The sequence below is a fragment of the Amycolatopsis sp. cmx-8-4 genome (genome assembly GCF_046548675.1).
Classification (GTDB): domain Bacteria; phylum Actinomycetota; class Actinomycetes; order Mycobacteriales; family Pseudonocardiaceae; genus Amycolatopsis.
Genome location: NZ_JAEBDZ010000002.1, coordinates 403,701 through 630,496, shown reverse-complemented (window position 1 = coordinate 630,496; position 226,796 = coordinate 403,701). Strand labels below are relative to the sequence as shown.

Annotated in this window: 208 protein-coding genes, 2 pseudogenes and 1 riboswitch (2 of these 211 cut by a window edge); of the genes and pseudogenes, 138 read left to right on the top strand and 72 right to left on the bottom strand. The window is 71.3% G+C overall.

Going from position 1 to position 226,796, the window contains the following annotated elements; genetic code table 11:
- The 10 genes from ACLJQZ_RS05695 to ACLJQZ_RS05650 all read left to right on the top strand — a co-directional run.
- Positions 1-588 carry the 3' end of a lysine N(6)-hydroxylase/L-ornithine N(5)-oxygenase family protein gene (locus ACLJQZ_RS05695; RefSeq protein ID WP_410618982.1) on the top strand. The gene continues 699 nt to the left of window position 1, outside the view, so 588 of the gene's 1,287 nt are visible here — the last part of the coding sequence; its start codon lies beyond the left edge, outside the window; the stop codon is at positions 586-588.
- A complete protein-coding gene (locus ACLJQZ_RS05690) occupies positions 585-2,324 on the top strand; it encodes an IucA/IucC family protein (protein ID WP_410618981.1) in 1,740 nt (579 codons plus the stop codon). Before ACLJQZ_RS05695 ends, ACLJQZ_RS05690 begins: the two co-directional genes overlap by 4 nt.
- Positions 2,321-3,646, top strand: coding sequence for a glutamine synthetase (locus tag ACLJQZ_RS05685; RefSeq protein ID WP_410619069.1), 1,326 nt, complete (start codon positions 2,321-2,323; stop codon positions 3,644-3,646). Before ACLJQZ_RS05690 ends, ACLJQZ_RS05685 begins: the two co-directional genes overlap by 4 nt.
- 64 nt (positions 3,647-3,710) lie before the next feature.
- On the top strand, positions 3,711-5,123 hold the full coding sequence (sthA, locus tag ACLJQZ_RS05680; RefSeq protein ID WP_328649744.1) for a Si-specific NAD(P)(+) transhydrogenase: 1,413 nt from the start codon (positions 3,711-3,713) through the stop codon (positions 5,121-5,123).
- Between the two features lie 59 nt (positions 5,124-5,182).
- On the top strand, positions 5,183-7,102 hold the full coding sequence (locus tag ACLJQZ_RS05675) for an intein-containing Rv2578c family radical SAM protein (protein ID WP_410618980.1): 1,920 nt from the start codon (positions 5,183-5,185) through the stop codon (positions 7,100-7,102).
- A 340-nt stretch (positions 7,103-7,442) separates the two neighbouring features.
- Positions 7,443-8,045, top strand: a complete 603-nt coding sequence (gene merB / locus ACLJQZ_RS05670; RefSeq protein WP_247049093.1) for an organomercurial lyase — start codon at positions 7,443-7,445, stop codon at positions 8,043-8,045.
- A 104-nt stretch (positions 8,046-8,149) separates the two neighbouring features.
- On the top strand, positions 8,150-9,928 hold the full coding sequence (gene aspS, locus ACLJQZ_RS05665) for an aspartate--tRNA ligase (protein WP_410618979.1): 1,779 nt from the start codon (positions 8,150-8,152) through the stop codon (positions 9,926-9,928).
- Positions 9,928-10,875 carry a DUF389 domain-containing protein gene (locus tag ACLJQZ_RS05660; RefSeq protein WP_410618977.1) on the top strand — a complete coding sequence of 316 codons (948 nt, stop codon included), beginning with the start codon at positions 9,928-9,930 and terminating at the stop codon, positions 10,873-10,875. The genes aspS and ACLJQZ_RS05660 overlap by 1 nt, the downstream gene beginning before the upstream one ends.
- A 79-nt stretch (positions 10,876-10,954) precedes the next feature.
- Positions 10,955-12,139, top strand: a complete 1,185-nt coding sequence (locus ACLJQZ_RS05655) for a phosphotransferase (protein WP_410618976.1) — start codon at positions 10,955-10,957, stop codon at positions 12,137-12,139.
- A 581-nt stretch (positions 12,140-12,720) separates the two neighbouring features.
- The gene (locus ACLJQZ_RS05650) at positions 12,721-13,593 is read left to right on the top strand and encodes an SGNH/GDSL hydrolase family protein (RefSeq protein WP_410618975.1); all 873 of its coding nucleotides are present in this window, start codon (positions 12,721-12,723) and stop codon (positions 13,591-13,593) included.
- Here the strand turns inward: ACLJQZ_RS05650 and ACLJQZ_RS05645 are convergent.
- From ACLJQZ_RS05645 to ACLJQZ_RS05635, 3 genes are all read right to left on the bottom strand, one after another.
- Positions 13,559-14,293 (bottom strand): metallophosphoesterase family protein, encoded by a 735-nt coding sequence (locus ACLJQZ_RS05645; protein WP_410618974.1) that lies wholly within the window; start codon positions 14,291-14,293, stop codon positions 13,559-13,561. The two genes, ACLJQZ_RS05650 and ACLJQZ_RS05645, sit on opposite strands and share 35 nt — an antisense overlap.
- Positions 14,294-14,354: 61 nt before the next feature.
- The gene (locus ACLJQZ_RS05640) at positions 14,355-15,566 is read right to left on the bottom strand and encodes a cytochrome P450 (RefSeq protein ID WP_410618973.1); all 1,212 of its coding nucleotides are present in this window, start codon (positions 15,564-15,566) and stop codon (positions 14,355-14,357) included.
- Between the two features lie 31 nt (positions 15,567-15,597).
- Positions 15,598-16,293 (bottom strand): TetR/AcrR family transcriptional regulator, encoded by a 696-nt coding sequence (locus tag ACLJQZ_RS05635; RefSeq protein ID WP_410618972.1) that lies wholly within the window; start codon positions 16,291-16,293, stop codon positions 15,598-15,600.
- Positions 16,294-16,424: 131 nt separating this feature from the next.
- Between ACLJQZ_RS05635 and ACLJQZ_RS05630 the strand changes: the two genes are divergently transcribed.
- The 11 genes from ACLJQZ_RS05630 (at position 16,425) to ACLJQZ_RS05580 (ending at position 29,523) form a co-directional block, all read left to right on the top strand.
- The gene (locus ACLJQZ_RS05630) at positions 16,425-17,801 is read left to right on the top strand and encodes a replication-associated recombination protein A (RefSeq protein ID WP_410618971.1); all 1,377 of its coding nucleotides are present in this window, start codon (positions 16,425-16,427) and stop codon (positions 17,799-17,801) included.
- Between the two features lie 101 nt (positions 17,802-17,902).
- The gene (locus ACLJQZ_RS05625; RefSeq protein WP_410618970.1) at positions 17,903-19,522 is read left to right on the top strand and encodes a purple acid phosphatase family protein; all 1,620 of its coding nucleotides are present in this window, start codon (positions 17,903-17,905) and stop codon (positions 19,520-19,522) included.
- Positions 19,523-19,670: 148 nt separating this feature from the next.
- Complete coding sequence (locus tag ACLJQZ_RS05620; protein ID WP_326947780.1) at positions 19,671-20,048, top strand: VOC family protein; 378 nt, start codon at positions 19,671-19,673, stop codon at positions 20,046-20,048.
- A gap of 113 nt (positions 20,049-20,161) precedes the next feature.
- A complete protein-coding gene (locus ACLJQZ_RS05615; protein WP_410618968.1) occupies positions 20,162-21,007 on the top strand; it encodes an NAD(P)-dependent oxidoreductase in 846 nt (281 codons plus the stop codon).
- A gap of 255 nt (positions 21,008-21,262) precedes the next feature.
- Positions 21,263-21,649 carry a DUF948 domain-containing protein gene (locus ACLJQZ_RS05610; protein ID WP_247049106.1) on the top strand — a complete coding sequence of 129 codons (387 nt, stop codon included), beginning with the start codon at positions 21,263-21,265 and terminating at the stop codon, positions 21,647-21,649.
- The gene (locus ACLJQZ_RS05605; RefSeq protein ID WP_410618967.1) at positions 21,646-21,951 is read left to right on the top strand and encodes a hypothetical protein; all 306 of its coding nucleotides are present in this window, start codon (positions 21,646-21,648) and stop codon (positions 21,949-21,951) included. The genes ACLJQZ_RS05610 and ACLJQZ_RS05605 overlap by 4 nt, the downstream gene beginning before the upstream one ends.
- Positions 21,952-22,024: 73 nt before the next feature.
- Entirely contained in the window at positions 22,025-24,685 is a 2,661-nt protein-coding gene (gene alaS / locus ACLJQZ_RS05600) for an alanine--tRNA ligase (protein WP_410618966.1), read from the top strand.
- 31 nt (positions 24,686-24,716) lie between these two features.
- Entirely contained in the window at positions 24,717-25,178 is a 462-nt protein-coding gene (gene ruvX / locus ACLJQZ_RS05595; RefSeq protein WP_247049109.1) for a Holliday junction resolvase RuvX, read from the top strand.
- Positions 25,175-27,325: an endolytic transglycosylase MltG gene (gene mltG, locus ACLJQZ_RS05590; protein ID WP_410618965.1), complete on the top strand. Its 2,151-nt coding sequence runs from the start codon at positions 25,175-25,177 to the stop codon at positions 27,323-27,325. Before ruvX ends, mltG begins: the two co-directional genes overlap by 4 nt.
- The gene (locus ACLJQZ_RS05585) at positions 27,315-28,172 is read left to right on the top strand and encodes a shikimate dehydrogenase (protein ID WP_410618964.1); all 858 of its coding nucleotides are present in this window, start codon (positions 27,315-27,317) and stop codon (positions 28,170-28,172) included. The genes mltG and ACLJQZ_RS05585 overlap by 11 nt, the downstream gene beginning before the upstream one ends.
- A 58-nt stretch (positions 28,173-28,230) precedes the next feature.
- The gene (locus ACLJQZ_RS05580) at positions 28,231-29,523 is read left to right on the top strand and encodes a GrpB family protein (RefSeq protein WP_410618963.1); all 1,293 of its coding nucleotides are present in this window, start codon (positions 28,231-28,233) and stop codon (positions 29,521-29,523) included.
- Here ACLJQZ_RS05580 and ACLJQZ_RS05575 read toward each other — a convergent pair.
- Together ACLJQZ_RS05575 and ACLJQZ_RS05570 are read right to left on the bottom strand one after the other, a co-directional pair.
- Entirely contained in the window at positions 29,474-30,133 is a 660-nt protein-coding gene (locus tag ACLJQZ_RS05575; RefSeq protein WP_328614956.1) for a TetR/AcrR family transcriptional regulator, read from the bottom strand. The genes ACLJQZ_RS05580 and ACLJQZ_RS05575 overlap by 50 nt on opposite strands.
- Positions 30,134-30,158: 25 nt before the next feature.
- Entirely contained in the window at positions 30,159-30,602 is a 444-nt protein-coding gene (locus ACLJQZ_RS05570; RefSeq protein WP_410618961.1) for a hypothetical protein, read from the bottom strand.
- A 123-nt stretch (positions 30,603-30,725) separates the two neighbouring features.
- Here ACLJQZ_RS05570 and ACLJQZ_RS05565 point away from each other — a divergent pair, with 123 nt between their 5' ends.
- Positions 30,726-31,655 (top strand): D-2-hydroxyacid dehydrogenase family protein, encoded by a 930-nt coding sequence (locus tag ACLJQZ_RS05565; protein WP_410618960.1) that lies wholly within the window; start codon positions 30,726-30,728, stop codon positions 31,653-31,655.
- Between the two features lie 199 nt (positions 31,656-31,854).
- On the opposite strand, the gene ACLJQZ_RS05560 is transcribed toward ACLJQZ_RS05565, so the two are convergent.
- The 5 genes from ACLJQZ_RS05560 to ACLJQZ_RS05540 form a co-directional block, all read right to left on the bottom strand.
- A complete protein-coding gene (locus ACLJQZ_RS05560) occupies positions 31,855-33,342 on the bottom strand; it encodes an alpha/beta hydrolase (RefSeq protein ID WP_410618958.1) in 1,488 nt (495 codons plus the stop codon).
- A complete protein-coding gene (locus tag ACLJQZ_RS05555; RefSeq protein WP_410618957.1) occupies positions 33,339-34,154 on the bottom strand; it encodes a serine hydrolase domain-containing protein in 816 nt (271 codons plus the stop codon). Before ACLJQZ_RS05555 ends, ACLJQZ_RS05560 begins: the two co-directional genes overlap by 4 nt.
- Before the next feature lie 91 nt (positions 34,155-34,245).
- The gene (locus ACLJQZ_RS05550; RefSeq protein ID WP_247049117.1) at positions 34,246-34,512 is read right to left on the bottom strand and encodes an HPr family phosphocarrier protein; all 267 of its coding nucleotides are present in this window, start codon (positions 34,510-34,512) and stop codon (positions 34,246-34,248) included.
- A gap of 38 nt (positions 34,513-34,550) precedes the next feature.
- Positions 34,551-35,789 (bottom strand): PTS transporter subunit EIIC, encoded by a 1,239-nt coding sequence (locus ACLJQZ_RS05545; protein ID WP_326947792.1) that lies wholly within the window; start codon positions 35,787-35,789, stop codon positions 34,551-34,553.
- The gene (locus tag ACLJQZ_RS05540; RefSeq protein WP_326954738.1) at positions 35,789-36,574 is read right to left on the bottom strand and encodes a GntR family transcriptional regulator; all 786 of its coding nucleotides are present in this window, start codon (positions 36,572-36,574) and stop codon (positions 35,789-35,791) included. The genes ACLJQZ_RS05545 and ACLJQZ_RS05540 overlap by 1 nt, the downstream gene beginning before the upstream one ends.
- Positions 36,575-36,675: 101 nt before the next feature.
- Between ACLJQZ_RS05540 and ACLJQZ_RS05535 the strand changes: the two genes are divergently transcribed.
- Together ACLJQZ_RS05535 and ACLJQZ_RS05530 are read left to right on the top strand one after the other, a co-directional pair.
- Entirely contained in the window at positions 36,676-37,056 is a 381-nt protein-coding gene (locus tag ACLJQZ_RS05535) for a glucose PTS transporter subunit EIIB (RefSeq protein ID WP_410618956.1), read from the top strand.
- On the top strand, positions 37,053-37,508 hold the full coding sequence (locus ACLJQZ_RS05530; RefSeq protein ID WP_410618955.1) for a PTS glucose transporter subunit IIA: 456 nt from the start codon (positions 37,053-37,055) through the stop codon (positions 37,506-37,508). Before ACLJQZ_RS05535 ends, ACLJQZ_RS05530 begins: the two co-directional genes overlap by 4 nt.
- A gap of 73 nt (positions 37,509-37,581) precedes the next feature.
- Here the strand turns inward: ACLJQZ_RS05530 and ACLJQZ_RS05525 are convergent, their stop codons facing one another.
- Positions 37,582-38,019: a ubiquinol-cytochrome c reductase iron-sulfur subunit gene (locus tag ACLJQZ_RS05525; RefSeq protein ID WP_247049122.1), complete on the bottom strand. Its 438-nt coding sequence runs from the start codon at positions 38,017-38,019 to the stop codon at positions 37,582-37,584.
- Between the two features lie 112 nt (positions 38,020-38,131).
- Here ACLJQZ_RS05525 and ACLJQZ_RS05520 point away from each other — a divergent pair, with 112 nt between their 5' ends.
- The 10 genes from ACLJQZ_RS05520 to ACLJQZ_RS05475 all read left to right on the top strand — a co-directional run bounded on the left by ACLJQZ_RS05520 (position 38,132) and on the right by ACLJQZ_RS05475 (position 47,333).
- On the top strand, positions 38,132-38,500 hold the full coding sequence (locus ACLJQZ_RS05520; RefSeq protein ID WP_247049123.1) for a hypothetical protein: 369 nt from the start codon (positions 38,132-38,134) through the stop codon (positions 38,498-38,500).
- Positions 38,501-38,504: 4 nt separating this feature from the next.
- Positions 38,505-39,017: a sigma-70 family RNA polymerase sigma factor gene (locus ACLJQZ_RS05515; RefSeq protein ID WP_410618954.1), complete on the top strand. Its 513-nt coding sequence runs from the start codon at positions 38,505-38,507 to the stop codon at positions 39,015-39,017.
- Entirely contained in the window at positions 39,014-39,679 is a 666-nt protein-coding gene (locus ACLJQZ_RS05510; protein ID WP_410618953.1) for an anti-sigma factor family protein, read from the top strand. Before ACLJQZ_RS05515 ends, ACLJQZ_RS05510 begins: the two co-directional genes overlap by 4 nt.
- Positions 39,680-40,070: 391 nt before the next feature.
- The gene (locus tag ACLJQZ_RS05505; RefSeq protein WP_410618952.1) at positions 40,071-40,673 is read left to right on the top strand and encodes a prepilin peptidase; all 603 of its coding nucleotides are present in this window, start codon (positions 40,071-40,073) and stop codon (positions 40,671-40,673) included.
- A 294-nt stretch (positions 40,674-40,967) separates the two neighbouring features.
- On the top strand, positions 40,968-42,155 hold the full coding sequence (gene aroC, locus ACLJQZ_RS05500; protein WP_326947797.1) for a chorismate synthase: 1,188 nt from the start codon (positions 40,968-40,970) through the stop codon (positions 42,153-42,155).
- The gene (locus ACLJQZ_RS05495; RefSeq protein ID WP_410618951.1) at positions 42,152-42,676 is read left to right on the top strand and encodes a shikimate kinase; all 525 of its coding nucleotides are present in this window, start codon (positions 42,152-42,154) and stop codon (positions 42,674-42,676) included. Before aroC ends, ACLJQZ_RS05495 begins: the two co-directional genes overlap by 4 nt.
- Before the next feature lie 7 nt (positions 42,677-42,683).
- The gene (aroB, locus tag ACLJQZ_RS05490; protein WP_326954734.1) at positions 42,684-43,793 is read left to right on the top strand and encodes a 3-dehydroquinate synthase; all 1,110 of its coding nucleotides are present in this window, start codon (positions 42,684-42,686) and stop codon (positions 43,791-43,793) included.
- A complete protein-coding gene (aroQ, locus tag ACLJQZ_RS05485; protein WP_410618950.1) occupies positions 43,790-44,221 on the top strand; it encodes a type II 3-dehydroquinate dehydratase in 432 nt (143 codons plus the stop codon). The genes aroB and aroQ overlap by 4 nt, the downstream gene beginning before the upstream one ends.
- The gene (locus ACLJQZ_RS05480) at positions 44,218-45,135 is read left to right on the top strand and encodes a GNAT family N-acetyltransferase (protein WP_410618949.1); all 918 of its coding nucleotides are present in this window, start codon (positions 44,218-44,220) and stop codon (positions 45,133-45,135) included. The genes aroQ and ACLJQZ_RS05480 overlap by 4 nt, the downstream gene beginning before the upstream one ends.
- 884 nt (positions 45,136-46,019) lie before the next feature.
- Positions 46,020-47,333, top strand: coding sequence for a beta-xylosidase (locus ACLJQZ_RS05475; protein ID WP_410618948.1), 1,314 nt, complete (start codon positions 46,020-46,022; stop codon positions 47,331-47,333).
- Here the strand turns inward: ACLJQZ_RS05475 and ACLJQZ_RS05470 are convergent.
- The gene (locus ACLJQZ_RS05470; RefSeq protein WP_410618947.1) at positions 47,303-48,139 is read right to left on the bottom strand and encodes a B-4DMT family transporter; all 837 of its coding nucleotides are present in this window, start codon (positions 48,137-48,139) and stop codon (positions 47,303-47,305) included. The two genes, ACLJQZ_RS05475 and ACLJQZ_RS05470, sit on opposite strands and share 31 nt — an antisense overlap.
- Positions 48,140-48,241: 102 nt before the next feature.
- Between ACLJQZ_RS05470 and ACLJQZ_RS05465 the strand changes: the two genes are divergently transcribed.
- The 3 genes from ACLJQZ_RS05465 to nusB are packed head-to-tail and all read left to right on the top strand — an operon-like array spanning position 48,242 to position 50,392.
- Complete coding sequence (locus tag ACLJQZ_RS05465) at positions 48,242-49,318, top strand: M24 family metallopeptidase (protein WP_410618946.1); 1,077 nt, start codon at positions 48,242-48,244, stop codon at positions 49,316-49,318.
- Positions 49,319-49,373: 55 nt separating this feature from the next.
- A complete protein-coding gene (gene efp / locus ACLJQZ_RS05460; protein ID WP_323335269.1) occupies positions 49,374-49,937 on the top strand; it encodes an elongation factor P in 564 nt (187 codons plus the stop codon).
- A complete protein-coding gene (gene nusB / locus ACLJQZ_RS05455; protein WP_326947807.1) occupies positions 49,937-50,392 on the top strand; it encodes a transcription antitermination factor NusB in 456 nt (151 codons plus the stop codon). The genes efp and nusB overlap by 1 nt, the downstream gene beginning before the upstream one ends.
- Before the next feature lie 98 nt (positions 50,393-50,490).
- Here nusB and ACLJQZ_RS05450 read toward each other — a convergent pair whose 3' ends face one another.
- Positions 50,491-50,979, bottom strand: a complete 489-nt coding sequence (locus ACLJQZ_RS05450; RefSeq protein WP_020422358.1) for a transcriptional regulator — start codon at positions 50,977-50,979, stop codon at positions 50,491-50,493.
- 249 nt (positions 50,980-51,228) lie between these two features.
- Here ACLJQZ_RS05450 and pyrR point away from each other — a divergent pair, with 249 nt between their 5' ends.
- The 15 genes from pyrR to ACLJQZ_RS05375 all read left to right on the top strand — a co-directional run bounded on the left by pyrR (position 51,229) and on the right by ACLJQZ_RS05375 (position 67,752).
- Complete coding sequence (gene pyrR, locus ACLJQZ_RS05445) at positions 51,229-51,831, top strand: bifunctional pyr operon transcriptional regulator/uracil phosphoribosyltransferase PyrR (protein ID WP_410618945.1); 603 nt, start codon at positions 51,229-51,231, stop codon at positions 51,829-51,831.
- Entirely contained in the window at positions 51,828-52,775 is a 948-nt protein-coding gene (locus ACLJQZ_RS05440) for an aspartate carbamoyltransferase catalytic subunit (protein ID WP_410618944.1), read from the top strand. Before pyrR ends, ACLJQZ_RS05440 begins: the two co-directional genes overlap by 4 nt.
- Positions 52,772-54,058 (top strand): dihydroorotase, encoded by a 1,287-nt coding sequence (locus ACLJQZ_RS05435; protein WP_410618943.1) that lies wholly within the window; start codon positions 52,772-52,774, stop codon positions 54,056-54,058. Before ACLJQZ_RS05440 ends, ACLJQZ_RS05435 begins: the two co-directional genes overlap by 4 nt.
- Positions 54,058-54,552, top strand: a complete 495-nt coding sequence (locus ACLJQZ_RS05430) for a transporter (RefSeq protein ID WP_410618942.1) — start codon at positions 54,058-54,060, stop codon at positions 54,550-54,552. Before ACLJQZ_RS05435 ends, ACLJQZ_RS05430 begins: the two co-directional genes overlap by 1 nt.
- Complete coding sequence (carA, locus tag ACLJQZ_RS05425; RefSeq protein ID WP_410618941.1) at positions 54,549-55,670, top strand: glutamine-hydrolyzing carbamoyl-phosphate synthase small subunit; 1,122 nt, start codon at positions 54,549-54,551, stop codon at positions 55,668-55,670. Before ACLJQZ_RS05430 ends, carA begins: the two co-directional genes overlap by 4 nt.
- Positions 55,670-56,872 carry an AAA family ATPase gene (locus ACLJQZ_RS05420; RefSeq protein WP_410618940.1) on the top strand — a complete coding sequence of 401 codons (1,203 nt, stop codon included), beginning with the start codon at positions 55,670-55,672 and terminating at the stop codon, positions 56,870-56,872. The genes carA and ACLJQZ_RS05420 overlap by 1 nt, the downstream gene beginning before the upstream one ends.
- Positions 56,869-57,495, top strand: coding sequence for a DUF4276 family protein (locus ACLJQZ_RS05415; protein WP_410618939.1), 627 nt, complete (start codon positions 56,869-56,871; stop codon positions 57,493-57,495). Before ACLJQZ_RS05420 ends, ACLJQZ_RS05415 begins: the two co-directional genes overlap by 4 nt.
- Positions 57,495-60,809, top strand: coding sequence for a carbamoyl-phosphate synthase large subunit (gene carB, locus ACLJQZ_RS05410; RefSeq protein WP_410618937.1), 3,315 nt, complete (start codon positions 57,495-57,497; stop codon positions 60,807-60,809). Before ACLJQZ_RS05415 ends, carB begins: the two co-directional genes overlap by 1 nt.
- Positions 60,806-61,654: an orotidine-5'-phosphate decarboxylase gene (pyrF, locus tag ACLJQZ_RS05405; RefSeq protein WP_410618935.1), complete on the top strand. Its 849-nt coding sequence runs from the start codon at positions 60,806-60,808 to the stop codon at positions 61,652-61,654. The genes carB and pyrF overlap by 4 nt, the downstream gene beginning before the upstream one ends.
- 107 nt (positions 61,655-61,761) lie before the next feature.
- Positions 61,762-62,079, top strand: coding sequence for an integration host factor, actinobacterial type (gene mihF, locus ACLJQZ_RS05400; protein ID WP_013224622.1), 318 nt, complete (start codon positions 61,762-61,764; stop codon positions 62,077-62,079).
- Positions 62,076-62,744, top strand: a complete 669-nt coding sequence (gmk, locus tag ACLJQZ_RS05395; RefSeq protein WP_410618933.1) for a guanylate kinase — start codon at positions 62,076-62,078, stop codon at positions 62,742-62,744. The genes mihF and gmk overlap by 4 nt, the downstream gene beginning before the upstream one ends.
- Complete coding sequence (rpoZ, locus tag ACLJQZ_RS05390; RefSeq protein WP_005152353.1) at positions 62,741-63,010, top strand: DNA-directed RNA polymerase subunit omega; 270 nt, start codon at positions 62,741-62,743, stop codon at positions 63,008-63,010. The genes gmk and rpoZ overlap by 4 nt, the downstream gene beginning before the upstream one ends.
- Positions 63,003-64,223, top strand: coding sequence for a bifunctional phosphopantothenoylcysteine decarboxylase/phosphopantothenate--cysteine ligase CoaBC (coaBC, locus tag ACLJQZ_RS05385; protein ID WP_410618932.1), 1,221 nt, complete (start codon positions 63,003-63,005; stop codon positions 64,221-64,223). Before rpoZ ends, coaBC begins: the two co-directional genes overlap by 8 nt.
- A 93-nt stretch (positions 64,224-64,316) precedes the next feature.
- Positions 64,317-65,519, top strand: a complete 1,203-nt coding sequence (gene metK, locus ACLJQZ_RS05380) for a methionine adenosyltransferase (RefSeq protein WP_410619067.1) — start codon at positions 64,317-64,319, stop codon at positions 65,517-65,519.
- A gap of 115 nt (positions 65,520-65,634) precedes the next feature.
- Positions 65,635-67,752, top strand: a complete 2,118-nt coding sequence (locus ACLJQZ_RS05375) for a primosomal protein N' (RefSeq protein WP_410618931.1) — start codon at positions 65,635-65,637, stop codon at positions 67,750-67,752.
- Between the two features lie 193 nt (positions 67,753-67,945).
- Here ACLJQZ_RS05375 and ACLJQZ_RS05370 read toward each other — a convergent pair.
- Together ACLJQZ_RS05370 and ACLJQZ_RS05365 are read right to left on the bottom strand one after the other, a co-directional pair.
- Positions 67,946-69,294 (bottom strand): annotated as a pseudogene (locus tag ACLJQZ_RS05370) (hypothetical protein).
- A 115-nt stretch (positions 69,295-69,409) separates the two neighbouring features.
- Positions 69,410-70,234 carry a GH25 family lysozyme gene (locus ACLJQZ_RS05365; RefSeq protein WP_410618930.1) on the bottom strand — a complete coding sequence of 275 codons (825 nt, stop codon included), beginning with the start codon at positions 70,232-70,234 and terminating at the stop codon, positions 69,410-69,412.
- 211 nt (positions 70,235-70,445) lie between these two features.
- On the opposite strand from ACLJQZ_RS05365, the gene ggt reads away from it, so the two are divergent.
- The 4 genes from ggt (at position 70,446) to ACLJQZ_RS05345 (ending at position 75,438) form a co-directional block, all read left to right on the top strand.
- On the top strand, positions 70,446-72,245 hold the full coding sequence (gene ggt, locus ACLJQZ_RS05360; RefSeq protein ID WP_410618929.1) for a gamma-glutamyltransferase: 1,800 nt from the start codon (positions 70,446-70,448) through the stop codon (positions 72,243-72,245).
- A gap of 351 nt (positions 72,246-72,596) precedes the next feature.
- Positions 72,597-73,523 (top strand): methionyl-tRNA formyltransferase, encoded by a 927-nt coding sequence (fmt, locus tag ACLJQZ_RS05355; RefSeq protein WP_410618928.1) that lies wholly within the window; start codon positions 72,597-72,599, stop codon positions 73,521-73,523.
- The gene (locus ACLJQZ_RS05350) at positions 73,520-74,944 is read left to right on the top strand and encodes an RsmB/NOP family class I SAM-dependent RNA methyltransferase (protein WP_410618927.1); all 1,425 of its coding nucleotides are present in this window, start codon (positions 73,520-73,522) and stop codon (positions 74,942-74,944) included. Before fmt ends, ACLJQZ_RS05350 begins: the two co-directional genes overlap by 4 nt.
- Positions 74,941-75,438 (top strand): flavoprotein, encoded by a 498-nt coding sequence (locus tag ACLJQZ_RS05345; RefSeq protein ID WP_326947832.1) that lies wholly within the window; start codon positions 74,941-74,943, stop codon positions 75,436-75,438. The genes ACLJQZ_RS05350 and ACLJQZ_RS05345 overlap by 4 nt, the downstream gene beginning before the upstream one ends.
- A gap of 93 nt (positions 75,439-75,531) precedes the next feature.
- On the opposite strand, the gene ACLJQZ_RS05340 is transcribed toward ACLJQZ_RS05345, so the two are convergent.
- The 5 genes from ACLJQZ_RS05340 to ACLJQZ_RS05320 all read right to left on the bottom strand — a co-directional run bounded on the left by ACLJQZ_RS05340 (position 75,532) and on the right by ACLJQZ_RS05320 (position 81,376).
- A complete protein-coding gene (locus tag ACLJQZ_RS05340; protein WP_410618926.1) occupies positions 75,532-76,656 on the bottom strand; it encodes a serine hydrolase domain-containing protein in 1,125 nt (374 codons plus the stop codon).
- 33 nt (positions 76,657-76,689) lie between these two features.
- Positions 76,690-77,799 carry a serine hydrolase domain-containing protein gene (locus ACLJQZ_RS05335; RefSeq protein ID WP_410618925.1) on the bottom strand — a complete coding sequence of 370 codons (1,110 nt, stop codon included), beginning with the start codon at positions 77,797-77,799 and terminating at the stop codon, positions 76,690-76,692.
- Positions 77,800-77,972: 173 nt separating this feature from the next.
- Entirely contained in the window at positions 77,973-79,364 is a 1,392-nt protein-coding gene (phoA, locus tag ACLJQZ_RS05330; protein ID WP_410618924.1) for an alkaline phosphatase, read from the bottom strand.
- 156 nt (positions 79,365-79,520) lie between these two features.
- A complete protein-coding gene (locus tag ACLJQZ_RS05325; protein WP_410618923.1) occupies positions 79,521-80,180 on the bottom strand; it encodes a response regulator in 660 nt (219 codons plus the stop codon).
- A complete protein-coding gene (locus ACLJQZ_RS05320; protein ID WP_410618922.1) occupies positions 80,177-81,376 on the bottom strand; it encodes a sensor histidine kinase in 1,200 nt (399 codons plus the stop codon). Before ACLJQZ_RS05320 ends, ACLJQZ_RS05325 begins: the two co-directional genes overlap by 4 nt.
- A 121-nt stretch (positions 81,377-81,497) precedes the next feature.
- Between ACLJQZ_RS05320 and rpe the strand changes: the two genes are divergently transcribed.
- The 5 genes from rpe to ACLJQZ_RS05295 all read left to right on the top strand — a co-directional run bounded on the left by rpe (position 81,498) and on the right by ACLJQZ_RS05295 (position 85,183).
- Positions 81,498-82,169: a ribulose-phosphate 3-epimerase gene (gene rpe, locus ACLJQZ_RS05315; protein ID WP_247064151.1), complete on the top strand. Its 672-nt coding sequence runs from the start codon at positions 81,498-81,500 to the stop codon at positions 82,167-82,169.
- An 87-nt stretch (positions 82,170-82,256) separates the two neighbouring features.
- The gene (locus ACLJQZ_RS05310) at positions 82,257-82,898 is read left to right on the top strand and encodes a riboflavin synthase (RefSeq protein WP_410618920.1); all 642 of its coding nucleotides are present in this window, start codon (positions 82,257-82,259) and stop codon (positions 82,896-82,898) included.
- Positions 82,891-84,225: a bifunctional 3,4-dihydroxy-2-butanone-4-phosphate synthase/GTP cyclohydrolase II gene (locus ACLJQZ_RS05305; RefSeq protein WP_410618918.1), complete on the top strand. Its 1,335-nt coding sequence runs from the start codon at positions 82,891-82,893 to the stop codon at positions 84,223-84,225. The genes ACLJQZ_RS05310 and ACLJQZ_RS05305 overlap by 8 nt, the downstream gene beginning before the upstream one ends.
- Positions 84,222-84,728, top strand: a complete 507-nt coding sequence (gene ribH / locus ACLJQZ_RS05300; RefSeq protein ID WP_410618917.1) for a 6,7-dimethyl-8-ribityllumazine synthase — start codon at positions 84,222-84,224, stop codon at positions 84,726-84,728. The genes ACLJQZ_RS05305 and ribH overlap by 4 nt, the downstream gene beginning before the upstream one ends.
- A gap of 59 nt (positions 84,729-84,787) precedes the next feature.
- A complete protein-coding gene (locus tag ACLJQZ_RS05295; protein ID WP_410619065.1) occupies positions 84,788-85,183 on the top strand; it encodes a PH domain-containing protein in 396 nt (131 codons plus the stop codon).
- On the opposite strand, the gene ACLJQZ_RS05290 is transcribed toward ACLJQZ_RS05295, so the two are convergent.
- From ACLJQZ_RS05290 to ACLJQZ_RS05280, 3 genes are all read right to left on the bottom strand, one after another.
- Positions 85,180-85,503 carry a SecDF P1 head subdomain-containing protein gene (locus ACLJQZ_RS05290; RefSeq protein WP_410618916.1) on the bottom strand — a complete coding sequence of 108 codons (324 nt, stop codon included), beginning with the start codon at positions 85,501-85,503 and terminating at the stop codon, positions 85,180-85,182. The genes ACLJQZ_RS05295 and ACLJQZ_RS05290 overlap by 4 nt on opposite strands.
- A 268-nt stretch (positions 85,504-85,771) precedes the next feature.
- Positions 85,772-86,548, bottom strand: a complete 777-nt coding sequence (locus ACLJQZ_RS05285) for an exodeoxyribonuclease III (RefSeq protein WP_410618915.1) — start codon at positions 86,546-86,548, stop codon at positions 85,772-85,774.
- 71 nt (positions 86,549-86,619) lie between these two features.
- Positions 86,620-87,342: a S1 family peptidase gene (locus ACLJQZ_RS05280; protein WP_410618914.1), complete on the bottom strand. Its 723-nt coding sequence runs from the start codon at positions 87,340-87,342 to the stop codon at positions 86,620-86,622.
- A 166-nt stretch (positions 87,343-87,508) separates the two neighbouring features.
- On the opposite strand from ACLJQZ_RS05280, the gene uvrC reads away from it, so the two are divergent.
- From uvrC to ACLJQZ_RS05255, 5 genes are all read left to right on the top strand, one after another.
- Complete coding sequence (gene uvrC, locus ACLJQZ_RS05275; RefSeq protein ID WP_247049165.1) at positions 87,509-89,482, top strand: excinuclease ABC subunit UvrC; 1,974 nt, start codon at positions 87,509-87,511, stop codon at positions 89,480-89,482.
- A 41-nt stretch (positions 89,483-89,523) separates the two neighbouring features.
- Entirely contained in the window at positions 89,524-90,381 is an 858-nt protein-coding gene (gene rapZ / locus ACLJQZ_RS05270) for an RNase adapter RapZ (protein ID WP_247064155.1), read from the top strand.
- Between the two features lies 1 nt (position 90,382).
- Positions 90,383-91,375 (top strand): uridine diphosphate-N-acetylglucosamine-binding protein YvcK, encoded by a 993-nt coding sequence (locus ACLJQZ_RS05265; RefSeq protein ID WP_247049166.1) that lies wholly within the window; start codon positions 90,383-90,385, stop codon positions 91,373-91,375.
- Positions 91,375-92,370 (top strand): DNA-binding protein WhiA, encoded by a 996-nt coding sequence (gene whiA / locus ACLJQZ_RS05260; protein WP_247049167.1) that lies wholly within the window; start codon positions 91,375-91,377, stop codon positions 92,368-92,370. Before ACLJQZ_RS05265 ends, whiA begins: the two co-directional genes overlap by 1 nt.
- Before the next feature lie 168 nt (positions 92,371-92,538).
- Complete coding sequence (locus tag ACLJQZ_RS05255; RefSeq protein WP_410618913.1) at positions 92,539-93,582, top strand: glucosyl-3-phosphoglycerate synthase; 1,044 nt, start codon at positions 92,539-92,541, stop codon at positions 93,580-93,582.
- Here ACLJQZ_RS05255 and ACLJQZ_RS05250 read toward each other — a convergent pair whose 3' ends face one another.
- A complete protein-coding gene (locus ACLJQZ_RS05250) occupies positions 93,583-94,458 on the bottom strand; it encodes a sterol desaturase family protein (RefSeq protein WP_410618912.1) in 876 nt (291 codons plus the stop codon).
- An 83-nt stretch (positions 94,459-94,541) separates the two neighbouring features.
- Between ACLJQZ_RS05250 and ACLJQZ_RS05245 the strand changes: the two genes are divergently transcribed.
- On the top strand, positions 94,542-95,150 hold the full coding sequence (locus tag ACLJQZ_RS05245) for a TetR/AcrR family transcriptional regulator (RefSeq protein ID WP_410618911.1): 609 nt from the start codon (positions 94,542-94,544) through the stop codon (positions 95,148-95,150).
- Positions 95,151-95,152: 2 nt separating this feature from the next.
- On the opposite strand, the gene ACLJQZ_RS05240 is transcribed toward ACLJQZ_RS05245, so the two are convergent.
- Positions 95,153-96,265, bottom strand: a complete 1,113-nt coding sequence (locus ACLJQZ_RS05240) for a hypothetical protein (RefSeq protein ID WP_410618910.1) — start codon at positions 96,263-96,265, stop codon at positions 95,153-95,155.
- Between the two features lie 105 nt (positions 96,266-96,370).
- On the opposite strand from ACLJQZ_RS05240, the gene ACLJQZ_RS05235 reads away from it, so the two are divergent.
- Positions 96,371-96,745 carry a hypothetical protein gene (locus ACLJQZ_RS05235; protein ID WP_410618909.1) on the top strand — a complete coding sequence of 125 codons (375 nt, stop codon included), beginning with the start codon at positions 96,371-96,373 and terminating at the stop codon, positions 96,743-96,745.
- Between the two features lie 46 nt (positions 96,746-96,791).
- Here the strand turns inward: ACLJQZ_RS05235 and ACLJQZ_RS05230 are convergent, their stop codons facing one another.
- The 3 genes from ACLJQZ_RS05230 to ACLJQZ_RS05220 all read right to left on the bottom strand — a co-directional run bounded on the left by ACLJQZ_RS05230 (position 96,792) and on the right by ACLJQZ_RS05220 (position 100,464).
- Positions 96,792-98,867, bottom strand: coding sequence for a PQQ-dependent sugar dehydrogenase (locus tag ACLJQZ_RS05230; RefSeq protein ID WP_410618908.1), 2,076 nt, complete (start codon positions 98,865-98,867; stop codon positions 96,792-96,794).
- A gap of 164 nt (positions 98,868-99,031) precedes the next feature.
- Positions 99,032-99,976: an oxygen-dependent coproporphyrinogen oxidase gene (gene hemF, locus ACLJQZ_RS05225; RefSeq protein WP_410618907.1), complete on the bottom strand. Its 945-nt coding sequence runs from the start codon at positions 99,974-99,976 to the stop codon at positions 99,032-99,034.
- Between the two features lie 53 nt (positions 99,977-100,029).
- Positions 100,030-100,464: a PPOX class F420-dependent oxidoreductase gene (locus ACLJQZ_RS05220; protein WP_410618905.1), complete on the bottom strand. Its 435-nt coding sequence runs from the start codon at positions 100,462-100,464 to the stop codon at positions 100,030-100,032.
- 86 nt (positions 100,465-100,550) lie between these two features.
- Here ACLJQZ_RS05220 and ACLJQZ_RS05215 point away from each other — a divergent pair, with 86 nt between their 5' ends.
- Genes ACLJQZ_RS05215 through ACLJQZ_RS05200 form a run of 4 tightly spaced genes read left to right on the top strand, consistent with a single transcriptional unit; the run spans position 100,551 to position 108,098 of the window.
- A complete protein-coding gene (locus ACLJQZ_RS05215) occupies positions 100,551-102,002 on the top strand; it encodes a hypothetical protein (protein ID WP_410619063.1) in 1,452 nt (483 codons plus the stop codon).
- Complete coding sequence (locus ACLJQZ_RS05210; protein WP_247049175.1) at positions 102,002-102,802, top strand: hypothetical protein; 801 nt, start codon at positions 102,002-102,004, stop codon at positions 102,800-102,802. Before ACLJQZ_RS05215 ends, ACLJQZ_RS05210 begins: the two co-directional genes overlap by 1 nt.
- Before the next feature lie 9 nt (positions 102,803-102,811).
- Positions 102,812-107,269 (top strand): hypothetical protein, encoded by a 4,458-nt coding sequence (locus ACLJQZ_RS05205; RefSeq protein WP_410618904.1) that lies wholly within the window; start codon positions 102,812-102,814, stop codon positions 107,267-107,269.
- A 37-nt stretch (positions 107,270-107,306) separates the two neighbouring features.
- Positions 107,307-108,098, top strand: coding sequence for a TIGR03620 family F420-dependent LLM class oxidoreductase (locus tag ACLJQZ_RS05200; protein ID WP_410618903.1), 792 nt, complete (start codon positions 107,307-107,309; stop codon positions 108,096-108,098).
- Positions 108,099-108,327: 229 nt separating this feature from the next.
- Here ACLJQZ_RS05200 and ACLJQZ_RS05195 read toward each other — a convergent pair whose 3' ends face one another.
- The gene (locus tag ACLJQZ_RS05195; protein WP_410618902.1) at positions 108,328-108,972 is read right to left on the bottom strand and encodes a LysE family translocator; all 645 of its coding nucleotides are present in this window, start codon (positions 108,970-108,972) and stop codon (positions 108,328-108,330) included.
- 72 nt (positions 108,973-109,044) lie between these two features.
- Here ACLJQZ_RS05195 and ACLJQZ_RS05190 point away from each other — a divergent pair, with 72 nt between their 5' ends.
- The 6 genes from ACLJQZ_RS05190 to ACLJQZ_RS05165 all read left to right on the top strand — a co-directional run bounded on the left by ACLJQZ_RS05190 (position 109,045) and on the right by ACLJQZ_RS05165 (position 114,432).
- Positions 109,045-110,226, top strand: a complete 1,182-nt coding sequence (locus tag ACLJQZ_RS05190) for a winged helix DNA-binding domain-containing protein (RefSeq protein WP_410618901.1) — start codon at positions 109,045-109,047, stop codon at positions 110,224-110,226.
- Between the two features lie 388 nt (positions 110,227-110,614).
- A complete protein-coding gene (gene gap / locus ACLJQZ_RS05185) occupies positions 110,615-111,616 on the top strand; it encodes a type I glyceraldehyde-3-phosphate dehydrogenase (protein WP_326947861.1) in 1,002 nt (333 codons plus the stop codon).
- Between the two features lie 5 nt (positions 111,617-111,621).
- Positions 111,622-112,836, top strand: a complete 1,215-nt coding sequence (locus ACLJQZ_RS05180) for a phosphoglycerate kinase (protein WP_410618899.1) — start codon at positions 111,622-111,624, stop codon at positions 112,834-112,836.
- Positions 112,836-113,621, top strand: coding sequence for a triose-phosphate isomerase (gene tpiA / locus ACLJQZ_RS05175; RefSeq protein ID WP_410618898.1), 786 nt, complete (start codon positions 112,836-112,838; stop codon positions 113,619-113,621). Before ACLJQZ_RS05180 ends, tpiA begins: the two co-directional genes overlap by 1 nt.
- 126 nt (positions 113,622-113,747) lie before the next feature.
- Complete coding sequence (gene secG / locus ACLJQZ_RS05170) at positions 113,748-113,978, top strand: preprotein translocase subunit SecG (RefSeq protein WP_247049184.1); 231 nt, start codon at positions 113,748-113,750, stop codon at positions 113,976-113,978.
- 109 nt (positions 113,979-114,087) lie between these two features.
- Entirely contained in the window at positions 114,088-114,432 is a 345-nt protein-coding gene (locus ACLJQZ_RS05165) for an RNA polymerase-binding protein RbpA (RefSeq protein WP_247049185.1), read from the top strand.
- Positions 114,433-115,096: 664 nt separating this feature from the next.
- Here ACLJQZ_RS05165 and ACLJQZ_RS05160 read toward each other — a convergent pair.
- Both ACLJQZ_RS05160 and ACLJQZ_RS05155 read right to left on the bottom strand, forming a co-directional pair.
- Positions 115,097-116,296, bottom strand: coding sequence for a sensor histidine kinase (locus ACLJQZ_RS05160; protein ID WP_410618896.1), 1,200 nt, complete (start codon positions 116,294-116,296; stop codon positions 115,097-115,099).
- A gap of 290 nt (positions 116,297-116,586) precedes the next feature.
- Positions 116,587-117,702 carry an FAD-dependent oxidoreductase gene (locus tag ACLJQZ_RS05155; protein ID WP_410618895.1) on the bottom strand — a complete coding sequence of 372 codons (1,116 nt, stop codon included), beginning with the start codon at positions 117,700-117,702 and terminating at the stop codon, positions 116,587-116,589.
- A 127-nt stretch (positions 117,703-117,829) separates the two neighbouring features.
- On the opposite strand from ACLJQZ_RS05155, the gene ACLJQZ_RS05150 reads away from it, so the two are divergent.
- Both ACLJQZ_RS05150 and ACLJQZ_RS05145 read left to right on the top strand, forming a co-directional pair.
- Complete coding sequence (locus ACLJQZ_RS05150) at positions 117,830-118,390, top strand: TetR/AcrR family transcriptional regulator (protein ID WP_410618894.1); 561 nt, start codon at positions 117,830-117,832, stop codon at positions 118,388-118,390.
- Between the two features lie 205 nt (positions 118,391-118,595).
- A complete protein-coding gene (locus ACLJQZ_RS05145; protein WP_410618893.1) occupies positions 118,596-118,796 on the top strand; it encodes a hypothetical protein in 201 nt (66 codons plus the stop codon).
- A 160-nt stretch (positions 118,797-118,956) separates the two neighbouring features.
- Here the strand turns inward: ACLJQZ_RS05145 and pgl are convergent, their stop codons facing one another.
- The 6 genes from pgl to tkt are packed head-to-tail and all read right to left on the bottom strand — an operon-like array spanning position 118,957 to position 127,182.
- Positions 118,957-119,733, bottom strand: coding sequence for a 6-phosphogluconolactonase (gene pgl / locus ACLJQZ_RS05140; protein ID WP_410618892.1), 777 nt, complete (start codon positions 119,731-119,733; stop codon positions 118,957-118,959).
- Positions 119,730-120,797 (bottom strand): glucose-6-phosphate dehydrogenase assembly protein OpcA, encoded by a 1,068-nt coding sequence (opcA, locus tag ACLJQZ_RS05135; RefSeq protein ID WP_410618891.1) that lies wholly within the window; start codon positions 120,795-120,797, stop codon positions 119,730-119,732. Before opcA ends, pgl begins: the two co-directional genes overlap by 4 nt.
- Positions 120,794-122,317, bottom strand: a complete 1,524-nt coding sequence (zwf, locus tag ACLJQZ_RS05130) for a glucose-6-phosphate dehydrogenase (RefSeq protein WP_247049191.1) — start codon at positions 122,315-122,317, stop codon at positions 120,794-120,796. Before zwf ends, opcA begins: the two co-directional genes overlap by 4 nt.
- A complete protein-coding gene (locus ACLJQZ_RS05125) occupies positions 122,314-123,951 on the bottom strand; it encodes a glucose-6-phosphate isomerase (RefSeq protein ID WP_410618889.1) in 1,638 nt (545 codons plus the stop codon). Before ACLJQZ_RS05125 ends, zwf begins: the two co-directional genes overlap by 4 nt.
- 8 nt (positions 123,952-123,959) lie before the next feature.
- Positions 123,960-125,072 (bottom strand): transaldolase, encoded by a 1,113-nt coding sequence (tal, locus tag ACLJQZ_RS05120; RefSeq protein ID WP_410618888.1) that lies wholly within the window; start codon positions 125,070-125,072, stop codon positions 123,960-123,962.
- Positions 125,073-125,082: 10 nt separating this feature from the next.
- Positions 125,083-127,182, bottom strand: a complete 2,100-nt coding sequence (gene tkt / locus ACLJQZ_RS05115) for a transketolase (protein WP_410618886.1) — start codon at positions 127,180-127,182, stop codon at positions 125,083-125,085.
- Positions 127,183-127,475: 293 nt separating this feature from the next.
- On the opposite strand from tkt, the gene ACLJQZ_RS05110 reads away from it, so the two are divergent.
- From ACLJQZ_RS05110 to ACLJQZ_RS05085, 6 genes are all read left to right on the top strand, one after another.
- Positions 127,476-128,456, top strand: coding sequence for a heme o synthase (locus tag ACLJQZ_RS05110; protein ID WP_410618885.1), 981 nt, complete (start codon positions 127,476-127,478; stop codon positions 128,454-128,456).
- A 2-nt stretch (positions 128,457-128,458) separates the two neighbouring features.
- The gene (locus ACLJQZ_RS05105; protein WP_410618883.1) at positions 128,459-129,049 is read left to right on the top strand and encodes a hypothetical protein; all 591 of its coding nucleotides are present in this window, start codon (positions 128,459-128,461) and stop codon (positions 129,047-129,049) included.
- Positions 129,050-129,275: 226 nt separating this feature from the next.
- The gene (locus ACLJQZ_RS05100) at positions 129,276-129,881 is read left to right on the top strand and encodes a hypothetical protein (RefSeq protein WP_410618881.1); all 606 of its coding nucleotides are present in this window, start codon (positions 129,276-129,278) and stop codon (positions 129,879-129,881) included.
- A gap of 71 nt (positions 129,882-129,952) precedes the next feature.
- On the top strand, positions 129,953-132,211 hold the full coding sequence (locus ACLJQZ_RS05095; RefSeq protein WP_410618879.1) for a HelD family protein: 2,259 nt from the start codon (positions 129,953-129,955) through the stop codon (positions 132,209-132,211).
- 10 nt (positions 132,212-132,221) lie between these two features.
- Complete coding sequence (locus ACLJQZ_RS05090) at positions 132,222-132,785, top strand: FKBP-type peptidyl-prolyl cis-trans isomerase (protein ID WP_410618877.1); 564 nt, start codon at positions 132,222-132,224, stop codon at positions 132,783-132,785.
- A gap of 31 nt (positions 132,786-132,816) precedes the next feature.
- The gene (locus ACLJQZ_RS05085; protein WP_410618875.1) at positions 132,817-133,032 is read left to right on the top strand and encodes a cold shock domain-containing protein; all 216 of its coding nucleotides are present in this window, start codon (positions 132,817-132,819) and stop codon (positions 133,030-133,032) included.
- Here ACLJQZ_RS05085 and ACLJQZ_RS05080 read toward each other — a convergent pair.
- Positions 133,022-133,993 (bottom strand): quinone oxidoreductase family protein, encoded by a 972-nt coding sequence (locus ACLJQZ_RS05080; protein WP_410618873.1) that lies wholly within the window; start codon positions 133,991-133,993, stop codon positions 133,022-133,024. The genes ACLJQZ_RS05085 and ACLJQZ_RS05080 overlap by 11 nt on opposite strands.
- Before the next feature lie 95 nt (positions 133,994-134,088).
- Here ACLJQZ_RS05080 and ACLJQZ_RS05075 point away from each other — a divergent pair, with 95 nt between their 5' ends.
- Both ACLJQZ_RS05075 and ACLJQZ_RS05070 read left to right on the top strand, forming a co-directional pair.
- Positions 134,089-134,394 carry a hypothetical protein gene (locus tag ACLJQZ_RS05075; protein WP_410618872.1) on the top strand — a complete coding sequence of 102 codons (306 nt, stop codon included), beginning with the start codon at positions 134,089-134,091 and terminating at the stop codon, positions 134,392-134,394.
- Positions 134,391-135,253, top strand: a pseudogene (locus ACLJQZ_RS05070) (RimK family alpha-L-glutamate ligase). The gene ACLJQZ_RS05075 and the pseudogene ACLJQZ_RS05070 overlap by 4 nt, the downstream one beginning before the upstream one ends.
- On the opposite strand, the gene ACLJQZ_RS05065 reads toward ACLJQZ_RS05070, so the two are convergent.
- Positions 135,254-135,436: a hypothetical protein gene (locus tag ACLJQZ_RS05065; protein WP_410618871.1), complete on the bottom strand. Its 183-nt coding sequence runs from the start codon at positions 135,434-135,436 to the stop codon at positions 135,254-135,256.
- A gap of 197 nt (positions 135,437-135,633) precedes the next feature.
- Between ACLJQZ_RS05065 and ACLJQZ_RS05060 the strand changes: the two genes are divergently transcribed.
- The gene (locus ACLJQZ_RS05060; RefSeq protein WP_410618870.1) at positions 135,634-136,827 is read left to right on the top strand and encodes a hypothetical protein; all 1,194 of its coding nucleotides are present in this window, start codon (positions 135,634-135,636) and stop codon (positions 136,825-136,827) included.
- 226 nt (positions 136,828-137,053) lie between these two features.
- Here ACLJQZ_RS05060 and ACLJQZ_RS05055 read toward each other — a convergent pair whose 3' ends face one another.
- The 5 genes from ACLJQZ_RS05055 to mptB all read right to left on the bottom strand — a co-directional run bounded on the left by ACLJQZ_RS05055 (position 137,054) and on the right by mptB (position 142,543).
- Positions 137,054-137,974, bottom strand: coding sequence for an acyl-CoA desaturase (locus tag ACLJQZ_RS05055; RefSeq protein ID WP_410618869.1), 921 nt, complete (start codon positions 137,972-137,974; stop codon positions 137,054-137,056).
- A 49-nt stretch (positions 137,975-138,023) separates the two neighbouring features.
- Complete coding sequence (locus ACLJQZ_RS05050; RefSeq protein WP_410618868.1) at positions 138,024-138,995, bottom strand: COX15/CtaA family protein; 972 nt, start codon at positions 138,993-138,995, stop codon at positions 138,024-138,026.
- Between the two features lie 204 nt (positions 138,996-139,199).
- Positions 139,200-139,925, bottom strand: a complete 726-nt coding sequence (locus ACLJQZ_RS05045; protein ID WP_410619061.1) for an ABC transporter permease — start codon at positions 139,923-139,925, stop codon at positions 139,200-139,202.
- 53 nt (positions 139,926-139,978) lie between these two features.
- Positions 139,979-140,905, bottom strand: coding sequence for an ABC transporter ATP-binding protein (locus ACLJQZ_RS05040; protein ID WP_410618867.1), 927 nt, complete (start codon positions 140,903-140,905; stop codon positions 139,979-139,981).
- Between the two features lie 6 nt (positions 140,906-140,911).
- Positions 140,912-142,543: a polyprenol phosphomannose-dependent alpha 1,6 mannosyltransferase MptB gene (gene mptB / locus ACLJQZ_RS05035; RefSeq protein ID WP_326954675.1), complete on the bottom strand. Its 1,632-nt coding sequence runs from the start codon at positions 142,541-142,543 to the stop codon at positions 140,912-140,914.
- A gap of 143 nt (positions 142,544-142,686) precedes the next feature.
- Between mptB and ACLJQZ_RS05030 the strand changes: the two genes are divergently transcribed.
- Genes ACLJQZ_RS05030 through ACLJQZ_RS05000 form a run of 7 tightly spaced genes read left to right on the top strand, consistent with a single transcriptional unit; the run spans position 142,687 to position 149,200 of the window.
- Entirely contained in the window at positions 142,687-143,526 is an 840-nt protein-coding gene (locus ACLJQZ_RS05030) for a helix-turn-helix transcriptional regulator (RefSeq protein WP_410618865.1), read from the top strand.
- Positions 143,523-144,971, top strand: a complete 1,449-nt coding sequence (gene sufB, locus ACLJQZ_RS05025; protein ID WP_247049211.1) for a Fe-S cluster assembly protein SufB — start codon at positions 143,523-143,525, stop codon at positions 144,969-144,971. Before ACLJQZ_RS05030 ends, sufB begins: the two co-directional genes overlap by 4 nt.
- A 2-nt stretch (positions 144,972-144,973) precedes the next feature.
- Positions 144,974-146,182, top strand: coding sequence for a Fe-S cluster assembly protein SufD (sufD, locus tag ACLJQZ_RS05020; RefSeq protein ID WP_410618863.1), 1,209 nt, complete (start codon positions 144,974-144,976; stop codon positions 146,180-146,182).
- 49 nt (positions 146,183-146,231) lie between these two features.
- Entirely contained in the window at positions 146,232-147,002 is a 771-nt protein-coding gene (gene sufC / locus ACLJQZ_RS05015; protein ID WP_410618862.1) for a Fe-S cluster assembly ATPase SufC, read from the top strand.
- A 43-nt stretch (positions 147,003-147,045) separates the two neighbouring features.
- Positions 147,046-148,362: a cysteine desulfurase gene (locus ACLJQZ_RS05010; protein ID WP_410618861.1), complete on the top strand. Its 1,317-nt coding sequence runs from the start codon at positions 147,046-147,048 to the stop codon at positions 148,360-148,362.
- Positions 148,359-148,808, top strand: a complete 450-nt coding sequence (sufU, locus tag ACLJQZ_RS05005; RefSeq protein WP_247049215.1) for a Fe-S cluster assembly sulfur transfer protein SufU — start codon at positions 148,359-148,361, stop codon at positions 148,806-148,808. The genes ACLJQZ_RS05010 and sufU overlap by 4 nt, the downstream gene beginning before the upstream one ends.
- Positions 148,805-149,200, top strand: a complete 396-nt coding sequence (locus ACLJQZ_RS05000; protein ID WP_247049216.1) for a metal-sulfur cluster assembly factor — start codon at positions 148,805-148,807, stop codon at positions 149,198-149,200. The genes sufU and ACLJQZ_RS05000 overlap by 4 nt, the downstream gene beginning before the upstream one ends.
- Here ACLJQZ_RS05000 and ACLJQZ_RS04995 read toward each other — a convergent pair.
- On the bottom strand, positions 149,190-149,984 hold the full coding sequence (locus ACLJQZ_RS04995; RefSeq protein WP_410618860.1) for a DUF4184 family protein: 795 nt from the start codon (positions 149,982-149,984) through the stop codon (positions 149,190-149,192). The genes ACLJQZ_RS05000 and ACLJQZ_RS04995 overlap by 11 nt on opposite strands.
- Before the next feature lie 18 nt (positions 149,985-150,002).
- Between ACLJQZ_RS04995 and ACLJQZ_RS04990 the strand changes: the two genes are divergently transcribed.
- Both ACLJQZ_RS04990 and lepB read left to right on the top strand, forming a co-directional pair.
- Positions 150,003-150,335 (top strand): YnfA family protein, encoded by a 333-nt coding sequence (locus ACLJQZ_RS04990; RefSeq protein WP_410618859.1) that lies wholly within the window; start codon positions 150,003-150,005, stop codon positions 150,333-150,335.
- Between the two features lie 29 nt (positions 150,336-150,364).
- Positions 150,365-151,129: a signal peptidase I gene (gene lepB, locus ACLJQZ_RS04985; RefSeq protein WP_410618858.1), complete on the top strand. Its 765-nt coding sequence runs from the start codon at positions 150,365-150,367 to the stop codon at positions 151,127-151,129.
- Here the strand turns inward: lepB and ACLJQZ_RS04980 are convergent.
- The gene (locus ACLJQZ_RS04980; protein WP_410618857.1) at positions 151,053-152,996 is read right to left on the bottom strand and encodes an ABC1 kinase family protein; all 1,944 of its coding nucleotides are present in this window, start codon (positions 152,994-152,996) and stop codon (positions 151,053-151,055) included. The two genes, lepB and ACLJQZ_RS04980, sit on opposite strands and share 77 nt — an antisense overlap.
- 184 nt (positions 152,997-153,180) lie before the next feature.
- Between ACLJQZ_RS04980 and ACLJQZ_RS04975 the strand changes: the two genes are divergently transcribed.
- The 3 genes from ACLJQZ_RS04975 (at position 153,181) to ACLJQZ_RS04965 (ending at position 156,020) form a co-directional block, all read left to right on the top strand.
- Positions 153,181-153,723, top strand: coding sequence for a snapalysin family zinc-dependent metalloprotease (locus tag ACLJQZ_RS04975; protein ID WP_247049221.1), 543 nt, complete (start codon positions 153,181-153,183; stop codon positions 153,721-153,723).
- Between the two features lie 429 nt (positions 153,724-154,152).
- Positions 154,153-155,370, top strand: coding sequence for a sensor histidine kinase (locus ACLJQZ_RS04970; RefSeq protein WP_410618856.1), 1,218 nt, complete (start codon positions 154,153-154,155; stop codon positions 155,368-155,370).
- Positions 155,367-156,020, top strand: a complete 654-nt coding sequence (locus ACLJQZ_RS04965) for a response regulator (RefSeq protein ID WP_410618855.1) — start codon at positions 155,367-155,369, stop codon at positions 156,018-156,020. Before ACLJQZ_RS04970 ends, ACLJQZ_RS04965 begins: the two co-directional genes overlap by 4 nt.
- On the opposite strand, the gene ACLJQZ_RS04960 is transcribed toward ACLJQZ_RS04965, so the two are convergent.
- From ACLJQZ_RS04960 to cysD, 3 genes are all read right to left on the bottom strand, one after another.
- Positions 156,017-157,171: a trypsin-like serine peptidase gene (locus tag ACLJQZ_RS04960; RefSeq protein WP_410618853.1), complete on the bottom strand. Its 1,155-nt coding sequence runs from the start codon at positions 157,169-157,171 to the stop codon at positions 156,017-156,019. The genes ACLJQZ_RS04965 and ACLJQZ_RS04960 overlap by 4 nt on opposite strands.
- Before the next feature lie 107 nt (positions 157,172-157,278).
- Entirely contained in the window at positions 157,279-159,090 is a 1,812-nt protein-coding gene (gene cysC / locus ACLJQZ_RS04955; RefSeq protein ID WP_410618852.1) for an adenylyl-sulfate kinase, read from the bottom strand.
- On the bottom strand, positions 159,090-160,022 hold the full coding sequence (cysD, locus tag ACLJQZ_RS04950) for a sulfate adenylyltransferase subunit CysD (RefSeq protein ID WP_410618851.1): 933 nt from the start codon (positions 160,020-160,022) through the stop codon (positions 159,090-159,092). Before cysD ends, cysC begins: the two co-directional genes overlap by 1 nt.
- Before the next feature lie 39 nt (positions 160,023-160,061).
- On the opposite strand from cysD, the gene ACLJQZ_RS04945 reads away from it, so the two are divergent.
- Genes ACLJQZ_RS04945 through ACLJQZ_RS04930 form a run of 4 tightly spaced genes read left to right on the top strand, consistent with a single transcriptional unit; the run spans position 160,062 to position 163,682 of the window.
- Positions 160,062-160,541 (top strand): nuclear transport factor 2 family protein, encoded by a 480-nt coding sequence (locus ACLJQZ_RS04945; RefSeq protein ID WP_410618849.1) that lies wholly within the window; start codon positions 160,062-160,064, stop codon positions 160,539-160,541.
- On the top strand, positions 160,538-161,728 hold the full coding sequence (locus tag ACLJQZ_RS04940) for a hypothetical protein (protein WP_410618848.1): 1,191 nt from the start codon (positions 160,538-160,540) through the stop codon (positions 161,726-161,728). The genes ACLJQZ_RS04945 and ACLJQZ_RS04940 overlap by 4 nt, the downstream gene beginning before the upstream one ends.
- A 2-nt stretch (positions 161,729-161,730) precedes the next feature.
- Positions 161,731-162,513, top strand: a complete 783-nt coding sequence (locus ACLJQZ_RS04935) for an SDR family oxidoreductase (protein WP_326951485.1) — start codon at positions 161,731-161,733, stop codon at positions 162,511-162,513.
- Positions 162,514-162,521: 8 nt separating this feature from the next.
- The gene (locus tag ACLJQZ_RS04930) at positions 162,522-163,682 is read left to right on the top strand and encodes a sulfotransferase family protein (RefSeq protein WP_410618847.1); all 1,161 of its coding nucleotides are present in this window, start codon (positions 162,522-162,524) and stop codon (positions 163,680-163,682) included.
- A gap of 247 nt (positions 163,683-163,929) precedes the next feature.
- Here the strand turns inward: ACLJQZ_RS04930 and ACLJQZ_RS04925 are convergent, their stop codons facing one another.
- Positions 163,930-165,591, bottom strand: a complete 1,662-nt coding sequence (locus ACLJQZ_RS04925; RefSeq protein ID WP_410618846.1) for a GGDEF domain-containing protein — start codon at positions 165,589-165,591, stop codon at positions 163,930-163,932.
- A gap of 137 nt (positions 165,592-165,728) precedes the next feature.
- Between ACLJQZ_RS04925 and ACLJQZ_RS04920 the strand changes: the two genes are divergently transcribed.
- Entirely contained in the window at positions 165,729-166,082 is a 354-nt protein-coding gene (locus tag ACLJQZ_RS04920) for an ArsR/SmtB family transcription factor (RefSeq protein ID WP_410618845.1), read from the top strand.
- Complete coding sequence (locus ACLJQZ_RS04915; protein WP_410618844.1) at positions 166,079-166,714, top strand: SRPBCC family protein; 636 nt, start codon at positions 166,079-166,081, stop codon at positions 166,712-166,714. The genes ACLJQZ_RS04920 and ACLJQZ_RS04915 overlap by 4 nt, the downstream gene beginning before the upstream one ends.
- Before the next feature lie 199 nt (positions 166,715-166,913).
- Here ACLJQZ_RS04915 and ACLJQZ_RS04910 read toward each other — a convergent pair whose 3' ends face one another.
- Entirely contained in the window at positions 166,914-167,291 is a 378-nt protein-coding gene (locus ACLJQZ_RS04910; RefSeq protein WP_410618843.1) for a PASTA domain-containing protein, read from the bottom strand.
- Between the two features lie 101 nt (positions 167,292-167,392).
- On the opposite strand from ACLJQZ_RS04910, the gene ACLJQZ_RS04905 reads away from it, so the two are divergent.
- From ACLJQZ_RS04905 to ACLJQZ_RS04885, 5 genes are all read left to right on the top strand, one after another.
- Positions 167,393-168,961 carry a deoxyguanosinetriphosphate triphosphohydrolase family protein gene (locus ACLJQZ_RS04905; protein WP_410618842.1) on the top strand — a complete coding sequence of 523 codons (1,569 nt, stop codon included), beginning with the start codon at positions 167,393-167,395 and terminating at the stop codon, positions 168,959-168,961.
- Between the two features lie 600 nt (positions 168,962-169,561).
- Positions 169,562-172,441, top strand: coding sequence for a S8 family serine peptidase (locus ACLJQZ_RS04900; protein WP_410618841.1), 2,880 nt, complete (start codon positions 169,562-169,564; stop codon positions 172,439-172,441).
- Positions 172,442-172,529: 88 nt separating this feature from the next.
- Positions 172,530-173,180 carry an acVLRF1 family peptidyl-tRNA hydrolase gene (locus ACLJQZ_RS04895; protein ID WP_410618840.1) on the top strand — a complete coding sequence of 217 codons (651 nt, stop codon included), beginning with the start codon at positions 172,530-172,532 and terminating at the stop codon, positions 173,178-173,180.
- Between the two features lie 147 nt (positions 173,181-173,327).
- Entirely contained in the window at positions 173,328-174,956 is a 1,629-nt protein-coding gene (locus ACLJQZ_RS04890) for an ABC-F family ATP-binding cassette domain-containing protein (RefSeq protein WP_410618839.1), read from the top strand.
- 178 nt (positions 174,957-175,134) lie between these two features.
- Positions 175,135-175,344 carry a helix-turn-helix domain-containing protein gene (locus ACLJQZ_RS04885; protein WP_003071237.1) on the top strand — a complete coding sequence of 70 codons (210 nt, stop codon included), beginning with the start codon at positions 175,135-175,137 and terminating at the stop codon, positions 175,342-175,344.
- Here ACLJQZ_RS04885 and ACLJQZ_RS04880 read toward each other — a convergent pair.
- A complete protein-coding gene (locus tag ACLJQZ_RS04880; RefSeq protein ID WP_410619060.1) occupies positions 175,331-176,656 on the bottom strand; it encodes a glycosyltransferase 87 family protein in 1,326 nt (441 codons plus the stop codon). The genes ACLJQZ_RS04885 and ACLJQZ_RS04880 overlap by 14 nt on opposite strands.
- A 75-nt stretch (positions 176,657-176,731) precedes the next feature.
- Positions 176,732-177,583, bottom strand: a complete 852-nt coding sequence (locus ACLJQZ_RS04875) for an LLM class flavin-dependent oxidoreductase (RefSeq protein ID WP_410618837.1) — start codon at positions 177,581-177,583, stop codon at positions 176,732-176,734.
- 72 nt (positions 177,584-177,655) lie between these two features.
- Here ACLJQZ_RS04875 and ACLJQZ_RS04870 point away from each other — a divergent pair, with 72 nt between their 5' ends.
- Both ACLJQZ_RS04870 and ACLJQZ_RS04865 read left to right on the top strand, forming a co-directional pair.
- A complete protein-coding gene (locus ACLJQZ_RS04870) occupies positions 177,656-178,099 on the top strand; it encodes a MarR family winged helix-turn-helix transcriptional regulator (protein ID WP_410618836.1) in 444 nt (147 codons plus the stop codon).
- Positions 178,100-178,196: 97 nt separating this feature from the next.
- A complete protein-coding gene (locus ACLJQZ_RS04865; RefSeq protein WP_410618834.1) occupies positions 178,197-180,068 on the top strand; it encodes an ABC transporter ATP-binding protein in 1,872 nt (623 codons plus the stop codon).
- Between the two features lie 140 nt (positions 180,069-180,208).
- Here the strand turns inward: ACLJQZ_RS04865 and ACLJQZ_RS04860 are convergent, their stop codons facing one another.
- Positions 180,209-180,937, bottom strand: a complete 729-nt coding sequence (locus tag ACLJQZ_RS04860; RefSeq protein ID WP_247049241.1) for an SIS domain-containing protein — start codon at positions 180,935-180,937, stop codon at positions 180,209-180,211.
- A 130-nt stretch (positions 180,938-181,067) separates the two neighbouring features.
- On the opposite strand from ACLJQZ_RS04860, the gene ACLJQZ_RS04855 reads away from it, so the two are divergent.
- The 4 genes from ACLJQZ_RS04855 to ACLJQZ_RS04840 all read left to right on the top strand — a co-directional run bounded on the left by ACLJQZ_RS04855 (position 181,068) and on the right by ACLJQZ_RS04840 (position 184,979).
- Positions 181,068-181,760 carry an alpha/beta hydrolase gene (locus ACLJQZ_RS04855; RefSeq protein WP_410618833.1) on the top strand — a complete coding sequence of 231 codons (693 nt, stop codon included), beginning with the start codon at positions 181,068-181,070 and terminating at the stop codon, positions 181,758-181,760.
- 95 nt (positions 181,761-181,855) lie between these two features.
- Complete coding sequence (locus tag ACLJQZ_RS04850) at positions 181,856-183,109, top strand: class I SAM-dependent methyltransferase (protein ID WP_410618832.1); 1,254 nt, start codon at positions 181,856-181,858, stop codon at positions 183,107-183,109.
- Positions 183,110-183,213: 104 nt separating this feature from the next.
- The gene (locus ACLJQZ_RS04845; RefSeq protein WP_410618831.1) at positions 183,214-184,410 is read left to right on the top strand and encodes an LCP family protein; all 1,197 of its coding nucleotides are present in this window, start codon (positions 183,214-183,216) and stop codon (positions 184,408-184,410) included.
- 41 nt (positions 184,411-184,451) lie between these two features.
- Positions 184,452-184,979, top strand: a complete 528-nt coding sequence (locus ACLJQZ_RS04840) for a GNAT family N-acetyltransferase (protein ID WP_410618829.1) — start codon at positions 184,452-184,454, stop codon at positions 184,977-184,979.
- On the opposite strand, the gene ACLJQZ_RS04835 is transcribed toward ACLJQZ_RS04840, so the two are convergent.
- The 8 genes from ACLJQZ_RS04835 to ACLJQZ_RS04800 all read right to left on the bottom strand — a co-directional run bounded on the left by ACLJQZ_RS04835 (position 184,976) and on the right by ACLJQZ_RS04800 (position 198,063).
- Positions 184,976-185,437, bottom strand: a complete 462-nt coding sequence (locus ACLJQZ_RS04835) for a peroxiredoxin (protein ID WP_410618828.1) — start codon at positions 185,435-185,437, stop codon at positions 184,976-184,978. The genes ACLJQZ_RS04840 and ACLJQZ_RS04835 overlap by 4 nt on opposite strands.
- Before the next feature lie 206 nt (positions 185,438-185,643).
- Entirely contained in the window at positions 185,644-187,461 is a 1,818-nt protein-coding gene (locus ACLJQZ_RS04830) for a diguanylate cyclase domain-containing protein (protein ID WP_410618827.1), read from the bottom strand.
- A 238-nt stretch (positions 187,462-187,699) separates the two neighbouring features.
- Positions 187,700-189,160, bottom strand: a complete 1,461-nt coding sequence (locus ACLJQZ_RS04825) for a cytochrome P450 (RefSeq protein WP_410618826.1) — start codon at positions 189,158-189,160, stop codon at positions 187,700-187,702.
- 249 nt (positions 189,161-189,409) lie between these two features.
- Positions 189,410-191,668, bottom strand: a complete 2,259-nt coding sequence (gene metE / locus ACLJQZ_RS04820; RefSeq protein WP_410618825.1) for a 5-methyltetrahydropteroyltriglutamate--homocysteine S-methyltransferase — start codon at positions 191,666-191,668, stop codon at positions 189,410-189,412.
- Between the two features lie 98 nt (positions 191,669-191,766).
- Positions 191,767-191,962: riboswitch (cobalamin riboswitch) on the bottom strand.
- Positions 191,963-192,010: 48 nt separating this feature from the next.
- Complete coding sequence (locus ACLJQZ_RS04815; RefSeq protein WP_326947926.1) at positions 192,011-193,084, bottom strand: ribonucleotide-diphosphate reductase subunit beta; 1,074 nt, start codon at positions 193,082-193,084, stop codon at positions 192,011-192,013.
- Between the two features lie 79 nt (positions 193,085-193,163).
- The gene (locus ACLJQZ_RS04810) at positions 193,164-196,139 is read right to left on the bottom strand and encodes a ribonucleoside-diphosphate reductase subunit alpha (protein ID WP_410618824.1); all 2,976 of its coding nucleotides are present in this window, start codon (positions 196,137-196,139) and stop codon (positions 193,164-193,166) included.
- Between the two features lie 497 nt (positions 196,140-196,636).
- Entirely contained in the window at positions 196,637-197,236 is a 600-nt protein-coding gene (locus tag ACLJQZ_RS04805; protein ID WP_410618823.1) for an acetoacetate decarboxylase family protein, read from the bottom strand.
- Positions 197,233-198,063, bottom strand: coding sequence for an enoyl-CoA hydratase-related protein (locus ACLJQZ_RS04800; RefSeq protein ID WP_410618821.1), 831 nt, complete (start codon positions 198,061-198,063; stop codon positions 197,233-197,235). The genes ACLJQZ_RS04805 and ACLJQZ_RS04800 overlap by 4 nt, the downstream gene beginning before the upstream one ends.
- A gap of 140 nt (positions 198,064-198,203) precedes the next feature.
- On the opposite strand from ACLJQZ_RS04800, the gene ACLJQZ_RS04795 reads away from it, so the two are divergent.
- From ACLJQZ_RS04795 to ACLJQZ_RS04745, 11 genes are all read left to right on the top strand, one after another.
- The gene (locus ACLJQZ_RS04795) at positions 198,204-198,995 is read left to right on the top strand and encodes a TIGR03084 family metal-binding protein (protein ID WP_410618819.1); all 792 of its coding nucleotides are present in this window, start codon (positions 198,204-198,206) and stop codon (positions 198,993-198,995) included.
- The gene (locus ACLJQZ_RS04790; protein ID WP_410618818.1) at positions 198,992-200,683 is read left to right on the top strand and encodes an acyclic terpene utilization AtuA family protein; all 1,692 of its coding nucleotides are present in this window, start codon (positions 198,992-198,994) and stop codon (positions 200,681-200,683) included. The genes ACLJQZ_RS04795 and ACLJQZ_RS04790 overlap by 4 nt, the downstream gene beginning before the upstream one ends.
- Positions 200,680-201,828 (top strand): acyl-CoA dehydrogenase family protein, encoded by a 1,149-nt coding sequence (locus tag ACLJQZ_RS04785; protein ID WP_410618816.1) that lies wholly within the window; start codon positions 200,680-200,682, stop codon positions 201,826-201,828. Before ACLJQZ_RS04790 ends, ACLJQZ_RS04785 begins: the two co-directional genes overlap by 4 nt.
- Positions 201,825-203,423 (top strand): acyl-CoA carboxylase subunit beta, encoded by a 1,599-nt coding sequence (locus ACLJQZ_RS04780; RefSeq protein ID WP_410618815.1) that lies wholly within the window; start codon positions 201,825-201,827, stop codon positions 203,421-203,423. Before ACLJQZ_RS04785 ends, ACLJQZ_RS04780 begins: the two co-directional genes overlap by 4 nt.
- 7 nt (positions 203,424-203,430) lie before the next feature.
- Positions 203,431-205,395 carry an acetyl/propionyl/methylcrotonyl-CoA carboxylase subunit alpha gene (locus ACLJQZ_RS04775; protein ID WP_410618814.1) on the top strand — a complete coding sequence of 655 codons (1,965 nt, stop codon included), beginning with the start codon at positions 203,431-203,433 and terminating at the stop codon, positions 205,393-205,395.
- Positions 205,392-206,558, top strand: a complete 1,167-nt coding sequence (locus tag ACLJQZ_RS04770) for an acyl-CoA dehydrogenase family protein (RefSeq protein ID WP_410618813.1) — start codon at positions 205,392-205,394, stop codon at positions 206,556-206,558. The genes ACLJQZ_RS04775 and ACLJQZ_RS04770 overlap by 4 nt, the downstream gene beginning before the upstream one ends.
- 10 nt (positions 206,559-206,568) lie before the next feature.
- Positions 206,569-207,402 (top strand): SDR family oxidoreductase, encoded by an 834-nt coding sequence (locus ACLJQZ_RS04765; protein ID WP_410618812.1) that lies wholly within the window; start codon positions 206,569-206,571, stop codon positions 207,400-207,402.
- A gap of 3 nt (positions 207,403-207,405) precedes the next feature.
- Positions 207,406-208,008, top strand: a complete 603-nt coding sequence (locus ACLJQZ_RS04760; RefSeq protein WP_410618811.1) for a TetR/AcrR family transcriptional regulator — start codon at positions 207,406-207,408, stop codon at positions 208,006-208,008.
- A 180-nt stretch (positions 208,009-208,188) separates the two neighbouring features.
- Positions 208,189-208,446 (top strand): hypothetical protein, encoded by a 258-nt coding sequence (locus ACLJQZ_RS04755; protein WP_326947938.1) that lies wholly within the window; start codon positions 208,189-208,191, stop codon positions 208,444-208,446.
- 97 nt (positions 208,447-208,543) lie between these two features.
- Positions 208,544-210,325 (top strand): murein biosynthesis integral membrane protein MurJ, encoded by a 1,782-nt coding sequence (gene murJ, locus ACLJQZ_RS04750; protein ID WP_326947939.1) that lies wholly within the window; start codon positions 208,544-208,546, stop codon positions 210,323-210,325.
- Positions 210,326-210,463: 138 nt separating this feature from the next.
- A complete protein-coding gene (locus tag ACLJQZ_RS04745) occupies positions 210,464-210,964 on the top strand; it encodes a hypothetical protein (protein WP_410618809.1) in 501 nt (166 codons plus the stop codon).
- Between the two features lie 169 nt (positions 210,965-211,133).
- Here the strand turns inward: ACLJQZ_RS04745 and ACLJQZ_RS04740 are convergent, their stop codons facing one another.
- The gene (locus ACLJQZ_RS04740) at positions 211,134-211,391 is read right to left on the bottom strand and encodes a zinc finger protein (RefSeq protein WP_410618808.1); all 258 of its coding nucleotides are present in this window, start codon (positions 211,389-211,391) and stop codon (positions 211,134-211,136) included.
- Positions 211,392-211,576: 185 nt separating this feature from the next.
- On the opposite strand from ACLJQZ_RS04740, the gene ACLJQZ_RS04735 reads away from it, so the two are divergent.
- Both ACLJQZ_RS04735 and ACLJQZ_RS04730 read left to right on the top strand, forming a co-directional pair.
- Positions 211,577-212,314, top strand: coding sequence for an XRE family transcriptional regulator (locus ACLJQZ_RS04735; protein WP_410618807.1), 738 nt, complete (start codon positions 211,577-211,579; stop codon positions 212,312-212,314).
- 9 nt (positions 212,315-212,323) lie between these two features.
- A complete protein-coding gene (locus ACLJQZ_RS04730; protein ID WP_410618806.1) occupies positions 212,324-212,800 on the top strand; it encodes an NUDIX domain-containing protein in 477 nt (158 codons plus the stop codon).
- On the opposite strand, the gene ACLJQZ_RS04725 is transcribed toward ACLJQZ_RS04730, so the two are convergent.
- Both ACLJQZ_RS04725 and ACLJQZ_RS04720 read right to left on the bottom strand, forming a co-directional pair.
- Positions 212,788-213,345: an HD domain-containing protein gene (locus tag ACLJQZ_RS04725; protein WP_410618804.1), complete on the bottom strand. Its 558-nt coding sequence runs from the start codon at positions 213,343-213,345 to the stop codon at positions 212,788-212,790. The two genes, ACLJQZ_RS04730 and ACLJQZ_RS04725, sit on opposite strands and share 13 nt — an antisense overlap.
- 163 nt (positions 213,346-213,508) lie before the next feature.
- Positions 213,509-214,468, bottom strand: a complete 960-nt coding sequence (locus ACLJQZ_RS04720) for a chitinase (protein WP_410618803.1) — start codon at positions 214,466-214,468, stop codon at positions 213,509-213,511.
- Positions 214,469-214,705: 237 nt separating this feature from the next.
- Here ACLJQZ_RS04720 and ACLJQZ_RS04715 point away from each other — a divergent pair, with 237 nt between their 5' ends.
- Positions 214,706-215,977 (top strand): diguanylate cyclase, encoded by a 1,272-nt coding sequence (locus ACLJQZ_RS04715; protein ID WP_410618801.1) that lies wholly within the window; start codon positions 214,706-214,708, stop codon positions 215,975-215,977.
- A 66-nt stretch (positions 215,978-216,043) separates the two neighbouring features.
- A complete protein-coding gene (locus tag ACLJQZ_RS04710; RefSeq protein WP_410618800.1) occupies positions 216,044-216,598 on the top strand; it encodes a dihydrofolate reductase family protein in 555 nt (184 codons plus the stop codon).
- Here ACLJQZ_RS04710 and ACLJQZ_RS04705 read toward each other — a convergent pair.
- Complete coding sequence (locus tag ACLJQZ_RS04705) at positions 216,595-217,557, bottom strand: isopenicillin N synthase family dioxygenase (RefSeq protein ID WP_410618798.1); 963 nt, start codon at positions 217,555-217,557, stop codon at positions 216,595-216,597. The genes ACLJQZ_RS04710 and ACLJQZ_RS04705 overlap by 4 nt on opposite strands.
- Positions 217,558-217,592: 35 nt before the next feature.
- Positions 217,593-218,051, bottom strand: a complete 459-nt coding sequence (locus ACLJQZ_RS04700) for a nucleoside deaminase (protein WP_247049268.1) — start codon at positions 218,049-218,051, stop codon at positions 217,593-217,595.
- Between the two features lie 111 nt (positions 218,052-218,162).
- Here ACLJQZ_RS04700 and ACLJQZ_RS04695 point away from each other — a divergent pair, with 111 nt between their 5' ends.
- Together ACLJQZ_RS04695 and ACLJQZ_RS04690 are read left to right on the top strand one after the other, a co-directional pair.
- Complete coding sequence (locus ACLJQZ_RS04695) at positions 218,163-219,119, top strand: helix-turn-helix transcriptional regulator (protein ID WP_410618796.1); 957 nt, start codon at positions 218,163-218,165, stop codon at positions 219,117-219,119.
- A 67-nt stretch (positions 219,120-219,186) separates the two neighbouring features.
- A complete protein-coding gene (locus tag ACLJQZ_RS04690) occupies positions 219,187-219,528 on the top strand; it encodes a UBP-type zinc finger domain-containing protein (protein WP_410618795.1) in 342 nt (113 codons plus the stop codon).
- On the opposite strand, the gene ACLJQZ_RS04685 is transcribed toward ACLJQZ_RS04690, so the two are convergent.
- From ACLJQZ_RS04685 to ACLJQZ_RS04670, 4 genes are all read right to left on the bottom strand, one after another.
- Positions 219,525-220,136 (bottom strand): TetR/AcrR family transcriptional regulator, encoded by a 612-nt coding sequence (locus tag ACLJQZ_RS04685; RefSeq protein WP_410618794.1) that lies wholly within the window; start codon positions 220,134-220,136, stop codon positions 219,525-219,527. The genes ACLJQZ_RS04690 and ACLJQZ_RS04685 overlap by 4 nt on opposite strands.
- Before the next feature lie 282 nt (positions 220,137-220,418).
- On the bottom strand, positions 220,419-220,709 hold the full coding sequence (locus ACLJQZ_RS04680) for a hypothetical protein (protein WP_410618793.1): 291 nt from the start codon (positions 220,707-220,709) through the stop codon (positions 220,419-220,421).
- A 3-nt stretch (positions 220,710-220,712) separates the two neighbouring features.
- Entirely contained in the window at positions 220,713-221,636 is a 924-nt protein-coding gene (locus ACLJQZ_RS04675) for an alpha/beta hydrolase (protein ID WP_410618792.1), read from the bottom strand.
- 225 nt (positions 221,637-221,861) lie between these two features.
- Entirely contained in the window at positions 221,862-222,062 is a 201-nt protein-coding gene (locus tag ACLJQZ_RS04670; RefSeq protein ID WP_410618791.1) for a hypothetical protein, read from the bottom strand.
- Between the two features lie 435 nt (positions 222,063-222,497).
- On the opposite strand from ACLJQZ_RS04670, the gene ACLJQZ_RS04665 reads away from it, so the two are divergent.
- The 3 genes from ACLJQZ_RS04665 (at position 222,498) to ACLJQZ_RS04655 (ending at position 225,283) form a co-directional block, all read left to right on the top strand.
- Positions 222,498-223,469 (top strand): hypothetical protein, encoded by a 972-nt coding sequence (locus ACLJQZ_RS04665; protein WP_410618790.1) that lies wholly within the window; start codon positions 222,498-222,500, stop codon positions 223,467-223,469.
- A gap of 184 nt (positions 223,470-223,653) precedes the next feature.
- Positions 223,654-224,208, top strand: coding sequence for an RNA polymerase sigma factor (locus ACLJQZ_RS04660; protein WP_410618789.1), 555 nt, complete (start codon positions 223,654-223,656; stop codon positions 224,206-224,208).
- A gap of 16 nt (positions 224,209-224,224) precedes the next feature.
- Complete coding sequence (locus ACLJQZ_RS04655) at positions 224,225-225,283, top strand: hypothetical protein (RefSeq protein ID WP_410618787.1); 1,059 nt, start codon at positions 224,225-224,227, stop codon at positions 225,281-225,283.
- 303 nt (positions 225,284-225,586) lie between these two features.
- On the opposite strand, the gene ACLJQZ_RS04650 is transcribed toward ACLJQZ_RS04655, so the two are convergent.
- Positions 225,587-226,796, bottom strand: the 3' portion of a protein-coding gene (locus ACLJQZ_RS04650) for a non-reducing end alpha-L-arabinofuranosidase family hydrolase (RefSeq protein ID WP_410618786.1). 245 nt of this gene lie beyond the right edge of the window; the window shows 1,210 of its 1,455 coding nt (coding positions 246-1,455); its start codon lies beyond the right edge, outside the window; the stop codon is at positions 225,587-225,589.

Genomic DNA, 226,796 nt, shown 5'->3' with positions numbered 1-226,796 from the left:
CTGGAGCAGTTCACCCCGGACTACACCGCCTACTTCCACGGCCTGCCGAGCGCGGTCCGCGACCGCCTGCTGCCCACGCAGTGGCAGCTGTACAAGGGGATCGACGCCGAGACGATCGCCGCGATCCACGACGAGCTCTACCGCCGCAGCATCGGCGGCGGCTGGCCCGCCGCCGTACTGAGCCCGGGCGTCGAGGTCGTCTCGGCGTCCACTGTGGATGGACAGGTCGACCTGGGGCTCCGGCACGCGCAGCAGGGCCGCAACGGGACCGTGCGCACCGCCGCCGTCGTCGCGGCCACCGGCTACACCGAAACGCCGACCGGGTCGCTGCTGGCCGGGCTCGGCGACGCCGTGCACCGCGACGACCGGGGCCGGCTGGTGGTCGGCGCCGACCACCGCGTCGCCCTCGACCTGCCGGGGCCGCTGTTCGTGCAGAACGCCGAACGGCACACGCACGGGCCGGGCGCCCCCGACCTCGGCCTGGGCGCCTGGCGGGCGGCCGTGATCCTTAACGCCGTGTGCGGCAAGACCGTGCACGAGCTGCCCGACCGCACCGCCTTCACCACGTTCGGCCTGGAGGACAAGTGAGCATCGACGAGGCGGCCGCCTGGCGCGCGGCCGGTGCCCTGATCACGCACAAGATGCTCGGCGAGCTGTCGTACGAGCACATGCTGGAGCCGGTCACCGGCGGCGACAGCTACCGGCTCGAGCTGCCGGACGACGTCACCTACACCTTCCGGGCCCGGCGCGGTGCCTTCGACGCCTGGACGGTGGTCGCGGGCAGCGCGCACCGGTCCGGCGAGCCGGCCACCGACCCGCGCACGCTCGTCGTGGACGCCCGGAAGACGTTGGGGCTCAGCGGGTTGCGGCTGGCCGACGTGCTGGCCGAGCTGACCGCGACGGTCGCGAACGAGGCCGCCCGCCTGCGCCGCGCGCCGACCGCGGCCGAGCTGTCCACACTGGACTACAACGTCGCCGACGGCCACCTGACCGGGCACCCGCGGCTGGTGCTCAACAAGGGCCGCGTCGGCTTCTCCGCGCTCGACCGCGCGCGGTTCGCGCCGGAGGCCGGGGCCGACGTCCGGCTGCGCTGGTTCGCCGTCCACCCCGGCCACGCCGAGTTCCGCTGTGTCGACGAGCTGAGCCGGGACGCCTTGCTGGCCGCCGAACTCGGCGACCTGCGGGCCGAGTTCGCCGGCCGCGCGCCCGACGACTACGTGTGGGTGCCGGTGCACCCGTGGCAGGCCGACGAAATCCTCGGCACGCTCTACGCCGCCGAGCTGGCCACCGGCGTCATGATCGACCTCGGCGAGAGCGCCGACGGTTACCGCGCGCACCAGACGGTCCGGACGCTGGCGAACGTCAGTACGCCCGGCCGGCACGACGTCAAGACCGCGGTGTCGGTGCGCAACACGCTCGTCTACCGGGGGCTCAACTCCGCGGCCACGCTCGCCGGGCCGTCCGTGACGTCGTGGCTGCGCCGGGTCAGCGCGGGCGATCCGTTGCTGGCCGAGAAGTACCGCTTCGGGCTGCTCGGCGAGGTCGCGAGCGTGTCGGTGAAGCACCCGCTGTTCGGGCACCTGGAGGAGCTGCCGTACCGGTTCCACGAGACCCTGGGCGCGTTGTGGCGGGAACCCCTCACCGCGCACCTCGCGGAGGGGGAGCGCGCGATTTCCTTCGCCGCACTGCCTTATCGCGGACCCGACGGCGTCTCGGTGCTCGCCCACCTGATCGGCGACGGCGACCCGGAGGCGTGGCTGACGCGGCTGTTCGACCTGACGCTCACGCCGTTGCTGCAGTGGCTGCTGCGCCACGGCGTCGGGTTCTGCCCACACGGCCAGAACCTGATCCTCGTCGCCGACGCCGCCGGCGTGCCGCAGCGGGTGCTGATCAAGGACTTCGCGCAGGGCGTCGACCTGCTCGACGAACAGCTCGAAAGCTACGAAAGCCTCCCGCCCGAGGCGGCCGCCGACATGCTGCGCTGGCCGGCGCACCTGCTCGCGCAGTCGCTGTTCAGCTCGGTGTTCTCCGGGCAGTTCCGGTTCTGGGCCGAGGTGCTGCTCGACGAGCTGGGCCTGCCGCGGGCGAGGTTCTGGGCGCCGGTGCGCGAGATCGTCGGCCGCTACCGCGACGAGAACCCGGACGTCGCCGCGCGGTTCGACGCGTGCCGGCTGTTCGCGCCGGACGTCGAGCGCGTCACGCTCAACCGCGAGCACTTCGCCGGGCAGGGCTTCGACAAGGTGGAGCGCGACGACGAGTTCGACGTCCGCTTCGGCCGGGTGCCGAACCCGCTGCACAGCGCGGATCCCGGCGGCGCGTGGTGACGCCGTTCGCGCGCCCGGCCGGCCCGCGGTCGCTGGCCGCCCGGCGCGCGGCGGCCGTGACCGGGGAAGGCGTGCTGCGCGGGGTGCTCGCCGAGGACGGCGCGCGGCTGCTCCTGCTGGTGCCCGACCCGCACACCCGCTTCGCCGCTGTCGAGCTGGCCGCGCCGTTCGCCGCCGACGTCCTCACCGACGGCTACGGCGTCTGCAGCTACGTCTTCGCGTGGACGCCCGAGCGCGCGGCGCTGCCGGAGTCCGGGACGCTCGGTGGCTACCTGAATGGCTACCTGGAGGGCTACGGCGACCTGCGGATGCGGCCGGACGCGGCGAGCGCGATCCCGCTCGGCGACCGGACGTGGGCAGTGGTGTGCGACGCCGAGTGGCCGTCCGGGCCGGTCGCGGAGCTGGCCCCGCGCGCGGTGCTGCGCGGGCAGCTCGAAGCCCTCGAAGGACTCGGGCTCGTACCGTCGGTGGGCATCGAGCACGAGGTGGTGTTCCGCGACGCGGCCGGCGCGCCGCTCACCGCGCACGGCGTCGACTACGCGGTCGGCGGCACCGAACGCCTGGCGCCGCTGCTGCGCGACCTGCGGGTGGCGCTCGACGAGGCCGGGCTGGGCGTCGAGTCGGCGCGCGCGGAGTGCCACCCGGGCCAGTACGAGATCGTGCTGCGCCACCGCGACGCCCTCGCCGCCTGCGACGACGTCCTGCTGCAGCGGCTGATCGTCCGCCGGGTCGCGGCGCGCCACGGCGTCACCGCCGACTACCTCGCGGCGCCCGAGCCGGGCCAGGGCAACTCGGGGCACATCCACCTGTCACTGTCCGCCGTGGACGGTTCCGAGCCGGACCTGCTGGGCGGGTTCCTGGCGGGCGTGCTGCGGGACGCGCGGGCGCTGACGGCCGTGTGGTCGCCGACGTGGAACGGTTACGTCCGGCTGCGGACGGCGCCGTTCTCCCCGCGCGAGATCCGGTGGGGCCACGACGACCGGACGTCATCGGTCCGGGTGGCCGGGCCCGTGGCGAACCGCCGCCTGGAGTTCCGGTTCCCGGGCGCCGACGCCCAGCCCCACCTGGTCGTCGCGGCGTTGCTGGCGGCCGGGCGGTTCGGGCTGGAGGAGGGCCTGACGCCGCCGCCGGCCGGGGTGGCCGTGGACGAGCTGGCGACGTCGCCGTGGGAGGCGCTGACGCTGATCTCGGACGGCCGGGCCGGCAAGCTGCTCGGTGTGGACGTCGCGGCCCAGCTGACGGCGTTGCTCACGGAGGAGATCGAGTCCGGTCTGGACGCGGTGACCGACTGGCAGCGGCGCCGGGGCGCCCTCCGGGCCTGACCGCGCACCCCTCTTCACCCGCTGGGGGTTGCGCGGCGGGCTCCGGGTGCGCAGGCTCGACACCGTGAGCGAGCACGAGTACGACCTCATCGTCATCGGTTCGGGCCCGGGTGGGCAGAAGGCCGCCATCGCGGCCGCGAAACTGGGCAAGAAGGTGGCGGTCGTCGACCGGCACGACATGGTCGGCGGGGTGTGCGTCAACACCGGCACGATCCCGTCCAAGACCCTGCGCGAAGCGGTGCTCTACCTGACCGGCATGAACCAGCGCGAGCTGTACGGCGCCAGCTACCGCGTCAAGCAGGACATCACCATCGCCGACCTGCTGGCGCGCACCCACCACGTGGTCGGGCGCGAGGTCCAGGTGGTGCGCGCCCAGCTGATGCGCAACCACGTCGACCTGATCGCCGGCCTCGGCTCGTTCGCCGACCCGCACACCGTGGTCGTCGACGGCAAGCACGCCGGGGACCGCCGGACGCTGACCGGGGACTACGTCGTGATCGCCACCGGCACCCGGCCCGCGCGGCCCGGGCACGTCGACTTCGACGCCGCCCGCGTGCTGGACTCCGACGAGATCCTGCGGCTCGAACAGATCCCGTCGTCGCTCGTCGTGGTCGGCGCGGGCGTGATCGGCATCGAGTACGCGTCGATGTTCGCCGCGCTCGGCTCGCGCGTCACCGTGGTCGAGCAGCGCGACCAGATGCTCGACTTCTGCGACCCCGAGATCGTGGAGTCGCTGAAGTTCCAGCTGCGCGACCTCGGCGTCACGTTCCGGTTCGGCGAGAAGGTCGCCGACGTCGCGGTGTCCGACGACGCGACGATCACCACGCTGGTCAGCGGCAAGCGCATCCCGGCCGACGGCGTGATGTACTCCGCCGGCCGCCAGGGCATGACCGGCTCGCTTGCGCTGGAGGAGGCCGGGCTGGCCGCGGACGAGCGCGGCCGGCTCGTCGTCGACGAGCACTACCGCACCGAGGTCCCGCACATCTACGCCGTCGGCGACGTGATCGGCTTCCCGGCCCTCGCGGCGACGTCGATGGACCAGGGCCGGCTCGCGGCCTACCACGCGTTCGGCGAGCCGGCGAACGGCCTCGGCGCGCTGCAGCCGATCGGCATCTACACGATCCCGGAGATTTCGTACGTCGGGGCGACCGAAGCCCAGCTGACGTCGTCGTCGGTGCCGTACGAGGTCGGCATCGCCCGCTACCGCGAGCTCGCGCGCGGCCAGATCACCGGCGACAGCTACGGCATGCTGAAGCTGCTGGTGTCCACGAAGGACCGGAAGCTGCTGGGCGTGCACGTGTTCGGCACGGGCGCGACGGACCTGGTCCACATCGGACAGGCGGTGATGGGCTGCGGCGGCACGGTCGACTACCTCGTCGACGCGGTGTTCAACTACCCGACGCTTTCGGAGGCCTACAAGGTGGCCGCGCTGGACGCCACCAACAAGATCCGCGCCTTGGACCGATTCACCTCCTGACGCCCCATCCGCACCACCCGTCCCACCCGCCGCGAACGCGTTTGACACCCGAATAGAACATGTGTTCGACTGCCGGAGTGCGATGGGATCGGCAGCGAGCAGGGGAGGGTGAGCCGGCACTGCCCGGGCTGGAAGGCCTGGTGCGGTCCGTGCGGTCACCGGAATTCGACGGCGTCACCTTTCACGAGGTGCACGCCCGCTCGGTGCTGAACAAGGTGCCCACGGGCTCCGGGGTGCCGTTCAGCTGGACGGTCAACCCGTACCGTGGCTGCTCCCACGCCTGCACCTACTGCCTGGAAGGCGGCACCCGGATCCTGCTCGCCGACGGCCGGACGCGGGCGCTGTCGGAGCTGAAGGTCGGCGACGCGATCTACGGCACCCGCGGCCACGGCGCGGCGCGGCGGCTGGTGCCGACCACGGTGCTCGCGCACTGGACGACGTTGCGCGACGCCTACCGCGTCACCCTCGACGACGGCACGCGGCTCGTCGCGAGCGGCGATCACCGGTTCCTCACCTCCAAGGGCTGGAAGCACGTCACCGGCAGCAAGCTCGGCGCCGCCCAGCGGCCGCACCTGACCCCCGGGGCCGAGCTGATCGGCGTCGGCCGGTTCGCGCCGACGCCCGACGAGACGCTCGGCTACCGCGCCGGCTACCTGTGCGGGATGCTGCGCTCCGGCGGGTTCGGCGCGGAGGCGGACGCGGCCGCGCGGGCGCTGGAGTACCTGCCCGACTTCGGGGCGTCGGTCGGCTTCCTGAAGGTGCCCGCCGACCCGGACGCGCACTGGCGGCGCGGGTTCCTCGCCGGCGTCTTCGACCTCGCCGGCAGCCACGGCCGCGGCATGCTGTCCGTCGCGCACGACGAGCCGGAGATCGCCGACGCCTTCGCAGCCGCGCTCACCGGTTTCGGCTTCGCGCACCAGGTCGACGAAGTGCCGAAGTTCCCGACGCGCCAAGAGGTCCGGTTGCTCGGCGGCGCCGGCGAGGTCCTCCGGTTCCTGCACCTGAGCAACCCGGCGGTCGCCTGGAAACGCTCGCTCGACGGCTCGGTGATCGGCGCCAGCCGGCGGCGCGTCGAGGCGATCGAGCCGCTGGGCCTGCAGCTCCCGCTGTTCGACATCACCACCGGCACCGGCGACTTCATCGCCGACGGCATGGTGTCGCACAACTGCTTCGCCCGGAACACCCACACCTACCTGGACTTCGACGCCGGCCGCGACTTCGACACCCAGGTCGTCGTCAAGGTCAACGCCCCGCAGGTGCTGGCGGCGCAGCTGAAACGGCCGTCCTGGCGGCGCGAGCCCGTCGCGATGGGCACCAACACCGACCCGTACCAGCGCGCGGAGGGCCGTTACGGGCTGATGCCGGGCATCGTCACGGCGCTCGCGCGGTCCGGCACGCCGTTGTCGGTGCTCACGAAGGGCACCGTGCTGGCCCGGGACCTGCCGCTGCTGCAGCGCGTCGCGGCGGACGTCCCGGTCGGCCTCGCCGTGTCGATCGCGCTGCTCGACCGCGAGCTGCAGCACCGCCTCGAACCCGGCACGCCGAGCCCGCAGGCGCGGCTGGAGCTCGTCCGCAAGGCCCGTGAGGCCGGGCTGCCGTGCTCGGTACTGGTGGCGCCGGTGCTGCCGTGGCTGACCGACTCCGCCGAGGCCCTCGACGCGCTGTTCGCGCGCCTGGCCGAGGTGGGCGCGTCGAGCGTGACGGTCATCCCGCTGCACCTGCGCCCGGGCGCCCGCGAGTGGTTCGGCCGCTGGCTGGCCGGCACGTACCCGGCGCTGGTCCCGCGCTACCGGGAGCTGTACGCGAAGGGGAGCTACGTGCAGAAGGCGTACCGCGAGCGGCTCGGCGAGCGGGTGGCGCCGCTGCTGCGACGGCACGGGCTGGCCCCGAAGACGGGGTACGAGGTACGGACGCCGGAGCCGCCGGTGCCGCCGCGGGGGGAGGACGTACCGCCCGCCGAGCAGCTGCGGTTGCTGTGACGGCCTTGCGGTGCCCTGTCACGGCGGAGCGCGTCCGGTGCTCACTCAGCGGGACGGCTCCCGCGCGCCGGGCGATTCCGGCTACTCTGACGGCCCAGTGGGTCAGCACCCGCGGCGAGTCCTTTGACTGTCCTTTATGGACCACGATTGCGGTACGTGATCCTCCCACCGGGCGGCCGTGTGAGTGAGGCCGTCACCCCCGACAACCGTGACGCTGCACCGTTCGCCGTAACCCGGCGGGTGGTGTCGGGTGCTTGCGGGAAAATGTCCGATCGTGTCGTTGTCGGGCCCCCTCACCGACGCCTAACGTCGAAGGGATCGATCCGAAAGGAGCCGGACGTTGACGACCTCGCAGACCGACCGTGTCGCGGCGGCCCGGCTCGCCTGGGCCGCGCTGAAGCTGACCCGGGCCGGCCGTCACCCGGTGGGCGTCGACCGGCTCGCCGGGACCGTCGGCGTCACCCCGGCCGAAGCGCGCCGGCTCGTCGAGCTGATCGGCTTCACCCTGCACCGCGACCTCGTCTCGACCGGACCCGCGCCGCGCGGGAGCCACCAGCGGCTCGAGCCCGCCGAAGGCACCCTCGGCGCCGGCCCGGACGGCTCCGTCGACATGTTCCTGCTGGCCCTGGCGACCAACGAGCGCGTGCACGCCGTCGCGACCTGCCCGGTCACCGGCACCCGCATCCGCATCGAGCTCACCCCGTGGGGGATCCTGCAGGCCGATCCGGCCTCCGCCGTCGTCGCCGCGGTCGACCTCGGCTTCGACCTCGACCGCGTCGATGCCGTCGCCTGCGCCGGTCAGCCGTTCTTCGCGTCCGCGTCGGCGGCGGCGAACTGGCTGGTCTCGCACCCCGGCGGGCGCATCTACCAGGTCGCCGCCTACCTGGCCCAGGCCCACCGGCTGGTGGCCGCGCTGGAGGCCCGCCCGAAGTTCGTGCTCTGACACCTGGCACCGCCAGAAGTCAAACCTGCCGACGTCGTACGCTGGGTGGTTCGTTAGCCTTTCCGGGCAGCGAGAACCGCCCATGTCGAAGGAGAGCAGTCGCAGTGCTCCGCACTCACAACGCCGGCACCCTGCGTGCCGAGCAGGCCGGACAGACCGTCACCCTCACCGGATGGGTGGCCCGGCGGCGAGATCACGGCGGCGTCATCTTCATCGACCTCCGCGACGCCAGCGGGGTCGCCCAGGTCGTCTTCCGCGAGGGCGAGATGGCCGAGCGCGCGCACGCGCTGCGCTCGGAGTTCTGCGTCAAGATCGTCGGTGAGGTCGCGAAGCGCCCCGACGGCAACGCGAACGCCGAGATCCCGACCGGCGAGATCGAGGTCCTCGCGACCGAGCTCGAGGTGCTGTCCGAGGCCGCGCCGCTGCCGTTCCCGATCGACGACCGGGTCGACGTCGGCGAGGAGATCCGCCTCAAGCACCGCTACCTGGACCTGCGCCGCAGCGGCCCGGCCGCGGCGATGCGGCTGCGCAGCGAGGTCAGCCGCGCCGCCCGCGAGGTGCTGCACGACCAGGACTTCGTCGAGATCGAGACGCCGACGATGACCCGCTCCACCCCGGAAGGCGCCCGCGACTTCGTGATCCCGGCCCGGCTCAAGCCCGGGTCCTGGTACGCCCTGCCGCAGTCGCCGCAGCTGTTCAAGCAGCTGCTCATGGTCGGCGGCATGGAGCGGTACTACCAGATCGCGCGCTGCTACCGGGACGAGGACTTCCGCGCCGACCGCCAGCCGGAGTTCACCCAGCTCGACATCGAGATGAGCTTCGTCGAGCAGGACGACGTCATTAAGGTCGGCGAGGACATCGTCACCGCGCTGTGGAAGCTGATCGGGCACGAGATCCCGCGGCCGATCCCGCGCATCACCTACCTCGAGGCGATGGCCAAGTACGGCTCGGACAAGCCGGACCTGCGCTTCGACCTCGAGATCACCGACATGACGGAGTTCTTCGCCGACACGCCGTTCCGCGTGTTCCAGGCGCCCTACGTCGGCGCGGTCGTGATGGCCGGCGGCGCTTCGCAGCCCCGTCGCCAGCTCGACGCGTGGCAGGAGTGGGCCAAGCAGCGCGGCGCGCGCGGACTCGCGTACATCCTCGTCAACGAGGACGGCACGCTCGGCGGCCCGGTCGCCAAGAACCTGTCCGAGACCGAGCGCGAGAACGTCGCCGCCGCGGCGGGCGCTAAGGCCGGCGACTGCGTCTTCTTCGCCGCCGGCAAGGCCGCGAGCACACAGCCGCTGCTCGGCGCCGCGCGCGACGAGATCGGCAAGCGCCTCGGCCTGATCGACGAGGATGCCTGGTCGTTCGTGTGGGTCGTCGACGCCCCGCTGTTCGCGCCGGTCGAGGACATCGGGGACGACGTCGCCGTCGGCTCCGGCAAGTGGACCGCCGTGCACCACGCGTTCACCTCGCCGACCCCGGAGTGGATCGACAAGTTCGAGCAGGACCCGGGCAACGCCCTGGCCTACGCCTACGACATCGTCTGCAACGGCAACGAGATCGGCGGTGGCTCGATCCGTATCCACCGCGGCGACGTGCAGAAGCGCGTCTTCGCGTTGATGGGCCTCGGCGAGGAAGAGGCGCAGGAGAAGTTCGGCTTCCTGCTCGACGCCTTCGCGTTCGGCCCGCCGCCGCACGGCGGCATCGCGTTCGGCTGGGACCGCATCGTGATGCTGCTGGCCAAGGCCGACTCGCTGCGTGACGTGATCGCGTTCCCGAAGACCGGCGGCGGCTACGACCCGCTGACCGCTGCGCCCGCGCCGATCACCGCGCAGCAGCGCAAGGAGGCCGGCATCGACGCGAAGCCGGCCGCCCCCGCCCCGCAGCACTAGTGCTGCACCTCAGGGCCGTGTGCCCGCCGGACAAGACCGCTCAGGCGCTCGAAATCCTGCGGGTCCACGCCGGCACCGCGCACCTGATCGTGCACCGCGGTGCCGCCGTGTCACCCGAAGGTGACCTGCTCGAGGCCGACATCGCGCGCGAAGCGGCGGACGAGATCGTCGACGCGCTGTGCGTGCTCGAACTCGACCGCACCGGCGGGATCACCCTGGAAGCGCTCGACACGGCCCTGTCCGACGCCGCCGACGAGGCGGAGGAAGCCGCGCCGGGGGAGGGCGCCGACGCCGTCGTGTGGCAGGAGCTGCTGTCCCGCACCGGCGAGGAGTCGCGGCTCAACGTGACGTTCCTGGCGTTCCTCATCATCGCGTGCCTGCTCGCGGCGGTCGGCGTGCTGACCGACTCGGCGGTGACGATCGTCGGCGCGATGGTCGTCGGCCCCGAGTTCGGGCCGCTCGCCGCGATCGCGGTCGGCCTCGTGCTGCGGCGCTGGGACCTGGTCCGGCAGGCGGGCGCGGCGCTCGCGATCGGCTTCCCGCTGGCCATGGTCGTCACGCTCGGCGGCGCCCTGCTGGTGCGGGTGACGGACGTCTTCGGCGCGCAGGCGTTCGAGCTGAAGCGGCACAGCGAGGTCGACTTCGTGTTCTCGGTGGGCGTACCGTCGCTGGTCGTGGCGATGCTCGCCGGCGCGGCCGGGATGCTCGCCATGACGTCGGCGAAGTCGGCCGCGCTCGTGGGGGTCTTCATCTCGGTGACCACGGTGCCGGCCGCGGGATACGCGGTCGTTGCGGCCGTGGCGGGGGAGTGGAGCAGGTGTCTCCAGTCGATCGGGCAGCTGCTCGTGAACCTTATCGGAATCGTTGCAGCTGCGGCCGTTGTGTTGATCGTGCGCCGGAACGGGCAACGTTCCCCGGAGGAGCTGCGTCCGCTTTCACGCGGGTGACCCGGATCCGGCGGGGATGCCCCTTGTTGTCCGGATGTCAGTAGTCATGGTTGCTCAGTCACGAGTAGGGTCGGTGACAATGACAGTCGACACCTCCTCCACCGGCGACGCTGGGGTCGGGGCAGGAGCCGAGCAGGACATCGCTGCAGCCGTCGCGGCGGGCGAGTCCGTTCTCTCGCGCCGGTTCGGCAGTGCGATCACGCTGGTTTCGCCCGAAGACCTCGCGGGCAGCGGACCGGCCACGGTCGTCCGCGCGAGAGTGGTGTCGTCGTCCTTCGCGCTGCCGCGCACGCTGGTCATCAAGCACTACCCGGACCGCCCGGCGCCGGGCGCGGAGGACTCGTTCGCCCAGGAGGCGGTCAGCTACCAGCTGTTCACGGCGCTGTCCCCGGACGAGCGGATGTGCCCGGAGCTGCTGGCCCACGACGGCCGCGACCGCGTGCTCGTGCTGGAGGACCTCGGCCGCACGGCGACCCTGGAGGACAAGCTCTACGCCCGCGACTCCCGCGCCGCCGAGCGCGCGCTGCTGTCCTGGGCCCGGTCGCTGGGCCGGCTGCACGCGAACACCGCCGGGCGCGAGGCCGATTTCAACGCCCTGCTGCGCCGTCTCGGCGGGCCGGCGAAGTGCGACCACGACGACGTCGACGAGATCTACGCGCGCGTGCCGTCGCTGATCCAGGACCGGCTGGGCACCCCGGTGCCGGAAGCGGTGCTCGACGCGGTCACGCACGCCGTCGAGCAGTCCCGGTCGACGGCCTTCCGCGCGTTCAGCCCGGTGGAGCTCAGCCCCGACAACAACCTGGTCACCGGCGAGGGAGTGCGGTTCCTCGACTTCGAGTACGGCCGGGTCCGGTCGGCGCTGGTCGACGCCGCCAACCTGCGGCTGCCGTTCGCCAGCTGGCCGGACGCGCTGGCGCTGCCCGCCGGCATGAGCGAGGCGATGATCGCGGCGTGGCGCGCGGAGGTGGCGGGGGTGTGGCCCGCGTTCGCCGACGACGAGGCGCTGGCCGGCCACCTGACGTCGAGCGAGCTGCTGCGGGTCTGGCTGATCACGGGCGAGGAGCTGGGCGCACTGGACCTCTCCCGCCACGCGGCCCCGGTGAGCCGCGAGGCGGCGCTGGTGACGTGGTGGCGCGACCTGGCCAAGCACGCGGGCTACGTCCGCATGACGGCGGTCTCGGAGTTCTCGTCGAAGGTGGCGGCGGCCTTGGCGGCGCGGCTGGGGCCGCACGCGGACCTGGCGTTCTACCCGGCCTTCCGCTGACGGGTTCGTCGCCGGCCGGGCTCGCGCCCTTCGCCGAGCCCCGGCGTGCTGTCCGATTCCGCGGCTCGGCCTCCACGCGACCGGGCGCTGGTCCGCCGTCACGCAGGCCTGGCACCAGCCACCGCAGGCCAGCCCCGTCGCACCAGAAGTCACACGCGCCACACCGGTACCGGTCGTGAGTGGTTAGGAGGGTTCTAACCCTCCTAACCACTCACGACCCCCAACCGCAACGCCCCAGCGGCCACACCAGCCTCGGCAACCACGGACCGCAGCCGGAACCGGTAGGTCACCAAAACAGGTCCGCATCAACCCGACTGACCACTCACGACAAGCCGCGGCAGCCCGCCTGTCCACAGCTCGACCGTGATGTGGACAAGCCGGGCCGGACACGGCTTGCCCCGGCCTTTCGTCGGGCCCCGGCGATACGCTGGATGCGGGGCCGGCCCCCAGGGAGGGTGGGGGCTGCTTTAGGGGCGGCAGACTTGGGATATTTCGGACATTTGTGAGCCGAGTGTCAAGAATTCGGCGCGGTGTCGCGGTCGCGTTACCTCGTCCTCACCGCAGGTGAGTCTCCGTGGCCGATGGTTTTGGGCGTGACCGTGACCAGCCTCGAAGTCACTCCCTGTCCCGAACCTTCCCGGCCCGCGCTCAAAGCGGTCCCGAGCGTCCCGAACCTCACGGCGCGTAGGCGAGCGCGGCGGCTCGTGGTGCTCGGGGACTCGACCGCCGTCGGGCTCGGTGATCCCTTGCCGCGGCGGGGAGGCTGGCGTGGTGTCGGCCCGCTGGTCGCCGCGGCGCTCGGGGTCGCTGCCGACGGCTACCTCAATCCCTCCTTCACCGGCGCCCGGATGCACTGTGTGCTCGGCAAGCAGGTGCCCGCCGCCTTGGCGCACCGGCCCGATGTGGCGCTGGTCGTCGCCGGGATGAACGACACCCTGCGGCCCGACTTCGACGCTGGTGCCATCGCCGCCGATCTCACCGAGGTCGTCCGCCTGCTCGGTGCGGTCGGCACCACCGTCATCCCGGTCCGGTTCCACGACCACAGCAAGGTGTTCCGCCTCCCGCCGGCCCTCAAGCGCGCCCTCAGCGCCCGCGTCGCCGAGCTGAACGCGGCCATCGACGAGGTCGTCGCCCGCGAAGGCGTGCCCTGCCTGGACCTCGACCGGCTGCCCGGCGCGTACGACCTGACGGCGTGGAGCGTCGACCGGCTGCACCCGTCCGAACTGGGGCACCGGATGCTCGCGGACGGCTTCACCGGGCTGCTCGCCGACGCCGGGTTCGACGTCCCGGAACCGGTGAGCCTCACCTGCGGCGGCGGGGTCGAGCCGAGTGCCACGGGGCACGTGGGATGGCTGGTGCTGAAAGGGATTCCGTGGCTGTGGCGCCGCGGCCGCGAGTTCCTGCCCTACGCCGCGGTCATCATGTGGCACTCGTTCCGCGAGCGGACGCGCTGAACACCCGCAACGCCTCGGCGTCCGAAGCCGGGTTGCGGACGAAGGAATCCGCCCACTCTTCGATGTCCGGATAAGCACAGTGCGCCGCGAGGAACCGGCACGCCGCCTCGACGTCGTACCGCGTGCGCCGCAGGTCGACGCCGTTGCCGAGCAACGCCCAGTGCGCACCTCCGGTGCCGTAAGGCATTCCGACGCTGCCGGGGTTCACGATCAGCCGCCGGTCCGCCAGCCGCGTGAACGGCATGTGGGTGTGACCGAGCACCACCGTGGACGCAAGAACGCCGTCCAGGACCTCCGCCCAGCGTTCGAGGGGACTGTCGACGAGCACGATCTCGGTGTCGTCGCGCGGGGTCGCGTGGCAGAACAGGACGCCGTCGAGCGTCACCGTCAGCGGGAGCGCGTCCAGGACCGGCAGATCGCCCGGACGCAGCTGCCGCGCCGCCCACGGGAAGATCGGGTCCGGCACGAACTCCCCGTCGCCGCGCGCGGACGCCGCCAGCTCGCGGTCGGCGTTGCCGCGCACCCACACCGCGCGCTCGCCCAGGGAAACCAAGCGCTCCAGGGTTTCGACCGGCATCGGCCCGGCGAGCATGTCACCCAGGAGCACGATCCGGTCCGCCGCGACGACGTCCGGTTCGGCCAGCACCGCTTCCAGCGCCGGCAGGACGCCGTGGATGTCCGAGAGCACCGCGATCCGCATCCGCCCACTCTCGGGCACGGACGCGCCCCGGGCGAGGGATTTCGCCCAGGGCGCAACCGGTTCAGCCCGTGGTGAGCGGCAGCTCCCGCACGCCCGTCATGTTCGGGTTCACCTGGAACTTCGGCGGTTCACCCGGGATCGTGCGCAGTGCCGGGTAGCGGTCGAACAGGATGTTCAGCGCCACCCGGCCCTCCAGCCGCGCGAGCGGCGCGCCGATGCAGAAATGGATGCCGCGGCCGAACGCCAGGTGCGGGTTCGGATCGCGCAGCGGGTCGAACGTGTCCGGCTCGGCGAACACGCGCTCGTCGCGGTTGGCCGCGGCCACCCAGACCATCAGCATCTGCTCGGCCGGGATCGTCGCGCCGCCCAGCTGCACCTCGCGGTTCGTCGTGCGGGCGACCGCCGCGAACGGCGAGAGGTAGCGCAGCGACTCCTCGATCAGCGGCGGCACCAGGGACCGGTCGGCGCGCGCCCGCTCGTCCCACTCCGGGTGCGTGTCGAGGCACAGCACGGCGTTGCCGAGCAGCATCGTGGTGGTGATGTGCCCGGCCAGCAGCAGCACGTTCGCGAAGTTGACGACCTCGTTGCGGGTCAGCTTCTCACCATCGAGTTCGGCCTCGACGAGCTTCGTCAGCAGGTCGTCGCGCGGCCGCGTGCGCCGCTCGTCGACGTGCCCGCCGAGGTACTCGATGAGTTTCTTCTGGCCCTCCAGGGAGTTCTTCATCGACTCCTGCCGCGCCTCGCTCTGCTCCTTCAAGGAGAACTGCTCAGAGGAGCTGAACATCTTGTCGACCCAGCCCTTGAACAGGTTCCGGTCGCTCGCGGGGACCCCCAGCAGCTCCGCGATCACGATCACCGGCAACGGGTAGGCCAGGGCCTCGACCAGCTCGAGCCGGCCGGAACCGCCGGCCTCGTCGAGCATTTCGGTCGTCACGGCGGCGATGCGCGGCTCGAGGTCGGCGACGACCTTCGGGGTGAACGCGCGGCTGACGAGCTTGCGCATCTTGTTGTGCAGCGGCGGGTCCAGCTGCAGCAGGTTGCCCGCCGACATCGCCGCCAGGTCGACGTCCTCGAGCATCTCCTTCGGCACCAGCCGGGTGGTGTCCGACGAGAACGTCGCCGGGTCGCGGAGGATCTCTTCGGCTTCCGGGTGCCCGTAGACGTTCCAGAACCCGAGGTCGGCCGCGTGCCGGACGCGCTCGGCCGGTTGCTTTCCCCGCAGCCAGAACTGGGATTCGTGCAGTCCCCAGGTGTCGGCGAGTGTGGTGGTCATGTCCGCCCCTTTTCCCTGTGTGAACCCGGGATCAGCCGGGATCCTCGGTGGGATCGTGTGCGTAGATCCCTTGCCGGTAGCCCGAGACGAGTTCCTCGAGCGCCGCTGTGAGCTCCGCGGCCACCTGCGCGACCGCCGCGGGATCGGGTTCCCCGGGCGGCTCGAACGCGGCGCGGATCGTGTACGCGAGGGCGTCGGCCCGCTCTTCGAGCGGGATGCTCTCGAACTTGCCGGACACCACGTCGGTGAAGTAGAAGCCGATCGCCGTGGCGTTGAGCGCGTAGTCCAGGTTCGGGACGTCGGTGCGGACGAGCCCGTGGCGGCGCATCGCGTCCTCGAAGTGCCCGCTCAGCTCCTGCTGCTGCTTGCGCAGCGCGAGGTCGCCGAGCGAGCCGAACATCTCGGCGTTGCCGCGGAACATCGCCATCACCAGCGGCCGCCGGTGGGTGGCGAGGAACGACGACGAGATCATCCGGTGCGGCAGGATCATCGCCGGGTCGGCCTTGATCCCGTCCAGGATGGCCTCGGTCAGGTCGGCGGACTCGCGCATCATCAGCGCCTGGAACAGCAGTTCCTTGGTGCGCCAGTGCAGGTACACGGTGCCCTTGCCGATGCCGGCCGCGCGCGCGATGTCGTCGACGGCCACCTTGCGGTAGCCCATGCGCAGCAGCAGCTCGCCGGCCGCGTCCAGGATGCGGTCGCCGCGCTCGCGGTTGGGATGGCTCATGCCGCTCTTTCGTCGAGAGTTTGACCTGGTGACCGGATTCGCACATTCGGTCAACCGGTCATCACGACGGTAGCGCGCCCCCGAACCCCGGGGCAAGGGTTCTGTCGGTGGCGTCGGTTAACGTCATCCGGGTGGCACAAGACGAGCTCTTCACCGTGAACGCCGACGTGGCGCCCCCACCTGAACGCACCACGTCGAACACCGGCGAGCGGCAGGCGGACCCGGCGAGCTCCCCGCTGGCCGTGCGGATGCGGCCGCGCTCGCTCGACGAGGTCGTCGGCCAGCAGCACCTGCTGCGCGAAGGTGCCCCGCTGCGCCGGCTGGTCGAGGGCGCGGCCCCGGCGTCCGTGTTGCTCTACGGCCCGCCCGGCACCGGGAAGACGACCCTGGCCAACCTGGTCTCGATCGCCACCGGACGCCGGTTCGTCGCGATGTCGGCGCTCTCGGCGGGCGTCAAGGAGGTGCGCGGGGTCATCGAGGAGGCCCGGCGGCGCCGGCAGTACAACACCGAGAACACCGTCCTGTTCATCGACGAGGTGCACCGCTTCTCCAAGACCCAGCAGGACGCCCTGCTCGGCGCGGTCGAGGACCGCACGGTGCTGCTGGTCGCGGCGACCACCGAGAACCCGTCGTTCTCCGTCGTCTCGCCGCTGCTGTCGCGCTCGCTGGTGCTGCAGCTGCGTCCGCTGACCGACGAGGACATCACGCGGCTGATCGAGCGCGCGCTGACCGACGACCGCGGCCTCGGCGGCGAGCTGACGCTGACCGAGGACGCCCGCGCCCACCTCGTCCGGCTCGCCGGCGGTGACGCCCGCCGCGCGCTGACCGCGCTCGAAGCGGCGGCGGACGCGGCGTCGGCCACCGAGGCGAAGACCATCGACCTGCCGATCGTCGAGTCCACTGTGGACAAGGCGGCGGTGCGCTACGACCGCGACGGCGACCAGCACTACGACATCATCAGCGCGTTCATCAAGTCGATCCGCGGGTCCGACGTCGACGCCGCGCTGCACTACCTGGCCCGGATGATCGAGGCGGGGGAGGACCCGCGCTTCCTGGCCCGGCGCCTGGTCGTGCACGCCAGCGAGGACATCGGCATGGCCGACCCGACGGCGCTGCAGGCGGCGGTCGCGGCCTCGCACGCCGTCCAGTTCATCGGCATGCCCGAGGGCCGGCTGGCGCTCGCGCAGGCGACGATCCACCTGGCCACGGCCCCGAAGTCGAACGCCGTCGTCACCGGCATCGACGCCGCGCTGGCCGACGTCCGTGCCGGACTGGCCGGCAGCGTCCCGCCGCACCTGCGCGACGGGCACTACGCGGGCGCCAAGAAGCTCGGCAACGCCCAGGGCTACCGCTACCCGCACGGCGTCCCGGAAGGCGTGCTGGCACAGCAGTACCCGCCGGACGAGCTGGTCGGCCGGGACTACTACGAGCCGACCCAGCGCGGCGCGGAACGCCCGCTCGCCGAGCGCGTCCCGAAGCTGCGCCGGACCATCCGCGGCGAGCGGTAAAGGCGGCTTGGGAAGCCCTTGGGAGAGCCCGGGGGAACTGGACGGCTGGTGTTCGCCCGCGCGACGCGATCCGGGCACGTGCGTCGGCGAGCATCCGGCCCATGGAAATCCCGAGAGTCGGCGTTCCCGACGCACTGGCTGCCCGCCTGAGCATGGCCGAGCAGCACGAGTACCTCTCCCGCCGTTCCCTGCTCAAGGGCGCCGCCGCCACCGGCGCCCTGCTCGCCGCCGGCCCGATGCTGCTGCCCGGCACGGCCTACGCCGACGGCGCGAAGGTCGCCCCGGCCGGCCGTCACCTCGCCTTCGGCCGCAACCCGCGCACGGACGTCCGCGTCGCCTGGCAGGTGCCGACGCGGGTCAAGAACCCGTTCCTGCGCGTCGCCGAACACCACGATCGCCACGGATACCAGTGGGGGCACCGGATCCCGGCCGAGACGCGGGCGCTGCACTCCGAGGTCGCCGGGGTCATCGCGCCGTACGACCAGTACTACCTGCACGCCGAAGCGAGCCGCCTGACGCCGGGCCGCACCTACACCTACGCGGTCGGCCACGACGGCTACGACCCGGCGAACGGCGACGGCGGGGCCGCCGCGCTCTCGACGTTCACCACCGCGCCCGCGCGCGGCTTCCCGGCGGGGAAGTTCACCTTCACCGCCTTCGGCGACCAGGGTGTCTCCACGACGGCGCTGGCCCAGGACGGCGCGGTCGCCCAGCAGCACCCGCGGTTCCACCTCCTCGCCGGCGACATCGCCTACGCCGACCCGAGCGGCGCGGGCCTGCCGCCCGGCCCGGTCGCCGACGGCAGCCACGACCTGTACGACCCGCACGTCTGGGACGCCTACTACAACCAGATCGAGGGCGTCGCCGCGTCCGTGCCGTGGATGGTCACGACCGGCAACCACGACATGGAAGCGCTGTACTCGCCCGACGGCTACGGCGGCCAGACCAAGCGCTGGGACTTCCCCGGCAGCGGCCCGGCCGACTGCCCGAGCGTGTACTCGTTCATCTACGGCAACGTCGGCGTGATCTCCTTGGACGCCAACGACGTCTCGTACGAGATCCCGGCCAACCGCGGCTACTCGCACGGCTCCCAGACGGCGTGGCTCAAGCGCCGCCTGCGGTACCTCCGGCTGCAGCCGGACGTCGACTTCATCGTGGTGTTCTTCCACCACTGCGCCTACTCGACGACCAACCAGCACGCGTCCGAAGGCGGCGTGCGGGAGGAGTGGGTGCCGCTGTTCGACCAGTTCCACGTCGACCTGGTCGTCAACGGGCACAACCACATCTACGAGCGCACCGACGCGCTGCGCGGCGGCCGCGTCACGAAGAAGGTCGCCATCGGCGACACCGTCGACCCGGACCGCGACGGCACGGTCTACGCCACCTGCGGCGGCGGGGGCCGCAGCGTCTACAGCTTCCCGGTGCCGGACACCTTCGACGGCGAGTTCACCAGCTACCACTGGGTGAAGGGCGGCGGGCAGGAGACGGAGACCGTCGGCTGGTCGCGGGTGCGCTACACCGGTTACTCGTTCCTCGCGATCGACGTCGAGCCGGCGTGGTTCGGCCGGAAGACCACGCTGACCGTGCGGACACTGCGCAACGACGGCGTCGAAATCGACAGATTCTCCTTGCGCCGCACCGCGGGCCTGCACACCGCGACGGGCGGCTTCGGCGGTTCCGGTGGCTCGGCTCAGGTCGGCGCGGACCCGGGCGACGCCTGAGGATCGCGGGCCCGCTCCCGCACGGCCAGTGCGGGAGCGGGCACCGAACGTGGGCCGGAGGCAGCAAGATCATCGGGTTTCGTAAGCTTCGCGGCTTGGGGCGGCCTGAACACAGGGGGGCGGCCCAGCGAAGGCAGGAGGCATCCCCGTGCCCGCGACGCTGCAGTGCATCGTCCTGGACTGTCCGGAACCCGTCGTGCTCGCGTACTTCTACCAAGCGATCATGGGCGGCGAGGTGGATCTCCCGGACCCCCGCTGGCGGGTGGACGAGGACTGGTCGACCCTGCACGTGAACGGCATGGTCCTGGGGTTCCAGCGCGCTCCCGGCCACCAGCCGCCGCGCTGGCCGGATCCGGCCCACCCGCAGCAGTTCCACCTCGACTTCGAGGTCGACAACCTCGCCCAGACGCACCACCAGGTCCTCGCGTACGGCGGCCGGCTGCTCGACCCCGACCTGGGCGGCCGGGGCTGGCGCGTCTACGCCGACCCGGCGGGCCACCCGTTCTGTCTCCTCGGCGACTACTGACCGCGGGGCCTTCCGCGGCGAAGTCCTTGCCGTAGAAGCCTTCGGTGGTCCGGAACTCCTCGCTCATCCGTCCGTGGACTGCGGGACGGCGGGGTCTTCGGCACGATGGGCGCATGAGCATCGCGTTCCTCGGTACCGGGATCATGGGCGCCGCCATGGCGGCCAACATCGCGAAGGCGGGCCTCGACGTCCGCGTCTGGAACCGGACGCGGGAGAAGGCCGAGCCCCTCGCCGACGTCGCGACGGTGGCCGACTCGGCCGCCGCGGCGGCCGACGGCGCCGACATCCTGGTGACGATGCTGGCCGACGGTCCCGCCGTCGCGTCGGCGTTCGAAGCCGCTTCGCCCGCTTCGGGCACGTTGTGGCTGCAGATGAGCACGGTCGGCCTCGACTGGACCGACCGGCTCGCCGCGCTGGCGGCGGAAGCGGGCGTGGTGTTCGTCGACGCGCCGGTCCTCGGCACCCGGCAGCCGGCGGAGCAGGCGCAGCTGGAGGTCCTGGCGTCCGGCCCGGAGGAGGCCCGCCCGGCCGCGACGCCGGTGTTCGACGCCGTCGCGATCCGCACGCGCTGGCTCGGCCCGGCCGGCCAGGGCAGCCGGCTGAAGCTGGTGCTGAACGCCTGGGTGCTGACGCTGACCAACGGCACGGCCGAAAGCCTCGGCCTCGCCCACGCGCTGGGCCTGGACCCGGCGTTGTTCCTGGAGACGATCAAGGGCGGCGGCCTGGACGTCGGCTACGCGCACGTGAAGGGCGCGGCGATGCTGTCGGGCGACTACGAGCCGTCGTTCCCGGCGAGCCTGGCGGCGAAGGACGCCGGCCTGGTGGTCAAGGCCGCGGGCGACACCGTCGACGTGGCGGGCGCCCGGGCGGTCTTGTCGCATCTGGAGACAGCGGTGGAAGCCGGCCACGGCGACGAGGACATGGCGGCCCTCTACCGGGCGGTGCTCAAGGACTCCTGACCACGGCTTCTCCTGCGTCCCAATGTGGCGTTGGGTGCGTTGGACGCACCGAACGCCACATTGGGTGCGTCGGACGCACCCAACGCCACATTGGGGCGCTACGGCCGGCCCGGGACGAGCGTGGCCAGGCGGTCCGGCCCGCGGCCCCCGATGCGGACCGTGACAGTGCGGCGGGGTGACACGGTCGGGGACCCGGCCAGGCGGTAACCTCACCAGCACCCAAGACTCCAAGTCCCAGTGAACCGAGGAGGGCCCGTGTCGGCAGGGCAGATCGCCGCGTTGATCGCCGCAGGAGCATTCGTGGTGCTGGTCGTCCTGCTGGCGATCCCGCTGATCAAGCTCGGCAAGACGCTGGACGCGGCCACCGAGGCGATCGAGCGCACCAACAGCAACACCGACCCGCTGCTGGTCGGCGCGAACCAGACGATCACGCACGTCAACGCCCAGCTCGAGCGGGTGGACGGCATCACGTCGAACGCGCAGGCCGTCACCGGGAACGTCTCCGCGCTGACGTCGGTGTTCACCGCGACGCTGGGCGGGCCGCTGGTCAAGACCGCCGCGCTGTCCTACGGGCTCAGCAAGGCGATCCGGGCGCGCAAGAAGAAGAACGCCGCCAAGGCCGCGAAGAAGGCCGCGAAGTGAAGCGGCTGTTCTGGCTCGGCGTCGGTGTGGTCGCCGGGGTCGCGCTGTCCCGCAAGGCCGCCGAAACCGCTCGTCAGGCCACTCCGGCCGGGATAGCATCGAACCTGGGTGACGCCGTGCGCGAGCTGGCGGGCGCCGTGGGTTCGTTCGGCGCCGAGGTGCGTGCGGGCATGAGCGAGCGGGAGCAGGAGTTGCACGAGATGGTCGAGCAGCGGGCGGGTGTGGTGACGCCGCAGGCCTCGGGCCGGCACGCCGCCGAAGCCCGGCGGCCCGCCCGGCGAGCTCGCCGGGCGGAGGGCTGACCGGTCGCCTTCGCGACCCGGAAGCCGCTCCGCCGCCGTCGTCATCCCGTACTCCAGCACAAGGACCTGACCCGTGGACACACACGAAATCACCGACCGTTTCCTGCGCCATTACGAGAGCAAGGGTCACACGCGCGTGCCCAGCGCGCCGCTGATCCTCGACGACCCGAACCTGCTCTTCGTCAACGCCGGCATGGTCCAGTTCAAGCCGTACTTCCTCGGTGAGGCGCCGCCGCCGTACCCGCGTGCGACCTCCGTGCAGAAGTGCGTGCGCACCCCGGACATCGACGAGGTCGGCAAGACCACCCGGCACAACACGTTCTTCCAGATGGCCGGCAACTTCTCCTTCGGCGACTACTTCAAGGAAGGCGCCATCGAGTACGCCTGGGAGCTGATCACCAAGCCCCAGAGCGACGGCGGTTACGGCCTCGACCCGAACCGCCTGTGGGCGACGGTCTACGAGGACGACGCCGAGGCGGCCGGCCTGTGGCGCAAGCTCACCGGCCTGCCCGGCGAGCGCATCCAGGTGCGCGACGGCAAGGACAACTACTGGGACATGGGCGTGCCCGGCCCCGGCGGCCCGTGCTCGGAGATCTACTACGACCGCGGCCCGGCGTACGGCCGCGAAGGCGGCCCGGTCGCGGACGAGGACCGCTACATCGAGATCTGGAACCTCGTCTTCATGCAGGACATCCGCGGCGAGCTGAGCCCCAAGCTCGGGCACAAGCCGATCGGTGAGCTGCCGAAGAAGAACATCGACACCGGCATGGGCGTCGAGCGCGTCGCGACGATCCTGCAGGGCGTCGAGAACGTCTACGAGACGGACCTGGTGCGCCCGGTGATCGGCCGCGCCGAGGAGTTCTCCGGCCGCCGCTACGGCGGCAACCACGCCGACGACGTCCGCTTCCGCGTGATCGCCGACCACGCCCGCACCGGCGTTCTGCTGATCGGCGACGGCGTGACCCCGGGCAACGACGGCCGCGGGTACGTGCTGCGCCGGCTGCTGCGCCGCATCGTCCGCTCCTCGCGCCTGCTGGGCGTGCACGAGCCGGTGCTGCAGTCGTTCGCCGCGGTCGTGCGCGACACGATGGGCCCGACCTACCCCGAGCTCGTCAGCGGCTTCGACCGGATCAACGAGGTCGTCCGGATCGAGGAGGAGGCGTTCCTCGCGACGCTGACCAGCGGTTCGCGCATCTTCGACATGGCGGCCGAGGAGACCAAGCGCGGCGGCGGCGACGTGCTGGCCGGCGACAAGGCGTTCCAGCTGCACGACACCTACGGCTTCCCGATCGACCTGACCCTGGAAATGGCGTCCGAGCAGGGCCTGAGCGTCGACGAAGACGGCTTCCGCACGCTCATGAACGAGCAGCGCACCCGCGCGAAGGCGGACGCGGCGGCCCGCAAGACCGGCCACGGCGACCTCTCGGAGTACCGGAAGGTCCTGGAGCAGCACGGCGAGACCGAGTTCCTCGGCTACACCGACCTGCAGGCCGAGGCGAAGGTCGTCGCGCTGCTCGAAGACGGGCAGCCGGTCCGCAGCGTCTCGGCGGGCAAGAAGGCCGAGCTGGTCCTCGACCGCACGCCGTTCTACGCCGAGAGCGGCGGCCAGGTCGCCGACACCGGCGTGCTGCTCGGCGACGGCGTCGAGCTGAAGGTCCTGGACGTCCAGAAGATCGTCCCGGGGCTGTTCGTTCATCGCGTCGAGGTCCTCGACGGCGAGGTCGGCCTGGACTCGAAGGTCACCGGCTCGGTCGACGCGCACCGCCGGCTTTCCATCGAGCGCTCGCACTCCGCGACGCACCTGGTGCACGCGGCGGTCCGCGGCGCCTACGGCAAGCGTGCGGCGCAGGCGGGGTCGCTGAACTCGCCGGGCCGCATGCGGTTCGACTTCACCACGCCCGGTTCGGTCTCGGCGGACGTGCTGACCGAGGTCGAGCAGGAGGTCAACGACTACCTGCAGACCGACGTCGAGGTCAACAGCTTCACCACGACCAAGGACAAGGCCCTCGAACTGGGCGCGGTCGCGCTGTTCGGCGAGAAGTACGGCAACGACGTCCGCGTGGTCGACATGGGCGAGTACTCCCGCGAGCTCTGCGGTGGCACGCACGTGGACCGGATCGGCCAGCTCGGCCTGGTCAAGCTGGTCTCCGACGCGTCCATCGGCTCGGGCGTGCACCGCGTCGAAGCGCTGGTCGGCACGGACGCGCTGAAGTACGTCCGCAAGGAACAGCTGCTGGTCTCGCAGCTGGCGAACACCTTCAAGGTGCCCTCGGACGAGCTGCCGGGCCGCATCGAGGACGTCCTGACCCGGCTGAAGAACGCCGAGAAGGAGATCGCCCAGCTGAAGACCCAGCAGGTGCTGGGCTCGGCGGGCGCGCTGCTCGACAAGGCGCAGGACGTCGGCGGCGTCACGGTCGTCGCCGAGGTCGTCCCGGACGTTGACGGTAACGGCCTGCGCGCCCTCGCCTCGGACCTGCGCGGCCGCCTCGGCTCGCGGCCCGGCGTGGTGGCGTTGTTCTCGCCGGCGGGTGACAAGCTCAGCTTCGTCGTCGCGACGACGAAGGCGGCCCAGGACAAGGGCGTCGCCGCGGGCAAGCTCGTCCCGTCGTTCGCGGGGAAGATCGGCGGCCGCGGCGGCGGCAAGCCCGACATGGCCCAGGGTGGTGGCACGAACCCGGCCGGCGCGGCCGACGCGGTCACGGCCCTACGCGCGGCGATCGCCGGCATTGGTTAACCGCGGAAACCGGGGTCCGGATCGGCCCGGAGTGTCCGATCCGGGCCGCGGCCGGCGGCTCGGTGTGGATGTCGGCTCGGTCCGGGTCGGGGTCGCTCTGAGCGATCCGGCCCCCGTGCTCGCGTCGCCATTGGTTACCCTCTCCCGCGATGCGACCGACGACAGTGATCTGGACCAGCTGGCCGCCCTCGTCACCGAGCACGAGGTGGTCGAGGTGATCGTGGGCTTGCCGCGCACGCTCGCCAACCGGCAGGGTCCGGCGGCCGAGCTGGCGATCGCGTATTCTGAACGTCTGGCCGGGCGCGTCGCGCCCGTGCCGGTCCGGCTGGGCGACGAGCGGCTGACCACGGTCACCGCATCCCGCATCCTCTCCCAGCGCGGGGTCAAAGGCCGCAAGCAGCGAGCGGTGGTCGACCAGGCCGCCGCCGTCGAGATCCTGCAGGCCTGGATCGACGCCGCTGCTGCGCACCGCGCCCGGGAGGGAGACCGATGAACGACGAGGAGCCTGAGCGCCCGCGAGGCCGCCGGAGGCTGCGGGAGCCGGAAGACGCGGCCCCGCCGCCGGCCCGCCGAGCCGACCCGCGTGACCCGCGGGCCGCCGAGCAGCGCTACGCGCAGCCGCGGAGCGGTTACCACGAGCTGCCCCAGCCGTCCCGCCGTCCGCAGCAGCCGAGCGACCGGCACGAGGTGCCGCCGCGGCGGGCGCAGCAGCAGCCGAGCGGCTACCACGATCTGCCGCAACCCTCCCGGCAGGGCCGGCCCGCCGAACCCCCGGCCGCCGACCCGCGCCGGGACGCGCCGCCGACCGGGCGCCGTCGCCGGCTCGAACCGCCGGACGCGCTGCCCCCGGTCGACGACGAGCTCGACCCGCAGGCCCGCCGGGCCGCCCCGGCTCGCGCCGCCCACGCCCGGCACGGCCTCGACGAGGGCTCGGAGGTCCAGGCCCCGCGCCGGCGCCGCGCTCCCGAGCCGGAAGAGGCTCCCGAGCCGCCACGACGGCGTCGTCCGGCCCCCGTCCCCGAAGAGGTGGCCGAGGCGCCCCGGCGGCGTCGCGCGGCCCCGGAACCCGAAGAGCCGGCCGAAGCCCCGAGACGGCGTCGCGCCGCCCCGGAACCGGTCGAGAGCGAAGCTCCGCAGCGCCGTCGTCCGGCCGCCGAGCCGCCCGCCGCCGCCCAGCCACCCGCGCGACGGTCCGTCCAGCCGGGTGACCGCCCTGCCGGCGTGCCCGCGCCCGGCGCCGAACCGCCGCGCCGGCGCCGCCCGCCGCCCCCGCCGGTGCGCGAGGAGCCGGTCACCGACATCATCCCCGCGCAGACCGCACCGCCCCCGGCGCCCGAGCCCGTCCGCGCGCCGCGCGAGGAGCAGCCGGCCGGGGACGCCCTCTTCGCCGAGGACGAGTACGACGAGTACGCGGAGTACGACGACGACTACGACGCTGAGTACGCCGAAGACGGCTACGACGAGCCGGAGTACGAAGAGGACTACGACGACTACGAGGAAGAGCCGGAGAAGCCCCGGAAGAAGAAGGGCAAGCGCGCGCTCGGCTGGATCGCCGCGGTCGCGGTGATCGTCCTGCTCGCCGGCGGCGCCTACTACGGCTTCAACAGGTTCTTCGGCTACGAGGACTACGACGGCGCCGGCGACGGCGACGTCCTGTTCCAGGTCGACGACGGCGACTCGACGTCGGCGATCGGCGCCAAGCTCACGACGGCGGGCGTCGTCGCCAGCAGCAAGGCCTTCGTGAAGGCCGGCGCGGACAACCCGAAGCTGTCGAAGATCCAGCACGGCTTCTACGTCATGAAGTCGCACATGTCCGGGGCCAGCGCGGTCGACCGGATCGTCGCGCCGACCTCGCGGGTGGGGCAGCTGGAGGTCCGGCCCTACACACAGTTCGACGACATCACCCAGCCCGACGGCAAGGTCACGCCCGGCGTGTACAGCCTGATGGCGAAGGCGTCGTGCGCGCAGCTCAACGGCAAGAGCACCTGCGTCACCGCCGACGACCTGCGCAAGGTCGTCGACGCCGCGGACCTCAAGACGCTCGGCGTGCCCGACTGGGCCGTCGAAGACGCGAACAAGGCCGACCGCAAGGACCGCAGGCTGGAAGGCCTGATCGCGCCCGGGCTCTACGACGTCCGGCCCGGCGCGAGCCCGCAGGAGATCATCGGCCAGCTGGTCCGCAGCTCGACCGAGGCGATCCAGAACGCCGGCCTGAGCCCGCAGTCGACCGGTCCGGGCAAGACGCCGTACCAGACGCTGATCATCGCCTCGATCATCGAGCGCGAGGCCGTGAAGGCCGACTTCGGGAAGCTCTCCCGGGTCATCTACAACCGGCTGGCGATCGACATGCGCCTGCAGATGGACTCCACGGTCAACTACGTGCTCGACCGGCCCACCCTGGCGACCAACGACGCCGACCGGCTCCGGGCCGGGCCGTACAACACGTACAAGAACGCGGGCCTGACCCCGACGCCGATCTCGGTGCCCAGCCCGGAGGCCATCCAGGCCGCGGTGCACCCCGTCGCGGGGGACTGGGTGTACTTCGTCAAGTGCGAGAAGAACGGCCTGTCCTGCTTCGCGGTCACGTTCGACGATCACAAGAAGAACGTCGAGAAGGCCAAGGCGAACGGTGCCTTCTGAGCCCTGGCGGGCCGCGGTCCTGGGCAAGCCGGTGGCGCACTCGCTGTCCCCGGTGCTGCACGGCGCCGCGTTCGCCGCGCTCGGCCTGACCGGCTGGACGTACGAGCGGATCGAGACGGGCGCCGAGGACCTCCCGGCGTTCGTCGACGGCCTCGGCCCGGAGTGGGCCGGGCTCTCGGTCACCATGCCGGGCAAGCGCGCGGCGCTCGACCACGCGGACGAGGTGACGACGCGCGCGGCCGCGGTCGGCGCGGCCAACACACTCGTCCGCACCGCGAAGGGCTGGCTCGCGGACTGCACCGACGTCGAGGGGGTCACCGGCGCGCTGCGCGCGGCGGGCGGGTACACGCCGTCGCCGTCGGACACGGCCATCGTGCTCGGCGCGGGTGGTACCGCGGCCGCGGCGGTCGTCGGGCTGGCGGCGCTGGGCGTGCGTCAGGTGCGCCTGGTCGTGCGGGAACCCGCGCGGGCTGCCGAAACCCTCGACGCGGCGAAGCGGGCGTCGCTCGACGTCGAGGTGCTGCGGTGGGCCGAAACGGACTTCGCGGCGCTGGCCGCCGAAGCCGCGGTGCTGGTGAACACCGTCCCGCCGGACGCGGTCCTGGCGCACGTCGCCGACCTCGCGGCCGTCGCGCACGTGCTCGACGTCATCTACCACCCGTGGCCGACGCCGCTCGCCGACGCCGTCGCGCGCCGCGGCGGCAAGCTCGCGACCGGGCTGGACATGCTGCTGCACCAGGCGTTCGGCCAGGCCGAGCACTTCACCGGCCGGCCGGCCCCGCGCGCGGCGATGCGCGACGCGCTGCGCGCGGCGACCGGGAACCTGCTGCCGCTGCCGATCGGGTAAACCGCTTGCCCCGGGTTGATAGTCTGGCCGACTGCCTTGAACAAGGGGGTCTACCGGAATGACCAGTCAAGAAGCGCTGAACGACGACCAGCTCGAGAACGCCTGGGTCGGCGGCGAGCCGCCCAAGCTCGACTCGACCGTGACGCTCGTCGACTACGACCCGGAGTGGCCGAAGGCTTTCGAGCGCGAGGCCGAGCGGATCCGCGGTGTCCTGGGGGAGCAGGTGCTCGCCCTGGAGCACGTCGGGTCGACGTCGGTGCCCGGCCTGTGCGCCAAGCCGTGCGTCGACATCTACCTCGAGGTGCCGGACTCCGACGACGAGAGCGCCTACGTACCGGCGCTGGAAGGCGTGGGCTACCGGCTCGTCATCCGCGAGCCGGACTGGGAGAAGCACCGCTGCTTCAAGGGCCCGGACACGAACATCAACCTGCACACGTACTCGCCGGGCAACGGCCAGGCGGCGCGCTACCGGCTCTTCCGCGACCGCCTGCGGTCGCACCCGGAGGAGCGGGAGCTCTACGCCGCGAAGAAGCGCGAGCTGGCCGCGCGGGAGTGGAAGTACATCCAGAACTACGCCGACGCCAAGACCGAGGTGGTCGAAGAGATCCTCGCCCGCGCCCGCGCCGAGCAGTATGACGGCTACAGCGAGGCCTACGCCGAGCACGCCGGGAAGTCCGTCACCAACGCCCTGTACGACCGGCCCGCGATCGTGGAGCTGGCCGGGGACGTCGAGGGCAAGCGGGTGCTGGACGTCGGCTGCGCGGCCGGGCACCTGAGCGCGCTGCTGGCCGAGCGGGGCGCCGACGTCGTGGGCGTCGACGCCAGCGCGGGCATGGTCGCCGTCGCGCGCAAGAAGTTCGGCGACGTCGCGCGCTTCGAGCACGCCGACGTCTCCCGGCCGCTCGACCTGGCGGACGGCTCGATCGACGTGATCACCGCGTCGCTCGTGCTGCACTATCTGAAGGACTGGGACGCCACCCTGGCCGAGTTCCGCCGGGTCCTGAAGCCCGGAGGCGCACTGGTGTTCTCGGTGCACCACCCCGGCGAGGACTGGCACTGGTTCGACAAGGAGAACTACTTCGAGGTCGAGCTGCTCGAAGACGACTTCGGGCTCGGCGGGCGACCGCACCCCGTCCGGTTCTACCGGCGGCCGCTGAGCTGGATGTTCGGCGCGGTCCGCGACGCCGGTTTCGCCGTCGACCGGCTGGTCGAGCCGATGCCGGTGGCCGAGGCCGACGACGTCGACCCGAAGTGGGCGAAGAACCTGCGTACCAAGCCGCGGTTCCTCTACTTCCGGGCGGTCAATCCCGCTTGGCCAGGTCTTGGATCAGGTCGACGATCTCCCGGCTGACGGGGCGGAACACCCGCAGCCGGGAGAGCGCGGCCAGCCGGGCCAGCAGCGGGACACTGCGCTCGACCAGCATCCGGCTGCGTTTCTCGCCGGCCGAACGGTCGTGCACCCAGAAGAGCACCACGCCCATCTGGAAGAGCCACAGCAGCTCGGGCAGCTGCGCCCGCAGCTCCGGGTCGAGCTTGACGTCGGAGCCGTCGACGACCTCGCGCATCAGCTCGATCGAGGCGGTGCGGGCGGCTGAGGACTCCTCGCTGAACGGGCTCAGCGGGGACTCCGGGTCGGCCGCGTTGACGAAGAACTGCGTCCCGAAGCGGTGGTAGGGCTCGGCCAGCTCGAGCCAGCACAGCAGGACCGTCTTCAAGCGGTCGGCGAAGCGGGTCTCGTGCACGAGCTGAGCGCGGGCAGCGTCGAGGTGCAGCCGCGCGATCTCGTCGTAGAACCCCTGGATCAGCTGTTCCTTCGAGGAGAAGTAGTAGTACGCGTTCCCGACCGAGACCCCGGCCTCGGCGGCGATCGCGCGCATCGTCGTGCGGTCGTACCCGTTCTCGGTGAACAACCGCATGGCGGTGGTGACGATCAGGGACCGCGTTTCCTCGCTCTTCGGCACGGTCTGCACGTTAGCGCCGGGCACGTCAGGGCGCGGGGAAGGGCGGGACCTGCGGGCCCGGCGCGCCAGGGTAGGGGATAGGCCGGCCGGCGAACACCGGCTGCGGTGCGGGAGCGGCCTTCGGGGCGAGGTGGCGGCGGCGGATGCCGTTGAACACCAGGACGTTGAACAGGTGCATCACGCCGAGGACGAGCGCGACGACGCCGACCTTCACCGAGACCACTTCGAACACCTGGCGGGCGGTGCCGACGTCGGCCCGGCTGGTCAGGAAGAGCGTCACGAAGCCGAGGCTGATCAGGTAGAAGCCGACGACCAGCAGCTGGTTGACGGCGTTGGCCAGGCCGGGGCTGTCCTCGAAGACCTGGGTGAGGAAGGTGCGGCCGTGCTTGCTGAGCGTCCGGGCGACGAGCACCGTCAACGGGATGCTGATCAGCAGGTAGAGCGCGTAGGCGACGACAACGGGTTCCATGGTCCCTCCAAGTTTTGAACGTGTTCAAGACAGACTGTAGGCCTTGTTTTGAACACGTTCAAGAGGCCTGGGTCACGTGCCACCTGGTCCGCGTGGACGTCGTCGCCGGGCTACGGTGAGATCATGCGGATCGCCATTCTCGACGACTACCAGAACGTCGCCCTCACCTTCGGGGACTGGGACTCGCTGGAGGCCGACATCACGGTCTTCACCGAGCCGCTGGAAGACGTCGTCAAACAGTTGCAGGGCTTCGAAGCCGTCGTCGCGATGCGCGAGCGGACCCGGTTCACCGCCGAGGTCCTCGACCGCCTGCCCGACCTGAAGCTGCTCGTCAGCACCGGCAAGCGCAACGCCGCCATCGACGTCGCGGCCGCGCGCCGGGGCGGCGTCGTCGTGACCGCCACCGGCTACATCGGCGAGCCGACGGCCGAGCACACGTGGGCGCTGATCCTCGCGGCGTCGCGCAACCTGCCGCGGGAGTTCCGCTCCATGCGCGAAGGCGGCTGGCAGACGAGCGTCGGCACCATGCTGCACGGCAAGACGCTCGGCCTGCTGGGCCTCGGCCGGCTCGGCGCGGGCGCGGCGAAGATCGGGCAGGTCTTCGGGATGGAGACCATCGCCTGGAGCCAGAACCTGACGCCGGAGAAGGCCGAGCCGCACGGCGTCACCGCGGTGTCCAAGGAGGACCTGTTCGCCCGCTCGGACGTGCTGTCGATCCACCTCGTGCTCAGCGACCGCAGCCGCGGCCTGGTCGGCGCGGACGAAATCGCGGCGATGAAGCCGGGCGCACTGCTGGTGAACACCTCGCGCGGCCCGATCGTCGACGAAGCGGCGTTGCTGGACGCGTTGGGGCGCAAGGCGATCCGCGCGGCGATCGACGTGTACGATACCGAGCCGTTCCCGGCGGACCATCCACTGAGGACGCTCGAGAACGCGACGCTGACGCCGCACATCGGCTTCGTCACGCGGGAGGTCTACGAGATCTTCTACGGCGACGCGGTCGAGGACATCGCGGCCTACCAGGCGGGTTCCCCGATCCGCGTCATGGAGTAGGGGTGTGCGGCCCGCCGGGGCCCGAGGTCCCCGCACCGGCCCGGGCGGGCCCGCACCCCTGGATGACACCACCCGGCGCGCGCGCCGGGCAGGGTCCAAAGACCCTGCTCCGCGCGGCCATCCGGCTGAACGCGCCGCGCGGCTTGGTCGTGAGTGAGAAACAGTGTTCCGACGCGGTTTCCCACTCACGACCGCGGTGTCAGGGGAACGGCACCGTGTCCGGGGCGCAGCTCGTCCCCGCCGCCGGGACGGTGAGGTCGGTCAGGTACCGGACCACCGCCGCCGTGGCGCAGGCGCTGTGGACGTCCAGGGACGTGTGGCCGTAGCCGTCGACGACCAGGACCCGGCCGTCGCCCAGTTCGGCCGCCGTCGCCTGGGCGTTGTGCAGCGGGGTCGCCGGGTCGAACCGGTTGTTCAGCACCAGCACCGGGTTCTTGCGGGCCCGGTTCCACGGGCCGGTGTAGCGGTCGGCGTCGTGCGCCGGCCAGCCGGCGCACTGGGCCATCGAGAACACCGCGCCGAGCCCGAAGTACGGCTGCCGCTTGCTTTCGCTCGCCGCGAGCGCCGCGTAGCCGGCCGGGGCCGAGGGGTTGTCGGAGTCGACGCACTGGACGGCCAGGAAGCTCGGGGAGTGCGTCGGCACGTACGGGTCGAGCACCGGCGCGGCGGCGCCCGGATCCGCCGGAAGCGCCGCGAATGTCTCCGCCAGGCGTTTCCACCGGCCGGACTGGTACAACGCGCTGTCGATCGTCCGCATCAGGGAGGACACGCCCGGCCCGCGCGACGCGTGGGCGAAGACCCCGGCGAACTTCGCCTTCGGGTCGCCGCCGGAGAACGCGCACTTCGGCCCGGCCGCGGCGCACACCGTGAAGAACTGGTCCAGCTCCTGCTGCTGCGCGGTGGCGACGTCGGCGCGGACGTCGACCGGCTGCTGCTCCTGCCCCGGTTTCCCGGTGGCGTTCGCGACCAGGTCGAGCGTGCCGTCGAGGGTCATCGCGCGGACCTTGTCCGGGAACAGGTTCGCGTACGTGCCGCCGAGGTGGGTGCCGTAGGAGTAGCCGTAGAAGTTCAGCGCCGGGTCCCCGACGGCTTGGCGCAGCAAGTCCATGTCCCGCGCCACGTTCGCCGTCGAGAGGTGGGCGAGCAGGTCGCCGGAGCCGGCCGCGCACGCCTTCCCGGGCGCCGCACTGGCCGCGAAGAAGGCGTCCGGCTGCCGCAACGGCGAAGGGCTCGCCGGCGGGTGGTCCGCGCCGGGACAGCTGATCGGCGCCGAACCGCCGATCCCGCGCGGGTCGAAGCCCACCAGGTCGAACCGGGCGCGCAGCTCGTCGGGGTAGCGCGCGGCGAACCGCGTCAGCTCGCCGACGCCGTCGGTGCCCGGGCCGCCGAAGTTGAAGAACAGCGAGCCGATCCGCCGGGCCGGGTCGCTCGCCGGGAGCCGGATCACCGAGAGCGTGATCGCCTTGCCCTTCGGCTCGCGGTAGCTCAGCGGCACGGCCGCGGGCGTGCACTGGAAGCCGCCGTGGCACGGCGTCCAGCGCAGCGCGGGCACCGCGGCGCCGTTGGTGCCGAGCGCCGGGGGAGCGTCGGCCGTCGTCGGCTGCGGCGTCACGGGCGGGGCCGGCGCGGCTTCGGGGGCGCTGCAGGCGGCGAGCAGGAGCAGTGCGGCGAGGAGGAGCCGTTTCACGCGCCCAGGTCCGCCAGCACGGCGTCGGTGTAGCGCGGCCAGGCTTCGGCGGCCCACGGCCCGAAGGCGCGGTCGGTCAACGCGACGCAGGCCGCGCCGGCGTCCGGGTCGACCCAGAGGAACGTGCCCGACTGCCCGAAGTGCCCGAAGGTCCGCGGCGAGCTCGCCGAGCCGGTCCAGTGCGGGCTCTTGTGGTCGCGGATCTCGAAGCCCAGGCCCCAGTCATTGGGTTTCTGGTGGCCGAACCCGGGCAGCACACCGGAAAGGCCGGGGAAGACGACGTTCGTGGCTTCGGTCACGGTGGCCGGGTCGAGCAGCTTCGGCGCCTGCAGCTCGGCGGCGAACGCGACCAGGTCGTCCACAGTGGACTCCGCGCCGGACGCGGGCGAGCCGTCGAGGGTGGTGCCGGTCATGCCGAGCGGCCCGAACAGGGCTTCGGCCTGGTACCGCGCGAACGGGATGCCGGAGTGCTCGGCCAGTGCGTCGGCCAGCTGCTCGAAACCGGCGTTGGAGTAGAGCCGCCGGGTGCCCGGCGCGGCCATCGCCTTGTGCGCGTCGAACGCGAGCCCGGAGGTGTGGGCGAGCAGGTGCCGCACGGTCGAGCCCTCGGGGCCGGCCGGGGTGTCCAGCTCGACGACGCCCTCTTCGATCGCGATCAGCGCCGCGTAGGCGGTCAGCGGCTTGCTGACCGAGGCCAGCCGGAACTTCCGCGTGGTGTCGCCGTGGCGGCCGCGGACAGTACCGTCTGCGGTCACCACGGCTGTCGCGGCGTTGTCCACCGGCCACTCGTCGATCAGGCGCACGCTTTCCATGCGTCCACCCTACGAAACGCCGCGAAGGCCCCTTCACCGGTGTCGGGGACCGGTGAAGGGGCCTTCATGGAGTACTACAGCGGGGTGTTCCTCAGGCGTCGAGGTCGGTGGCGACCAGCTGGGCGACCGCTTCCACGGCCTCCTCGGCGCCCTCGCCCTCGGCGCTGATGACGACCTCGTCACCGTATCCGGCGGCGAGTGTCATCAGGTTGAGCACGCTGCCGGCGGCCACCGGGGTTCCCCCGGCCTTGGCGATCTGCACCGCGACGGGCTGCGCCGCGGCCGCCTTCGCCACCAGCGCGGCCGGCCTGGCGTGCAGGCCCACCTTGCTCGCGACGGCGACGCGTTTCTCCGGCATGTTCGTCCTCTCGCTACGGGGTTACGTCGTTCTCGATGTTACTTCGCGGCCGTCGCATCGAGGTCGGCCTGGACGGCTTCGTCCTCGCGACCCGGCGTGCGCAGGTTCCACTTGGTGATCACGAAGCGGAACACCACGTAGTAGATCACCGCGTAGACGAGCCCGATCGGGATCAGCAGCCACGGCTTCTGCGCGGCCGGGGCGTTGAAGTTGAGCAGGTAGTCGATCGCGCCGGCCGAGAAGTTGAAGCTCTGGTGGATGCCGAGCGCGTTCGTGAGGGCCAGCGAGGTGCCGGTCATGACCGCGTGGAACAGGTACAGCGGCCACGCCACGAACATGAACGAGAACTCGATCGGCTCGGTGACACCGGTGAGGAACGAGGTCAGCGCGCCGGCGATCATCACACCGCCGACGACCTTCTTCTGCGCCGGACGGGCCGTCTGCCAGATGGCGAGGGCCGCGGCGGGCAGCGCGAACATGAAGATCGGGAAGAAGCCCGTGGTGAAGGCACCCGCCGACAGCTTGCCCGCGACGAAGTTGTTGATGTCGCCGCCGTCGAAGATGAACCACACCGGCACGTTGAGCAGCTGGTGCAGACCGACCGGGATGAGCAGGCGGTTCAGCGCGCCGTAGATGCCGCCACCCACGATCGGGGAGGCGGTGACCGCGTCACCGGCGGCCTGGATGCCCTGGTCGACCCAGTGGAAGACCAGGCCGAAGATCACGCCGAGGATCACCATGACCAGGGCGGTGATGATCGGGACGAACCGGCGGCCGCCGAAGAACGCCAAGTAGGCCGGCAGCTTGATGCGGTGATAGCGCTGCCACAGCAACGCCGCCACGATGCCGACGACGACACCGGCGAGTACGGAGTAGGGCCACTTGATCGGCGCGAGCTCGGTCGCACCGGCCTTGTAACCGGGGAGGTCGGTCAGCGGGGCGAACACCTGGATGACGGCGCTGAAGACGAAGAAGCCGACAACGGCGGCGACGGCGGTCGAGCCGTCACCCTTGCGGGCGAAGCCGACGGCGATGCCGACCGCGAACAGCAGGGGCAGCCAGTTGAACAGCGTGCCACCCGCGGCGCCCAGCACCGAGGCGACCTTGTTCCAGCCCAGGCCGTCCTTGCCGAGCATGTCGTCCTGCCCGAAACGCAGCAGGATCCCTGCCGCCGGGAGCACGGCGATCGGGAGCATGAGGCTACGGCCGAAGCGCTGAAGACCGGCAAGACCGCTGCCGCTCTTCTTCGTCGCCCCTTCCGCGGTGGTGGAGCTCATCAGGAACCTCCATAGTGGGGTGGGGTACCGGACTCCGGGGTGTTCCGGTCCAACTGCATGGTCACCTGGTAGTGATCTCCCCGGTACCAGGACGTGATGTCTTCGATCGGGTCGCCGTTCGCGCTGGAGACCCGGCGGAACACGAGCAGGGGACTGCCGGCGCGCATGCCGAGCAGCCGGGCCGTCTCGCGGTCCGCTCCTTCGGCCCAGACCGTCTGCCACGCCTGGTCGGGACGCACGTCGTACGTCTCGGCCAGTTGCGCGTAGAGCGACTGGGTCAGGTCGAGCTCGAGCAGGCCGGGAGCCCGGCCCGCGTGGTACCAGCCGCGTTCGACGGCGAGGGGTACGCCGTCGGCGTGGCGCAACCGCACGAGGTGGTGTGCGGTTGCGCCCTCGGCCAGGCCGAGGGCGTGCGCGGAGGCGGTGGGTGGGACCTCGGTGGCCGCGGAGACCACCTCGGTCGTCGGGGTCAGCCCCCGCCGCCGCATGTCGTCGGTGAACGACATCAGGTAGAGCTGGAGCTCCATCCGCCGGGCCGCGGTGAAGGTGCCCTTGCCGCGGACCCGGGCGAGCAGGCCCTCCTCGACCAGCTTGCCGATCGCCGACCGGACCGTGAGCCGCGACACGCCGTAGCGCTGCGCCAGCTCGCGTTCCGACGGGATCGGCGCGCCCGGCGGGAGCTCGCGCTCCACCGTGCGGCGGAGGATCTCCCGCAGCTGGGCGTGCTTGGGCGTGGGCCCGTTGACGACCCGGTCGGGTGGCGGGACGTGCGCGGCCGCGCTCATCGGCGTCACCCTCCTCGTTCTGGGTCCCCGGGGACCGGTGCTCGCGTCCGGTCCGGAACATTGGTACGTTCCGGTCTAGACCAATGATCTGATGGGGCAGGATGCTCCGCCGCGCGGACGGGTGTCAACCCACCGTTATCCGTTCGTGGCCCGCGGCGGCGTGCATGCCGACGAACGGCGTAGTACAGGTGGACACGCGGTTCGCGTCAGGTTGGGAACAAACAGTGAACAAGGAGACCGCGATGGCGGATGACAGGCCGGAAAAGATCCTCGCGGCACTCGGCGGCGCGGACAATCTCACCGAGGTCGAGGGCTGCATCACACGGCTGCGGTGCGAGGTCGAGGACATGGGCCTCGTCGACGAGGCGGCCCTGAAGAAGGCCGGCGCGATGGGCGTCGTCAAGATGGGGAGCACGGCGCTGCAGGTGATCGTCGGGCCGGAGGCGGACACGATCGCCAGCGACATCGAGGACCTGCTGTGAGCCTGGAGATCCTCAGCCCGGTCGCCGGGCGCGTGGTGCCGATCACCGAGGTCCCGGACCCGGTGTTCGCGCAGGCCATGGTGGGTCCGGGCATCGCCGTTCAGCCGACTGGTGGCCGTTCGGACGCGGTTTCGCCGGTCGACGGCACGATCAAGACGCTGCACCCGCACGCCTTCGTCGTCCAGACCGACGACGGCCAGGCCGTGCTCGTGCACCTGGGGATCGACACGGTGAAGGAGAAGGGCGAGGGCTTCATGCTGCACGTCGTCAAGGACGAGCAGGTGCGGGCCGGGCAGCCGATCGTCAGCTGGGACCCGGAGGCGGTGACCGCGGCGGGCTACTCGGCGATCGTGCCCGTCGTCGCGCTGGACGCCGGCGCGGAGGTGCTGTCCGGTTTGGACGGCGACCGCGACGTCACCGCGGGCGAGCGACTGTTCGCTTGGGACGCCTGAGTCGGTTTTGTCACACGAAGGGCCCTTGTGGACGGTGATCGTCCACAAGGGCCCTTCGCTGTCTCCCGGCCCGTCAGCCGGTGACGACCTTCCCGTTCTCGACCTTCACCGCCACGGCCGGCAGCGGCTTGTTCGCCGGCCCCTGCTTGACCTCGCCGGTGAGGGCGTTGAACACCGAGCCGTGGCACGGGCAGACCAGGTCGGCGCCCTTTGGCGCGACGGTGCAGCCCTGGTGCGTGCAGATCGCGCTGAACGCGGCGACGGCCGAGTCTGAGGTGCGGGCCACGATCACGTCGGAGCCGTCCGGCGCCTTGGCCGCCTTGGCCTGGCCGACCGGGACGTCGGCGAGCGCCACGAGCGGGGTACCTGCGGCGATGGGCGCCTGAGCGGTTCCCGGCTTCGAGTCGTCCGAGGATCCGCAGGCGGAAAGCGCGACGGCGCCCACGGCGACACCGGCGACAGTGGCACCGGTGGTGAGGACGGTGCGGCGGGAGTGCAGTTCGGCAGTCATGCCTCTTAAACGAGATCGACATCGCTTCGGTTCAATTCCCACCGGGGCGGGTGAACCGGAACGCCCCCTGTTCCGTGTATTACCCGAGTGGGTGTGGAGCGGAGGAACGATCATGGTGGGTTGGGTTCTGCGGATCGTCACGGCGGTCGCGCTGCTGGGTTCGGCCGGTGTGCACTACGTGCTGTGGACGGAGGACTACCCGGGCATCGTCGGCCCGCTGTTCCTGCTGGACGCGATCGCCGGGCTGGTGCTCGCGATCGCCGTGCTGGCCTGGCGGCACTGGCTGCCCGCGCTGGGCGCGTTCGGCTTCGGGGCGCTCACACTCGGTGCGTACGTGCTGGCCGCGACGGTCGGCTTCGCCGGCAACCACGACCAGTTCAACAGCCAGCCGGAGTACTGGGGCGTGATCACCGAGGTGATCTGCATCATCGGCGGGCTGGCGCTGATGGTCGTGAAGGACCGGCGCAAAGTCGCGGTCTGACCCCGTGGGCGAAGTCGCGGAGGACGCGCTGATGCGCGCGCTGCACGAGGAGCACGCGGCCGCGCTGTGGTCGTACGCGCTCCACCTGACCTCCGGGGACCGGATCCGCGCCGAGGACGTCGTCCAGGAGACGCTGCTGCGGGCCTGGCGGTCGACGACGGTGCTGGACCAGTCCCAGGGCTCGGCGCGGGCGTGGCTGTTCACGGTCGCGCGGCGGATCGCCATCGACGGCTGGCGCTCGGCGTCGGCGCGCTCGGAGGTGACGACCGACCAGCCGCCGGAGCGGGCCGTCGCGGACGGCACCGACCGCGCCGTGCAGGGCTGGCTGGTCGCCGAGGCGCTCGCGGAGCTCTCGGAACGGCACCGCGAGGTGCTGGTGCTGTGCTACTTCCAGGGGTATTCGGTCGCGGACGCGGCGGTGCGGCTGGGGGTGGCCGAGGGGACGGTCAAGTCGCGCACGCACTACGCGTTGCGCGCGTTGCGCCTGGTGCTCGAGGAGAGGGGGGTGACCCAGTGAGCGAGGACCCGTTCGCGACGTTCGACGCCGCGTACGTGCTCGGGGCGCTGTCCCCCGAGGACCGGCAGCGCTTCGAGCAGCACCTGCGTGGCTGCGAGCGCTGCGCGGCCGCGGTGCGTGAGCTGGCGGGGCTGCCGGGGCTGCTGGCCCAGAGCGGCCCACCGCAGGTCAGCGCGGTCGTGGACGCCGGTCCGCCGCCGCCGGACCTGCTGTCGTCGGTGCTGAAGCGGGTGCGCCGCGGGCGCCGGATCCGCAACGCGGTGACGTCCCTGTCGGCCGCGGTGGCGGTGGCGGCGTGCGTGGCGCTCGGGGTGGTGGCGGCGTTGCCCGCGCCGGCCGCGCCCGCGCCGGCCCTTGGCCCGCAGCCGCTGGCGTTGACGGCCCTGGGCCAGTTCCCGGTCCGCGCCGACGCGCGCCTCGGCGTCCACGAGTGGGGCACCGAAGTCGACATGTCGTGCAGCTACACGGGCGGCCGCAGCGGCGGCGACTACGCCCTGGTGGCGATCGGCCGCGACGGCAAGGAAACGCAGCTGGCGACGTGGAAGGCGCTGCCGGACAACACGGCCCGCATCGTGGTGGGCACGGCGCTGAAGACTCCGGACATGGCGGCCCTGGAGGTCCGCGGCGGCAGCGGACGGGCGTTGCTGCGGCTGAGTTTGTGAGCCTCGGTGGCTCATCCGGGACGCAGGGGGTCCCGGATGAGCCACCCTCCGCAGGGGTCTTTCGTGTCCACGGCTCGCCATCACCCGCAGGCCCTGGTCAAGCCAAGCGCTCCTTCGGCCGTTCGCAGCTTCCGAAGGCCACCTTCGCGGGGCCTTGAGGGCATTGGCCCCAACCCAGCCACCACCTCGGGCACTCTGTCGCCCGCCCGTTTCGCCGGTCGTGAGTGGTAATTCGGGTTCTAACCCGAATTACCACTCACGACCCGCGACCTGGGCCGCTGTGCTCAAGCTGTCGCCCACAGGAGTGAAACCCGCGCCAGAGCGTCGCGAACGGGCCGTTCGTGACGCCAGGCATTTGCCCTGCTCAGCCCGCCCGCAGCAGGCTGGTGAGGTGATCTTCTTCCTCGTCGCGGCCACCGCGATCTCCGCGCCGATCGCGGCCTGGGCCCTGAGGCGAGCGGCCGCCCCGATCCCGGCCGCCACCGCCGCCGGCCTGACCGCCCTGGGCGCCACGGCCGTCGCCGTCCGCTGGCTGACCGGCGGCTGGCCCGGCTGGTGGCTGCCGGTACCCGCGCTGGTGACCGTGGTGGCGGTACCGCTGGCCCTGGCCGACCTGCGCCACCTCCGCCTGCCCGACGTGCTGACCCTGCCGGCGTACCCCCTCTTCGGCGCCGCGATCGGCGCGGCCGCCCTGGGCGGCGGCGGACCGTCGCCGGCTGTCCGGGCGGTGGCGGGCGCACTCGTCTTCGGCGGCGCACACGCGGCGGTCCACCACTTCGCGCCGAACAGCCTCGGCGCGGGTGACGTGAAACTGTCCGGCAGCTTGGGCGCCGTCCTGGGCGCGGCGGGCTGGCCCGCCCTGGTCCTCGCAACGCTCGCGGCCGCGCTGATCACCCTCGCTGTGGCGGCTGTCAGCCGGAAGGACCGCGTCCCGCACGGCCCTGCCCTTCTCACCGCGGCGTGGCTGTGCGTGCTGTTCCCGCTCGCGTTGTGACTGGGTCGCGTTGCCCGGTCCGGCGGCGGCTCGCCATGGTCGCGCTGCCGCGTGGCTAAGGCTCGCGGCTGCTGTCCGCCGGAGGGCCCGCGTCCCGCCCTCCTCACCCGCGGCTCGACTCCGCGCGCCCTTCCCGCCGGGGTGGCGCCGCCCGTTCCGCACCCGCCGTGGCAACCCTTCGGCGGAGTGGCCATCCGCCGTCCGGATGTGCGCGCTTGTCCCTTCCTGCTGTCTCTGCGGGAGGGGCCGGGGCGCTGCTCCGGTCCCCCCGGCGCCCGTGACAGGATTGAGGACATGTTGCGCTGGATCACCGCAGGTGAATCGCACGGACCCGCGCTGGCCGCCGTGCTCGAAGGCATGCCCGCCGGGGTGGAGGTCACCACCGCCGACGTCACCGGGCAGCTGGCCCGCCGCCGGCTCGGGTTCGGGCGCAGCCCGCGGATGGGCTTCGAGACCGACCACATCGCCTTCCTCGGCGGCGTCCGCCACGGGCGCACCCAGGGCGGCCCGATCGCCGTGCAGATCGAGAACGCCGAGTGGCCCAAGTGGGAACAGGTCATGGCGGCCGACCCGGTCGACCCGGAGATCCTCGAAGGCCTCGCCCGCAACGAACCGCTCACCCGGCCGCGGCCGGGCCACGCGGACCTGCCGGGCATGCAGAAGTACGGCTTCGACGAGGCGCGCCCGGTCCTGGAGCGGGCGAGCGCGCGGGAGACGGCGTCGCGGACCGCGCTGGGCACCGTCGCGCGGAACTACCTGCAGCAACTGCTGGGCGTCGAGATCCTCAGCCACGTCGTATCGATCGGCGGCGCGGACGCGCCCGAAGGCCCGCTGCCGGTCGCCGCGGACCTGCCCGCCATCGACGAGAGCCCGGTGCGCGCCTTCAGCCAGGAAGGCACCGACGCGATGGTCGCCGAGGTCGACGCCGTGCGGAAGGCGGGCGACACCGTCGGCGGCGTGATCGAGGTCATCGCCTACGGCCTGCCGCCGGGCCTCGGCTCGCACGTCCACTGGGACCGCCGGCTCGACGCGCGGCTGGCCGGCGCGCTGATGGGCGTCCAGGCCATGAAGGGCGTCGAGGTCGGCGACGGCTTCACCACCGCCCGCCGCTGGGGCAGCCAGGCGCACGACGAGATCGACCGCGGCTCCGGCCCGGTCGGCGTCACCCGCCGGTCCAACCGCGCGGGCGGCCTGGAGGGCGGCATCACCAACGGCGAGCCGCTGCGCGTGCGCGTCGCGATGAAGCCGATCTCGACCGTCCCCAAGGCACTGTCCACTGTGGACGTCCGGACGGGTGAGCCCGCGGTCGCCATCCACCAGCGCTCCGACGTCTGCGCCGTGCCGCGCGCCGGGGTCGTGCTGGAGTCCGTGGTGGCGCTGATCCTCGCCGACGCCGCGCTCGAGAAGTTCGGTGGCGACTCGCTGATCGAGAGCAAGCGCAACGCCGAGGCGTACCTGAAGGCCCTCGAGGAGCGCTGGTGAGACCGCGCGCGGTCATCGTCGGCCCGCCCGGCTCCGGCAAGAGCACCGTCGGGCCGTTGCTGGCGGAGACGCTCGGCCTGGTCTTCCGGGACAGCGACGCCGACATCGTCGCCCGCACCGGGCGCAGCATCTCCGACATCTTCGCCGAAGACGGCGAGCCCGCTTTCCGCGCGCTGGAAGCGGAAGCGGTCGCCACCGCGCTGGCGGAGCACGACGGCGTGCTCTCACTCGGCGGCGGCGCGCCGCTGCACCCGGGCACCCGGGCCTTGCTGGCCGAGCACACCGTCGTGTTCCTCAACGTCGGCCTCGCCGCCGGGGTGCAGCGCACCGGGCTGTCGAGCGCGCGGCCGCTGCTGGCCGGGGTGAACCCCCGCGCCACGTTCAAGAAACTGCTCGACGAGCGCGTGCCGGTCTACCGCGAGGTCGCCACCGTCGAGGTCGTCACCGACGACCGGACCCCCGCCGAGATCGTCGCGGACCTCGCCGCGGGGCTCGTCGTCCCCGCCGAAGCCAAGGAGTGAGTCACCCGTGTCCGAACCGGTGCGCATCACCGTCGCCACCGCCCGCCCCTACGACGTCGTGGTCGGGCGCGGCCTGCTCGGCGAGCTCACCGCGCAGCTGGCCGACGCCTCCAAGATCGCGCTGATCCACCCGCCGACGCTGACCACCACGGCCGAGGCCATCCGCGAGGAGCTGGTCGCGGCCGGCCTCGACGCGCACCGCGTGGAGATCCCGGACGCCGAGGACGGCAAGGCGCTCACCGTCGCGAGCTTCTGCTGGGAGGTGCTCGGCCGGATGGGGCTGGACCGGCGCGGTGTCGTCGTCGGCCTCGGCGGCGGCGCGGTCACCGACCTCGCCGGGTTCGTCGCGGGCACCTGGATGCGCGGCGTCCGGCTGGTCAACGTGCCGACGACGTTGCTGGGCATGGTCGACGCCGCCGTCGGCGGCAAGACCGGCATCAACACCGAGGCGGGCAAGAACCTCGTCGGGGTGTTCCACGAGCCGAGCGCGGTGTTCGTCGACCTGGCGACGCTGGAGACGCTGCCGCCGAACGAGCTGGTCGCCGGGATGGCGGAGGTCGTCAAGACCGGCTTCATCGCCGACCCGCGGATCCTCGAGCTGATCGAAGCCGACCCGGCGGCCGCGCTCGACGCGACCGGGGACGTGCTGGCCGAGCTGGTCCGCCGGTCCATCCAGGTCAAGGCCGACGTCGTGGCCGCCGACCTGCGCGAGTCCGACCTGCGCGAGATCCTCAACTACGGCCACACGCTCGGTCACGCCATCGAACGCCGCGAGCGGTACCGGTGGCGCCACGGCGCCGCGGTGAGCGTCGGCCTGGTGTTCGCCGCCGAGCTGGCCCGGCTGGCCGGGCGGCTCGACGACGCCACGGCGGAGCGGCACGCGGCCGTCCTGAAGCTGCTCGGGCTGCCGACGACGTACGACGCCGACGCGCTGTCCCAGCTGCTGGAAACCATGAAGGGCGACAAGAAAACCCGCTCCGGCGTGCTGCGGTTCGTCGTCCTCGACGGCCTCGGCAAGCCCGGCCGGCTCGAGGGCCCGGACCCGTCGCTGCTCGCCGCCGCGTACTCGGCGATCGCCGCGGACACCCCGAAGAACAGCGGGAGCGTGCTGCTGTGAAGGCGTTCGTGTTCAACGGCCCCAACCTCGGGCGCCTCGGCAAGCGCGAGCCGTCGGTCTACGGCTCGACGACTCACGACGACCTCGCGGCGCTGTGCGTGAAAGCCGGCGAGGAGCTCGGGATCGAGGTCGAGGTCCGGCAGACCGACCACGAAGGCGAACTGGTCGGCTGGCTGCACGAAGCCGCCGACGGCGGCAATCCGGTGGTCCTCAACGCCGGCGCCTGGACGCACTACTCGATCGCGGTGCGCGACGCCGCCGCGCAGCTGGCCGCGCCGCTGATCGAGCTGCACATCTCGAACGTCCACAAGCGCGAGGAGTTCCGGCACCACAGCGTGCTCTCGGACATCGCGACGGCGGTGATCGCGGGCCTCGGCGTCGACGGCTACCCGTTGGCGTTGCGCTGGCTCGCCGCCCACCCGGCATGAGCCTGCCGACGCTGACCACCGCGCGGCTCACGCTGCGCCCCCTGGTCGAAGCCGACCGCGAGAGCGTCGTGAAGGTGTTCTCCGACCCGGAGATGAGCCGCTACTTCGCCGCGGACTTCTCCGACCCGGCCGCGGCGAGCGGGATGGTGGACCGCCGCCTGGCCTACGACGGCCCGGCCGGCCAGGGCCACTGGGTGATCGAGCGCGACGGTGAGGTCATCGGCGTCGCGCACCTGCGCCCGTCATCCGAACTGCCGGGCGGCGTGCCCGAGCTGGGCTACTACGTCGCGAGCGCGCACGCCGGGCAGGGCCTCGCGTCCGAAGCCGCTCGCGCGGTGCTGGACCACGGGCTCGACGGCCTCGGCCTGCCCGCGGTCTGGGCGCTGGTGCACGAGAACAACGCGGCGAGCCGGAAAGTCGCCGGGCGCCTGGGTTTCCTCGACGTCGGCAGCGGCGTCCACTACGGCGACCTGCACCGCGTGCTGGTCGCGCTGCCCGCCACCCACGGGCGCCCGCACCACATCGAACTGTGGGTGCCGGACCTCGCGGCGGCCGAGCGGAGCTGGGGCTGGCTGCTGGGCGAGCTGGGCTGGCGCGAGTTCCAGCGCTGGCCCGCCGGAGTCAGCTGGCGCCTGGGTGCCACCTACCTGGTGGTCGAGGCGTCACCCGCCCTGAGCGCGCCGGACCACGAGCGCACCCGCCCCGGCCTGAACCACCTGGCACTGCACGTGGACACCCGCAAGCGGGTCGACGACCTGGCGGCCCGCGCGCCCGACCACGGCTGGCGCCCGCTCTTCGCGGACCGCTACCCGCACGCGGGCGGCGACGCCCACTACGCGGCCTACCTGGAGAACGACGCCGGTTTCGAGGTCGAGCTGGTCGCGATCGAAGGCCCGCCGCCCCAGCGAAACTGACCCGGCCGGCCAGGTGATGCTGCCGGCTGGGGTGCCGTGGGCGGTCAGATGGCAATCCCCACCGGCCAGGTGAAGTGGCTCGGGTTGGCGACGGATGTCGCCAGCCAAGGAGGCGACTCGGCCGAGCAGGCGGCGAAGGCCGTCGGCCAAGGAAGCGGCTCGGCCGAGCAGACGGCGAAAGCTGCCTGTCGAGGGAAGTGACTTGGGTCGGCGACGGCCGCGGGCCAGGGGAGCGGCTCGGTCGGCCAGGCGCCGCAGGCGGCCGGGCTGCCGTGGACGGCAAGATGGCGAACTCGCTGGCCAAGGTGGTGGCTCGGCCGGGCAGGCGACGAAGGCCGCCGGCCGAGGAATCGACCTGGCCGTACGGACGGCACAGCCGTCGGCCCGGTGCATGACTCCGCTGGGACAGGTGGCGAATGCCCGCCCATCGAGCCTGGGGGCACGATGGCCTGCCAGGGTGTCGCACCTCGGCGAGGCCGGTCTGGTCGATGGGGCCGCCGATCGAGGGTCGTGACCCGGTCGGACCGGCAACCCGTCCGCGAAGCGGTGATCGAAAACCGCTGGCGAGAGCCTTGTGACTAACGATCTTCAAGCGTCAACCGGCCGCGATCGGGGGACCGCCGACGGGGAGTGTCCTCACTCGGGCGGGTTGAGTCTCGCTACACTTCGGCGTCGTGAGCCCGTTTCGTCGTGGGGGTCGGCGACCCGCTCGTGCCCTCCTCGCCGGCGTGCTGGCCGGGCTCCTGCTCGCGGGCTGTACCGAGGGTTACGCCCAGCCTCAAGCCGCCGGGGACAAACCCGCCATCGCGGGGGGTCAGACCACCGACTCGTCCCGGCCCACCGATGTCAAGCTCGCTTCGGGTGACCCCCGGCAGAGTGGCGGTGTGATCGCCGCCGGGGGCGCGGACGCCGTCTACAACTACGGGCCGACCGTGATGCTCGACCGCGGGCAGACCCGGATGTGGTGGTGCAGCCAGTACGGCGGCGCCGGCCCGCCCGGCGACGACATCCTCTACGCCCAGGCGCAGTCCATGGACGGCCCGTTCACCGGGCCCGGCGGCGGCATCCCGGCCGCCGTCTTCTCCGGCGCGCCCGGGAACTTCGACGGCACACACACCTGCGACCCGTCGGTGCTGCGCGTCGGCTCGACGTACTACCTGTACTACACCGGCGCTGCGGGCGACCACGCGCTCGGCAACGCCGTCGGGCTCGCGACCAGCCCCGACGGCGTCCACTGGACCCGCGCGGCCGGCGGGAAGCCGATCCTCGGGCCGTCGCACGACGTGCACCGCGCCAACGTCTACGGCGCCGGCCAGCCCTCGGCCGTCTACCTCGACGGCTGGTTCTACCTGATGTTCACCGACACCACCGGCCGCGCCGCGGGCTGGAACGGCGCCGGCCAGTTCGTGCTCCGCTCGCACGACCCGGCGTTCGCGGCCGGGGTGCAGGCGCTCGACGTCGGCGGGTTCGTGCCGGTGGCGTCGACCGCCACGCCGCGCACGCGCTCGGTGGTCGACGGCTTCAGCGCGGACCTGATGTGGGCCGGCGCGCTCGACGCGTGGGTCATCGCGCACGAGACCGACGAAGGCACCACGCTCACCTTCTGGACGGCCGGCTTCACCGAGCACCCGTTCCAGCCGGTCGTGGTGGCCGGGCCGTGGAAGGAAGGTCCGGGCCTGGTCCGCCGCTCGGACGGTCACGCGCCGTTGTCGACGGCCGACCCGTGCGACCGGGTGCCGTTCGACGTCGTGCGCGCCACCGCGATCGGCGGGGCGGCCGCGCCGACCGGCCTGCGGCACTACGGCCTCGACCTGCTCGGCAGCCAGGCCTGCGGGAACCCGGGCCGGGTGGCCGCCACGTTCGACGGCGTCACCATGCCGTCCCCGGAACGGACGATGGACCTGGTCCGGGCGGGGAAGCGGGTGCGGGTCGACCGGCGCGTGGTGGCGCTTTCGCTGGCCGGCGAGCTGCTGGACAAGGCGCCGCCCGCGGTGGCGGTGCTGCCGGTCGCGGCGCGGCTCGGCTCGGGCGCCGAAGCGGTGCAGACACCGGGTCGCGGGTTCGCGCTGGTGCTCGACGACCACCGCCTGTGGCGGGTGCCGGACGGCGGCGTGGCGCTGAACAACGGCTCACCACCGCACACCGTCACGACGGCGCAGTGGGACAGCTACGCGCCGGGCCCCTCACTCGGCGGCTGAACCCGGCGAGACGGCGCGACGCCGGGTTGCGGACGGCCGAGCCGGGCCCGGCCAGGACGGGGCCGCCCGGCCTGAGCACCGGCGGACTCTTCAACACCTGACTCAGTGGTGCTGGGGTCTGCCTCGCCGGGGCGGCCGCGGCTGGGCCGAACGAGGCGAGGCGCACTGCCGGACTCGGCGGAGTCGGCTGGTACACGGCTGAATTGAGTGGTCTCGGCTTCTGCGTCGCCCGGACGAGCGCGACCCGGTCGCGGGCGGCGCGGAGTGCCGGCGGACTCGGTGGACTGGCCGGTCTGAGTACTGCCGGGTTCGGCAGCGTCGGATCGAGCGCGGCCGGATCGCGCGCGACGGGAGGCGGCAGCCGTCTCGGCAGCGTCGGATGCGGCAGCGTCGGATTCGGCGTCCTCAGGCTGCGCGCGGCCGCCGATGCGCCCGCCGACGAACAACCCGAGCCCGGCCGGGATCAGCACCAGCAACGCCGAGAACGCGGCACCGCCCGTCAGCGCGCCGCCCAGCTCGGAAACGCCCGTCTGGTCGACGAACACCGCGCGTCCGATGACGTACAGGATCCCGGCGACCGGTCCGGCGATCAGCGCCGAGATGAACCAGACCTTGCCGCGGTCGGGCAGTCCGCGCCAGGCGTCCAACGCGCTCCACAGCGCGGCGGCCCCGACGAGGACGGCGAGCGCGATCGAGATGACCAGGGTCTGGTCCGTGGGGTGGTAGACCGCGTACTTGGCCAGCAGGGTGATGGCCGCGCCGTGCAGCACCGCCATCCCGAGTCCGCGCAACACCCAGGCACTCATCCTGCGGATTCTAGGCCGCCTACTGACGAGTCGCTTATCAGGTGCCGGGCCTCGGGGACGGAACCGACGAAGGTCCCACCCCGCCCCCACTAGGGTGGGGAAGTGCCTGAAACCCATGGACGCCGCCGCGCGGCGCTGCGGGACTCGCTCACCGACGCGGGCCTCGACGCGCTGCTGGTCACCGACCTGCTGAACATCCGCTACCTCACCGGGTTCACCGGTTCGAACGCCGCTGTGCTGCTGTACGCGGGCGGCGACGACAAGACGCTCTTCTGCACCGACGGCCGCTACACCACCCAGGCCGCCGCCGAGGTGCCCGACCTCGAGACCGTCGTCGACCGGGCGAGCGCCGCCACGCTCGTCAAGGGCGTCGCGAAGGACTGGAAGGTCGGCTTCGAGAGCCAGCACGTGAGCGTCGAGGAGTACGAAGCCTTCCGGACGCACGCGGACCTCGTCCGGACCCCCGGGCTGATCGAGGCCCTGCGGCTGGTGAAGGACGACGCCGAGGTCGAGGCGCTGCGGCAGGCGTGCGCCGCGGCCGACCGCGCGCTCGACGACCTGGTGGCCACCGGGGGCCTGCGGCCCGGGCGGACCGAGCTGGACGTGGCCCGCGACCTGGAGAACCGGATGCTGGAGCACGGCTCGACCGGGCCGAGCTTCGCCTCGATCGTGGCCACCGGCGCGCACTCGGCCATCCCGCACCACCGGCCCACGCACGCCGAGCTGAAGTGCGGCGACTTCCTCAAGCTGGACTTCGGCGCCACCGTCGACGGCTACCACTCGGACATGACCCGCACCTTCGTCCTCGGCGAGCCCGCGGACTGGCAGCGGGAGGTCTACGACCTCGTGTACACCGCGCAAGCGGCCGGGGTCGACGCCGTCGCGCCGGGCGCCGTGGTGTCCGAAGTGGACGCCGCGGCGCGGAAGGTGATCGCGGGCGCCGGTCACGGCGAGCACTTCGCGCACGGCCTCGGACACGGCGTCGGCCTGCAGATCCACGAGGCGCCCAGTCTCGCCGCCACGGGCGTCGGTACACTGTCCGCCGGTATGGCGGTCACCGTCGAGCCCGGCGTCTACCTCGCGGGGCGCGGTGGCGTGCGCATCGAGGACACGCTCGTCGTGCGGGCTGGGGAACCCGAACTCCTCACCCTGAGCACCAAGAACCTCGTGGTCGTCTGACGGCGGCCCCGAACCGAAGATCGACCCGAAGATCGACACAGGAGACTGCAAGCTCGTGGCCACGACCAACGACCTGAAGAACGGGCTCGTCCTCAACCTCGAGGGCCAGCTGTGGACCGTCACCGCGTTCCAGCACGTGAAGCCGGGCAAGGGCGGTGCCTTCGTGCGCACGACGCTCAAGCACGTGCTCACCGGCAAGGTGGTCGACAAGACGTTCAACGCGGGCACGAAGGTCGAGACGGCCACGGTGGACCGCCGGAACATGACCTACCTGTACAAGGACGGCCAGGACTTCGTGTTCATGGACGGCGACACCTACGACCAGATCACGGTGCTGGCCGCGGTGGTCGGCGACAACGCCAACTACATGCTGGAGAACACCGAGGTCCAGGTGGCGGTGCACGAGAACGAGGCGCTCTACGTCGAGCTCCCGACCTCGGTCGAGATCCTCATCCAGCACACCGACCCGGGCCTGCAGGGCGACCGCTCCACCGGCGGCACCAAGCCGGCGACGCTGGAGACCGGCGCGGAGATCCAGGTCCCGCTGTTCCTGTCCACCGGCGAGAAGATCAAGGTCGACACCCGCGACGGCCGTTACCTGGGCCGCGTCTCCAGCTGATGCCGACGTCGAAGCCCCACCCGAACCGCGGCGGCGCGATCAGCCGCAGGCAGGCGCGTCGCCGTGCCGTGGAAATGCTGTACGAGGCCGCGCAGCGCGACACCGATCCGGTGACGCTGCTGGCCGACCGCGTCGGCGCGACCGAGGTCGACCCGATCGGGGACTACACGATCAGCCTGGTCGAGGGCGTCACCGCCCGGCGCGCGCAGATCGACGAGCTGCTGGCCGAGCACGCGCAGGGCTGGACCGTGGAGCGGATGCCGAAGGTCGACCTCGCGGTGCTGCGGGTCGGGGTCTACGAGCTGCTCTGGGCCGAAGACGTGCCGGACCCGGTCGCCATCGACGAGGCCGTCGGCCTGGCGAAGGAACTTTCCACGGACGACTCGCCGCGCTTCGTCAACGGCGTGCTGGGCCGGATCGGCACGATCGCCGACCGCCTGCGAGCCGTGCTCTGACGGAAGAACACCGGGTGTGCTGATGCCCCCCGACGGCTCAGTGAGCGTCTCCGGTGCCCCACCGGGGAACGCTCACTGCGTCGGCAGCACACAAGTGATCAGTCTTCTTTGGCGGGACGGGCCTCGGGCGGGAGGACACCCCAGTCGATGAGCTGCTCGGTCAGCTCGCCCGGCGTCATGTCGTAGATGATCGCCAGGGACCGCAGGTCCTCGGTCCGGATCGAGAGCACCTTGCCGTTGTAGTCGCCGCGCTGGCTCTGGATGGTCGCCGCGTAGCGCGCCAGCGGGCCCACCTTCTCCGCCGGCAGCTGCTGCAGGCGCTCCAGGTTGATCACGATCTTGGTTGCGGGCTCCGCGCCGGACGGGACCCGGCCCTCGGGCAGCAGCTCGACCACCGGTACGCCGTAGAAGTCGGCCAGCTCGGCCAGCTTCTGCACGGTGACGGCACGGTCGCCACGCTCGTACGAGCCGACGACGACGGCCTTCCAGCGCCCACCGGACTTCTGCTCGACCCCGTGCAGGGACAGGCCCTGCTGCTGGCGGATCCCGCGGAGCTTGGCCCCGAGCGCCTTGGCGTAATCGCCCATCTGGTCGTTCTCCGTTCTTCACCCCTTTCCCGGTCGGGGTGACCGGTCCAGGGGACTCTGAGAGTCGAATACTCAGAGTAATGGTTACGCATTGTTGTCACCAGGTCAAGCAGCAGCTTGTCGCGAATCACGCCACACCACCCGTAAGGCTGAGCAAAGTGCCTGCTACTGTCGGTGCGAAAGCCCCGACCAGCAGGGGAACAGACGTCCTTTAAGGACCCGTCCGGTGAGGCGGGGAAGGAGTCCGCAGTGTCGTCACGACCCCGTGACGCGGCTGGTTCGGCCGGGGAGCGCGAGCTCCTGATGGCCGGCGACGTCGCGCGCACGATCGCCCGAATGGCCCATCAGGTCATCGAAAAGACCGCGAACGGTGCGGAAAGCACTACCCCGCCCGTGTTGCTGGGAATTCCCACCCGCGGCACCCCCCTCGCGACCCGCCTCGCCGGCAAGATCGGCGAGTTCTCCGGAGTCCGCCCGCCGACCGGCGCCCTCGACATCACCCTCTACCGGGACGACCTGCGCCGCCGCCCGCCCCGCGCGCTCGAGCAGACGCAGCTGCCGCCCGGCGGGATCGACGACCGGGTGGTGATCCTGGTCGACGACGTCCTGTTCTCCGGCCGCACGATCCGGGCCGCGCTCGATGCCCTCCGTGATCATGGCCGCCCCCGCGCGGTGCAGCTGGCGGTGCTCGTCGACCGAGGTCACCGTGAGCTGCCGATCCGCGCGGACTACGTCGGCAAGAACGTGCCCACCGCCCGCACCGAGGGCGTGTCCGTCCTGCTGGCGGAGATCGACGGCCGCGACTCCGTGCTGCTCCGCGCGACCGAAGACGTTCCTGGAGAAGATTCGTGAAGCACCTGCTCGCCACCGACGGGCTCGACCCGGCAGTGGCCACCGCCGTGCTGGACACCGCCGACGAGCTCAAGCACACGCTGCTCGGCCGCGAGGTCAAGAAGCTGCCGACGCTGCGCGGCCGCACGGTGATCACCCTGTTCTACGAGAACTCGACGCGCACCCGGGTGTCGTTCGAGATCGCCGGGAAGTGGATGAGCGCCGACGTGATCAACGTCTCGGCGTCCAGCTCCTCGGTCAACAAGGGGGAGTCCCTGCGGGACACGGCGCTGACGCTGGCCGCCGCGGGCGCCGACTGCGTGATCGTCCGGCACCCCGCCAGCGGCGCGGCCCAGCGGCTCGCGGGCTGGCTCGCCGAGCCCGGCACGTCGGTGGTCAACGCCGGCGACGGCACCCACGAGCACCCGACCCAGGCGCTGCTCGACGCGGCGACGCTGCGGGAGCGGCTCGGGTCCTTGAAGGACCGTCGCATCGCGATCGTCGGCGACGTGCTGCACAGCCGCGTCGCCCGCTCGAACCTGCACCTGCTTTCGGCCCTGGGCGCGGAAGTGGTGCTCGTCGCGCCGCCGACGTTGCTGCCCTACGGCGTCGAAAGCCTGCCGGTGACCGTCTCGCACGACCTGGACGCCGAGCTGCCCGCGGTCGACGCGGTGATGATGCTGCGGGTCCAACAGGAACGGATGGCTGGCGGGGGCCCAGGGCAGAGCTTTTTCCCGTCAGCGCGCGAATACTCGATCGCCTACGGCCTTTCGGAACGGCGCCAGAAGCTGCTGCCGGACCACGCGGTCGTGCTGCACCCCGGCCCGATGCTGCGCGGGATGGAGATCGCGAGCGCGGTCGCCGACTCCCCGGCCTCGGCCATCACCGAACAGGTCCGCAACGGCGTGCACGTCCGGATGGCGGTCCTCTACCACCTCTTGGCCAGTGAAGGAGCCGCTGCGTGAGCACCCTGATCAAGGGCGCCCGGCCGTACGGCGAGGGTGATCCCGTCGACGTCCTGGTCGAGGACGGCGTGATCACCGCGATCGGCGCGGTCGACGTCCCGGAGGACGCCGAAATCATCGAAGCGGCGGGCCAGGTTCTGCTGCCCGGCTTCGTCGACCTCCACACCCACCTCCGCGAACCCGGCCGCGAGGACACCGAGACGATCGACTCCGGCTCGGCCGCCGCGGCGCTCGGTGGCTACACCGCTGTGTTCGCCATGGCCAACACCGACCCGGTCGCCGACAACGCCGTGATCGTCGAGCACGTCTGGCGGCGCGGGAAGGAGGTCGGCCTGGTCGACGTCCACCCGGTCGGCGCCGTCACCGTCGGGCTCAAGGGCGAGCGGCTCGCCGAGCTCGGCACGATGGCGGCGTCGCAGGCGCGGGTGAAGGTGTTCTCCGACGACGGCCTCTGCGTCGCCGACCCGCTGCTGATGCGCCGCGCGCTGGAGTACTCGACCGCGCTGGACGTCGTCATCGCGCAGCACGCCGAGGAGCCGCGGCTGACCGTCGGCGCCCAGGCGCACGAGGGCGAGCAGGCCGCGCGGCTCGGCTACACCGGCTGGCCGGCCGCGGCGGAGGAGTCCATCGTGGCGCGCGACTGCCTGCTCGCGCTGCACGCGAACGCGCGGCTGCACGTCTGCCACGTGTCCACTTCGGGCACCGCGGACGTGCTGCGCTGGGCCAAGGACCGCGGCACGAAGGTGTCGGCCGAGGTCACGCCCCACCACCTGCTGCTCACCGACGAGCGCCTGGCGACCTACGACCCGGTGAACAAGGTGAACCCGCCGCTGCGGACCCAGTCCGACGCCGAGAAGCTGCGGGCCGCGCTGGCGGAGGGCGTCATCGACTGCGTCGCCACCGACCACGCCCCGCACGCGGTGCAGGACAAGGACACGGAGTGGGCGGCCGCGCGGCCGGGCATGCTCGGGCTGCAGACGGCGCTGTCCATCGTGGCCGAGACGATGGTCCGCACCGGGCTGCTCGACTGGCGCGGCGTCGCCCGCGTGCTGAGCGAGCGGCCCGCCGAGATCGGGAACCTGGCCGACCACGGCCGGCCGATCGCGGTGGGCGAGCCGGCGAACCTGGCCCTGGTGGACCCGGATGCCGAGTGGACGGTCCGGGGTGCCGAGCTGGCCAGCATCGCGGCCAACACCCCGTACGAGGGAATGCGGCTGCCCGGCGTGGTGACCGCGACGCTGCTGCGCGGGCGGGTCACCGCCCGGGACGGGAAGATCTGCTGATGGAACGCCTGTGGCTGGTGCTGGCGATCGTCGCCTTCTTCCTGCTGTGCCTGTCGGCCATGTACCTCGGCTGGCGCCGCAAAGCGCGCTCGCAGAGCGTGCGGGTGCCGCCGTTCGACCAGATCCCCGCCGAGGCGGGCGAGGCCCTGCTCGAGTCCACCGGCGTCTACGTCGCGACGACGATCGCGGGGGAGTGGCAGAACCGGGTCGTCACCCGCGGCGCGGGTCTGCGCTCCGGCGCGGTCTGGCGGCTGCACGAAAGCGGCGTCGCGGTCGAACGCGGCGGCGCCCCCGACTTCTGGATCCCGCGTGACGCCGTCACCGGGGTCCGGCAGGACTCGAAGATCGCCGGGAAGGTGATGGGCACCGACGCCCTGCTGGTCATCACCTGGCGCGCCGGCGAAACCGAGCTCGACACCGGGTTCCGCGGTGACGAACTCGACGACTACCCACACTGGATCGAAGAGCTGAAGATCAAGGGAGGTGCCCAGTGAACGCGCGCGCTCAGGCCGCACTGGTGCTCGAAGACGGCCGGGTGTTCCGCGGCGCGGCGTACGGCGCGCGAGGGCGGAGCCTCGGCGAGGCGGTGTTCTGCACCGGCATGACCGGCTACCAGGAGACGCTGACCGACCCGTCCTACCACGGGCAGATCGTGGTGCAGACCGCGCCGCAGATCGGCAACACCGGCTGGAACGACGAGGACGACGAGTCGGCGAAGATCTGGGTCAACGGCTACGTGGTGCGCGACCCCGCGCGCACGCCGTCCAACTGGCGCTCGAAGCGCACCCTGGACGACGAGCTGGTGAACCAGGGGATCGTCGGCATCGCCGAGGTCGACACCCGCTCGCTGACGCGGCACCTGCGCGAGCTCGGCGCGATGCGCGCCGGGGTCTTCTCCGGCGACGCGCTGGGCACGGTCGAGGAGATGGTCGCCGAGGTCCTCGCGAGCCCGAAGATGGAGGGCGCCGACCTGGCCGGCCAGGTCTCGACGCCGAAGCCGTACGTCGTCTCGCCTTCCGGTGAGACGCGCTTCCGCGTCGTGGCGCTGGACCTGGGCATCAAGTCCAACACCCCGCGCCAGATGGTCAAGCGGGGCATCGAGGTGCACGTGCTGCCCTCGTCCGCGTCGCTGGAGGACGTCCTGGCGGTGGAGCCGAACGGCGTGTTCCTCTCCAACGGCCCGGGCGACCCGGCCACCACGGTGCACGCCACCGAGCTGACGAAGCAGGTCCTCGGCCGCGAGATCCCGCTGTTCGGCATCTGCTTCGGCAACCAGGTCCTGGGCCGCGCGCTCGGGCTGGGGACGTACAAGATGCGCTACGGCCACCGCGGCATCAACATCCCGGTGATCGACGTCGTGACCAAGCGGGTAGCGATCACCGCGCAGAACCACGGCTTCGCCCTCGAAGGCGAGCCCGGGCAGCGCTTCGAGTCGCCCTTCGGCGCGGCCCAGGTCAGCCACTACTGCGCGAACGACGGCGCGGTCGAAGGCCTGCGGGCGTTCGACGTCCCGGCGTTTTCGGTGCAGTACCACCCCGAGGCCGCGGCCGGCCCGCACGACGCCGCCCCCCTGTTCGACGACTTCGTGACGCTCATGGAGAAGAAGGCCTGATGGCTGCTCAGGGCAGGTCGAAGGCGGCGATTGAGCGCCTTCACATCCGCAACTACCGAGTGCTGCGCGACGTCACCTTCGAGAAGTTGACCCCGCTGACCGTCCTCTTCGGCCCAAATGGCAGCGGCAAGTCGACGGTCTTCGATGTGTTCGCTTTCCTCTACGAGGCTTTTAGCACCAATTTGCGCAGAGCGTGGGATGGGCGAAACCGCATCGCCGAGATTCGGAGTCGAGGTGCTGACGGGCCGGTTCAGTTCGAGTTGAAGTACCGCGACCCCGGCACGGGAAGACTCATCACGTACCAGCTGGCGATCGACGAGGATGCAGGTTCGCCAGTTGTCGTCAGTGAGCTCTTGCGATGGACTATGAATCCGGGGCAGGGGAGGCCGACCGAGATCTTGAACTTCTCCCGCGGGGAAGGTGCCGTTTATGACGAACGGGAGGGTGCCAAGATCGGAGAGCGGTTGGACAGCTCCGACCTGCTCGCGGTCAGCAGCCTCGGACAGTTGAGCCGGTACCCGCAGGTCGCTGCTCTGCGGCGGTTCATCACGGGGTGGTACTTGTCGTACCTGAACATCGACCAGGTTCGCCAACAGCCCATGTCCGGACCGCAGGAGAAGCTGTCCGTAACAGGGGACAACCTCGCCAACGTAATCCAGTACCTCGGTGATCGGCATCCTGATCGGCTGGCCAGCATCTTCGATGTGCTCAGTCGGAGGGTGCCGAGCCTTGAGCGAGTCGACTCGGAGCAGATGCCCGACGGTCGACTGCTGCTGCGGCTCAAAGACCGGCCGTTCGACACGCCGGTGTTGGCGAAGTTCATTTCTGACGGGACGCTGAAGCTACTGGCTTACCTGACCGTCCTCTTCGATCCCAACCCCGCGCCGATCGTAGGTATCGAGGAACCCGAGAACCAATTACACCCGAAGCTGCTCTACCCGCTCGCCGAGGAAGTTCGCGGCGGCGCGGCTAAGAGTCAGATGTTGGTGACAACCCACTCGCCCTACTTTGCGGATGCCCTCTACCCGGATGAGATGTGGGCGTTGTACCGGGACGAAGATGGCTTCACCAAGTGCGCACGAGCTTCCCAAAACAGGCGGCTCATGGCCATGGTCGATGCCGGTGGCTCGCTGGGCAGCCTGTGGATGGAGGGTTACTTCGGCGTCGGAGATCCGCTCACGCGGTCGGGGCGGCCGGCATGAACGCTGATCCGTTGACGCTCGAAGTTTTGGTGGAAGAACCCTCGGCGAAGGTGGCGTTGGACCATCTCGTGCCCAAGATCGTGCCGGATGTCGACTTCGAGGTCATCGAGTTCCGAGGCAAGACGACCATGCTCAAGGAGCTTCCGCGGCGGTTCGCTGGTTACGCCGCTCGGGTGCAGTGGGAGCGAGTGAAGGTCGTAGTGGTTGTGGACCGCGACGATGACGACTGCGTTGAACTCAAGAAGAGCCTGCGGACGATGGCCTCGGCGGCGGGACTCTCCGATCCCGCCGCCTCCTTTGAATCTGTAGTACTGATCAGGATCATCGTTGAGGAGCTCGAGTCCTGGTTCTTCGGTGATGTTCCCGCGCTGCGCACCGCGTATCCAAGGGTGTCGGAATCTCTGGACCGACAGCGGCAGTTCCGGGATCCCGACGGGATCGTCGGTGGCACCTGGGAAGCGCTCGGACGGGTACTGGCTGGGCATGGCTACCACAGACCGCGACTGCAGAAGATGCGTCTTGCCTCGGACGTCGCGCCCCACATGGACATCGAGAACAACCGATCCCAGAGCTTTCAGGTCTTCCGCGACGGTCTGCGGCGCCTGGTGAAAGAAGGAAACTGATGCCGAAGAGGACGGACATCCAGCACGTGCTGGTGATCGGCTCCGGGCCGATCGTGATCGGGCAGGCCGCGGAGTTCGACTACTCCGGTACCCAGGCCTGCCGGGTGCTGCGCAGCGAAGGCCTGCGCGTGTCCCTGGTGAACTCGAACCCGGCCACCATCATGACCGACCCCGAGTTTGCCGACGCGACCTACATCGAGCCGGTGACGCCGGACTTCGTCGAGAAGGTCATCGCCGTCGAGCGGCCGGACGCGATCCTGGCCACCCTCGGCGGGCAGACGGCGCTCAACTGCGCCGTCGCGCTGCACGAGCGCGGCGTGCTCGCCAAGTACGGGGTCGAGCTGATCGGGGCCGACATCGACGCCATCCAGCGTGGTGAGGACCGGCAGAAGTTCAAGAACATCGTCGCCGAGGTCGGTGCCGAGACCCCGCGCAGCCGCGTCTGCACCACCATGGACGAGGTCCGGGACACGGTAAAAGAGCTGGGCCTGCCGGTCGTCATCCGGCCGTCGTTCACCATGGGCGGGCTCGGGTCCGGCATGGCGCACACGCCCGCGGACCTCGAGCGGCTCGCCTCCACCGGCCTCGACGAGTCGCCGGTCACCGAGGTGCTCATCGAGGAGAGCGTGCTCGGCTGGAAGGAGTACGAGCTCGAGCTGATGCGCGACCGCAGCGACAACGTCGTGGTCGTCTGCTCGATCGAGAACGTCGACGCGATGGGCGTGCACACCGGCGACTCGGTCACCGTCGCGCCGACGATGACCCTGACCGACCGCGAGTACCAGGTGATGCGCGACGTCGGCATCGACGTGCTGCGCGCGGTCGGCGTCGACACCGGCGGCTGCAACATCCAGTTCGCGATCAACCCGGAAGACGGCCGGATGGTCGTCATCGAGATGAACCCGCGGGTGTCGCGGTCGAGCGCGCTGGCGTCGAAGGCGACCGGCTTCCCGATCGCCAAGATCGCCGCGAAGCTCGCCATCGGCTACACGCTCGACGAGATCACCAACGACATCACCAAGGCGACCCCGGCGGCGTTCGAGCCCACGCTGGACTACGTCGTCGTCAAGATCCCGCGGTTCGCCTTCGAGAAGTTCCCGGGCGCCGACCCGACGCTGACCACGACGATGAAGAGCGTCGGCGAGGCGATGTCGTTCGGCCGCAGCTTCCCCGAGGCGCTCGGCAAGGCGATGCGGTCGATCGAGACCAAGGCCACCGGGTTCTGGACACTGCCCGACCCCGAAGGCGCCACGCTGGAGTCCACTTTGGACGCTCTGCGCGTGCCGCACGAGGGCCGGCTCTACGAAGTGGAACGCGCGCTGCGCCTGGGCGGCACCGTGCAGCAGGTGCACGAGGCCTCCGGCATCGACCCGTGGTTCATCGACCAGATCGCGCTCATCGGCGAGGTGGGCGCCGAAGTCCGCGACGCGCCCGTGCTGGACGGCGACCTGCTGCGCCGCGCCAAGCGCACCGGCCTGGCCGACCGCCAGATCGCCGCGCTGCGCCCGGAACTGGCCGGCGAGGACGGCGTCCGCGCACTGCGCCACCGCCTCGGCGTGCGGCCGGTGTTCAAGACCGTCGACACCTGCGCGGCCGAGTTCGCCGCGAACACGCCGTACCACTACTCGGCCTACGAGTCCGACCCCGACGCGCAGACCGAGGTCGCGTCGCAGACCGAGAAGCCGAAGGTGCTCATCCTCGGCTCCGGCCCGAACCGGATCGGCCAGGGCATCGAGTTCGACTACTCCTGCGTCCACGCGGCGATCGCGTTGCGGGAAGCCGGGTTCGAGGCCGTCATGATCAACTGCAACCCGGAAACCGTGTCCACCGACTACGACACCTCCGACCGGCTGTACTTCGAGCCGCTGTCCTTCGAGGACGTCCTCGAGGTGGTGCACGCCGAGCAGGAGTCCGGCACGGTCGCCGGCGTGATCGTCCAGCTCGGCGGCCAGACCCCGCTCGGGCTGGCCAAGCGCCTCGCCGACGCCGGCGTCCCGGTGGTCGGGACGCCGCCGGAGGCGATCCACCTGGCCGAGGACCGCGGCGCGTTCGGCGAGGTGCTCACCGAGGCCGGGCTGCCCGCGCCGCGCTACGGCACCGCGACGTCGTTCGAGGGCGCGAAGCGGATCGCCGACGAGATCGGCTACCCGGTGCTCGTCCGGCCGTCCTACGTCCTCGGCGGGCGCGGCATGGAGATCGTCTACGACGAGCAGACCCTCGCCGGCTACATCGGCCGCGCCACCGAGATCAACCCCGACCACCCGGTGCTCGTCGACCGGTTCCTCGACGACGCCATCGAGATCGACGTCGACGCCCTCTACGACGGCGAGGAGCTCTACCTCGGCGGCGTCATGGAGCACATCGAGGAGGCCGGGATCCACTCCGGCGACTCGTCGTGCGCGCTGCCGCCGATCACGCTCGGGCACACCGACCTCGAAGCCGTCCGCCGCTCCACGGAGGCGATCGCGCGCGGTGTCGGCGTCCGCGGGCTCCTGAACGTCCAGTACGCGCTGAAGGACGACGTCCTCTACGTCCTGGAGGCCAACCCGCGCGCGTCGCGGACGGTGCCGTTCGTCTCGAAGGCCACGGCGGTGCCGCTGGCCAAGGCCGCCGCGCTGATCATGACCGGTTCGACGATCAAGGACCTGCGCGGCAGCGGAGTGCTGCCGGCCGAGGGCGACGGCGGCCGGATGCCGGCCGACTCGCCGGTCGCGGTGAAGGAGGCCGTGCTGCCCTTCCACCGCTTCCGCACCCCCGAAGGCCACGGCGTCGACTCGCTGCTGGGCCCGGAGATGAAGTCCACCGGCGAGGTGATGGGCGTCGACGTCTCCTTCGGCAAGGCGTTCGCCAAGTCGCAGAGCGCGGCCTACGGTTCGCTGCCGACGTCCGGGCGCGTGTTCGTGTCGGTCGCCAACCGCGACAAGCGTTCGCTGGTGTTCCCGGTGAAGCGCCTGGCGGACCTCGGGTTCGAGATCCTCGCGACGTCCGGCACCGCGGAAGTACTGCGGCGCAACGGAGTCGCCTGCACGGTGGTGCGCAAGCACTACGAGGGCTCCAGCGAGGCCGAGCCGAACATCGTCGACCTCATCCTCGCGGGCGGCGTCGAGATGGTCATCAACACGCCGTACGGCAACAGCGGCCCGCGGATCGACGGCTACGAGATCCGCACCGCCGCGGTGTCGCGCGACATCCCGTGCGTGACCACCGTGCAGGGCGCCGCGGCGGCCGTGCACGGCATCGAGGCGCTCATCCGGGGCGACATCGGGGTCAAGTCCCTGCAGGAGCTGCAGGCGGCGCTGAAGGCGAAGTCGTGAGCGCCCAGGAGCGGTTCGGGGCGCGGCTGGCGAAGGCCGTCGCCGCCCGCGGTCCGCTGTGCGCCGGGATCGACCCGCACCCGGGCCTCATCGAGGCCTGGGGGCTCCCGGTGGACGTCTCGGGCCTCGAACGGTTCGCGCTGTCCGCCACCGAGGTCCTGGCGGCGCACACGGCGATCGTGAAGCCGCAGTCGGCGTTCTTCGAAAGTTTCGGCGCCGCGGGTGTCCGGGTGCTGGAACGGGTGGTGGACACCGCGCGCGAAGCCGGCGCGCTGGTGCTGCTGGACGTCAAGCGCGGCGACATCGGCTCCACGATGGCGGCCTACACGGCCGCGTACGTGGCCGACGGCGCGGCCGTCGCGGCGGACGCGATCACCGTTTCGCCGTACCTCGGGTTCGGCTCTTTGGCCCAATGCGCGGAGACGGCGGTGTCCGCGGGGCGCGGCGTCTTCGTGCTTGCGCGAACTTCGAACCCGGAAGCGGCGGCCGTGCAGAACGCGCGGCTGCCCGACGGACGCACCGTGGCACAGGGAATCGTCGATTCCGCGGCGGCGTTCAACGACGGAGCGGAGCCGTTCGGCGATGTGGGTGTCGTCGTCGGTGCCACGGTTTCGCCGGGCGAACTCGATCTTTCGCGGCTCAACGGACCCGTGCTGGCGCCCGGTTTCGGGGCCCAGGGTGCCACTGTGGCCGATTTGCGGGCCCTTTTCGGTATAGGACTGCCTGGTGTGCTGCCCGCATCGTCCCGTGACCTGCTGCGTCACGGACCGGAGCAACCCGCTTTGCGCCAAGCGGTCGAACGTGTCGCCGAACTGCTGGCCGACCCGCAGGAAAACGGCCAATAGCAGGCCCCGGAACCGAGTCCCACCAGCCACCCCCGCATTGTGGCCGGTGCTCACGGGTGGGTACCGTCGCGTCACCCACCCAGATTTGAGAACTACCGGAGGAAAACGTGGCACTTCCCCAGCTGACAGAGGAACAGCGCGCTGCGGCGCTGGAGAAGGCCGCCGCTGCTCGCAAGATCCGTGCTGAGCTGAAGGAGCGGCTGAAGCGGGGCGGTACCACTCTGGTCGACGTGCTGAAGCAGGCCGAGGAGAACGAAGTCCTCGGCAAGATGAAGGTCTCGGCTCTGCTCGAGGCCCTTCCGGGCGTCGGCAAGGTCCGCGCTCAGCAGACCATGGAACGACTGGAGATCGCCCCCAGCCGTCGTCTCCGCGGCCTCGGCGACCGGCAGCGCAAGGCGCTGCTGGCCGAGTTCAGCGGCGAGTGAGCGGCGTCGGTCAGGACAACCCGGCGAGCCGGGGCGCCGACCGCGGCAGTGAGCCGGTGACGGGGGATCTCTCCCGGCACCGGCTCACGGTCGTATCGGGGCCGTCCGGGGTCGGGAAGTCGAGTGTGGTGGGCGAACTGCGGAAGCTGGAGCCCGACATCTACTTCAGCGTCTCGGTGACCACGCGCAAGCCGCGTCCCGGCGAGATCGACGGGGCGCACTACCACTTCGTCGATCGCGTCGAATTCGACGCGATGGTCGCCGAGGGCCGGCTGCTGGAATGGGCCGAGTTCGCGGGCAACTGCTACGGCACCCCGCGCGAGCCCGTCGAGAAGGCGCTCGCCGACGGCCGGCCGGCGATCCTGGAGATCGAACTCCAGGGGGCCCGTCAGGTCCGCGTGGCGATGCCGGAGGCCCGGCTGGTGATGCTGATGCCGCCGTCGTGGGAGGAACTGGTCGGCCGGCTCACCGGGCGCGGCACCGAGAGTGAGGCCGCGGTGCAGGCCCGGCTGGTGGAAGCGGAGCGTGAGCTGGCCGCCGCCGGGGAGTTCGACGAGCGCCTCGTCAACGCCGACGTGCGAGAGGCCGCTGAGCACTTGCTAAGCTTGATTACCGGTGCGCAGTTTGCCGCCGGTAGACCAGAGGATTCGGAGCACCACGAGTGACGACTCAGGCGACCCTGCACGAAGAGCTCGAGGGCATCACCAACCCGCCGATCGACGACCTCCTCGAGAAGGTCAGCTCGAAGTACGCGCTGGTGATCTACTCGGCCAAGCGTGCCCGCCAGATCAACGACTACTACGCCCAGCTGGGCGAGGGCCTGCTCGAGTACGTCGGCCCGCTCGTCGAGCCGGGCCCGCGCGAGAAGCCGCTCTCGATCGCGCTGCGCGAGATCCACGGTGGCCTGCTCGAGCACACCGAGGGTGAGTAACCCCCGCGTCGTCCTGGGCGTGGGCGGCGGCATCGCCGCCTACAAGGCCTGTGAGGTCCTGCGCGGACTGACCGAATCCGGTCACGACGTCCGCGTGGTACCCACCGAAGCCGCGCTGAACTTCGTCGGCGCGGCCACCTTCGAAGCCCTCTCCGGCCACCCGGTGCACACCGGCGTGTTCACCGAGGTGCCCGAGGTGCAGCACGTCCGCGTCGGCAAGGAAGCCGACCTCGTCCTCGTCGTCCCGGCCACCGCGAACCTGCTCGCGAAGGCCGCCCACGGCATCGCGGACGACCTGCTGACGAACACCCTGCTCACCGCCCGGTGCCCGATCGCCTTCTTCCCGGCGATGCACACCGAGATGTGGGAGCACCCGGCGACCCGCGACAACGTCGCGCTGCTGCGGTCCCGCGGCCTGGTGGTCGCCGAGCCCGACTCGGGCCGGCTGACCGGTGTCGACACCGGCAAGGGCCGGCTGGCGAACCCCGCCGAAATCGTCGATCTCGCCCGGCTGCTGCTGGCCAAGCCCGGCGCTCTGCCGCGTGACCTCGAAGGCGTCCGCGTCGTCATCTCAGCGGGTGGGACGCGTGAGCCGCTGGACCCGGTCCGCTACCTGGGCAACCGCTCGTCCGGCAAGCAGGGCTACGCGCTGGCCCGCGTCGCCGCGCAGCGCGGCGCCGAGGTCACCCTGGTCGCGGCGCACACGGTCGCGCTGCCGGACCCGGCGGGGAGCACCGTGAAGCACGTGTCGACCGCCGAGGAGATGCGGGTCGCGGTGCACGAGGCGGCCGCCTCGGCCGACGTCGTCGTGATGGCCGCCGCCGTCGCCGACTTCCGGCCGGCGAACCGGGCCGAGGTCAAGATCAAGAAGTCCGACGACCAGCCGGACCCGGTCATCACCCTGGACCGCAACGCCGACATCCTCGCCGAGCTGGTGCGGAACCGGCGCAGCGGGCAGGTCGTCGTCGGGTTCGCCGCCGAGACCGGTGACGAGCACGGCAGCGTCCTCGACCACGCCCGTGTGAAGCTCAAGCGCAAGGGTGCCGACCTGCTGATGGTCAACGCGGTCGGCGACGGCAAGGCGTTCGGCACCGAGGACAACTCGGGCTGGCTGCTGGCCGCCGACGGCACGGAAATCCCTATACCTCTGGCTCAGAAGTCCGAGCTCGCGTCCACCCTGTGGGACGCTGTGGTGGGCTTCATGAAGCATTGACTGTCCCCCGAGCGATAGTCAGTACGCTTGCACAGGTAAGGGGTGCCTAAGTTTCGGGGCATCCGACGACAAGGTGAGGAAGTGACGGCCACCGTGACCGCGTCTAGCAGCAGATTGTTCACCTCGGAGTCGGTGACCGAAGGGCACCCCGACAAGATTTGCGACGCCATCAGCGACTCGATCCTGGACGGGCTGCTGTCGAAGGACCCGCGCAGCCGCGTCGCGGTCGAGACTCTGATCACCACCGGGCAGGTCCACGTCGCCGGTGAGGTGACGACCGAGGCCTACGCCGACATCCCGACGATCGTGCGGGATGTGATCCTGCGGATCGGGTACGACTCGTCGGCGAAGGGGTTCGACGGCAACTCGTGTGGCGTCAACGTGGCGATCGGGTCGCAGTCGCCCGATATCGCCCAGGGCGTCGACACCGCGTACGAGTCGCGGGTGGAGTCGGATGAGGACGAGATCAACCGCCAGGGTGCGGGTGACCAGGGCCTGATGTTCGGTTACGCGTGCTCTGACACTCCGGAGCTGATGCCGCTGCCGATCGCGCTGGCGCACCGGCTGTCGAAGCGGCTGACCGCGGTCCGCAAGGACGGTGTGCTGCCGTACCTGCGTCCGGACGGCAAGACGCAGGTGACCATCGAGTACGCCGGTGACCAGCCGGTGCGGCTCGACACCGTGGTCGTGTCCTCGCAGCACGCGGACGGCATCGACTTGGACAAGATGCTCAGCGTCGACGTCAAGGAGCATGTCGTCGGCCCGGAGCTGGCGGACCTGGGTATCGACACCTCGAGCGCGCGGCTGCTGGTCAACCCGACCGGTCGGTTCGTGATCGGTGGTCCGATGGGTGACGCGGGGCTGACGGGTCGCAAGATCATCGTCGACACCTACGGTGGCATGGCCCGCCATGGTGGTGGGGCGTTCTCGGGCAAGGACCCGTCGAAGGTCGACCGTTCGGCCGCGTACGCGATGCGGTGGGTGGCGAAGAACGTCGTCGCGGCGGGGTTGGCGACGCGGACCGAGGTGCAGGTCGCGTACGCGATCGGTAAGGCGGCTCCGGTGGGTCTGTTCGTGGAGACGTTCGGGACGGAGACGGTGGACCCGTCGAAGATCCAGCAGGCCATCATCGAGGTGTTCGACCTGCGTCCGGCGGCGATCATCCGTGATCTGGACCTGCTGCGCCCGATCTACGCTCCGACCGCGGCGTATGGCCATTTCGGCCGTCCGGAACTGGACCTGCCGTGGGAGAGCACCGCCCGCGCCGCGGACCTGAAGGCCGCCGCGGGAGCCTGATTCACACGCCGTGAAGGGCACCTTCAGGGACATATAAGCCCTGAAGGTGCCCTTCACGGCGTTCTGGCGTCGGTGCTGTCGGAGTCTGTCGGAAGGGTCTGGTAGAGATCTCCGGGTGAGCAGTTCCGAGCCCGCCGCCCTCTGGGAGCTTCCCGAGGAGCCGCCGCCCGCCGCCGCGAAAGCCGCGGTGCCGTCGCGCGCCCGGAAGAAGCCGTCGAAGGCACCGAAGCCGGGGGAGAAGGCGAAGGGCGCCCAGCAGCCCGCGCCCGAACGGTCCGTGGCGCGGATCGTCGTCGACATCCCGCTGGCCCACCTCGACCGCACCTTCGACTATCGCGTGCCGGAGAAGCTGCACGAGACCGCCGTACCGGGCTGCCGGGTCCGCGTCCGGTTCGCCGGGCAGCTGGTCGACGGCTACCTCGTCGAACGCGCCGAGACGACCGACTACGGCAGCAAACTGGCCTTCCTCGACCGCGTCACCTCCGCCGAACCGGTGCTGACGCCGTCGTTGCACGCCCTCTGCCGCGCGGTGGCCGACCGCTACGGCGGCACGCTCTCGGACGTCCTGCGGCTCGCGATCCCGCCGCGGCACGCGAAAGTCGAGGGCGAGCCGCCCGCTCCGACAGCCGCGTTCCCGGAGACGCCCGACAGCACGGCCTGGGCGCGTTACCAGCGTGGCCCGGCGTTCCTGGAGGCGCTGGCCGAAGGAAAGCCCGCGAACGCCGTCTGGCAGGCCCTGCCGGGCGAAGACTGGCCGCGCCGGCTGGCCGAGGCCGCGGCGACCGCCGCCGCGGCCGGGCACGGCGCCGTGCTCGTCGTGCCGGACCACCGAGACCTCACGCGGGTGTACGAGGCGTGCGCGTCGCTGGTGGGGGAAGACGGCGTCGTCGCGCTGATCGCCGGGCTCGGGCCCGCCGAGCGGTACCGGCGCTGGCTCGCGGTGCTGCGCGGCGCGGTGCGGGTGGTGGTCGGCACGCGGGCGGCGATGTTCGCGCCGGTCGCCGAGCCCGGCCTGTTCGTGGTCTGGGACGACGGCGACGACCTGCACCTCGACCAGCACGCGCCGTACCCGCACGTCCGCGACGTGCTGATGGACCGCGCGCACACGGCGAAGGCGTCCCTGCTGGTCGGCGGTTTCGCCCGGACGGCCGAGGCGCAGCTGCTCGTCGAGTCGGGCTGGGCGGCCCCGGTCCTGGCGGACCGCACGGACCTGCGCGCGGCGGCCCCCCGCGTCACCCCGGTCGGCGAGGACTTCGACGTCGCCCGCGACGAAGCGGCCCGCGTCGCCCGCCTCCCGGCCGTCGCGTTCGAAGCGGCCCGCCAGGCGTTCGCGGCGGGCGTCCCGACGCTGATCCAGGTCCCGCGGCGCGGCTACGTGCCGGGCTTGGCCTGCGGAAACTGCCGCACGTCGGCCCACTGCCGCCGCTGCGCCGGCCCGTTGGCCCTGCCGGGAGGTTCGATCGACGGCCAGCCGAAGCCGCCGGCGTGCCGGTGGTGCGGCGTCCCGGAAACGGCGTTCCGCTGTTCGGCGTGCGGCTCGGTCCGCCTGCGAGCGGTGATCGTCGGCGCGAAGCGGACGGCGGAGGAACTGGGCCGGGCGTTCCCAGGAATCCCGGTCCGCACGTCCGGCGCGTCGGAGGTGCTCGCTTCAGTGCCGGGAAAACCCGCGCTGGTGGTGTGCACGCCCGGAGCGGAACCGGTGGCCGAAGGCGGCTACGGCGCGGCGTTGCTGCTGGACGGCTGGGCATTGCTGGGCCGCCAGGACCTCCGAGCGGGCGAGGAAACGTTGCGCCGCTGGATGGCCGCGGCGGCGCTGGTCCGCCCGTCCACCCAGGGCGGCCGGGTCATCGTCGGAGCCGAGGCGGGCATGGCGGTGGTCCAGGCCCTGGTCCGCTGGGACCCGGCGTGGCACGCGTCGCAGGAACTGGCCGAGCGCCGGGAACTGGGCTTCCCCCCGGCGATGCGCATGGCCAGCGTCGAGGGCACCCCGGACGCGGTAGCGAGCGTCCTGGACGACCTCCCGTTGCCCCCCTCCGGAGAGGTCTTGGGCCCGGTCCCGCTAGGCGAGGTGGACGAAGAGGGCAACGCGGAGCGAGAGCGTGCGCTGGTCCGGGTGTCCCGCAGCGAAGGCAAAGCCTTGGCCACGGCAATTCACGCGGCCGCGGCTCGGCGCGATGCGCGTAAGGCCACGGAACCGATCCGCATCCAGCTGGACCCGATGGAACTCATTTAGCAGTTCGTGTCGACCCGCCAATCACGAGTGATGCCCCTTCAATCACGAGTGATGCCCGCTGGATCACGCGGAAAGCCCTGTCGCGCATGCGGAAACTCCGATCTCGTGTGTCCGGAGACGAACTCGCGTGATCGGGGAGCGATCTCGCGTGATCGAAGGGTCGACACGCGTGATTGGCGGGACGACACGGTGGTCAGTTGAGGACCGTGCCGGGAAGGGATTCGAGTGCGACGCGCGGGGATTCTGTTGCGGGGGGCGGGGTTGCCGGGCCGGACGTGCCCGCGGCGGCTGTCGCCAAGGTGACCACCTGAGCCGCGATCGCCTGGCGGCGGGACTCGAAGTCCGGGTCCGTCAGCGCCGCCGGGTCGGCCGGCTGGCCCAGCACCGGCGTGTGCAGGTGCCCGCCCGCCACCGACGTCAGGCCGAAGCCGAGCCGGATCCGGTTGGCGCGGAACATCGACTCGTTCGACAGGTAGTTCCCGCCGCCGCCCGACGCCGCGATCTCGCCCGCGGCCGGAGCGTCCGAACGGCACACCGGTGCGCCCACGCCCGGGTGCGACGAGTCGGGCCACACGCAGAACGCCTGGTTGAAGTTCACCGGGTACGCGCCGGCCGGCGCGGCAAGCATCCGTTGGTACGGCAGCGTCGTCTCGATGAACTGGACGTCCGGCTGCGGCCAGCCCGCCGCGGGCGGGACGCCGCCGGTCACCGACACGTTGTTGTTGTCCGGGAAGCCGCCGCGCCAGGCGCCGGCCCAGCGTTCGATGTCGAACCGGTCCGGCCGGCCCTGGCTGATCGTGATCAGCACGTCGGGCCGCCGCGCGCGGTCGCGCAGCGCCGAGCCGTACGCCGCTTCGACGACACCCTCGTCGAAGTAGCCCCAGACCACCGGGAAGCTCACCGCCTGCACCACAGCGGGGCCGGACGGCGTGTCCAGCACGCGCCCGTCCAGTTGCAGCGCCGACGCCCCGGCCGGGTTCGAGATCCGGACGCCCGCGCCGTCCAGCTGGAACGGGTCGAACCCGCTCACCATGACCCGCCGCGTCTTCCCGAGCGGGAACCGGACGTCGTCGAGGCCGCGCGAGCCCCGGTCGAACGCCGTGAGCAGAGAAGTACGTTCAGGCAACGGAAACGCGGGCGTCCACTGCCGCAGCGCGCTGCTGAGCTGCAGCCGTGCCCAGTACAGCGGCCGGTCGTCGAAGCGGTCGAGCGTGCCGAGGTCCGGACGGCGGCCCTGGGCGCGGTCGACCGCGGTCCGCCACAGCCGGTCGCCGGCCTCGGTCGCGACACGCTCGGCCCGGCGCGGGGTTCGCGCCGCGCAGAGATCGTGCTTTACCTCGGCCACCAAGGGATCCAGTCCGGCGAGCCGGACCAGCTCGGGGCCGACCGCGGGACCACCCGCCGGCATGGTCGCGGTGAGCCGCTGTTCTCCACGGTCAGCGGGACGGCCGTGTCGAAGCAGCCGGGCCTGGCCGTGGCGACGCCGGGGAACGCGAACACCGGCACGGCGGCGAGCAGGGGGAGCAGGGCGGAAAGGCGCACGGGTTTCCCTCCACGTCGTGAGCGACGTGGCCGAGTCTTCCGGGGTCCGCGAAACCCGGGTAGGGGCACGAGTCGGGAGCACACCCGGCGCGTGGCGTGCTCCCGACCCTGGGTGTCAGCCGGTCGCCAGGACCTTCAAGCGCGAGATGTCCGCGCTGAACTGGTCCTGGTCGAGCGGCGTAGAGCTGTACTGCCAGAACGTGTAGAAGCCCCACTTGTACGGCAGCGTCCCCACCGTTGACGCATACCGAGCCACCCACAGCGGGTTCGTCGAGCTGAAGTCGCCCGTGTTGCCGGTGCACTGGCTCCACCAGCTCGTCGCCGTGTAGATCACCGGCCAGCGGGTGGTCTTCTTGTGGTACTCGTCGCTGAACGCCTTGATCCACGCGACCATCTGCGCCGCGGTCTTGCCGTAGCACGCGTTGTTCGGGCCCCACTCGATGTCGAGCGTGCCCGGCAGCGTCCTGCCGTCCTTCGACCAGCCGCCGCCGTGGGCGACGAAGTAGTCGGCCTGGGCCGCGCCGCCCGCGAGGTCCGGGCGGCCGTAGTGGTAGGCGCCGTGGATCATGCCGACGTTGTAGGAACCGGTGTACTGCTGGCTGAAGTAGGCGTTGACGTAGCCGGTGCCCTCGGTCGCCTTGACGTAGGCGAACTTCTTGCCCGCGCTCCAGTACGACGCCCAGTTGACGTTGCCCTGGTAGGAGCTGACGTCGATGCCGGGGACGCTCGCGTCCACCGACGCCGGGGCCAAGCCGGCCGGTGCGACGCCGACGCCGTCGTGGGCGCGGATCGCCGCGCCCATCTCGTGGTTGCCGGTGGCGTCCTGGTCCGGGAGCCCCGGCGCCGCGTTCGCGCCGGTGGCGGTCACGACCAGCAGGGAGGCCGAGACCGCGAGCGCGGCGCCGAACAGGCGTCGCCACCCCCGTCGTTGTGCTGTCATCGTCGTTCCTTTCGGGTTGCCCTCGCTGTGCGCGGCTGTGCAGGGCCGCGCGGCATGAGTCTGTTACATCTACGTGGGCGATGTCACTGCTCCATGTGATTCAATTTCCCGCTGTGGCCGAGCCCGTGAATCGGCAACGGACCGGACGAAAGGGATTCCGGGGTCCCTTTGGCGCTTGAAGCGGCCTGGCGCAGGGGGCAGACTCCCCCGCATGCCCGCGCTCCGGAGTCGCCGAACCCTCGTCATCGCCGCCACGGCCGCGCTCCTCACGACCGTCGCGACCGGACCCGCCACCGCCGCCACGCCCACCCCGAAGACGCCGGTCGCCACCGGCTTCGGCGGCGCCGTGGCCAGCATCGACGCCGACGCCACCGCGATCGGCACCCAGGTCCTGCGCGACGGCGGGAACGCCGTCGACGCGGCCGTCGCCGTCGCCGCCGCGCTCGGGGTCACCGACCCGTTCTCCGCCGGGGTCGGCGGGGGCGGGTTCTTCGTCTACTACGACGCCAAGACCGGCCGCGTCCACACCTTGGACGGTCGCGAGACCGCGCCGAAGTCGGCCGACGCGAACCTTTTCGTCGAAAACGGCCAGCCGCTGCCGTTCAACGACGCCGTCACGAGCGGGCTGAGCGTCGGCGTCCCCGGCACGCCCGCGACGTGGTCCGAGGCCCTCCGCAAGTGGGGGACGCGCTCACTGGCGAAGACCCTGAAGCCCGCGGAGAACCTGGCGCGCAAGGGATTCGTCGTCGACCCCACGTTCCAGACGCAGATCGCGAACAACGCCGCGCGGTTCGCCGCGTTCCCGTCGACGCGATCGCTGTACCTGCCGAACGGCGCGCCGCCCGCGCCCGGCACCGTCTTCAAGAACCCGGATCTCGCCGCGACGTACGCGCAGCTGGAGCGCGGCGGCGTCGACGCGCTGTACCGGGGCCCGATCGGCGCGGACATCGCGAAGACCGTGCAGAATCCGCCGAAGGATCCCGCCTCGACGCTGAACGTGCGGCCCGGCAAGCTGACCGTGAAGGACATCGCCGACTACCGGGCGATCGAGCGCACGCCGACCCACGCCGAGTACCGCGGCCTGGACGTCTACGGCATGCCGGCGCCGTCCTCGGGCGGGCTCACCGTCGGCGAGGCGCTCAACATCCTCGAGAACTACGACCTCAAGCACGCGAGCAAGGCCGACTACCTGCAGTACTTCCTCGAGTCGACGCGGTTCGCCTTCGCCGACCGCAACCGCTGGATCGGCGACCCGGCCGTGATCGACGTCCCGGCCAGGGAGCTGCTGAGCCAGCGCTTCGCCGACTCGCGGGCCTGCCTGATCTCGAAGGACAAGGCCGCGACCAGCCCGGTCGCCCCGGCCGACCCGAGGCACCCGGCGCCGTGCGCCGCGGGCACGACGGCCGCGCCGACGCCGTACGAGGGGGAGAACACCACCCACCTCACGGTCGCCGACAAGTGGGGCAACGTCGTCGCCTACACGCTGACGATCGAGCAGGAGGGCGGCAGCGGGATCGTCGTGCCGGGCCGCGGGTTCCTGCTCAACAACGAGCTGACCGACTTCTCGTTCACCCCGGTGACGCCGGGCGTGCCCGACCCGAACCTGCCCGGCCCCGGCAAGCGGCCGCGCTCGTCGATGGCGCCGACGATCGTGCTCAAGGACGGCCGCCCGTTCTTCGCGACGGGTTCGCCGGGTGGGGCGTCGATCATCACGACGGTGCTGCAGGTGCTGACCGGCCGGATCGACCGTGGCCTCTCTCTGGAGGACGCCATCGCCGCGCCGCGCGCGTCGCAGCGCAACTCGGCGCAGGCCCAGGTCGAGCGGGAGTTCCTGAACCTGCCCGAGACGGCGGCGCTCAAGGCCCGCGGCCAGGGCTTCTCGACGGCGCCCGCGGAGATCGGCGCGGCCACCGGGGTCGAAAGGCTGCGCGACGGCCGCTGGCTGGCGGCGGCGGAACCGGTCCGCCGCGGCATCGGCTCGGCCCAGGTGGTGTGGCCCACGCACTGGTGACGCGGTCCGGCTCGCGGCGCGGCCCAGCCTCGACGCGGGCCGGCTCGCGAGCCGGGTCGGTCCCGACGCGGTCCGACCGGTGACGAAGTCCGGCCCCGCCGCGACTCAGCCCCGGCCCCAAAGCAGCCCCCGCCCTCACCGGGGGTCCGGCCCCGCTCCCAGTTTACCGGGGGTGGCCGACGGGAAGCCGGGAACGACCGCGACCGGGGACGGTTGTCCACATCACGGCCGGGCTGTGCACAACTTCGGCCCAAGGTGGGCACTGGCGCGCCCGGCCGAACGGGGCCTTCTAGACTCAGGCCCGATGTTCCAGCCACGTGAATCCTCCCTGCTCCCGCCGGTGGTGGGCCGATGAAGCTCGTCTTCGCCGGCACTCCCGAACCGGCGGTCCCCGCCCTGCGCGCTCTGCTCGACTCCGGCCGGCACGAGGTCGTCGCCGTCGTGACCCGGCCCGATGCCCAGGCCGGGCGCGGCCGCCACGTCGTCCGCTCGCCCGTCGGCGCCCTCGCCGACGAGCACGGCATCGAGGTGCTGACGCCCGCCCGCGCCGGCGACCCGGCCTTCCTCGCGCGCCTGTCCGAGCTCGCGCCGGACGCCTGCCCGGTCGTCGCCTACGGGGCGCTGCTGCCGCAGTCCGCGCTCGACATCCCGTCGCTCGGCTGGGTGAACCTGCACTTTTCGCTGCTGCCCGCCTGGCGCGGGGCCGCGCCGGTGCAGGCCGCGATCCGCGCCGGTGACGAGATCACCGGCGCCTCGACCTTCCGGATCGTCAAGGAGCTGGACGCGGGCCCGGTCTTCGGCGTGGTCACCGAGACCATCGCCGCGACCGACACCTCGGGCGAGCTGCTCGGCCGGCTGTCGGAGTCCGGGGCCAAGCTGCTGCTGTCCACCATGGACGGTCTCGCCGACGGCACCCTGCGCGCGCGGGAGCAGCCCGCCGAGGGCCTCAGCTACGCGCCGAAGGTGACGGTCGACGACGCCCGCGTGTCGTTCGCCGACCCGGCCGCGGCGGTCGACCGGCAGATCCGGTCGGTCACCCCGGACCCGGGCGCGTGGGCGGAGTTCCGCGGGGAACGGCTGAAGCTCGGCCCGGTCACGGTGCTCGACGAACCCGGCCCGCCGCCGGGCGAGCTCGTGCTGGAGCGCAAGCGGGTGCTGGTCGGGACGGCGACGAAGCCGTTGCGGCTCGGCGAAGTGCAGGCACCCGGCAAGAAACGGATGGCGGCCACCGACTGGGCTCGCGGAACACGGATCGAGCAGGGAGAACGCCTCCGATGAACGACAGCAGGGAACGCCGGCCGTCACGGCCGCAGCGGAGCCACCCGGCCCCGCGCAAGGAAAGCCCGCGCCGCCCGCCGGAGGTGGACGCCGCCCGCCAGGCCGCGTTCGACGTCCTGCGCGCCGTGCGCGAGAAGGACGCCTACGCCAACCTCGTCCTGCCGGACCTGCTGCGCGAGCGGCGGATCAGCGGCCGGGACGCGGCGCTGGCCACCGAGCTGGCGTACGGTACGTCGCGCGCGCAGGGCCTGCTCGACGCCGTCATCGAGGCCAACGCCGAGCGGCCGCTGGCCAAGACCGACCCCACGGTGCTGGACGCGCTGCGCCTCGGCGTCTACCAGCTGCTGCGCACGCGCATCCCGGAGCACGCCGCGGTGACGTCCACTGTGGACCTCGTGCGCGCCGAAGCCGGTTCGTGGGCCACGGGGTTCGCGAACGCCATCATGCGCAAGGTGTCCGAAAAGGACGAAGCCGCCTGGCTCGACGAGCTGGCGCCGGACGACTCGACCGACCCGATCGGCGCGTACGCGCTGCGCACCGCGCACCCGCGCTGGATCGCCCGCTCGTTCGCCGAGGCGCTGGGGGACAAGGGTGCCGGCCTCAAGGCCGCGCTCGAAGCCGACGACGCGCGGCCCGAAGTGCACCTGGTCGCCCGCCCGGGCGAGATCACCGCCGACGAGCTGGCCGCGATCACCGGCGGCGACCCGGCGCCCTACTCGCCCTACGGCGTGCGCCTGCCCGCGGGCGCCGGCGACCCGGCCGACGCCGAGCCGATCCGCGAACGGCTCGCCGCGGTGCAGGACGAGGGCAGCCAGCTCTGCGCGATCGCCGCGACGAAGGTGCCGGTCGAGGGCTCGGACGAGCGCTGGCTCGACCTCTGCGCCGGCCCCGGCGGCAAGGCGGTCATGCTCGGCTCCCTCGCGGCGTTGAGCGGCGCGAGGGTGGACGCCGTCGAGAAGGCGCCGCACCGCGCGAAGCTGGTCGAGAAGGCCACGATCGGCCTGCCGGTGAAGGTGCACGTCGCCGACGGCCGCGAAAGCGGCTTGGAGCCGGGCTACGACCGGATCCTCGTCGACGCGCCCTGCAGCGGCCTCGGCGCGCTGCGGCGGCGGCCGGAAGCACGCTGGCGGCGTCAGCCCTCCGACGTCGCGGATCTGACGAAGCTGCAGGGCGAGCTGATCACCGCGGCCTACGCCCTGCTGCGGCCCGGCGGCGCGCTCACCTACGTCGTCTGCTCGCCGCACCTGGCCGAGACCGAAGGCGTGGTGGGCGAGACGGCGCGGCGGCTGAAGGCCGAAGTGCTGGATTCGCGGGAGTTCTTCCCCGGCGTGCCGGAGCTCGGTGACGGGCCGTACGTGCAGCTGTGGCCGCACCGCCACGGCACCGACGCGATGTTCTGCGCCGTGTTGCGCAAACCGTGAGGGATCTCGGGCTGGTCGCCGGCTCGTGCGGCGGGCTGGACGTCCGGTTCGCCGCCGAGCTGGCCCGGCCCGCCGCCGCCCGCGGCTGGCGGACGGCGATCACCCTGACGCCGACGGCGATGCGCTGGCTCGAGTCGACCGGCGCCCTGGCGGACGTCGAGTCGGCGACGGACCTGCCGGTGCGCAGCGCGTCCCGGCTGCCGGGGGAGCCCCGGCCGCACCCGGACCCGTCGGTGTTCCTGTTCGCGCCCGCGTCGGCCAACTCGGTGGCGAAGCTGGCGCTCGGGATCGCGGACAACCAGGCGCTGACCGTGCTCGGTGACGTCCTCGGCGCGCCCGGGATCACGATCGTGGTGGCCTACCAGATCCAGGACACCCGGGTGCACCACCCGGCTTGGCAGCGTCACCTCGGCACTCTCGCGGAGGCCGGGGTGACGCTGCACCGCCTGGACGTCGGGCGGCCGTGGACCGAGGCACTGGACCTGCTGCCCTGAGCAGCCTGTTTCCCTGAACAGCCTGTTTCCTTGAACAGCTTGTGGGGCGCCGCCCCCGATTTCCACGCTACCGGGTGGCACCGACAGTTCCGGCTACCTCCGGGCCAGCGCGACCTCGAACGCCGCTTCCGTGTTCTGCTGCACGCCGTCGGGGACGGGGAGCTCGTTGACCGACACGGCGGCGGCCCGGCCGCCGTCGAGGGCGCCGGCCAAGGTGGCGAAGCCGAAGATGCCCCCATCGTGGCCCCAGTACGGCGTGCCGTCCGGCAGCGTGCGGCGGATCAGGCCGAGGCCGTAGTCGGCGCCGGGCTCGCTCGGTGCCGGGACCGTGCGCCGCATCTGCGCGAGCTGCGCGGCGGGCAGCAACCGGCCGGCCAGCAACGCGCTGAAGAACGTGTCCAGGTCCCGGCCGGTCGACACGAGCCCGCCCGCGGCGCCGGCGATCGACGGGTCGAAGTCGGTGAAGTCGGTCGGGGGACCGCCGAGCGTCAGGTACCCGCGCGGGTGCGGCGCCGGCAGGTGTTCGTCGCCGCGGCCGGGCAGCGACGTGTCGCGCAAGCCGAGCGGCCGGGCGATCCGGCGGTCGATCTCAGTGGCGAGGCTGTGTCCGGTCACCTTTTCGACGAGCATCCCGGCGACGATGTAGTCGGTGTTCGAATAGGACCAGCCGCGGCCGGGTGCGAACAGCGGCGGGTGCTGCAGCGCGATCGCGACCAGTTCGCCGGGCTCGGCACCGCGGTGGCGCAGGGACTCGGGGTCCGCCGTCAGCACGTCGTCGGTGTAGTTGTAGAGCCCGCTGGTGTGCTGCAACAGGTTCCGCACGGTGATCTGCCGGCCGTCGTTCCCGTTGCCGGCGACGAGGCCGGGCAGGTAGCGCTCGATCGGCTCGTCGAGCCGTACTTTCCCGTCGGCGACGAGCTGCAGCACCACCGTCGCGACGAACGTCTTCGTGACGCTGCCGACGCGGAACTTCGCGTCCCGTGGGTAGGGCTTCCCCGTGGTCAGGTCGCCGGTCCCGCTGCGCGTCTCGGTGACGCGCCCGTGGTCGGTGACGACGGCTTCGGCGCCGGGCGCGCCACCCTGGGCGGTGACGCGGTCGAGCGCCCGCTGCAGCGGATTCGTGGTGCCGGCGAGCGCCGGCGCCGCGGTGGTCGCCGCGAGGAGCGCGACGAGCGTGCCGCAGGCGACGATCTGCCTGCCGCGTAAGGACTTCCGCATGAAAAAACCCCTGGGGTCTCGGTGTTCCTGGACCTACCGGCCTGAGCAGAGCGCCGCGTCCGTCGCCGCGAGCAGGTGCGCCTCCGCGGCTTCCGGTGCCGGGTTCTGGTTGAGGACGACCGTCGCGCGCCGGCCGCCCGGGCCGACGCCGGCGAGGTTCGTGAAGCCGAGGACCCCGCCTTCGTGGCCCCAGAACTCCCCGCACGACAGCGGGATGCTGCCCAGCCCCAGGCCGTAGCGGGCGCCCGGGACGCCGAGGTCGGCCGGGACCGTGCGCCGCATCTCGGCCAGCTCGGCGGGACGCAGCAGCTTCCCGCCGAGGAGGGCGCCGTAGAACCGGTCGAGGTCGGCCGGGGTGGACACGAGCCCGCCCGCCGCCCCCGCGATCGTGGCGTCGTAGTCGCTGAAGTCGACCAGGTTTCCGTCGATCGGCACGTAACCGACGGCGTGCGGCGCGGGCAGCTTCTCGTCACCGCGGCGTGGGAGGTACGTGTCGCGCAGGCCCAGCGGGCGGGTGATCCGGTGGGCGATCTCATCGCCCAGCGCATGCCCGGTCACGCGTTCGGCGAGCATCCCCGCGACGATGTAGTTGGTGTTCGAGTACGACCAGCTCGTGCCGGGCGGGAACAACGCGGGGTGCTTCACCGCCATCGCCACCAGCCCGGCCGGGTCCGCGCCGCGGTGGCGCAGTGCCTCCGGATCGGACAGGTCCAGGTCGTCGGTGTAGTTGTACAGCCCGGTGGTGTGCTGCAGCAGCTGCCGCACGGTGATCCGCCGGTCCGGCAGCAGGCCCGGCAGGTACCGCTCGACCGGCGCGTCCAGCTTCACCCGGCCCTCGCCGGCGAGCTGGAGCACGACGGTCGCGACGAACGACTTCGTGACGCTGCCCACGTGGAAGGGACCGTTGCGCGGGAACGGTTTCCCGGTGGCGACGTCCCCGGTGCCGCTGCGCGTGACCCGCGTCCGGGAGCCGTCCTGGACGACGGCTTCGGCGCCCGGGACGCCGTCCTGGGCGGTCAGGGTGTCGAGTGCGCCCTGGAGCGGGCTCGTCACGGCGAGCGCCGGCGCCGCGGTGGTCGCCGCGAGGAGCGCGACGAGCGTGCCGCACGCGACGATTCGCTTGCCGCGCAAGGATTTCCGCATGAAAGAACCCCCTGTTTCTCGGTCTCCCCAACCTAGGGAACCGAGCACCAGGGGGCAGTGGGGCAGACCGCCGCATCGCTGCGGGGGCCAGCCCCACCTCCGGAGCCGAAAGCCGTGAATGGCCCCTTGAGGGACTTCAAGTCCCTCAAGGGGCCATTCCGGCTTTACGCGGGTCAGCGCAGGCGCAGGGCCCGCTTCAGCGTGCCGAACAGGTCGGTCTGGTTGGTCAGGCCGACGATGTTGGCCGCCTGCGGGCCGAGGCCCGCGATGCGCACCTGGGTGCCGGTGTGCGACTGCGAGCCGCCCGTCTCCGCGGTGCCGTAGGCCAGGGTCATGTTCGCGCCCTCGTTGGTGACGAGCGTCGCGGTCAGGCCCGGGGTGGCCGTCGGCTCGACGATCTGGCTGCTGTGGCCGTGGTCGGCGGTCACCAGCACCAGGGTGTCGGGGTGGCTGCGGGCGTACGCCGTGCCCGCCGCGATCGCCGCGTCGAAGTCGACCGTCTCGCCGATCTGGCCGCACGGGTCGGCCGCGTGGTCCTGCTTGTCGATGCTCGCGCCCTCGACCTGCAGGAAGAAGCCCTTGTCGCTGCGACGGTCCTCGAGCAGCTCGATCGCCTTGCGGGTCTGCTCGGCCAGCTTCGGCTGGGCCTTGGGCAGGGCCGCGTTCGGGGTGCAGCGGGCCGGTGCGGTGCCGCCGTGCACGGCCGCCGGGCCGGTCCAGTTCACCGGCAGGTTGTTCTTGGCGAACAGGCCGAGGACCGGCTTGCCCTTCTTCGCCGCCGCCAGGTCGGCCGCGGTGTTGACGACGTTGTAGCCGGCCGCCTTGGCCTGCTCCAGCACCGTCTTGCCCTTGAACTTCCCGGCCGTGACCTTCTGGTCGAAGTACGTCGCACCGCCGCCCAGCAGGACGTCGGGGCGGGTCTGCACCAGCTGCTCTGAGATCGAGCCGAGGCCGCCGTTCTCCTTGGCGTTCTTCGCGCACTTCGCGGTCGTCTCGACCGGGCCCTTGCAGTCGCGGCTGACGACGTGCGAGCCGAGCACGGCCGGGGTGGCGTCCTGGACCTCGGCGGTCGTGACGTCGCCCGTGCGCAGGCCGTTGCGCTTGGCGATCTCGAGGATCGTCGGCACGTCGTTGCCGTACGCGTCGACCGAGATCGCGCCGTTGTAGGACTTGGTGCCGGTGGCCCAGCCGGTGCCGGACGCGGCCGAGTCGGTCACGTAGTTCGGCTTACCGGGGTTGTTCTGCTCGACGGCGTAGGTCGTGTAGTCGCCGGTCAGGGGCAGCTCGTCCATCGCGAGCCGGCCCGCGGCGCCGCGCTCGTAGTTGCGGGCGGCGGTGATCTCCGACTGGCCCATGCCGTCACCGATGAACAGGATGACGTTGCGGGCGCTGCCGCCCTGGATCGCGGAGCGGACGTCGTTGGTGCGGTCACCGGTGCCGGCCGAGCGCGCGTCGGCGGGGCCGGAGCCGGTGGCGGCCAGGGCGACCGGGGCGGCGGCGACCAGTGCGGCGCCGAGCGCGCCCGCGACCAGCCACCGGCGGCGGCCGGTGAGCAGCGAAGCCATGTTTCTCCTCTTCGGGGACTTCGGGAAGTAAAGGTCCGGATTCCGGACACGGGTTATTAGTCCGGTTGCACGTGTGCCGTGCGCGGACGCGAGGTGAGCGTCAGGTGGCGGCTGGCCGAACACCTGGCTTCCCGTGGGTGACCGGGAGCACGTCGGTTATTGACCGGCGAGGTGTCCCGGCCGGACGACGCCCGCTTCGTAGGCGATGACCACGGCCTGGCTGCGGTTGCCCGCGCCGAGCTTCCCGAAGATGTTGCCCACGTGAGTCTTGACGGTCTCGAGGCTGATCACGAGCGCGGCGGCGATGTCCTGGTTGGACAGTCCGGTGGCGATCAGCCGCAGCACCTCGGCCTCACGCCGGGTCAGCTTCTTCGCCGCCCGCGCGTGCGCCCCGCCCGGCGGCCGCGCGCTCACCAGCCGCCGGATCGCCTCGGGGAACAGCAGCGACTCCCCGGCGGCGACGGTCCGCACGGCGTGCGCGATCTCCTCCTTGCGCGCCCGCTTCAGCAGGAACCCGCTGGCCCCGGCCAGCAGCGCCTCGTGCACGTAGTCGTCGTTGTCGAACGTCGTGACGACGAGGACTTTCGGCGGGTCGGCGAGCGCCCCGAGGAGCTGCCGGGTGGCCTCGATGCCGTCGGTGCCGGGCATCCGGACGTCCATCAGCACGACGTCCGGCCTGGTCCGGCGCACCGCGGGCAGCACCTCGGCGCCGTCCGCCGCCTCGCCGACGACCGTCAGGCCCTGCTGCTCCAGCAGGGCCCGCAGGCCGGCGCGGACCAGGGGTTCGTCGTCGGCCAGCAGGACGGTCGGGCTCACGTGCCCGCCCGCAGCGGGATGGTCGCGCTCAGCCGCCACCGTTCGCCGTCCGGTCCGGCGGCCAGCTCGCCGCGCAGGGCCTCGACGCGCTCCGCGAGCCCCTCCAGCCCGTGACGTCCCGAGCGTGCGCGTTCCCCGTCCAGGGGGTTGACGACCGCGATCTCCAAGCGGTCCGGCCCGGCTTCGACACGGACGTCCACCCGGCCCGGGCCGGCGTGCCGCAGCGCGTTGGTCAGGCCCTCCTGGACGATCCGGTAGCCCTCGCGCGACACCGTGGCGGGCAGCGCGGCGACCGGGCCGCGAACGGTCAGCCGGACGTCGAGCCCGGCGTCGCGGGCGCGGACGGCGAGGACGTCCACCTCGGTCAACGTGCGCGTCGGCTCCTTCGCGGCCGGCTCCTCGCGTAGCAGGCCGAGGACGTGGTCGAGGTCTTCGAGGGCGCTGCGCGAAGCCTCTTCGATCGTGCCGAGGGCGCGCCGCACCTGGGCCGGGTCCGCCTCGACCAGGTCGGCGGCGGCCGCCGCGTGCAGCGTCGACGTCGTCAGCGTGTGCCCGATCGAGTCGTGCAGCTCGCGGGCCAGCCGGTTGCGCTGGGCGAGCATGGCGGCGCGGCGTTCGGCGAGCGCCGCGCGCTCGGCCGCGGACGGCCCCAGCAGCGCGACCGCGCCGACGCGGAGGCCGAGGGTGGCGGCCGCGGTCAGCACCAGCGCCGCGACGACCGCCACCAGCCCGAACGGGAGCGTCCACGCCCCGAGCGGGACGTCCGACCAGAACAGCGAGATCCGGTCCTGGCCACCCGCCAGCCACGCCGCGGGCACGAGCATCCCGAGCCCCAGGAAGGCCAGCACGGTGACCAGGATGCCGCTGGCGGCGGTGTGCAGCGCGAGCCACAGGCCCGAGCGTAGCCGCGCCCCGGCACCCGGGTGCCGCTCGGGCGCCGGGACGCCGGTGCCGAGCAGGGTGTTCGCCAGGCCGACGCCGAGGCGCCGCACCGGTCCCAGCAGGCCCAGCAGCCCCATCAGCACGGCCAGGGCGAGCAGGGCGATGAGCGCCCGGAGCCGGGAGTCGACGTCGACCGACACCGCCACGGCGAGGGCGAAGGGGGCCACCGGCACCGCGATGGCGGCGCCCGCGGCGGCGTGGAGCAGGCTGCGGTAGCTGCCGATCCGCGTCAGGGACAGGAGGAATCCGGACATGCGGCGAGCGTAGGGCGGCCGGCGGCGGGGTGACCTCCCTCTCGGGAGCCAGATTCTGGTCACAACCGGTTAGCGACCGTTAGCGCGAGCCTCCTACACTCGGGATGTGGCAGACCGACCCCTGATCGCCCCCAGCATCCTCTCCGCGGACTTCGCCCGGCTCGGCGAGGAGATCGCCGCCGTGGCCGGCCCCGGCGACCACCGCGCCGACTGGGTGCACGTCGACGTCATGGACGCGCACTTCGTGCCCAACCTGACCCTGGGCCTGCCCGTGGTCAAGGCGCTGCTGAAGAGCACGGACGTGCCGATCGACTGCCACCTGATGATCGACGACCCGGACCGCTGGGCGATCGGGTACGCCGAGGCCGGCGCCTACAACGTCACGGTGCACGCCGAGGCCGCGAAGGACCCGGTCGCGCTGGCGAAGAACCTGCGCGCCGCGGGCGCGAAGGCCGGCCTGTCGATCAAGCCGGGCACCGCGCTCGAGCCGTGGCTCGACGCGCTCAAGCACTACGACACGCTGCTGGTGATGTCGGTCGAGCCGGGCTTCGGCGGGCAGTCGTTCATCGCGGACGTCCTGGAGAAGGTCCGCACCGCGCGGCGGCTGGTCGACACCGGGCACCTGAAGCTGGTCGTCGAGATCGACGGCGGGATCAACGCCGAGACCATCGAGCAGGCCGCCGAAGCGGGCGTCGACTGCTTCGTCGCCGGGTCCGCCGTCTACGGCGCCGGCGACCCCGGGAAGGCGGTCGCCGCCCTGCGCGAGCAGGCCGCGCGCTTCCGAGCGGGCTGAATCCCCGCCCGAGGCGCGGGCGGAGAAGCCCTGAGAGCGCCTCGGGTGTTGGATGGAGAGGGACCCGGCTACGAGGAGGCAGCGGACGTGTTCACCGGCATAGTCGAGGAGATCGGCGAGGTCGTCGCGGTCGAGCAGGTGACGAACGCGGCGCGCCTGCGGGTCCGCGGGCCGCTGGTGACGAGCGACGCCGGGCACGGCGACTCGATCGCGGTCAGCGGCGTCTGCCTGACGGTGGTCGACGTCGCCGGCGGCGAGTTCACCGTCGACGTCGTCAACGAGACGCTCCAGCGCTCCAGCCTGGCGAAGGTCGCGGTCGGCGACCGCGTCAACCTGGAACGCGCCACCCCGGCCGGCGGCCGGCTCGGCGGGCACATCATGCAGGGCCACGTCGACGGGACGGGCGTGTTCCTCTCGCGCGACGAGAACGGCGTCACGACGTTCGCGCTGCCGGAGCACCTGGCGCGTTACGTGGTCGAGAAGGGCTCGATCGCGGTGGACGGCATTTCGCTGACCGTCGCCGCGATCACCGGCGACCGGTTCGCGGTGGCGCTGATCCCGACCACCCTGGAGGTGACCACGCTCGGCGGCCGCGAGGCCGGCGACCTGGTCAACCTGGAGGTCGACGTGGTCGCGAAGTACGTCGAAAAGCTGGCCGAGGCACACATCCGCGACCAGGTGCAGAATCGGGACGGCGGCGGCACAGAGGAGCGGAGCGGTCATGAGTGAGCCTGAGTCGAGTGCGGCAGAGCCCGAAGCGGGCTGGACCCCGTGCGGCACCGGGGCGGTGTTCGACGCCGACGCCATCGAGCGGGCGATCGCGGACGTCGCGGCGGGCCGTGCGGTCGTCGTGGTCGACGACGAAGACCGCGAGAACGAGGGTGACCTCATCTTCGCGGCGGAAAAGGCGACGCCGGAGCTGCTGGCCTTCATGGTCCGCTACACCTCCGGCTACGTCTGCGTCGCGCTGACCGAGGCCGAGGCGGACCGGCTGGACCTGCCGCCGATGTACCACACGAACCAGGACGCGCGCGGCACCGCGTACAGCGTCACGGTCGACGCCGCCGACGGCATCAGCACCGGCATCTCCGCCGCCGACCGCGCGCACACCATCCGGCTGCTCGCCGACCCGGCGTCGTCCGCGAAAGACTTCCGCCGACCCGGCCACGTCGTCCCGCTGCGCGCGAAGGAGGGCGGCGTGCTCCGCCGTCCCGGGCACACCGAGGCGTCGGTCGACCTGGCCCGGATGGCCGGGCTGAACGCGGCCGGCGTCCTCTGCGAGATCGTGTCGCAGAAGGACGAGGGCGACATGGCCCGCCGCGACGAGCTGGAGGTCTTCGCGGCCGACCACGGCCTGGCGATCATCACCATCGCCGACCTGATCGCCTACCGCCGTCGCACCGAGAAGCAGGTCGAGCGGGTCGCCGAGGCGCGCATCCCGCTGGCCGCGGGCACGTTCCGCGCGGTTGGCTACGACTCGCTGCTCGACGGCATCGAGCACGTCGCGTTCGTCTACGGCGAGATCGGCGACGGCCAGGACATCCTCGTGCGCGTCCACTCCGAGTGCCTCACCGGCGACGTCTTCGGCTCGCTGCGCTGCGACTGCGGCCCGCAGCTCGACGCGGCGCTCGCCGCCGTCGCCGCCGAAGGGCGCGGTGTGGTGCTCTACATCCGCGGCCACGAGGGCCGCGGCATCGGCCTGCTGCACAAGCTGCAGGCCTACCAGCTGCAGGACGACGGCGCCGACACCGTCGACGCCAACCTCGCGCTGGGTGTGCCCGCCGACGCCCGCGACTACGGCACCGGCGCGCAGATCCTCTGCGACCTCGGCGTCCGCACGATGCGGCTGCTGTCGAACAACCCGGCCAAGCGGATCGGCCTCGAGGGCTACGGCCTGCGCGTCACCGGGCGGGTACCGCTGCCGATCTCGCCGAACCCGGAGAACCTGCGCTACCTGCGGACCAAGCGCGACCGGATGGGGCACGACCTGGCCCAGCTGGAGCACTACGAGCAGGTCGGCGCCGGCACCGAGCACCCCGAGGGAGGCACGCTGTGAGCGGCGAAGGCCGACCGGAGGTCAAGCTGGACCTCTCCGACTGCAAGTCGCTGAAGCTGGGCATCGTCACCACCAAGTGGAACGCGCCCATCGCCGACCTGCTGCTGGAGCGGGCCCTGGTCGCGGCCCGCGAGGCCGAACTCGAAGAAGAGCCGACGGTCGTCCGCGTCGCGGGCGCGATCGAGCTGCCCGTCGTCGCGCAGGCCCTGGCCCGCAACCACGACGCGGTCGTCGCGCTCGGCGTCGTCATCCGCGGTGGCACCCCGCACTTCGAGTACGTGTGCGACGCGGTGACGGCGGGCCTGACCCGGGTGGCCCTCGACGAGAGCACCCCGGTCGGCAACGGCGTCCTGACCTGTGACACCGAGGAGCAGGCCCTGGACCGTTCGGGCCGCCCCGGCTCGAAGGAGGACAAGGGCTACGAGGCCGCGGTCGCGGCGCTCGACACGGCGCACGCGCTGCGGAGCCTGCGCCAGCCGTGGACCGAGCGGGGTTTCGTGTGAGCGTGGCTACTTCACCTTCGTCGGCGACCCTGGTCATCCGGCCGCGCCGCGCGCTGATCATGTGCAGCGTGCTGGCGGTGGCGCTGCTGGCGGTGTTCATCGTGGTGGCGATCCTGCTGCGCAACGGCGACACCGGAGTGCACTTCCAGCGTTCGGACCAAGCGGCGATGGTGGGCATCGGCATCCTGCTCGCGGCGGGCGTGATGCTGTTCGCGATCGCCAGGGTCCGGGCCGACGCCGAGGGCATCGAAGTCCGCAACGTGCTGATGACGCGGCGTTTCGCGTGGAGCGAGGTGCTGTCGGTGAGCTTTCCGGACGGCGCGTCGTGGGCGCGGCTGGAGCTGCCGGAGGACGAGTACCACGCGGTGATGGCGGTCCAGTCGGTGGACCGCGCCCGAGCCGTGGAAGCGGTCCGGGCGCTGCGAAAACTGCACCGCACGGCCACCGGCGGCTAACGACCGGAGAGCCGGCGGGCCAGCTCCTGGGCGCGCTGTTCGGTGAACTTGCCGGTGATGATCTGGGTGTTGCCGTCGAGGATCGCGACTTGGATGTTCGGCGCCCAGATGACCTGGCTGTTCACGACGATCGCGACCTGCTGGTCGGTGTTCTTGGTCGTGAAGTCGGCCCAGATCTTCGTGCCCTCGGACTTGAAGCCGTTTGTCGGTCTGCCCGCACGTGACCAGCGGCAAGGTCCGGTCGTCGTGTCCGGCCAGCGGATCGGCGCGGCCTGGAGTGCGGTCGATCGCCCGCGCGGCCGCCGTCTGCTCCGCCACATCGGTGCTTTGCCGCGCAGCCTGCGAAGGAGGCGGGCCGGTTCCGCCGCTGGCGACCCGCGAAGCGTCGGCCACGACTTCGCGGACTCCAGCGATGCCGGGCCGCGAGGGCCCGTGGCGGACGACGACGTCCCTGGTGCGGGCGCCGCCCGACTGCCGACGACGGCATCACATCCGGCCGACATCATCACCAGGGCCACTGCCGAGAGCACCAGTGCGAAGCGCATGAGCCCCGAGTCGGCAGGACGGACCCCGGTTGTTACGCGGGCGTCAGAGACTCAGGTCCACCACGATCGGCGCGTGGTCCGACGGGCCCTTGCCCTTCCGCATGTTCCGGTCCACGTACGAGTCCGTGACCGCGTCCGTGAAGGGCGTGTTCCCGTACACCAGGTCGATGCGCATGCCCTTGTTGTTCGGGAAGTTGCCCGCGCGGTAGTCCCAGTAGGTGAACGGGTGGTCGTACTTCAGCGGCCTCGGGAAGACGTCCGTCAGGCCCAGCTTCCGCAGCCGTGCCAGGGCCTCGCGCTCCGGGGGCGTCACGTGCGTCGACTCCGTGAACACCGCGATGTCCCAGACGTCCGCGTCCGTCGGGGCCACGTTGAAGTCGCCCAGGATCGCGAACGGCTCGGCCGAAAGCTCCGCGGCCGCCATGGAGCGCAGGGTCTCCAGCCACTCCAGCTTGTACGCGTAGTGCGGGTTGTCCGGCTCGCGCCCGTTGGGCACGTACACCGACCACACCCGCACGCCACCACACGTCGCGCCGATCGCACGCGCCTCGGCGGCGCCCTCGAAGGAAGGCTCGTCCGGCAGCCCGCGCACCACGTCGGACAACCCGACCCGCGAGACGATCCCGACGCCGTTCCAGCGACCGAGCCCGTACGCGGCCACCTCGTAGCCGAGCGCCTCGACCTCGGCGGCCGGGAACTTCTCCGTCGTGTTCTTCAGCTCCTGCAGGCACAGCACGTCCGGCGCGGACTGTTCGAGGAACTCCAGGACCCGGGGCAGGCGGGGGATGATGGAGTTCACGTTCCAGGTGGCGATCCGCATGCCGCGAGCATCCCACACGGCACCGACAGGAAGGGGCGGCGCGAGTGCGCCGCCCCTTTCGAGAAGGAACCTCAGACCCCGGCCGTCGTCCGGATCCAGGACCGGCTGGACGCCACGCTCGCGTAGTTGTTCGTGCCGCGTGTGTTGGTCCCGCTCTGGTTCTGCACCGTCGAGGCGACGCCGACCTGGACGCCGTTCGAGACCTCGGGGCCGCCCGAGTCGCCCTTCCAGGCCGAGCCGTTGATGCCGACGCTCTGGATCGCGCGGCCGCCGTAGGCGTCCGACGACCGGCCGGTCACCTGGACGTTCGCCACCTTCAGCGCCGACGCCGGCGGGCCGGTCGGCGTGGTGCGGCCCCAGCCGTAGAGCTGGTTGGTGCTGCCGGTCGACGGGTCCGCGCTGCCCAGCGTGATCGGGCCGGCGCTGGTCGCCGAGGCCAGGTGCAGCAGCGCGATGTCGCCGTTCGGGGACTCGTACTCGCCGTCGACGGCGATCTGCGTGCCGGCGAAGAGCGTGTTGGTGCCGACCTTGACGTGCATGCCCGAGCCGTCTTCGTCGAGGCAGTGCACCGCGGTCATCACCCAGCGCGAGGCGATGACCGTGCCGGAGCAGTTGAAGCCCTGGAAGTCACGTCCGGGCGTGTTGACGTACACCTGGGCGCCCCAGGAGACCGTCGGGGCGGTGCCGCCGCCGACGATGTTCGGCTGGACGCCGGCCGAAGCGGCGGCGCCACCGGCGAGGGTCAGCGCGACGGCGGCCGCCGAAGCGGCACCTAGGACACGGAGAGAGCTCACGGTGGTGATCCTTTCGGATGGGACCCGAACCTGCTGGGTCGGAAAGTAACCACCGCGTCACGCAGGGGGACACCGACGAAGGTCGGAAGACGGCGATCACCCTACTTCCGGCGGGCGAGGCGGGGGGCCGCGAGAACTGTCGGTGCCGCGCCATAGTCTTGGGGGCGTGGCTGACCCGACCACCTACCGTCCCTCGCCGGGGAGCATCCCGGATGCCCCTGGCGTGTACAAGTTCCGCGACGCGACCAGGCGGGTCATCTACGTCGGCAAGGCGAAAAGCCTGCGCAGCAGACTGAACTCCTACTTCGCCGACCTCTCGGGCCTGCACCCCCGCACCCGGCAGATGGTCACCACCGCCGCGAGCGTCGAGTGGACCGTCGTCACCACCGAGGTCGAGGCGCTCCAGCTCGAGTACAACTGGATCAAGGAGTTCGACCCGCGGTTCAACGTCCGCTACCGCGACGACAAGAGCTACCCGGTCCTCGCGGTGACGCTCAACGAGGAGTTCCCGCGCCTGTTCGTCTACCGCGGCGCGCGCAAGAAGGGCGTCCGGTACTTCGGGCCGTACTCGCACGCGTGGGCCATCCGCGAGACGCTCGACCTGCTGCTGCGGGTGTTCCCGGCGCGCACCTGCTCGGCCGGGGTGTTTCGCCGTCACGGCCAGATCGGCCGCCCCTGCCTGCTCGGCTACATCGAGAAGTGCTCGGCGCCGTGCGTCGGGCGGGTCTCGGCCGACGAGCACCGCGACATCGTCGAGGACTTCTGCGACTTCCTCGCCGGCAAGACCGACGGCATGATCAAGCGCCTCGAAGCCGAGATGGCGGCCGCGTCCGGGGAGCTCGAGTTCGAGCGCGCGGCCCGGCTGCGCGACGACCTCGGCGCGCTGCGCCGCGCCATGGAGAAGCAGGCCGTGGTGTTCGGCGACGGCACGGACGCCGATGTCGTGGCGTTCGCCCACGACGACCTCGAGGCCGCCGTCCAGGTCTTCCACGTGCGCGGCGGCCGGGTCCGCGGCCAGCGCGGCTGGGTCATCGACAAGGCCGAGGAGATGGACGTCCCGGCGCTGGTCGACCACTTCATCACGCAGTTCTACGGCGAGCAGGCCGAGCTCGAGGCCGGCGACAACGTCGACGCCGGGCCGGCCGTCCCGCGCGAGGTCCTGGTCCCGGAGCTGCCCGCGGACGCGGACGCGCTGGCGGAGTGGCTGACCGGGCTGCGCGGCTCGCGGGTGCAGGTGCGGGTGCCGCAGCGCGGCGACAAGAAGGCCCTCGCCGAGACCGTGCAGCGCAACGCGGGGGAGGCGTTCACCCAGCACAAGCTGCGGCGCGCGGGCGACCTCACGGCGCGCTCCGCGGCGCTCACCGAGCTGCAGGACTTCCTGGCCCTCGACACCGCGCCGCTGCGCATCGAGTGCATCGACATCAGCCACATCCAGGGCAGTGACGTCGTGGCGTCGCTCGTCGTCTTCGAAGACGGGCTGGCGCGCAAGTCCGAGTACCGGCGCTTCGCGCTGCGCGAGGCGGCCGAAGAGGGCGACGTCGCGTCGATCGCCGAGGTCGTCCGGCGGCGGTTCAACCGCTACCTCAAGGAAACGGCCGAGGGCGCCGACGTCCCGATCGACTCGTCGAAACCGGGCCTCGACCCGGAGACCGGCCGGCCGCGCAAGTTCGCCTACCCGCCGAACCTGCTGGTCGTCGACGGCGCGGGCCCGCAGGCCACGGCGGCCGCGGACGTCCTGGCCGAACTGGGCATCACCGACATTTCCGTGGTGGGGCTGGCGAAGCGGCTCGAAGAGGTGTGGCTGCCCGCCGACCCCGATCCGGTGATCCTGCCGCGGACGTCGGAGGGGCTGTTCCTGCTGCAGCGGCTCCGTGACGAGGCGCATCGCTTCGCCATCACCTACCACCGCGAGAAGCGCTCCAAGCGGCTGCAGGCGTCCGAATTGGACAGTGTGCCCGGGCTGGGGCAGGCTCGCCGCACCGCGCTGATCAAGCACTTCGGCTCGGTCAAGAAGCTCAAGCAGGCCCGGATCGAAGAGATCGAGGCGGTGCCCGGCTTCGGCAGGCGCACCGCGGAGGCCGTGGTCGCCGCGCTGGCCGGGGAGTCCGGCGTGGGCCAGGGCACGAAGACAGGGGAGTAGGAAAGACAGTGAGTGCGCAAGAAGATGTCCGCGGCTCCGGCATGGAGGTCGCGGTCGTGTCCGGGCTGTCGGGGGCGGGCCGCAGCACCGCGGCCAAGTGCCTGGAGGACCTGGGCTGGTTCGTCGTGGACAACCTGCCCCCGGAGCTGATCGCCACGATGGTCGAGCTGGGCGCACAGGCGCGCGGCGCGATCACCAAGGTGGCCGTGGTGATGGACGTGCGCTCGCGCGCGTTCACCGACGACCTCGCCTCGGTGATCAAGGACCTGGACGCGCGGGGGTACAAGCCGCGCGTGCTGTTCCTGGAGGCGACCGACGCCGTGCTGGTGCGGCGCTTCGAGGCCGTCCGGCGCGGCCACCCGATGCAGGGTGACGGCCGGCTCGCCGACGGCATCACGGCGGAGCGCGTGCTGCTGGAGCCGCTGCGCGAAGAGGCCGACCTGGTGCTCGACACGTCGTCGCTGTCGGTGCACGACCTGCGCGCCAAGATCGAGGACGCGTTCGGCTCCGAGGCGAGCACGCAGACCCGCGTCACCGTGCTGTCGTTCGGGTACAAGTACGGCCTGCCGATGGACGCGGACCTGGTGATGGACGTCCGGTTCCTGCCGAACCCGTTCTGGATCCCGGAGCTGCGCGAACACACGGGCCTCGACGGCGAGGTCCGCAACTACGTGCTCTCGCAGGAAGGCGCCGAGGAGTTCCTCGACCGCTACCACCAGCTGCTGCGGCTCATCGGCGCCGGCTACAAGCGCGAGGGCAAGCGGTACCTGACCCTCGCCGTCGGCTGCACCGGCGGCAAGCACCGCAGTGTGGCGCTGTCGGTCGAGCTCGCCCAGCGTCTGTCCAAAGAGGACGGAATGGCCGTGAAGGTGGTGCACCGCGACCTTGGTCGTGAATAACGTGCGGGCGGTCGCCCTCGGGGGCGGCCACGGACTGCACGCCACGTTGTCCGCGGTGCGGCGGGTGACCCCCGACGTCACCGCGATCGTCACCGTGGCCGACGACGGCGGCTCGTCCGGCCGGCTGCGGCGCGAGCTCGGGCTGCTGCCGCCGGGCGACCTCCGGCAGGCGTTCGCCGCCTTCGCCGCGGAAGACGGCGGCACGCTCTGGGCCGAGGTGTTCCAGCACCGCTTCGGCGGCGACGGCGCGCTGGCCGGGCACGCGGTGGGGAACCTGCTGCTGGCCGGGTTGTTCGAGGTGCTCGGCGACCCGGTGGCGGCGCTCGACGAGGCGTGCCGCCTGATCGGCGTCTCCGGGCGGGTGCTGCCGATGTCGCCGGAGCCGCTGGAGATCGTGGGGGAGGTCAGCGGCCTCGACAGCGAGGACCCGGCGGCGCTGCGCACGATCCGCGGCCAGGTCGCGGTGGCCTCGACGCCGGGGCAGGTGCAGCGCGTGAGCCTGCACACGCCGGGCCGGTCGGGGCGGCCGCCGCAGGCGTGCGCCGAAGCGGTGGACGCGGTGCTGGCGGCCGACGTCGTGTTCCTCGGTCCCGGCTCCTGGTTCACGAGCGTGCTGCCGCACCTGCTCGTGCCGGGCCTGCACGACGCGCTCGTCAAGACCACCGCGACGAAGGTGCTCGTGCTCAACCTTGTCCCCCAGCCGGGGGAAACCGCGGGGTTCTCCCCGGAGCGGCACCTGGACGTCCTGTCCGAGCACGCGCCCGATCTGCGGGTGGACGCGGTGATCGCGGACCGCGATTCGGTCCCCGACCCGGCGAATCTCCGGCGCGCGGCCGAGCGGCTCGGCGGCCGGGCGCACCTGGGGGCGGTGGCCGACCCGGAAGTGGCGGGACGGCATGATCCTGATGCGCTCGCGAGGTGTATGCGGGAGGCTCTCGGTCTCGGCAGGGGCGGGGAGCACGGGGGAGGAGCACAAGGCAGGGAGGGGCAGTAATGGCGATGACCGCCGCGGTGAAGGACGAACTGAGCCGGCTGGAGATCACGAAGATCGGGCCGCGCCGGGCGGAGGTCGCGTCGCTGCTTCGCTTCGCCGGCGGGCTGCACATCGTGGCCGGCCGGGTGGTCGTCGAAGCGGAGCTGGACACGGGCTCGGTCGCGCGACGGCTGCGCAAGGAGATCCACGAGCTCTACGGCCACCATTCGGACGTCCACGTCATCACCGCCAGCGGCGGGCTGCGCAAGGGCACCCGGTACGTGGTGCGCGTGGTCAAGGACGGCGAGGGGCTGGCCCGGCAGACCGGGCTGATCGACCAGCGCGGCCGGCCGGTGCGCGGGCTGCCCGCGGCCGTGGTGTCCGGTGGCGTGGCGGACGCCGAAGCGGCGTGGCGTGGCGCGTTCCTCGCGCACGGTTCCCTGACGGAGCCGGGCCGTTCGTCGTCACTGGAAGTGACGTGCCCCGGCCCGGAGGCGGCGCTGGCTTTGGTGGGTGCCGCGCGCCGGATGGGCATCCAGGCGAAGTCGCGCGAGGTCCGCGGCGCCGACCGCGTCGTGGTCCGCGACGGTGACGCGATCGGCGCGCTGCTGACGCGCCTCGGCGCGCACACGAGCGTGCTGCAGTGGGAGGAACGCCGCATGCGCCGCGAGGTGCGCGCGACGGCGAACCGGCTGGCCAACTTCGACGACGCGAACCTCCGCCGGTCGGCCCGCGCGGCCGTCGCGGCGGCGGCCCGGGTCGAGCGCGCCCTGGAGATCCTCGGCGACACGGCCCCGGACCACCTGCTGGCCGCGGGCAAGCTCCGGCTGTCCAACCGGCAGGCGTCCCTGGAGGAGCTGGGCCAGCTGTCGGACCCGCAGATGACGAAGGACGCGGTCGCCGGCCGCATCCGCCGCCTGCTGGCGATGGCGGACAAGCGCGCGAAGGACCTGAGCATCCCGGACACCGAGTCCGCGGTCACCCCGGAGATGCTCGAGGAAGAGGAAGACGCCTGACCCGGCCCCGCCGTGCTGGTCAGGCCGTTTTCCGTCCGTGCGGTTAACGGGATCGGTGCCGCGGCGCCGAACTCGTAACACCGCGGTAGCACGGGGGAGTGGTCGCCGAAACGCGCCGCGTCGAACCTCGGTCGGGAGGGAGTACGCCGAACGAGGGAAGGGGAACGCATGCGCACGAGCCGGAACAGCAATGACCGCGCGCAGCTGCAGGTGTCGCCGGAGGTCGGCACCTGGCTCGCCCGGCGCAGCAGCAGGGCCGACGACTGGACGGCGGACCAGCTGGTCGAGGCCAAACGCGGCACGACCGTCTCGGTGGTCATCCCCGCGCGCAACGAGGAAGCGACGGTCGGCGCGATCGTCACCGCCATCCGCGAGGAACTCCACGAACACCACCGGCTCGTCGACGAGATCCTGGTCGTCGACAGCCACTCGACCGACGCCACCGCCGAGGTGGCCGCGGCGGCGGGCGCACGCGTCGTCGCGCAGGACGCCGTGTTTCCGGCCCTCGACGGGCTGCAGGGCAAGGGCGAGGCCCTGTGGAAGGGCGTCGCGGCGACGACCGGCGACCTCGTGGTCTTCGTCGACGGCGATCTCTACGACTTCACCACCGACTACGTCACGGGCCTGTTGGGCCCGCTGCTCACCGACCCGTCGGTCGCCTACGTCAAGGGCTTCTACCACCGCCCGCTCAACGGCGCGGCGGGCAGCGAGCCGGAAGGCGGCGGCCGGGTCACCGAGCTCGTCGCGCGGCCGCTGATCAACATGTTCTGGCCCGAGCTGTCCGGCTTCGTGCAGCCCCTCGCGGGCGAGTACGCGGGCCGGCGCGAGGTGCTGGAGAGCATCCCGTTCGTCGTGAACTACGGCGTCGAGATCGGCCACCTGATCGACCTGCTCGAACTGCGCGGGCTCGACTCGCTGGCCCAGGTCGACCTCGGCCACCGGGTGCACCGCCACCAGAGCACCCAGGCGCTGGGCCGCATGTCGGGCCAGATCATGCAGACGCTGTTCGACCGCCTGGAGCGCTACGGCAGGCTGGTGACGGCCATCCCGCCGGCCACGATGCTCGCCCAGTTCCAGCGAGGCGCATCCTCCGGCGGTGTCGAGCGGGAGCTGGTGCTGACGGACCTGACGTCCCCGCAGCGCCCGCCGCTGGCGAGCCTGCCGGTGACGCTGCGCCCGGAGAACGAGCTGGACCTGCAGGACACCGCTTAGTCACTCGGCGGTCGCGAGCGCGCGGGTTTCGACGGGCTGCCAACCGGGCGGTCCGAACACGAAACCCGCGCGCTCGCGCCACGTCCGGGCGCCGCGTAGGTCGCGCAGGATCGAGCCGTACTCGTGGAAGCCGACCTTCAGCAGGTTGTACGTGGTGATGTTCTTCGTCAGCCCGTACGTCGGGCGCTTGCCCTCCGGGACGTAACTGCGGAACAGCCGGTCCCACACGATGAAGATCCCGCCGTAGTTGGCGTCGAGGTACTCGGCGTCGCTGCCGTGGTGGACGCGGTGGTGTGACGGTGTGTTGAAGACGTACTCGAACCAGCGCGGCAGCTTGCCGATCTTCTCGGTGTGCACGAAGAACTGGTAGACGAGGTCGATCGACAGGCCGGTCAGGATCATCCACGGCGGGATGCCGCATAACGCCAGTACCGACCAGAACGGCAGCTGGAAGTAGGGCGTCCACTTCTGGCGCAGCGCCGTCGAGAAGTTGTAGTGCTCGCTCGAGTGGTGCACCTGGTGCCCGGCCCACAGCAGCCGGACGCGGTGGCTCGCCCGGTGGTAGGCGTAGAACACCAGCTCCTGGCCGAGCAGCATGAGCACCCACGTCCACCAGTCGCGCGGGTCGAACTTCACCGGCGCCAGCTCGAACAGCGCCGCGAAGACGACCAGCATCACCAGCCGGAACAGCGCGTTGACGCCGACCGAGACGGTGCCCATCAGCATGCTCGTGCGGGTGTCGGCGGGGCTGTAGCCGAGCACGTTGTCGTCGTGGCCGAGCACGTGCACGGCGACGATCTCGATCGTCACGAACAGCAGGAACACCGGGATCGCGAACAGCACGGGGTCGCGCAGGTGCGCCAGGAACTCGGCCACGTCGCCTCCTAAGATCCAGCCTTGGAATATGACCTGACGGTAACTTACCCTCGGGTCACTTTACGCACGGTAGGGTCTCGGACGTGACGGAGTCAAGACCGGTCGGGACCAAGGGGATGCCCCGCGAGGAGCGCGAGGCGCAGCTCGTCGTCGCCGGTACCGAGGAGTTCGGCCGGGCCGGGTACGCGGGCGCGTCGATGGTCGAGATCGCGCGCCGGGTCGGCGTCACGAAACCGTTGCTGTACCAGTACTTCGGCTCGAAAGACGGCCTGTACCTCGCCTGCCTGCACCGCGCGGGCGACCGGCTGACCGAGGGCGTCGCGACGACCATGGCGGCCGGCGGCGAGCCCGACCGGATGCCGCTGAAGGTGCTCTCGGCGATCTTCGCGACGTTCGACCACGACCGCTACGCGTGGCGCCTCCTGCGCGACGCGACGGTGCCGGCCAGCGGCGACATCGCCACGGCGGCCGCCGACTACCGGCACCGCCTGGACGCCTTCGCCCTCCTCGGCGCGACGCAGCTGATGACGTCGCGCGGGCTGGCCGACCCGGTCGACATCGAGGCCGTCGCCCAGGTCTGGACCGGCGTGGTCGACTCGCTGATCAGCTGGTGGATCGACCGCCCGGACGAGGACGCGACCGCGATGACCGACCGCTGCGCGAGGATCATGGATCGCCTGTTCGGCTGGTGACGTCAGCCGCCGAGCCCGGGGAACGCGGTGCGTGCGGCGGCGAACAGGGCCGTGTGATCACCTCCGTGAGTCACCAAGGCTGCCGACAGGACCTGACCCAGCGCCTCCAGCGGATCCTCCTTCACCGCGGCGAACAGCGCCGGGAACGCCATCGCCTGCTGCAGCGCGTTGTCGTGCCGCCCGTCCGGCGTGCGGACCAGCGTGTGCGGGACCTCGGGATCCGAGAGCAGGCGATCCCACGCGGCCGTCCAGTCGTCGAACGGCGGGGGCAGCGGCCGTCCTTCGTCCAGTGCGCGCAAGCCCGTCGCGATCCAGCCGACCCGGTCCAACCCGGCCAGTTCGTAGGCGTGGTGGGCCAGCCAGTGGGTGAGCGCGCGTTGTGTCCCCGGCGCGGCGCCGGTCGCGTCCGCGATGAACCCGCGGTCCTGTTTGGCCAGTTCACGCAGCGTGTACGGCAGGTTCAGAATGCGTTCGGACGGCAGTGAACCACCCCACTCCCGCAGCAGCCGCTCGTGCTCGGCCGCCGCGCGAGCCGCCGCCGCCAGTCGCTCGCGCTCTTCCCGGCGGAGGGCCTGGGCCGCGGCGTACTCCTCGGGAGCCGGCTGCTCCCGCGCGAACCCGTGCCAGTACGCGGCGATCGCGCTGCCTTGCCGGACAACGATGTCAGGCGCCGGTGGTGCGGGCCAGAACTGGAGCAGATAGCGGTCCAGCGCGGGTTCGCCGTCGAGCCGGGTGTCGCGGTCGCGGCCCGCGTCCATCCTGGACCCGCTGTAGCGCACGCGGTAGTCGCCCGGTGACAGTTCGAGGTCCCACGCGTTCTCGCCGCCCCAGGTGACGAGCCGGGTCACGCCGCCGGCGTGGAACGACGCCTCGACGACGTCTTCCCAGCCCGCGTCGGGTGGCTCGGTCTCGTGGACTTCGGCGGTGAACCCGACGTTTCCGGTGTGCAGGCCGGTGATCAGGAACAATGTGCCCGGGAAGGCGGCGCCGCACAACCCGTTGCGCTGCCCGGCGAAACACGCCGTCAGGTCGCCTTCGAACGGATCACCTCCCTCGCTGTGCACGTAGATCTGTCCATAGTGGACATGGGCCTCGCCGTCGACCACGGTGCGCATGAGGCCACCTTTGCAGAAGGGACCGACAGTTTTCGCCGTCGCGACGTAGCGAAACGGGGGTCCCGCGCGACTCAAAGGGATAGGTGTCCCGTCGAGAGGTGTCGAATGTCCGACTTGCCCGAAACCATCCCCGTCGCGGATCGGCGGCTGGCCCGGCGGTTCACGGATGACCTGCTCGACGGCTGCCGGGTCCTCGCCACCGACTACGGCTATCGGCCGCTCCAGTTCGAACGAATGGTCCGCGAGCACGGCGGCGTCGAGGCCGCGCGCCGGCTGCTGCGCGGGGCCGGGACCGCCGGCGGGTTCGCCTTGCTCTGGGAGAAGAACCAGCTCGCCCGCAGCTCCGAGGCGACGATGCTCCGGCCGGAGTACGAAGCGCTGTTCACCGCCGACGAACGCCTGCTCGCCCGGCGCCGGCTGGAGGAACACGGCTTCGACGTGGACGCCCACCTCGTGCGGGTCACTGCCGAGCCGGTGTGAAGCGCGGCTGAGGTGACCGGCGCCGCTCCGGTCACCCCAGCCGCGGTCAGTGGGCGGCGGGGAACTTCAGCCGGACGATCACGTTGTCCAGGACGCTCGGCGTGCCGCCGTTCATGTCGTTGTTCGTGGACGTCAGCCAGAGCCCGCCGTCGGGCGTCTTCGTCACCGAGCGCAGCCGGCCCCAGCGGCCGGAGAACAGCGTCGACACCGTGCCGATGCCGGTGCCCGCCGCGTTGATCTGCGTGGCGAACAGCTGCTTGCCCGTGACGCCGGCGATGTAGATCCAGTCGTTGACGATCTCCACGCCGGACGGCCCGGCCTGCGACGTCGGCCAGGTCTTCTTCGGCGCGATGAAGCCGCTGCAGCTGCCCTGCGTGCCTTCACAGCTGGGCCAGCCGAAGTTGCCGCCCTTCTGGATCAGGTTGAGCTCGTCCAGGCTGCTCTCGCCGAACTCCGCCGCCCACAGCTGGCCGCGCGAGTCCCAGGCCAGGCCCTGCGGGTTGCGGTGGCCGTAGCTCCAGACGTACCGCGCGGCGCCGCCGGTGGCGTAGAACGGGTTGTCGCCCGGCGCCGACCCGTCGGCGTTCAGCCGCAGGATCTTCCCGTTGAGCGAGCTCTTGTTCTGCGCGTTGTCACTGTTCTTCGCGTCGCCGACGGTGGCGTAGAGCTTGCCGTCCGGGCCGAACTTGATCCGGCCGCCGTTGTGGTAGCGGTTCTTCGCGATCCCGGTCAGCACCGGCGTCGACGTCGAGGACAGCTTGGTGCCGTCGTAGGTCATCTTCACGATCCGGTTGTCGCCGGAAGCCGTGTGGTAGACGTAGATCGCGTGGTCGCTCGCCCAGTTCGGCGAGATCGCCAGGCCCAGCACGCCGCCTTCGCCGGTGGTGGTCACCGCGCCCGGCACCGTGCCCAGCGTGGTCTTCTGGCCGGACGGCGTCACGAGCAGGATCTCGAACCGGTCCCGCTCGGTCACCAGCGCGTTGCCGTTCGGCAGGAAGTCCACCGCCCAGCCGAGGTCGACCTTCGTGATGTCCTTGTCGTACTCCGGGATACCCCCGGCGCCGCCCGGAGCGCTGGTCTTCACGGTGACCGCGTTGCTCGCGGCCGAGCTGTTCCCGTTCGGGTCCCGCGCCTTGACCGTGAAGGTGTAGGACGTGTTCGGGTTCAGGTTCGTCACCGTCGAGGTGAGCGACGTCGTGGACGCGACCTTCGTGGCGCCCTGGAAGACGTCGTAGGCCGTGATCGTGCCGCCGTTGTCCGTGGAAGCGTTCCACGCCAGGGAAACGCTGTTCGCGGTGACGCCGGTCGAGCGCAGGCTGCCGGGCACGCTCGGCGGTGTCGTGTCGTTGCTCGGCGGGGTGGTGAAGGCGACGACGTTGCTCTGCTGCGACGGGTTGCCCGCGGCGTCGTACGCGCCCACCGAGATGTCGTAGGCGGTGTTCGGCGTCAGGTTGTCCACGGTCGCCGAAGTCGTGGTCCCGCCGACGGTCTTGAGGATGTTGCCGCCGCGGTTGATCTCGTAGCGCACGATGCCGACGTTGTCGGTCGCGGCGGTCCAGGAGAACGTCGCGGCGGTGGGGAGGATGTTCGAGGCGGCCAGGTTCGACGGCGGCGACGGCGGTTCGCTGTCGCTCGGCGCGGTGAACGTGTCGGTGAGCTTGTCCGCGTTCGGCCCGCCGTTGGCGGTGGTCGCGGTGGTGCGGACCTTGTTGACCCCGGCGGTCAGCTGCACGGTCGCGGTGACGGTCTGCCACGTCGTCCAGGCGCCGGTGGCGGGGAAGTCGACGGTGCCCTTGTCGCCGCCGTCGACGATCAGCTTCACCGGCCGGTTGTCGGCGGTTCCGTTGGCGTAGCGGAAGGTCAGCGTGTGCGTCCCGGCCTGCGCCGCGTTCACCGAGTACTCGACGTAGCTGCCGGCGACGTTGTCGAAGTTGACGAACCCGGTGCCGGAGTAGCCGGCGTGGTTCGACTCGACGACGCCCTGTGAGATCACGGCGTTCTCGGACTCGTAGTCCGTCGCCGCGGCGGTTGCCGCTGAAGCAAAGGGGCTGAACGCGCTGAAGCCGAGCGCCGCGACGGCGGTACCGGCCACAGCCACGCGCCACGGGGGGCGGGGTGCCACGGGGACCTCCAGAAATAGTTAGGAAAGTTTCCTATCTATGGAGGAGATCACACACTGTCCGAGCGGGTCGTGTCAATACCGGACACCCGCCCTCACCCACGGTGAAAACCGGCGTCCCGCTCAGCGGGGCGGATGCGCCCGGACGGCCCAGTGCGAACCCCTTGTCAGCCCGCCACCCGGGTCTCCGGGAGGGCCTCTTCACCCGCCCAGTCGCGTGGCACGAGGAACTCCGCGAGCGCCGCCTCGGGGCTGCCCGGCTCCGGCGTCAGCTCGAACTCCCAGCGCGCCAACGGCGGCAGCGCCATCAGGATCGCCTCGACGTACCCGCCGGTCTGCAGCCCGAACCGGGTGCCGCGGTCGTGCACCAGGTTGAACTCGACGTAGCGGCCGCGGCGGTAGAGCTGCCACTGCCGCTCGCGGTCGCCGTGGGGGAGGTCCTTGCGGCGCCGCACGATCGGCAGGTACGCGGGCGCGATCGTGGCGATGCCGGCCGCAGTGAAGGCGGCCGCGCGGTGCCAGCCGTCCGGGCCCTCGGGGTGCAGGTGGTCGAAGAAGATGCCGCCGACCCCGCGCGTCTCGTCGCGGTGCGGCAGCGTGAAGTACTCGTCGCAGGCGCGTTTGGCCTGCGCGTGGAACGCCGGGTCGAAGGTGTCGCAGTACGTCTTCAGCGCGCGGTGGAAGTGCGCCGCGTCGGCCGCGAAGCCGTAGCACGGCGTCAGGTCCGCGCCGCCGCCGAACCACCACGTGTCACCGAACTCGAAGTACCGGAAGCTGGCGTGAAAGGCCGGCACATACGGGTTGCGCGGGTGGATCACCACCGACAGCCCGGTCGCGAAGAACGCGCTGCCCGGGTCCAGCCCGTGCTGGCGCGCGACCGCCTCGGGCAGGCGGTCGCCGTGCACCGCCGAGCAGTTGACGCCGGCCCGCTCGAAGACGTCACCGTTCTCCAGCAGCCGCGCCTGCCCGCCGCCACCGCCGGGCCGCTCCCAGCCCGACCGGCCGAAGCGGGCCCCGCGGTCCAGCCGTTCGAGCTCGGCGACCAGTTCGCGCTGTCCGGCGTTCACCATCGCCGTCACGGCTTCGCGCCTGCTGTTCCCACCTGAAAGCATGAACCCCCACCCCCACGGCGAGATTAGCAGCGATCCGCAGGTGGGCGGCGGGTTCAGCCGGCGATGTCCGCGCGGGCGATCACCTTCGTGATTTTCGCCCGGACGAGTGACTCCTCGGGGACGGCGTTGCGCTTGCCGTACGCCTCGCCCTGCTCGGCGCCCATGTACCGGCTGCCCAGCCGCGTCGCCCAGGCCAGCATGTCGTCGTCCTGGGTCAGCCGCGCCTCGGCGGTGAACTGCACGTAGGAGAAGGGCGGCCGCTGGTCGTCGACGGCCAGCGAGATCCGCCCGTCACGCGCGATGGCCTTGCCCTTGAGGGTCTCGGTGCCGGTGGTGAAGATCAGCTCGTCACCGTCCGGGCCCTCGTTCAGGAGGAACCAGATCGGCGTCACGATCGGCGAGCCGTCCTTCCTGACCAGGCCGAGCATGCCCGTCCGGGTGCCTTCGGAGGCGAACTGCCACCACTCTTCACGGCTCATCTCACGCATGAGAGCGACGTTAGACCGTCACCCGCGCGTGTGCAGAGGGTGGCCGACTAGCCTGGCCTGCTGTGCGAGACGACGACAGGGCCGCGATGGGACTGGCCGACGAGGGGCTGACCCGCCGGCTGAAGGCGCTCGCCTGCACCGCGCCGTTGCACGACCTGGACGCGCGGAAGGCGAAGCTCGACTGGGCCGACGCCACGATCTACCAGATGGCCGAGATCGCGCTGCACACGATCGACCAGGTCACCATCGCGATGGACTTCGACACCGGCGCCGGCCACGACGAGGTCATCGACCGGCTGCTGCCGTTCATCGCGCAGCAGGCGCCCTCGCGGATGCCGGAGGAACACGTCCGCGTCGCGAAGTGGGTCCTGGACAACCTGATCAACGTGGGCACCACCGACCGCGGCTTCCGGCGCGTCTACGGCTCGATGGGGCCGGGTGGCTACCAGCGCCGCCAGTTCGACTTCAAGCTGCTGGTCGAGCTGGCCGCCCGGGACGGCGAGGTCTACCTGCGCGCCACCGACGAGGCGATCAACGTGCTCGTCGGCGCCCTCGACACCGACGTCGAGTCGGCGCAGATCGCGGCCGAGGTCAAGCTCGAGAACCTGATCGCGCGGGGCCGGCTGGCCGACGCGAAGCTGGCCGCCGAGCAGGCCCGCTACCGGACCGTCCAGTACGGCGAGGTGCTGCGCGCGAAGCTCGACGCGACCCGCCGCGACGTCCGGTCGGTCGACTGGGAACGCGAGGTCCCGGAGCTGCTCGACACCGCGCTCGGGCACATCGAAGCCCGCTTCCGCGCCGAGAACGCGATCCTCAAGAACATCACCACCGCCCGCGACGAGACCGAGGACCTCGACCGCAAGCGCCGCGCGGCCGAGCTCGTCGACATCGTCGGCGACTGCATCCGCCGGCACACCCGCCTGCAGTCGCGGCTGGCCGACGCGGGCGCGGTGTTCCGCGCCGAGCAGGACCGCCAGCAGTTCTCCGGCCCGCCCCAGCGCGCGACGCTCGACCTGTTCGGCCAGCTCCTGGTGCCGGCCCTCGGGCTGCCGCTGGCCGACGCCGTCACCCCGGCCGAGCACTTCTTCCACGCCGTCGCGGGCATCTCCGCGCCGGTCGTGCCGTCCCTGTCGGCCCTGGTCTCGCTGCTGCTGCGCCCCGCGCCCGAGCGCGACCAGCTCGTCGGCGAGATCCCGGAGCCGGAGCTGATGCCCGCCGACGTCACCGACAAGTTCGGCGACGACGTCTGGCGCCGCGCCGACGAGCTGCTCCACCTGCCCGAGGTGCCGCGGCGGCTGTCCGGCCTGCTCGACGAGGCCCGCCGCAGCCGCCAGCCCGGCCTCGCGGCCCTGGTCGCGCTGCGCGCCGTCCACGCCTACAGTCCCGGGATCGGTGCCGCGCGCCGCCAGGGGGACCGCTCGGTGCTGCTCGCCGTCGACGACGGCACGCTGCTCGACGACCCGGACTTCGGCGGCGCCGACCTGCTCCTGTCCACCGCCGCTGTAGAGCGTGCCGACGAAGAAGAGGAAGTCGCGTAATGGCGCTGTCCCACAGCAGCGTGGACGCCGAAGCCGCGGCCCGGCTGGTCGCGTTCGGCATGCGGCCCAAGCAGCTGCCCGCCCGCGACGTCGTCTACGGCGACCTCGTGCGCCGCTACGGCGAGGACAACGCGTTCAAGGCGCTCACCCACGCCGTCGCCTCCGGGCTCGGGCTGATGGTGCTCGAAGTCAACCAGCAGGCCGGCGCGGTCCTCGCGGCCACCGACGAGTCCGTGTTCGAGATCAAGATGGACTCCTACGCCCGCCAGGCCAAGATCCGCGAGCGCCGCGACACCGAGAAGGTGCTGCACGGCCTGATCCACCTCGCCGCCGCCGCGCTCGGCTACCCGCGCCCGGACGATCTCGCCAACGACACCTACATCGGCCGCGTCAGCGTCGAACAGGTCGACGCGATGGTCCGCGAAGCCGCCCGCATGCTCGACGAACGCGCCGCCCAGGCCGAGGCCAACAACGACCCCCTGGCCGACGCGCCCGAGCTGGAACAGGCCTGGCGCGCGTACACGAGGCGCCCGGCCGCGGCGGCCACCAAGGACGGCCGCCTCGCCGCCGACACCACCCGCGGCATGGTCTCCCGCGCCCTCCGTTTCCTGGCCGACCAGGGCTTCCTGGTCCCGGTCAGCGACGAACAGGGCGGCACCTACCGCACCACACCGCGCTACCAGATCCAGGTCCGCGAACTCGCCGCCGACGCCGCCTTCGACGACCTGCTCGCGCTGGACGTCGTGGCCGTCGCGAACGACGGGGGCACGCTGCGCGCGACGTCCTCCGACACGCTCTAAGGGGAATAGATGTACGAGCTTTCGCGGGTCCGCCTGCATTCCGTGGGCCCGGCGGGTGCCCGCTACCAGGACGTCGTGCTCGACTTCAGCGGCGTCGGCGCCAAGATCACCGCGCCCCAGCAGGACGCGCTGTTCAGCGCCGGGATCCACGCGACCGGGCCGGCCGAGCTGCGCCGCCCGTCCCCGGCGAGCGTGCTGTTCCTGGAGAACGGCGGCGGCAAGTCCGTCCTGATCAAGCTGATCTTCTCGGTGATGCTGCCCGGCCGCCGCCAGGTCGTCGGCACCACGAGCACGAAGGTGCTCGAGAAGTTCGTCGCCGCCAAGGACGTCTCGCACGTCGTGCTGGAGTGGCTGCACGTCGAGACCGGCCACCGGATCATCACCGGCAAGGTCTCCGAGTGGCGCGGGCACGTCGTCTCCTCGGACTCGGAGAACCTGGCCGACTCCTGGTACTGCTTCCGCCCGACGTCGGCGCTGGCCCTCGACTCCCTGCCGATGACGCAGGACGGCCGGCTGCTCACCATGTCCGGCTTCCACGACAAGCTCGCCGCGGCCCAGCTGGCCGAGCCCGAGCTGGAGCTGTCCTGGACCCGGCGCCACCACGAGTGGACCGGCCGGCTCGACACCCTCGGCCTCGACACCGAGCTGTTCCGCTACCAGCGCGCGATGAACGCCGGCGAAGGCGAGGCGGCGGACGCGTTCGCGTTCGGCACCGACGAGGCGTTCGTCGATTTCCTGTTGCGCGCCGTCGTCTCCGAGGACGAGCCGAAGGACCTCGCCGAGGTCGTCTCGACCTACTCGCACAACCTCGCCCAGCGCGGGGACTTGTTGTCGGAACGCGATTTCGTCGCCGGCGCGCTCGACCTGCTGGGCCCGCTGGCCACCGAAGAAGGCGTCGCGGCGGCGTCGCGGAAGATCGCCGGAGCCGCGCGGGCCGACATGGCGGCGCTGGCCGGCCGGGTCGTCGCGCGCAACGAGCTGGAGAACGCCCGGCTGTCCGGGCTCGAGGACCACGTCTCCGAGGTCAAGACGGCGGAGAAGCTGGCCGAGGGCGACCACCGGCGACTCGCGGCCGGCGTCACCGAGCTGCGGCGTCTCGTCGCCGTGCTGCGCCTGGACGAGGCCCAGGAGGCCCGCAAGCGCGTCGACGCCGAACTGGGCGAGGCGAAGACGGCGGCCGAGGCCTGGCGTGAGACGGCGACCGTGCTCAACCAGCTCAACGCCGCCCGCAAGGCGAAGGACCTGCGCGAGCTCGTCGGCAACCGCGAGGAGAAGGCACGCCCGGCCCTGCAGGCGCGCAACACCGCCGCGGCCGCGCTGGCCCGGGGGCTGCAGTCGCTGGCGCAGGACGCCCAGCGCCAGGCCGACAAGGCCGAGGCGCACGCGGGCGCGTTGCGCGCGGAAGCCGAGAAGGCGCAGACCGAACGCGACGAGGCCGCGAACCTCGCGGCCGGCCGGCGTGCCGAGGCCCGCGGCCTGACCACGCGGATCACCGAGCTGCGCGAAGAGGTCCAGAACGCCGTCCGCGGCGGGCTGCTGCCCTCGGGCGCCGACGTCGCCGACGCGTCCCGGGCGGCGCGTTCCGCGGCCGAAGCCGCGGCCGCCGAGCTGACCCGCCGCGAGCAGGAGCTCGACCGCGTCGCGGCGGATCTCCAAGCGGCGCAACGGAACGTGAACGAGGCGCACCAGCTCGCCGGCACCACCCAGGACCGCTTCGAGCGCGCCACCGAGGACCTCGACCGGGCCCACCGCCGCACCGACGCGCTCGCCGCCGAGGGCCGGCTGGTCGAGCTGCTCGGCGCGGACGACGTCGCCCTCGAAAGCGATCTTCCGGTGCTGCTGGAACGGTTGCGCGAAGCGAGCGCGGCCGTCGAGAAGGAGCAGACCGCGTTGCGGATGGAGGAGTCCGCCGACGAGCGGGCCCTGGCCGCGCTCGGCTCCGGCGGGCTGCTGCCGCCCCCGCAGGACGTCCAAGCCGCGCTGGACGCCCTGGAGGAAGCCGGGATCACCGCGTGGTCCGGCTGGCGCTATCTGTCCAAACTGGACGCCGCTCGGCGCGCCGAGGTGCTGGAAAGCCTGCCACAGCTGGTATCAGGCGTCCTGCTCAACGACGCCGCCCACGCGGACCGCGCCCGCGAGGTGCTGACGTCGCGGCGGCTGCTGCCGTCCGCGATCATCGCCGTCGGCACCACCGAGGCGCTGCTGGCCGAGACGCCCGCCGCGCCCGGCGTCGAGTTCCTCGTGCCGCCGAACCCCGCGATGTACGACGAAGAAGCCGCGGACGCCGAGCGCGAAGCCGTCGCCCGGCGCAACACCGAGCGGCAGCGGCGGCTGGAAGCGTTGTCCGCCAAGCTGTCCGCCGACGGCGCCCTCAACTGGAAGCTCACCACCTGGCGCGAGGACTACCCGCCCGGCGCCGTCGCGACCCTCGCCGAGCAGGCCCAAGCGGCCCGGACCGCGCGCGAGACCGCCCGCACGGCGCTGCAGCAGGCCGACGCGGAGTTCGCCCGGTTGAGCGAAAAGACGGCGTCGCTGCGCGAGCGCGTCCCGGAGCTGCGGGCCGCGGCGGCCGAGACCGAGGAGCGGGCGCGGAAGCTCGGCGAGCTGGGCACGAGGAGCGCCCGGATCGCGGAGTGGACCGAGGACGTCGAGCGCGCCACCGAGGTCGCCGAGCGCGCCGACCTGCAGGCCTCCGACGCCGCGGGCAAGGCCGCGCGGCTGCGGGAGCAGGCGGGGGAGGAGCAGCGCACCGCCGACGGCCACCGCCGGACCGCGACCACCGCCCGCGCTGAGCTCGCCGAGGTGCCAGGGGCGGCCGACATCGACGACGGTCCGATACCGGCCGAGCCGGTCGACGCCCTGCGCCGGACCTACCTGTCGACGTCCGAGTCGTACGCGAAGGTCGAGGTCGGCAGCGACCTGCGGGCCGAGCTGGAGCAGGCCGAGTCGGCCGAAGCGGCCGCGGGCTCGGCCGTCGAGTCGCTGGACGAGGCCGTCCGCTCGACCGCCGCCGAGCTGCTGGAGACGCCCGACGGCTCCGACGCCTCCGCCCGCGCGGCGGCCCTCGCCCGCGCCCGCCGCGTCGTCGACGGCCTGGAGGACGAGCGGACCGAGGCCATCGGGCTGGTCTCGACGCGGCGCGCCGAGCTGGACGTGCTGCCGCTGCAGAACGGCGTCACCGGCGACAAGCCGCGCAACATCGAGCACGGCCTGGAGCTGATCGACGCCGCCGGCCTGGAGATGTCCGTGGCCGCGCGGAAGTGGGAAGAGCTGCAGGAACGCCGGGCGGCGGCCGAGGAGACCCTGGACTCCGCGCGCAACTCCGCGTCCGGCTTCTCGCTGCTCGCCGACTCCCTGGCCCACCTCGTCACCGACAAGGACGCGGACGCCTACGACGGCGACGTCGACACCGCGCGCGCCCAGCACACGCGGCTCAACGCGACCCTTTCCGAGGCGCAGGACGCCGCCGACGCGGGCGACCGGCGGGTGCGCGAGGCCGCGGACCAGCTGGCCCAGTACGCGACGGAGAAGCGCTTCGAGAAGCTGAGCACGCCGGTGCGGCAGCAGGTCATCTCGGTCAAGCGCGACCAGCTGCCCGCGCACGCCGCCGAGTGGGCGGAGGCGCTGCGGCCGCGGCTGCGGTCGCTCACCGACGACCTCGCCCAGATCGACCGGCACCGCGGCGGCATCATCACCCGCCTGCAGGGCATGGTCGACGGCGCGCTCCGGACGTTGCGTTCGGCCCAGCGCGTCTCGCGGCTGCCGGACGGCCTCGGCGACTGGTCCGGGCAGGAGTTCCTGCGCATCCGGTTCCACGAGCTGGAGGACAACGCGCTCACCGAGAAGCTCGGCGAGGTCGTCGACGAGGCCGCGGTGGGCAAGACCGCGGACGGCCGCGACGTCAAGCGCGACGGGCTTTCCCTGGTCCTGCGCGGCGTTCGGGCCGCGGCGCCCAAGGGCTTCCGCGTCGACATGCTCAAGCCGGACTCGGTGCTGCGGACCGAACGCCAGCGCGTCTCGGAGATCCGCGACGTCTTCTCGGGCGGCCAGCAGCTGACCGCGGCGATCATCCTCTACTGCACCCTCGCGGCGTTGCGCGCCAACAACCGCGGCAAGGCCCGCAACCGCCACTCCGGTGTGCTGTTCCTGGACAACCCGATCGGCCGCGCGTCCGCCGGGTACCTGCTGGAGCTGCAGCGGGCGGTGGCCGAGGCGCTGGGCGTCCAGCTGATCTACACGACGGGCCTGTTCGACGCGGGCGCGCTCTCGGAGTTCCCGCTGATCGTCCGGCTGCGCAACGACGCCGACCTGCGCGCGGGCCGGAAGTACCTGTCGGTGGACTCGACGGTCCGCAACTCCCTGGACGACCTGGGCGACCCGGACGGCGTCGCGCGGCTCTCGGCCACGCGGATGTTCACCCGCGCCGGTGACTCGCCGGATTCCGCTGAGGACGAACAGACGGCGTGACGGGAACATCGGGCGGCGGCCGGAGGTTCACCCGCGCATGACGAAGCTGGGGGCGCTGGGCGCCGCGCTGAACACCGCCGAGACCGACGTCGCGCTCGCGACCGCCGTCGAACTGGAAGAACTGGGCTACGACACGCTGTGGCTGCCCGGCGGACAGGGGAACTCGCTGCCGCTGATCGCCGGGGTCGTCCACGGGACGCAGCGGATCCCGGTGGCCAGCGGGATCCTCTCGGTCGACCGCGTCCCGGCCGCCGAGGTGGCCCAGGCCTACCTGGACCTGCCCGCCGGCCGCTTCATCGCCGGGCTGGGCGGGGCGCACGGCCCGCGTCCGCTGGCCGCGCTGAACGACTACCTCGACGAGATCGAGGACGTCGTGCCCGCGTCCGCGCGGATCCTGTCGGCGCTGGGGCCGAAGATGCTGGAGCTGGCCCGGGCCCGCGCGGCGGGCGCGTACCCGTTCCTGGTGACGACGGACTACGTCGCGTCGGCGCGGGAGATCCTCGGGCCGGACGCGCAGCTGGCGGTGCTGCTCAACGTCGTCGCCGAGACCGACGCCGCCGCGGCACGGGAGGTCGTCCGGGGCGGTTCGCTGCGGTTCCTGGCCGGGGTGCCCGGGTACGCGAACAACTTCCGCCGGATGGGCTTCACCGACGCCGACGTCGCGGACCTGTCGGACCGGCTCGTCGACGGCGTCACCGTGTGGGGTGACTTCGACGCCGTCGTGGCGCGGCTGCGGGAGTACCGGGACGCGGGCGCCGACCAAGTCGTCGTCCAGCTCGACGGGCTGCCCCGCGAGTGGCGGGCACGGCTGGCGGAGGCCCTGCGGTGACCGCGCGGGCGCGCGGGCTGACCCACGTGCTCCCGGGCGACGTCCCGCTGCAGGACGCGCTGGCCGCCGTCGCCGACCCGGTCCGCCGCAGCATCCTGCGCGAGCTCGCGGCCGTGCCGGAGTGGACGAAGGCGTGCGGCACGTTCGACCTCCCGGTGGCGAAGGCGACGCTCAGCCACCACTTCGGCGTGCTGCGCGCGGCGGGCCTCCTCGCCCTCGTACTCCGCGGTCAGTCGCTGCGGCCGGTGAACGCCAGCGTCGTGCCGAGGCCGATCATCACCAGGCCGCCGGTGCCGCCGACCGCCTCCAGCCGCCGCGGCGAGCGGGCGAACCACGCCCGCGCCGTGCCCGCGACCAGCGCCCACGCGCTGTCGGTGGCCAGCGCGATGGCGGGCAGGCACAGGCCCAGCACCAGCATCTGGGCCGGCACCGACCCGGCGGCGGGGTCGACGAACTGGGGGAGCAGCGCCGCCAGGAACACGATCGACTTCGGGTTCGCGAAGCCGACGACGAAGCCGTCACGCAGCACGGTGATCACCCGGCCGGGCGCCGAGCCGACCCGCGCGGCCATCGCGTCGGTGAGCCGGCGGCGGTGCCGCACCGCCTGGATCCCCAGGTACACCAGGTAGACCGCGCCGGCGATCTTGATCGCGGTGAACACCGCGGCCGACGTCGTCACGAGCGCGCCGAGACCGAACGCGACCGCGACGACCTGCGTGTACACCCCGAAGGAGTTGCCGGCGACGGTGAGGAGCGCGTCGCGCCGCCCGACGGTCAGCGCGCGGCTGATCGTGAACAGCACGCTCGGCCCGGGGACCACGACCATCAGGAACGTCAGCGCGGCGAAGGCCGCGAGGTGCGCGCTGGAGACCATGCCGCGAGGTTAACGCCGGGGACGCCGGACCGACCACGCGTTTTCGTCGGTGCCGGGTGGTAGGAATTCCGGGTGCCTCCGACCATCTCCACCGCCCAGCGCCGGGCTCGCCTCGGCACCCGCCAGCACCTGGCCGCGCCCGCGGCCACGGTCGAAGACGCCGTCGCGGGCGTCGTCGCCCTGCACGCCACCGATCCGGCGACCGTCCACCTCTCGGCGGCCGCCCGGCTCGACGGCGCCGCGGTCGCCGACGTCGAGCGCGCGCTGTACGACGACCGCACGGTGCTGCGGCTGCTCGGCATGCGCCGCACGGTGTTCGTCACCGGCCTGGAGACCGCGGCCCTCGTGCAGGCCGGCTGTTCGGCGGACATCGCGGCGAAACAGCGGAAGCTGCTGGAGCAGCACCTCGGCCAGCAGGGCTACCCGGAGAACGTGCCGGAGCCGGGAAAGTGGCTGGCCGACGTCGAAACGGCGGTCGAAGCCGCGTTGCGCGGCCTCGGCTCGGCGACCGCGCAACAGCTCAGCGAGGCCGAACCCCGGCTGCGGCAACGGCTGCAGATGTCGAAGGGCAAGCCGTACGAGGCGATCGGCAACGTCACCAGCCGGGTGCTGTTCCAGCTGGCGGTCGACGGCCGGATCGTCCGCGGCCGCCCGCGCGGCACCTGGCTCAGCACCCAGTACGTCTGGCACCCGCTGGAGGACTGGGTGGGCGAGGGCCTCGCGCCCTGGGAGGCGGACGAGGCCCGCGTCGAGCTGGCGCGGCGCTGGCTGCGCGCGTACGGCCCGGCCCCGCTGACGGACCTGCGCTGGTGGGCCGGCTGGACGCTCGGGCAGACGCGGAAGGCCCTGGCCAAGCTGGACACCGTGGACGTCGACCTCGGCGGCGTGCCGGGGGTGGCGCTGGCGGATGACCTCGAACCGGTGCCCGAGCCGCCGACGTGGGCGGCGTTCCTCCCGTGCCTCGACCCGACCCCGATGGGCTGGCAGGACCGCGACTGGTTCCTCGGCCCGCACAAGGCGGCGCTGTTCGACCGCTTCGGCAACGTCGGCCCGACGGTCTGGGCCAACGGCCGCATCGTCGGCGGCTGGGCCCAGCGCGAATCGGGCGAAGTGGTGTTCCGGCTGCTGGAGGAGGTCAGCGCGGAGGAGAAGACGGCGATCGAGGCGGCGGCGGACCGCAGCGCGAAGTGGTTCGGCGTGGTCCGGGTGATCCCCCGGTTCCGGACGCCGCTGGAGCGGGAGCTGGCGGAGTGAGCGCGATGGGCGTCCCGGCTCTGAATCGAGCCCGTCACCCGGGAGCGCGCCGGCCTGCCGGAGCCGGCGCCGATCGCGGTGGTGGCTTGAACGATCCAGTCGTCCGCGTCGGCTACCGGCCAGTACCAGCCGGGCCGCCGTCCGCACCGCGTGCGGCCTGCCCGAACCGCCGGACCACGCGCCTTCCCGGTCCACCGTGGTCCAGGTGAAGAACACGTGAACCGATCACCCGGATTCCCCTAGGCTTCTTAATCGATTCTTGACCCGTTCGCCAAGTGGTGGAAGTCTCGTCAGGGCAGTCAGGGACGCGCATGCCCGCACGCTAGGGTGGCCGCGAGCCCGCAAGTCACGGCCGGGACTCCGGCCGATCCTCAGAGGAGTGGCAGCAGTGACCGTTCGCGTAGGTGTCAACGGCTTCGGCCGCATCGGCCGCAACTTCTTCCGCGCCGTGCAGGCCAGCGGCCACGACATCGAGGTCGTCGCCTTCAACGACCTCGGCGACGTCGCCACCATGGCCCACTTGCTGAAGTACGACTCCATCCTGGGCCGGTACCCGGGTGAGGTCAGCGTCAGCGACGAGGGCATCGTCGTGGACGGCAAGACCATCAAGGCCCTCGCCGAGCGCGACCCGGCCAACCTGCCCTGGGGCGACCTGGGCGTGGACGTCGTGGTCGAGTCCACCGGCTTCTTCACCAACGCCGACGCCGCCAAGGCGCACATCGCCGGCGGTGCCAAGAAGGTCATCATCTCCGCGCCCGCCAAGGGCGAGGACCTGACCATCGTGCTGGGCGTCAACGACGACAAGTACGACGGCTCGCAGAACATCATCTCCAACGCTTCCTGCACCACCAACTGCCTCGGCCCGCTGGCGAAGGTCCTCAACGACTCGTTCGGCATCGAGCAGGGCCTGATGACCACGATCCACGCGTACACGCAGGACCAGAACCTGCAGGACGGCCCGCACAAGGACCTCCGCCGCGCCCGCGCCGCCGCGCTGAACGTGGTGCCCGCCTCGACCGGTGCCGCGAAGGCGATCGGCCTCGTGCTGCCGGAGCTGCTGGGCAAGCTGGACGGCTTCGCGCTGCGCGTCCCGGTGCCGACCGGCTCGGCCACCGACCTCACGGTCACCCTGAAGAAGGCCGCCACGGTCGAGGAGATCAACGCCGCCTACAAGGCCGCCGCCGAGGGCCCCCTCGCCGGCATCCTGCGCTACTCGGTCGACCCGATCGTATCCTCGGACATCGTCACCGACCCGGCGTCCTGCATCTACGACTCGCCGCTGACCAAGGTCATCGGCAACCAGGTCAAGGTCGTCGGCTGGTACGACAACGAGTGGGGCTACTCCAACCGCCTCGCGGACCTGATCAAGCTCGTCGGCTCGAAGCTCTGAGCCGGATGACCGTCAAGAACCTCGACGACCTGCTGGGCGAGGGCGTTCAGGGCCGGTACGTACTCGTGCGGTCCGACCTGAACGTCCCGCTCGACGGGGACCGCATCACCGACGACGGCCGCGTCCGCGCCGCGCTGCCGACGATCAAGAAGCTCGCCGACGCGGGCGCGAAGGTCGTCGTCACCGCGCACCTCGGCCGCCCCAAGGGCGAGCCGGACCCCAAGTACACCCTCGCGCCCGTCGCCAAGCGGCTCTCCGAGCTGCTCGGCGCCGAGGCCACGCTGGCCGGCGACCTCGTCGGCGAGTCCGCCAAGACGCTGACCGCCGGCCTCGCCGACGGCGGCGTCGTCCTGCTGGAGAACGTGCGCTTCGACGCGCGCGAGACCAGCAAGGACGCCGTGGACCGCTCCGAACTGGCCGCCGAGCTGGGCGCGCTCGTCCCGGGTGGCGCGTTCGTCTCCGACGGCTTCGGCGTCGTGCACCGCAAGCAGGCCTCGGTCTACGAGGTCGCCTCGGTGCTCCCGGCCTACGCGGGCGGCCTCGTGCTGGCCGAGCTGGACGTGCTGAAGAAGCTCACCGACGACGTCCAGCGGCCCTACGTGGTCGTGCTCGGCGGCGCGAAGGTGTCCGACAAGCTCGGCGTCATCGCGAACCTGCTGACCAAGGTCGACCGGCTGCTCGTGGGCGGCGGCATGGCGTACACCTTCCTCAAGGCCCAGGGCCACGAGGTCGGCAACTCGCTGCTGCAGGCCGACCAGCTCGACCAGGTGAAGGGCTTCCTCGCCGAGGCCGAGAAGCGCGGCGTCGAACTGGTGCTGCCGGTCGACGTCCTCGCCGCGACCGGGTTCTCGGCCGATGCCGAGCACGAGGTCGTCGAGGCCACGGCCATCCCGGCCGACCGCGAAGGCCTGGACATCGGCCCGAAGACGCGTGAGCTGTTCGCGAGCAAGCTGGCCGACGCCAAGACCGTGTTCTGGAACGGCCCGATGGGCGTGTTCGAGTTCGAGGCCTTCGCCGGTGGCACCCGTGCCGTCGCCGAAGCCCTGGTCAAGAGCGACGCGTTCACCGTCGTCGGCGGCGGCGACTCCGCGGCCGCGGTGCGTCAGCTCGGCCTGCCCGAGGACGGCTTTTCGCACATCTCCACCGGTGGCGGGGCCTCGCTCGAGTACCTCGAAGGCAAGGAACTGCCGGGCGTGACCGCCCTGGAGGAGAAGAACTAGTGGCACGCAAGCCGTTCATCGCCGGCAACTGGAAGATGAACCAGAACCACCTCGAGGCGATCGCGCTGGTGCAGAAGATCGCCTTCGCGCTGCCGGAGAAGTACTACGCGAAGGTCGACGTGGCGGTGCTGCCGCCGTTCACCGACATCCGCAGCGTGCAGACCCTGATCGACGGCGACAAGCTGTCGCTGACGTACGGCGCGCAGGACATCTCCTCGCACGACTCCGGTGCCTACACCGGCGAGGTGTCGGGCGTGATGCTGGCCAAGCTGGGCTGCAGCTTCGTCACCGTCGGGCACTCGGAGCGGCGTGAGTACCACGCCGAGACCGACGAGCTGGTCAACAAGAAGGTCAAGGCCGCGCTCAAGCACGGCATCACGCCGATCCTCTGCATCGGGGAGAAGCTCGAGGTCCGCGAGGCCGGCGAGCACATCCACCACACCACGACGCAGCTGATCGAGGGCCTGAAGGGTCTCAAGGCCGAGCAGGTCGGCGGCGTGGTCGTGGCGTACGAGCCGGTCTGGGCGATCGGCACCGGCAAGGTCGCCACCCCCGCGGACGCCGAAGAGGTCTGCAAGGCCATCCGCGCCACCCTCCAGGAGAAGTACGGCGACGAGGTCGCTTCGTCCGTCCGGGTGCTTTACGGGGGATCGGCGAAGGCGAACAACATCAGTGACCTGGTGGCCTGCGAAAACGTCGATGGTGCCCTGGTCGGCGGAGCGAGCCTCGACGGCGAGGAGTTCACGAAACTCTGCGCACTCGCCGCGGGCGGGCCGCTGCCCTGATCGAGGCCACGACCGGGTAACCTGTGTATCCGGTCCGTCACACAGCAGTGGACGAGTCCAGGGGTACGGTGGTGGTCGTCACGACCAGGCCGTGCCCCTGCATTCTCCTAGAGCCCAGAGGATGACATGAAGCTGTTCCTGCAAATCCTGTTGATCGTCACCAGCGTCTTCCTCGTGGTGGCGGTTCTCCTGCACCGCGGGCGCGGTGGCGGCCTGTCGTCGCTCTTCGGTGGCGGGATGCAGTCGAGCCTGGCCGGGTCGAGCGTGGCCGAGAAGAACCTCGACCGGATCACTCTGCTGCTGGGCGCGGTGTGGCTGATCAGCATCATCGGGCTGGGCCTGCTGCTCAAGGTGTGACGTCCGGCGCCCCCGCCGGCGATCGAGACCGGGTCACACCAGCGGGGTGCGCAGCGATTCGGCGTGCCTATTGGGGGGCGCGCCGCCGATTCCATAGGTGTGAGGATTCATGGTTGGCGGTAACGCGATTCGGGGCACCCGGGTGGGTGCCGGACCTACGGGCGAATCGGAACGAGGTGAGTCGGCGCCACGGCGCCGGGTCGGCTACTGGTGCGCCAACGGGCACGAAGCCCGTCCGTCGTTCGCCCTCGAGGCGGAGATCCCGGACGAGTGGGACTGCCCCCGCTGCGGGCTCCCCGGCGGGCAGGACGAGAAGAACCCTCCGGCCGCACCGCGGACCGAGCCCTACAAGACCCACCTGGCGTACGTGAAGGAGCGGCGCAGCGACGCCGACGGCGAGGCCATCCTCGCCGAGGCCCTCGAGCGTCTGCGCCAGCGCCGGGAGATCATCTAAGCGTCACCGCCGGAAGCCACCCCGAGGAAACACCTCCTCGAGGTGGCTTTTCGCGCGCCCAGGTCCCATCCTCCTGCCCCCACACCCGGGCCAGCTCGACCCACGTACCCGGACGGTCAACTCACTGACCCGGCCCGACGACCCGGCGCGCAGCCAGACGCCACGACCTCACGCCATGTCGACCCCCCAATCACGCGAGTCGACCCTCCAGGCACATGAGCCGACCCTCCAGGCACGCGACCCGACCCTCCAGGTACGCGACCCGACCTTCCAGGTACGCGAACAGATCTCCCGGTATGTGATCCGACCGTCCAGGTACGTGACCCGACTGCCTGGGTACGTGACCCGACCGTCCGGGTACCCGAACCGACTCTCGGGGTACGCGAACCGACCTTCCAGGCACGCGAGCCGACTCTCCGAGTACATGCGTCGACCGCCGGGCTGCCTGAGCAGCCCCCGATTCCACGCTACCGGCGAGCACCGACAGCCCTGGGAACCGGAAAGCCGCGAGCGGTGCATTCAGGCCTTCAACGACCTGAATGCGCCGCTCGCGGCTTCGTCGGATCCGGAGTTGTCGGCCCCCGCCCGTAGGCTGGAATCGGGGGCTGCTCAGCACCGGGCGGGTCAACAGTGCCGGGTCGGCAGTGTCGGCCGGGTCGGTGGTTCAGTGGTTCAGTGGATACCGGGCCCGGACCCGGAAGCCGCCGTCCTCCGTACCGGACGTCTCGAAGCTGCCGCCCAGCAGGCGGGCGCGCTCGGCCAGCCCCGTCAGGCCGTGGCCGCCCGACGGCAGGCCTTCGCCGGCCCGGCGGGCGCGCTCGTTGCGGACCTCGATCTTGAGCGCGCCGTGCTCACCCTGGATGCGGATGGTCGCCGTCGCGCCCGGGGCGTGCTTGTGGACGTTGGTCAGGCACTCCTGCACCGTGCGGTACGCCGCCGCCGACACCTGGTTCGGCAGGGCCTCCGGCAGGTGCTCCACGGACAGGTGCACCGGGACCTCCGACGTCCGGATCAGCCGGTCGAGGTCGTTGATCCCGGGGCGAGGGCCGTCGTCGTCGGCGTCCGCGCGCAGCACGCTCAGCAGCGACCGCAGCTCCTCGAGGGTCCGCTTGCTCAGGCCGCGGATGACCTGCGCGGTCTCCATCGCCCGAGCGTCGGTCGTCTGGGCCTGCAGCGCGCCGGCCTGCATCGCGATCAGCGTGATCTGGTGCGACACGACGTCGTGCATCTCGCGGGCCAGCCGGGCGCGCTCCTCGGCGCGGACGGCGTCGGCGTGGAAGCGGCGCTCGCGGTCCCGGCTCGTGGCCAGCTCGGCGAGCTTGTTCGCGACCTCGGTGCGGGCGCCGATGAGCATGCCGATCGCGATCGGCATGCCGGCGACGAGGACGCCGTAGATACCGTCGAGGATGTGCTCGCGCCAGCTCAGCTGGACGAAGTCGTCCAGCGGCCACTGCACGAACCGGCACGTCCACACCAGTCCGGCGCCGACCCAGGTCTGCCAGTGCAGCTGACGGCGAGTGGCGAGCATGCCGAGCGTGATCATGCTCGCCAGCTGCGCCCAGCCGGCCAGGAAACCGGGGACGGCGACGAGCACGGCGAGGAACGGGAACTTGCGGCGGAACACCACGGCGAGGCAGGCCGCGCCGGACAGGTAGATCGAGTAGGGCTGGGCCTTCTCGGGGATCACCAGCCAGACGTCGAGCACGGCCAGGATGACCGCGGCCGCCTCGATGGCGAACATGACCACAGCGGGGCGGGGGAACGAGCCGAACGCGCTCAGACCACGCCTTCGCACCCGCTCGGCGGCCGATGGCCCCGAGCCGGCGATCGAGATGCCTGGAATCGAGAGTCCCTCTGTACTCATCGCTGGCGACCCCATTCGTCTTGTGGACTTGATGGTGAGAGGTGCTCAGGGCCCGATCGGGACGCGCAGCAGAGAACAAATGTGCGGATGCTAACGAGGTTGCGTGGGAAGGCGGTAAGTTTCACGCGCCGTTGGCGGATTGACGTCCGGATTCCGCATTTGATTGCGCCGTTCGGGCGATGACGTCGGCGGCGCACTACTGACAGTGGATCTGTCACTGCCTAGCGTGCACCGGGATGACCACATCGTGGGAATCACGTTACCTCTCCGTGGGCGCCTGGGATAGGTCGTCAGGCCGCCGCCGTCCGGATGCCGTCACCCAGAAGGTGCACGAGCCCCTCCTTGCAGGCCTTCGCCGTCTCGATCGACCGCGGCAGCATCCGCGCCTCGTAGGTCCGGATGGCCTCGCCGACGGTCGGCGACGTCGCCAGCGCGGTCGCGAGCTCGGTGCCGTCCAGCATCGCGAGGTTCGCGCCGACTCCGAGCGGCGGCATCAGGTGGGCGGCGTCGCCGAGCAGGGTGAGGCCGGGCGTCGACGTCCAGGCGTGCGGCACCGGCAGCACGTACAACGGCCGGTGCGTGAACGTGCCGTCGTTGTCGCGCAGGAACCCGAGCAGCTCCGGGTGCCAGCCGGCGTAGCGCTGCAGCAGCGTCGCGCGCACCGCGCCCGTGTCGGCGAAGTCGAAGCCGGCGTGCCAGTCCTCCGGCGCGTGGAACACGGCGTAGCCGCGGATGTGGCCGTTGCTGTTGCGCTGGGCGAAGATCGCGTTCCCGCCGGTCTTCGCCACCATCGTGCCCTGGCCGGTCAACGCGGCCAGCGCGGCGTGGCGGCGGTCGGCGTCGTCGAGCCCGAACTCGACGAACGCGACGCCGCTGTACTCCGGCCGGACGCCGGTCAGGGCGCGGCGGACGCGGGACCACGCGCCGTCGGCGCCGATGACCAGGTCGAAGTCCTCGGTGGTGCCGTCGGTGAAACGCAGCCGGGCGGTGCCGTCCGGCAGCGGCGTGACGTCGTCGGTCGCGCGGCCCCAGCGGACGGTGCCGGGGGAGAGGGAGTCCAGCAGGAGGCCGCGGAGCTGGCCGCGGTCGATCTCGGGCTTGAACTCGTCGTCCTCGGCGGGGATCTCGTCCACGAGGACGTCCGTGGTGCGCGGGTCGACCGCGCGCATCTGCTGGCCTTCGGGCCGGGCGAGTGCGCGCCACGTCTCGTGCAGGCCGGCCGTGCGGAGGGCGACCTGGCCGGTGTCGCCGTGCATGTCGAGTGTGCCGCCCTGGGGTCGCGCGTCGGCCGAGGTCTCCTGCTCGAAGACGGTGACGGTGTGGCCGTGGAGCTGCAGGACGCGAGCGCAGGCGAGTCCGCCGAGGCCGGCGCCGACGATCGCGATCTTGGTGGTGGTGGTGTTCATGGCTTCCCCCTGGAAGTTCGGGCCGCCGGTTCGTTCCGGCGGCGATGAACTCAGGAAACCAGATTCACTACGAAAGTGCAATGACTACACTTTTGAAGTGAGTCCACCATCACGTAGACTGGTGGACATGACGGAAGTGATCGGGCGCCGTGAGCGCAAGAAGGCGCAGACCCGCAAGGCGCTGGCCGACGCGGCGCTCGAACTGTTCCTCGAGCGCGGCTTCGACCAGGTCGGGGTGAAGGAGGTCGCGGACGCCGCCGACGTCTCCGTGACGACGCTCTTCAAGCACTTCCCCAGCAAGGAAGCCCTGGTGTTCGACCAGGAGGCCGACATCGAGACGGCGCTGGTCGACGCGGTCCGCGGCCGGCCGCCGCAGCACACGATCGTGGACGCGCTGCGCAAGCACATCCTGGTCGACGTGGCCGCCTCCCCGGGCGACGCGTTCCTCCGCCTCACGGAAAGCACCCCGGCCCTGCGCGAGTACGGCAGGCGGATGTGGATGCGCCACGAGACGGCGCTGGCCCACACGATCGCGGCGGAGTCGGGCGTCCCGGAGAACGACGTGGCGTGCGCGGCGCTGGCCCGCTTCGCGCTGGCATCGCGGGAGCTGATCGCGGGCCACGAGAACCCCCGCCGGGCGGCGGAGGAGATTTTCGCTCGCCTGGAGCGCGGCTGGCGGACGGAGTGAGCGGCTGGTCCGGGCAGGCGAGACCTGCTCGGATCGCGGCGAGGTCCACCGGCGCCCGGCCGGGGGGTGAAGAGGAGCAGCTGACCGGGGCGGCGAGTTCCGCTTGGATCGCGGCGGGCTGGTGAGCAAGGCTTGGTTGGCCGAGGTGCGGGTGGGGTGGGCGGCCGATCGGGGCGGCGAGTTCCGCTCGGACCGCGGTGGGTTGGTGAGCAAAGCCTGGGCCGAGGTGCGGGTGGGGTGGGCAGCCGATCGCGGCGGCGAGTTCCGCTCGGACCGCGGCGGGCTGGTGAGCAAGGCTTGGTCGGCCGAGGTGTGGGTGGAGTGGGCAGCCGATCGCGGCGGCGAGTTCCGCTTGGACCGCGGCGGGCTGGTGAGCAAAGCCTGGGCCGAGGTACGGGCGGAGTGAGCAGCCCCCGTTTTCCACGCTACCCGGGAGCCACGACAGTTTCGGCGCCCTGAACGCCGCGAACGGCCGCTGAACGCCGTAGCAGGCCTTAATGCACCGCCCCCGAACGCCGTGAAGGCCCCCTGCCAAGGGCAGGAGGCCTTCACGGAACCTACGACTGTCAAGCCGTCGGTGGTTGGTCCACCTTCGTGAGCTTGCCCGCCGCCGTGCGGTCCAGTAGCCAGAGCGTCCGTCGGTGTCCTCGGGCGCCCGCCACCGGGAGCTGGACTTCGCCCGCTCCCGACAGTGCCAGCGCTACCGCGTCGGCCTTGGCTTCGCCCGCTGTCATCAGCCAGACCTCCTGGGCCCGGCGGATCGCCGGCAGGGTCAGGGAAACGCGCGTCGGCGGGGGCTTGGGGCAGTTGCGCACCGCCACCACCGAACGCTCCTTCTCGTACACCGCCGGGGACTCCGGGAACACCGATGCGGTGTGCCCCTCGCCGCCCAGGCCGAGCAGCATGATGTCGAACGAGGGGATGTCGCCGTCGTCCGGGCCGGCGTTGTCCGCCAGCACCCGCGCGTACGCCGCCGCTGCGGCGTCCGGGTCGTCGCCGAACTCGCCGTCCGACGCGGCGACCGCGTGGATCCGCTTCGGGTCCAGCGGAACGTGGTCGAGCAGGGCCTCGCGGGCCTGCTTCTCGTTCCGCTCGTCCGAATCGGCCGGGACGAACCGCTCGTCGCCCCAGTAGATGTCCAGGCGCGACCAGTCGATCGCGTCGCGCGCGCTCGAGTTCCGCAGCTCGGTCAGCACCGCGATGCCGGTGCCACCGCCGGTGAGCACCAGCGACGCCGAACCCTTGGCCGCCTGGACGTCCACGAGCCGCGTGACCAGCCGGGCCGCCGCGGCGGCGGCCAGCAGGTCCTGGTTCGCGTGGACGACGACCTCGGTCTTGCTCATGAAGCGCTCTTCTTGCCGTCGGCACCCGCCTTGGCCGGAGCCGGAGCGGAAGCCTTAGCCGGCGCGGGCGCAGCGGAAGCAGCAGCGCCCGCCGCGGCCGGCGAGGTGACGTCCGCCTTGGCCGGCGTGCCCGTCTTGCCGTTCGTGCCGGACGTGATCTTGCCCAGGCCGTGCAGTGCCGCCTCGTAGACCTCGTCCGGGTCGAGCCGCCGCAGCTCCTCGACCAGGCAGTCCTGCGTGCTGCGCCGCTGCAGGGCGATCCGCCGGGTCGGCTGGCCCGGCTGGGTCAGCGTGCCGACGCGGCCGTCCGGCCGGTGCAGCTCCACCGCGCCCGAACGCCGCTCCAGGGTGACCGAGATGATCCCGGCCGCCCCCGAGCTCTTGACCCGCTTGACCGGCACCTTCAGGTACTCGGCCAGCCACGCGGCCAGCAGCTCGGTCGACGGCGACTCGGCCTCACCGGTCACCGTCGCGGCGGTGATCTTCTCGTACGGCGGCAGGTCCAGCGCGGAGACGAGCTGGGCGCGCCAGTGCGTCAGCCGCGTCCAGGCCAGGTCCGTGTCGCCCGCGGTGTACGCCTTCGCCCGCGTGGTCAGCGCCTTGACGGGGCTCTTCTCCGCGGCCGAGTCGGTGATCCGGCGCTGGGCCAGCTCGCCGAGCGGGTCCTTGTCCGGGTCCTTCGGGCCGGCGCCGGGCCACCAGCAGACGATCGGCGCGTCCGGCAGCAGCAGCGGGACGACCGCGCTCTGGCCCTGGGAGGCCAGCGGGCCGTAGAGCCGCAGCACGATGACCTCGCTCGCGCCGGCGTCCCCGCCGACGCGGATCTGGCCGTCGATGCGCGGCGACGCGGTGCGCGCGCCCTTGGCGACCACGATCACCCGCGACGGGTGCTCGCGGCTCGCGCCGTTGGCCGCTTCGATCGCCGCTTCGAGGTGGCTGTCGTCGTCGGCCACGATGACCAGCGTGAGCACCCGGCCGAGCGCTACTTGCCCGCCTTGTTCGCGGATCTCCACCAGCTTCTTGTTGAGCAGCGAAGTCGTGGTGGACGGCAGGTCGATGATCACGGGCGCCTCCATTTCCGGCCGGTGCGCTCCAGCATTTCGTCGGCGGACGGCGGGCCCCAGGTGCCCGGCGGGTACTGCTCCGGCGCGCCTTCCTTGGCCCAGTGCTCGATGACCGGGTCGAGGATCTTCCAGGAGAGCTCGACCTCTTCGTTGACCGGGAACAGCGACGGCTCGCCGAGCAGGACATCGAGGATCAGGCGCTCGTAGGCCTCGGGGGAGGACTCGGTGAACGCGTGCCCGTACCCGAAGTCCATGGTGACGTCGCGGACCTCCATCGTGGTCCCCGGCACCTTCGAGCCGAACCGCAGCGTGATGCCCTCGTCCGGCTGCACCCGGATGACCAGGGCGTTCTGCCCCAGCTCCTCGGTCGAGGTCGAATCGAACGGCAGGTGCGGCGCCCGCTTGAACACCACGGCGATCTCGGTGACGCGGCGGCCGAGCCGCTTGCCGGTGCGCAGGTAGAACGGCACCCCGGCCCAGCGACGGCTCTGCACTTCGAGGGTCACCGCGGCGAAGGTCTCGGTCTTCGAGTCCTTGGCGAAGCCCTCTTCCTGCAGCAGGCCGGGCACCTTCGTGCCACCCTGCCAGCCGCCCGCGTACTGGCCGCGCGCGGTGGTCTTGCCCAGCGGCCCGATCGGGTGCGTGCCCGACAGGACCTTGATCTTCTCCGCGCGCAGGGCCCGCGGGTCGAACGACAGCGGCTCCTCCATCGCGGTGAAGGCGAGCAGCTGCAGCAGGTGGTTCTGGATGACGTCGCGAGCGGCGCCGATCCCGTCGTAGTACCCCGCGCGGCCGCCGAGGCCGATGTCCTCGGCCATGGTGATCTGCACGTGGTCGACGTAGTTGGCGTTCCAGATCGGCTCGAACAGCTGGTTCGCGAAGCGCAGCGCCAGGATGTTCTGGACCGTCTCCTTGCCGAGGTAGTGGTCGATGCGGAACACCGACTCCTCGGGGAAGACGTCGTTGACGATCGCGTTGAGCTCTTCGGCGCTCTTCAGGTCGTGGCCGAACGGCTTCTCGATGACGACGCGGCGCCAGGTGTTCTCGTCCGCGTTGGCCAGCCCGGAGCGGGCCAGCTGCTTGGTCACCACCGGGAACGCGCCGGGCGGGATCGACAGGTAGAACGCCGTGTTGCCGCCGGTGCCGCGTTCCTTGTCGAGGTCCTTGACCGTCTGCGCGAGCCGGTCGAAGGCGTCGTCGTCGTCGAAGGTGCCCTGCACGAACCGGATGCCCTCGGCGAGCCGGTTCCAGACCGACTCCTTGAACGGCGTGCGCGCGTGCGCCTTGACCGAGTCGTGCACCAGCTCGCCGAAGTCCTGGTGCTCCCAGTCTCGGCGGGCGAACCCGACGAGCGAGAAGCCGGCGGGCAGCAGCCCGCGGTTGGCCAGGTCGTAGATGGCGGGCATCAGCTTCTTGCGGGCCAGGTCGCCGGTGACCCCGAAGATCACCAGGCTGGACGGCCCGGCGATGCGCGGGAGCCGCTTGTCCCGCTCGTCCCGCAGCGGGTTGCTCCAGGTCATGCTTCCCCCTCCTGAACCGCGACCTCCTGCACCGCGCGGACAACGGCCGCGAGGCCCGCGGCGCGGTCGGTCAGGTGCAGGCGCAGCACCGGGCGGCCGTGCTCGGCGAGCACCTGCCCGTCGCCCAGCGCCTGGGCGTGCTGTAGCTGCCCCAAGGTGTAGGGCCGGTCCGGCACGTCGAGGTCCCGCTCCACCGCACCGGTGAGCTGCAGGAAGACGCCGTTCTGGTGGCCGCCCTTGTGGTACTGCCCGGTGGAGTGCAGGAACCGGGGCCCCCAGCCGAACGTCGTCTGCAGCCCGGTGCTCTTCGCGATCTCGCCGCGCAGCAGCTCCGTCGACGCGTCGTCGAGGCGGTCCAGGTAGGCCTGCACCGCGACGTAGCCGGCTTCCGGCGCCGAAGCGAAGAACGCGCGGAGCACGTCGACGAGCTTCCCGTCGGTCGAAACGCCTTCGCTACCGAAGACCTCGACCGGTCCGTCCACAGTAGACGCCGTCTCGCCGCCCTTGAGCTTCTCCGGGTCGTCCAGCAGCGCGCGCGTCGCCTTCTTCGCGGTCTCGACGTCGGGCTGGTCGAACGGGTTGATCCCGAGCAGCCGGCCGGCCAGCGCCGTGGCGGTCTCCCAGAGCAGGAGCTGCGCGCCGAGCGAGCCGGTGACGGCGATCTTCGCCGCGCCCTTCGGGCTGCCGATGGCGACCGGGGTGGCGTCGGACTTCGCGTCGGCGAAGCCGGCGGCCTCCGAGCCCTCGACCGCGACCGGCAGCAAACCGGTGCCCTGCTTGCCCGTGGACTCGGCGATCAGCTGCTCCGCCCAGTCGGGAAAGCCCTTGATCCCGGAGCCGGTGTCGGCCAGCACGACCTTCTCGGCGCCCTGCTCGTGCGCGGCGGCCCACGCGGCGGCCAGCTTGACCGCCGGGTTGCCGACCGAGTCCGCGGCCAGCTCCTCGGCCACCGAGGCGGCCTGGTCGAGCAGCCGGGCGACGTCCGCGCCGGCCAGCCCGGCCGGGACGAGCCCGAACGCGGTCAGCGCGGAGTAGCGGCCGCCGACGTGCGGGTCGGCGAGGAAGGTCTTGCGGTAACCCTCCTTTTCGGACAGTGCCTGGAACGGCGAGCCCGGGTCGGTGACGACCACGATCCGCCGGCCCGCGTCGATCCCCGCGTCGGTGAACGCCTTCGCGAAGATCCGCCGGTGGCTGTCGGTCTCGACGGTGCCGCCCGACTTCGACGACACCACGATCACCGTGCGCTCGAGGTCGCCGGCGAGCGCGTCGGCGACCTGGCCCGGGTCGGTGGTGTCGAGCACGGTCAGCGCGACGTCGTCGGTCCCGGTGATCAGCTCCGGCGCGAGCGACGAGCCGCCCATGCCGGCGAGCACCACGCGGTCGACGCCCTCGGACCGCAGTTCGGTGCGCAGCGCCTCGATCTCGCCGATCAGCGGCCGGGACGACTTGTGCAGCGTCGTCCACGACAGCCGGATCGACGCTTCGGATTCGGCGTCCGGTCCCCAGAGCGTGGCGTCCTTCGCGGCCAGCTTCGACGCGGCCTGGTCGGCGACCAGCCGCTCAGCCAGCGGCGTGGCGCGCTCCGCCAGTTCGGCGTCCACGATCTCGACGCCGGTCTTTTCCCCTGTCGTCATGTCGTGCTTCAGCCCTTCGCCTTTTCGAGCTGGCCGTTGACGGTGTCGAGCAGTTCCGTCCAGGACTTCTCGAACTTCTCGACGCCTTCGTTCTCCAGCACCAGGAACACGTCGGTGATGTCGATGCCGACGGCTTCGAGCTGGTCGAAGACCTGCTGCGCGTCCTTGCCGTGACCGCTGACCCGGTCGCCCTGGAGGTCGGCGTGCTCGGCGACGGCGTCGAGGGTCTTCTCCGGCATCGTGTTGACGGTGTCCTTCACGACGAGGTCGTCGACGTAGAGGGTGGGGGAGTAGTCCGGGTTCTTGACCCCGGTCGACGCCCACAGCGGGCGCTGCGCGTGCGCGCCGTCGGCCGCGAGGGCCTTCCAGCGATCCGTCGCGAACAGCTCCTCGAACGCGACGTAGGCGAGCCGGGCGTTGGCGACGGCCGCTTTGCCGCGCAGGGCCTTGGCCTCGTCGGTGCCGATCGCGTCGAGCCGCTTGTCGATCTCGGTGTCCACCCGGGACACGAAGAACGACGCCACCGAGTGGATGCCGCGCAGATCGTGGCCGTTGGCCTTCGCCTGCTCGAGACCGGCGAAGTAGGCCTCGATGACCTTCTTGTAGCGTTCGACGGAGAAGATCAGCGTGACGTTGACGCTGATGCCCTCGGCGAGCGTGGCGGTGATCGCCGGCAGGCCCTCTTCGGTGGCCGGGATCTTGATCAGCACGTTCGGCCGGTCGACGGTCTTCCACAGGTCCTGCGCCTCGGCCACCGTCTTGTCGGAGTCCTTGGCCAGGCGCGGGTCCACCTCGATCGAGACGCGGCCGTCGACGCCGTTCGTCGCGGCGTAGATGTCGCGGAACAGGTCCGCGGCGTTGCGCACGTCGGTCGTCGTCAGGTCCCGGATGGTCGCCTCGACGTCGGCGCCCTGGGCGGCGAGTTCCTTCGTCCGCTCGTCGTAGGCGTCACCCTTCGACATCGCGCCGGCGAAGATCGTCGGGTTGGTCGTCACGCCCACGACGTGCTTGTCGCGGATCAGCGCGGCCAGGTTGCCGGTGTTCAGCCGTTCGCGCGAGAGGTCGTCCAGCCAGATCGAAACGCCGGCCTCGGACAGCTGCGCGAGCTTGTCGTTGCTCATCTGTGTCCCTTCAGTTCTTGGTGTTGGCGATCGAGCGGCGGGCCGCCTCGACGACTGCTTCCGTGGTGAACCCGAACTCACGGAACAGTGTGGCGGCATCGGCGGAGGCGCCGAAGTCCTCGATCGAAACGTTCACCCCGGCGTCACCGGTGAAGCGGTGCCACGACTGGGCGATGCCCGCCTCGACGGACACGCGGGCCTTCACCCCGGCCGGGATGACGGAGTCGCGGTAGGCCGCGTCCTGCTCGTCGAACCACTCGACGCACGGCATCGAGACGACCCGCGCCTTGACGCCGTCGGCCTCGAGGACCTTCTTCGCCTCGACGGCCAGTTGGACCTCGGAGCCGGTGCCGATCAGGATCACGTCCGGGGTGCCGTCCGAGTCCGCCAGGACGTAACCGCCCTTGGCGACGCCTTCGGCGCTGGTGCCCTCGAGCACCGGCACGTTCTGGCGGGTGAGCGCCAGGCCGGACGGGTGGTGGATGTCCTCCAGCACGGCCTTCCACGCGTACGCGGTCTCGTTGGCGTCCGCCGGGCGGACGACGTTGAGGCCCGGGATCGCGCGCAGCGCGGAGAGCTGCTCGACCGGCTGGTGCGTCGGGCCGTCCTCGCCGAGGCCGATCGAGTCGTGCGTCCACACGTAGGTGACCGGCGCCTTCATCAGCGCGGCCAGCCGGACCGGCGGGCGCATGTAGTCGGAGAAGATGAGGAACGTCGCGCCGTACGGGCGGGTGCCGCCGTGCAGCGCGATCCCGTTGAGGATCGAGCCCATGGCGTGCTCGCGGATGCCGAAGTGCAGCGTCCGGCCGTACGGGCTGGTCTTCCACATGTCCGTGGAAGCCTTCTCCGGGCCGAACGAGTCGGCGCCCTTCATCGTGGTGTTGTTGCTCTCGGCGAGGTCCGCGGACCCGCCCCACAGCTCCGGCAGCGGCTCGGCGAGCGCGTTGAGCACCTCACCGGAGGCCTTGCGGGTGGCGACGCCCTTGGCGTCCGGCTCCCACTTCGGCAGGTTGTCGGCGAAGCCCTCGGGCAGCGTGCGGGTGGCCATCCGGTCGCCCAGCTTCTTGCGCTCCGGGTTGGCTTTGCCCCACGCCTCGTACTTCTCCTGCCACTCGGCGTGCGCGGTCTTGCCGCGCTCGAGCGCCTGGCGGGTGTGCTTGATGACGTCGTCCTCGACCTGGAACGACTGCTCCGGGTCGAAGCCCAGGATCTTCTTGACCTCGGCGACCTCTTCGGCGCCCAGCGCGGCGCCGTGCGCCTTGCCGGTGCCCATCTTCTTCGGCGCCGGGTAACCGATGACGGTCCGCACCGCGATGAACGACGGGCGTCCGGTTTCGGCCTGGGCGTTCTTGATGGCCTCTTCGAGCGCGACGACGTCTTCGCCGCCTTCGACGAACTGGGTGTGCCAGCCGTAGGCCTCGTACCGCGCGACCGTGTCCTCCGAGAGGGCGATGTTCGTGTCGTCCTCGATGGAGATCTTGTTGTCGTCCCAGAACAGGATCAGGTTGCCCAGTTCCTGGCGGCCCGCGATGGACGACGCCTCGGCGGTGACGCCCTCTTCGATGTCGCCGTCGGAAGCGATGGCGTAGATGAAGTGGTCGAAGATGCTCTCGCCGGGAGCGGCGTCCGGGTCCAGCAGGCCGCGCTCGCGGCGGGCGGCCATCGCCATGCCCACGGCGTTCGCCAGGCCCTGCCCCAGCGGGCCGGTGGTGGTCTCGACGCCGTCGGTGTGGCGGTACTCCGGGTGACCCGGGGTCTTGGAGCCCCACTTGCGCAGCTGCTTGAGGTCCTCGAGCTCGAGGCCGTAGCCGGCGAGGTACAGCTGGATGTAGAGCGTCAGGCTGCTGTGCCCGGCCGACAGCACGAACCGGTCGCGGCCCGGCCAGTGCTGGTCGTTCGGGTCGTGCCGCAGCGTGCGCTGGAACAGCGTGTAGGCCAGCGGGGCGAGGCTCATCGCGGTGCCGGGGTGGCCGCTGCCACAGTTCTCCACCGCGTCCGCGGCGAGCACCCGGACGGTGTCCACGGCGCGGGTGTCGGTGTCGGTCCAGTCGGCGGGCACGTTACGCCGGAGTAGGGGGTTGTTCTCGCTGGTAGGGGCCGTATCGGACACTGAACTCCAACTCCCGGTCATGATGATTGCGGCTGGTCTTCCTCGTTCCGGTTACCCGTGCGCGGGGTCATCTATCTCAATCGATCCCGAAGGGACGATATTCCTGCTCGCGACCCTGCGCAGGGGCAATCGCGGCCCGACCCGGCCAGCCTAGTGCTTGGACCCGTTCCAGACCCGCGATCACCCACGGGATTCACCACGTCTAACATCGTTCGAGGGTTCAGCCCGGCGGTTTCAGCGGCACCACACGCCTCCGGCATCGGGCCCGCCCCGAACCTGACACAGGGAGTGAAATGTCGTTGGTGAACGCTGCGCACGGACGCAGTGAGGACACCAGCGCCGTGCACCCGACCGGTGAACGACCGCACGGTGGCCGGCGAAGCATCCGCCAGGTCGTCGGCGCCTACGCCGCGCTGGCGAAGCCGCGGGTGATCGAGCTCCTCCTGGTGACCACGATCCCGGCGATGTTCCTCGCCGGCCGGCAGATCCCCTCGCCGTGGCTGGTCCTCGCCACGCTGGTCGGCGGGACGATGGCCGCGGGCAGCGCGAACGCGCTCAACTGCGTGATCGACGCCGACATCGACAAGGTGATGAACCGCACGAAGCGGCGTCCGCTGGTGAAGGACTCCGTCCCGCGGCGCGGTGCGCTGGTCTTCGGCCTGGTGATGGGCGTCGCCTCGGCCGTGGTGCTCTACTTCACGGTCAACCTGCTGTCGGCGATCCTCGCGATCGCGACGATCCTCTTCTACATCTTCGTCTACACGCTCGGCTTGAAGCGCCGCACGTCGCAGAACGTCGTCTGGGGCGGCGCGGCCGGCTGCATGCCGGTGGTCATCGGCTGGGCGGCCGTGACCGGCACGGTGCAGTGGCCGGCGTTCGTGATGTTCGGCGTCATCTTCTTCTGGACCCCGCCGCACACCTGGGCGCTGGGCATGAAGTACCGCGACGACTACGAGCGCGCGGGTGTCCCGATGCTCCCGGTCGTGGCCACCGCCCAGCACGTCGCCAAGCAGATCGTCATCTACTCGTGGGTGATGGTGGCCTGGACGCTGCTGCTGCTCCCGGTGACGTCGTGGCTGTACGGCACGTTCGCGATCTTCGCGGGCGGCTGGTTCCTCTTCTACGCGCACAGCCTCCAGGCCGCGGTCCGCCGCGGCGAGGAGACGAAGCCGATGGCGCTGTTCCACCGCTCGAACACGTACCTGATGATCGTGTTCGTGGCGCTGGCCGTCGACTCGGCCATCGGCCTGCCGACGCTCGGCCTCCCCTTCTGATCTTGTTGAGGCGCGCAGGCGTCGCGCTGGTCGTGATCGTCCTGTTCGCGGCGTTGCTCTACATCGGCGGCCGCAAGGTGTCGCTGGACCAGAACACGCTGCTGGGCACCGGCTGCTCGATCCCTTCGCACATCACGGCGGTCTCGTCGGCGCCGGACGTGGCTCCCGGTGGCGGCGGAATCCGCGTCGCCGAGACGTCGTCGTCCGGCACTGTGCTGGAGAACACGAGCACCCAGGTCGCGTACCGGATCCCGGTCGGGCCCGTGGTGGTGCCGCTGCTCACCCCGGGAGCCCGCATCGGCGTGGCCGCGGCCGGCGCTGTCGGCCCGGTCACCTGGCTGTCGCCGGAGTCCCTGGGCGGCTTCACACCGGTGACGGCCACGGTCGTGGCGGGCGGCGTCCGGTACCACTCGGCGAACTGCCGGGCGCTGACCAGCCGGGGCGCGGCGGTGCTGCACCGCGACGCTGCCGGTCGGATCGTGGGTGCGGAACGGCTGCCTGCCGATCGAGTGTCGTGTGCGCCGGGGGACCGGGAGCTGCCGTTCTCCCTCGGGGCGGGTGTCGAGGTCTACCCCTACTGCGACCTCGGATGAGCGGAAACCGTGTGCTGGCGGTACTCGGCGTTGTCGTCGTCCTCGCCGCCATCGTCGTCTCGGCCGGGGGCAAGTTGCCCTGGGCCGGCGGATCCGCCTCGGGCGACAGCTGTGACATCCCCGACCGGGCCCCTCGAGCACACCGGCGTCGACGCCGGGCGGGATCAAGGTCGTCGAGCAGGGATTCAGCCAAGGGCCGTCCGGTCTGGTCAGTCTCGGGGCCGTCGTGGAGAACACCTCTGCCGAGGTCGCGCGCCGGATTCCGGTGCGGTTCCGGTCGTTCGACGCCGCGCGCCATGAGCTTCCCGAACTCACGACCGGCGAACTGAGCGTCGAGGTTCCCCTGCTCCTGCCCGGTCAGCGGATCGGCGCCGGAACGGGTGCCTACCGGCGGGAAGCCCCCGTGGCCGGAGCCGAGACCGTCGTGGGCCCGAACGCCTGGCTGCCGCACGCCGCCGTGGGCAGCCTCGGGCCGGTCGGCGCCACCTACCTCCGGACTCTGCGCTTCTATCCGGACAACCCGGTCAGCGTCGATGTCCATTACCGCGAGACGTCCACGAACTGCCGGGCACTGACCAGCCGCGACACCGCCGTGGTCTTCCGTGATCGCACCGGCCGGATCGTCGGGGGCGACCAGGGCACGGCCGATCTGCCGATCGTCTTCCGCGACGTCCACGGCAACGACCTCGGCAGCGAGTGGCGGTTCCCAGCGAGTCCGTCCTGTTCGCCAGGGGAGCGGGAGACCTGGGTCGTCCCGCCCGTCGGCGCTCCCGCCACCGCCGATGACTCCCGCACCGAGGTCTACCCCTACTGCGACCTTCCCGGCGCCTGACCTCATGCCGGAATGATCCCGCCGTGGTCACCGTTAAACTTGGCTGGCCCTTTCCTTGAGGCGAAAGCAGGATGCTCTTGTCCGTCTCGCCGGACGACACACACGCCGCCGAGCTCGCTCGTGAGCAGGCGTACGTCACCACCCTCTACACCAAGCTCGACGCCGAACGCGTCGACGCCCAGCGGCGCCTCGACGAGACGCTGCGGCTGACCGGCGGCACCCCGCAGGCCCGCACCGAACGCGACGTCGCGACCACCCTCTACACCGACCGGCTCGCCCAGCTCGGCTCCGTCGAGCAGGGCCTCGCCTTCGGGCGGCTCGACTTCGTGCCCGGCAGCACCGAGGAGACCACCTACATCGGCCGCCTCGGGCTGTTCGACGAGGACGACGACTACCAGCCGCTGCTGGTCGACTGGCGCGCGCCCGTCGCGCGGCCCTTCTACCTCGCTACTGCCGCGTCACCCGACGGGGTACGCCGGCGGCGGCACCTGCGGTCGCTGACCCGCAAGGTCACCGGCTTCGACGACGAGATCCTCGACCTCGCCGCCGCCGACCAGGGGCAGGACCTCGGGCTCGCCGGCGAAGCCGCGCTGCTCGCCGCGCTGGAGCAGCGCCGCACGGGTGAGATGAGCGACATCGTCGCGACCATCCAGGCCGAGCAGGACCGGATCATCCGCGCGCCGCTCGGCGGGGTCATGGTCGTGCAGGGCGGGCCGGGCACCGGCAAGACCGCCGTCGCGCTGCACCGCGCCGCCTATCTGCTCTACACCCACCGCCAGCAGCTCACGACCCGCGGCGTGCTCGTCGTCGGGCCGAACAGCACGTTCCTGCGCTACATCGGCCAGGTGCTGCCGTCGCTGGGCGAGACGGGTGTGCTGCTCGCCACCGTCGGCCAGCTCTACCCGGGCCTGGACGCCGACGGCGCCGAGCGGCGCGAGACCGCGGAGGTCAAGGGCCGGCTGGTCCTGGCCGACGTCCTCGCCACCGCCGTCCGCGACCGCCAGCGCGTGCCCGACCCGGTGCTGGAGATCGAGTACGAGCACGAGCACGACGTCCTCAAACTCGACCGCAAGACCTGCACCGAGGCCCGGACCCGCGCCCGGCGGTCGCGGCGCCCGCACAACCCGGCGCGGCGCCTGTTCGTCTCCGACGTCCTCGACGCCCTGACCCGCCAGGCCTCGCGGAAGCTGGGGGAGGACCTCCTGGACGGTCAGGACCTGCAGGACATCCGCGCCGAGCTGGCCGCGGACGAGCACATCGCCGCCGCGCTGAACGAGCTGTGGCCCGTGCTGACCCCGGAAGGCGTGCTCGACGACCTGTTCGCCGACCGCGAACGCCTCGACAGCGCCGCCCGGAAGCACCTGTCCGACGCGGACCGCGCGCTGCTGGAGAGCAGCCGCGACGCGAAATGGACGCCCGCCGACGTCCCGCTGCTCGACGAGCTGGCCGAGCTGATCGGCGTCGACGACACCGAGGCCCGCGTCGAGCGCAAACGCCGTGAGCGCGAGGACCGCGCGTACGCCGAGGGCGTGCTCGACATCCTCGAACAGGACGAAGAGATCATCGACGAGGAACTGCTGCGCGTCTCGGACGTCCTGGACGCCGAGCTGTTCGCCGAACGCCAGGTGGAGCGCAGCGAGCTGACCGCGGCCCAGCGCGCCGCGGCGGACCGGACCTGGACGTTCGGGCACGTCATCGTCGACGAGGCCCAGGAGCTGTCCGCGATGGACTGGCGGCTGCTCATGCGGCGCTCGCCGAACCGCTCGATGACCCTCGTGGGTGACGTCGCCCAGACCGGCGCCGCCGGTGGCGCGCGGTCGTGGGGCGAGGTGCTCTCGCCGTACGTCGAGGACCGGTGGCGGCTCGAGCAGCTGACCGTCAACTACCGCACGCCCGCCGAGATCATGGCGGTCGCGGCGCGCGTGCTGGCCGAGGTCGACGCAGGCCTGGCGGCGCCGTCGTCGGTGCGCGAGAGCGGCATCCCGCCGTGGTCGGTGGAGTCGGCGGACCTCGCGGCGGAGCTGCCCGGTCTGGTGGCCGCGGAGTTGTCCGCAGTGGACGGTGGCACGGTCGCGGTGCTGGTGCCCGCGGCCCGGTTCGACGAGGTCTCCGCTGTGCTCGGCGCCTTCGACGAACGGCTGAGCGTGCTGACGGTCGAGCGGTCCAAGGGCCTGGAGTTCGACGCGGTGGTGCTGGTCGCGCCGGACGAGGTCGTCGCGGGTTCGCCGCGCGGGCTCAACGACCTGTACGTGGCCCTGACGCGGGCGACCCGGCGGCTCGGCGTGGTCCGGACCGGTGACGAAGTACCGGCACTCTCCGTGCTTGGCTAGTCTCCCGGGCATGCAGAAAATCGGGAAGATCGTGGTCGTCGCCGCGGCGGCGGCGCTGTCGCTGGCCGCGTGCGGCCAGGACGCCAAGACCCAGACGGCCGCACCGGCGGGGCCGCCCGTCCCATCGTCGTCGGCCGCGCAGGCGCCCCAGAGCAAGGGCCGCGAGTGCACCGCCGACGACGTCAAGTCGACGGGCAAGTTCGGCGAAGCGCCGACGATCACCATCCCCGACGACTGCGACCCGCCGAAGAAGCTGATCACGAAGGACCTGTCCGATGGCACCGGCAACGGCGCGAAGGCCGGCCAGGACCTGAAGATGAACTACACGCTGGTGACCTGGTCGAACAAGCAGAAGCTGGACAGCTCGTTCGACCGCGGCGAGCCGTTCGACCTGCAGCTGGGTGCGGGCCAGGTGATCCCGGGCTGGGACCAGGGCCTGATCGGCATCAAGCAGGGCGCTCGCCGGCTGCTGATCATCCCGCCGGACCTCGGCTACGGCCAGGGCGGCCAGGGCATCCAGCCGAACGAGACCCTGGTCTTCGTCACGGATGCGGTCTCGGTCCCGGCCTCTTAGTCCCGGGTCCGTGGAGACTCATCGCGGTCGCGTGCGCGAATGGCACGTCGACGACGGCTGGGGGGTCGTCGAAGCACCGGGCTTCGACGACCCCGTCTGGGTGCACTTCTCGATGGTCGACCCCGGCAGCCGCGGGGTCGGTCCGGGTGGGTTCCGGCAGCTGACCGTGGGCGCCGAGGTCGAGTTCACCGTCGAGCGCGCCGAGCAGGACGGGTTCCACTGGCGCGCCGTCTGGATCAGGGAATGAGCAGCAGCTTGCCCGTCGTCCGGCGGCCCTGAAGGTCTTCGTGGGCGCGGCGTGCGTCGGCGAGCGGGTACGTGCCGCCGATGCGGATGTCCAGGTCGCCCGCCAGGACCGCGTCGAACAGCTCCTTCGCGCGCCAGTCCAGCTCCTCGCGGGTGCGGGCGTAGTGGACCGACGTCGGGCGGGTCAGGTAGAGCGAGCCGCCCGCGTTGAGGCGCTGCGGGTCGAACGCCGGCACGGGGCCGCTCGCCGCGCCGAACAGCGCCAGCAGGCCGCGGATCTTCAGGCTCGCCAGGCTCGCGTCGAAGGTGTCCTTGCCGACGCCGTCGTACACGACGTCGACGCCTTCGCCGTCGGTCAGCTCGCGGACCGCCTTGGCGAAGTCCTCGCGGTCGTAGCGGATCACCTCGTCGGCGCCCGCGCCGCGCGCCAGCTCGGCCTTCTCGTCGGTCGACACCGTGCCGAAGACCCGGGCGCCGCGGGCCTTCGCCAGCTGCACCAGCAGCAGGCCGACGCCGCCGGCGGCCGCGTGCACCAGCACGTCGTGGCCCGGCTTGACCTCGAACGTCGACGCGACCAGGTAGTGCGCCGTGACGCCCTGCAGCATGGTCGCCGCGGCCGTCTCGAGCGAAACGCCCTCGGGCACCTTCACCGCGATCGACGCCGGGAGGACCTTGCGCGCCGCGTAGCTGCCCAGCGAGCCCTGCCAGGCCACGCGGTCGCCGACCGCGAACCCGGCGACGTCCGGGCCGACCTCGGCGACCGTGCCCGCGCCCTCCAGGCCCGGCACGAACGGCAGCTCCATCTTGTAGACGCCCTGGCGCTGGTAGGTGTCGATGTAGTTCACCCCGGCCGCGGCGACGTCCACCAGCAGTTCACCGGCCTGCGGGGCCGCGACGTCCACTTCGGCCGGTTCGAGCACTTCCGGGCCACCGGTCTTCGTCACCTGCACTGCGGTGGGCATGCGTCCTCCTCGGGAGTCGGGCTTCTACCGGGCACAACTATGGCCGACGCCACGCTGTTCCGCGTTCCGGTCCCTGGTTGGTTATGGTTCGGGACGTGGCTGATTCGGATTCGGAAGAAACGGTTGCGCCCACGTCGGCCCAGCTGACCGCGGCGCGCAAGTTCGTGAAGGCGCACGGCAAGCCGTCCCGCGCGGTCGTGGAGAACATCGGCCGCGTCGGCGCCCGGGTCGTGCTCGTCGGGGCCGACGGCGCGCTCGGCGACGTCGTCGTGCCGGCCGTCGCGACCGGCGAGGCGCTGGTCGAGGCCGTCGAGGACCTCGAAGCCGCTTCGTGGGACGCGGAGACGGTGAAGGCCACCAAGATCGGTGCCGCGCACCGTCGCAAGATGGCCGGCAAGTGAGCCGCACCGCGATCCTCGTCGGCTGCGTGGACCTGCCCGAGGGTGACGGCGACGAGCACGCCGTCCCGGCGGCGCTGACCGAGCTGGGCTTCGACGTCTCCTGGGCGGCCTGGGACGACTCCCGCGTCGACTTCGCCGCCGCCGACGCCGTGATCCTGCGCGCCACCTGGGACTACGCGCCCCGCCGCGCCGAGTTCCTCGACTGGTGCGAGTCCGTGCCGGCGCTGTACAACCCGGCGGCCGTGGCGCGCTGGAACACCGACAAGTCGTACCTGGCGGAGCTGCTGGACGCGGGCGTGGCGGTGGTCCCGACCACCCTGGTGGAGCCGGGCGAGCCGGCGAAGTTCCCAAGTCGGCGTACGTGGTCAAGCCGTCGGTCGGCGCGGGTTCCCGCGGCGCGGCCCGCTTCGACGCCGGAGCGGACGCCTCTTCTCACGTGGCTTCCTTGCACGCTGACGGGCACACGGCCATGATCCAGCCGTACCAGTCCAGTGTGGACACCGAAGGCGAACTGGCCCTGGTCTACTTCGGCGGCATCTACTCCCACGCCTTCGCCAAGGGCGCGATGCTCGGGTCCACAATGGACGCTTCGGGTCTGTACCTGACGGAGCAGCTGGCGAAGGCCGAGCCACCCGCCGACGCGGTCGCCCTGGCGGAGGACGTCCTGGACGCGGCTTCGGCGCTGCTGGGCATCCTCCGCGCGGAGCTGCTGTACGCCCGGGTGGACCTGATCCGCGGCGCGGACGGCAAGCCGTTGCTGCTGGAGCTGGAGCTGACGGAGCCCTCGCTGGGCTTCCGCCAGACGGACCCGGCCGCGGCGATGCGGTTCGCCTCGGCGGTGCGGCAGCAGCTGGCCTAGTCACCGAACAACCTGCACGGCGGCCAGCACAAGTGCGACGACGGCCCCGATCACGGTGACGGCGATCGATCCGGATACCAGGTAGAGTCCGCCGACCCCGGTAAGGCCGACTTTGATCACTTTGCGCAGGCCCCCGGAATCGTCATGGCGAGGCGAGGGTCGACGGCTCTCTTCATCGCTCACTGTACTACCCCTCTCTATGGTGTACTAGTACGCTCCGGCCTTCAGAGTGCTCCGAGAGAGCCGGGACCGGAAATGATCTTTGGTGGTGCGGAGATGTTTCTGTTTGTTGGATCAGTGGGTTTCTCTCTTTGTCGCTGTTCGGGTTTTCCGCAAGTTGTCGATCTTTGTTCAGCCCTGGTCGAGGCGGAGGAGACATCGTGAGGGTGCAACTGGATCAGGAGAGTCTGGGGAAGTCCCCCGAAAAGGCCGCGCTGGGATCACTGGCCAGACGGAAAGACGATGATTTGCTGGGAGCTCTCCGGCGCGCGATCGAATCTTCGTCGAGCGGTTCCGGTGCCGTGCTCGGCTGCCTCGTTGAACCGACCGCTTCAGTGCCAGCGGCCTCGCCTGAGGTGCGCGCTCTGGCGATCTGGGGCCTCATTGTCGACGAGATCGGCAAGTTGAGCTCGGTGGTGGAGCGGCGTGAGCATTTCACCTTGCTGGCCGCATTCCGGCTTCCGCCGTTGCCGGACGGCAGCGTGAACTGGGCGCCGACCCTCCAGGACCGGTTTCGTCAGCTGGCCAAGGTGCGTGGCCTGTTCGGAAGCAGGGAGCCTTTGTCGGACACACCGATGAACAGAGCCTGGGCCAGTGCGCTCGGGATGCTCTGCACCGCCGTGGCGCGCAAGCTCGCGCATCTTGAAGGGGAAGCCTGGTTGCCCTACGTGGAGGCGGGGCGATCAGCCACGGTAGGAGCCTTGCCCACAATCGGGAGCTCGGAGGGGGGCCGTGCTCCATCGGAGGGCGCACAGCCGGTATTCGTGGAGCGGATGATCGTCACGGTCGTGATGCATCGGCGCACGGCGTTGCGTCGCTTCACCAAGCGAGTCATTGTGGCGCGGCAGGATGGTCTTGACGGTTATGACGTGCACGCAGTGACCGGTTGGTCCGGAAATCTCATCGAAATTCCCGTCAAGGCCCTGTGGAACTGTCGTCTCGTCGCCTCACCCGGCGCATACCCGGGCGCTCCTCTTCTAGCCAGACTGCGGTTCCGGCGAAAATTGCGGATGAACGAGTCCTACAGCTTCATCTCGGAGGCCGTTGACATGCGACCTGATGAAGAGCGGCGGTGGATTGGCGTGGACATCGACCACCATGGTGTGTCTAGGGGGAGGTTTGAGAACGGCAAACCCGTTGCCGGGCTGACGATCCGCGTGAACTTCGACGAGGAATGCCTGCCTGAAGCCTGCTGGTGGTACGCGGAGCAGCTCGAGGTGGAGAAACTGCGTCGGCCGCCAACGGGAGATCCGCGCCTGCTCGACGTCGGCGATGGGTTCGTACAGCACACTTTCGAGGGCTACTGCCATCCGCGGGAGGAGTACGGGATCGCCTTCAGATGGCCCCGAAACTGAATGGAGCGAAGCCGCAGCTGCCCGATGCGGCTTTCCCCTTCCCTGGAGACATGGCGTTGGATCAGTTGCCGGTGTTGCCGCCGCCTTCTCCGCCGCCACCGCCACGATTGTGGTGGTGTCGGTGTTCCACGAGTCTGTCTCCCTTGTGAATTTATCAATTAGAGCATGACGCTCCGCGAGCGGAGACTACCGTGCGTGTTTGCGGAAGTGTGCAGTGGGTCGACGTTCAGGCCGCGCGCTTCGCGGCCAGCCGGTCCATCCGCGGCCACCGCACGTCGGTCGCCCAGCCCAGCCGCTCGAAGCCCCAGATCATCCGGGCCGACACGTCCACCTGACCCCGCAGCACCCCGTGCCGCGCGCACGTCGGGTCGGCGTGGTGGGAGTTGTGCCAGGACTCGCCCATCGACAGGATCGCCAGCGGCCAGAAGTTCGCGGCCTTGTCGCGGCTGGCGAACGGGCGCTCGCCGATCAGGTGGCAGATCGAGTTCACCGACCACGACACGTGGTGCAGGAACGCGATGCGGACCAGGCCGGCCCAGAAGAACGCCGTCACCGCGCCCCACCACGACCAGGTCAGCAGACCGCCGAGGGCCGCGGGGAGGGCGAGGCTGAGCGTGATCCACAGCCAGAAGAAACGGTTGACGACGCGCAGGTCCGCGTCCGCCACCAGGTCCGGGGCGAAGCGGTCGGCGTTGGTCACCTCGCGGCCGAACATCCAGCCCATGTGCGCGTGCCAGAACCCGCGCAGCAGCGCCGACGGCGACGTGCCGAACAGCCACGGCGAGTGCGGGTCGCCCTCTCGGTCGGCGAAGGCGTGGTGACGGCGGTGGCTCGCGACCCAGAAGATCACCGAACCCTGTACCGCCATGCTGCCCGCGACGGCCAGCACGATCCGCAGCGGCCGGTTCGCCTTGAACGCGCCGTGCGTGAAGTAGCGGTGGAAGCCGACGGTCACGCCCAGCGTCGCGAAGACGTAGAACACCGCGGCGAGGATCAGGTCGATCCAGGTCATGCCCCAGCCCCACACCAGCGGCACGGCCACGAGCAGTGCCGCGAACGGCACCAGCAGGAAAGTCTTGAGCACGATCATCTCGCCGGTGCCGCGGCTGTGGGAGATGAGTGGCTTGGGCGCGGAGCGCGTCGTCATGGCGCGAACCGTAGCCTGCCCGAGTTACAGCGGCGTGGCCGACTGTTGCTCAGGCGGTGGCGAGTTCCGGTTCCCTCGGCGCGGCCGTCAGGGAGACGACCGGACCGCGGTCGCGGCTGCCGGTCCACAGGGACGCCGTCGCGACGATGACGGCCATCGCGCCGAGCACGTGGAACGACACCATCGCCTCCGGCACGCCCAGCGCGTACTGCAGCGACCCGAGCCCGCCCTGCGCGAGCGCGATCACCCAGACCCAGGTGTAGCGCTGCCACAGGCCCTTCGGCGCGCCGGCGCGCATCAGCCGCAGGCCGAACACCGCGAGCAGCAGCAGGTAGGTGATGAGCAGTCCGCCGTGGATCTGAGCGAGCGTCTCGACCGAGACGGCGAGGCGGTGGGTGTTGATGTCGCCGCTGTGCGGGCCGGCGCCGGTGACCGTGGTGCCGGCCGCGAGCACGAGCCACATCACGACGGCGAGCACGACCAGCAGCTTGCGGCCCGACGCCGGGACCAGCGACCGCGCGGGCTCGTCGCCCTCGCGGAACGCGCGCAGCAGCAGGACGGCCAGCCAGACCAGGGGAGTGGTGGCGAGGAAGTGGATCGCGACGGTCCACCACTCCAGCTTCGCCAGCACGGTCATGCCGCCGACGACGGCCTGCAGCACGACGCCGCCGGGCATCGTCCAGGCCAGCTTCACCAGGCGCTTGCGCGACGGGTGGTCGATCTGGACGCGCCACGCGGTGATGACGGCGATCGCGGCGACGGCGATGACGACGCCGGTCAGCATCCGGTTGCCGAACTCGATCCACTGGTTGAGCGCGTCGATGCCGGAGTCGTGCTTCGGGACGAGACTGCCGGCGACGCACTGCGGCCAGGTCGGGCAGCCGAGCCCGGACCCGGTGACGCGCACGATCGAGCCGGTGACGCCGATCAGCGCCTGCGCCAGGACCGCGGCGATCCCGACGGCCCGTTGGATCGCGGCGGAGGGATACGGCAGGCGGGCGACAAGGCTGGTGAACGGCACGGCATCGATGGTAGAGCGCTCCGGAATCCGGCTTTCGGCAGGTCCCGGCGCCCAGAACGCGGCGGCGACCACAAGGGACCAAGGTCACGCCCGGTCCAGGACCCATGCGCCCCAATGTGGCGTTGGGTGCGTTGGACGCACCGAACGCCACATTGGGTGCGTTGGACGCACCCAACGCCACATTGGGGCGTTCGGGACCGGACCTCAGGTGAGCTTCGTGGTGCGGGTTGCCAGCGCGCCCGCGAGGACCGCCCAGACCACCAGGACCGCCATCGGCCCGAGCGCGAAGGACCCGTCCACCAGTGCCGCGCGCATGCCCTCGGCCAACGCTCCCGACGGCAGCAGCTCGACGACCACCGCCATCCCGGACGGCAGCGCCGACGGCGCCAGCAGGATGCCGCCCGCCAGCAGCAGCACGAACCAGACGATGTTCGCCAGCGCCAGCACGGCTTCCGCGCGCAACGCCCCGCCCAGCAGCACGCCCAGCGCGCCGAACGCCAGTGTCCCCAGCACCAGCAGCAGAACCGCCGACAAAAGCCCGGAAAGCGAAGGCGACCAACCCAGGAACGCCGCCACCACGCCGATCACCACGGCCTGGAGAAGAACCACCACCAGCGCGGCGATGAGCCGCCCCGCGACCAGCAGCCAGCGCGGCAACGCCGTCGCCGACAGCCGCTTCAGGACGCCGTAACGGCGGTCGAAGCCGAGGGCGATGGCCTGGCCGGTGAACGCCGACGACATCACCGCCAGCGCCAGGATCCGCGGGGTGATCCAGTCCACTTTGGACGTCGAACCGAGCTGGGACGCGGGCAGGATGTCCAGCAGCGACAGGCCGATCAGCAGGGCCAGCGGGATGAGCAGGGTCAGCAGCACCTGCTCGCCGTGGCGCAGCGTCAGGCTCGCCTCGACCCGCGCGTGCGTCCGCAGCATCCGCCCGAGCGACCCGCGCCCGGGGGCGGGGGTGAAGGTGCCGGCCTCGAAGTTCACGCCCGCAGCTCCCGTCCGGTCAGCTCCAGGAAGACCTCTTCGAGCGTGCGCCGGCCGACCTGCAGCTCCTCCGGCAGCACGCCCTGCTGGGCGCACCAGGCGGTGACCGTGGACACGACCTGCGGGTCGACCGAGCCGACCACGACGTAGGTCCCCGGCGCCGACTCGCGCACGTCGTAGCCCTCCGGCAGCGCGGCCGCCAGCAGCTTGGTGTCGAGCCGGGTGCGGGCCTTGAACCGCAGGCCCGCGGTGCCGCTCTCGTCGATCGTCAGGGCGTGCGGCGCGCCGGAGACGACGACCTTGCCGTGGTCCATGATCACCACGGTGTCGGCCAGCGCTTCGGCCTCTTCCATCAGGTGGGTCGTCAGCAGCACCGAGACGCCGTCGGCGCGCAGCGCGGCCAGCAGGTCCCAGACCAGGCGCCGGGCCTGCGGGTCCATGCCCGCGGTCGGCTCGTCCAGGAACAGCAGCTCGGGGCGCCCGACCAGCGCGCAGGCCAGCGAAAGGCGCTGCTGCTGGCCGCCGGAGAGGCGCTTGAACGGCGTCCGGCGCACCGAAGCCAGGCCGAGGATGTCCAGCAGCCAGGCGGGATCCAGCGGCGACGCGGCGCACGAGGCCACGAGCTTGAGCATCTCGTCGGCGCGCACACCCGGGTAGGCGCCGCCGCCCTGGGGCATGATCCCGAGCCGGGGGCGCAGGGCGGCGGACTCGCGGTGCGGGTCGAGGCCGAGCACGCGCACCGAACCGGCGTCAGGCCGCAGGAAGCCTTCGCAGATTTCGACGGTGGTGGTCTTGCCGGCCCCGTTCGGGCCGAGCAGGGCGAGCAGGGCGCCGCGCTCCATGCGCAGGTCGAGACCGTCGACCGCGCAGGTGGAGCCGTAGCTTTTCACCAGCCCGGTGATCTCGACGGCGGGGGCACTCACATCGCGTCACGATACGGCGTCGGCCTGCGCGGGCAGCCGCGGGGACGGCCTGGAGAGCAGGACGGGCGCGAGACGCCGCACGACGAGCATGCCCGCGCCGCACACGACGATCGCCGCGACGTAGGCGAACGGCAGCACGTACGGGCGGCCGTCGAAGGTGCTGCCGGTGGGCGGGAGCAGGAACGGCAGGGCGGCGGACAGCACCGTCGCGGCCACCCGGAACCGGGAGGTCCCGGCGGCCGCGGCGAGCGGGATCACCGCCCACAGCACGTACCAGGGCTGCAGGTTGATCTGCAGGATCATCACCGCGCCGAGCGAGACGCCGAGGCCGATGATCGGCCGGTAACGCCACTTGAAGCTGTCCCAGAGGAACTTGAAGGTGATGGCGACGGCGACGAGATAGCCGAGCGCGCCGAGGATCGGCACCAGCGCGTTGGTGTGGTTGCCCAGCCCGAGCGCGATGCCGAGCACGCCGGAGAGGTTCGCCAGCTCCGCGGTCGGGGAGATCCAGGCGCGCACGAGCCCGGGCGTGTTGAACGTCGCACCCAGCCAGCCGAAGCCCAGCCCGGAGCCGAAGCAGACCACGACCAGCACGACGCCGAACCACGCCGCCATCGGCGCCCCGGCCAGGAACAGGTCCTTGAGCCGGCCGTGCCAGCGCCGCGCGACCATCACCGCGAAGAACGGCAGCGCGAACACCGCGGGCAGCTTCACCGCGACGCCGAGCGTGATGAGCGCGACGCCGAGCCCGATGTAGAGCAGCTCGCCGCGCGCGAGTGGCGGGGGCGTGTCGCCCTTGACCCGGATCGGCAGCCGCCGGATGCCCACCTCCAGCCCGGCGAGCATCAGGCCGATGGCCAGCGCGTCGTTGTGGGCGCCGGCGACGAAGTGGAAGATCAGCAGCGGGTTGAGCGCGCCCAGCCACAGCGCGGTCGCGGGCTGGACGCCGAAGCGGCGGGCCAGCCGCGGCAGCGCCCAGACGATGAGGACCACCCCGGCCAGTGCCAGCACGCGCTGCAGGAGCACGCCCATCGCGATGCTCTGGCCGGAGATCGGCGCGAGCCAGCCGCCGAGGCGCAGCACCAGCGGGCCGTACGGCGCCGGCGTCTCGCGCCACATGTTCGACACGCCCGCGGTGAACGGGTCGGCGACGCCGAGGGCCTGCGCCGGGCCGAGGGTGTACGGGTCCATCCCGCGGTGCACGATCTCGCTCTGCGCGAGGTAGCTGTAGACGTCGCGGGAGAACAGCGGCGGGATCACCAGCAGCGGCAGCACCCACAGCGCGATCGTGCGGGCGAGCTGGCCCTGCGACGCGAGCCGCGCGCGGTCCGGGCGGGCGAACTTCCCGAGCATCAGCCAGCTGAGGACCAGGATGCCCATGCCGGAGATGGCGATGGCCAGCGACACGGTGGGGATGCGGGTGAACAGCCGCAGCACCGGGATCTCCTGCACCGGGTTGATCACCGGTGCGGCGCCGGCGCCGAGGGAGCCCAGCGCGAGGAAGAGGGACCCGACCGTGCCGAACCGCCGGACGACGTTCAGCGCGCGCCGCTCGTCACCCTCCAGGGGAAGCGGCACCCGGGGCTCGACGGGCGACAGCGTCACCGGATGCGCACTCCCGGTGACGATGTCCGCCACTTGCCGGTCCTGCCGTGCAGGATGTTCACCCAGTTCGCCCACAGCCACGGGAGCCAGGGTATCGCCGCCGGTGCGGCGTGAGTCGGGTCACTGCCGAAGACCCCGCCTTTGCCGTCCGCCGGGAAATAAGACACACTTGTGTTGTGAAAAAGACGGCGGCAGCGGACCAGGTGGGTGGCGACACGCCCCGCACCGCGGTCAACGCCGTCCCGTCGCAGGTCAGCGCCGAGGGCAAGACCCGCAGTGAGGTCGCCCGGCTGCTCCTGGAACAGGGTCCCATGACCGCCGTGGTCGTCGCCGAGCAGCTCGGGATCAGCCCGGCGGCCGTCCGCAGGCACTTGGACGCGCTTCTGGCGGACGGCGAAGCCGAGACCCGGGACGCGCCGCGGCGTGGACCCCGGGGCCGGGGCCGTCCGGCCAAGCTCTTCCTGCTGACCGAGGCCGGTCGCGCGCGGTTCGGGCACGCCTACGACGATCTGGCCGTCTCCGCCATCCGCTTCCTCGCCGAGCACGCGGGCGAGGACGCCGTCCGCGCCTTCGCCGAGCGTCGCGTGGCGTCGCTGGTCGAGCCGCACCGCCTGGCGATCACCGGATCGAGTGATCCGGCGGCGCGCGCGGAGGCCTTGGCGACCGCGCTGACCAGGGAGGGCTACGCTGCGTCGACCCGTCAGGTCGGCACCCCGGCTCCCGGTCAGAACGTCGGCGCTCAGCTCTGCCAGCACCACTGTCCCGTCGCCCACGTGGCCGCGGAGTTCCCGCAGCTGTGCGAGGCCGAGACCGAGGCGTTCGCGAAGCTGCTGGGCACCCACGTCCAGCGGCTGGCGACCATCGCACGCGGTGACTCCGTGTGCACCACCCACGTACCCGCTTCGGCGGGTCAACCGGCCCATCCCGAGCCGGTCAGCACAAAGCCTTCGAGGGCGGCGGAGCCGCGGCCCTCTGGGCGCACAGCACGGATCCCGAATGGAGGGAAACCCGCATGACTGCCGCTGCCGAGCAGCGCACTCCCACCACCGCGCCCTTGAGCCAGGAAGAGACCATCGAGTCCCTGGGCAAGTACGCGTTCGGCTGGGCCGACTCCGACGTAGCGGGCGCCAGCGCCCGTCGCGGGCTGAACGAGGATGTCGTCACCGACATCTCCGGGAAGAAGTCCGAACCGGAGTGGATGCGCGAAGCACGACTCAAGGCGCTCAAGCTCTTCGAGAAGAAGCCGATGCCCAACTGGGGCGCGGACCTCTCCGGGATCGACTTCGAGAACATCAAGTACTTCGTGCGCTCCAGCGAGAAGCAGGCCACGAGCTGGGAAGAGCTGCCCGAGGACATCAAGAACACGTACGACAGGCTGGGCATCCCCGAGGCGGAGAAGCAGCGCCTCGTCGCCGGTGTCGCGGCCCAGTACGAGTCCGAGGTCGTCTACCACTCGATCCGCGAGGACCTCGAGAAGCAGGGCGTGCTGTTCCTGGACACGGACACCGCGCTCAAGACGCACCCGGAGCTGTTCGAGGAGTACTTCGGCTCGGTCATCCCGGCCGGCGACAACAAGTTCTCCGCGCTGAACACGGCGGTGTGGTCCGGCGGTTCGTTCATCTACGTGCCCAAGGGCGTCAAGGTGGACATCCCGCTGCAGGCCTACTTCCGGATCAACACCGAGAACATGGGCCAGTTCGAGCGCACCCTGATCATCGTCGACGAAGACGCCTACGTGCACTACGTCGAGGGCTGCACGGCGCCGATCTACCAGTCCGACTCGCTGCACTCGGCGGTCGTGGAGATCATCGTCAAGAAGGGCGCCCGCTGCCGCTACACGACCATCCAGAACTGGTCGAACAACGTCTACAACCTGGTCACCAAGCGCGCCAAGTGCGAAGAGGGCGCGACCATGGAATGGATCGACGGCAACATCGGTTCCAAGGTGACCATGAAGTACCCGTCGGTCTTCCTCATGGGCGAGCACGCCAAGGGTGAGGTCCTCTCGGTCGCGTTCGCGGGCGAGGGCCAGCACCAGGACGCGGGCGCCAAGATGGAGCACCTCGCGCCGTACACCTCTTCGACGATCGTGTCGAAGTCGGTGGCGCGCGGCGGCGGCCGCACCTCCTACCGCGGCCTGGTCCGCGTGGCGAAGCGGGCGCACCACTCGCGCTCCAGCGTCGTGTGCGACGCCCTGCTGGTCGACACGATCTCGCGCTCGGACACCTACCCGTACGTGGACATCCGCAACGACGAGGTGTCCATGGGCCACGAGGCCACGGTGTCCAAGGTCAGCGAAGAGCAGCTGTTCTACCTGATGTCGCGCGGCCTCGACGAGGCCGAGGCGATGGCGATGATCGTGCGCGGGTTCGTCGAACCCATCGCGCGTGAGCTGCCGATGGAGTACGCGCTCGAGCTGAACCGCCTGATCGAGCTCCAGATGGAAGGGTCCGTCGGCTAGACATGTCGGTTACCGAGAACAACGTTTCCGAGGCTCTCTCAGAACGCGAGGGCGCCTCGCCCGCCGGCGATGGAGGCACCAGCACGGTCATTCCGGCGGCCTCCCGCGCGGAGCGTTTCACCTCCTACGACGTCGAGGCCTTCGAGGTCCCGGGCGGCCGTGAGGAGAACTGGCGCTTCACGCCGATGAAGCGGCTGCGCGGCCTGCACGACGGCAGCGCGCCCGCCACCGGCGAGATCACCCTCGTCCTCGACGCCGCCCCCGAGCTGACCATCGAGACCGTCGGCCGCGACGACTCGCGCCTCGGCCAGGCCGGCGTGCCGAGCGACCGCATCGCCGCGCAGGCCTACTCCTCGTTCACCAAGGCCACCGTCGTGACGGTGCCCAAGGAGACCAAGGCGTCCAAGCCGTCCGTGCTGCGCATCCACGGCCCGGGCGAGGGCAAGGTCGCCTACGGGCACCTGCAGGTCCGCGCCGAGGCGTTCGCCGAAGCCGTCGTCGTGCTCGACCACGTCGGCTCCGGCACCTACGCCGACAACGTCGAGTTCGTCATCGGCGACGGCGCCAAGGTCACCGTGGTCAGCGTCCAGGACTGGGCCGACGACGCGGTGCACGTCTCCGAGCAGCACCTGAAGCTGGGCCGCGACGCCGCGCTGCGGCACACCGTGATCACCCTGGGCGGTGACCTGGTCCGCGTCTCGCCGACGGCGACCTTCGCCGACAAGGGCGGCGACGTCGACATGCTCGGCGTCTACTTCGCCGACGGCGGCCAGCACCAGGAGCACCGCCTCTTCGTCGACCACGCGGTGCCCAACTGCAAGTCGCGCGTGGGCTACAAGGGCGCGCTGCAGGGCGAGGGCGCGCACACGGTGTGGATCGGGGACGTGCTGATCCGGGCCGCGGCCGAGGCCACCGACACCTACGAGTTCAACCGCAACCTGGTCCTCACGCCGGGTGCGCGCGCGGACTCCGTGCCGAACCTGGAGATCGAGACCGGCGAGATTGAAGGCGCCGGCCACGCGAGCGCGACGGGAAGGTTCGACGACGAGCAGCTGTTCTACCTGCAGTCGCGCGGGATCGCCGAAGAAGCCGCCCGCCGGCTGGTCGTGCGCGGGTTCTTCCACGAGATCCTGGTGAAGATCGACGTCCCCGAGGTGCGCGAGCGCCTCGAAGCCGCGATCGAGGCCGAGCTCGAAGCCGTTGGCGCCTGACGCCGTCCACCGCAGACTTTTAGGCCACCGCAGATTTAGGGAATGAAGAATGGCTACCCTGGAAATCAAGGACCTGCACGCCTCGGTCAACACCGACGAAGGCGCCAAGGAGATCCTCAAGGGTGTGAACCTGACGATCAAGTCGGGCGAGACCCACGCGATCATGGGCCCCAACGGCTCCGGCAAGTCCACCCTGTCCTACGCGATCGCCGGCCACCCGAAGTACCAGGTGACCTCCGGCGAGGTGCTGCTGGACGGCGAGAACGTCCTCGAGATGAGCGTCGACGAGCGCGGGCGGGCTGGAATATTTCTGGCGATGCAGTACCCGGTCGAGGTCCCCGGCGTCTCGATGTCCAACTTCCTCCGCACCGCGGCCACCGCGGTCCGCGGCGAGGCTCCCAAGCTTCGCCTGTGGGTCAAGGAGGTCAAGGAGGAGATGGGCAAGCTCGAGATCTCGCAGGAGTTCGCCGAGCGCTCGGTCAACGAGGGCTTCTCCGGCGGCGAGAAGAAGCGCCACGAGATCCTGCAGCTGGCGCTGCTCAAGCCGAAGTTCGCCATCCTCGACGAGACCGACTCCGGTCTCGACGTCGACGCCCTGCGCGTCGTGTCCGAGGGGGTCAACGCCTACAAGGCTTCGAGCGAGGTCGGCGTCATGCTGATCACGCACTACACCCGGATCCTGCGACACATCACGCCGGACTTCGTGCACGTCTTCGCCGGCGGCCAGATCGTCGAGTCGGGCGGCAAGGAGCTGGCCGACGAGCTGGAGGAGCACGGCTACGTCAAGTACGCCGGCAAGCCCGAGCCCGCCGCGCTCTGACGCTTTTCCCAGTACTACACCGAGAACGAGAGGAGTCGGCCCGATGACCACCACCTCGGCCAGCTCTGTTCCCTTGGACGTCGCCGCGTTGCGCGCCGACTTCCCGATCCTGTCGCGCACCGTTCGCGACGGGAAACCCTTGGTGTACCTGGACTCCGGGGCGACGTCGCAACGCCCGACGCCGGTGTTCGACGCCGAACGCGACTACGTCTTCACGTCGAACTCCGCCGTCCACCGCGGTGCGCACCAGCTGTCCGAAGAGGCCACCGACGCCTACGAGTCCGCGCGCGCCAAGGTCGCGGAGTTCGTCGGCGCCGACCCGGAGGAGCTGGTGTTCACCAAGAACGCGACCGAGGGCATCAACCTCGTCGCGTACTCGATGAGCAACGCCGCCACGGCCGGTCCGGAAGCCTCGCGCTTCCGGGTCGGCCCGGGCGACGAGATCGTCATCACCGAGATGGAGCACCACGCGAACCTCGTGCCGTGGCAGCAGTTGTGCCAGCGCACCGGGGCCACGCTGAAGTGGTTCAAGGTGACCGCGGACGGTCGGCTCGACCTGTCCGATGTGGACGAACTCATCACCTCGAAGACCAAGGTCGTCGCGTTCGCGCACCAGTCGAACGTGCTCGGCACGGTCAACCCCGTCTCGCTGCTCGTCGAGAAGGCGAAGGCCGTCGGCGCGCTGACCGTGCTCGACGCCTGCCAGTCGGTGCCGCATGGTTTGTATGGACACGGTGCTGTCGACTTCCACGCGCTGGGTGTCGACTTCGCGGTGTTCTCCGGCCACAAGATGCTCGGCCCGTCCGGCATCGGTGTCCTTTACGGACGTACCGAGCTGCTCTCGGCGATGCCGCCGTTCCTCACCGGTGGGTCGATGATCGAGATGGTCCGCATGGAGGGCTCCACCTTCGCGCCGCCGCCGCAGCGGTTCGAGGCGGGCGTGCCGATGACGTCGCAGGCCATCGGCCTCGGCGCGGCCGTCGACTACCTCTCGGCCATCGGCATGGACCGGATCGCGGCGCACGAGCACGAGCTCGCCGCGGCCGCCCTCGAAGGCATCGGCGCCATCCCGGGCGTCCGGATCGTCGGGCCGACCGACTTGAAGGACCGCGGCGCGACCGTGTCGTTCGTGATCGACGGCGTGCACCCGCACGACGCCGGCCAGGTGCTCGACAGCCTCGGCATCGCCGTCCGCGTCGGCCACCACTGCGCGTGGCCGCTGCACCGGGCGTACGGCGCGCAGGCGACCGTGCGGGCGTCGTTCTACCTGTACAACACGCTGTCCGAAGTGGACGCCCTGGTCGCGGGTGTTCGCGAGGCCCAGAAGTTCTTCGGGGTGGCCCAAGAGGTGACGCAGTGAACCTGGAAAGCATGTACCAGGAGATCATCCTGGACCACTACAAGCGCCCGCACGGCCGCGGCCTGCGGGATCCCTTCGACGCCGAGTCGTTCCAGGTCAACCCGACCTGCGGCGACGAGGTGACGCTGCGGGTCAAGCTCGACGACGGGAAGGTCGCCGACGTCTCCTACGACGGCCAGGGCTGTTCCATCAGCCAGGCCTCGACGTCGGTCATGACGGACCTGGTCGTGGGGCACACCCTCGAGGAAGCGTTCACCACCATGGACGCCTTCGTCGAACTGATGCAGGGCAAGGGAAAGGTCGAACCGGACGAGGAAGTGCTGGAGGACGGCATCGCCTTCGCGGGCGTCGCCAAGTACCCGGCCAGGGTCAAGTGCGCCCTCCTCGGTTGGATGGCCTTCAAGGACGCCGTCGCCCGGACCACCAGTGGAGTTGAGAAAGCATGACCGAAGAGACCGCCACTCGTGAGGGGCGCACCGCCGCCGACCTCGACGCCGAGACCACCGCGACGCAGGACATCGAGCTCGCGAAGCTCGAGGACGTCGAGGAGGCCATGCGCGACGTCGTCGACCCGGAACTCGGGATCAACGTCGTCGACCTCGGCCTCGTCTACGACATCCGCGTCGAGCCGGACAACAGCGCGACGATCGACATGACGCTCACGTCGGCGGCCTGCCCGCTGACCGACGTCATCGAGGACCAGACGTCGGCCGCGCTGACGTCGGGCGGCCTCGTCAAGGACTTCCGGATCAACTGGGTCTGGATGCCGCCGTGGGGCCCGGAGAAGATCACCGAGGACGGCCGCGAGCAGCTGCGCGCCCTCGGCTTCACCGTCTGACTTCCGTCGCATCGAGCGGGTCACCCTCCGGGGTGGCCCGCTTTGTGTATAACGACCTGTACCGCGCGTGCCAGGCCAGCGCGTAGAAGATGAGGGCGACGGCGAACCCGGTGCAGGCGCCGGTGGCGAGCAGGTAGGTCGCGTTGCCGACGACGCCCGCGCGGGTCATCGGGTCGTGGTGGGCCAGGAACGGCAGGACGCTCGTCAGGACGCCGGCCAGCGCTCCGACGAGGAGGAGCGCCACCACCGGCCTGCGGTGGCGGGTGGCTCTCGGCGCCGGCTTGGTGGGCGCGGCGCGGTACCACTTCCGCAGCCACCAGACGAGGATCCCGGCCCCGGCGATCGTGCTGACGAGCTGGATCAGGCGTCCGACGTCGACGCCGGTGAAGAGCGGGATCCGCAGGAAGGCGAACCCGTCGTTCTCGTGGGTGAAGGCGTCCCAGCCGACGTGGGTCGCGGCGCCGATGACCAGCGACAGCGCGATCCAGCCCGGCCGCTTCCAGCTGAAGTGACGGGGGAGCCGTTCGGCCAGCGATTTCGGGGCCAGGGCCAGCAGCGGTCGCTTCAGGAGGACCTGGAAGAGCGCGAGGATCACCAGCGCGAGAAGCGGGTCGAGCCAGAGGACCGAGGTCAGTTCGTGGGTCTTGGTGAGGCCGACCCCGGGAAGCCGTGGCACGAACCAGAAGACGTCCGGCGCGACGGAACCGGCAACGAGCGCCGAGGACACCAGCGGCCGTCTCGCCAACGGGAGCACGGCGGCGGGATGACTCAGCGTGAACGGCACGGGAGCTAGTATCCCGGTGTGCTCCTGCGGTCGATCCTGCTGTTCCTCGCGGCGGCCGTCTTCGAGATCGGCGGCGCCTGGCTGATCTGGCAGGGCGTCCGCGAACAACGCGGCCTGATCTGGATCGGCGGCGGCATCGTGGCGCTGGGCCTGTACGGCTTCGTGGCCACCCTCCAGCCGGACGCCCAGTTCGGCCGCATCCTCGCCGCGTACGGCGGAGTCTTCGTGGCGGGGTCGCTGGCCTGGGGAATGGTGGCGGACGGCTACCGCCCGGACCGCTACGACGTCATCGGCGCGCTGCTGTGTCTCGCGGGCGTCGCGGTGATCATGTACGCGCCCCGGACGGGGTAACGCTGTCCACTGTGTCCCGATAGATCTTCGTGACCGAACCCGCTTTCCCGCCCGCACCACCGGCTCCGCCGAAGCGCTCCGGCGTGTCCAAGGTGCTGCTCCTGATGATCGTCGTCGCGGTGCTCGGGGTGGCCGCCGGGGTCTACGGCGTCGGCCGGATCATGGTGGGGTACGAGGCGTACAAGATCCCGGACCCGCACATGAGCCCGACCCTGGTGCCCGGTGACCAGCTCGTGGTGCGCCGGGCGACCGACACCGAGGTGCACCGCGGGGACCTCGTCGCCATCGACGCCGGCTCGTTCGCCCAGCCGAGCCACGAGGGCGTCAGCGTCTTCCGCGTGGTCGGGATCGCCGGGGACACCGTCGCCTGCTGCACCGACCGGCTTCTCTCGGTGAACGGCGAGCCGATCACCGAGCCCTACCTCAACCCCGGCGACGACGCCCTCTTCGGGTTCTCCGCCAAGGTGCCCGACGGCGCGATCTTCGTCGAGGGTGACAACCGCGGCAACTCCGACGACTCGCGGTTCAGCGGTCCCGTGCGGTTGTCCGGGGTCATCGGGTTCGTCGTCGCGACCGGCACCGTGATCACTCCGCAGCCGCTGACCCCGACGACCGCTTTCACCGACGCGGGCCTGTCCGGAACCCCGTACTCCGACTCGACTTTGCCCACGCTGCGCTGGTGGATCGCCGGCGGGATCGTGCTGTTCGTCGGCGGGCTCATCGGCGTGATCGTGAGCGCTGTCCGGAGCGCCGGAAGACGACGAAGAGCAGCCGCAGCCCCACCAGTGCACTGATCACCAGCAGGTTGTAGCCGAAGGCCTGGTTCAGCGTCAGCTCCGGCAGGAGCCGCGGGCCGGTCGTGCCGGTCAGCAGGAACACCGCCATCAGACCCGTTGCCGCGCCGACGAAGGCCAGCAGGACCTCGTGGACCAGGCTCGTCACCACGTCGCGGTCGCGCTCGTCGGAGAACAGCCGGACGTTCACCGACAGCCGGCCCTCCTCCAGCGCGGCCCCGATCCGGTCGACGCGGCGGGGGATGCGGCGCAGGACCGGAAGCAGCGCCGTCAGCTCGGTGACCGCGGTGCGGCCCAGCGAGCCCGGGCGGAGGCCGGCGCCGACCTGCTCGACGGCGAACGCGCGGGACTCGGCCACGACGTCGAAGCCGGAGGACAGCGCCGACAGCGTGCCCTCGATCGTGGCCAGCGCCCGGAACACCGCGGCCACCGGCGGCGGGACGCTCAGCCGGAAGTCCGCGACCACCCGGAACAGGCCGGTGAACAGGGCGAGGTCCGGCGTGCGGCCGGGCCCGAAGTGGCGGGCGAGCAGGGCGCCGAGTGCGCGTTCGAGGCGCTGCTCGTCGATGTCGCCGGTGCGGTCGACGATCTCCAGGAGCCCGTCGCGCAGGCCCGCCGGGTCGCCGCGGTCCAGGGCCAGCACCAGGTTCTGCAGACCGCCGCGCAGCCCGGCGTCGAGGCGGCCGACCGAGCCGAAGTCGAGCAGGCCGAGGCGGCCGTCGGTCAGCAGCAGGAGGTTGCCCGGGTGCGGGTCGGCGTGGAAGACGCCGCCGATCATCACCTGGTCGAGCAGGCAGCGCAGCAGCGACTTCGCGAGCCGGTCGCGCTCGGACGCGGGCGCCGTCTCCAAGGGCTTGCCGCGCAACCGGGACATCACCAGTACGCGCTCAGTGGACAGTGCTTTGTGGACGGTCGGGAGCGCGACGTCCGGGCCGGAAGTGGCGGCCACGGCGGCGATGTTGCGGGCCTCGATGGTGAAGTCCAGCTCTTCGGCCAGGGCCGTGGCGAAGCCGTCGGCGAGTTCGGCGACGCCCAGCGAGCGCGCCCAGTCCGCCCGTTCCTCCAGGGCGGTGGCGACGCGGCGGACGATGTCGACGTCGCGTTCGGCCTGCTCCCGCACGCCGGGGCGCTGGACCTTGACGACGACGTCCTCGCCGCTGCGCAACCGTGCTTTGTAGACCTGCGCGATCGACGCCGCCGCGAGGGGTTCCGGGTCGAACTCGGCGAAGACGTCGTCGGGCGAGCCGCCGAGCTCGGCTTCCAGCACCGCCCGGACGGCGTCGGCCGGAGCGGGCGCGACCTGGTCCTGGAGCTTGCCGAGCTCCTCGACGAAGACCGCGGGCAGCAGGTCCGCGCGCGTCGACAGGAGCTGGCCGAGCTTCACGAACGTCACGCCGCCTTCCTCGAGCGCGCGGCGCAGTGAGCGGGCGAGCTTGGCCTGCCGTCCCGGCGCCAGGCCGGGTTCGCGGCGGCCCGCGAGGTACCGGCCGAGGCCGTGCTTGATCGCGATCCGGCTGATCTGCGAGTACCGGCGGGCGCGCGAAACCCGGGCGTACGCGGCGCGGAGCCGGCCCAGGCCGAGACCGCCCGGGAACGCCATCTCGGCGACGAACAGGAAGACGAGCGTCGCGAGGAAAGCGCTGCCCGCCAACGGGATCAGCAGCCCGAGGAACGCGGCGCCGTGGCCGGGCAACGACTTCGGGAACGCCTGCGCGACACCGCCGGCGACGAGCCAGCCGAACGCCGCGCCGCACAGCGCGCGGACGGCGCCGATGCGCACGCCGAGCACCCGGCGCGACGCGGCGACCAGCGGCCACAGCACCAGGACGTACACGGGGAGGGTCAGCAGGCCCAGCAAGAAGTTCATCGGTTCCCTTTCGCCGTGGCCGAGCAGATCACGGCGGCGTCGTCGGCGGGCTCACGCAGCGGCGGGACCCGGCTCCCTCCCGCGAGGGAGCTACTTTCGGCCGTGGCCCCCGGCCGACGTCGACTTCTAACCTGACCGCGCGAACTACGGTGAAGTGTTCTCTAAACGGACAAAAGGAGACACGATGAACGGACGTCTGCTCGGCCGGGTCCTGGTGCTGGCCGCCGCGGTCGCGGTGCCCCTGGGCGCCGGGCTCACCACCGCTTCCGCCGCGCCCGCCGCGGTCACGACGGTGTACTACAACTCGTCCGGCGCGGCCGACTACCTCGCCCAGATCGACCAGGGCGCGGCCAACTGGAACGCCGTGGTCACCGACGTCAAGCTGGTCAAGCGCAGCAGCGGTGCCACGGTGGTGTTCCACGAGATCCACAGCGGCGGCTCGTACACCAACACGAACGGCCACGGCCGCGGCGACATCTACCTCGACACCAGCCAGGTCGCCGAGGGCTTCGACCCGACGCGCATCGCCGCGCACGAGCTGGGCCACAACCTCGGCCTGCCGGACGACTACACGGGCCCGTGCACCGAGCTGATGTCCGGCCACGGCCCGGGCACGGCGTGCAAGAACGCGAAGCCGTCCGCGGCGGAGGCGGCGAAGGTCCAGTCGCTGTGGAGGAACGGCTTCGCGGCGGCCCGCACGGCGGAGACCCGCCAGGTCGCCTACTAGCCGCTTCGCGCCTGGTTGCCCACAGGGTGAGCGAGATGTGGACAACCAGGCGCCGCCGGCGGCTTTCCGGCGCTTCCGTCGGTGGGTCCCGATACGCTGGAAGCGGGGCCGACCCCCCGGAGAGGGCGGGGGCTGCTTTCGACTCGGGAGCGGGAGCCGCGAGCCCGGATCCGGCGGACAGGCTCTCGCCGACGTACGCCGCGCAGTGGCGGTCGTGGGTCGCGCGGCTGAGGGCGCCGGCGAGGCGTCGCGACCGGGCGTCGTGAGTGTCTAGTCGGGTTAGAACCGCCCTGAACACTCACGACCGGTGCGGTTGTGGCTCGTGGGACTGCCGGTGCGGCCGAGCAGCGCCCCGCGATCCGGCGAGGCCGGGAGCGCCTCCATCGCGAGAGGGAGGCAGCCGGCGCGCCGGCCTGCGAAGATCGGCTCGTGCGTGTACTCCGGCCGCTGGTGAGCAGGGCTACCTACCGCCGCTGGGTGTATCTCGTCCTCGGCGGGGCGATCAGCGTGCCCTACCTGCTCTTCGCCGCCGTGGCCGTGCCGTCGCTGCTGCCCTTCACGACCACGCTGGACCGGGCCGTCGGGATCGGGGCCGTCGTCACGCTGCTCGTCGTGGCCGGGACCGCGTTCCTGCCCGCCGTGCACGTGCTCGAGTCCACCGCTGTCCGTGAGCTGCTCGACAACCCCGCTCCGGGCGCGCCCGCGAAACCGCACACCCGGCCGGGGCGTGTCCGGGCCGCCGTGATGTTCGCGGTCCACGTGCTCGTCGGGTGCGGTGTCAGCCTGCTCAGCCTCGCCGCGCCCGTCGCCTTCGGGCTCTCCGTGAGCGCCGTGTTCACCGGCAAGCTGATCCAGGGCGAGGCCGAGGTCACCGTGCCGAAGGGGTGGGCCTCCGCGTGGATCCCGGTCGCCTTCGCGATCGCCGTGGTGGTGCTGATCTACGCCGTGTGGGTGGTCGGTGCGCTGCTGCGGCTGGCCGCGCAACGGCTGCTCGGGATGACCGCCGCGGACCGGATCGCCCAGCTGGAACGGCGGACCGAGCAGCTCGCCGAGCGCAACCGGCTGGCCCGGGAGCTGCACGACTCGGTGGGGCACGCGCTGAGCGTCGTCTCGATCCAGGCCGGCGCCGCCCGGCGGACGCTGCGCACCGATCCTGACTTCACCGAACGCGCGCTCGGCGCCATCGAGGACTCGGCCCGCACCGCGCTCGACGACCTCGACCACGTGCTCGGGCTGCTGCGCGAGGAAGCCGCGGGCCGGACGCCGCAGCCGTCGCTGACCGAGCTGCCGAACCTCCTCGAAGCGACGCGGCTGGCCGGCACCGAGGTCACCGCCGACGTCGACGGCGAGCTGGCCGCCGTGCCGCCGGTGGTGTCGCGCGAGGTGTACCGGATCCTGCAGGAATGCTTGACCAACGCCGTGCGGCACGCCGGTAAGGTCCCGGTGACGCTGGACGTCGACGTCGCGGCGAACGGTCTCGTCGCCCGGGTCGGCAACCCGCTCGGCAGCGCGACGCCGCGGGCGGGCCGCCGGGGCCTGCGCGGGATGGCCGAACGGGCGGCGGTGCTCGGTGGCGAGCTGACGGCCGGGCGGGCCGGCGAGCGGTGGGAGGTCGTGGTGCGGGTGCCGTGGGGGAGCGGGCGATGAACGTCGGGGTGCTGCTGGTCGACGACGAACCGCTTATCCGCGCCGGGCTGAAGGCCATCATCGACAGCGAAGCCGGCCTCGCCGTGCTGGGTGAGGCCGCCGACGGCGCCGAGGTGCCCGGGCTGGTGGCCCGGCTGCGCCCCGACGTCGTCCTGATGGACGTCCGGATGCCCGCGGTCGACGGGATCCGCGCCACCACGCACCTGATGTCCACTGTGGATAGTCCGCCGAAGGTGATCGTGGTGACCACCTTCGAGAACGACGACTACGTCTACGACGCGCTCGTCGCCGGCGCCAGCGGGTTCCTGCTCAAGCGGGCCCGCCCGGAGGAGATCGTCGCGGCGATCCGGACCGTGGTGACGGGGGAGTCGCTGCTGTTCCCGGCGGCGATCCGCAAGCTGGCCGCCCGGCACTCGCCGTCGCCGGCGGGCGACGGCCTGGCGAGTGCCGGGCTGACCGAGCGGGAGCGCGAAGTGCTGCGCCTGATGGCCGCCGGACTGTCCAATGTGGAGATCGCGACCGAGCTGTACCTGGGCATCCAGACCGTGAAGACCCACGTCGGCAACGTACTGGCCAAGCTCGGGGCCCGCGACCGCACCCAGGCCGTCGTCCGCGCCTACGACTCCGGGTTCGTGACGCCGGCGGGTTAGCCCCACATTCCGCGGGCCCAGCTCGCGGCCTGGGTGAAGCCCGCGCCGCCGGAGGCGCAGGAGAGCGTCTCCGTGCCGAAGATGGTCCCGTCGTGCTCGACGCCGTGGTGCACGCCGATCGCGTACGGGCCGTCGTCCCACCAACCCCACAAGGGCGCGCCGGACACGCCGGACGCCTCGTCGGCGTCGCTCTCGACCTGGGTGGTGTCGTAGCTCGTGCCGTTGACGGTGATGTCGTCACCATCGTCGTCGTCGCGGACGGCGATGGCCGGCTCGTACGACATCGACGTCAGGCTGACGTCGTACGGGAAGCCCGCCATCGTCCAGTAGTCCCCGTCCTCCCAGGCGCTGTTGTACCCGCGGTAGCCGAAGTAGCCGACGTTGTCCCCGATCGGGTCCCACAGCTGGCAGACCTTGATGTCGCTGCCCGAGTCCGAGTTCCACGACCAGTAGCTGCGGACGTAGCTGACCAGGCCGGCGCCGAACACGGACTGGCCGTTCCAGCACGCCGGGATGACCTTGATCTGCCACGGCCCGGACGTCGGCGGGCCCACGTGACCGCTGGTCATCAGCGTGCTCCGGCCGATCAGGTAGCCGGTCGCCTCGGACGTGGTGACCCAGCTCCCGCCCGGGGTCGGCTGGTAGCTGCAGTACAGCTTGCAGACCGCGGTGTACGGGTACGCCGACGGGTAAACCAGCGACCGGGACTCGCCGTCGATGATCGTGCTGTGGTTCTCCGACAACAGGGTCTTCGTGCCGCGGGAGGTGATGCCGCGCCGCGTCGGGCCGAGTGACGTGGTCGTCTTCGGGTGGATGCCCAGCGGGACGCCCTTCGGCCGGTGCGGCGCGCCCGTGGGGGCGTCGGCCCGGACCTGACGGCGAGCGCGGTCCGCGCGCTGGTCCGCCGTGCGGGTGCGGACCTCGCCCTCGTTCGCCTCGACGCCGGGGAGGCCGTACAGGACGGGCCCGTCGGTGCGCAGGGTGAACGCGCCGTCGTACGCGGCGCTCCGCACCACCTCGACGTCGCGGCCGCCGCCGGTCCACAGGGCGTGGGCCGACTCGGTCACCACACCCCAGGGCCGGGTGTCCTCGCCTTCGTCTTCGGGCTCGAATTCGAGCAGCCGGGTCTGGCTCCACGGTCCGTCGGTCATGGTCGCTCCCTCGCAGGTCCGAACCGCCGCGTGCGGTTCGTCCGGAAGAGCGCTCCGAAGGCCGCAAAAATACATCCGGACCGCGAGTCCGCCCGGACGGGCAGCGGTCAGCCGACGTCGTCGAGCAGGGCCTGGATCGCCGCCGCCATCGTGGCCGGGTCGCCGTCGCCGGGACGCAGCACCAGGTCAGGGGACACCGGACGCTCGTACGGCGCGTCGATGCCGGTGAACCCGGTGATCTCCCCGGCGCGCGCCTTCGCGTACATCCCCTTCGGGTCGCGCGCCTCGCACATCTCCAGCGGCGTGTCGACGAAGACCTCGACGAACGGCAGATCGCCGTGCGCCTCCCGCGCCAGCTGCCGGTCGGCTTCGTACGGGCTGATCAGCGACGCGATCGCGATGACACCCGCGTCCGCGAACAGCTTGGCGACCTCCGCGACGCGCCGGACGTTCTCCGCGCGGTCCGCCGGGCTGAACCCGAGCCCCGCGTTGAGCCCGTGGCGCAGGTTGTCGCCGTCCAGCAGGTAAGCCGGACGGCCCGCCGCGACGAGCCGGCGTTCCAGTTCCACCGCCACCGACGACTTGCCTGACGCCGAGAGGCCGGTCAGCCACACCGTCGCGCCGTGGGTCGGCCGGTCTTCGCGGCGCACCGCCGTGGTGTGCCAGACGACTGGAGACGCCGCGGCGCCGGTGATCATCCCGGCCGCGACCGTGTCGCCGGTGTGCTCGTCGACCAGCAGGAACCCGCCGGTGGCGCGGTTGCGGCGGTAGGCGTCGAACAGCAGGGGCGCGCGGGTGCGCAGCCGGATCCGGCCGATGTCGTTGAGCCCCAACGACTCCGCCGTCTCGTCGCGGTGCAGGGTGGTGACGTCGAGGCGGTAGTCCAGCCGCTCCACGGACCCGCGTGTCTCGGTGGTCGTGTGCCGGACGACGTAGGTCGCGCCCGGCGTCAGCTCGGCCCGCTCGGAGAACCAGCAGACCAGCGCGTCGACCTCGCGGGCCGACTCCGCGCGGTTGCCCGGCCGGCACAGCATCGCGCCGCGGCCGAGGTCGAGGTCGTCGGCCAGTTCGACGGTCACGGCCTGTCCGGTGAACGCCTCGTCCAGGGGCGTTCCGCCCGGGCCCCACACCGCGCGCACCTCGGTGGTGAACCCGGACGGCAGCGCGACGACTTCGTCACCCGCCTTGAAGACGCCGCCGGCGATGGTGCCCGCGTAACCGCGGAAGTCCGGCCGCCGGATCACGTACTGCACCGGGAACCGCGCGTCGATCAGGTTGCGGTCGGAGGCGACGTGCACCTCTTCCAGCTGGTGCAGCAGCGAAGTCCCTTCGTACCACGGCATGCTGGCGCTGCGGTGGACGACGTTGTCGCCGTGCAGCGCCGAGACCGGGACGAACGTCAGGTCGGCGACGTCGAGCTTCATCGCGAACCGCCGGAAGTCCTCGCGGATCTCGTCGTACCGCTCCTGCGACCAGCCGACGAGGTCCATCTTGTTGACGCACACCACGAGGTGCCCGATGCCCAGCAGCGACGCGAGGAACGCGTGCCGTCGCGACTGCTCGAGGACGCCCTTGCGCGCGTCGACGAGGACCAGCGCCAGGTCGGCGGTGGACGCGCCGGTCACCATGTTCCGCGTGTACTGCAGGTGGCCCGGCGTGTCCGCGATGATGAACTTCCGCTTGGGCGTGGCGAAGTAGCGGTGCGCGACGTCGATCGTGATGCCCTGCTCGCGTTCGGCGCGCAGGCCGTCGGTGAGCAGCGCGAGGTCCGGGTAGTCCTCGCCGCGCTCGCGGCTCGTGCGTTCGAGGGCGGCGAGCTGGTCGGTGAAGATCGCCTTCGAGTCGAACAGCAGCCGGCCGATCAGCGTGGACTTCCCGTCGTCCACGCTGCCCGCGGTGGCGATCCTCAGCAGCTGCATCAGAAGTAGCCCTCCCGCTTGCGATCTTCCATGCCTGCCTCGGAAATCCGGTCATCGGCGCGGGTCGCGCCCCGCTCGGTGATCCGCGTCGCGGCCACTTCGGCGACCACTTCGGACGGAGTCGCCGCCGACGATTCGACGCAGCCGGTGCACGTCGCGTCGCCGACGGTGCGGAACCGCACGGTCGCCTCGTACGGCGTCTCACCGTCCACAAGGGACAGGAATTGCGTCGCCGCGAGCAGCATGCCGTCGCGTTGGACGACCTCGCGGCGGTGCGCGTAGTACAACGGCGGCAACGAGATCCGCTCGTCGCGGATGTACTGCCAGATGTCCAGCTCGGTCCAGTTCGACAGCGGGAAGACGCGGATGTGCTCGCCGCGCCGGTGCCGCCCGTTGTAGAGGTTCCACAGCTCGGGCCGCTGCGCCCGCGGGTCCCACTGGCCGTGCTCGTCGCGGAAGCTGAACACGCGCTCCTTGGCTCGCGCCTTCTCCTCGTCCCGGCGGGCGCCGCCGAACACGGCGTCGAAGCCGCCTTCGCGGATCGCGCGCAGCAGCGTGGCCGTCTGCAGGCGGTTGCGGCTGGCCCGCGGGCCGGTCTCCTCGACGACGCGCCCGGCGTCGAGGTCGTCCTGCACGCTCGCGACGTGCAGCCGCAGGCCGAGGGAGGCGACGGTCTCGTCGCGGAACCGCAGCACCTCGTCGAAGTTGTGGCCGGTGTCGACGTGCAGCACCGGGAACGGCAGCGGCGCCGGCCAGAACGCCTTCGCGGCGGCGTGCAGCATCACCACCGAGTCCTTGCCGCCGGAGAAGAGCAGGACGGGGTGCTCGAAGGTCGCCGCGACTTCGCGGAAGACGTGCACGGCCTCCGCTTCGAGCGCGGCCAGGTGCGACAGCTCGTACGAGGTCACGGACACTCGAAAAAAGTAGAACATGTTCTTGTCATCGGTCAAGCGGTGCGGGACCCTGTGACGATGGACCTGGTCGTACTCGAAGAGATCCGCCGGCTGAAGTACCGCTACCTGCGCGGCGTCGACCTGAAGCTGTGGGACGAGGTGGCCGACACCTTCACCGTCGACGCCACGGCCGACTACGGGACCCGCGCCACGGGCCGTGACGGGCATCAGCTCGCCGGTCGTGACGCCATCCTCGAGTTCCTCACCAAGAGCCTCGGCAACGGCATCATCACCGTGCATCACGCAGGTCAGCCCGAGATCGACGTCGACGGCGACACCGCGACCGGGCGGTGGTCCTTCACCGACAAGGTGATCGTGCCCGACCACAAGGTGATCATCGACGGCGCCGCGTTCTACGAGGACACCTACCGCCGCGACACCGACGGCGCCTGGCGGATGACGCACATCGGCTACACGCGGACGTACGAGTCGATGACCTCCTGGGAGGGCGACGCGGGCTTCCGGCTGCTCGCCAACCGCTGGGCCGTGCCCGCATGATCGAGAACGAGTTCTCGCTGACGCGGCCGTTCGCCGAAGCGATCGTCGAGGCCGAAAACCTGCTCGCGAGCGCGCCGCACGTGAAGACCGAGCAGGATCTCCTGGAGGGGTACGACTACCTCGCGGGGAGCATCCGCGCGTCGCTGCAGATGGCCTGGGCCTACCAGCGCGACTTCCCGTACTTCACGGCGTCCACCGGCCCGTACACGAAGATGGGGCTGGACAACCCGGACACGCTCTACTTCAACGCGAACATCCGCGACGACCGCGAGTACCTGGTCACCGGCGTCCGGGGGACCACCGCCGACCTCAGCTTCCAGATCCTCAACGGCGACTACTCGCCCGTGGTGGTGCCCGACAGCCTCGCCGCGTTCGACGACCGGGCCATCGAAATCGGCGAAGACGGCCGGTTCGAGCTGCGGTTCGGCCCGGCGCGCGAGAACCCCGGGCCGAACTACTTCACCCTCGGCGCCGGTTCGTCGATGCTCGTCGTGCGCGAGGTCCACAGCGACTGGGCGACCGAACGCCGTGGCGAGATCCGCATCCAGTGCGTCGACACCGCCGGGCAGGCGCCGCCGGTGCCGGACCGGCCGGCGCTGGCCAAGCGCTACGGCGTCACCGGCAAGATCCTGCTGAGCCGGCTGAAGACGTTCCTGGCCTTCCCGAAGTGGTTCTACGACGACCTGCCGGTGAACACGATGACCGAGCCGCGCTCGACGCCGGGCGGGCTGACCACGCAGTTCTCCTCGGCCGGGCACTACGAGCTGGGCGACGAAGAGGCGATGATCGTCACCGTGCCGCGCTGCGCCGACGCGCCGTACCAGGGCATCCAGCTCGGCAGCCTCTGGTACGTCTCGCTCGACTACATCAACCACCAGACGAGCCTCACCGCCGACCAGGCGCGCGTCGACCCGGACGGCAAGATCCGGTTCGTCATCAGCGAGCGCGATCCCGGCCTGGCGAACTGGCTGGAGCGCACCGGGCACGACCGCGGGTACGTCCAGATCCGCTGGCAGCGGATCGCGCGGGACCTCGGCCCGGATGACGGCCCGGTCGTCGAGGTCGTCAAGGTCGACGACCTGCCCGACCGGCTGCCGTTCCACGCGGAAGCGCGGGTGACGCCCGAGGAGTGGGCGGCGAGGATCGCGGCCCGGCAGGACGCCGTGGCCGCCAGGATGCTGGGGTGAGCATGTCGGAGTTGTTGCGGGACAAGGTGGTCGTCGTCTCGGGTATCGGCCCGGGGCTCGGCCGGTCGATCGCCGTGCGCAGCGCCATGGCCGGCGCGGACGTCGTGCTCGCCGCGCGCACCGAGTCACGGCTGACCGAAGTCGCGAAGGAGGTCACCGACCTCGGGCGGCGCGCCGTCGCGATCCGGACCGACATCGACGACGCCGACTCTGCCGCGAACCTGGTGAGCGAGGCTGTCGAGGCGTTCGGCCGGGTGGACGCGGTGGTGCACAACGCCTTCGCCGTCCCGCCGCTGACCGATCTGGCCACTGTGGACTTCGACGCGGTCCGCGCGGGCTTCGAGACCGCGGCGATCTCCGTGCTGCGGCTGACCCGGCTGTTCCTGCCCGCGCTCAAGGAGAGCAAGGGCTCGCTGGTGATGATCAACTCGGCGGTGCTGCGGCACTCGCGGCGCACGTTCGGCGCGTACAAGATGGCGAAGTCGTCGCTGCTGTCGCTGTCGCAGAGCCTCGCGAGCGAACTCGGGCCGGACGGCATCCGTGTCAACACGGTCGCGCCCGGGTACATCTGGGCGCCGAACCTCAAGTGGTACTTCAATTATCTGGCCAAGGAACGCGGCATCACCTCGGAGGAGGTCTACGCCGAGACGGCGTCGACGATCGACCTGCGCAAGCTGCCGGAACCGGACGAGATCGCCGACGCCGTGGTGTTCCTCGCCTCGCCGATGGCGCGCGCGATCACCGGGCAGTGCCTCGACGTCAACGGCGGCGAGTACCACCACTAGGAGGATCCATGCTCCCCGGCCGGGCCGACCTGGGCACGTTCGACGACCTGCACGCCTCGGCGTCGAAGCTCACCGGGCTCGACGACTTCGGCGGCGACGAGTACGTCGAGGGCCTGCGTGTGCTGCTGGAGTCGTTCGCGGCCGACGAGGACCTGACGCCGTTCGGGAACAAGGTCCACCGCGCGATGCTGCGCGGCGCGCTCGTCGCGCGCCTGCTCAGCGAAACGGGCTGGAAGCAGCACCCGGCGTCGGCTTCCGTGGCGATCGAGCGGCCGATCTTCGTCACCGGCCTGCCCCGCACCGGCACGACGGCGCTGCACCGGCTGCTCGTCGAGGACCCCGCGCACCAGGGCCTCGAGGTGTGGCTCGCGGAGGTCCCGCAGCCGCGGCCGCCGCGCGCGACGTGGGCGGAGAATCCGGTGTTCCAGGGGATCCAGGCCGGCTACGAGCGTCACCACGTCGAGCACCCGGAGTTCATGGGGGTGCACCACATGTCGGCGGACCAGGTGGAGGAGTGCTGGCAGCTGCTGCGGCAGTCGATGCGGTCGGTGTCGTTCGAGTGCCTCGCGCACCTGCCGCGTTACTCGCGCTGGCTGGCGAAGCAGGACTGGACGGACGCCTACGCCCGGCACCGCCGCAACCTGCAGCTGATCGGGCTGCCGGACGCGGGCAAGCGGTGGGTGCTCAAGAACCCGAGTCACCTCTTCGCGCTGGACGCGCTGATGGCGGTGTACCCGGACGCGCTGGTGATCCAGACCCACCGCGCGCCGCGCACCATCATGGGTTCGATGTGCAGCCTGGCCGAGAAGGCCGCGGACGGCTGGTCGTCGAAGTTCCGCGGTGAGGTGATCGGGCGTTCGCAGCTCGACCTGTGGGCCCGCGGCGCCGACGAGTTCCACGCGGCGCGTTCCCGGTATGACGCGGCTCAGTTCTACGACGTGGCGTACGAGGACTTCGTCGCCGACCCGATCGGGACGGTGTCCACTGTGTACGACCACTTCGGACTGACACTGACTCCTTCGGCGCGGGCCGCGATGACGGCGGTGCACGAGGGGAGTCGCACGGGCGCGGCGAAGCCGGTGCACAAGTACAGCCTGGCGGACTTCGGCCTGACGGCGGAAGAGGTCGACGAGCGCTTCGCCGACTACCGTGCGGCGCAAGGCTCGTGAGTGTTTAGGGCGGTTCTAACCGCCCTAAACACTCACGACAAGCCGCGGCAGAGCACTAACCGGCGGCGGCCTGCAGTCCTCGCGCTCCGATGCCGCGCAGGACTCCGGCCTGGTCCGCGCTTGGCGGCTGATGGCTTGAGCCGCCGTCGTGTCGCGGTGCCGTCCGACTTCGGCGCGGTGCAAGGGTCGTGAGTGGCAATGAGTGTTCTAACCCGCATTACCACTCACGACGAGCCGCGGCAGACCGCTAACCGGCGGCGGTCTGCAGTCCTCGCGTCCCGATGCCGCGCAGTACCTCGACGCGCTCCGCGCCCGGGCGGCTGAGCACCCAGCTCGACCCGGGCACCGACTTCGCGCGCTTCTTCAGCGGCGCCAGCAGCCGGGAAACCTCCTGGTACGACCGGATCGAGCCGCTCCCGCAGACCAGCGTCGCCAGCGACACCGTCACCGGGAGGCCGTCCGCCGACCAGTGGCGGTCCAGCAGCGCGCCCGCCACCGACGCGATCTCGTCGACGTCGCAGACCACCAGGAAGTCGTCGCCGCCGACGTGGCTGACCCGCATCCGGCGCAGGCCGCCCGCCAGCGCGGTGAGCGCCGCGCCCAGTTCGCGGATCAGGTCGTCGCCCGCGGCGAAACCCGCCGTGTCGTTGACCGTCTTGAACGCGTCGATGTCCAGCCACGCGGCCACGAACGCCTCGCCGATCGTGATGCGGCGGGCGACGTCGCGGGCCACCGTGTCGCTGCCCGGCAGCCGGGTCAGCGGGTTCAACGCCGCCGCGGCCTCGACCTTCGCCTCGGCCACGCCGCGGACCACCTCGGTCACCAGCACGACGCCGAGGCAGCGGCCGGCGTCGTCGACCACCACGACGTCGTCGCCGGTGCGGCCCCAGTCGGCGTCGGTGACCAGCTCGAGGAACTCCATCGCCCCGGCGCGCGCTTCGATCGTGTGCGGGGCGTCCGCCAGCCGCGCCGCCGGGCGCTTCGCGTGCAGCGCGTGGCCGTACGGCCCGGTGACGGCGACCAGGAACCGCGTCCGGTCGACCGACCAGCGGGGCCGGTTCAGCTCGTCGACGCCGATGACGCCCGACGGCGCGTCCGCGGCCGCGAGCACCTCGCGGACCTCGTCGCACGTCGCGGTTTCCGGCAGCGTCGTGGCCGGCCGCAGGAAGTCGCCGACGCACGGGGCCGGCCCCGGGGCGGCGACGGCGGGCGCCCGGGTGAGCAGCGCCGGCGCCGGGCCGGCCGCCGTCGGCGGGGCTAGCAGGTTGCCCTGGGCGATCCGGATGCCGAGCCCGCGGACCGCGTCGAGCTGGGCGTCGGTCTCCAGGCCGGTCGCGACCAGCCGGGTGCCGGTGCGGGTGGTGTAGTGCAGCATCGCCTCGGCGACGGCGACCGACGCCGGGTCGTCCGGCAGCCCGCGCAGCACCGTGCGGTCCAGCTTGACCAGGTCGACCGGCGCCTCGACGAGCAGGCTCAGCGGCAGGTCGCCGCGGCCGAGGCCGTCGAGCGCGAGCCGGAAGCCGAGGTCGGCCAGCGCCCGCATGCCGCTCAGCGCGCGCTCGGCCGGCAGCGGGGAGAACGGCGGCCCGATCTCGAGGACGACGTCGCGGGTGCGGCGCCCGGCGTCGCCGAGCTCGGCCAGGAGGTCGTCGAACATCGCCAGTGGCGCGCCGAGCGTGCGGGCGGAGAGGTTCAGGTGCAACGGGAGCGACGTCTCGTCCTGCCGGACGGCGGCGATCGCGAGACCGAGGTCCACCTCGGCGAGCCGGCCCTCGCGGCGCGCCTGCGTCAGCAGTTCCGCGACGGTGCCGTGGCCCGGCCTGGCCAGCGCTTCGTGAGCCACGACGCCTCCGGTGTGGAGGCTGTACAGCGGCTGGAAAGCGAAGCGGACCGCGCGTGGCGACTTCACGCTCCCGATGCTCGCCGGTCGCGCGCCGAAACGAAACCCATGTCGGCTGATGTTCATCGCAGCGGCACCCGGGTTACGCACATCGGGTTACTAGATCATGCTTGACTTATATAAGTGGTCACTTGTAGCTTGGCCGGGTGCACGCGTTCGACGTCCTCGGCGACCCGGTCCGCCGCCGCATCCTGGAGCTGCTGGCCGACGGCGAGCGGGCCGCCGGCGCGGTCACCGAGGTGATCCGGGCCGAGTTCGGCATCTCGCAACCCGCGGTGTCCCAGCACCTGAAAGTGCTGCGGGACAACGGCTTCGCGCTCGTCCGCCAGGAGGGCACCCGCCGGCTGTACGCGGTCGGGCACGAGCCGCTGCGCGACATCGACGTCTGGCTCGACCGGTTCCGCCGGTCCTGGACCCCGCACCTCGACGCCCTGGCCACCGAAATCGCCCGCGGCAAGCGCGCCCGGCGCCTCCGCGAAGAAGAAGGAGACTCTCCGTGATCGACTCCAGCCACCAGATCAGCGCCGTCCGCCGGACGCTCGGCGACCGGGTGATCGACGCGAAGGACGCCCGCGTCCTGACCATCAGCCAGGTCTACGACACCGACGTCGACGACCTGTGGGACGCCTGCACGAACGCCGAGCGCATCCCGCGCTGGTTCCTGCCGGTCAGCGGCGAGCTGAAGCTCGGCGGGCACTACCAGCTGGAGGGCAACGCGGGCGGCACGGTCGAGCGCTGCGAGCCGCCGCACAGCTTCGCCGCGACGTGGGAGTTCGGCGACACCGTCAGCTGGATCGAGGTGCGGCTGACGCCGGAGGGCGCGGGCACCCGGTTCGAGCTGGAGCACGTCGCGCACGTCGACGACCGCTGGGACGAGTTCGGCCCGGGCGCGGTCGGCGTCGGCTGGGACGGCATGCTGGTCGGCTTGGTCCTGCACCTGGCCGAGCCGGACAAGGCCGTCGACCCGGAAGCGGCGATGGCCTGGATGATGTCGCCGTCGGGTGTCGAGTTCATGACGGCGTCGAGCGAAGCCTGGTACCAGGCCGACGTCGCCGCGGGCGCCGACCCGGTCAACGCCCGCGCGGCCGCCGACCGCACCTTGGCGGCGTACATGGCCACGCCGGAGGCCTGACCGACGTCGTGTCGACCCCGCAATCACACGTGATGCCCCTTCCATCACGGGTGATGCCTCCCCGATCACGGGTGGGCCCCTTCCGGGCACGGGCGGCGCGGGGCATTTCGCGTGAGCCAGCGGGCATCTCGCGTGATCAGAGGGGCATCACCCGTGATGGGAGGGTCGACTCGCGTGATTGAGGGGTCGACACGGCGGGTCAGCGCTCCGCGGTCTTGACCGCCGTCAAGGTGATCACCGCGTCCGGCTGGACCTCGGTGCCCGGTGCCGGGTCCTGGCCCGTCTGGACCCAGTTGCGGTCGATCAGCAGCGCGCGGCCCTGGCCGGTGCCGTCGACCTCGCGCAGGTTGTAGAGGCCGGCCTTCTGCATCGCGTTCTGGGCGTCCTGGTGGTTCATGCCGGAGACGTCCGGGACCTTGATCAACGCGGCGGACGTCGGTGCCGCCGAGGTCGGCTCGGATGTGGCGGATGTGGCGGACGTGGTGGTCGCTGCGGGGCCGCTCGTGGGGCCGGCACCGCAGGCGGCGAGCCCGGCGCTCAGCACCACAGCGGCGGCGACGCGGATCGGACTGATCATGGCAGCTCCTCGGTGGGCGGATACCCCGTCAGTCGGCCCGTGAACACGCGGTGTTGCCCATCGATCGGGTGATTCCGGGGGCGCCGGATAAGGTCGGGCGTATGGATCACGGCACCGAAACGGACCCCCGGGCGGCTCGACGGGACCCGGTGACCAACGCCGGCGGGTTCACCGACCTGGCGAGCAGCCCGTTCCGGATCGACCGCGACCGGATCGCCGCGTCGCCGTTCTTCGCGCGGCTCGGCGGCGTGACGCAGGTGGTCAGCGCCGGCGGGGCCGGGCTGCTGCACAACCGGCTCACCCACAGCCTGAAGGTCGCGCAGGTCGCGCGGGCCATCGCCGAACGGATCACCGCCGGGCCCGAAGCCGACCTGGCCGCGAAGCTGGGCGGCTGCGACCCGGACGTCGCCGAGGCCGCCGCGCTCGCGCACGACCTCGGGCACCCGCCGTTCGGGCACCTCGGCGAGCAGACGCTCGACCGCATCGCGCGCCACCGCTTCGGCCTCGCCGACGGCTTCGAGGGCAACGCGCAGTCGTTCCGCATCATCACCACGACCGACGTGCGCGGGCCGTCGGCGATCGGGCTGGACCTCACCACCGCCGTGCGCGCCGCGGTCCTCAAGTACCCGTGGCTGCGGCTGCACCATCCCGCGCCGCACCCGTCGGAGATGGCCGTCCCGCCGCGCGGCGCCGCCGAGCCGGACGACCACCCGGGCACCGGCGCGGCCAAGTTCTCCGCCTACGCCACCGAGCTGGACGACTTCGAGCAGGCGCGCGCGGCGTTCGCCGGCCGCGTCGAGAGCTGGCAGCAGACCGTCGAGGCGTCCGTGATGGACACCGCCGACGACATCGCCTACGCCATCCACGACCTGCAGGACTTCCACCGCATCGGCGTCCTGCAGCACGCGCCGGTCGCCGCGGAGCTGGGGGAGTGGCTGCTGCACGCTGACGAGCTGGCCGGGCTCGACGACGAGACGCTCTACGCGGAGCTGCGCCGGCCGGGCCGGTCGCTGGAACGCCTGCGCCGCCGGATGCACGCCAAGGACGCGTGGATCGTCGACGACGACGCCTTCGCCGCGGCGGTCGCGCGGGTGCGCGCGGAGCTCGTCGACGGGCTGCTGGCGGGCGCCTTCGACGGCTCGACCGAGGCCGAGCAGGCGACGGCGGCGTTCTCCGCGAACTGGACCGCCCGGCTGGTCGACGGCGTGTTCGTGGTCGCGTCGCCGTCCACCCGCGCCGGCCACGTGACGCTCGCGACGGCCCAGTGGCACGAGGTCCAGGTGCTCAAGTTCGTGCACCGGCGGTTCGTGCTGCTGCGCCCGGACCTCGCGCTGCACCAGCGCGGCCAGGCCGGCGTGGTCGCGAGCCTGGTCGACGCGCTCGACGCCTGGCTGCTGGACCGCGACGAGGTCTCCCGCCTCCCGCGCCGCCTGCACGACCTGGTCGAGCTGGCCCGCGCCGAGTACACGGGCCTCGCGCGCACCGCGCCGGAACTGCTGGTCGGCGCCACGGGCGAGCCGGTGACCGGAGCGGACGCGGTGCGCAACCTCGCGCGCGGCCGGGCCGTGGTGGACTTCGTGGCGTCGTTGACGGACAAGCAGGCGGTGACCCTTTTGGACGCTTTGTCCGGCCGGTCGGCGCAGCCGTGGTCGGACTCGTTCGTCCTCTGACGGGTGAGCGCTGCTGTAGGTAGGTCCGCGGCGGCCCCGGGGTGTGGACGCGCCGTGCCGGAGCCGCCGGCCAGCGGGGGAAAGGCGGCAGAGGCCTGGCCCCGCACGGTGCTGGAGTCGGCGGAAGCGCCGGCGGGCGGATCGGCCTGGGAACGGGTGCGACTGTGGTGCCGTGGTGCGCGGCCGGGCCGTGGTGGACTTCGTGGCGTCGTTGACGGACAAGCAGGCGGTGACCCTTTGGACGCTTTGTCCGGCCGGTCGGCCCAGCCGTGGTCGGACTCGTTCGTCCTCTGACGAGCCATGTCCGATTCTTGTCCGATCGCGACGATCCCGTGCAGTGGTATCGCTTGACGCGGCTGGTCCGTTTCGTTCGTCCTGTAACGGTTGAGCGGTTCCGCTGAACGGCCTACGACTTACGGTCCATTCAGGAAAATACCCATCCGATGTCACTCGAACGGCTGATGCTTACAGAGAACTCACAGTACTTAGCTTGGTCCCGTCGGTGATCACCGGCGTCGGTCAGCGTGAGTCGGGGCACGCGCCTGGAGATATCGGAGGGCGCACGTGCGTCGTACCCGTTCCACCAGATCGAGATCCACTGTGCTCACGGCCGGAGCGGCGGCGTTGCTCGCCGCGCTCGGCCTGGTGTCGCCGTCCGCCGCGGGCGCCGCCACCGCGTCCACACCGGACACTTTCACCGCCACCGCGCAGCAGCAGATCGCCGCGCTCCAGGCCGTCAAGGCCGGGAAGACCGGGGCTGAGTCCAAAGTAGACAGCAAGCTGCTCGTCGCCGAAAAGGGCGTGGGGAAGCAGCTGAACGCGCTGCAGTCCGGGGCCGCTGTCTCGAAGACCGGGACGGTGCTGGTCGACATCCGCGCGACCAAGGTCTCCCCGGACCTCATCTCCGGGCTCACCAAGGCCGGGGCGGGCATCCGCGCGGTGTCCGACCGGTACGGCAGCATCCGGGCCGAGGTGCCGCTGGCCGCCGTCAGCGCGATCGCCGCCCGCGGCGACGTCAAGCGCGTCGAGCAGGCCGACCAGGCCCTGACCGCCCGCGAACTGGCCACCCCCGCGACGACGCCGGGCAAGGCCGCCGAGACCAAGCAGCAGAAGGCCGCCCGCATCTCGGGTGAGCTGCAGAAGGCCCTGACGAGCAAGACCCAGCAGCGCAGTGCCGCCGCGGCCGCCACGCTGACCAGCCAGGGCGACCGCGCGCACAACGCCGACATCGCCCGCCAGCAGTTCGGCGTCACCGGCGTCGGCGTCAAGGCGTGCGCCCTGTCGGACGGCGTCGACTCGCTGGCCACCTCGCAGGCCAAGGGTGAGCTGCCGCCGAACGTCGACGTCATCGCCGGGCAGGAGGGCGACGGCGACGAGGGCACCGCGATGCTCGAGATCATCCACGACCTCGCGCCCAACGCCGCGCTCGGCTTCGCGTCGGCGTTCAACTCCGACGCCAGCTTCGCGGACAACATCCGCAAGCTCCGCTTCGAGTCGCACTGCGACGTCATCGTCGACGACGTCATCTACTTCAAGGAAAGCCCGTTCCAGGACTGGATCATCGCCCAGGCCGTGAACGACGTGACGGCGAACGGCGCGCTGTACTTCTCCTCGGCGGGCAACGAGGGCAACGTCCTCGACGGCACCGCCGGGCACTGGGAAGGCGACTTCGTCGACTCGGGCAAGTCGGTCGGCAAGTTCGCCGGTGTCGCGCACAACTTCGCCGGCGCCGCGGGCAACCAGATCTACGAGCCCCTCTCCGACGCGTCCTCGGCCGGCGTCCCGGTGACGCTGCACTGGTCGGACCCGCTCGGCGCCTCGTCGAACGACTACGACCTGTACCTGCTGAACTCGGCGGGCGCGGTCGTGGACTTCAGCCAGGACGTCCAGGACGGCACCCAGGACCCGTTCGAGATCCTGCAGACGCCGGCGTTCGGCGGCACGGGCCTGCGCCTGGCCGTCGTGAAGTTCTCCGGTGCAGGCCGTTACCTGTCGCTGTCCGCGCTGCGCGGGCGGTTCAAGGACTCGGCGGACGGCCTCAAGGCCTACAACACCCCGGGCGTGACGGTCGGCCACTCGGCCGCGCGCGACGCCTTCAGCGTGGCCGCCACCCCGGCGGCCGCGGCGTTCGGCCGGCCCCTCGAGCCGGGCGACCCGGCCAACCCGACCGGTCCGTTCCCGGGCTCGTTCAGCAGCACCTCCAAGGCCGAGCGGTTCAGCTCCGACGGCCCGCGGCGCGTGTTCTACGAGGCCGACGGCACCCCGATCACCCCGGGCAACGTCTCCTCGACCGGTGGTGAGGTCCGGAACAAGCCGGAGATCACCGCGGCCGACGGCGTCCAGACCAGCGTGACCGGCTTCAGCCCGTTCTTCGGCACGTCGGCCGCCGCGCCGCACGCCGGGGCCATCGCGGCGCTGGTGCTCTCGGGCAACCCCGGCCTGCCGCCGGCGGAGGTCCGCGAAGCGCTGATCAACACCGCCGTCGACATCGAGACCCCGGGCCGCGACAACGTCACCGGCTCGGGCGTCATCCTCGCCGACAAGGTGCTCGCCTACACCGGCGCCAGCCCGCAGCCGCTCGCCGTGGCCAAGCAGCCGACGGTCACCCCGGCCGACGGCGGCTCGTCGCTCGACCCGGGCGACACCGCCAAGGTGACCCTGCCGGTGACCAACGACGGTGACGGCGCCGCCGTCTCCACCAGCGTCGTGCTCACCAGCCCGACCCCGGGCGTGACCGTGGCGCCGCGCTCGAAGTCCTACGGCACCATCAGCCCGGGACAGACCGGCGTCAACGACTTCACCATCACCGTCCCGGCGAGCCAGCAGCTCGGCGTGCCCGTGGTGCTGAACGCCAAGGTCAGCTTCGCCGGTGCGCACTCGCCGACGACGTCGACGTTCTCGCTCCCGGTCGGCACCCCGTCGCCGGTCGCGCAGGACTTCGCCTACACCGGCGCGCCGGTCGCGATCCCGGACAACAGCCCGGTCGGCGCTTCGGTGACCATCCCGGTCACCGGGGTCGGCCGCGCCGCGAAGGTGTCGTTCTCCGTGGACGGCACCACCTGCAGCACCGACCCGCTCTCGACGGCGGTCGGCCTGAACCACTCCTACGTCGGTGACCTGGTCGGCTCGCTGACCTCGCCGTCCGGGGCCAAGGCCACGGTGTTCCAGCGCAACGGCGGTTCGGGCAAGAACCTGTGCAAGGTCGTGTTCGCCGACGACGCGGCGGTCGCGTTCAGCACGGTGACGTCGGCCAACGCGCCGTTCACCGGCTCGTACAAGCCGACCAACGCCCTCGGCAGCCTGGCCGGGGCCGTCGTCGACGGCACCTGGACGTTCGGGGTGGTCGACGCGGCCGGCGGCGACGTCGGCTCGATCCGCTCGGTCGCCCTGCACATCAACGGGTTCGTCCAGCCGGCGGCCGCCGGCCGGCCGTCGAACGTGCACGGCGCGACGAACAACGGGCCGGTGCATCCGCAGTAAGTTTCGCACTAGAGCCGTGAAGGCCTCCTTACCGGCCATAAGAGCCGGTAAGGAGGCCTTCACGGCTTTTGCCGTAGCGTGCGGTGTTGTGGCGAAGGCACGGGAAGTCGCGGGCGGTGGGCGGGCGGTGACGGTCCCGCCGGACCGGCTGGCCGGCTGGTTCGACCGGTTCGCGCAGCGGCACGACGGCGTCGTGACGACCGAAGCCACGCCCGCCGAGGTCCGGGTGGTCGCGGGCGACGGCACCACGGCGATCGCGACCGTCCCTTTCGGACTCCTCGACGCGCCGTCCGTCGAAGGCCTCGTCGCGCACGCGCTGGTGCCGCGGCGGATCGCGCTCCTGCTGGTGCGGCTCGGCAGTCACAGCGTCGGCGTCTCCTTCGACGGCCGGATCGAGGTCTCCCGCACCGGCCGCCACCTCGTCCACGGCCGGTCCGCGGCCGGCGGCTGGTCGCAGCAGCGCTTCGCCCGGCGTCGTGAAGGCCAGGCTCGTCACGCACTGCAGGCGGCCGCGCAGGACGCGGCCGAGGTGCTCGTCCCGCGACTGTCCGAAGTGGACGCCGTCGTGCTCGGCGGCGACCGGCGGGCCCTCGACGAGCTGCGCGAGGACCGTCGTCTGGCGCCGCTGTTCGCCCGCGCGGAACCGCGCGTGCTGGAACTCGGCGAACCGCGGCGCAGCGTTCTGGAGGAAGCCGCCGCGCGGGCCCTCGAAGTGGAGATCACGCTGCGCGACGGGTGAGTCCGCACACGTCGAGAGAAACCCGTGGACGCCGCCCCGTACACTGGTCGCGTGGAGATCCTTCTGGAGTGAGCCGTCGCACCGGTCAGACCTGACCGGTCCGCTTGACGCTGCTCTCCAATCACCCCCTTTTACCGGGAGTTTCCCTTGATCACGGCCACCGGCCTTGAGCTGCGCGCGGGTTCGCGCATCCTGCTCGACGGCGTCAGCATCCGCATCCAGCCCGGCGACCGGATCGGCCTCGTCGGCCGCAACGGCGCCGGCAAGACCACCTCGCTGAAGGTCCTCGCCGGCGAAGGCGAGGCGCACGCGGGCGAGGTCCGCCGCACCGGCGAGCTCGGCTACCTGCCGCAGGACCCGCGCGAAGGCGACCTGTCGGTCACCGCGAAGGACCGCGTGCTGTCCGCGCGCGGCCTCGACAAGCTGATGCGCGACATGGAAAAGGCGCAGACCGCGATGGCGGAGCTGGTCGACGACGCGCAGCGCGACAAGGCGATCAACCGCTACGCCCGGCTCGAGGAGCGGTTCTCCTCGCAGGGCGGGTACGCCGCCGAGAGCGAGGCCGCGCGCATCTGCTCGAACCTCGGCCTCGCCGACCGGGTGCTCTCCCAGACGCTGGGGACGCTCTCGGGTGGGCAGCGCCGCCGCGTCGAGCTGGCGCGGATCCTGTTCGCCGCGGCCGAAGCGGGCGCCGGTGGCAAGTCCGAGACGATCCTGCTGCTCGACGAGCCGACCAACCACCTCGACGCCGACTCGATCACCTGGCTGCGCACCTTCCTCAAGCAGCACGACGGCGGCCTGGTCGTGATCAGCCACGACGTCGAGCTGCTGGCCGACGTCGTCAACAAGGTGTGGTTCCTCGACGCCACCCGCAGCGAGCTCGACCTGTACAACATGGGCTGGCAGCGGTACCTGGACGCGCGCGCCACCGACGAGAAGCGCCGCCGCCGTGAGCGCGCGAACGCCGAGAAGAAGGCGTCGGCGTTGCAGCAGCAGGCCGCGAAGCTCGGCGCGAAGGCGACGAAAGCCGTGGCGGCCAAGAACATGGCGCGCCGCGCGGAGCAGATGCTGTCCGCGCTCGACGAGACCCGGCACGCAGACAAGGTCGCCCGGATCAAGTTCCCGGAACCCGCGCCCTGCGGCCGCACGCCGCTCACCGCGGAGGGGCTGTCGAAGTCCTACGGCTCGCTCGAAATCTTCACCGGTGTCGACCTCGCCGTCGACCGCGGGTCCAAGGTGGTCGTGCTCGGGCTGAACGGTGCCGGAAAGACCACTTTGCTCCGGCTCCTCGGCGGAATGGAAACTCCGGACACCGGCGGGGTCATCCCGGGTCACGGAATGCGTTTGGGCTATTACGCACAGGAACACGAAACTCTTGATCATGATGCGTCGGTGTGGGAAAACATCCGACATCTCGCTCCGGACACCGGCGCGCAGGAGTTGCGGAACCTGCTCGGTTCGTTCCTCTTCACCGGCGAACAACTCGACCAGGCCGCCGGCACCCTTTCCGGCGGCGAGAAGACCCGGCTCGCCCTGGCCGGCCTGGTCTCCAGCGCTGCCAACGTGTTGCTGCTCGACGAACCGACGAACAACCTCGACCCGGCCAGCCGCGCCCAGGTCCTGGACGCTTTGCGCAGTTTCTCCGGCGCCGTCATCCTGGTGACGCACGACCCGGGCGCGGTCGAGGCCCTGGAGCCGGAGCGGGTCATCCTGCTGCCCGACGGCACCGAGGACCATTGGTCGGCCGACTATCTGGAACTTGTCCAGCTTGCGTGAGCCGTGCGTCCATTCGGGTGCAAGATCACTGCCGGTGAGGCACTGGAATGGCCCAATGTGATCGCAGTTTCGGTCGTTTTACGGCTGTCGTCTGGCATTCCGGCGCTCAGTGTTCGATCATTGCCCCGGCAGGGGCCGATATGTGGCCCAGAACACTCTCGGCGGGAAGGCGATCGACGTGGCTGATCTCAAGAAAGGCGCGCGGATCACCGGCAACACGCGCGACAAGCTGGCCGCTGACCTCAAGAAGAAATACGAGAAGGGCTCGAGCATCCGGGCGCTCGCGGAGTCCACGGGCCGGTCCTACGGGTTCGTCCACCGGGTGCTGTCGGAGTCCGGGGTCCAGCTGCGGGGGCGCGGCGGGGCCACCAGGGTCAAGAAGAAGTAGGCGAGGACTGCTGCGCGGGGGGCGCAGTGGGAACTGTCGCAGCAGGCTCCTCGGCCACGCGGAACGCCAGGTACGCCCCGAGCAGGACCAGGGGATACACCAGGTAGCCGTAGCGGGTGGCCGGGGTCAGCAGGATCAACGCGCCGAGTCCGACGGCGATGCGCAGGAGTGCGCCGGAGCCGTTCGCGGGGGGCCGGCGCACCAGCCAGACCAGCATCGCCACGGCCGCGGCGCCGACCAGCACGAAGGCCGCCACCTGGCCGATCGTCCCGGTTTCGGCGATCAGGTGGCCCGGCAACGGGCTCGCCGCGGGTGACCGCACCACACCCATCCCGAGCGGGAACCGGAAGACGTGCTCCACGAACGCCGCCGGGTCCACCAGGTACACCGGCAGGTGCAGCACGGCCGTCGTGGCCACCAACGCGGTGGCGAACCGCGCGAGCGCGGGCCAGTCGAGGCGTTTCTTCCCGCGTACCAGCACGAACACCGCCAGGACCGCGGCCGCGGGTGCGACGATCAGCTTCGCGCTGACGACCAGCGCGAGCACGAGTCCCGACCAGGCACCCCGGCCGGTGGCGGCGAGTGCGCACGCGAGCACCAGGAGTCCGACGATCGCCAGGTCCGGGCCGGCGACGGCCCAGGTGAGCGCGGTCAGCGGGCAGGCCAGCGCGAGCTGCGCGGCCCCGACCGGGACTCTCGGCCACTTCAGCAGTTTCAGCGTGCCCAGCACGCACGCGCAGGCCGCGAGGGCGAACATCCAGCGGGCGTCGGTGAGCGCGTCGGTCAGCGGCGTGCCGCCGAACAGCGCCCGCGGCAGGCCGAAGACCGTCATCACCGGACCGTAAGGCGTGTAATCGTTTACCACGGGCGGGCGGCCGAGCGCGGTGACGTCGACGTACGGGGTTCCGTGGTGCAGCAGCAGATCCGCGGACCGCTCGATCACCCAGACCTCGGGCTGGGCGGCCCACGAGATCGGCGTGATCAGCCAGTCCACTCCGGTCAGTCGGCGAATCACGAGGACTGCCAACGGAAGGATCATTGCCAACAGCGCGACCGCGGCGATCCCGCACCAGCGGGAACCGGGTAGGCCGCGCGGCGTACGGCCCGTGCGTGCGGACAGCAGCAGCCAGCCGCTGTGCAGGGCGCCGAAGCCGTACGCGGCCGTCGCGAAGTTGCCCCAGACGCGGTAGCCGTAGAACTCGGCGACGAGCGCGGTCGGCAGCGCGAAAGCCAGGCAGGCCAGGTAGAACCCCAGATCCCACTTCAGCGGGCCGGGGCCGGGGGAGTGGGCCGGTGCCGTGAAGAACCGCACGACGCGCCCCTGCCGGGGCGCCAGGCCCGCCTCCGTTTCCACCTGGTCAGGCTACCGAGGGGCCCGCGGCCCGGTTCAGCCGAGGTCGCGCAGGCGGGGGAGCAGTTTCGCGGCCGCTTCGGACGCGCGCACGACGTCGGCGTGGCCCGTCGGCATCAGGACGAGCTCGGTGAACCCGGCCGCGACGTAGCTCTGCGCGAGCCGCAGCGCACTGTCCGCATCGGACGGCAGCCGGAACTGCACCGCCCGCCGGATGGTCGCCGGATCACGGCCGACATCCGCGCAATGGCGGTCGAGCACCGACGAAAGCCGTTGCAGTTCGACTGTTTCGGTGCCGGGAAGCGCCGCGTTGAGCCAGACGTCGGCGTGTTCGGCCACCACGCGCAGGCCGCGCTTTTCGCCGCTGCTGCCCAGCCACAGCGGCGGACGCGGTTGCACCGGCTTCGGATCGGCGACCGCGCCGGTGAGGGTGTAGTGCTTCCCGGCGAAGTCGGTCGCCGGGCGCGTCCACAACAGACGGAGGATTTCGCAGGCTTCGGCGAGCCGTTCGACGCGTTCGACCGCCGGCGGCGTCGGGGTGCCCATCATCGTGTCGGTCAGGACGTCGCCGCCCGCGCCGAGGCCGACGTCGAGCCGGCCGCCGGAGAGGTGGTCGACGGTCGTGGCGAGCTTCGCGAACGTGCCCGGGTGCCGGTTGGTGTTGCCGGAGACCAGGCAGCCGATCCGCACGCGCTTCGTCGCCTCGGCCATCGCGGCCAGCAGGGTCCAGCCGTCGAAGATGTCGCCGGTGCGGTCCGGGCCCATCGGGGCGAGGTGGTCGAACACCCAGCAGCCGTCGAACCCGCCGTCGTCGGCGATCGCCCAGATCTCGCGCAACGCGGTGACGCCGATGTGCTGCTGGGGTGGCTTGAGGCCCACGGTGGTCATGACGCTCCCCTGATTATCAGCGTGACAAATCATCAGCAAAACTGATGGTCAGGTTAAGGGTAAGGTTCTCGCATGTCCAGCGACCTCGAGACCGGGCCGCCCGCCGCCGTCGGCCGGCGGCTCGGCTACCTGCTGAAACACGCCCAGCAGCGGCTGGCCGAGCTGGCCGAGCCGCTGTACGGGCCGCTCGGGATCACCGGGCGGCAGCTGGCGCTGCTCGCGTTGTTCGGCGAGGGGCCGGCACAGTCGCAGCAGGACGGCGCGGCGCGGCTCGGGATCGACCGGACGACGATGGTCGCGCTCGTCGACGAGCTGGAGGCGAAAGGCCTGGTCCGGCGCGAGGTCGCGCCCGGCGACCGGCGCAAGCGCCTCGTCCGGTTGACTGACGAGGGCGAGCGGGTGCGGCGCTCGGGCGAAGAAGCGACGCGCGAGGCCGAGGCGCTCCTGCTGGCCCCCTTGGGCGACACTGCGGAGCAGTTGCGCACCGCGCTGTACCTGGTCGTTCGCGGCGAGTGAACGCGATCGGGAAGCAATCGGACGACGACCGCGTTGTCCAGGTCATATCCGAAGAAAACCTCAGCTTTGGTAGAGGTTCTGGAACTGGGGGTCTCCCGTGGACAACAACTGGGCACTGCTCAGCTCGGCGATGCGGGCCAACGACGTGCCGAAGGCGCTGACCCGCGGCACGTTCAAGCGCGTCGCCCGCTTCGCCCGGCCGCACTGGCGGTCGTTGCTGATCTTCCTCGTGTTCACCGTCATCTCGGCGGTGCTCGCGGTGACGACGCCGGTCCTGGCCGGCAAGGTGGTCGACGCGATCGTCGGCGGGCACGACCTGTCCGTCGTGATCTGGCTGGCGATCGTGATCGCCGGGCTCGCGATCGCCGACGCCGGCTTCGGCCTGATCGAGCGGTGGCAGTCCGCGCGCATCGGCGAGGGCATCATCTACGACCTGCGCCGCGCGGTGTTCGAGCACGTGCAGCGCATGCCGATCGCGTTCTTCACCCGCACCCGCACGGGTGCGCTGGTCTCGCGGCTCAACAACGACGTCATCGGCGCGCAGCGGACGTTCACCGCGACGCTGTCCGGCCTGGTCACCAACGTGATCCAGCTGGTGCTGTCGCTGGCCGTCATGCTGACGCTGTCCTGGCAGGTCACGCTGGTCGCGCTGGTGCTGCTGCCGATCTTCGTGCTGCCCGCGCGCCGGCTCGGCCGCCGGATGGCCGGGCTGCAGCGGGAGTCCGCGAATCTCAACGCCGGCATGACCACCCAGATGACCGAGCGGTTCTCGGCGCCGGGCGCCACGCTCGTCAAGCTCTTCGGGCACCCGGTGCAGGAGGCCGACGACTTCGGCGTGCGCGCCGGGCGGGTGCGCGACATCGGCATCCGGACCGCGATGCTGACCCGCTGGTTCATGACCAGCCTGACGCTCGTCTCGGCGTTGGCGCAGGCGCTGGTCTACGGCCTCGGCGGGTACCTCGCGCTGACCGGCCGGCTGGCGCCGGGCACCGTCGTCGCCTTGGCGCTGCTGCTGACCCGGCTCTACGCGCCGCTGACCGCGCTGGCCAACGTCCGCGTCGACGTGATGACCGCGCTGGTGTCGTTCGAGCGCGTCTTCGAGGTGCTAGACCTCGACCCGATGATCAAGGAGAAGCCGGACGCCTTGGTACTGCCGCCTTCGGAAGGCGTTTCGGTGGAGTTCTCAGACGTCCGCTTCGGTTACCCCGCCGCGGACCGGTACTCGCTGGCGTCGCTGGAAGACGTCGCCACACTCGACCACCGCGGCGGCGAAGAGGTGCTGCACGGCATCTCGTTCCGCGCCGAGGCGGGCCAGATGGTCGCGCTGGTCGGGTCGTCGGGGGCGGGGAAGTCGACGATCGCGTCGCTGCTGCCGCGGCTCTACGACGTCGACTCGGGCACGGTGCGGGTGTCCGATGTGGACGTCCGGGACCTGAGTTTCGCTTCGCTGCGGCAAACCGTCGGCGTCGTGACGCAGGACGGGCACCTGTTCCACGAGACGATCCGCGCGAACCTGGCCTACGCGCGCCCGGACGTCACCGACGACGAGATCTGGGAGGCCCTCGAGCGCGCCCGGCTCGGCGAGCTGGTGCACTCCCTGCCCGACGGCCTCGAAACCACGGTGGGGGAGCGCGGGTACCGGCTCTCCGGCGGTGAGCGTCAGCGGCTGACCATCGCGCGGCTGCTGCTGGCGCAGCCCAAGGTCGTCGTCCTCGACGAGGCGACCGCGCACCTGGACTCCGAGTCCGAGGCCGCGGTCGGCGAAGCCCTGACGCACGCACTGGCGGGCCGCACGGCCCTGGTCATCGCGCACCGCCTCTCGACGGTCCGCGCCGCCGACCAGATCCTGGTCCTGGAGCACGGCGAGATCGTCGAGCGCGGCACGCACGACGAGCTCCTGGCCGCGAACGGCCGCTACGCGACCCTCCACGCCACCCAGTTCGCCGACCAGGAACCCGCCGTCGCGTGATCAGAGGGTCGTCACGCGTGATTGGGAAGTCATCTCTCGTGATTGGAGGGTCGACACGGTGTCAGTGCCGTGTCGACGCTCCAATCACGCGTGTCGACCGCTGAATCACGCGTGACGACCCTTCAATCACGCGGTTCCGGCTAGCGGAGCTGGGGGACGAGCTCGCTGTACTTGGCCAGCAGGGACTTGTTGGCCTCGTCGCCGCCCTCGACGTTGGAGCTGCGCCACAGCGGGACGTCGAGGCCCTCGGCGGTGCCGCGGTCGTAGACCTGGGCCAGCACGAGGTTCCACAGGAACGCGTTGACCACAGTGGACAGCGGCGCGGTGCGCGGGGCATCCGGCGGGTAGCTCGCGTCGCCCGGGATCACCAGCGAGTCGAGCACCACGGTGCCCTGCTCGACCAGCGTGCTCGACGACCGCCGCGGCGCCGCGGCCACGCAGGCCCGCGACGTGATGGCGATGACGGCCGCGCCGCGCTCGCGGGCGCCGATGCACAGCTCGACCGGGTACGGGTTGGACCCGGACGTCGAGAACACGACCAGGACGTCGTCCGGGCCCGGCGCGCGCTCGGCGAGGACCTCCTCGGCGAGGCCGGTGCGGCGCTCGGTCGTCGTGCTGTGCACCGCGCCGTGCAGCGGGAGCAGCTCCGGGTGGTAGAGCGGGTAGACGCACGCCAGCCCGCCGGCCCGGTAGAACGTCTCGGCGACGGCGGCCAGCGAGTGCCCGGCGCCGGCGGTATAGACCAGTGCGTCGGCCCGGATCACCCCCAGCACCAGATCGGCCGCGGCCCGCACTGCTTCGGCGTTGGCCTGCTCGACGTCCGCCAGCTGCTTGGCGACACTGCCCGAGATGTCCGTGGCGCTCACCACACCCACCCTTCCGTCGGTGATCGGGCGCCGAATCTACCGCGAAGATGGTGGTACGCGGTGGAATAGCCGGGTGGCGTATCCAGGTTGATCCGGATGCGGGTGGCGAGTCCCGGACAGTGGGAGGGCGTGGGTGAGCGAGGCAGAACCGGCGGTGGCGGTGTGGCCGGCGCGCGGGCGGACCGAAGCGGTCGTGCTCGTGTTGCACGGCGGCGCGGAGCACGGCACGGGCGGCGTCCCGCCCTGGAAGCCGGCCTACCTGCGCATGGTGCCGATCGCGCGCGCCCTGCACCGGGCCGGCCGCGAGCACGGCGTCGAGGTGCGGCTGCTGCGCAACCGCCGCTACGGCTGGAACGCACCCGCCATGGACCCGATCCAGGACGCCCGCTGGGCCCTCGACCGCATCCACGCCGACCACCCCGGCCTGCCGGTGGTGCTGGTCGGGCACTCGATGGGCGGCCGGGTGGCGCTGCGCGTGGCCGATGATCCGGCCGTGCGCGGGGTCTGCGCCCTGGCCCCGTGGACGCCGCGGGGGGAGCCCGTCGGGGCCGTCGCCGGGCGCTCGGTGCTCGTCGTGCACGGCACCCGCGACCGGATGACCAGCCCGGTCGAGTCGCACGCCTTCGCCGAACGCGCCGAGGGTGTTGCCGCCCGGGTGGCCCGGTTCGAGATCGCCAACGAGGGCCACGCGATGCTTCGCCGCTCTTCCGTCTGGACCCGGCTGGCAATTGCTTTCACAATGGAAGTAATCGCCGGGAGCGCCGACGCCACACTCGCGGGCGCGTGGGCCGCGCCGGGACCCGAGCGGCTCCGAATACTCGTGTGACACCACCCCGAACAGGGCATTCGACGAAGGGCGCCGCGGGGGTGCGGCAATTAGGATCGAGCACCGGCGCACCAGGCCGGCCGGAGGGAGAACCCGTGACCACCTCGAGTGTCGACCGCGCGTCGACTCAGGACGTCCCCGACGAAGACCGGTGGCCGGGGCTGGCCGCCCCGCCGCACTCCGCACTGCGCGCGCGGATCGCCGCGAGCCTGTTCCGCCGCGCGGTCCGCCCGCTCGACGTCCGGGTGACGTTCCCGGACGGGACGGTGCTGGGCAACGGCGGGCCGGAAGCGCCCGAGATGCGGATCCTGCGCCCGGAGGCCTTCTTCCACCGCCTCGGCGTCGACGCCAAGATCGGCTTCGGCGAGTCCTACATGGCGGGTGACTGGGTCGCGTCCGACCTGGCCGAGGTGCTGACGCCGTTCGCGGCGCGGATGGCGACGCTCGTGCCGCCGGTGCTGCAGAAGTTCCGGAAGATCGCCGAGCGCACCCAGCCGCCGTCCGAGGAGAACAGCCTCGAAGGCGCCCGGGCCAACATCCACCGGCACTACGACCTGTCGAACGACCTGTTCGGCACGTTCCTCGACGAGTCGATGATGTACTCCTCGGCGTTGTTCGGCCCGGCCGACGACCTCACCGCCGCCCAGCACCGCAAGATCGACAGCGTGCTGGACTACGCCGGGGTCCGCGCGGGCAGCGAAGTCCTCGAAATCGGTACCGGATGGGGTGAACTCGCGATCCGCGCCGCCGCGCGCGGCGCGACCGTCACGTCGCTCACCATCTCGGAGGAGCAGCGCGCGCTGGCCACCGAGCGCATCGTCGCGGCCGGCTTCGGCGACCGCGTCGAGGTGAAGCTGTGCGACTACCGCGAGTCGAGCGGGCAGTTCGACGCCGTGGTCAGCGTCGAGATGATCGAGGCCGTGGGCGCGTCCTACTGGCCGACGTTCTACTCGACCATCGGCGAGCGGCTGCGCCCCGGCGGCCGGTTCGGGCTGCAGGCCATCACGATGGACCACGATCGGATGATGGCGTCGTCCCGCGCCTACACCTGGATCCACAAGTACATCTTCCCCGGCGGCATCATCCCGTCGGTGCGCTCGATCGAGGACGGCCTGGTCGAGAACACCCGGCTCAGGCTGGCCGGGATGCGCGAGTTCGGCCAGGACTACGCGCACACGCTACGGTTGTGGCGCGAACGGTTCCTGCACCGCTGGACCGACATCGCCGGGTTCGGGTTCGACGACGTCTTCCGCCGGATGTGGGAGTTCTACCTGGCCTATTCCGAGGCCGGGTTCCGCTCCGGCTACCTCAAGGTCCACCAGTTCGGTTACGAGGTGACCGACAAGTAACCTCCCGCGGCCAACCCGACCCCGGTGCCGCACGTCCTCCTTGCGAGGACGTGCGGTTGACTGACGAAGACACGTTTGTCCGAATCGGGATTGGGTGATGGGTGATGACGTACCGTGGCGATGACGGCGGCCGCCGGATGCCCCCGCCGCGGCCGCCCGCCGGCCGCTCCCGGGACCACCAGCGCGCGCAGATGATGCCGCTGCCCGGCCGGGGCCAGAGCCCCTACGACGAGCGCACCCGCCCGATGGGCACCCGCGAGCCGGAGTACATGCCGCCCCAGGGCCCGCCGCCGCGGCAGGCCCCGCCGAACCGGGGTGACGACTACCCGCCGCCGCGCCGGCGTCGCCGCTGGGGTTTCGGCCGGATCCTGCTGACGCTGCTGCTGGTGTTCGTGGTGTTCTTCGCCGGCATCTGGGTCTACCTGGAGTTCTCGATCAAGCGCGTCGACGCGCTGGCCGACTACGACGGCCGCCCGGTCGCCGCGGCCGGCACCAACTGGCTGATCGTCGGCTCGGACAGCCGCGAGGGCCTCACCGCGGCCGACGAGGAGAACCTCGCCACCGGTGACGTCGCCGCCGCCGGCGGCCAGCGCACCGACACGATCATGGTCGCGCACCTCCCGGACAACTCCACCAAGCCGACGCTGCTCTCCCTGCCGCGCGACTCCCAGGTGAAGATCCCGGGCCACGGCACGAACAAGATCAACGCGGCGTTCTCGCTCGGCGGGCCGAAGCTGCTCGCGCAGACCGTCGAAGGCGCCACCGGCCTGCACATCGACCACTACGCGGAGATCGGCTTCGGCGGGTTCGCGAAGATCGTCGAAGCGATCGGCGGCGTCGAGATGTGCATCGACAAGGACATGAACGACACGGTGACGGGCATCAGCATCAAGGCCGGCTGCCCCCAGACCCTCGACGGCCGCGAGGCGCTGGGCTTCGTCCGGATGCGGCACAGCGACGCGACCCCGCGCTCGGACCTCGACCGCGTCGCCAACCAGCGCAAGTTCATCGGCGCGCTGGTCAGCCAGATCGCCAGCCCCGGCACGCTGCTCAACCCGTTCGACTTCTTCCCGCTGCTGTCCGCGGCGCCGGACGCGCTGACCATGGACTCCGGCGACCACGTGCACAACCTCGCCGGCCTGGCGATCGCGATGCGCGGCATCTCCTCCGGCGGCGTGGTGACCACGACGGTCCCGGTGACCAGCGGGTCGGCGGAGAACTGGGACAAGAACAAGTCGAAGCAGCTGTTCGACGCGCTGAAGAACGACACCGAGGTGCCCGACAGCGTCATCGTGAACTAATAGCCGCGCGCGGCGGGCCCCGGCCGGGGCACCATGGATCGATGGAGACCCCGGCCGAGACCTACCGCGACGGTGACCTGACGCTGACCCGCTGGCACCCCGGCGATCGCGACCTCCTGACCGCGCTCGTCAGCGGCTCCCTCGAGCAGCTGGGGCCGTGGCTGATCTGGGCGACCGGCGGTTACACGTCGGACGACTCCTCGGAGTTCCTCCGGCTGACCGCGAAGCGCTGGGAGAGCGCCGAAGCGTACGAGTACGCGATCGGCGTCGACGGCGAGGTGGCGGGCGGCGTCGGCGTGATGACGCGCGACCGCGGCGTCGAGATCGGCTACTGGCTGGCCCGGGGCTGGACCGGCCGCGGCCTGATGACCCGGAGCGTCGCGCTGCTGACGGCGGAGGCGTTCCGCCTCGGCGCCGGCTACGTCGAGATCATGCACGACGAGCTGAACGCGCGCAGCCGGGCGGTGCCCGCCCGGCTGGGGTTCACGAAGGTGCGCGAGGAGCCGGCGGAGAAGCCGCTGGCGCCGTCGTGCACCGGCACGAACCACGTGTGGCGGCTGGACGCCTAGGAGACCTTGTTGCGCTCCCGCAGCACCTTCAGCGCCTGATCGGCGTGGACGGTGAAGTTCAGCTCGCTCTTGATCTTCTCGAGGATCCGGCGGTCCTTGCCGATCACGAAGGTCGCGCGCTTCGCGTGCAGGGGCAGGAGCTTGCGCCACACGCCGAACTGCTTGGCGACCTCACCCTCCACATCGGACAGCAGCGGGTAGTCGAAGTCGTTGGCCGCGGAGAACTGCCGCTGCTTGGTGACGCCGTCCGGGCTGATCCCGACCCGGTGCGCGCCGACCTCGGCGAACTCCGCGGCGAGGTCGCGGAAGTGGCAGCTCTCGGCGGTGCACCCGCCGGTCATCGCGGCCGGGTAGAAGAACAGCACCACCGGTCCGGTGGCCAGGAAGTCCGAGAGCTTGCGCTCCTGGCCCTGGTCGTCGGGCAGCGTGAAATCGGGGGCGAGGTCTCCGGCGTCCATGGAGGTCCCTTCTCGTCGGCGGCAGAACCCATCCTGCCCGTCCTTCGGAGCCGACGTACGACCGGCTTGGTCGAGATCTGCCGCGGTTGGCTGCTGCCGACGGTTCCCAGCGCCCCAATGTGGCGTTGGGTGCGTTGGACGCACCGAACGCCACATTGGGTGCGTTGGACGCAACCAACGCCACATTGGGGCGTTTGGCAGGCGCGTCAGGTGGCCGGGTGCCTCGCGATCAGCTCGTCCACCTCGTCGCCCGTGGCGGAGTCGTTGGCGAACTGGCCTCGGGCCGCCAGCACGCCCAGCTGGCGCAGCCGCGCCGCCTGCTCGTGCGTGCGGACGCCTTCCGCTCCCACGCGCAGCTGCAGCTCGCGGGCCCGGGTGACCAGCTGGGTCAGGTGGCGGATGTCGGACTCGGCCGGTTCCGCCGCGTCCAGGGCGTCGATCACCGGGCCCGACAGGATCACGTGCTTCACCGGCAGGCCGTGCTGGGGGATCAGCTCCAGGTCCGCCGAGCCCGAGATGGTCAGCACCAGCTGCGTGCCCAGGTCGGCCAGCACGGCGAACGAGTCCAGGACCTCGCCGCGCGGGTCGAGGACCGAGTCGCGGTCGGTGCACAGCCGCAACGCCGTCGCCGGCAGCTCGTGCTTGGTCAGCTGCTCGCGGACCAGCATCACCAGGTCCGGGTCGATGGCCAGCCGCGTCGGCAGGCGGACGCAGACGTCCGGTGCCGCGTCGCCCAGGCGGGTCCGCCAGCGGGCCGTGGCGGCCAGGGACTCGGCGAGCAGCCAGCGGCCGAGCGGGACCGTCATGCCGGTGGTCTGGGCCAGCGGGTAGAACTCCTCGGAGCCGAGCTCGCCCTTCTCCGGGTGGTTCCAGCGCAACCCGGCGTTGACCGCGGCGATCCGGTCGGGGTCGGCGAGCTTCACCGTCGGCTGGTAGACGAGCGAGAACTCGCCGTTCTCCAGCGCCCCGGCGATCACCGCGCCCAGCTGGTAGCGGCCGCGGTCGCGGGCGTCCAGCTCCGGGTCGAACAGCATCCACTGCGCCTTGCCGGCCTCCTTGGCCCGGTGCAACGCGATCTCCGCGGCCCGCAACAACTCCGCGGCCCCGTCTTCGACGGCCGCGCGCACCACGATGCCCGCGCTGGCGCTCACGCCGATGCCGTGCCCACCGAGGTAGATCGGCTCGTTGAGGTCCTCCAGCGCGCGCTCGACCAGCTCGACGACCTCGGTGGCGGAGAGCTCGCCGCGCAGCAGCACCGCGAAGCCGTCGCCGGACAGCCGCGCGACGAACCCGTCGTGGTGGCCGGTGAACACGGCGGACAGCTTGCCCGCGACGCCGCGCAGCACCTGGTCGCCGACGCCGGCGCCGAGGCCGTCGTTGACGACCTTGAAGCCGTCGACGTCGAGGTAGATCAGCGCGATGTCGTCGCGCGCGCCGGCGCCGAGCGCCGCTTCGAGCTTGGTGGTGAACGACGACGCGTTCGGCAGCCCGGTCAGCGGGTCGTGGATGTTCTGGTGCACCAGCCGCTCCTGCAGCAGGTGCAGCTCGTTCGCGTCGGAGACCATCAGCACCGGGTACACCGAACCCGGCCGGTCGCCGGGCAGCCGGGCGAGCGTGACGTCGGTCCAGAGCTTGCCGTCTTCGACGTGGTCGAGCAGCATCCGCTCCCGGAAGCGCTCGACCCCCGTGCTCACGTGCTCCAGCCCGGCCTTGAGCCGGGAGACGTCGTGGCCGGTCGAGCCGAGCTCGGTGATGTGCCGGCCCCGCAACCGGTCCGGCGGACACCCGAGCAGCTGTCCCAGCGCGAGGTTCGCCTCGACGATCCCGCCGTCCGGGTCGGCCAGGGCGATCCCCATCGGCGACGCGGCGTAGAGCGCGCTGAACCGCAGCAGCGCCCCGTCGTGCCCCGAGCTGACGTGGTCGACCGCGTCCGTCGCGACCCCGAGCAGGAGCTGTTCGAGCTCTTCCGGGGGAAGCGTTACTCCTTTGGTGTCAGCGAGCGTCGCCGCCCACCTGCGGGCCACGTCCACCAACCCTGGCGCGGCACCGGGCTCAGACACACTCCACCTTCTTCACGCACAGGTCTGGCCAGTTCAGGCCCGGTGCCGATGTTCAGGAACCCGCACGGGGTACCCGTCGGCCGCGGCCGATGCCACGCCATCACGTGTGTAACGGGGTGTCTACCGGCTGAACGAGTGAACAGACCTCCACGATTGGTGACATCGTGTCACCATGTGTATCGGTACCCGGACGGGTGGCGGGTCAGCGAGGGGTCAACCGCACCGGAAGACCGTCCGCGGGCACCGGCAGGGAGACGTAGTCCCAGCGCGCGGTGTAACTCTCCGGAACCGACCAGCGGTACGCCCGCAGCATCTCGTGCATCAGCAACTTCACCTCGAGACCGCCGAAATGGAGCCCGATGCACTTGTGCGCGCCGCCGCCGAAGGGCATCCACGCCATCCGGTGCGACTTGTCCTCGCGCCGCGGCTCGGCGAAGCGCTCGGGGTCGAAGCGGAACGGGTCGGTCCAGCACCCGGGGTCGAAGTGGTTCACCGTCGGCGAGACGCCGACGAGCGTGCCTTCCGGGATGTAGTGCCCGAGGACCTCGGTGTCCTTGACGGTCTGGCGGGTCAGCGACGGCACCGGCGCGACCAGCCGCAGCGCCTCCTTCATCACGAGGTCGAGGGTCTCCAGCCGGTCGATGGCGTCGATGTCGAGGACGTCGTCGCCCAGGGCCAGCGACTCCGCGCGCGCCCGCTCCTGCCACTCCGGGTGCTTGGCGAGGTAGTAGGCCATGGCGCTGCTGGTGATGGTCGTCGTGTCGTGCGCGGCCATCATCAGGAAGATCATGTGGTTGACGATGTCGGTGTCGGAGAACCGATCGCCGTCCTCGGTGGTGGCGTGGCAGAGCGCGGCGAACAGGTCGTCGCCGTCGGCGGCCCGCTTGGCGGGCAGGGTCTCGCCGAAGTAGCGCTCCAGGACCTTCCGCCCGTGCAGCCCGGCCGACCAGCGGCCGCCGGGCACCGGGACGCGCACCAGCGCGGTGCCGGCCCGCACGGAACTGACGAACGCGCGGTTGATCCGGTGGGAGTCGGCTCCGCTGCGCATGCCCATGAACACGCGCGTCGCGACGTCGAGGGTCAGCTGCTTGAGCGACCAGTACAGCCGCGGCCGTTCGTGCGCGCCCCAGCCGGCGACGCCTTCGCGCAGGGCCGGGCCCATCTCGTTGACGTAGCCGGTGAGCCGGGCCCGGGTGAACGCTTCCTGCATGATCCGGCGGTGCAGGTGATGCTCGCCGAAGTCCATCAGCATCAGGCCGCGCTCGAAGAACCGCTCGATGAAGAACTTCCAGCCCTCCTGCGAGAACGCCTTGTCCTTGTTGACGAGCGCGATCTGCGTCGCCTCCGGCCCGGACAGCGCGACGATCCGGCGGCCGAACCCGCCGGTCCACGACACCGGGCCGTAGAGCTCGTGGCGGCGGAGGCCGAACGCGGGGCCGAAGCGCATCATCTCGAGCATGTGCCCGACCACGGGCGGGCCTTCGTCGCCGAGCACGGGCTTGAGGCCGCTGCCGGCGGGCGGCGTCGCGAGCTCCTGGACGGGCCAGCGCGACCGCAGCCACCGCTGGTCGACGGCGCGGGGGAGGGGTAGTGAAGTCAGCGGTGGCACGCGTTCGCGCAGCGTTTCGGCGGCCCGGCCCACAGTGCGCGTCAAGCTGACCATCTCCCCGTCGAGATCGGCTACCCCTCCACGATGCACCCTTGTTGACCACCTGACAACAGGTCGGGGTGTCCTCCTTTCGAGTGAGCCGGGCAAACGCCCCAATGTGGCGTTGGGTGCGCTGGACGCACCCAATGTGGCGTTGGGTGCGTCAGACGCACCCAACGCCACATTGGGGCGCTCGGGACACGGCCAGGTTTGTCGGACCCCGCCGGTAAGCTGGATGACGGGGGCGGCGGCCCGCGCCGAGCGTCAGCCCAGCTCGGTGCGCACCTGCCGGGCCGCTTCCACCAGGTTGCGCAGGGCCGGCTCGACCTCCGCGTAGCCGCGGGTCTTCAGGCCGCAGTCCGGGTTCACCCACACCCGCGACGCCGGCACCGCGCCCACCGCCGTCCGCAGCAGCCCGGCCACCTCGGCCGGGGACGGCACGCGCGGCGAGTGGATGTCGTACACCCCGGGCCCGACGCCGCGGCCGAAGCCGGCCGCCGTCAGGTCGGCGAGCACCTCCATCTTCGAACGGGCCGCCTCGATGCTGGTGACGTCGGCGTCGAGCGCGTCGATCGCCGGCAGCACCTCGCCGAACTCCGAGTAGCACATGTGCGTGTGGATCTGCGTCGCGTCGGCGATCCCGGACGTCGCCAGCCGGAACGACGACACCGCCCAGTCGAAGTACGCCTGGTGGTCGCGGGAACGCAGCGGCAGCAGCTCCCGCAGGGCCGGCTCGTCGACCTGGATGACCTGGATGCCCGCCGCTTCGAGGTCGTGCACCTCGTCGCGGATGGCCAGGGCGACCTGCCGGGCGGTGTCGCCCAGCGGCTGGTCGTCGCGCACGAACGACCACGCCAGGATCGTCACCGGCCCGGTCAGCATGCCCTTGACCGGCTTCGGCGTCAGGCTCTGCGCGTAGCGGGCCCACGCCACGGTCATCGGCACCGGGCGCGAGACGTCGCCGTAGAGGATCGGCGGCCGGACGCAGCGGGAGCCGTAGGACTGCACCCAGCCGTGGTCGGTCGCGGCGAACCCGGCCAGCCGCTCGGCGAAGTACTGCACCATGTCGTTGCGCTCGGGCTCGCCGTGCACCAGCACGTCGAGGCCCAGTTCCTCCTGCAGCCGGACGACCCGCTCGACCTCGGCGCGCATCGCGTCGTCGTACCCGGCGTCGTCGAGCGCGCCGGCCTTGTGCGCGGCCCGCGCCTTGCGCACCTCCACAGTCTGCGGGAACGACCCGATGGTCGTGCTCGGCAGCGGCGGCAGGTTCAGCGCCGCCTGCTGCGCCGCGGCCCGCGTGGCGTACGGCGCGCGGACCGTGTGCTCGGGCCGCAGGTCCGCGAGCCGGGCGCGCACCCGGTCGTCGGCCAGCTCGGCCGCCGACGCGCGATCGGCGACGACCCGACGTGCCGCCGTCAGGTCGACGTCCTCGCCCGCGAGCGCCTTCCCGAGCAGGACGACCTCGTCGACCTTCTGCTTCGCGAAGGCGAGCCAGCCCTTGAGCCGCGGGTCGAGGTCTTCCCGTGCGACGTCGTAGGGGACGTGCAGCAGTGAGCACGACGTCGAGACGCTGACCTTCGCCGCCGCGCCGAGCAGGGTCGCGGCCCGGCTCAGCGCCTTCCGCGGGTCGGTGCGCCAGACGTTGCGGCCGTCCACGACCCCGGCCAGGACCTCCTTGTCCCGCAATGCTCCTTCGGCCGCTACGGCGTCCACAAAGGACTCGTCGGTGACCAGGTCGACGGCGAGCGCCTCGATGGGGGAGCGGGCCAGCACGCCGAGCCCCCGGCCCAGGCCGCCGAAGTAGCCCGCGACCAGCAGCTTCGGCCGCGCGGTCTCCTTGCCCAGCCGGTGGTAGGCGCGGATGAGCGCGTTCAGCTCGTCTTCGGAGCGGTCACCGGCGAACGCGGGCTCGTCGAGCTGGACCCACTCGACGCCTTCGTCGTGCAGCTGCCGCAGCAGGTCGGCGTACGCGTCGAGCAGGCCGTCGAGCAGGTCCAGCGGCCGGAACCCCTCGTCGCCCTTGCTCAGCAGCAGGAACGTCACCGGCCCGACCAGCACGGGCCGCGTCTCGATGCCCAGTGCCCGGGCTTCGCGGTACTCGTCCAAGGGCTTGGAACCGGTGAGCGCGAACGTCGTGTCCGGGCCCAGTTCGGGGACGATGTAGTGGTAGTTCGTGTCGAACCACTTCGTCATCTCCATCGCCGGGGCGTCCTGGACGCCGCGGGCGGCCGCGAAGTAGGTGTCGAGCTTCGGCAGGCCGAGCCCGGTGAAGCGCGCGGGCAGCGCGCCGAACAGCTCGGCGGTGTCGAGCACCTGGTCGTAGTGCGAGAACGTGTTGGACGGGACGGAGTCCAGCCCGGTGTCCCGCAGTCCTTGCCACGTCCGGACCCGCAGCTCACGGCCGGTGGCCAGCAGTGCGGCTTCGTCGTTCTTGCCCGCCCAGTAGCGCTCGAGGGCGCGTTTGAGTTCCCGGTCCGGACCGATCCGGGGGTAGCCCAGCACAGTGGTGCCGATTTCGGTCACAGCTCTCTCCTCGCGAGCTCGTTCGAGGAGTCCGGACGCGCGCGGCGGCGAGCGTTTCGGTGCGTGCCCATCCCGCGGGGCCCGGACTCGCGCACGCCGTCGGCGCGCGCACCACGGGCAGGTCTTCGGACTCGTGGGCGTAGTACTCGCGCCTACCGGCCGTCGCTTCCCAAGCGCTCGCGCTCAGTGCTCAATGACGGCTTTCGTTCCCACTCACCGCTGCGGGGCAGTCCCGGATTCGCACCGGGTTCCCTGTTGCCTCGACAGGATGTGACCTCACACACAACGAAGCTCGGCCACGCCCTGGCGAACCAGTGGCGTGGCCGAGCCTAGCCGGAGAACTCAGTCCCAGTCGAGGGCGCCGCCCGACTGGTACTCGATGACGCGGGTTTCGAAGAAGTTCTTCTCCTTCTTCAGGTCCATCGCCTCGGACATCCACGGGAACGGGTTCTCGGTCTCGCCGAAGATCGGCTGGAGGCCGATCTGCTGCGCGCGCCGGTCGGTGATGAAGTGCATGTACTGCTCGCACAGCTGCGCCGACAGGCCGAGCATGCCGCGCGGCATGGTGTCACGCGCGTACGCGACCTCCAGCTCGCACGCGTCCTTCAGCATTCCGCGCACCTCTTCCTGGAACTCTTCGGTCCACAGGTGCGGGTTCTCGATCTTGATCTGGTTGATGCAGTCGATGCCGAAGTTCAGGTGGATCGACTCGTCGCGCAGGATGTACTGGTACTGCTCGGCGATGCCGACCATCTTGTTCCGGCGGCCGAGCGAGAGGATCTGCGCGAAGCCGGTGTAGAACCACATGCCCTCGAAGATCACGTAGAACGCGACGAGGTCACGCAGGAACGCCGTGTCGGCCTCCGGCGTCCCGGTCTCGAAGTCCGGGTCCTCCAGGTGCTGCGTGTACTTCAGCGCCCACGCGTCCTTGTCCGAAATGGACGGAACCTCGCGGTACATGTTGAACAGCTCGCCCTCGACCAGGCCGAGGCTCTCGCAGATGTACTGGAAGGTGTGCGTGTGCACGGCTTCCTCGAACGCCTGGCGCAGCAGGTACTGGCGGCACTCGGGGTTGGTGATCTGCCGGTACACCGCGAGCACGATGTTGTTGGCCACCAAGGACTCCGCGGTCGCGAAGAAGCCGAGGTTGCGCTTCAGCATCTGCCGCTCGTCCTCGGTGAGGCCGTCGGTCGACTTCCACAGCGCGATGTCGGCCTGCATGGCGACCTCGGTCGGCATCCAGTGGTTGTTGCAGCCGGCCAGGTACTTGTCCCACGCCCACCGGTACTTCATCGGCAGCAGCTGGTTGACGTCGGCGCGCGCGTTGATCATGCGCTTGTCGTCGACGTTGATCCGGGCCGCCCCGACCTCGATCTCACCGAGGCCGGTGACGCCGGTCGTCTCCACGTTGGTCATATCGCTCACTTCGGCAGGTGGGCTCGTGAGTGTTTAGGGCGGTTCTAACCGCCCTAAACACTCACGAGCCGGGGCGGGCTTACTGGCAGGCTTCGCAGTCGGGGTCGTCGATGCGGCAGGCGGCGCCTTCGGTGGTGACGAAGTCGACGTCCGTCTTCGGCAGCTCCTTCGGCTCCGGCTTGGCAGCCGGCGCGGTCACCGGGATCGCCGGGACGGCCGCGGCCGGCGAGGGAGCCGGGGCCGGGGTGGCCGCCGGAGCCGCCGGGGCCGCCGCGGGAGCCGCGGTGGCGGTGGCCGTGCCGGCCGAGACGGCGTTCAGCTTGCCGTCGGTGCCGCGCAGGGTGCTCTTCTCCACGTGCGTCGCGGACTGCGCGCGCAGGTAGTACGTGGTCTTGAGGCCCTTGTGCCACGCGTAGCGGTACAGCTCGTCGAGCTTGCGGCCGCTCGGCGCCGCGATGTACAGGTTCAGCGACTGCGCCTGGTCGATCCACTTCTGGCGCACCGAACCGGCGTCGACGATCCACTTCGACTCGATCTCGAACGCCGTGGCGTACAGCGCCTTCAGGTCGTCCGGCACCCGGTCGATCCGGCCGAGGCTGCCGTCGAAGTACTTGAGGTCGCTGACCATGACCTCGTCCCACAGCCCGCGCTCCTTGAGCGAGCGGACCAGGTGCGGGTTGACGACGGTGAAGTCGCCGGACATGTTCGACTTGACGAACAGGTTCTGGAACAGCGGCTCGATCGACTGGCCGACACCCGAGATGTTGGAGATCGTCGCGGTCGGCGCGATCGCCATCACGTTGGAGTTGCGCATGCCGACGGTCTTGACGCGCTCGCGCAGCGGCGCCCAGTCGAGCGTCGTGGAGGTGTCGACGTCGAGGCCGTCACCACGGCGGGCGTCGATGAGCAGCTGCAGCGAGTCGATCGGCAGGATGCCCTTGCTCCACAGCGATCCCTCGAACGACTGGTACTGGCCGCGCTCCTCGGCGAGGTCGGTCGAGGCCGAGATCGCGTAGTAGGAGAGGTGCTCCATGCTGACGTCGGCGAACTTGACGGCCTCGGCCGAGGCGAACGGCAGGCCGATCTCGAACAGCGCGTCCTGGAAGCCCATGATGCCCAGGCCGACCGGGCGGTGACGCAGGTTGGAGCGGCGCGCCTCCGGGATCGTGTAGAAGTTGATGTCGATCACGTTGTCCAGCATGCGGACGGCCGTGCGCACGGTCTTCTCGAGGCGCTTGGTGTCCAGGCCCTCGGGGGTGACGTGCTTGAGCAGGTTGACCGAGCCGAGGTTGCAGACCGCGACCTCTTCGGTGTTGGTGTTCAGCGTGATCTCGGTGCACAGGTTCGACGAGTGCACGACGCCGACGTGCTGCTGCGGCGAGCGCAGGTTGCACGGGTCCTTGAACGTGATCCACGGGTGGCCGGTCTCGAACAGCATGGTGAGCATCCGGCGCCACAGCTCGACCGCGCGGATCTTGCGGAACACCTTGATCTCGCCGCGCTCGGCCATCGCCTCGTACTCGGCGTAGCGCTGCGAGAACGCGTTGCCGTAGAGGTCGTGCAGGTCCGGGGTCTCGTTCGGCGAGAACAGCGTCCACTGCGCGTCGGCCTCGACGCGGCGCAGGAACTCGTCCGGCACCCAGTTGGCCGTGTTCATGTCGTGCGTGCGGCGGCGGTCGTCACCGGTGTTCTTGCGCAGGTCGAGGAACTCCTCGATGTCCACGTGCCAGGTCTCGAGGTACGCGCAGGCCGCGCCCTTGCGCTTGCCGCCCTGGTTGACCGCGACGGCGGTGTCGTTGGCGATCTTGAGGAACGGCACGACACCCTGGGACTGGCCGTTGGTGCCCTTGATGTGCGCGCCGAGGCCGCGGACCGGGGTCCAGTCGTTGCCGAGGCCGCCCGAGTACTTCGCCAGCAGCGCGTTGTTCTTGTACGCCTGGAAGATCGAGTCCAGGTCGTCGTCCACCGTGGTGAGGAAGCAGGACGACAGCTGCGCGCGGGTGGTGCCCGAGTTGAACAGCGTCGGAGTCGAGGCCATGAAGTGGAACGTCGAGAGCAGCTCGTAGAACTCGATGGCGCGGGCTTCGCGGTCGTCCTCGCGGATCGCCAGGCCCATCGCGACGCGCATGAAGAACGCCTGCGGCAGCTCGAAGCGGGTGCCGTTGTGGTGCTGGAAGTACCGGTCGTACAGCGTCTGCAGGCCGAGGAAGCCGAAGTCGAGGTCACGCTTGGCCTCGATCGCCGCGGTGATCTTGTCCAGGTCGAAGGAGAGCAGCTCGCTGTCGACCAGCTCCAGCTCGACCGCGCGGCGCAGGTAGTTGCGGAAGTACGCGGGGTACTCGCCGGCCATCTCGTCCTGGCTGGCCAGGCGCGGCTTCTTCGCGAGGTAGCTCAGGGCCTCGCCGCGCAGCTTGTCCAGCAGCAGCCGGGCGCTGACGTAGGAGTAGTTCGGCTCCTGCTCGACCAGCACGCGGGCGGCCATGATCTGGGCCAGTGCGAGCTCGTCGGCGCTGATGCCGTCGTAGAGGTTGCGCTTGGCCTCGGCCAGCACCGGCTCGGCGGTGACGTCGTCGAGCCCGGCGACGGCCTCGCCCACGACGTGGGACACGCGGGCCCAGTCGAGCGGACGCAGCACGCCGTCGACGCCCTTGACGCTCAGCGTGGCCTCGGCGGGCGTCGTGGGCTCGGTCGCCTTGCGGGCCTTGCTGTGCTCCTCGCGGTAGAGGACGTAGGCGCGGGCGACCTTGTGGTGCTCGCCGCGCATCAGCGCGAGCTCGACGATGTCCTGGATCTGCTCGATGTGCAGCGCGGTCTCGGGACCGGCGTGGCGCAGCAGGGTGGTCTCGACCTGCTCGGTGAGCTCGGCGACGACGTGGTGCACGCGGGAGGACGCGGCGGCGTCGCCGCCCTCGACCGCGAGGAACGCCTTCGTCAGCGCGACCGAGATCTTCCCGGCGTCGAACGGCGACACGCTGCCGTCCCGCCGGATGACCCGGATCGCGGTGGGACTGGAGTCGGCGGCGGCGGGCGGCCGCTGACCGGTTTCGACTGACATGCGTGTCTCCAAAATTGGACGCGTTGGATCGCCACAGGGCCTCATGAGGCCATGTGCTGCAAGTTCTTCGAAGCTGCCCGGCAGTACTCTGCAGCGGTCTCCCCGTCGCTGGGCGCTGCCGGTCCACAGAGACTACATGTAGGGGTTGGAGGCTGCACGTGCCCCAATGGGTGGCGTGTCGCGGTCTCACCCTCGCGGGTTACGCGGTCACCGAGAGGTGCTGCTCAGGCCCGGGAACAGGCCCTCCGGCGCCGCCCGCAACGGCCAACACGCCGCCCGCAACGGCCAACACGCCGCCCGCAACGGCCAACACGCCGCCCGCAACGGCCAACACGCCGCCCGCAACGGCCAACACAGCGCCCGCAACGGCCAACACAGCGCCCGCAACGGCCAACACAGCGAGCGTCGGTCGTGTTGGCTGCTCCGGTTGGCGTGTTGGCCACTCGGGGCGGTGTGTTGGCCGCTCCGGTCGGTGAGTTGGGCACGCCGGAAGACGGTCAGGCGCCGAAGCGCAACTCGGACGCGAGGAGTTCGAGGCTCGTCACCGGCCGTCGCGAAGCTAGATAGCCCAGGGGTCCACTGGGGTTGAGGCTCCAGTCCGCCGACGCCGGGCGCGGGCGGATCTTCGCGCCGACCGGCGTCCGCAAGAGACCGTCGCGCGCCTGGACGACGTCGAACGACGTCGGCAGCCGCAACGGCAAGCCGGCGCGGCCCTTGAACGCCGCCGTCGCCAGCCAGTCGTCCGCGGTGGCCGCCGTGGCGGTGAAGGTGCGGCCGCTCGTGAAGTCCAGCGTGGCCAGGTCCTTCGGAATCGCCCACAGATCGCGGCCGCCCTGGAGGGAGACCTCGCTGTCGACCCAGATCTCGGTGATCGAGCACGACACCCGGCGGCCCTTGACCGCCACCGCCGCCAGTAACTCGTGGTAGGCGAGCTGGCCGGGCGGCGTGTAGTCGATCCACGCCGTGAACACGGACGCGTGCCCGGCGATCACCAGTGGTTCGGCGGGCACCGCGGGCAGGTCCGTCACCGGGACGCGCCAGATCGAGACGCGCGCGTCCGCGACGAGGTTCCAGGGCTGCGGCGGGTAGGCGGTCATGCGTCCAGCCAGGGGAGGTAGTCGGGCAGGTCCTTGTCGACGCGCAGGCCCCACGACGGCGGCCGTTTCTGCAGGAACGACATGACCCCTTCGACGGCGTCCGCGTTCGTGCCCAGGCCGCCGATCAGGCGGGAGTCGAGCTCGTGCACCGGGAACGGTGAGTCGGCGCTCGCCATCCGGTAGAGCAGCTGGCGGGTGACCGCGACGGACACCGGCGCGGTGTTCGCGATCAGCTCGCGGGCCAGCTCGTACGCCTCGTCGAGCACGGTTCCGGTCGGGAAGACCTGGTGCACCAAGCCTTTCGCGAGGGCTTCCGCCGCGGGGAAGACGCGGCCGCTGATCATCCAGTCGAGCGCGGTGCCCATGCCGACGAGCCGGGGGAGGAACCAGGCCGACGCGCCTTCGGGGTAGATGCCGCGGCGGGTGAACACGAAGCCGAACCGGGAGTCCTCGGAGGCGAGGCGGTAGTCGCAGGGGAGCGTGATCGTGCTGCCGGCGCCGACGGCCGCGCCCTGCAGGGCCGCGATCACCGGCTTGTTCATCGTGAAGATCCGCTTCGAGCAGCGGCCGGCCGGCTCCTGCCAGGCCGCGTCCGGCCCGGTCGCCGGGTCGAAGTCGAAACCGCCCTGTGACAGGTCGGCGCCGACGCAGAAGTCCTGGCCCGCGCCGGTCAGCACCACCACGCGGACGTCCTCGTCGCGGTCGGCGCGGTCCATCGCCGCGCCGAGCTCGTCGGCCATCCGGATCGTGTAGCCGTTGCGCGCCTCGGGGCGGTTCAGCGTCACCGTGGCGATCCGGTCCGCGACGGCGTAGGTGGTCTCGGCCATGGCGATGAAACTAAGGCAGACCGACACTACTGGCAAGATGTCAATAGTGTCTCCGCAGCGTCCGGGGTGAAACAATCAGGCGTGCTTGATTTTTATCGAGGCCGGTGCCACGCTGGGCGGCAGTACGCAAGGAGGCGGCGATGGCGGACCTCGGCGTGATCCTCGGGGATCTCGACGCAGAATCACAGGCACTCGATGACGTGGTGGCGGACCTGCCCGCGTCCGACTGGGCGCTGGAAACACCGGCCGCTCGGTGGACGATCGCGCACCAGATCGCGCACCTGACCTGGACCGACGGGAAGGCCTTGATCGCCACGGCCCATCCGGAGGACTGGCAGGCCGAGGTCGAAAGCCTGCTCACCGTCGGCGAGCACTACGTCGACGAAGCCGCGGCCGAAGGCGCCGACCTGTCGCCCGAGGAGCTGCTCGAACGCTGGCGCGCCGGGCGGGCGCGACTGGCCGAGGCCCTCGCCGCGGTGCCGGACGGGCAGAAGCTGCCCTGGTACGGCCCGCCGATGAGCGCGGCGTCGATGGTGACCGCGCGGCTGATGGAGACCTGGGCGCACGGCCAGGACGTCTACGACGCGCTCGGCCTGCGCCGCGAGCCCACCGCGCGGCTCTGGCACATCGCCCGCTTCGGCACGCGGACCCGCGACTTCGCCTACCTGCTCAACTCGCTCGCCCCGCCGACCGAGGAGTTCCGGGTCGAACTGGCCGCGCCGGACGGCACCACCTGGACGTTCGGGCCCGAGGACGCCGAGCAGCGGCTCACCGGCAGCGCCGTGGACTTCTGCCTGGTCGTCACCCAGCGGCGGCACCCGGCCGACACCGATCTCGTGGCGCAGGGCCCCGACGTCGAGGAGTGGCTGACCGTTGCGCAGGCCTTCGCCGGGCCTCCGGGATCGGGTCGGGAAGCGGGGCAGTTCGCATGACCGCCTTGAGGATCGGCAATGCGTCGGGGTTCTACGGCGACCGCTTCTCCGCCGTGCGCGAGATGCTCACCGGCGGGCCCTTGGACGTCCTGACCGGCGACTACCTGGCCGAGCTGACCATGCTCATCCTCGGCCGCGACCGGCTGAAGGACGCGAACCGCGGGTACGCCAAGACGTTCCTTCGCCAGATGGAGGAGAACCTCGAGCTGGCGAAGGAAAACGGCGTCAAGATCGTCGCCAACGCGGGCGGGCTCAACCCGGCTGGGCTGGCGGACGCCCTGCGTGAAATCGCCGACAAGCTCGGTGTCGACGTCAAGATCGCGCACGTCGAAGGCGACGACCTGGTCGCCCGCGCCGACGAGCTGGATCTCGGGAAACCCTTGACGGCCAACGCTTATCTCGGCGCGTGGGGCATCGCGGAGTGCCTGAACGCCGGCGCCGACGTCGTCGTCACCGGGCGCGTCACCGACGCCTCGGTGATCGTCGGACCGGCCGCCGCGCACTTCGGCTGGGGCCGTGACGACTACGACGCGCTCGCCGGCGCCGTCGCCGCCGGGCACGTCATCGAATGCGGCGCCCAGGCCACCGGCGGCAACTACGCCTTCTTCACCGAGCACGCCCTGGGCCTTCCGGGTTTCCCGATCGCCGAGATCGAGGCCGACGGCTCCAGCGTGATCACCAAGCACCCGGGCACCGGCGGCGTGGTGACCACCGGCACGGTCACCGCCCAGCTGCTCTACGAGATCACCGGCGCCCGCTACGCCGGCCCGGACGTCACCACGCGATTCGACACGCTCTCGGTGAGCCAGGACGGACCCGACCGCGTGCGGATCTCCGGCGTCCGCGGCGAGGCGCCGCCGCCGACGCTCAAGGTCGCGCTGAACACCCTCGGCGGGTTCCGCAACGAGACGACGTTCGTCCTCACCGGACTCGACATCGACGCGAAAGCCGCGCTGGTGAAGGAACAGCTCGAAGGCGCGCTGAAGGACCGGCCGCCCGCCGACGTCAAGTGGACGCTGGCGCGGACCGACCACGTCGACGCCGACACCGAGCAGACCGCGAGCGCGTTGCTGCACGTCGCCGTCAAGGACGCCGACCCGAAGGTCGCCGGCCGCGCCTTCACGAGCGCCGCGGTCGAACTCGCGCTGGCCAGCTACCCCGGTTTCCACGTCACGGCCCCGCCGTCGGACGCCTCGCCGTACGGCGTCTACACGGCGGCCTACGTGGACGCCGGGAAGGTGCCGCACGTCGCCGTGCTGCCGGACGGGATGCGGGTCGACATCGCGCCGTCGACGTCCACTGTGGAGCTGTCCGATGTGGACGAGCCGGAGCTGCCCGAGCCGCTCGACCACGGGCCGGTGCGGCGCGCGCCGCTCGGCAGCGTCATCGGCGCGCGCAGCGGCGACAAGGGCGGCAACGCCAACCTCGGCGTCTGGGTGCGGTCCGACGACGCCTGGCGGTGGCTGGTGCACCGGCTGACCGTCGCCGAGTTCAAGCTGCTGCTGCCCGAGACCGCCGACCTGCCGGTGACGCGTTACCTGCTGCCGAACCTGCGGGCGATGAACTTCGTCGTCGAAGGCATCCTCGGGCAGGGCGTCGCGTCGCAGGCGCGGTTCGACCCGCAGGCCAAGGCCTTCGGCGAGTGGTTGCGGTCCCGCGAAATCGACATCCCCGAGGTGCTCCTGTGACCGATCCGTTCCGGACGCCCGAGCGGGCCGAGCTGCGCAAGACCGTGCGCCGGTTCGTCGAGCAGGAGGTCCTGCCGCACCTCGACGACTGGGAACGCGCCGGCGAGCTGCCGCGTGACCTGCACCGCACGGCCGGGGACCTGGGCCTGCTGGGCGTCGCGTTCCCCGAGGAGATCGGCGGCGGGGACGGCAACTACCTCGACGCGCTCGTCGTCGCCGAGGAGATGCACTACGCCGGCGGCTCCGGCGGCCTGTTCGCGTCGCTGTTCACCTGCGGCATCGCCGTGCCGCACATCGCCGAGGCCGCCGACCCCGTGCAGATCGAGCGCTGGGTGCGGCCGACCCTGGCGGGCGACAAGATCGGCTCGCTGGCCGTCACCGAGCCGGACGGCGGCTCCGACGTCGCCGGGATCCGGACCACCGCGGTCCGCGAAGGCGACGAGTACGTCATCAACGGCGCCAAGACCTACATCACCTCCGGCTGCCGCGCCGACTTCGTGACGACCGTCGTGCGCACCGGCGGCGACGGCGCCCACGGGTTGTCGCTGATCGTCGTCGAACGCGGGACGCCCGGCTTCACCGTCTCCCGCAAGCTCGAGAAGATGGGCTGGCTCTGCTCCGACACCGCCGAACTGTCCTACGTGGACGTCCGGGTGCCGGTGGAGAACCTCGTCGGCGCCGAGAACAGCGGGTTCGCGCAGGTGGCCACCCAGTTCGTCACCGAACGGCTTTCTCTCGCGGTGCAGGCGTATTCGCACGCGCAGCGCGCGCTCGACCTGACGCTCGACTGGTGCCGGTTGCGCGAGACGTTCGGCCGGCCGCTGATCTCGCGGCAGCTCGTGCAGCACAAGCTGACCGAGATGGCGCGCAAGACCGACGTCGCGCGCACCTACGCCCGGCAGGTCGCGATCCGGCACGTGTCGGGCGAAGAGGTCATCGCCGAAGCCTGTTTCGCCAAGAACACCGCCGTCGAGGCCGCCGAATGGGTGGTCAACGAGGCCGTCCAGCTGCACGGCGGGCTCGGCTACATGCGCGAGGCCGAGGTGGAGCGGCACTACCGCGACGTCCGGATCCTCGGCATCGGCGGCGGCACCAACGAGATCCTCACCGGCCTGGCCGCGAAGCGATTGGGATACACCTCATGACCACCCTGAGGTCCACAGTGGACACGCGGGCCGCCGAGTTCGGCGCCAACCGCGAGGCGATGCTGGAGAAGCTCGCCGAGATCGACGCCGAGCAGGCCAAGGCCGTGGCCGGCGGCGGCGAGAAGTACGTCGAGCGACACCGCAAGCGCGGCAAGCTCCTGGCCCGCGAACGGATCGAGCTGCTGCTCGACGAGGACTCACCGTTCCTGGAGCTTTCGCCGTTGGCGGCCTGGGGCACCGACTACCGCGTCGGCGCGAGCCTGGTGACCGGCATCGGCGTCGTCGAAGGCGTCGAGTGCCTGGTCTCGGCCAGTGACCCGACGGTCAAGGGCGGCGCCAGCAACCCGTGGACGACCAAGAAGAGCTTCCGGGCCTCCGACATCGCCGCGCAGAACCGGCTGCCGTCGATCAACTTGGTCGAGTCCGGCGGCGCGGACCTGCCGACGCAGAAGGAGATCTTCATCCCCGGCGGCCGGATCTTCCGCGACATCACGCGCGCCTCGGCCGCGGGCTGCCCGACGGTCGCGCTGGTGTTCGGCAACTCGACCGCCGGCGGCGCGTACTTGCCGGGCATGTCGGACTACGTCGTGATGGTCAAGGAACGCGCGAAGGTGTTCCTCGGCGGTCCGCCGCTGGTCAAGATGGCCACCGGTGAGGAGTCCGACGACGAGTCGCTCGGCGGCGCCGAGATGCACGCGCGGACCTCGGGCCTGGCCGACTACCTCGCCGTCGACGAGCAGGACGCGATCCGCCTGGGCCGCAGCATCATCAAGCGGCTCAACTGGACCAAGCAGGGGCCGACGCCGAAGCCGGACTACGCCGAGCCGGTGTACGACGTCGACGACCTGCTCGGCATCGTGCCGACCGACCTGAAGGTGCCGTTCGACCCGCGCGAGGTGATCGCCCGCGTCGTCGACGGCTCCGACTTCGACGAGTTCAAGCCGCTCTACGGGCCGAGCCTGGTGACGGGCTGGGCGAGCATCCACGGCTACCCGGTCGGCGTGCTGGCCAACGCGCAGGGTGTGCTGTTCGGCGAGGAGTCGCAGAAGGCCGCGCAGTTCATCCAGCTGGCCAACCAGATCCACACGCCGCTGGTCTTCCTGCACAACACCACCGGCTACATGGTCGGCAAGGAGTACGAGCAGAGCGGCATCATCAAGCACGGCGCGATGATGATCAACGCCGTGTCGAACTCGAAGGTGCCGCACCTGTCCGTCCTCATGGGAGCGTCCTACGGCGCCGGGCACTACGGGATGTGCGGCCGGGCCTACGATCCCCGCTTCCTGTTCGCCTGGCCGAGCGCGAAGTCCGCGGTGATGGGCCCGGCGCAGCTGGCCGGCGTGCTGTCCATCGTGGCCCGCGCGGCCACCGAGGCGCGTGGCCAGGAGTACAGCGAGGAAAACGACAAGGCCATGCGCGCCATGGTGGAAGGCCAGATCGAAGCCGAGTCGATGCCGATGTTCCTCTCCGGCATGCTCTACGACGACGGCATCATCGACCCGCGCGACACCCGCACCGTGCTGGGGCTGAGCCTGTCCGCGATCTACAATGGACCAGTGAAGGGCGCCGAAGGCTTCGGCGTCTTCCGGATGTGAGTGAGCGATGATCCAGAACCTGCTGGTCGCCAACCGCGGCGAGATCGCCCGCCGCGTCTTCTCGAGCTGCCGCGACGCCGGGATCGGCACGGTCGCCGTGTTCTCCGACGCCGATGCCGCCGCACCCCACACCCTCGAAGCCGACGCGGCCGTCCGGCTGCCCGGCAACGCGCCGTCCGAGACGTACCTGCGTGCCGAGCTGCTGGTCAAGGCCGCCGCGGACACCGGCGCCGACGCCGTCCACCCCGGCTACGGTTTCCTGTCCGAGAACGCCGCGTTCGCCCGCGCCGTCCTCGACGCCGGGCTGACCTGGGTCGGGCCGCCGCCGGAGGCCATCGAGACCATGGGCTCCAAAGTGGAGTCCAAGCGGCTGATGGCCGCGGCCGGTGTGCCGGTGCTGTCCGAACTGGACCCGGCGTCGGTGACGTCGGAAGATCTGCCCCTGCTGGTCAAGGCGTCCGCCGGGGGTGGTGGCCGCGGGATGCGCGTGGTCCGCTCCCTCGACGAGCTGGCCGAGGCCGTGGAAGGCGCGAGCGCGGAGGCCGCGTCCGCGTTCGGCGACCCGACCGTGTTCTGCGAGCGGTACCTGGAGACCGGGCGGCACATCGAGGTCCAGGTGCTGGCCGACCGGCACGGCACGGTGTGGGCGGTGGGGGAGCGGGAGTGCTCGATCCAGCGCCGGCACCAGAAGGTCGTCGAGGAGGCGCCGTCGCCGTTCGTCGACGACGCCATGCGCGCGGAGCTGTTCGACGCCGCGCGCAAGGCGGCCCAGGCGATCGACTACGTCGGCGCGGGCACCGTCGAGTTCCTCGCCGGGCCGGACGGGCGGTTCTACTTCCTCGAGATGAACACCCGGCTGCAGGTCGAGCACCCGGTCACCGAGAACGTCACGGGCCTGGACCTGGTGGCGCTGCAGTTGCGCGTCGCCGACGGGGAACGGCTGCCCGCCGACCCGCCGCCGACCGTCGGGCACTCCATCGAGGTCCGGCTCTACGCCGAGGATCCGGCCGAGAACTGGCAGCCGCAGAGCGGCACGCTGCACACGTTCGAAGTGCCCGATGTGGACCGTTCGTTCACCCGCGGACCGGGGCTGCGGCTGGATTCCGGGTTCGTCAGCGGTTCGGTCGTCGGCGTCCACTACGACCCGATGCTGGCCAAGGTGATCACCTGGGCACCGACCCGCGCCGAGGCCGCGCGACGGCTCGCCAAGGCCCTGGCGGCGACGAAGATCCACGGCGTCGTCACCAACCGCGACCTGCTGGTCAACATCCTGCGGCACGACGCCTTCCTCGCCGGGGAGACCGACACGGCCTTCTTCGACCGGCACGGTCTCGACACGCTGGCCGCACCACTGGCCACTGTGGACACCGAGCGCCTCTCGGCGTTGGCCGCCGCACTCGCGGAAGCCGCGACGAACCGGGCCGGGGCGCGCACGCAGGGGCGGCTGCCCAGCGGCTGGCGCAACGTCCGGTCCGCCGGGCAGCGCAAGGTCTTCTCGATCGGCGACCGCGAGTACGAGGTCGTCTACACGCTCGGCCGGGACGGCTTGCGGGCCGAGGGCTACGACGCCGAGCTGGTCGGCGCCGAGCCCGGTCGGGTCGTGCTGGACGTCGCCGGCGTGCGGCGCACCTTCGACGTCGCCCGGCACGACGGCGTGTCCTATGTGGACTCCGCGCTCGGTTCGGTCGCGCTGACGGCAGCGCCGCGGTTCGCCGACCCGGACGCGGCGCTGGCGGCGGGCTCGCTGGTCGCGCCGATGCCGGGCACCGTCGTCCGGCTCGCCGTGCAGGCCGGGGACCCGGTCAAGGCGGGCGATCCGCTGCTGTGGCTCGAAGCGATGAAGATGGAGCACCGGATCGCGGCGCCCGCGGACGGCGTGGTGACGGAGCTGCCGGTGACGGTCGGGCAGCAGGTCGAAGTCGGCACAATTCTGGCTGTGGTCGGAGAAGCTGTGGTGGGAGAAGAAGCATGAACGCGATGAACTTCATCGAGCCCGAAGAGCGGATCGCGCTCCGCAAGGCCGTCGCCGAGCTCGGCACCAAGTACGGCCACGAGTACTACGCGCGCAAGGCCCGCGCCGGCGAGAAGACCCACGAGCTGTGGGACGAGGCCGGCCGGCTGGGCTACCTCGGCGTCAACATCCCCGAGGAGTACGGCGGCGGGGGCGCGGGCATCGCCGACCTCGCCGCGGTGCTGGAGGAGCTGGCCGCCGCGGGTTCGCCGTTGCTGCTCATGGTCGTCTCGCCGGCGATCTGCGGCACCGTGATCTCCCGCTTCGGCACCGAAGAGCAGAAGAAGCAGTGGCTGCCCGGCATCGCCGACGGCAGCAAGCGGATGGTCTTCGCCATCACCGAGCCGGACGCCGGGTCGAACTCGCACAAGATCACCACCACCGCCAAGCGCGACGGCGACGGCTGGGTCCTCAGTGGACGCAAGGTGTACATCTCCGGTGTCGACGAGGCGGACGCGGTGCTCGTCGTCGGCCGCATGGAGGACTCGAAGACCGGCCGGCTCAAGCCCGCGCTGTTCATCCTGCCGACGGGCACGGCCGGGTTCGAGTACACCGTGATCCCGATGGACATCGTCGCGCCGGAGGACCAGTTCTCGCTGTTCCTCGACGACGTCAAGCTCCCGGCCGAGGCGCTCGTCGGCGAGGAGGACGCGGCGATCGCCCAGCTGTTCGCCGGCCTCAACCCGGAACGCATCATGGGCGCGTCGTTCTCCCTCGGCATCGCCCGGTACGCGCTGGCCAAGGCCGTCTCCTACGCCAACCAGCGGCAGGTCTGGGGCACGCCGATCGGCGCCCACCAGGGGCTCGCGCACCCGCTGTCGGAGATCAAGATCGAGCTGGAACTGGCCAAGCTGATGACCCAGAAGGCCGCTTCGCTCTACGACGCCGGTGACGACTTCGGCGCGGGGGAGTCGGCCAACATGGCCAAGTACGCCGCCGCCGAGGTCGCCATCCGCGCCACCGACCAGGCCGTGCAGACCCACGGCGGCAACGGCCTGGCCACCGAGTACGGCCTCGGCACGCTGGTCACCGCCGTCCGGCTGGGCCGGATCGCCCCGGTCAGCCGCGAGATGGTGCTCAACTTCGTCGGCCAGCACAGCCTCGGCCTGCCCAAGTCCTACTAGGAGGGTCGACATGTCCACATTGGACGGCAAGACGATCATCATGTCCGGTGGGAGCCGCGGCATCGGTGAGGCGATCGCCATACGCGCCGCGGCCGACGGCGCCAACGTCGCGCTGCTCGCCAAGACCGCCGAACCGCACCCGAAGCTGCCCGGCACTATCTACACCGCCGCGGAAGCCATCGAGAAGGCCGGCGGGCACGCGCTGCCGATCCTCGGCGACGTCCGTGACGACGACGGGGTCGCGGCGGCGGTGGCGAAGACCGTGGAGCAGTTCGGCGGCATCGACATCGTCGTGAACAACGCCAGCGCGATCGACCTGACGCCGACCGAGCAGGTCAGCATGAAGCGCTACGACCTGATGCAGGACATCAACGCGCGGGGGACGTTCCTGCTGTCCAAGCTGGCCATCCCGCACCTGCGGGCCTCGGCGAACGCGCACATCCTGACGCTGTCGCCGCCGATCAGCCTCGACGAGAAGTGGTTCACCGCCGGCCACCTCGCCTACAGCATCGCGAAGTACTCGATGAGCCTGGTGACCGTCGGCCTCGCGGCGGAACTGAAGGCGGACGGCGTCGCGGTCAACTCGCTCTGGCCGCGCACGACGATCGACACGGCGGCGATCCGCAACGTCGTCGGCGCCGAGCTGGCCGACCGCAGCCGCACGCCGGAGATCATGGCCGACGCCGCCTACGCGATCCTCACCAAGCCGAGCCGCGAGGCGACCGGGAACTTCTTCCTCGACGACGAGGTCCTGCGCGCCGAAGGGGTGACCGACTTCGCGAAGTACCGGATCGGGGGCTCCGAGGACGACCTCCAGCTCGACTTCTGGGTCGATCCGGCGTAGCCGATGCTCCGCGAACCGCAGCAGGAACGCAGCCGCACCACCCGGCGGCGGCTCATCGAGGCCGCGCTCGACAGCTTCGGCGAGCGCGGCTGGCACGGGGTCACGGTCGCCGTGATCGCCGAACGCGCGGGCGTTTCCCGGGGCGCCGCGCAGCACCACTTCCCGACGCGGGAAGACCTGGTCGCGGCGGCGGTGGACCTCCTGGGCGAGGCCCAGATCGACGAGCTGCGCGCGCAGGCCGCGGACCTGCCGAGCGGGTCGTCGCGCATCGAGCGCGTCGTCGAGATGGTGCTGAACCTGTACACCGGGCCGCTGTTCCGGGCCGCGTTGCAGCTCTGGGCGGTCGCGGCCACGGACGAGGCGCTCCGGGACGTCCTGGTGCCCCTGGAGGCCCGGGTCGGCCGTGAGGCGCACCGGGTGACCGTCGAGCTGCTGGGCGTCGACGAGTCCCGGGCGGGAGTGCGCGAGCTGGTCCAGGCCACGCTCGACCTCGCCCGCGGCCTGGGCCTGGCGAACCTGCTGACCGACGACACCCGGCGGCGGCGGCAGATCGTGCGCGAGTGGGCGCAGACCCTCGAACTCCGCATGGCTGAAGCCGCGAGCTGACCGGCGGCCGTCGACACACTGGTCCAGGCCACTTTTCGCCCTGTTGACCGCCCCGGGCCCCGCTCCGCCGACTGGCCGGAACCGCCAAGGTCTAGTAAACGTCCTAGTGCTGTAGCTAACACAATTGGCCCAATGGACGATGACTCGTAGTAGTAGGTCACGAAGCAGAAAGGCAGTCCGGTGTCCGGTTCAGGAGTCGAGCTCACCCACCGCGCGATGGCGATGCTGAGGGCGGTGGCAGCCGGGCGTGCTGAGATGTCGTGCAGCTGCGAGCCGGACCTCTTCGTAGACGGATTCGCCTGTTGCGATCAGATGACCGCGCACGCGCTGGCCCACGGCGGCTACGTCCGTCCCGCCGCCGATGGCGCCGTCGGGCGCGTCGCGGCCGAACTGACCGAGGCCGGCCGGGCCGCGCTGGAGATCACCCTCGCCGCCTGAGCCCGGAGCCGCCGTCACTGAGCGTCGCGGGGTTCGCTCGCACGTTCGGTGACCACCGCCGTACCCGCTCAGGGCCCTGACCTGGCAGTGTGGTGCCATGGCGGATCAGGACCCCCCGGCCACGAAGCCGGGGGACGAGGAAGCGACGATCTTCCTCCCCAGTGACTTGCGCGGCCACCACTGGCCGACCCGCGACCTCGACGTCTCCCGGCGGCCGTACGACGAGTTCGCCACCCAGATCGTCGCGAGGCCACCCGCGTCGCCGGTGTCGGCCGGTCGCAGCGAAGGGGCCGGCGCCTCGCTGGCCCGCTCGAGCGGGCGGATGGCGATCGCCTCGACCGTCAGCCGGATCACCGGCTTCGTCGCCAAGCTGCTGCTCGCCGCCGTGGTCGGCACCGGGATCGTCAACGACGCCTTCACCGTCGCCAACACCCTGCCGAACATCGTGTTCGAGCTGCTCTTCGGCGGGGTGCTGGCCAGTGTCGTGGTGCCGCTGCTGGTCCGCTCGCAGGACGACGCCGACGGCGGCCGGGCCTACACGCAGCGGCTCCTCTCGATGGCGCTGGTGCTGCTCACCGTCGGGACGGCCGTCGCGGTGGCCATCGCGCCGCTGTTCACCGCTCTCTACGTCGACAAATCGTCAGCGGAGGCCAACCCGGGGCTCACCACCGCGCTGGCGTACCTGCTGCTGCCGCAGATCCTGTTCTACGGCCTGTTCGCGCTGATGTCGGCCATCCTCAACGCCCAGAACGTGTTCGGCCCGCCGGCCTGGGCGCCGGTGCTGAACAACGTCGTCGTCACCGCCACGCTGGTCGTGTTCGCGCTGATGCCGGGGGAGCTGACGCTCAACCCGGTGCGGATGAGCGACCCGAAGCTGCTCGTGCTCGGCTTCGGCACGACGCTCGGCATCGTCGTGCAGGCGCTGGTGCTCATCCCGGCGTTGCTGCGCACCGGCTTCCGGTTCCGCTGGCGCTGGGGTTTCGACCCGCGGATGAAGGAGTTCGGCGGGCTCGCCGCGTGGATCCTCGGGTACGTCGTGGTGAGCCACGTCGGGTTCGTCGTCACGACCCGGGTGCTGACCGGCGGCACCGGCGGCGGCGTCACCGCCTACAGCTACGCGTCGCTGCTCTTCCAGCTGCCGTACGGCATCCTCGGCGTCTCGCTGCTGACCGCCCTCATGCCGCGGATGAGCCGGGCCGCCGCGGACGGCGACACCGCGCGGCTCGTCGGCGACCTTTCGCTCGCCTCCCGCATCTCCACGGTGCTCTTCGTGCCGATCTCCGCCGCGCTGGCCGTCGTCGGCACGCCGATCGGCGTCGCGATCTTCACCTGGGGCCGCGGCACCCTCGACGACGCCGAGCGGCTCGGCCAGACCCTCGCCGTCTCCGCGGTCGGGCTGCTGCCCTACGCGCTGGTGATGCTGCAGCTGCGGGTGTTCTACGCCATGAAGGACGCCCGCACGCCCACGCTGATCATGCTCGTCATGACCGCCGTGAAGATCCCGCTGCTGTTCCTCTGCCGCGGGCTGCTCGACGGTGAGCACATCGTCTACGGCGTCATGCTGGTCAACGGCGCGGGGTTCGTCGTCGGCGCCGTGCTCGGCCAGGTCTGGCTGTGGGTGCGGCTCGGGCACCTGCGCAGCCGCCGCTCGCTGCGGGTCGGGCTCATCACCCTGGGCGTGAGCGGGCTCGGGGTGCTGGCCGCGGTGCTCGCCGGCTACGCCGTGCCGGGCTCGCTCGGCGTGATCCCCGCGGCGTGGGTGAAGCTGCCGATCCAGGGCCTGCTCGGGATCGCCGTGCCGTTCGGCCTCCTGGCGCTGGTGAAGCTGCCCGAGTTCACGCCCGTGACCCGCCGGGTGGCGGGGCTGCTGCGTCGCTGAACCCTTGGTGACGACTACGGCCGGATCCGCGTTCCGGATGTCTCGAAACGATAACGAGAGGGCTGCGATCAGCACGTTTACAATTCCGGCGCCGGTTCCTAATATCCAGCGGGATCAGCGAAGGGGTGGAGGTCGTTCATGACGCGCAGCGCGCGCAGGCGGCGGGACCGGGTCTCGGTCGACGAACTGCTCCGGCAGGCGGGGGTCCGGCCGCGGAAACCGGGCTCGCGCTCGGCCCGGGTGGCGGCCCGGCGGAACCGCGAGCCGGGCGGCGTGGCGAGCCGGATCGCGCTGGCGTCGGCGGTGACCGTGGTGCTGGGCGGGCTGGTGCTCGCGCTGGTGGTGCGGCCCGACCCGATCCCGGGATCCACGCCCTTCCCGCAGCTGCAGCCGGCCACCGGCACGCCGTCGTCGAGCGCGCTCGCGGTGCCCACGCAGACGACCACGCCGTCCCCGGTGGTCATGCAGGCCCAGCGGACACCGACGCCGACACCGACGCCGTCACCCGCCGTGTCGACGGTGGTGATCCCGCCGCCGACGACCACCGTGCCGCCACCGACCACAGTGGACTTGAGCACGCTGAACCCGGGCTACTCGACCTACGGCGGCGGCGACCACCACGGCGGTCACACCCGCTGACGCCGCAGCGGCAGGTAGGTCCCGCCGGCGATATCGGCGAGCCCGAGCCTGGCCAGCACGAACCCGACCGCGCCGGACGTGAGCGCGACGACCTTGGCGCCGTAGTGGGGTGCTGCCGGTCGTCGTCATGGACCGACGGTAGGTGACGGATATCGCGCCGGTGTGACGGTCAAAGGCGGCGTGCTCCAGGATGGTCCGGAGGGACGCACAGCCCGAGCTGCCGCCGGTAGGCCAGATCGCATGGCCAGCACGTCCGAACTCCGACGAAGTCGGCCGTACGGCCGGTGTATTCGACGAGGTCCGTGTAGCCGCACAACATGGTGATCGCGTCGCCGGGGCGGGGTACGCGGGCGAGCGCGGCTCGATGACGTTCGCCGTGGGCCACGAGGTGGAGCCGGTCGAGGTCGAGCAGAACGCTCAACGGCATCGCGCCGCTCCTGGGTCATCGGGCGCTGCGTTCGACCGGCCTGGTGCGGTGATCGGGCGATCCCTGGACGTCATGTTTTGAGGAAACCGCGCATCGAAGGACTCGGGAACCGCGTTGGCGGGGACGTTTCGCCGGCGAATTGGCCCGAGGGAAACGTCCGAAACGCCCCCGTGGGAATATGACGTATGGCCAACGACCGGCTACGGACAGCGATGCTCGCCGTCAACCTGACGGTGGAGAAGCTCGCGGCCGCGGTGGATGTCGATCCGAAGACGGCCGAGCGGTGGATCAGCCGCGAGCGAGTACCGCACCGGGCGACTCGGCACAAAGTCGTTGAAGTGCTGGAGTGTCGTGAGGTCGATTTGTGGCCGTCGCTGTTCGAAGACACCCAGGCCCGTTCGGGGGAGACGGAACTTTTCCGGTTGTACCCGTCGCGTTCGGCGATCACCGCGATGACTTGGACGAACCTGCTCGGCGGCCTTCGTGAGGCGATGGACCTGCAGGTCTTCTCCGGTATTTTCCTGGTCGAACAGTACGACCTCGTTGCGCTGATCCGAGCGAAATCCGCGACCGGCGTGCGATTTCGCCTTCTGGTCGGCGACCAGTCGGCTCCGGCAGTGATCCGCCGTGCCGTCGAGGAGGGCACACCCGGCGGCCTCGAAGGCCGGGTTCAGCTGATGCGCCGGTATCTGGCCGAGGTCGCCGGTCTGGACGGTGTCGAGGTGCGTACGCACGGCGAAACGCTTTACAACTCGCTCTACCGGTTCGACGATGACCTGCTCGTCAACGGGCACACGTTGGGCGCGCTGGCCGGCCAGAGCCCGGTGTGGCAGTTGAGGCGAACGCCTGCCGGACCGATCTGGGAGCACTATCGCCGGGCCTTCGAGCGGGCGTGGGCGGCCGGTGTACCCGAAATCCGATAGGAGCTTGTGATGGGCCGAGTCGACTACTTCAACGATCCTGCGGCGCCCACGGCCACCAGCGTGGTGCCTTCGGTGACCGCGGTCGTCCGTGACGGCCAAGGCCGCGTCCTGCTCATCCACAAGATCGACAACAACCGGTGGGCACTGCCGGGCGGCGGTCATGACGTGGGTGAACGGATCACGGAAACCGTTGTCCGCGAAGTTCGGGAGGAGACCGGGCTCGCGGTCGAAGTGCTGCGGTTGGTGGGGACCTACACCGATCCGCGGCACGTGATGGCCTACAGCGATGGTGAAGTCCGGCAGCAGTTCTCCCTGTGCTTCGAGGCGCGGTGGACCGGTGGGACACCACGCGAAGACGGCACCGAGACGAGGGCCGTCCGGTGGGTCGAGCCCGATGCCCTGGACACGTTGGACATTCATCCGTCCATGCGGCTGCGTATCCACCACGCGTTGGACGAGAGCCGCACGGCGCCCTACCTCGGCTGAGCCGCGAGGCGTTCTTCGGTTCGCTTGACGGACTCTCGGAGCACCGGAGCCGCTTTCGTCCAGGTGCGGTGAACTGGGTGATCGGCCGGGTAGCGCTCCAGGATCTCCGCGATCCGTTCGGCGAAGCCGAGACGATCGCCTCGGGGGCCGGTGGTCAGGTCCGCGGTGACCAGGGCGTCGAGGCACGATCCCGCCGGCACCGGGAAGGCCGCGAGTTCCGGGGTCAGTCCTCGTTCGGCGGCCTCGAACCGGGCGCCGGAATGGTGGGCGACCAGGTTGACCACGACATCCGGCCAGCCGAGGTGCCGCAGGTGGCGGGCGCCGTCGAGCGGGTGGAAGCCGGTGGCGCCGATCTCGGGGGCGTAGCCGATGTCGTGCAGCCAGGCCGCGCTGATGAGTGGGTCCCGGTCCGGCGGCGAGACCGCCGGGAGCAGTTCTGCGGCGCGGGCCGCGACCGCCTGCACGTGGGCCCAGCGGTCGCCGAGTGGTTCGACCAGTCCGCGCGCGAGCTTCGCGGCGTCCGCCGGGCTCGGCTCGTCGGGCATGGGGTCAGGCTACCGGCCCGTGTGACGGAATCCGGTTCCCGCTCACCGGAAACCGAATCCGGCGTCACTTCCCGCTGAGCGGAAACCAAGTAACCGCGAAGGCCCTCTCACCGACCCCGATGCCGGTGAGAGGGCCCTCGACTGCCCCACTACGGGCGCTGTGTCAGCCGGCGTAACCGGCGACGATCTTGGTGAACGCGTACTTGTCCTGGGTGATTCCGCTGCACTCGCCGCCGCCGCTGCAGTCGCGGTTGGTGGCCCAGAACGTGAAGCGGCCCAGGTGGTGGCTCGTCGCGTAACCACGGATGGAGGTGAAGTTGGCGACCGTGACCGTCTCGCCCGCGTTGTCGGTCTTGCCGTTCATCGAGGAGAGGCCGCTGTGCCGGTACGCCGTGTCGTCGGTGTAGCCGAACGTCGTCTTGAGCTGGTTCTTCAGCCCGTCGACCGCGGACTTCGTCATGGCGGCCATGTCACCGCCGCTGGAGAAGTCGAACGGCATGACCGACCAGACGTCGACCGGGGCACCGATCGCCTTGGCCTGCGTGATCAGGCGCTTGCCCCAGCTGTCGGGGCCGGTCGTGGTGGTGCCGATGGTGATGACGACCTTCAGGTTCGGGTTGGCCTGCTTGGTCAGCTTGACCGCGTTGAGGATGCGGTCCTGCACCGTGTTGTTCTGGAACTCGTCGGTGTTCTCGATGTCCAGGTCGATCGCCTTGAGCCCGTAGGCGTCGATGACCTTCTGGTACGCGCCCGCCAGCGCCGAAGCCGACGTGCACTTCGAGCCGAGCTTGGTGCCGGACCAGCCGCCGAAGGAGGGGATGACGTCCCCGCCCGCGTTGCGGATGTTCGTGATCAGCGTCTTGTCCGAGCCGGTCAGCGAACGGCTGCCGTCCCACTTGGGGTTGCACGTCCCGTCGGACAGCACGAAGGCGAGGGTAAACGCTTTCACCCCGGTCGCGGACATCGCCGCGGTGGGGCTGGTCTGGCCGCCCCACTGGTACAGGTACGGGGAAGCGAGCACCGGGTCGACCGCGGCCATGGCCTGCGGGGCGAGGCCCACCGCCGTCGCCATCGCGGCTCCGGCGGCGACGGCGAGGGTCACCAGACGGCGCACTGATTTCATGGGGTCCTCCAAACTGAACAGGATGGAGCACCTCCGGTTTGAGGCGGCGGGATCATCCCGGGAGGAGCGCTGTGCCACACACAGTGGACTAGACCAATGTGGCGTGTCAACCCTTCTTCGGTCGGAAATATGACGCACCGTGCGCGTACGGCTCCCGTGCGTCCCGGAATTCGCGGCGAGGTGAGATTCCCCTGAAGGCGGAGTGACAGAGCGCGGCATTCCGGCTAGTTTGCCGAAATGGTGGGGGATTCCACGGTCGCAGCCGGCGGGGGACGCCGACCCGGCCGGTCCCTGCTCGCCGTGCCGCTGCAGCGCTGGGCGTTGTGGCGCCTGCCCCGCCGGACCCAGGTCTGTTTCGTCGTCGTGGTGGACGTGCTCGCCGTCGTCGCCGTGGTCCTCGCCGCCGTCCGGTTTCCGCCGCTCGCCTCGATGCTGCCGCCGTTCGCCCTGCTCGCGGGCGGGATGCTGGTCACCGCGGAGCTGTCGCGGCCGGTGGAACGCCACCGCGAGGACACGCTGCTCGGGCCCGGCGTCGACACGCCGTGGGTCTTCGCCGGGGTGGTCGTGCTCCGGCCGGGGCTCGCCGTCGCGCTGGTCGTGCTCGCCGCGCTGCACCAATGGTTCCGGGTCCGCAGAAGACCCGTTTACCGCCAGGTGTTCGGCGCCGCGTCGACCGCGCTGGCGGGACTCGTCGCCGGGGCGTTCCTCACCGCGACCGGGGTCAAGCCGCTCGCCGCGACCCTCGACGCCCGCACCGTCGCCCTGCTCGTCCTCGCCGGGCTGGCGTTCCTCGCCGTCAACGCCGCGCTCGTGACCGCCGCCGACGGCCCCCGCCCGCCCCGCGACGCCGCGCCGGGGCACGCCTTCGACGCCGCGATGACGGCGTTCGGCGTCTTGTTCGGCTGGGCCGCGCTGGCCGCCCCGCTGCTCGTGCCGTTCCTGGCCGGCGCCACCGTCGTGCTGCACCGCGGCGGTCTGGGCTGCGGCCGCCGCGAGCACGTCACCCTCGACCCCGGCACCGGCGTGCTGACCGCCGCGTCGTGGCGCGGCGCGGCCGAAGCCGAGGTGACGCGCCTCGGCCGGCACGGTCCCGGCCAGGCCCTGCTGCTGCTCGACCTCGACCACTTCCGCCAGCTCAACGACCGCTACGGCGCCCGCATCGGCGACGCCGTGCTGCGCGCGGTCGCCGACACCCTGCGCGACGAGGTCCGCGCCGCGGATCTCGTGGGCCGCTCCGGCGGCGAGGAGTTCGCGGTCCTGCTGCCCGGCACCGGCCGGTTCGACGCGATGGCGATCGCCGAGCGCATCCGGCTGCGGATCGCCTCGACGCTGGTGGCGTTGAAGGCGTCGGGCGACGGCCCCCAGTTCGTCGGCGTGACGGTGTCGATCGGCGTCGCGGGCTGCGCGGCCGACGAGCCGCTGGGGGACGCGCTCCGGGCCGCGGAGGCGGCGTTGCTGCGCGCGAAGGCCGCGGGGCGCAACCGGACGTTCTGCGCGGATCCGGCCTAGCGGGGACCCGTCCCCGCCGGTGCTGCCTACCGTCTCGCACGAGGAACACGCGCGAGGAGGCACGTGATGCGGAAGCTGATTCTGGGGTTCTACTGTTCGATCGACGGCAAGAGCGCCGACGCGGACAACGGGATCCGGGACGTCATGATGGGCGTCGACGATCCCGAGCAGGAGAAGTACTTCGTCGACGGGCTGTGGGAGGCCGGGGCCTTCCTGATGGGCCGCGTCACCTACGAGGCCATGGCCGGGTTCTGGCCCACCTCGGACCACCCGTCCGCCAAGGCCATGAACGAGATCCCCAAGGTCGTGTTCTCCCGCACCCTGGAGTCCGCCGACGACTGGCCCGAGACCCGGATCGCGAGCGGTGACACGGCGGCGGAGATCGCCAAGCTCAAGGCCGAGCCGGGCAAGGACCTCGTCGCCGCCGGCGGCACCGGGTTCCTGCGCTCGCTGATCAAGCTCGGCGTGGTCGACGAGTACCGCCTGTGGATGCTCCCCGCCGCCACGGGCCGGGGCGCGGCCCTGTTCCCCGAGCTGGACGCGCCGCTGAACCTGCGCCTGGTGAAGAGCACGGCCTTCCCGTCGGGAGTACTCGAGCTGATCTACGCGCCGGCCGCTTAGCTCATGGTGATCGCGTCGAGCTTGTCCTTCAGGTAGTCCGACGCGATCACTTCCGGGTAGATCCGCTTGCCCAGCGGCGGCGCGAGCGACGTGATCCGCGCGTCGTGGTCGGTCTCGTAGAAGAAGACCAGGGACACCAGGTCCTCGTCCGGGGCCGTCGCCGCCGGGGGCAGGACGCGGTGGCGGGTCGAGCGCCAGCGGTCGCCCGTCCAGCGGGCCATCAGGTCGCCGATGTTCACCGTGAACGCGTCCGGGTGGTACGGCGCGTCCTCCCACTCGCCGTCGGCCGTGTAGACCTGCAGGCCGCCCACGCCCGCCTGGCGGTCGAGCACCGTCACCGTGCCGAAGTCGGTGTGCGGGCCGATCCGGAACTGGTCGGGTTCCGGGGCGCCGACGTGGGTCATCGGCGGGTACCAGTTGATGTTGAACGTGTACGTCGGGTGCGCCGTGTGCCGCGTGAAGTGGCTCTCGGCCAGGCCGAGCGCCGCGGCGAAGATCTCCAGCAGGTGGTCCGACAGCGCCCGCATCCGGCGCATGTACTCGGTGGCCGTCTCGGCGAGCCCCGGCACCTCGGCCGGCCAGACGTTGGGCTGGAACCAGAACCCGTCGATCTCGGCGACGCCGACGCCGAGGTCGGCGCCCGCCGAGAAGGACTCCTTCAGGTCGGGCGGGGTTTCGGTGCCCTCGGCGTAGCCGTTGGCCTCGACGCCGGGCGGCAGCCAGCCGCGGCCGCCGACGGTGACGGCGTAGCGCTGCTTGACGTCCTCGGGCAGCGCGAAGAACCGCTGCGCCTGCTCACGGGCCCCGGCGCGCAGGTCGTCCGGCACGCCGTGCCCGGTGACCAGCAGGAAGCCGGACTCCCGCAGCGCCCGGTCGACCTGTTCGGCCACCTCGGCCCGGCCCTCGGACGTGCCCGTGAACCACGGCGAGAGATCCACGAGCGGAACGGATGACGGCATACGTGCTCCTCGCACAGAAATGTCCCAGCGATGTCCTATGTGGACTTTTCGACTCCGATGTCCTCGAACCACAGGTCCGGGCGCGCGGCGATGAACTCCGTCATCAGCGCGGTGCAAGCGGGGTCGTCGAGCAGGGTGATCTCCACGCCGAGACCGGCCAGCCAGTCGTGCCCGCCGTGGAACGTTTCGGCTTCGCCGATGACCACGCGCCCGATACCGAACTGACGGACGAGCCCGGAGCAGTACCAGCACGGCGAGAGCGTGGTGACCATGATCGTGTCGCGGTAGTGGGGGCGGCGGCCGGCGTCGCGGAACGCCGCGGTCTCGGCGTGCGTCGACGGGTCGCCGTCCTGCACGCGCCGGTTGTGCCCGCGGCCCAGCAGGGTGCCGGTGGCGTCGAACAACGCGGCCCCGATCGGCACACCACCCTCGTCGCGGCCCAGTTCGGCTTCTTCACGGGCGACGGCGAGCAGGGCGGCAGGGTCGATCGGCATGCGCCACTCTCACCGCCCGGAGCCGTGCCTGGCAAGTGTTTGACCACCCGACTGCACCATCCGGCCGATCGAGGACCGGAACTGTCCTCGATGTCTGGCACACTGCGTGTCATGTACGGCACTTCGGAGCGACTGCTCAGGCTGCTTTCGCTGCTGCAGGCCCGGCGGGACTGGCCGGGCTCGGACCTCGCGTCGCGCCTGGACGTCGACGTCCGCACGATCCGCCGTGACATCGAACGGCTCCGCTCGCTGGGCTACCCGGTGCACGCGACACCGGGGGTCGCCGGCGGCTACCGGCTCGGCGCCGGGGCCGCGCTGCCGCCGTTGCTGCTGGACGACGACGAGGCCGTCGCGGTCGCGGTGGGCCTGCGCACGGCCGCGAACGGCACGGTCAGCGGCATCGAGGAGACGTCCGTGCGCGCGCTGGCGAAGCTGGAGCAGGTGCTGCCCGCCCGGCTGCGGCCGCGGGTCGGCGCCTTGGGGGCGGCCACGGTCTCGCTGCCGGGCAGCGGCCCGACGGTCGACGCCGGGGTGCTCACCGTGATCGCCTCGGCCTGCCGGGACCACGAGCGCCTGCGCTTCGGCTACGGCGACCGCGCCGGCGCGGAGACCGAGCGGTCGGTCGAGCCGCTGCGCCTGGTCCACACCGGCCGGCGCTGGTACCTGGTCGCCTTCGACCTCGGCAAACAGGACTGGCGCACCTTCCGCGTCGACCGGATCACCGGCGAGCCGGCGGCCAGCTTCCGCTTCACCCCGCGCGAGCCACCGGCCGAGGACATCGCGGCGTACGTGTCCCGCTCGATCTCGACCACGCCGTACCCGCACCAGCTGGTGGTGCGGGTGGCCGCACCGGCGTCGGAGGTGTCGACGCGCATCTCGCCCACGAGTGGCGTGGTGGAGCCGATCGACGACCACAGCTGCCGCGTCCGGACCGGGGCGAACAACCTGGACGTGGTGCCGTTCCACCTGGCGCAGTGGGGGTACGACTTCGTCCTCGAGGAGGCGCCGGAGGGGTTGGTGGAGCGCCTTCGGCTGATCGCCGACCGCTTCGCGCGCGCCGTCGGCTGAGGGGCGCCGTGCCGGGTAGGCTCGCCACGAGTGGTCGTCGGCAACCCGGAGGGTGACTGTGAGTTCGGTGCCTGGAATCGATCCGTCGGTCGCGCCAACGGGGGTGGGCTGCCTCGAGTGCGACGCCGCCGGTGGGTGGTGGGTGCACCTGCGCCGGTGTGCGCAGTGCGGGCACGTCGGCTGCTGCGACACCTCGCCGTCGCAGCACGCGACCGCGCACTTCAAGGCGTCGGGGCACCCCTACATCCAGAGCTTCGAGCCCGGGGAGTCCTGGTTCTGGAACTTCGAGACCGAGACCGTCAGTGAGGGACCCGAGCTGACCGCCCCGGACTCGCACCCCGCCGACCAGCCGATCCCCGGCCCGACCGACCGGCTGCCCGGCGACTGGCAGCAGCACCTGAACGGCTAGGCCGGCACCCCGAGCATCCGCAGCACCAGGCTGCCGTACTCCTTGCCGAGCGCGGCCGGGGTCTGGCGGGCGCGCTCGCTGTACCAGCGGGCGACGTCGACACCCAGCGACAGCACCGCCCGGGCCGCGACGTGCGGGTCCGACACGGTGAACGCGCCGACGCGGGCGCCTTCGGCGATCACCTCGCGCACGATCCGCTCGATCCCGCGCCGCAGCTCGGCGACCACCTTGAACTCCTCTTCGGGCAGCGCCTGCAGCTCGTACTGCACGACCCGGGCCACCGTGTGGCGCCGCGCGTGCCAGGCGACGAAGTCCTCGACGATCAGCCGGATCCGCTCGACCGGGTCGGACACCTTGGCGACGACGTTCTCGACCAGCGCGAGCGTCTGCTCGTGGCCGTAACGGCTGATCGCGAACAGCAGCGCGGCCTTCGACGGGAAGTGCACGTAGAGCGCGGCGGGGCTCATTCCGGCGGCGGCGGCGATGTCCCGGGTCGTCGTGGCGTGGTACCCGCGCTCGGCGAACGCCTCGACCCCCGCCAGCATCAGCCGTCTGGCGGTCTCGGGCTGCACGTCGGGCCACAGCTCGGCCGACAGGGACATCGTCATCGGGTGATCCTCTCAGACGCCGCACCCACGGGTGACGGACTAGACGGCGCACCCCGGTCGTGTCCAGTGTAAGCGGCCGCTTTGTCCGTGGATCTGGGGATACATCCCCGAAAAGGGGATGTCATGCCACTCGGGTTAGTGCCCTGACGGTCAGGTTCGACGCCTGGAGTCAGCGTCGAATACCCGCCTGAGTCGAACGTACGTTCGACAATCTGGTAGGGTCGGTACCGCGGTGGTGCGGCCGCAGGGGAAGTGCGCCCCGCACCACCGCGTCCCGGCACATCACTCAGGAGCGAGGGAGATGCGCGACGCGCGTTCGCGGACGTCGGCGTAGCCGAGCAACGTGCCCAGCGCGGCGCCGGGCCGATCGGTCCAGGCCGGCGCGGCCTCGACCACGGCGACGTCGTCGTCCTGATAGAACGGCTGCACGTCGTCGACGTCGCTGCCGGGCAAGCTCGCCAGGCGGTGCACGGCCGGGACCGCCTTGCGAGGAGCGGTGGCGAGGTCGGCCGGCAACTCGGCGTACCGGGCAGACCGAGCCCAGCTCAAGACCGGCCCGGGCCGCGCGGCCATCGCCTAGGCTCGCTCGGCCAGCGCCGGCACGGCCTCGACCCGCACGTGCGCCTTGATGAACGTGGCCGCCGCGTCGAGGGCGGCATCGGCCTCGTCGACCAGCGCGGCGAAACCCTGGAAGACGTGCGGCAGGCCGGGCCACACCTGCAACTGGACCTCGACGTCGTGCTCGGCGGCGCGGGCGGCGAGCCGGACGGCGTCGTCGAGCAGGATCTCGTAGGACCCGACCTGTACCAGCAGCGGTGCTATCGCGGTCAGGTCGGCGAAGACGGGACTGGCCAGCGGCGTTGCCGGGTCGGTGTCACCGAGGTAGTCCGAGGCGCGCCGGCGGAGGCCGTCCGCGGTCAGTGCGGGGTCCACATCGGACTTGCCTGCCGCGGAGCCGCCGGACACGGTCAGATCGGCCCACGGCGAGAAGACCGTGGCCGACGACGGCTGGGGCAGGCCGGCGGCCTTGATCGCGACGAGTGTCGCGGCGACCAGGCCCCCGCCGGCGGACTCGCCCACGAACGCGATCGCGGCGCTGGGCGTGCCCTGGTCGAGCAGCGCCCGGTAGGCGGCTACCGCGTCGTCGACGGCGGCCGGGTACGGGCTCTCCGGCGCGAGCCGGTAATCCACCGAGATGACGCGCGCACCGGCGCGGCGGCCCACGTCGGCGGCCAGTCCCGCGCCGTCGGCGGCGGAGCCGAGGGCATAGGCGCCGCCGTGGAAGTAGAGGATCACTGTCGACGGGTCGATGTGGGGCGTCTCCACGGTGAGGACCGGGACGCCCCCGAGTTCGCCGGGGCTCGTCGACACGTCCTCGGGCAAGGGCACCGACGCGATCATGTCGTGGAAGATCACGCGCTGCTCGCCGAGGTCACCACCGATGTCGAGCGGGGCGTGCCGCAGGATGTCCAGCAGGGCCTGGCGTTGGTCATGCGTCATGGCGATGTCCTCTGTGGTGACGGTTGTCGTTGTGGGGCAAGGGAACCGGGTTCGTGGTCAGCGTGGCGGCCCGATCCGGCAGCCGTGCGGGACTCGTGATGACTCCGGTTCCGCTCGGCCGCGCTCGGCTGGTGCACCACGGCATCGAGCTGGGTCACGTCCGGGCGTGGTTGCATCCCGATGCCCCGCACGCCTCGGTCGGCATCGCCGACGGCGGGTGCCGCATCAGCATTGTTCGACGTCGGCTGGTTGTTCGCTCGGCTCGGGCGGATCCGCTGCCGCGGAGGTGCTGTCACACTGCGCGGGACGACGGGAGTGGTCGATGCGGTCGGCGCGGATGTCCGGCGTGACCGATCGCGCCTCGCCATCCAGGCCGACGTAGGTGAACGATGCCCGGCTCAATGCCGCCTCCCGAAGTTCGGACAAGAGTGTCGACCACTCGCGACTTCTGCCACCCGGTTCGATGCAACCGTATCCCCAGGCGGGTGACCATCCACTATTTGGCCACTAACTGTCCAGAATGGACCGCAGTGTACCTCGTCTCGAACTGATCGAATCCTGACAACTTCGACATCCGCGCCATGTATGCACGCGGCCATCAAGACGGTAACTTCGTGCCGATGGAACGACCGTCGACATGTGACACACGGCGGATCGATGACAAAGCGACCGATGTCTCCTGGCCATGCCGACCGCTCGGCCAGGCTTGGAGCATGCGTGGAAGAGCCGGCGCGCGATGAGCTAACCTCTTGCCCACGGATTGGCTTGGCGGTCGCGCCGCGGGGCTCCCGGACCCCCTCATTTGCAGACGGTGCCGCCTGACGGCCGGCGCCGTCAGTGGTCCGCGCTCAGGAGACGCCCTTGACCAGTTACAGCGTTCTGGCCTCCGGCCGCCGCTTCTCCGTTCTCGCCACTTGGCCCGGAATGTATACCGATCACACCCGGAAGGTCACCACCCTCGACGACAGCGACGTGGCCGGCGATCTCGCCGCCTACCTGACGCATCTGTCCGAGGGCGCGTGGGACGCGGCACCCTGGCTCGACACCTACCCGGTCATCGAGGCCGGCATCGCCGAGCTCATCAGCCACTTACGCGGTCCCGACGACACCATCCCGCAGATCAGCCTGTCCGGCACCGGCTACCGCCACGTCAGCCAGTGGAGCTTCTCCGATGTGACCGACATGCTGCACTCCTGCCTTCCGGACGTGCTGCCTCTGCTGAGCAGAGCTCAACGGCTCACGGTCGCCGACGAGCTCGCCGCAGACGCCGCCGGCCGGGCCGAAGCGCTCCAAGTACTGCCTTTCCCGCAGGAACCGGGCGTCAGTGCGTCCCGTGCCTGGCAGATCCTCGACGTCACCCGCGTGTTGGGGAACGGACGATCCGGCCCGCTACCGGACGGCGCGGCCGGGTGGCTGAATCGCGCGTGGGGAAGGGGCCGCTCGGTGGCCGAGCGGTGGGCGGCCCGGAACCGGCTGGCACGGATCGAGCAACTGGTCGCGGCGTGCCGGAGATCCGGGGGCCGGGCCGGCGCCGAGCCGCACCCCGACCCCTGTGCCCACATCGAAATGCCTCGAGATGCTTCAGGCACCGAGATCGACGTCTTCTGTGTCGTGGCCCCCTCCGGACGCCGGCACTGCCGGGAGACGAGCCCGTTCGGGCCGATGGTGATCACCGGTCCAGGTCGCTCTGGTTCGAAGTCCGACGTGGTCGCCGCCCTTCAGCCCGGCGATGACGAAGGTTTCGTCAAGGCCCTCGGCGTGTGGACGCTGAGCGTGCCCTGGTCGCCCGTGCGAGTACCCACGACCTTCGCGGAAGGCGTTCCGTGCACCTAGCCGGCGTCCGTGCCGGACACCGCCTGGGCCGCTGCGGCAGGACCGCATGCGTGACGTGGCAGCGCGGATCGACGTGGAGGCCGATCGGTCGCCGGGCGAACGGGCGGCCGGAACGACCTGCTGAACACTTTCGACGCCGGTTGGCAAGCACAGGGTGGAAGGACAAGGCGGACCGAGGAGCTGCATGGCGTCAGACGCGGAACTAATCAGCAGATCCCTGAACGGCGACGGGAACGCCTTCGTCGAGGTGATCTGCCGCCACGAGGTCGCGCTCGGCGCTTACCTGGCCCGGCGAGCGGGGCGCGACAAGGCGGAGGACCTGCTCGGCGACGTATGGGTGGCGGCCTACGAGTCCCGGCGAACCTACGACCGGTCATTCGCCAATGCACGGCCGTGGCTGTACGGCGTGGCGCTGAACATACTGCGGCGTCACTGGCGGTCGCAACCGGCCGAGGATCTCGTGCCGGACGTCGCGGACATGGCCAGCGGGTGGGACCCGTGGCCCGCGGTGGACGCCCGGGTGGACATCCAGACGTTGCTGCGGGCGGCCTTGGCGAAGCTCAAGCCGACGCAACGAGAGGTGCTGACCCTCATCGCCTGGGAGGACCTCACTGCCGCCGAAGCCGCGCGGGTGCTCGTCATCCCGGCGGGCACAGCGCGCCGTTTGCTGCACCAGGCCAGGAAAGAACTGCGGAACGCGCCGGAAGTCGCTGCGTTGCTGAAGATCCCCACTGTGTGAAAGAGAGCTTGCGGACATGGATGAGATGGACTTGGTCAAGCAGGTGAAGGACGTGTCGCCCTTGCGGCCGGAGGCGTACGAGCGGGCCCGGGCGACGCTGGGGACAGCGATGGTCGCGTCCGAGAGGCCGGACCTGGTCGCGGCTCCGGCGCGGAAGAAGCGGTTCACCCGGACTCCTGGCTTCCGCGTAGGCGTGGGTGTCGTCGGAATCGCGGCGGCGGTGGCGGTCGTCGTGTCGGTGACCTCGGTCACCTCGGCGCCGCCTGCCGAACCGACCGCCCAGGCGCCCGCAGCGGAGTCCAGGCTGGTGACCCTGGCGGCGGACGTCAAGGTCACCGCCGGTTCGTTGCCGGGAGACGCCTCGCTGGTCATCAGCAGCAAGATCGCGCCCGACGGAAAGCCGTACCCCATTTACACCCTGTACACCGACAAGGGCCAGATCTTCTTCGCGCAGGAGCGGGGTGCCCTTGCCGGGGCCGTCGCCCGTGGCGAGGACCTCGCTGTCTCTGACGATTCCTCCGTGGTCGCGGCCGCGCGTTTCGCGGCGAGCAGCGATCTCGACAAGGCCCGGTTGCTGATGATCAACGCGATCCCCAACGCGTGGGGGGTGGGCCTCAGCCCGGCCGAGGCGCAGAAAGCCTGGGACAAGTCCCAGACCGAGCGGATTTCGCTCCTGAAGGCGAAAGGGATCAAGGACCCGCAGCCGCAGCCGCGGCCCACGGGCAAGGCTCTGGAGGACGGCATCAACGGCGTCCTGTGGAACAACAGCTTCAGCGCGCTTACCGTGGCTGCGGCCAACCCGGAGGTCCGGGCCGGTGTGCTCCGCCTGATCTCCACCATTCCGGAGGTCAAGGTCGACAAGGCGATAGTCGGCGGACAGCCCGTGTTGAACCTGACGGCCGGATCCGCGTTGTTCGCCGGGCACTACGAGCTCGTGTTGACGATCAACGCCCAGACCGGTCTGCCGATCCGCTCCGAGACGAGCAAGACCGCTCCGGGCGACAAGCCGGCGCCTCCCCGGACCTACGAGTCTTCCCGGGTGAAGGTCGCCGACATCGCGGCCGGCAAGTTCTGACCGAGCCCCGGCTTTGATCGTTCGGGCGTGGTGAACGGGGATTGCCCTCGTTGCCGCGGTGCGGGTTCGCACGGCTGGAAAGTGCCTTCTGGTCCATTTCGGCCAGGGTCCGCATGTTTCGGCCGGCCGTGCGAACCCGTGTTTTTTCGCGCACAGGAGAGTAATGCGGAAGAGACGCCGTCGCTATGCGGTTCTGGGGTGTCTCGTCGCCACGGTCGTCAGCCTTCCTGGGACGAGCCGGGAGAGGAACCCAGCCGACAAGCGACTGGGTTCCTCTCCGAGACGGCGCCGATCAGGGGCCGGCTAGTGCTGCAGCGTCAGGACACCCGGCCGCCACGGCAATTGGTCGTAGGGGCCACTGGCGGTGGGAGACTTGCCCTGGTAGAGCAGCTGCAGGTTGCAGGGGTCGATGGTCATGGTCTGGTCCGGGTTGCCGCGGACCAGGTCACCGTGGCTGATGTCGTTGGTCCAGTTCGCTCCGGCGTTGGCTTTGCCCGCGAAGGGGTTGCTTTCACTGGTGGCTTGCGGGGTCCACGAACCGCTCAGGCTGCTTGCCGTGAACGAGCGGAAGTAGCGCCCGTTCGCGCCGATGGCCTCGACGATCATCAGGTACTGGTTCTGGCCCTGGACCTTGTAGACCTGGACCGCCTCGAACAGGTTGTTCGTCGAGTCGCTCAAGACTGTCGTGTACGACGAGCCGAAGCTGCCCGGGAAGTTCCCGATCGGCATGCTCGCGCGGTAGATCTTGCCGTTGTCACCGGCGAAGAACAGGTACATGTTCGAGCCGTCGGCGATCAAAGTCTGATCGATCGGACCGGTGCCGGAGCCGGAGATGCTGCCCGTGAACAACGGCTGCGGCGAGGACCAGCCGTTGGGGTTGGTGGGGTCGCTCGACGTGCGGTAGATGAAGGGCCAGGCACCCCATTGGTAAGCGAGTACCCAGATGTTCTTCGGTGCGAAGTAGAACAGCGTGGGCGCCACCGCGGCCGAGCTCATCCCGTTCTGGCCGGCCGAGGCCATGTCGGACCAGTTCGTGAAGGGGCTGAAGGCCATCGAGCCGTAGGACGATCCCGAGACGTTCGACGCGTAGACGAGGTGCTTGCCGTTGTAGACGACGTCGGTGAAGTCCTTGAGCGAGACCCACCCGTTCTTCGGCGTCGCCAGCGCGCCCGTTGACGTCCATCGGTACGTCGAGGGAAGGGAACAGCTGCCGCTTCCTCCGGTCGTAGTGGTGGTCGGGGTCGTGGTCGACAGACCTGTCCACTTCTGGTTGCTGCCGCCGGTGCATGTCCAGAGCTCCACGGCGGTGGCGTTGGCCGTGCCGGCACCGGTGACATCCAGGCAGAGCCCGGACTGTGCTGCGACCACGGTACCGTCGGAGTTCACCCGCCACTGCTGGTTGGCTCCGCCGTGACAAGCCCAGATCTGCACCCGGGTACCGGCGGTGGTCGCGCTGCCGGGCACGTCCAGGCACTTGCTGCCGTACACCCTCAGTTCGCCGGCGGACGTGGAC

What these genes read in the sequence shown, in the direction of transcription:
- ACLJQZ_RS05675 (WP_410618980.1), top strand. Translation starts at nt 5,183, where the DNA reads ATGTGTTCGACTGCCGGAGTGCGATGGGATCGGCAGCGAGCAGGGGAG.
- ACLJQZ_RS05655 (WP_410618976.1), top strand. Translation starts at nt 10,955, where the DNA reads ATGACAGTCGACACCTCCTCCACCGGCGACGCTGGGGTCGGGGCAGGA.
- ACLJQZ_RS05650 (WP_410618975.1), top strand. Translation starts at nt 12,721, where the DNA reads ATGGTTTTGGGCGTGACCGTGACCAGCCTCGAAGTCACTCCCTGTCCC.
- ACLJQZ_RS05645 (WP_410618974.1), bottom strand. Translation starts at nt 14,293, where the DNA reads ATGCGGATCGCGGTGCTCTCGGACATCCACGGCGTCCTGCCGGCGCTG.
- ACLJQZ_RS05640 (WP_410618973.1), bottom strand. Translation starts at nt 15,566, where the DNA reads ATGACCACCACACTCGCCGACACCTGGGGACTGCACGAATCCCAGTTC.
- ACLJQZ_RS05635 (WP_410618972.1), bottom strand. Translation starts at nt 16,293, where the DNA reads ATGAGCCATCCCAACCGCGAGCGCGGCGACCGCATCCTGGACGCGGCC.
- ACLJQZ_RS05625 (WP_410618970.1), top strand. Translation starts at nt 17,903, where the DNA reads ATGGAAATCCCGAGAGTCGGCGTTCCCGACGCACTGGCTGCCCGCCTG.
- ACLJQZ_RS05615 (WP_410618968.1), top strand. Translation starts at nt 20,162, where the DNA reads ATGAGCATCGCGTTCCTCGGTACCGGGATCATGGGCGCCGCCATGGCG.
- mltG (WP_410618965.1), top strand. Translation starts at nt 25,175, where the DNA reads ATGAACGACGAGGAGCCTGAGCGCCCGCGAGGCCGCCGGAGGCTGCGG.
- ACLJQZ_RS05580 (WP_410618963.1), top strand. Translation starts at nt 28,231, where the DNA reads ATGACCAGTCAAGAAGCGCTGAACGACGACCAGCTCGAGAACGCCTGG.
- ACLJQZ_RS05570 (WP_410618961.1), bottom strand. Translation starts at nt 30,602, where the DNA reads ATGGAACCCGTTGTCGTCGCCTACGCGCTCTACCTGCTGATCAGCATC.
- ACLJQZ_RS05565 (WP_410618960.1), top strand. Translation starts at nt 30,726, where the DNA reads ATGCGGATCGCCATTCTCGACGACTACCAGAACGTCGCCCTCACCTTC.
- ACLJQZ_RS05555 (WP_410618957.1), bottom strand. Translation starts at nt 34,154, where the DNA reads ATGGAAAGCGTGCGCCTGATCGACGAGTGGCCGGTGGACAACGCCGCG.
- ACLJQZ_RS05550 (WP_247049117.1), bottom strand. Translation starts at nt 34,512, where the DNA reads ATGCCGGAGAAACGCGTCGCCGTCGCGAGCAAGGTGGGCCTGCACGCC.
- ACLJQZ_RS05545 (WP_326947792.1), bottom strand. Translation starts at nt 35,789, where the DNA reads ATGAGCTCCACCACCGCGGAAGGGGCGACGAAGAAGAGCGGCAGCGGT.
- ACLJQZ_RS05540 (WP_326954738.1), bottom strand. Translation starts at nt 36,574, where the DNA reads ATGAGCGCGGCCGCGCACGTCCCGCCACCCGACCGGGTCGTCAACGGG.
- ACLJQZ_RS05535 (WP_410618956.1), top strand. Translation starts at nt 36,676, where the DNA reads ATGCTCCGCCGCGCGGACGGGTGTCAACCCACCGTTATCCGTTCGTGG.
- ACLJQZ_RS05525 (WP_247049122.1), bottom strand. Translation starts at nt 38,019, where the DNA reads ATGACTGCCGAACTGCACTCCCGCCGCACCGTCCTCACCACCGGTGCC.
- ACLJQZ_RS05520 (WP_247049123.1), top strand. Translation starts at nt 38,132, where the DNA reads ATGGTGGGTTGGGTTCTGCGGATCGTCACGGCGGTCGCGCTGCTGGGT.
- aroC (WP_326947797.1), top strand. Translation starts at nt 40,968, where the DNA reads ATGTTGCGCTGGATCACCGCAGGTGAATCGCACGGACCCGCGCTGGCC.
- ACLJQZ_RS05480 (WP_410618949.1), top strand. Translation starts at nt 44,218, where the DNA reads ATGAGCCTGCCGACGCTGACCACCGCGCGGCTCACGCTGCGCCCCCTG.
- ACLJQZ_RS05470 (WP_410618947.1), bottom strand. Translation starts at nt 48,139, where the DNA reads ATGAGTGCCTGGGTGTTGCGCGGACTCGGGATGGCGGTGCTGCACGGC.
- nusB (WP_326947807.1), top strand. Translation starts at nt 49,937, where the DNA reads ATGCCGACGTCGAAGCCCCACCCGAACCGCGGCGGCGCGATCAGCCGC.
- ACLJQZ_RS05450 (WP_020422358.1), bottom strand. Translation starts at nt 50,979, where the DNA reads ATGGGCGATTACGCCAAGGCGCTCGGGGCCAAGCTCCGCGGGATCCGC.
- ACLJQZ_RS05430 (WP_410618942.1), top strand. Translation starts at nt 54,058, where the DNA reads ATGGAACGCCTGTGGCTGGTGCTGGCGATCGTCGCCTTCTTCCTGCTG.
- ACLJQZ_RS05420 (WP_410618940.1), top strand. Translation starts at nt 55,670, where the DNA reads ATGGCTGCTCAGGGCAGGTCGAAGGCGGCGATTGAGCGCCTTCACATC.
- ACLJQZ_RS05415 (WP_410618939.1), top strand. Translation starts at nt 56,869, where the DNA reads ATGAACGCTGATCCGTTGACGCTCGAAGTTTTGGTGGAAGAACCCTCG.
- carB (WP_410618937.1), top strand. Translation starts at nt 57,495, where the DNA reads ATGCCGAAGAGGACGGACATCCAGCACGTGCTGGTGATCGGCTCCGGG.
- ACLJQZ_RS05365 (WP_410618930.1), bottom strand. Translation starts at nt 70,234, where the DNA reads ATGACAGCACAACGACGGGGGTGGCGACGCCTGTTCGGCGCCGCGCTC.
- ggt (WP_410618929.1), top strand. Translation starts at nt 70,446, where the DNA reads ATGCCCGCGCTCCGGAGTCGCCGAACCCTCGTCATCGCCGCCACGGCC.
- fmt (WP_410618928.1), top strand. Translation starts at nt 72,597, where the DNA reads ATGAAGCTCGTCTTCGCCGGCACTCCCGAACCGGCGGTCCCCGCCCTG.
- ACLJQZ_RS05350 (WP_410618927.1), top strand. Translation starts at nt 73,520, where the DNA reads ATGAACGACAGCAGGGAACGCCGGCCGTCACGGCCGCAGCGGAGCCAC.
- ACLJQZ_RS05340 (WP_410618926.1), bottom strand. Translation starts at nt 76,656, where the DNA reads ATGCGGAAGTCCTTACGCGGCAGGCAGATCGTCGCCTGCGGCACGCTC.
- ACLJQZ_RS05335 (WP_410618925.1), bottom strand. Translation starts at nt 77,799, where the DNA reads ATGCGGAAATCCTTGCGCGGCAAGCGAATCGTCGCGTGCGGCACGCTC.
- phoA (WP_410618924.1), bottom strand. Translation starts at nt 79,364, where the DNA reads ATGGCTTCGCTGCTCACCGGCCGCCGCCGGTGGCTGGTCGCGGGCGCG.
- ACLJQZ_RS05320 (WP_410618922.1), bottom strand. Translation starts at nt 81,376, where the DNA reads ATGTCCGGATTCCTCCTGTCCCTGACGCGGATCGGCAGCTACCGCAGC.
- ACLJQZ_RS05305 (WP_410618918.1), top strand. Translation starts at nt 82,891, where the DNA reads ATGAGTGAGCCTGAGTCGAGTGCGGCAGAGCCCGAAGCGGGCTGGACC.
- ACLJQZ_RS05295 (WP_410619065.1), top strand. Translation starts at nt 84,788, where the DNA reads ATGTGCAGCGTGCTGGCGGTGGCGCTGCTGGCGGTGTTCATCGTGGTG.
- ACLJQZ_RS05290 (WP_410618916.1), bottom strand. Translation starts at nt 85,503, where the DNA reads ATGTGGCGGAGCAGACGGCGGCCGCGCGGGCGATCGACCGCACTCCAG.
- ACLJQZ_RS05285 (WP_410618915.1), bottom strand. Translation starts at nt 86,548, where the DNA reads ATGCGGATCGCCACCTGGAACGTGAACTCCATCATCCCCCGCCTGCCC.
- rapZ (WP_247064155.1), top strand. Translation starts at nt 89,524, where the DNA reads ATGGAGGTCGCGGTCGTGTCCGGGCTGTCGGGGGCGGGCCGCAGCACC.
- whiA (WP_247049167.1), top strand. Translation starts at nt 91,375, where the DNA reads ATGGCGATGACCGCCGCGGTGAAGGACGAACTGAGCCGGCTGGAGATC.
- ACLJQZ_RS05255 (WP_410618913.1), top strand. Translation starts at nt 92,539, where the DNA reads ATGCGCACGAGCCGGAACAGCAATGACCGCGCGCAGCTGCAGGTGTCG.
- ACLJQZ_RS05240 (WP_410618910.1), bottom strand. Translation starts at nt 96,265, where the DNA reads ATGCGCACCGTGGTCGACGGCGAGGCCCATGTCCACTATGGACAGATC.
- ACLJQZ_RS05235 (WP_410618909.1), top strand. Translation starts at nt 96,371, where the DNA reads ATGTCCGACTTGCCCGAAACCATCCCCGTCGCGGATCGGCGGCTGGCC.
- hemF (WP_410618907.1), bottom strand. Translation starts at nt 99,976, where the DNA reads ATGCTTTCAGGTGGGAACAGCAGGCGCGAAGCCGTGACGGCGATGGTG.
- ACLJQZ_RS05220 (WP_410618905.1), bottom strand. Translation starts at nt 100,464, where the DNA reads ATGCGTGAGATGAGCCGTGAAGAGTGGTGGCAGTTCGCCTCCGAAGGC.
- ACLJQZ_RS05215 (WP_410619063.1), top strand. Translation starts at nt 100,551, where the DNA reads ATGGGACTGGCCGACGAGGGGCTGACCCGCCGGCTGAAGGCGCTCGCC.
- ACLJQZ_RS05210 (WP_247049175.1), top strand. Translation starts at nt 102,002, where the DNA reads ATGGCGCTGTCCCACAGCAGCGTGGACGCCGAAGCCGCGGCCCGGCTG.
- ACLJQZ_RS05205 (WP_410618904.1), top strand. Translation starts at nt 102,812, where the DNA reads ATGTACGAGCTTTCGCGGGTCCGCCTGCATTCCGTGGGCCCGGCGGGT.
- ACLJQZ_RS05200 (WP_410618903.1), top strand. Translation starts at nt 107,307, where the DNA reads ATGACGAAGCTGGGGGCGCTGGGCGCCGCGCTGAACACCGCCGAGACC.
- ACLJQZ_RS05195 (WP_410618902.1), bottom strand. Translation starts at nt 108,972, where the DNA reads ATGGTCTCCAGCGCGCACCTCGCGGCCTTCGCCGCGCTGACGTTCCTG.
- ACLJQZ_RS05180 (WP_410618899.1), top strand. Translation starts at nt 111,622, where the DNA reads ATGACCGTCAAGAACCTCGACGACCTGCTGGGCGAGGGCGTTCAGGGC.
- secG (WP_247049184.1), top strand. Translation starts at nt 113,748, where the DNA reads ATGAAGCTGTTCCTGCAAATCCTGTTGATCGTCACCAGCGTCTTCCTC.
- ACLJQZ_RS05165 (WP_247049185.1), top strand. Translation starts at nt 114,088, where the DNA reads ATGGTTGGCGGTAACGCGATTCGGGGCACCCGGGTGGGTGCCGGACCT.
- ACLJQZ_RS05160 (WP_410618896.1), bottom strand. Translation starts at nt 116,296, where the DNA reads ATGAGTACAGAGGGACTCTCGATTCCAGGCATCTCGATCGCCGGCTCG.
- ACLJQZ_RS05155 (WP_410618895.1), bottom strand. Translation starts at nt 117,702, where the DNA reads ATGAACACCACCACCACCAAGATCGCGATCGTCGGCGCCGGCCTCGGC.
- ACLJQZ_RS05150 (WP_410618894.1), top strand. Translation starts at nt 117,830, where the DNA reads ATGACGGAAGTGATCGGGCGCCGTGAGCGCAAGAAGGCGCAGACCCGC.
- pgl (WP_410618892.1), bottom strand. Translation starts at nt 119,733, where the DNA reads ATGAGCAAGACCGAGGTCGTCGTCCACGCGAACCAGGACCTGCTGGCC.
- zwf (WP_247049191.1), bottom strand. Translation starts at nt 122,317, where the DNA reads ATGACCTGGAGCAACCCGCTGCGGGACGAGCGGGACAAGCGGCTCCCG.
- ACLJQZ_RS05125 (WP_410618889.1), bottom strand. Translation starts at nt 123,951, where the DNA reads ATGACGACAGGGGAAAAGACCGGCGTCGAGATCGTGGACGCCGAACTG.
- tal (WP_410618888.1), bottom strand. Translation starts at nt 125,072, where the DNA reads ATGAGCAACGACAAGCTCGCGCAGCTGTCCGAGGCCGGCGTTTCGATC.
- ACLJQZ_RS05110 (WP_410618885.1), top strand. Translation starts at nt 127,476, where the DNA reads ATGTCGTTGGTGAACGCTGCGCACGGACGCAGTGAGGACACCAGCGCC.
- ACLJQZ_RS05095 (WP_410618879.1), top strand. Translation starts at nt 129,953, where the DNA reads ATGCTCTTGTCCGTCTCGCCGGACGACACACACGCCGCCGAGCTCGCT.
- ACLJQZ_RS05090 (WP_410618877.1), top strand. Translation starts at nt 132,222, where the DNA reads ATGCAGAAAATCGGGAAGATCGTGGTCGTCGCCGCGGCGGCGGCGCTG.
- ACLJQZ_RS05080 (WP_410618873.1), bottom strand. Translation starts at nt 133,993, where the DNA reads ATGCCCACCGCAGTGCAGGTGACGAAGACCGGTGGCCCGGAAGTGCTC.
- ACLJQZ_RS05055 (WP_410618869.1), bottom strand. Translation starts at nt 137,974, where the DNA reads ATGACGACGCGCTCCGCGCCCAAGCCACTCATCTCCCACAGCCGCGGC.
- ACLJQZ_RS05045 (WP_410619061.1), bottom strand. Translation starts at nt 139,925, where the DNA reads ATGCTGCGGACGCACGCGCGGGTCGAGGCGAGCCTGACGCTGCGCCAC.
- sufB (WP_247049211.1), top strand. Translation starts at nt 143,523, where the DNA reads ATGACTGCCGCTGCCGAGCAGCGCACTCCCACCACCGCGCCCTTGAGC.
- sufD (WP_410618863.1), top strand. Translation starts at nt 144,974, where the DNA reads ATGTCGGTTACCGAGAACAACGTTTCCGAGGCTCTCTCAGAACGCGAG.
- sufC (WP_410618862.1), top strand. Translation starts at nt 146,232, where the DNA reads ATGGCTACCCTGGAAATCAAGGACCTGCACGCCTCGGTCAACACCGAC.
- ACLJQZ_RS05010 (WP_410618861.1), top strand. Translation starts at nt 147,046, where the DNA reads ATGACCACCACCTCGGCCAGCTCTGTTCCCTTGGACGTCGCCGCGTTG.
- ACLJQZ_RS05000 (WP_247049216.1), top strand. Translation starts at nt 148,805, where the DNA reads ATGACCGAAGAGACCGCCACTCGTGAGGGGCGCACCGCCGCCGACCTC.
- ACLJQZ_RS04980 (WP_410618857.1), bottom strand. Translation starts at nt 152,996, where the DNA reads ATGAACTTCTTGCTGGGCCTGCTGACCCTCCCCGTGTACGTCCTGGTG.
- ACLJQZ_RS04975 (WP_247049221.1), top strand. Translation starts at nt 153,181, where the DNA reads ATGAACGGACGTCTGCTCGGCCGGGTCCTGGTGCTGGCCGCCGCGGTC.
- ACLJQZ_RS04965 (WP_410618855.1), top strand. Translation starts at nt 155,367, where the DNA reads ATGAACGTCGGGGTGCTGCTGGTCGACGACGAACCGCTTATCCGCGCC.
- ACLJQZ_RS04960 (WP_410618853.1), bottom strand. Translation starts at nt 157,171, where the DNA reads ATGACCGACGGACCGTGGAGCCAGACCCGGCTGCTCGAATTCGAGCCC.
- cysC (WP_410618852.1), bottom strand. Translation starts at nt 159,090, where the DNA reads ATGCAGCTGCTGAGGATCGCCACCGCGGGCAGCGTGGACGACGGGAAG.
- cysD (WP_410618851.1), bottom strand. Translation starts at nt 160,022, where the DNA reads ATGTTCTACTTTTTTCGAGTGTCCGTGACCTCGTACGAGCTGTCGCAC.
- ACLJQZ_RS04945 (WP_410618849.1), top strand. Translation starts at nt 160,062, where the DNA reads ATGGACCTGGTCGTACTCGAAGAGATCCGCCGGCTGAAGTACCGCTAC.
- ACLJQZ_RS04940 (WP_410618848.1), top strand. Translation starts at nt 160,538, where the DNA reads ATGATCGAGAACGAGTTCTCGCTGACGCGGCCGTTCGCCGAAGCGATC.
- ACLJQZ_RS04935 (WP_326951485.1), top strand. Translation starts at nt 161,731, where the DNA reads ATGTCGGAGTTGTTGCGGGACAAGGTGGTCGTCGTCTCGGGTATCGGC.
- ACLJQZ_RS04930 (WP_410618847.1), top strand. Translation starts at nt 162,522, where the DNA reads ATGCTCCCCGGCCGGGCCGACCTGGGCACGTTCGACGACCTGCACGCC.
- ACLJQZ_RS04910 (WP_410618843.1), bottom strand. Translation starts at nt 167,291, where the DNA reads ATGATCAGTCCGATCCGCGTCGCCGCCGCTGTGGTGCTGAGCGCCGGG.
- ACLJQZ_RS04905 (WP_410618842.1), top strand. Translation starts at nt 167,393, where the DNA reads ATGGATCACGGCACCGAAACGGACCCCCGGGCGGCTCGACGGGACCCG.
- ACLJQZ_RS04875 (WP_410618837.1), bottom strand. Translation starts at nt 177,583, where the DNA reads ATGACCACCGTGGGCCTCAAGCCACCCCAGCAGCACATCGGCGTCACC.
- ACLJQZ_RS04870 (WP_410618836.1), top strand. Translation starts at nt 177,656, where the DNA reads ATGTCCAGCGACCTCGAGACCGGGCCGCCCGCCGCCGTCGGCCGGCGG.
- ACLJQZ_RS04845 (WP_410618831.1), top strand. Translation starts at nt 183,214, where the DNA reads ATGACGTACCGTGGCGATGACGGCGGCCGCCGGATGCCCCCGCCGCGG.
- ACLJQZ_RS04840 (WP_410618829.1), top strand. Translation starts at nt 184,452, where the DNA reads ATGGAGACCCCGGCCGAGACCTACCGCGACGGTGACCTGACGCTGACC.
- ACLJQZ_RS04835 (WP_410618828.1), bottom strand. Translation starts at nt 185,437, where the DNA reads ATGGACGCCGGAGACCTCGCCCCCGATTTCACGCTGCCCGACGACCAG.
- ACLJQZ_RS04825 (WP_410618826.1), bottom strand. Translation starts at nt 189,160, where the DNA reads ATGGTCAGCTTGACGCGCACTGTGGGCCGGGCCGCCGAAACGCTGCGC.
- ACLJQZ_RS04815 (WP_326947926.1), bottom strand. Translation starts at nt 193,084, where the DNA reads ATGACCAACGTGGAGACGACCGGCGTCACCGGCCTCGGTGAGATCGAG.
- ACLJQZ_RS04810 (WP_410618824.1), bottom strand. Translation starts at nt 196,139, where the DNA reads ATGTCAGTCGAAACCGGTCAGCGGCCGCCCGCCGCCGCCGACTCCAGT.
- ACLJQZ_RS04805 (WP_410618823.1), bottom strand. Translation starts at nt 197,236, where the DNA reads ATGACCGCCTACCCGCCGCAGCCCTGGAACCTCGTCGCGGACGCGCGC.
- ACLJQZ_RS04800 (WP_410618821.1), bottom strand. Translation starts at nt 198,063, where the DNA reads ATGGCCGAGACCACCTACGCCGTCGCGGACCGGATCGCCACGGTGACG.
- ACLJQZ_RS04795 (WP_410618819.1), top strand. Translation starts at nt 198,204, where the DNA reads ATGGCGGACCTCGGCGTGATCCTCGGGGATCTCGACGCAGAATCACAG.
- ACLJQZ_RS04790 (WP_410618818.1), top strand. Translation starts at nt 198,992, where the DNA reads ATGACCGCCTTGAGGATCGGCAATGCGTCGGGGTTCTACGGCGACCGC.
- ACLJQZ_RS04780 (WP_410618815.1), top strand. Translation starts at nt 201,825, where the DNA reads ATGACCACCCTGAGGTCCACAGTGGACACGCGGGCCGCCGAGTTCGGC.
- ACLJQZ_RS04775 (WP_410618814.1), top strand. Translation starts at nt 203,431, where the DNA reads ATGATCCAGAACCTGCTGGTCGCCAACCGCGGCGAGATCGCCCGCCGC.
- ACLJQZ_RS04770 (WP_410618813.1), top strand. Translation starts at nt 205,392, where the DNA reads ATGAACGCGATGAACTTCATCGAGCCCGAAGAGCGGATCGCGCTCCGC.
- ACLJQZ_RS04765 (WP_410618812.1), top strand. Translation starts at nt 206,569, where the DNA reads ATGTCCACATTGGACGGCAAGACGATCATCATGTCCGGTGGGAGCCGC.
- ACLJQZ_RS04760 (WP_410618811.1), top strand. Translation starts at nt 207,406, where the DNA reads ATGCTCCGCGAACCGCAGCAGGAACGCAGCCGCACCACCCGGCGGCGG.
- murJ (WP_326947939.1), top strand. Translation starts at nt 208,544, where the DNA reads ATGGCGGATCAGGACCCCCCGGCCACGAAGCCGGGGGACGAGGAAGCG.
- ACLJQZ_RS04745 (WP_410618809.1), top strand. Translation starts at nt 210,464, where the DNA reads ATGACGCGCAGCGCGCGCAGGCGGCGGGACCGGGTCTCGGTCGACGAA.
- ACLJQZ_RS04740 (WP_410618808.1), bottom strand. Translation starts at nt 211,391, where the DNA reads ATGCCGTTGAGCGTTCTGCTCGACCTCGACCGGCTCCACCTCGTGGCC.
- ACLJQZ_RS04735 (WP_410618807.1), top strand. Translation starts at nt 211,577, where the DNA reads ATGGCCAACGACCGGCTACGGACAGCGATGCTCGCCGTCAACCTGACG.
- ACLJQZ_RS04730 (WP_410618806.1), top strand. Translation starts at nt 212,324, where the DNA reads ATGGGCCGAGTCGACTACTTCAACGATCCTGCGGCGCCCACGGCCACC.
- ACLJQZ_RS04725 (WP_410618804.1), bottom strand. Translation starts at nt 213,345, where the DNA reads ATGCCCGACGAGCCGAGCCCGGCGGACGCCGCGAAGCTCGCGCGCGGA.
- ACLJQZ_RS04720 (WP_410618803.1), bottom strand. Translation starts at nt 214,468, where the DNA reads ATGAAATCAGTGCGCCGTCTGGTGACCCTCGCCGTCGCCGCCGGAGCC.
- ACLJQZ_RS04715 (WP_410618801.1), top strand. Translation starts at nt 214,706, where the DNA reads ATGGTGGGGGATTCCACGGTCGCAGCCGGCGGGGGACGCCGACCCGGC.
- ACLJQZ_RS04710 (WP_410618800.1), top strand. Translation starts at nt 216,044, where the DNA reads ATGCGGAAGCTGATTCTGGGGTTCTACTGTTCGATCGACGGCAAGAGC.
- ACLJQZ_RS04705 (WP_410618798.1), bottom strand. Translation starts at nt 217,557, where the DNA reads ATGCCGTCATCCGTTCCGCTCGTGGATCTCTCGCCGTGGTTCACGGGC.
- ACLJQZ_RS04700 (WP_247049268.1), bottom strand. Translation starts at nt 218,051, where the DNA reads ATGCCGATCGACCCTGCCGCCCTGCTCGCCGTCGCCCGTGAAGAAGCC.
- ACLJQZ_RS04695 (WP_410618796.1), top strand. Translation starts at nt 218,163, where the DNA reads ATGTACGGCACTTCGGAGCGACTGCTCAGGCTGCTTTCGCTGCTGCAG.
- ACLJQZ_RS04685 (WP_410618794.1), bottom strand. Translation starts at nt 220,136, where the DNA reads ATGACGATGTCCCTGTCGGCCGAGCTGTGGCCCGACGTGCAGCCCGAG.
- ACLJQZ_RS04680 (WP_410618793.1), bottom strand. Translation starts at nt 220,709, where the DNA reads ATGGCCGCGCGGCCCGGGCCGGTCTTGAGCTGGGCTCGGTCTGCCCGG.
- ACLJQZ_RS04675 (WP_410618792.1), bottom strand. Translation starts at nt 221,636, where the DNA reads ATGACGCATGACCAACGCCAGGCCCTGCTGGACATCCTGCGGCACGCC.
- ACLJQZ_RS04660 (WP_410618789.1), top strand. Translation starts at nt 223,654, where the DNA reads ATGGCGTCAGACGCGGAACTAATCAGCAGATCCCTGAACGGCGACGGG.
- ACLJQZ_RS04655 (WP_410618787.1), top strand. Translation starts at nt 224,225, where the DNA reads ATGGATGAGATGGACTTGGTCAAGCAGGTGAAGGACGTGTCGCCCTTG.